Genomic DNA, 230,686 nt, shown 5'->3' with positions numbered 1-230,686 from the left:
CCGGAGTTCCAGAAGAACCCCGAACCTGCCCGTAGGGGATCACCCCGAGCCGCGAGAACCTAGGCCGGAACGATGTTCACCAGCTTCGGCGCCCGCACGATCACCTTCCGGATCCCGGCGCCGTCCAGTGCCGCCACGACCTTCTCGTCGGACAGGGCGACCTTCTCCAGGTCCTCCTCGGAGATGGCCGGCGAGACCTCCAGGCGGGCCTTGACCTTGCCCTTGATCTGCACGACGCAGGTCACGGTCTCGTCCACGACGTAGGCCGGGTCGGCGACCGGGAAGTCCTGGTGCACCACCGAGTCCTCGTGGCCCAGCTTGCGCCACAGCTCCTCGGCGACGTGCGGGGCCAGCGGCGCGACCATCAGCACCAGCGCCTCGGCGACCGACCGCGGCACCGGGCCGCCGGCCTTGGTCAGGTGGTTGTTCAGCTCGGTGACCTTGGCGATGGCGGTGTTGAACCGCATGCCCTCCAGGTCGCCGCGCACCCCGTCGATGGCCTTGTGCAGGGCACGCAGCGTGTCCTCGTCGGGCTCGGCGTCCACCACCGTCACGGCACCGGTCGTCTCGTCGACGACGTTGCGCCACAGCCGCTGCAGCAGCCGGAACTGGCCGACCACCGCGCGTGTGTCCCACGGCCGGGAGACGTCCAGCGGACCCATCGCCATCTCGTACAGCCGCAGCGTGTCGGCACCGTACTCGGCGGCGATCTCGTCCGGAGTGACCGCGTTCTTCAGGGACTTGCCCATCTTGCCCAGCAGCCGGGAGACCTTCTCGCCCTGGTAGTAGTACGCGCCGTCGCGCTCCTCCACCTCGGCGGCCGGCACCGCGATGCCACGGCTGTCACGGTAGACGTAGGCCTGGATCATGCCCTGGTTGAACAACTTGTGGAACGGCTCGGCGGAGGAGACGTGCCCCAGGTCGAACAGGACCTTGGACCAGAAGCGCGCGTACAGCAGGTGCAGCACCGCGTGCTCGGCGCCGCCGACGTACAGGTCGACACCGCCGTGCGGCTGGCCCTCGCGCGGGCCCATCCAGTACTGCTCGATCTCGGGGTCGACCAGCTGCTCGCCGTTGTGCGGGTCCAGGTAGCGCAGCTCGTACCAGCAGGAACCGGCCCAGTTGGGCATGGTGTTGGTCTCACGCCGGTAGCGCTTCGGTCCGTCGCCCAGGTCCAGGGTGACGTTGACCCAGTCCTCGTTGCGCGACAGCGGCGTCTCGGGCTCGGTGTCGGCGTCGTTCGGGTCGAAGGTGCGCGGGCTGTAGTCCTCGACCTCGGGCAGCTCCAGCGGCAGCATCGACTCGGGCAGCGCGTGGGCGATGCCGTCCTCGTCGTAGACGATCGGGAAGGGCTCGCCCCAGTAGCGCTGACGGCTGAACAGCCAGTCGCGCAGCCGGAAGTTGACCGTCCCCTCGCCGACGCCGGACCGCTCCAGCCACTCGGTGATGCGCGCCTTGGCCTCGGCGACGCCCAGCCCGTCCAGGGAGATGTCGTCGTTGGCGGAGTTGATGATCTTCGCGTCGTACGACCCGAAGGCGTCCTCCCACGTGGAGGTGTCCGTGCCCCGGCCGTCGGTCGGCTCGACGATGGAGGGGATCGGCAGCTCGAAGGCGCGCGCGAACTCGAAGTCACGCTGGTCACCGCAGGGTACGGCCATGATCGCGCCGGTGCCGTAGCCCATCAGGACGTAGTCGGCGATGAAGACGGGGACCTTCACGCCGTTGACCGGGTTGGTCGCGTACGAGCCGATGAAGACGCCGGTCTTGTCCTTGGCCTCGGCCTGGCGCTCGACGTCGGACTTGGAGGCGGCCTGCGCGCGGTAGGCGGCGACGGCCTCGGCCGGGGTCGCGTGGCCGCCGGTCCACACGTCGTGGGTTCCCTCGGGCCAGGCGTCCGGGGTGAACTTGTCGACCAGCGGGTGCTCGGGCGCCAGCACCATGTAGCTCGCGCCGAACAGGGTGTCGGGGCGGGTGGTGAAGACGGTGATGCGCTCGCCGTCCACGGGGAAGTCGACGCGGGCACCCTCGGAGCGGCCGATCCAGTTGCGCTGCTGCAGCTTGATGGCCTCGGGCCAGTCCAGCTCGGCCAGGTCGTCCAGCAGCCGGTCGGCGTAGGCGGTGATGCGCATGTTCCACTGGCGCAGCTTGGCCTTGAAGACCGGGTAGTTGCCGCGCTCGGAGCGGCCGTCGGCCGTGACCTCCTCGTTGGCCAGGACGGTGCCCAGTCCGGGGCACCAGTTGACCGGGGCGTCCGAGGCGTACGCCAGGCGGTACCCGCCCAGGACGTCGGCGTGCTCGGCGGCGCTCAGCTCGCTCCACGCGCGCGTGCCGCCGTCGGAACCGGGTACGGCGCGCTCACCGGACTCGAACTGGGCGATCAGCTCGGCGATCGGGCGAGCCTTCTTCGCCTCGTCGTCGTACCAGGAGTTGAAGATCTGCAGGAAGATCCACTGGGTCCACTTGTAGTACTCCGGGTCGATCGTGGCGAACGACCGGCGCTTGTCGTGGCCCAGGCCCAGCCGGCGCAGCTGGACCTTCATGTTCTCGATGTTGGCCTCGGTGGAGACACGCGGGTGCGTGCCGGTCTGCACGGCGTACTGCTCGGCGGGCAGGCCGAAGGCGTCGAAGCCCAGGGTGTGCAGGACGTTGTGGCCGGTCATGCGCTGGAAGCGCGCGAAGACGTCGGTGGCGATGTAGCCCAGGGGGTGGCCGACGTGCAGGCCCGCACCGGAGGGGTACGGGAACATGTCCATGATGAACTTCTTGGGCTTGGCGACCAGCGCGGTGTCGCCCGCCAGGTCACCCTTGGGGTTCGGCGCCGCGTAGGTGCCCTCGGCGTCCCAGAAGTCCTGCCAGCGTGCCTCGATGTCGGCCGCCATGGCGGCCGTGTAGCGGTGCGGCGCTGCCGCCTCGGCGGCGGCAGCGGGGTTCGTCTCGCTCATGATCCTCAAAGCTCCATCGATCGTCTCTGCCGGCGGCTGCGGTTCTCCGGAAACGAAAAATCCCCTCGCACAGGAGGGGACGCCGCGCCGATGCCGACCATCCGTTTCACCCGGTGGTCGGGACTGATCAGCGCGGCCCGCTAAGCAGAAGGCGTACGGCACGCATGGGGTCAGGGTACCGCAGCGCCCGAGCGGGTCGCGACGGGCTTCCGGCGGGGGCGCGACGGCCTTCTCAAGGGGGGCGCGCGTGAACATGGGCGCCCCGGGTTCCGTACCTGAGAGTTGTGAAGACCTCGAAAAGTTGAACAACACTCAACTGTTACCTGGCGTAACAGTCGCTAAGGGACAGCACTTGCACCGCACAGCACGTAGATAACAGCGCAATAACTCAAACGCCGTACCCGCCGGTATGGAGCCACTTAGAGTGCGGCAACGGGACCGCCTTCCCGAACCGTTCGGAGTTGCCCCCATGAACCCTCGTCCCCACACCAGCCCGCCCCCCAGGACGGATCTCCCGGCCCGGGGGGCGCCGGTCGCTGACACTCGGTCGCCCATTCCCCTCATCGCGTTCTCGGGAGGCATGCCGTGACGACGGATCCGAACGACAGCGTGATGGACGACGCCTTCTTGGAGTTCCTCAACTTCGGCGCCGGCGTACTGTCCCTCGTCTGCCTCACCTGCTCGGTGATCTGGGGTCTCGTCGCCCAGGACCGCATGATCCTCAACACCCGGCAGCGGCTCATCGCGCAGGCCGTCCACCGGGTGACCGCCGTGGCGTCGATCGCGTTCCTGCTGGTGCACGTCGGTGTCAAGCTGGCGCTGGAGCACGCCAGCCCGATCGCCGCACTGATCCCCTTCGGCCTTCTCTTCGCCGGCGGCAGCGAGATCCCGGGCAGCGCCTTCCTCGTCGGCCTGGGCTCCCTGGCCGCCATGCTCATGATCTTCGTCGGCGTCACCGGCGCGCTGCGCAACCGCTTCGCGTCCCCGGCGCCGGTCGCGGCGCGCTGGCGGGCGATGCACATGCTGGCCTACCCGGCCTGGTGCGCGGCACTGGTCCACGGCCTGTTCGCCGGCCGCCCGGCGAAGACGTTCTTCATGGTGTCCTACGAGCTGTGCGTCGTCGGGGTCGCGGCCGCCCTCGCCCTGCGCGCGGCACCGCGCCCGTTCAAGCGCAAGGTCGCCGACCGGATCGCCCAGCTCATCGGCAACGGCGAGCCCGCGGGCCGCGAGGAACTGGAGGCGAGCAGGGCCCGGTCGTCGGAGTCCGCACTGCCGGGCTCCGAGGGGAGGGGAAGGCGGTCGAGGCGGGCTGATCCGACGACGGGAACCCAGCCCCGGGCGACGCCCTCCCCCGACCCCCTGTACCAGGCTCCCTCAGCAAAGGCGTCCGGCTCCGGCTTCGCGGCCGCCTACCGCGCCGTCTCACCCCGCTCCCGCGGGCAACAGCAGTCCTACGCGGCCGACCAGACCGCCCGTATGGACCTGCCCATGGACATGCAGCCGACCGAGGCGATACCCCGCGTCGACGGTGGCGGCAGCACCTCGGGCAGCTGGCCGATCCCCTCCCCACCGCCCGTGGGCGAGGCGCCCCCGTCGTCCTACGACCCGCTCAACGACACGGGATACAACATCCCTGTCTACGGCAATTCGGGCACCCAGGGCTACAACTCGGGCGCCGCGGGCTACGGCTCGAGTGATGTGTACGACACCGCTGAGACGAACGCCGTCTTCGGTACGTACAACCAGAACGACACGTACAACAACAGCGGTCCCGCCACTGAAACACTGCCCGGTGCGTCCTACGACTTCGACGCACCGGGTTCGGGCGAACCTTGGAACACGCCTTCCGGAGGCTTTAAGTGAACGAGGCCCTGCCCGACGTACCCGAAGTCCGCGTGGTCGGTCTTCCCCAGCTCACGTCGGGCTTCGACCTTGTCGAGAGACTCGATCTGCCCATGCACCTGAAGGTGCACGGGCCGCTCGAACCGATGGGCGGCGAGCAGCTCGCGAAGCTCGCCGAGAACATCAATCTGAAGGGCCGCGGCGGCGCGGGCTTCCCCTTCCACAAGAAGCTGCGCTCGGTCGCGGAGGCCGCGATCAAGCGCGGCGTACGGCCGGTCGTGGTCGTCAACGGCAGTGAGGACGAACCGGCCTGCCGCAAGGACACGGTGATGATCAACCGTGCCCCGCACCTCATCCTGGACGGCGCCCTGCTGTGCGCCGAAGCCCTGGGTGCCCGCACGCTCGTGGTGGGGGTCACCCGGGAATCGACCCAGCGCTCCATGGAGGCCGCCCTCGCCGAACGCGGCCTCAGCAACAGCCGGCGCTCCGCGCTACGCGCGTTCGTCCAGCGCAACCCGGTCCGCATGGTCACCGGCGCCGCCGCCTCCCTGATCCGCTCGATCGACGGCGGCCCGGCGATCCCGCCCGGCCGCAAGGTCAGCGCCTCGCAGAACGGCGTCGGCGGCGCCCCGACCCTGCTGTCCAACGCCGAGACCTTCGCCCAGCTCGCGATCGCCGCCCGCATCGGCCCGGAGCGCTACGGCAACACCGGCCTGTACGACGAGCCGGGCACCGTCATGCTCACGGTCTCCGGCGCGGTCGCCCGCCCGATGGTCATCGAGGTCCCCACGGGCGTACCCCTGCGCTACGTCCTGCAGCTCGCCGGCGCCCCGCCCGTCCCGCAGGGCGTGCTGACCGGCGGCTACCACGGCAAGTGGATCGACGCGGCCACGGTCAACGAGGCGATCGTCTCCCGCAATTCCCTGGACGCGGTGGGCGGCGCGCTCGGCGCCGGCGCGATCCTGCCGATCACTCAGGAGACCTGCCCGCTGGGCGAGTCGCTGCGGGTCGCGCAGTGGCTGGCGGAGGAGAGCGCGGGCCAGTGCGGCCCCTGCTACCTCGGTCTGCCGGCCGCCGCGCGCGGCATGGAGGACATCCTCAACGGCGGTGGTCCGGCCGCCCTGGAGGCGCTCAAGCAGGTCGCGAAGAACGTGAAGCGGCGCGGCGCGTGCTCGCACCCGGACGGCTCCGCGATGTTCCTGGAGTCGACCATCAAGGCGTTCACCGACGACCTGGCGGCCCATGTCCTCGGCAACGGCTGCGGACGGCCCGTGGAGGGCGTTCTGCCGCTCTTCGAGGGCGGCAGGGCCCCGTCGGGCATCCCGGGCGGCGCCGAGTCGGAGGAGAACGGCCCCAGTCGGCAGAAGATCTACGTCGACTGGACCCTGTGCCGCGGCCACGGCCTGTGCGCGGACATCCTCCCGGAGGTCTTCCAACTGGGCGCTGACGGCTTCCCGACCGTCGCCCAGGCGAAGGTCCCGCGCTACGCCGAGGCCAAGGCCCTGCGCGCGGTACGCCGTTGCCCCGCCCTCGCCCTGCGCATCGAGGAGGACACCCGCGCGGGTGACCCCTCGCGGAACAACCTGCCGGTCCTCTCCCAGGGCCGCGGCAGGCGCGCGCTGGGCCGCTGAAGCCGGGCACGCACGCGTAGAGGGGCCGTCCGATCCGGACGGCCCCTCGTTCGTTCCCCAACCGGCCCTGCGGCCAGGGGTGTTCGGACACGAAAAAGATCCCGCCGGATCGAACTGATCCGGCGGGATCTCACTGTGGAGCTAAGGAGAATTGAACTCCTGACCTCCTGCATGCCATGCAGGCGCTCTACCAACTGAGCTATAGCCCCTTGCGGTGTTCCGCCCGGTTTCCCCGGCGGCGACGCCAACATTACCGGGCGACCCGGTGCAGCACCAAATCGTTTCCACCCGGCGCCGATACGTACACAAATGTCGGATTCCATGCGCCGACCGGAGGCTCAAGCCGTGACAAAGGAATAGAAACGCTTGAGCGTGCAGTGTTCTTCGAGGAGACGGCCGTAGATCGGTTCGCCCTCGAGTTCACGGTAGGTCTCGATCGGGTCGCCTTTTATGATCAGCGCCCGTGCGCATTCCTCGCACCAGTACTGGTAGTCGGGGTTCACCGGTTCCATGTCGCGGACGATCGGCGTTCCGCTGCCGCACCAGTCGCACTTTCGCCTGTGTGCACCCATCGATCAGCTCCAGATGTGGCCGCAGGCCGTGCACACGTAGGAAATTCCGCCGTTGTCGCCAAGAAGCTGGGCGACATGGACGGAGCCGCAGGAAGGGCAGCTGAGGCGAGTGATCGTGTCCCGTGTCAAAGCTGCTTCGAGGAGGCCACCGACCTCCTCGAGGATGCTCGCAGGCATCACCACTCCCTCCCGTCGGGCCGCGCTCCCTTCCGGCCGTTTGATTCTGCCACGGCCGGACCAATACGGTCAGCGACGCCTCAGTACCAGTCCGGACACGGCAGCCTTCGCCGCCGTACGGACCGTGCGGACCCGCACCCCAAAGCGCCTCATGAGAGGTATACGACCGACGGGGCCCGAGTGACTCAAGCCGGATCCGAACAGTTCGGCGAAGGCCGGGGCCGTGCGCGAACCGGCCGCACCGACCCGGCCGTTGATCCGGGCGCCCGCCGTGGATACCAAAGATCCCGCCGATCGAAGCGATCGGCGGGATCTTGTTGTCTCGCTGTGGAGCTAAGGAGAATTGAACTCCTGACCTCCTGCATGCCATGCAGGCGCTCTACCAACTGAGCTATAGCCCCAGGTCCCACGTGGCGGAGCCACATGGTGTTTCGCCCCGCTCGGCGGGGCGAACAAGAAGAACTTTAGCCTGCGACCTGCCAGAAAGTGAAATCCGGGCCGGCGCCAGTCGTCGTCGCGGTCGTCAGTCGTCGTCGCCGAGTACCGGCTCCGGCAGGGTGCCCGCGTTGTGCTCCAGCAGACGCCAGCCGCGGGCGCCCTCGCCGAGCACGGACCAGCAGCAGTTGGAAAGGCCGCCGAGGCTCTCCCAGGACCGGGGTTCCAGGCCGATGAGGCGCCCGATGGTCGTACGGATCGTGCCGCCGTGGCTGACCACGACGAGCGTGCCGTTGTCGGGGAGCTTCTCGGCGTGCCGGAGGACCACGGGGGCGGCGCGGTCGGCGACCTCGGTCTCCAGTTCGCCGCCACCGCGGCGCACCGGCTCACCGCGCTTCCACGCCGCGTACTCGTCGCCGTACCGCTCGATGATCTCCTCGTGCGTCAAGCCCTGCCAGGCGCCCGCGTAGGTCTCGCGCAGAGCCTCGTCGTGGGTCACCTCCAGCGCGGTGAGCGCGGCCAGCTCCGCGGCCGTGCGGGCGGCGCGCTGGAGGTCGGAGGCGATGATCGCGTCCGGCTGGAGGCCGGCGAGGAGTCGGGCGGCGCGGCGGGCCTGGGCGAGGCCGGCCTCGGTGAGTGCGACGTCCGTGGTGCCCTGGAAGCGGCGCTCCACGTTCCACGAGGTCTGGCCGTGCCGCCACAGGATGACGCGGCGGGGCCTGCCCGTGGGCACCTCGTCGGTGGTGCTCATCGCCACTCACCGCCCAGCTCGGCCGCCTCCTCGGCTGCCTGGAGCTTGGCGTGCTCCGCGGCCTTGCCGCGGGTGGCTTTGGCGTCCTCGGGCAGGTCGAGCTCGGGGCAGTCCTTCCACAGCCGCTCCAGGGCGTAGAAGACGCGCTCCTCGCTGTGCTGGACGTGGACGACGATGTCGACGTAGTCGAGCAGGACCCAGCGGGCCTCGCGGTCGCCCTCGCGGCGCACCGGCTTGGCGCCGAGCTCCTTCTGGAGCCGCTCCTCGATCTCGTCGACGATCGACTTGACCTGGCGGTCGTTGGGCGCGGAGGCCAGCAGGAAGGCGTCCGTGATCGACAGGACGTCGCTGACGTCGTAGGCGATGATGTCGTGCGCGAGCTTGTCGGCGGCTGCCTGGGCGGCGGTGTTGACGAGCTCGAGGGAACGGTCGGTAGCGGTCACTACAAGGCTTTCGGTCGGTGGACACTTGGCTTCACTCGACCTCAAGGGTCTCACGGACCGGTGACAACACCCCACGTGATTACCGGCTCACGTGGGGTGGCCTGCGGTTCTGTGCGGGCTGCGGTCACGACGACGGCTTGTAGTCCTGGCCGAGCACCACCGAGACATCCGCGTTCCCGGACACGTCCCCCTTCGTGACCGCGTCGGCGGACAGTCCGAGGGTCTTGGCGACCTCGGTGGCGTCGGCCTTGTCGGCGGCGTCGGCGTAGACGACCTCGGACGTGGCCTCGGCGGTGGCGGTACCGCCCTCCAGGAAGGTGAAGCCGCCGTTCAGCAGCACCACGCGGGCCTTCTCGGTGTTGTCCTTGACGCCGCTGGCGTTGCGGATGGACACGCGGACCGCGGCGTCCTTGTCGGGGCTCTTGGCGGTGCCGCCGAGGACGTTCTTGACGACACTGGCGCTCGCCTGGGCGCTGAGCGTTCCGTCGGTCTGGACGGGCAGCATGGCCGTCTTGTAGTCGCCGCCCTTGGCGAGCTCGGCGAGCTTGGCGAGGAAGGCGCCGAGGTCCTTGTCGGTCAGGGGCGGCTCGATGATCATGCCCAGCGTCTGCACGGTGACCGTCGCGCCCTGGGCGTCCGAGGTCAGCTTGCGCAGGGTGGCCTGCATGACCTGCCCGAACCGCTCCAGCTGCGCGTTCTGCGCCTCGCCCGAGCCCTGGTAGGTGGCGTAGGCGACGGCCATCTTGCCGCTGAGGGTCTGGGCGTTGCCCTTGCGGACGAGGGGCGCGCCGCCCTTGGCCTTGGCGTCCGGGTCGGGCACGTCGGCGTTGGTGTCGACCTCGATGTTGCCGACCAGGTCGACGAGGTTCTGCAGATACGGGGTGTCCAGCCGCCAGGTGCCCTGGATCTGGGTGCCGAGGACCGTGTCGATCGCGTCGCGGGTGCCGGAGGAGCCGTCGTCGTCGACCGACTTGGCCAGGGTCGTCGTGCCGTCGTCGCCGGTCAGGGCGAGGGAGTTCGGCAGCAGGACGGTGGTGCCCTGGTTGGTGGTGGTGTTGTCGACGAGCAGCGCCGTGGAGGTGCCGCCCTTCTTGGTGTTGTGCAGGTGGACGACGATCACGTCACGCTTCTGGGCGCCCACGGCCGTCGCCGTGCCCTCCTTGCTGTCGCTCGACGACAGACCGGGCAGCTTCCCGGCGTACCAGAGGTAGCCGACGCCGCCGGCCGCGGCGACCGCCAGGACGACCACGAGGGCGATCACGCGCGCGCGTGCCCGTCGCCGGGCCTCCTCGCGGCGCTCGGTGCGGTTCTCGGTGAACTTCAGCCAGTCGATGACGTCCTCGGAGGCCCCGTCGGGCTCCTCGACGAACGCGAACTGCTCGGTGTGGTACTCCCGGTCGCCCCGTTCCTGCTGGGGCTGCGGCTGCGGCTGCGGTTCCTCGACCGGTCCGGCCTGGTGCGGGATGTAGGCGGTCTGCTCGGCGACCCGGTGCTGCTGTCCGCTGGTGGCCGTTCGGCCATACGGGTCGTACGGCGGCGAGTGCGCGCCGGCCTGCTGGGGGTGCGTGCCGGTGCCGTACGGGTCGTAGGTCGGCACCGGCGGCTGCTGGCCGGTGTCGCCGGTCCCGTAGGGGTCGTACGGCGGGACCGGCTGCTGCCGGCCGGTCGCGTACGGGTCGTAGCCGTAGCCCTGCTGTGCGTACGGGTCGTACTGGTGCTGGTGTGGCTGTTGCTGGGCCGGGATCTGCCGGTAGACCGGCTGCCCGTACTCGTCGTAGCCGACGAGTTCGTACTGGTCGGCCTCGTATCCCGCGGCCCCCGCGTCGTATCGGTCGTTCACCGGTCGCCCCTCTCGGCTCACTCGCCTCACTCGCCGCGGTACAGCTCGCGCTTGTCGATGTAGCGCACGACTCCGTCCGGCACCAGATACCAGATGGGGTCGCCCTTTGCGACTCTCGCGCGGCAATCGGTGGACGAGATGGCCAGAGCGGGAACCTCGACCAGCGACACGCCGCCCTCCGGGAGCCCGGCGTCGGTGAGGTCGTGGCCTGGCCGGGTGACCCCGACGAAGTGCGCGAGGGAGAACAGCTCCTCCGAGTCCCGCCAGGTCAGGATCTGCCCCAGGGCGTCGGCGCCGGTGATGAAGAAGAGGTCCGTGTCGGGGTTGAGCGCGCGTAGATCACGCAGGGTGTCGACGGTGTACGTCGGGCCCCCGCGGTCGATGTCGATGCGGCTGACGGAGAACTGCGGGTTCTCGGCCGTGGCGATGACCGTCATCAGATAGCGGTCCTCGGCCGGGGAGACGTGCCGGTGGCTCTTCTGCCACGGCTGGCCGGTGGGCACGAACACGACCTCGTCGAGGTGGAACTGCGCGGCGACCTCGCTGGCCGCGACGAGGTGGCCGTGGTGGATCGGGTCAAACGTTCCGCCCATGACGCCCAGGCGGCGTTTGCCGGGGTTCGACGGGCCGTTTCCGGGGCCGGTAGGCATGTCCTGCTCTCCCATGCGTGCAGACCCTACCGGCCCCGCCTGAGGGCCCAGGCCTGTCCGTGACTCAGCGGTCGCGGTTGAAGCGGGTGGTGATCCACAGCAGGAGCAGCAGGATGACGAAGGCGCCACCCCCGGTGAGCCACGGGCTGATGCTTTGGTGGTTGCCGCCGTGCTCCTCGCCCTCGGCGGCGAGGGTGACCAACTGGGCAGCGGCGCTGTGGAAGCTCATCTTCGGCGTGACCTATCGGGTGTGGGCGGGATAAAGATGTCGGCCCATCGTAAGCGGGCGCCATGACGGGGATCACGCCGACTCCACCGTTGGGGCGCCTGGGCGGCCGGAGGGGAACCTTCCCGGGGGCTCAGTCGTCCTTCCGCCTGTAGCCCCGCAACAGGAACCACGCGGTCAGCACACAGCCCACGACCATCACGATCAGCACCACCCGGAGCAGATTCCCCGCCCCCTGCTGCTCGGCCGCGCTCGCGGCCTCGGTGAGCCAGGCGGCCGGGGGGTTGTGCTCCATGACGCGGAACTCCTTCGCTGTAGTGCCCGTCCACGGTAACTCCGCCTAGGCTGGGCTCTGCTTCGGGGGCGCAAAGGGCGGAACAAGGCTCTGCAAAGGGCCGCACAGAGCCATCCAGACGCACATGGGGGAAGACATGTCCGAAGGCCACGAGCACGACGGTCACGAGAACGTGCCGAGCAGGCAGCGCAGGCGTTTCCCGGGGATCTCCTCGCGTGCGTACGAACACCCGGCGGACCGCTCGGCCCTGGTGGCCCTGCGCAAGCTCAGCGGCTTCGACACCGTCTTCAAGGCCTTGAGCGGCCTGCTGCCCGAGCGCAGTCTGCGGCTGCTGTTCCTGTCCGACTCGGTCCGGGTCTCGGACCAGCAGTTCGCGCACCTCAACGACATGCTGCGGGACGCCTGTTACATCCTGGACCTGGAGAAGGTCCCGCCGATGTACGTCAACCAGGACCCGGTGCCGAACGCGATGTGCATCGGCCTGGACGAGCCGATCATCGTGGTCACGACGGGGCTGCTGGAGCTGCTCGACGAGGAGGAGATGCGGGCGGTGGTGGGCCACGAGGTGGGCCACGCCCTCTCCGGCCACTCGGTCTACCGCACGATCCTGCTCTTCCTCACCAGCCTCGCCGTCCGGGTCGCCTGGATCCCGCTGGGCAACATAGCGATCATGGCGATCGTGACGGCGCTGCGGGAGTGGTTCCGCAAGTCGGAGCTGTCCGCCGACCGGGCGGGGCTGCTCGTCGGGCAGGACCTCACGGCCTCGATGCGCGGCCTGATGAAGCTCGCGGGCGGCCACCATCTGCATGAGATGAACGTGGACGCGTTCCTGAAGCAGGCCGAGGAGTACGAGGCGGGCGGCGATCTGCGCGACTCCGTGCTGAAGATCCTGAACGTGCTGCCTCGCTCCCACCCCTTCACCACGGTCCGTGCGGCCGAGCTGAAGAAGTGGGCCGAGTCCCGTGACCACCAGCGGATCATGGACGGCCACTATCCGCGCCGCTCGGAGGACAAGGACACCTCGGTCACCGACTCCTTCCGCGAGTCGGCCTCCCACTACGCCACGCACGTGAAGTCCTCCAAGGACCCCCTCATGAAGCTGGTCACGGACATCGCCGACGGCGCGGGGGACCTCGGCGGCCGCGTTCGCCGAGGCTTCGGCGGCTTCACGGGTACGCCGCCCAAGGAGCAGCCACGCCGGGAGGAGGAGGGGGACAACACCTGACGGCCGCCCCCGGCTCCCGCAGCAGTTTCTCGCCCCCGCCGCCCCTACGCGTCCCATCCTTCTGGGGCTCCACCCCAGACCCCGCTCCTCGAACGCCGGAGGGGCTGAGCACGCGGCTCAGACCTTCGGCTGTGACCCCACCGCCAACGACCCGCACAGCGCCGTAGCCCCACCCGTGGCGTACGGGTCGGTCCCCGCTGGTCCGCCCTCCTTGGCCGTCTGCCCCGCCAGAAGCGGGTGCAGCCGGTTCGTCGAGTCCTCGGCACAGGACAGCGGCCCCGCCTGGACGTAGGAGACGACCAGCTGGGCCTGGCGCAGCCGCAGGTCCTCGCGGTCGAAGCGGAAGTGCAGCTCCCGCCGCACGGTGAAGAGCGAGGCCTCGCCTGCCTTCTCCCCCGCTTCCGCGGCCCGCAACGCGTACACGAACGTGTGATCGGCCGTGACCTCCAGCGTCGCGGAGTCGGTCTCCGCCGCCTGGAGCGTGCCCTGCACCCGGACCTTGCGATCGGCCAGCTCGGCCTGGGAGGCGTCGAAGCGAACCAGCCACCCGGTCGGCGCATGCCGCCCGTCCGCGGCCGGATGCCCGAAGCTCTGATCGAACTGGTCCAGTTGGTCGGGATCCAGCAGCACCCGCACCGGACGGATCTGTTCGCCGGTCAGCACCTCCGGATACAGCGCGGACCGCACGATGTAGTCCTTCGCGATGCTCAGCGCGTTCGTCACCTGACTGTCCGAGAAGTGCGCGGTGCGCCGCGCGGGCGGCAGCGGGATGCCCTCGGCGCCGATGCGGAACTGGGCGGCGGGACTGTGCGCGTACAGGTACTCCGGATCGGTCGCCCCGGGCACCTCGCCCTGCGGGGCGAGCGGGATGACGGTCATGCGCAGCGGCTCGGCGGGCGGCCCGGAGTTCGCGGGGGTCTGGTAGGGGTGCCGTACACCCATGTAGATCGCCGTACCGAAGGCCACGGCGATCAGCAGGACCAGGACCAGCGCCTGCCGGGACAGCCCCCGACGCATCGGCGCGCGGCGGCGTACGGCGGGCGCGTGGTCGGCCATGCGCTCCTGCGCGGAGAACTCCTGGAGGCGGGCAGCACGGACGAACGACTCGTCGAAGACGACGGATCGGTACTCGTCCTCGCCACCTCCGGGGCTGCCCTCGGGTGTCCCCTCAGGTGGGTCTCCTGGCCCTCCCATATCTTCAGGGTAGGTCGCCGGGAGGTCAGGTAAACGCCCTGGTACACGACAAGTTCTGACAGGTTCTCACCAGGACGGGAAGGCTGCCCTGGGTAGTGCTCAGGCCCTGGGTCGGGTTCCGGTCAGGGCCTGCGCGGTGTCGCCGAGACGGCCGGCTGGGAGTAGTCGGCGGATGCCGAGGGCGACGCCTCCCTGCCCTGTTCGAGGCCCGTGGACGCCGGCGGCGGAACCTGGTCCCTGCTGTTCGAGGAGGCGCCCCGGTAGACCGCCGTGAAGGCCAGCGCGACCATGCCGATGCCCATGACGAGGGCGAGCATCCAGGCGACGGGACGGTGCCAGCGGACCTGTTTGCCGTACGTCCCGGGAGCACCGTAACGATCTTCGAGGATGTCCGGGTCGTCCAGATCGTCCAGCTCGGGATCATGGCCGAAAGCGGTGCGGCCGTCGCGACCGTACCCCTCGTCGTATCGCTCGCCCCGGCCGTGTGCCCGGCGGGCCTCGGCCTCGGAGGCCTCCGCTCTGGCCTGGGCGGCGGCAAGGAGGCGCTCCACGGCGGTCGGCTCGTGCACCACGGCCGCCCGCACGAAGGCCTCGTCGAAGACCACGGAGGCGAACTCTTCGTCCGACACCCCGCGGTCGTGGTCGTCGTCGGGCTCCCAGCCGTCAGGGAACGGCGTGCCCCCCACGTCCTCCGGCACGGATCCAGAGTAGTCGTGGGGGGTCAATTTGGGCAGACGGTATGGAAATTCATCCAGCTGGCGAGACACCTCGGGTGCACCCCGCGCCGAACGGCGCTCCGACGCGCCCCCTGTCAGCGGGGCGCGCCCCCGGCGCGGGGGATTGCTCAGCGCCGTACGTGCCCGTCCCCGGTGACGATGTACTTGGTGCTGGTCAGCTCGGGCAGCCCCATCGGCCCTCGGGCGTGCAGCTTCTGGGTGGAGATGCCGATCTCCGCGCCGAAGCCGAACTGGCCGCCGTCGGTGAAGCGGGTGGAGGCGTTCACGGCGACCGTCGTGGAGTCGACCAGCTGGGTGAACCGGCGGGCGGCCTGCTGCGAGGTGGTGACGATGGCCTCGGTGTGGCCGGAGGTCCACAGCCGGATGTGCTCGACAGCCTTGTCGAGGGAGTCGACCACCGCGGCGGCGATGTCGTACGACAGGTACTCCGTCTCCCAGTCCTCGGTCGTGGCCTCGACGACCGTCGCCTTGGAGTCCTTGGCGTAGGCCATCACCCGCTCGTCGGCGTGCACCGTGACGCCGGCCTCCGCGAGGGCGTCCAGGGCGCGCGGCAGGAACTCGGGGGCGATGTCCTGGTGGACCAGGAGCGTCTCGGCGGCGTTGCAGACACTGACGCGCTGGGCCTTGGAGTTGATCAGGATCTCGATCGCCATGTCGAGGTCGGCGTGGGCGTCGACGTAGACGTGGCAGTTGCCGGTGCCGGTCTCGATCACCGGGACGATGGACTCGGTGACGACGGTCTGGATCAGCGAGGCTCCGCCGCGCGGGATCAGCACGTCGACCAGGCCGCGGGCCCGCATCAGCTCGCGCACGCTCTCGCGGCTCTCCCCCGGTACCAGCTGCACGGCGTCGGCGGGCAGCCCGGCCCCGCCGACGGCGTCGCGGATCACCCGGACGAGTGCCGAGTTCGACTCGTACGCCGAGGCCGAGCCGCGCAGCAGGACGGCGTTGCCGGACTTCAGACAGAGGGCGGCGGCGTCCACGGTGACGTTCGGGCGGGCCTCGTAGATGATCCCGACGACGCCCAGCGGGACGCGGACCTGGCGCAGGTCGATGCCGTTGGGGAGGGTGGAACCGCGGACGACCTCGCCGACCGGGTCGGGCAGCGCGACGACGTCCCGCACGTCGGAGGCGATGGCCCGCACGCGCTCCGGGGTCAGCGTCAGCCGGTCGATGATCGCCTCGCTGGTGCCGGCCTCCCGGGCCTTGGCGATGTCCTTGGCGTTGGCCTCGACGATTTCGCTCGTACGGACCTCCAGCGCGTCCGCGATGGCGAGCAGCGCGTCGTCCTTCTCGGCCCGCGGCAGCGGGGCGAGGTCGGCGGCGGCGGACTTGGCGCGGTAGGCGGCCCGGTTGACCGGGGACATGGAGTCGAACGGCGAGAGCGTGGTCATGAAAGAAGGGTAGTGCGACTGCGAGGCCGGTTCAGCGCTCGTTCCAAACCCCGAGACGAGCACCGCAGGTCACAAGGCCGGTCGATCAGGTCGCACGAGGCCGGTCAGTAGGGATGCACTCCCACCGGGCTCGCCGGGGGCAGCCCGTACCCCTCCGCGATCCGCTGGTGGTAGGTCTCGCGGTCGATGACCTCCAGGCCGACGATCTCCCAGGGCGGCAGCCCCGCGCTCTGCCGGTGCTCGCCCCACAGGCGCAGGGCGACGGCGGCCGCGTCGTGCAGGTCGCGGGCCTCCTCCCAGTAGCGGATCTCGGCGTGGTCGCCCGCGTACCGGCTGGTCAGCAGAAAGGGGTGGTCGTGGGCGAGCTGTTCGAGGGCGCGCCGCACCTCCTGCAGCGGGGCCTCCTGACCGGAGACGCTGAGGGTGACGTGCCACAGACGGGGCAGGTCCTTGGGCTCCTCGTACCGGCCCCCGGCTGCCACGCTCGTCAAGGCGCGCTCCTCACCGGCCGCGCGGGACGAGGCCCCACCGGCACTGCGGGACGCCGTCCCAGGGCGCACTCGTCTCACGACGGCCTCCTTTACGCAGTGACCGACTCAGTGGTCGTACGGAATGTCCCTGAGACAAAGTTGAGCAGGCCGCAAGTGCTCGCGGGGCGGTTTTGCGGAACGTCCACCTCAGGGCGACGTTTGAAGCGGGGCGTTCCCCCCGTTTTCGGCCGGGGGTCCGGGGGTTGACCCCCGGGCAATGCAGCGCGGAACGTCCACCTCAGGGCGACGTTTGAAGCGGGGCGTTCCCCCCGTTTTCGGCTGGAGGACGCCGGGCCGGCGTCGGCTCACCGAGGTGGCTACGGCTCCAGGATCACCAGGTCGTCCCGGTGCACGACCTCGCGCTCGTACTCCGCGCCCAGCTCCCGCGCCAGCTCCCGTGTCGAACGGCCGAGCAGTTGCGGAATCTCCTTGGCGTCGAAGTTGACGAGCCCGCGTGCGACGGCGCGCCCGGCGGTGTCCCGCAGTTCGACGGGGTCGCCCGCGCTGAAGTCGCCCTCGACGGCGGCGATGCCGGCCGGCAGCAGCGACTTGCGGCGTTCGACGACCGCCCGGACCGCGCCGTCGTCCAGCGTCAGCGAGCCCTGTGGGGTCGACGCGTGCTGGAGCCAGAGCAGACGGTCGGCGGAGCGCTTGCCGGTGGCGTGGAAGTAGGTACCGGTGTCGCCGCCGTGCAGTGCCTCGGCCGCGTGGATCGCGCTGGTCAGGACCACGGGGATACCGGCGGCGGCCGCGATCCGGGCCGCCTCGACCTTGGTGACCATGCCGCCGGTGCCGACGCCGGCCTTGCCCGTGCTGCCGATCTCGACGTGCGCCAGATCCTCCGGCCCGCGCACCTCGGCTATCCGCGAGGTACCCGGCTTGCTGGGGTCGCCGTCGTACACGCCGTCCACGTCGGACAGCAGGACCAGCAGGTCGGCGCGGACGAGGTGCGCGACGAGGGCGGCGAGGCGGTCGTTGTCGCCGAAGCGGATCTCGTCGGTGGCGACGGTGTCGTTCTCGTTGACGATCGGGAAGGCGCCCATCGCGAGGAGCTTGTCGAGGGTGCGCGAGGCATTGCGGTGGTGGGCGCGGCGGCTCATGTCGTCGCTGGTCAGCAGCACCTGGCCGACACGGACGCCGTGCCGGGCGAAGGACGCGGTGTAGCGGGCGACGAGCAGGCCCTGACCGACGCTGGCGGCGGCCTGCTGGCGGGCCAGGTCCTTGGGGCGGCGGCGCAGGCCCAGCGGGGCGAGTCCGGCGGCGATGGCGCCGGAGGAGACGAGGACGACCTCCTTCTCCCCGCCGCTGCGGCTCTTGGCGAGGACGTCGACGAGCGCGTCCACCCGGTCGGCGTCCAGGCCGCCGGACGCGGTGGTCAGCGACGAGGAGCCCACCTTGACGACGATCCTGCGGGCCTCGCGCACACCCTGCCTTGCCCCTGCCACCTGTGCTCTTTCCCCTCGCGTCCATCGGGTTGCCTGCTCGGCAATCTACGCGAAGTGGATCGTTCGGCGCGCGGGGATTCCAGCCCCCGGACAGGCGGGCGGAGACCGTCCGCGCCCGCTCCGGGACCCCCGGGACACATGCGTGTCGTCTGCAGGCCGCCGCGCGTTAACCCGGGCGCACGACGTCCGCGCCGACCTTGGAGTGACCGCGTTGCCCGTACCCCTGCCCCGCATCCCGGCCAGAGCACTCGTCACGGCTCTGCTGGCCGCGTCCTTCTGCGCCCAGGCCGTGGCGGCGCTGCGCCCGCACGTCCCGCTGCTGCTCGCCGCGACGGTCGTGTCCCTGGCCGTCGAGGGCGTGCTGTACCGCTGGCACCGCGGTGTGCTGTCGGTGTTCGCCAAGTCGCACGCGGACATCACCGTGCGGCATGTGCTGCGGGACCTGCTGCTGGTCGTGGCGCTGCTGCGGCTCGGCGAGCAGCACCGGGAGACGCTGTACACGCCGCTCGTCGCCGGGCTGCTCGCCTTCTACGCCCTGCACTGCGCGATCCAGGCGGTCTCGGTGCTGGTCCGCCGCACCCGCACGCTGCCGGTGGTCACCCGTAACATCGACGCCTCCGCTCTGCGTCTGTCCGCCGCCCCGTCGGTCCTGCTGCGCCGCCCCGCCCACCGGCTGCTGGTCTTCGGCCTCCCGGCCACCGCGGGCCTGCTCGCCACGGCGGCCACCGACGACCCGCGCTGCGGTGCCCTCGGTGTCGCGCTCTCCCTGGGGCTCGCCCTCCTCGGCCTGTACGACCTCGTCGTACGGCTGCTGCCGAGCCGTCGCCCGGCGAGCGAGCGGGAGGCCCTGGAGTGGCTGGACGCCTGGCTGGCGGAGTACCGGCCGACGGTCGGGCTCTACTTCTCCGGCGGCGCGTCCTCGGCGTACCAGGCGAACATGTGGCTGGAGCCGCTGGCGAAGCTGGAGGGCCGGCCGCTGATCGTGCTGCGGGAGCGGTTCATGGTGCAGAAGATCGCGCCGACCGACGTCCCGATCCTGTGTCTGCCGAAGGTCTCCACGCTGATGCGGCTGGAGGAGTCCTCGCTGCAGGTCCTCATCCACCCCTCGAACTCCGGCAAGACCTCCCAGGTCCTGCGCATCCCCACGCTCAAGCACACCTTCGTCAACCACGGGGAGAGCGACAAGCTGTCGTCCTGCAACCCGTACGCGAAGGCCTACGACGAGGTGTGGGTGGCCGGTCCGGCGGCGCGCGAGCGGTACGCGTACGCCGAGGTCGGGGTCGAGGACAAGGACGTGGTGGAGATCGGCCGCCCGCAGCTGGACGGCGTACGGCCGTACGAGGGCGCGCCGACCGGGGCGTGCACGACCGTCCTGTACGCGCCGACCTGGGAGGGCTGGGACGGCAATCCCGGCAACACCTCGGTGATCGAGGCCGGTGAGAACCTCGTGCGCGCGCTGCTCGCGGACCCGGGCGTACGGCTGCTGTACAAGCCGCACCCGCTGACGGGGTCCGTGGATCCGCGGGCCGGGGCGGCCGATCTGCGGATCCGTGAGCTGATCAGGGCGGCGAACCGGGAGCGGACCGGGGAGCGGCCGGGCGGAGGCGAGGAACTCGCCCGGCTGACCGCCGAGTTGGACCGGCTGACCGCGATCGCCGGGCGGGCGAGTGCCGACCAGGTGGAGCGGATGCTGCTCCAGTCGGCGCCGGAGCCGGGGCGGGCGGAGGCGGTGGCGCGGGCCACGGCAGCCTGGGAGGAGGCGTACTGGGCGTCGCTGCCCGAGTGGGAGCACCAGATCGTCACCGACGTCCGGCCCACGCTGTACGCCTGCTACAACCAGGCGGACCTGCTGGTCAGCGATGTGTCGAGCGTGATCAGCGACTTCCTGGCGAGCGGGAAGCCCTATGCCGTGGCGAACACCAGCGGCCTCGCGGAGGACGTGTTCCGCAAGGCCTTCCCGACCGTGCGCGCGGCGACCGTGCTGACGCCGGACGCCGCCGGGGTGCCGGAGCTGCTGGACGCGGTGCGGCACCCGGAGAAGGACGAACTGGTCGAGGCGCGGGAGGAGTTGAAGCGTCACCTGCTGGGGCCGGACGAGCCGACGTCGCAGGTGCGCTTCAACGAGGCCGTGCAGTCGCTGTGTTCGGCGGCGCTGGAGCACCGGGCCCGGATGGCCGAGCGGCTGGCGGCGGAGACCCCGGAGATCCCCGATCAGCGGCGGTCCGTCACGCCGCGGCGGCCCGCCCACCCGGCGTAGCCCCACCCGGCGTAGCCCCACCCGAGGCCCTCAGCACCCGGCGCGCCTTGCCCGCCGCACGCCGCAGGAACGAGTCCGCGCCGCCCTCGCGGTACCCGTGGAAGGCACGGGCCTCGCGGGGTTCGGCGAGGTACACGGAGTCGGGTATCCCCGCCGCCCGGTCCCGGAAGTGCGGGTAGACGAGGTAGACCCGGCGGCCCTTCTTCTCCAGGAGGGCCGCCGCCTGCTTCTTGGCCTTGACGAACTCCACGACGGGCAGCAGGAGGTCGGCGCGCTGGGCGGCGACCAGGTGCAGCCGAAGCCGTTCCCCGACCTTGAGGCGGCGGGCGATGTCCGGCGTCCAGTAGGCGTCCATGAGGGGCCCCGCCAGTTCCAGCTTGTGCTGCCTGACCTTCTCGCTGTCCCTGGCGTACACGGGCCCGAACTGCGGGAGCAGGGTGATGAGGAACGGGCGGACCATGAGCAGGTCGCGGCGGTCGCCGGCGGGTACGAGCTCGGCTATCAGGCTCATCAGGGCGCGCGCGGAGTCGAAGCGCAGGGTGTAGCCGCCGCTCTTCGTCACGTGCTTGCCGTCGTCGCGGCCGACCAGGTAGTAGCAGGTGTAGTCGGCGATGACGGAGACGCCGTCGGCCCGCAGATAGGCCTCCATCGTGAACAGCGCGTCCTCGCCGGTGAACAGGGACTCGTCGAAGCGCATGTTGTGCCGGGTCAGCAGCTCGCGGCGGAACAGCTTCTGCGCGCTCAGCGTGAACTTGATGTTGGAGGAGTAGACGTCGGTGCGGTCCAGCGTCTTGCCCCACATCGACTTGGGCGCGGTGCGGTTGACGCCCTCGACCTTGCCGAGCACGACATCCGTGCCGTTCTTGTCCGCCATCGCGACCATGCGCTGCAGGGCCTCGGGGCCCAGCCGGTCGTCGGCGTCCAGGAAGAAGACGTACCGCCCGGACGCCTTGCCCAGGCCGACGTTGCGCGGGCCGCTGGGCCCGCCGGAGTTCTCCTGGCGGATCACGGTCACGGGCATCGCCACCCGGGCCGCGAACTCCTCCAGGCACTCACCCGTCCCGTCCGTCGAACCGTCGTCGACGGCGATGACCTCGATGCGCTCCGGGTCGATGGTCTGTGCCTCGACGGATGCCAGGCACTCGACCAGATACGGCATCGCTTCGTACGCCCCGATGATCACGCTCACATCAGGCTGCGCAGCGGTCACGTTTCCCCCTTGTTAACGGGATATCTCCCCCGTATCGCCTCTTGGCTACCTGATAGACGGCCGAGGGGTGCAACCGGTTGCCTAGAACCTGTGTTTTCGTGACCCACATCACAAAGATCAACTGACATGGGATTACGTCAATCGGGCAAGGTAAGAGGCCCGTCAGAAACGGCGCGGCCCCCGAGGACTGGTTCCTCGGGGGCCGCGCCGTCGGTCGTTCCGCGGGGTCAGGCGGTCACGTCGTCCTCCGCCGTCACGACCCGCTGGGCGGGCACGCCCCCCGGCAGGGCCTCGGCGGCTCCGGCCGCCGCCCGTGACTCCTGGCCGACGTTGCGCGCCTCCGCCTTGATCGCGAGGTTCGCCACGGCGGTGTTGAACTGGTCGATGGACGTCGGCTCGTCCGGGCCGAGCAGATACCGCTTGAGTTCGCCCCGGTCCTCGGCCAGCGGGTCGGCCGCCGGGTCCCGTACGGCGTCCAGCAGCTCGCCCAGCTCGGCCGCGCTGTTGGACAGGATCGTCGCCGCGCGCACCGCGGTGTTCTGCCGCTTGAACTCCTCCACGCCCACCTCGGCGGAGTCCGTCACGGCGTACGGCTTGCCGCTGGCGATGAAGTCGGAGACCACGCTGGAGATGTCGGAGACCATCGCGTCGGAGACGTTGAAGCAGTCGTACAGACGCGGCTCGGCACCCGTGATGACGCGGTGCTCATGGCCGCCGAAGGAACGCCAGTACGCGGCGTTCCACTCGGCGCGCAGCCGGGCGACCTCCTCGTGCCGGGCCACGTCGACCAGCCCGTCGCGGGTGGCCTCGGCCTCGTCGCCGCCCTTGCCGTTGCCGCCGGCCTTGCCGGCCAGCTCGGCGAGGCGGGCCTCGATGCGGGCCAGCTCTGCCTTGGCGGCGGTCTGCGCGGCGGTGTCGGCGGTGAAGCGCGGGTCGGCGGCGCGCTCGGCGGCGGCCTTCTCGACCAGGGCGGTGATCCGGCGGTGCGCGGCGCCGGCCGCCTTGCTGACGGTGCCGGTGAAGGGGTGCGGCTTGTACAGGACGCGGACCGGCGGGTCGGCCTTGACCAGCTTCTTCACGATGTTCTCACCGGCGAGCACGATAGAGGTGTTGCCGGGGTTGCCGTCCCAGCCCTCCCAGGTCGGCGCGTACAGGACGGTCGGGACACGGCCGTCCGGCACCCCGCTCCAGCCCTGGATCGGCGCCAGCTGCGGGCGGCCGACCTCGACGATGTCGTCGTCGCGGACGCCGACGTCGGCTATGGCGTAGCGGTCGCGGCCCGCGCGGCCGGCGGTCCACACCTCGTCGTAGACCTTGCTGTACGGGTTGACGCTGGCCAGCTTGTCGCTGTCGCCGTGGCCGATGAAGACGTGCTTCATGGTGGGGACGCGCAGCAGGTGGATGTTCTTGCCGACGTTGGCCGCGTACAGCGCGACGCGCACGTTGGACAGGTCCAGGTTCATCAGGTGCACACCGCCGGGCACGCAGATGACGGGGACCGTGGTGGGGGCCAGGTTGTTCAGGATGGCCCGCTCACGCAGGATGATCAGCGGCCTGGAGTCCAGCTGCTCCATGGTCTCCAGCCACATGTTGACCTGGTAGGCGGAGTCCTTGGAGCCGGAGAAGTACAGCACCGTCTCGGGCCGGTACTCGGCCAGCCAGGCGTCGACGGCGGCCAGGACCTTGTCCGCGTTCGGCGGGATCTTCGCGCCGCGGACGTAGGGGACGAGCGCCAGCACGTACAGGCAGCCCACGCCGACCGTGATGCCGATGCCGGCGAAGCCGGCCACGGCCGACTCCAGGGTCGCCGAGACGAGGATGCCGGCGACGGCGGCGAGGTCGAGGTGCAGCATCTTCTCGGCGGAGCGGTGCAGCAGGGCGCGCGGCGGGGCGTCCGGGATGCGGATGCGCGAGGCGAGGTCGATGTTGCGGGTGGCGACCGGCATACGGCGGCGGTTGCGGATCAGGGTGACCAGCGCGCCGTGCGGGGCCTGGAGGCCGTAGAAGGCGATGAAGCAGGCGATGGCGCCGTAGTAGATCAGGTCGTCCGCGAGGCCGAGCCGGGCCAGCAACAGGATCAGCAGGAGCTGTCTGATCAGGAACCGGATCGACAGACCTGCCCGCACCTTGCTGAGGCGGTTGACCAGATAGCTGCTCTTGCGGTGCAGATAGTGGTCCGCCAGGTACGTCACGGCGGCCGCGGCCGCGAAGGCGGGGACGCTCGGGACGAGCGCGGCCAGCATGAGTGCCGGGAAGCCCAGCATCATGAAGGCCGCCGCGGCCAGCTCGGCCGCGCTGCCCACCCGGGCGACGCGAATAGCGGTGGATATCACGGAGAACCTGCTCAGGGAGAGGGGCCGGTCTGAAGGGGGAAGGACTCAGGCCCCTGTGAATTCTTCGTGAACGAAGAATCGCAGAGGCCTGAATTCCATAAGGCTATTAACTGATGATTATGCCATGCCGTCCTGGCGGTCCAGAACACTGGCCAGCGCCTGCTCGAAGCCGGACGCCTTTCCGGCGGGGGCCGTCGGGTCCTGCTGGCGGACGTCGATCACATGGCCGGTCAGCTCGGAGAGCAGCACGTCGAGGGAGGTCCGGGCGACGGCCTCGGAGGAGAGCAGGCTGCCCGCGGGCTCCTGGCCGAAGGCCTTGGTGCGCATGGGGGTGGCGGTGCGCTCCGGGTTGATGCAGTTGACGCGGATGCCGTCACCGGCCCACTCGTCGGACAGGGCCTGGGTGAGGTTCACCATGGCCGCCTTGGTGGAGGAGTACAGGCTGTACTCGGCGCGACCGCGGGTGTAGCTGCTGGAGGTGTACAGCAGCAACTGGCCCTTGGTCTCGGACAGGTACTTGTACGAGGAGCGCGCGATCTGCACCGGGGCCAGGTAGTTGACCTTCAGCGCCTCCTCGATGGTGGCGTTGTCGGTCTCGGCGAGCTTGCCTATGCGCAGCACGCCGGCGGTGTTGACGACGTAGTCGATGCGGCCGGTCTCGGCGTACGCCTTGGACAGCGCGTCGTCGACCTCCTCCGGGTTCTCCACGTGGGTGCCGGTGGTGGAGCGGCCCAGCGCGTACACCTTGGCGCCGTAGGACTCGGCGAGTTCGGCGATGTCCTTGCCGATGCCGTAGCTGCCGCCGAAGACGACGACGGTCTTGCCGGTGAGCAGCTCGCGGTAGGTCTCCTCGCTGACCTGCTCGGGAGTGGCGGTGGAGGCCAGCTGGAACAGCTTGTCGGCGATGAAGACGTCGACGGGCTGGGTGACCTTCATGTTGTACTCGTCACCCGCGACGACGTGGATCGGCACGTCCGGCAGGTACTTGAGCACGACGGAACAGTCGTCCGTGGCCTGGAAGTTGGGGTCGCCGGCGGCCACCTCGTAGGCCCGCTTGATCGTGGACAGCTTGAACGCCTGCGGCGTCTGGCCGCGGCGCAGCCGGGAGCGGTCCGGGATCTCGGTGATGAACTCGCCGTCCTCGCCGTGCGTGCGCGTGACGATGATGGTGTCCGCGGACGGGATGGCGACGTCGACGGCCTGGAACCGCTCCAGCGCCACGACACAGTCGTCGATCACGCGCTGTGACAGCAGGGGGCGTACGGCGTCGTGGAAGAGGACGTTGAGGTCCTCGCCCTCGGCCAGTCCCTCGCCGAGGGCGTCGATGGCGCGCTCGGTGGTCTCGTTCCGGGTCGAGCCGCCCTCGATGATCTTCTTGACCTTCGTGAATCCGGCCTTTGCGACGATCTTCTCGATGTCCGGTACATAACCGGGCGCCATCAGCACGATGACGTCGTCGATCGAGTCCGCCTTCTCGAAGGTGGTCAGCGTGTGCTCGATGACTGCCTTGCCGGCGATCTTCAGCAGCTGCTTGGGGATCGACAGACCCACGCGCTGACCGGTACCACCGGCCAGGATCACTGCGGTGGTACGGGGCTTGGCTATGTGCTGGGACACAGGTGACCTACCTTGTGGCGACTGGGAACTTGGAAATGGTCCCACTTGGGGTTACCGCAGTGCAAGGTGAGCGTCCCCGGCCGCATATGTGCGCGCAACCTGTCATTCACCTTGTACGCATGGTCATTGCAGAGAGGCCCTCCGGCGGTTCACGTTAATTGCTGTGAGTAACGGCACAGGCTCAGCGAAGCCGTAGCCGCTTGAGGCAACGATGGCCGAGTACCCGCACGAGTTCCTTCGACGACGTCCGGTGAACGGTGCGCGACCCGGCGGCCCCGGTGTGCCGTGCGGGTGCGGCGGCCACTGCCGCGAGAGCCCCGTAGAGCGCCTGCGCCGCAGCCTCCGGGGCGATGCGCGGCTCCTGGTCGGACCGGGGCGCGCAGCCCTGCGCGGCGGCCAACTGCACTGCGGACAAAAGGCGCATGTCGCCGATGACCCGTACGCCCGTCCCGTCAATACGCTCCGCGATCTCCGCACCGATCTCGGCGGCGGCCTCGACGGCCCACTGCGGGGTCCGGATCTTCACGTCTTTGGGACCGGGGGTGCACGTGTTCTTCATATGCATCACAGCGCCGTTCCGGACGAGCCGTGAATAGAGCTCCGCGGGCAGTTCATTGGCGCGGAATTCCTTATTAAGATTCCGCAGCATTTCGGTCTCGGCGCGGGTGAGCGAGCGATTCGCCGTGTCCGGAACGGGGTTCAGCAGCCGCGCGGGCAGTCCCAGCAGTGCCTCGAAGACACGCATCAGGCCCTCCCGGTCGCGGTCGTCGACCACGACGACGGTGACCCGCTCCGGGCCGACCACCCGGACCCATCGCTCGACGAGCCGGTCGTGCCGGTGCCGGTGCCAGAAGCTGGGGTTGGGCTTCTCGTACGGCGGCTTCCTGAGCATGTGCTCCAGCCAGTCCCCGTAGCCCATGCGCAGACCGTTCTGCACGTACTGCTGCCACTGCGAGGGCATGATCCGCGCCAGCGGGCGCAGCGTGACCAGGACGTGCACGCGGTCGCCGCCGAGCCGCTCGACGATCCGCCCGATCGTGTCGCCTTCGGGGGCGTCGGCGAAGAACTCACTGCTGATCACGGAGGTGCTCCGGCCGGTGGCGCGCACCTGCTCGAGGAACCGCTCCCAGTGCCGCTCGGTCGGCGCGGTGTCGCCCATCATCCCGGGGCGGGCGCAGGCGGCCAGGACCGCCTCCATGGGGTGCCGGGTGGTGGCAGGCCACGCGACACCGTGCCGGGCCATCTCGTCCCTCGCCGCGAACAGGGCACCCTGGATCGAGGTGGTGCCCGTCTTGTGCGGGCCGATGTGCAGCAGCCGGGTCCCGGTGGGCAGCGGGGTGATCACGCCGCCGTGGGCCGGGGACTCATCTCTCGTACAGTCCGTCTCCATGGTCAGAGGACGGTAAGAGGGCTTCCTGAGACTGTGCTGAGAGTGACCTGGGACACGGATGAGTCCCAGGTCCCCCACCAGCCGTCACGGGACTTGTGGAGCGTCCGAGCGCTACGGGGTCACACGACCTCGACGCCCGGCCGCCCCGCCTCGACCCGTAGCCTCGCCAGCGTGCTCGGCGTGGCCGCCTGCTGGCGCACCGTGTCCACGATCCGCACCTGCGCGTCGATGCCGTCGCGGCGGATGTCGAAGAGGTGGTAGCCGCGGTGGGCGTCGAGCAGCTTCCAGTGCGGGTTGTCCGGCACGCGCGGGTCCCACTCCTTGTGGAACGCGGCCTGGTCCTGGTCGCCGTTGCTGGAGACGGACGTACCGACGAACTCGGCGCCCACGACGGCCGAGCCCGGGTCGGCGTAGTCCTCCTTGAGGTCGCTGATCATCGTCAGATGGCGGTCGCCGGTGAACACGACCGGGTTGCGGACGTTCTTCAACTCCTGCATCAGGGCGTTGCGTTCGGCCTGGTAGCCGTCCCAGGCGTCGTAGTACCAGAGCTTGCCCTCGCCGACCTTGAGGTCGGTCTCGGCCATCATGATCTGCGAGCCGATCATGTTCCAGCGGGCCGGCGAGTGCCGCAGTCCGTCGAGCAGCCACTGCTTCTGCCCGGCGCCGAGCATGGTGAGCGAGGGGTCCTGGGCGCCTTCCTGGCTGGTGGCCTGGTCGCTGCGGTACTGGCGGGTGTCCAGCACGCTGAGCCGGGCGAGGCGGCCGAACTCCAGGCGGCGGTACATCTGGATGTGCGGTCCGTTCGGGACGGCGCTCGCCCTGACCGGCATGTGCTCGTAGTACGCCTGGTAGGCCGCGGTGAGGCGGGCCACGAACGCGTCGTGCGGCTGCTTGTCCGGGTCCTGTGGGATGTCGCCGGCGAAGTCGTTGTCGACCTCGTGGTCGTCGAAGGTGACCACCCAGGGCGCGTTCGCGTGCATCGCGGCGAGGTCCGGGTCGGTGCGGTACTGGGCGTACCGGTTGCGGTACTGGACCAGGCTGTACGGCTCCCCCGTGCCCTCGTGCCGGCGCACACCCGTCGCCGACGGCGTCGACTCGTAGATGTAGTCGCCGACGAACAGCACGAAGTCGGGGTCCTGGTCCAGCATGTCGGCGTACGGCGTGAAGTAGCCGTGCTGCCAGTTCTGGCAGGAGGCCAGCGCCATGCGCAGCCGGCCACCGGAGCTCGCCGGGTGGGGTGCGGTGCGGGTGCGGCCGACAGGCGAGATCTGTCCGCTCACGCGGAAGCGGTACCAGTACGTCCGGCCCGGGCGCAGCCGTCGTACGTCGACGTGGACGCTGTGCCCCAGCTCGGGCCGGGCCTGGGCGACCCCGCGGCGCACGGGCTTTCTGAACCGCTCGTCCTCGGCGACCTCCCACTCCACGGACACGACGCGGTCGGGCATGCCGCCGCCGTTCAGCGGGTTCGGGGCGAGGCGGGTCCACAGCACGACGCCGTCGGGCAGCGGGTCACCGGAGGCGACGCCCAGGCTGAACACGCCGTCGGGCAGCGGGGTTTCCGCGGCCCGCGCGGCGGTCGGCAGCCACAGCTGGGCGGACGCCGCCGCGCCCAGCACCGCCGCTCCGGCGGTCAGAAAGCGGCGTCGGTCGGGCGATACGGATCCGGAAACACCGGTCATCAACGAACTCCCCTGCCTCGCTGGCCTCTTGGACACTTCGGATGCTCACGCCCGTGGGCGGTCCGGCTGCTGAACTGCGAACTTCGCGTGCATGACAACTAGGGAGACAACAGAAGACCCGTCGCGGCACGGGAACGTGCCCTTGCCACAACGGGTCTGGCGGTCGATCAGTAGGTGAACCCGGAGCCGAGCTTCGCGTTCGCCGCGACCGTGCCGAGGGTCCCGGCTCCGAAGGCGAAGCAGCCGCTCGCGGTGGTCCCGGCCGACGTCGACCGCACCCACACCGACCCGGCGTTCGCGTCCTCCCCCGGTGCGGCGACGACGAGTTCCGCGCGGCCGTCGCCGTCGACCAGGTGGGTGGTGCGGCGACCGAAGGCGTCGCCGGCCGTCGGAGCGCTCGGCGGAGCCAGGAAACGGGGATCGGAATCGTCGTGGACGATCCGCTCGCCGGCGCCCGTGGAACCGTCCCGTCCGAAGAGGCCCTTGACGACCCGCGGGTTGGCGAGCCCCTCGATGACGACCAGGTCCCCGGCCCCGTCGCCGTCGACGTCCCCGACGGCGAGCTGCGCCCGGGCGCTGAGCCGGTCGTAGGTGTCGTGTCCGTACGCCAGTGCCGCCCCGCCGGAGAGCCCGTCCGCCCCGCCCCGGACGACCTGCACGAGCCCGGTCCCGGCACCGCCCTCGACGGAGTCCTCGCCGGTGACGCCGACGGTCAGGTCCGCGTATCCGTCCTGGTCGAGGTCGGCGCTGCCGACCGCGCCGCCGAACCCGTCGTCGGTCTCGGCGGAGTCGGGGACGCCGGGGGCGTTCTGCCTGACCACCTGGTGGGAGCCGGTGTCCTGCCCGCTCGCCGCCCCGTACACCACGGCGACGTACCCGGCCCGCACCTTGCCGTCGACGGTCGCCTCGGGTGCCGCGACCGCGAGGTCGGCGTAGCCGTCACCGTGGAAGTCGTCGTGCGCGGGCCTGCCGCTCGGCGCGGCGGCGCGGGCGTTCGCGGGGGTGGCGTTGACGGCGGGGTGCCGTGAGCGCGCCGAGGGCGATACCGGTGGCGAGGGCGAGCTTTCTGGGACCACGTCGACTCCGGGAATCCGAAGGGCAGTTGGTGTGCGCGGCGAGGTGGTTCAAGATCCTCGTCCGCGCCGCCCAGTACGACTCACCGGGGAGCGAGGGGGTTGCCCTGGGATTCGCCGGGGATCTTCCCGACGTTGACCAAACCGGCCACCGGGGGCGGCGGCCTGAGGGCGACGGCCCCCAGGCGAGGGCACCGGCAACGTCCGGCGCCCCCTCAGTCACGGCTGTCTCAGAACGGCTCGAAGTCGTCGAACTCCTGCGTCGCCTCGTCCCGCTCGGCCTGCTTGTCCCGTCGCCGCTGCGCGGCGGGCCGCGGCGCCTCGAAGCGATGGTCCTCGCCACGGCGTCCGAGCATCTCGGCGCCGGCCATCACGGTCGGCTCCCAGTCGAAGACGACGGCGTTCTCCTCGGGGCCGATGGCGACACCGTCACCGGAGCGGGCCCCCGCCTTCATCAACTCCTCTTCGACACCGAGCCGGTTGAGCCGGTCGGCGAGATACCCGACCGCCTCGTCGTTGTTGAAGTCGGTCTGCCGCACCCAGCGCTCGGGCTTCTCGCCGCGCACCCGGAACAGCGGCTCGCCGCCGCTCTCCTCGCGGGTCACGGTGAACCCGGCGTCGTCGACGGCCTTCGGCCGGATCACGATCCGCGTCGCCTCTTCCTTCGGCTTCGCGGCACGTGCCTGGCCGACCAGCTCGGCCAGCGCGAACGACAGCTCCTTCAGCCCGGTGTGCGCGACGGCGGACACCTCGAAGACCCGGTAGCCACGGGCCTGAAGGTCCGGCCGCACCATCTCGGCGAGGTCCTTGCCGTCCGGTACGTCGATCTTGTTCAGGACGACGATCCGCGGCCGGTTGTCGAGCCCGCCGTACTCCCGCAGCTCCGCCTCGATGATGTCCAGGTCGGAGACGGGGTCGCGGTCGGACTCCAGCGTCGCGGTGTCCAGGACGTGCACCAGCACGCTGCACCGCTCGACGTGCCGCAGGAACTCCAGGCCCAGGCCCTTGCCCTGGCTGGCACCCGGGATGAGTCCGGGGACGTCGGCGATGGTGTAGACGGTCGAACCGGCGGTCACCACGCCGAGGTTCGGCACGAGCGTCGTGAAGGGGTAGTCCGCGATCTTCGGCTTGGCGGCGCTCAGCACGGAGATCAGCGAGGACTTGCCGGCGCTCGGATACCCGACGAGCGCCACGTCGGCGACCGTCTTCAGCTCCAGCACGATGTCCTGGAGGTCCCCCGGCACACCGAGCAGCGCGAAGCCGGGCGCCTTGCGCCGGGCCGACGCCAGCGCGGCGTTCCCGAGCCCGCCCCGGCCGCCCTGCGCGGCGACGTACGAGGTGCCCTGGCCGACGAGGTCGGCGAGGACGTTGCCGGCCTTGTCGAGGACGACGGTGCCGTCCGGCACGGGAAGGACCAGGTCCTGCCCGTCCTTCCCCGACCGGTTGCCGCCCTCGCCGGGCTTGCCGTTGGTGGCCTTGCGGTGCGGGGAGTGGTGGTAGTCGAGCAGCGTGGTGATCGACTGGTCCACGGTGAGGATCACGTCCCCGCCGCGCCCGCCGTTGCCGCCGTCGGGCCCGCCGAGCGGCTTGAACTTCTCACGGTGGACGGAGGCACAGCCGTGGCCTCCGTTACCCGCGGCGACATGCAGCTCGACGCGGTCCACGAAGGTGGTCATGGGATGTGCCTCCAGTTACGTACGGGGTGTTCTCTGAGAACTAACACGCGAAAGGCGGACCCGCTTCCCGTGAGGGAAGTGAGGTCCGCCTCGCGAAAGCTTCCGATCAGGCGACCGGAACGATGTTCACGACCTTGCGGCCACGGTGGGTGCCGAACTGCACCGAACCGGCCTGCAGGGCGAACAGCGTGTCGTCGCCGCCACGGCCGACGCCCGCACCGGGGTGGAAGTGGGTGCCGCGCTGACGGACCAGGATCTCGCCCGCGTTGACGACCTGACCACCGAAGCGCTTCACGCCGAGGCGCTGAGCGTTGGAGTCACGACCGTTACGGGTGGACGATGCGCCCTTCTTGTGTGCCATCTCTCCTCAGTCCCTTACTTCGCAGCCGCGGGGATCTCAGTGACCTTGATCGCCGTGTACTGCTGGCGGTGGCCCTGACGACGGCGGTAGCCGGTCTTGTTCTTGTAGCGCAGAATGTCGATCTTCTGGCCCTTGTGGTGGTCCACGACCTCGGCCTGGACCTTGATGCCGGCCAGCACCCACGGGTCACTGGTCACAGCGTCGCCGTCGACAACGAGCAGGGTCGAGAGCTCGACCGTGTCGCCAACCTTGGCAGTGGAAATCTTGTCAACCTCAACGATGTCGCCGACAGCAACCTTGTGCTGGCGACCACCGCTGCGCACGATGGCGTACACGCGGATCTCACTCTCTCGCTCGGGAACGGCACCCCCGCAGTCCAGCCGCCCGGCACGCGGACAGCCTCTCCAGGACACCCAGTGCTCCGGAGGAAGAGGTTTACGGGGATGTGGCGCGCCTATATCTACGGACACGCCGACGGTCAAGGTTACGGGGCCCGGCTTGAGGGGTCAAACCGGGCCCCGCGCGACAGCGAACCGGGGTCAGCCGGTCCCGCCCCGCGGCTCCAGCGCGTGCGGGGCGAACGACGCGACGTCGTCCAGGGCGTCCTCCGCCCGGCCGCCCAGGCCAGAGTCCTGTAGCAGGCCCCGGACGCGGGCGACCAGGCCGGGACCGAGCTCGCCGTGGGTCCTCGCCACGTGGCCCACGCAGGTCACGGCGAGCGCGCGGACCTGCGGGTCGACGGCGGGGCCGGCGGGGTCGAGGCACGCCGACAGCAGCGCCTCGATCACCTCACGGTCCGGCTCTTCGTAGGTGAAGGCGAGCAGGGCGCTGGTGGCCCGGCCGGCGTCGGTTCCCCGGATGTCGGCCGTCAGGGCGTCGCGACACCCTGGAGACCTTGGAGACCCTGGTGACCCGGCAGGGCCGCCGGGTGGGGTGCCGAGCTCACTAGCCACTTTCGCCCTCTCCGTTCTCGAGCGCTCGGCGCCGTGCGCTCTTGGCCTTGGCCATGCCGGGCTCCGAATCGAGGTGGTCCGCACATGGCCGTGGAAGACCTCGTTGGTGCCGCCCTTCACGGTGCACCTCCGGCAGCATCCGAGCGTTCACCGCCGCGCAGGGCGAACCGATCGACCCGACCAACCTCAGCCGCGCCTTCGCCGCGCCTCCGCAAGGCAAGGTCGGCCTCCGCCGCATCCGCTTCCACTACTTCCGGCACTCGACCCTTCCAGGTGTGGCCCTACACAAACCCAAAGAACCAAACAGACCCTGCCAGATCACATCCGGCAGGGCCTATCTGTGACGAGTTACGCACCGAAGAGCCGAGCGGGCTAATCGCTACAACCTGCCCCTTCGAGTCCATCCTGCGGGCGCGGCCAGCATTCACCCGAATCGAGCCGTTCCTCGCGGGAAACCGTGGGCGAAATCGCCGCCGTAAACATCTCTTTCCAGATGACCCACCCTGCACATATGGATGCCAGCGTTACGGATGGAAACCCGTGAGGACGCCCCACCGATTGCTCGGAGGGGCATTCTCACGGGTTCTGCACTTAGTCTGACGGAATCGTGGCGACCGTCACCTGTCCATCCATCAGGCATTCGATGAGCACCGAACCGCCAAGCGGGTGGATCCAGAAGTGCGGCCCGGCGTCCAGGATGTCCCGCGCGTGACGTACTGCGACGTCCGCAGGCATGGTCACGGCCGGCATCAGATAGTTGCCCCAGATGACGGCGATCCGCTCACCGCGCTGTACGTATGAGGAGAGCAGCTCTGCCGCCACCCTCGTCCAGTGCTCCTCATCGTCCCACCAGAGGCGGTCTTCGAACGGAACGGACTCGAAGTCGATCACATCGCCGGTGGCAGCCGGAAATCTACTCAGCGTCGCTGCCGCCAGTGCACGGTTCTCGGCAAGATCCAGCTTCACCACCTGCCGGCCGTCATCGTCAAGCGGGTCGTTCATGAAGTCCGGAAGGTATTCCGGGCGACTCCCATAAGAACTACCGTCGGTCATACGTTCCGCCTCAACCACGTCGAAATGCCCCCGCCAGGGAACCTTATCGCCCATTTCCGAACCGACGCACCCTTGCCCGTCATCACATTGATGTGCGGGCCGATTCTGCCATCGGTATCCAGACGGAATGACCTGTACTCTCCACCACTGGTCGCGGTGAACCCGGTATCCCTGCCGAAGGTGTCGACCGCGGACTCCATCGTCCCCTGCCGACGCTGCCACGAACCGGCGTCGATGGGCCCCACGATGTCCAGGGCCTGGTTTCTGGCTGTTCGAACGAGTCCGTGTCCAGGACAACCTCGCTGCGGGGCTTCTCTGGGTCACACCTGCAAAGATCGGAGTGCCCGGGCTGTCCAATGGGGACGGAACCGTCTACCGGCGCAAGGATGGCCGCTGGGAAGCCGCCGGATACGTCCTCGCCCCCGGCAACACCCGAAAGCGCGTGCGTGTCTACGGCAACACCCGCAAGGCAGCGCTGACCAAGCTGACCGAGAAGATCGCCGCCAGCAACCTTGGCCTGCCCGTGGCGGCGGCCGACAGCACCGTCAGTGCGTACCTGACGTACTGGCTGAACGGTGTCGCCGTCCACCAGGTACGGGAGAACACCCACACCCGCTACGCCGCCTGCGTCCGCCTCCATCTCACCCCCGGGCTCGGGGCAAAGAAGCTTGCCCGGCTCACCGCCCGCGACGTCCGCACCTTCCTCGACCGCCTCCGCGTCGCCTGCCAGTGCTGCACCCAGGGGCGGGACACCGACCGGCGCTCCTGCTGCGCCATCGGCCAGTGCTGCAACAAGCGGCTCTCCCCGCTGACCGTGACCTACGTCCACTCGGTCCTCAAGTCCGCCCTGGAACACGCCGTCCGCGAAGACGATCTTCCTCGTAACGTCGCCCGAAATGTCAAGATCCCGGCACCCCGCCCCCGGCGCTTCAAGCCGTTCACCGCGAGCGAGGCCCGGCAGTTCCTCCACGCAGCCAGCAGCGACCGGCTCCACGCCCTGTACGAACTCGCCCTGCGCACCGGGCTCCGCAAGGGCGAACTTCTCGGGCTGCACTGGGACGACCTCGACCTCAACACGGGAACCGCCGCCATCCACCGTTCCCTCCAGCGCACCCGCACCGGCGGACTGACCGTCTTGCAAACCAAGACCCGCGCATCCGAACGTCGCATCGTCCTCCCCACCGAATGCATCGACTCGCTGAAGATTCACCGGGAACAACAGGAGGAAGCACGCCGGGCCGCGGGAATGGACTGGTCGGACAACGGCCTCGTGTTCACCACCCCCGCCGGCAGCCCTCTCGAACCCGCCAACCTCACCCGCAGCTTCAGCAGACTCCTCAACCGGGCCGGGCTCCGCCGCATCCGGTTCCACGACCTACGGCACTCGACCGCCACCCTGCTTCTGGAACAGGGCGTCGACCTCGTCGTGATCAAGGAGTTGTTGGGTCACGCCCACATCGGCGTCACCGCCGGCGTCTACGCTCACGTCCGACTCCGCCTCCAGCGCCAGGCCATCGACACCCTCGGCAACGCCCTCAGGTCGACCGATGGCGACCACGACGACTCACCCGCCGCAGCCGTCGTCCGCTGACGTTGCCGTCAGCGTTGCCGTCAAACAACTCGGGGCCCTGCTGGAAGTCAGCAGGGCCCCGAGCTTCTTTCACCGCCAGAATGGAAGCGCTTCTTACGCTCTGGCGCGCCACAAGACGAATTCAGCGGCGCGTCAGAAGTCCGTGTGCGCCTCGTTCCATGCACGCTCGAACTCTTCCGGAGTAATCACTTGGGCAGTGAACTCCGGTTGACTGGAAATTTCCTCCAGTGGCGGGAAAGGGATTTCCGAGAGGCCGACAGTTGCAGTTTCGAAACTCTCGTCCGCCCACTCGGATCGACCGTCCCGATAGAACTGCACCTTCCGAGTCTCATATCCATCGTCGCCGAGTTCGCTGAGATAGAGCACAGGATCATCAGCGAAGTCGTGAACCCATGCAACCTTGACGTACCTCACCTCTAGTTCCTTCCAGAGCTGAGGATGCGGCCGGTTAGATCGAGTGGCCCGCTGTTTGGGATCACGAACACTCCTGGCCTCCCTTCCACTACGTCTAGCCCTCTGACGTCGATTTCGATGTAGTGAGTGAACTTACGTCCAGCCCATGGGACCCGCAAGAAAGCTGCTGAGAGCTGTCCGAGCGTCTTCGTCCCGGGCTGGATGTCCGTCAGGTACTGGCCATCTCCATAGCGAGCATCCTTCGGGTTGTTCGCCTTCAGGGAAGGTCTCATCTCGCCACTCGAAATGATTCCGTCGTGCCCCGCTTCATTCGTGTAGTGGTAGAGACTTTGCGGCCCCTCAGAGGCAGCCTCCGCGGCCTCACCACAGTTATGCACGAGTACCGGCGTGGCCCCCGCCAGCACATAGTACGTGTGTACGTCGCTGACGGTGAGGTCGTAGGTGCGCTGACGCTGCTCGTAGGCCCGGCTTGCGGTGAGCTCGACGCTGGTTCCGTCCGCGGCGTGCAGGCGCATGCCCGGCTTGAGGTAGCCGGCCTCGATCCACGCCTTCTCGGAGTCACCCCAGAACGGGTGGGTCGTGGTGGAGACCAGAGTCTCGGTCTTGCCCGAGTTGCCCTTGACCGTCAGGTCGACGAAGTGCTTGTCGTCCTCGGTGACGATCGTGCCGACGACCTCACGGACCTTTGTCTTCCTCGTCTTCGGGTCGGTCACCACGACCTTGTCGCCGAGTTTGATCTGCTCGATCTTCTTGGTTTTGCCGCTTGCGAGCAGAACCTTGGTACCAGGCAGGAAGCTGTGTTTGCCTTCGATCGGGCAGGAGCCGCCGTCCTCGTTTTTCTTTCGTTTCTTGAGGGCCTCCGCCGCCTTCTTCCTGGCGTCCGCCAGCTTGTCCGCGGCCTTGGAGAGCCCGGCGCTCGCGTTGGCGACCGCCTTGCTGGCCTTCCACAGGTCCTTGGCCCCGCCGATCAGGTCCCCGACCAGGCCGGTCACCCGCTTGGCGAGCCTGTAGCCCTTGGCCCAGTTCCACGGCGCCCCGTACTTGGCGAGGATCTTGCCCGCCAGGCCGCCCGCGAAGCTGCCGGCGATGTTGAGCAGGGTCTCGCCGCAGGCACCGACGTCACCGCTGGAGATGCAGTCCAGGGCCGCATCCACGCCCAGGATGTCCCGGGCGATCTTGACCAGGGCCTTGCCCGCGGACTTGATCCGCTGCTTGGCGGAAGCCTGCTGCTGCTGCGCACCGGACAGATTCGCGGCCGCCGCGTTGTGCTCGGACTGCGCCTGGACGACCGCCGGGTCGGAGGGGGTGCTGCTGACAGGCTGGCCTCCGCGACACTCGATCCGCGGATCCTCGCACGCCGCGTTCTTCAGGCCGCTGGGATCGGCGTTCGTGACCGGTGAGTTGGTCGCGTACGCGTAACCGTTGATCTGCTGTGGCTGCGTGTAGTCGATGATCGGGTCGACCGAGATGAACTTGCCGATCACCGCGTCATACTCACGCGCCCCTAGGTGGGTCAGGCCGGTCGAGGCATCGATGGTGCCGCCGACGTAGCCCTTCTCCCCGGGCCAGGTTCCGGTCTTCTCGCCGCGCTCGACGCCGTAAGGGTCGAACCGGCGCTGGCTGATCGCGCCTGTCGTGGCATCGATCGCCACCTCGCCCGTGCCGTGGTGATCTGAGGCGACATAGGACAGCTTGGCCGCGGTGCGGACCGCGACGGTCTGGCCGGCGAAGTCGTAGTAGCGGGTCGCCTCCTTCTTGGTGCCGTCGGCCGACAGCTTCAGCTCGGTGCCGGGCAGGTAGACGGTCGTACCGGAGGGGTCCTTGCGGACCAGTCGGTTGCCGGAGCCGTCGTAGAGGTAGCTGGTCTTTGAGCCGTTCGCCTCGGTGACCTCGTTGACCTTGCCGGTGTCGGTCCAGGTCAGCGACTGGGCGTTGCCGCCGATGGTGCGCTTGGTGGTGTTGCCCGAGTCGTCGTACTCGTACGTCGACTGCCGGTCACCGGTCGGCGTCTTCTCGGTGATCTTGGTGACCTGGTGCGGGCCGTCGCCCAGGGCACCCGTCGTGCCGTACTCGTAGCTGCGGGTGATGTTCTTCGTGGCGTCCAGGCCGATGTCGTGGACGGTGTCCGAGACGCGGTTGCCGATGGCGTCGGTCTCGTACGACTTCCAGTACGGGGCCGGGCCGCCGAGGGCGCTCGATCCCGCCGTCGCGTCACACGCGGTCGGTCCGGTGCCGTCCACCGGGGTGGTGGAGCCACGGGTGCCCATGCCGCCCGCGGTCGCCGCCGTGGCCGCCGGGGTCCAGGCGTCCTTCAGACGCTGTCGGCCGTCGTAGGCGAAGCACTGCACGTCCGGCGAGGCAGAGTTTGCGGTGTCCGCGATGGACAGGACGTTGCCCGCCTGGTCGTAGGAGTACTTGGAGTCCTTCGCCGGTGCGGTGGCGCCGTAGACGTCGGCGACTGAGCGGGTCAGTCGGTCGGTGCCCGTCTCATAGCTGAAGGTCTGCCAGACCTTCTTTCCGTTGCCCGAATACAGTTCCAGCTGCTGGAGTTGGCTGGTGCGCGAGTAGACGGTGTTCGTGACGTACGACGTGGAGCCTGTCATCGTCTTCGGACGCTGGAGAGCGTCGTACGTGTAGGTCAACGCCTCCGCCGGCAGGTCGCCGATGGCGGGCAGACCGGCGCTCTGGACGGTGCCGTCCCTGTTGTACGTGGTGCTGAAGACGTAGGTGCCGGCGAGGGAGCCCTGCGAGGCCGGAACCTGGTAGGCCGTCTTGAGCGGACGGTAGAACTCGTCCATCGACTGGACGGCGGTGGCGAAGTACTCCGTCGGGGAGACGTAGTTGAGGAAACCGTAGGCCTGGCCGAGCCAGCCCGCCTTGTCGTACCTCGTCTCCGAGAGCTTCGTACCGGTGGTGGGATCGCCCGTCCAGGTCGTCGCCACGCGGCCGAGGCTGTCGTAGACCGTGGAGACCTTCTTGTTCCGGCCGTCCCACGCGGCGACCGGCCGGTCCAGCTCGTCGTACTCCGTGCGGGACGTGCCCGCGTCGGGGTCGACGGACTTCGTCTTGCGGCCCAGCTGGTCGTACTCGTACCGCCACACGTTGGCCTTGGCGTCGGTGACCGTCTCCAGCAGACCGCGCGTGTTGTACGTGTACTTCGTCGAGTCGTACGGCACACCCGCACCTGGCGCGGAGCCCTGGTAGTGGCGGATCTCCGAGACGTTGCCCCGGACGTCGGTGACCGTTGTCGTGGGCACGCCGCCGACAGGGGGGTCGATGTGGGTCAGCTCGCCGTCGTACGTGGTCGTCGTGCGCCACTGCTCGGCGCCGCTGACCGCGAAGATCTGGGCTGTGGTGCGGCCCAGGCCGTCGTACTCCAGCAGGCTCTGCGCGCCGACCTGGCTGTTGCTGACGAGCAGCAGCTCGTCGGAGGGGGCGCTGGCCGCGTTGTACGTCGAGTTGGTCTTTCTGAGGTTCCCGGTGCCGTCGTAGAACGTGTCGGCGACCATGCGGGTGCCGTCCGGGCCCTCGGTCTGGATCTGCCGGGGGCGCAACAGGCTGTCGTAGAGCTGGTACTCGGCGCCATAGGTACCGTCGTTCTCGATCTTCTCGGTCTTGATCGAGGTGACCTTGTCCTTGCGGACGTTGTACGAGTACTTGATGCTCGGTGTCTGGGTCTTCGCCCGGTCCGCGAGCCACACCGAGGTCAGACGGCCGAGGGCGTCGTAGGCGAGGTCCGTCCGCTTGCCGTTCGGGTCCGTCTGGCCCGTCGACATGCCCCACGCCGGGACGTAGTCGGTGGTGGTGGCGTGGTTGAGGGCGTTGTAGACGACCGTCTTCGTGAGGAGGCCGTTGGCCTCGGTGTAGACCGTTCTCGTCTCGTTCTGCTTGGGGTCCTTCTGGGACAGCGGACGGCCATAGGTGTCATAGGTCGTCGTGCCCGTGACCTGGTACGTCCCCGTCGTGCCGTCGTGGGACGTCAGACGCTCGGTCCTGGTCGCGTCACCCTTGGTCGGCGCCGCGGCGTACGCGCCGCCGTCGTAGGACGTGCGCTCGTCCGCCAGGACCTGGGTCTTGTAGTCCGCGCTGACGGAGCACTTCACCGCGACGGACTCGCTGCGGCGGGGCAGGGAGAGGATGTTCTCCGTCGCGTTGTCCGCGTACCAGGTACGGGTGCAGGAGTCGTCCTTGGCGGTGGAGACGTCGCCGAGGTCATCGACCTGGGTGACTCGGCCGCCCTTGGCGGTGTCGTATGTCGTGGTGGACTTCGTCTCGCGCCAGGTCCCGGCGGACTCCAGCTGGAAGCCTCGGCCGGTCTGCGTGCGCACGATCGCCGCGCGGGTTGTGCCCCAGCTGCGGGTCTGGGTGGCGGTGTAGTGCCTGAACGGCGTGGCGATGGTCTTGGAGACCAGCTTCGCGCCGTCGTAGGTCGCCGCCTCCAGCTGGTGACCGGTGAACTCCTCGTCGTCCGTGTACGTGGCGCCCGTGGAGTCCTTGACCGTCACCGAGCGGGTGCCGCCTGCCGGGTCGGCGTCGCCGTTCATGCCCTGCATGAACGTGTAGTCGATGCGGGTCTTCTGCTTGTCGGCGGTGCCGCTGGTGACGGTGACCTTGCCGTAGCCCTGCCAGCCGCCCCAGGTGAGGTACTTGGCGTCGGTGATGCCGTCCGGCTTCGCCTTACGCCAGGCCGCGTCGCCCTGGTAGTCGTAGCGGGTGACCATGCCGTCGCTGCCGCCGGTGCGGTCGGTCTCGATGACCGCCGCGACGACGTACTTGTGGAACCAGTCCGTGATCGGGTCGACGGAGCCCGGCGGGGCCCACTTCACCGGGTAGCAACGCTTGGTCGACTCGCCCGGCTGAGGCAGCGTCGCCTTGGTGCAGTCGGTGGGGGCGTAGTTGACGTCGAGCTGGGCGCCCGTCTCGCTGAGGACCATCGACAGGCGGAATCGGTGGAACGGCGCGATGTTGTCGCCGACCGCGTCGACGCGGTTGGCAAACTGCTCACCGAAGAGGTCGACAGAGGGGAGCTTGACGGCAGTGCCGGCGCGGCCCTCGTGCTCGATCTTCGAGAGCCACAACGTCTTGGAGTCGTCGCCGTTGTCGGTGAACAGGTGCGTGAACAGCCAGGCGTCCACGTCCTGGTAGGTCGTGGCGTCCTTACGCATCTGCGTGACGATCGACGTCAGCCGCTTGGTGGTCCAGAATGTCTGGACCGGCGAGGTGCACTTTGTGCCCGACTTGCACTCCTGGTCGACCGGAACGTCCGGCCAATGGGCAGCGTTCGCCTTGGTCCGCTTGCTCTCCGAGCAGTCGAAGTCGGCGGTAGGCAGGCAGCGCTCGGCCGTGTTGAAGACAATGCGCGCCGGGGCCTTGGCCGCATAGACCTTGCCGTCCTGCTGGCCGTAGTCGATGCGCTTCAGCCAGCCGCCGCGGTGGTACGCGGTGCCGTTGACGTCCGTCTTCCCGTTCAGCGCGTAGTAGTTGCTCTCACGCTCGTAGAAGTAGGACATCACGTTGCCATGGGTGTCCTTGACGTAGTCCAGGCTCCAGCGCCACGCCTGCTGACAGTGGGCGCTAGCGAAGGTGGCGTTGTAGCAGGGCTCGCCGGAGTCGTCACCGAAGACCGGGGCGGCCCAGACGGAGTTGGTCTCCTCATTGCCCGTGGCCCAGCCCGGCAGGCGGTTCAGGCCGAAGTAGTACTCGGTGCCGTCGGACGTGGTGATCTTCCAGTGCTCGCCCTTGTCGTTGGCGCTGCCGTCGTCGCCGTTGGCGGCGCCGGTCAGTCGCTCAACCTTGGAGCCGTCGTCGGACGACAAGTGCCACTTGCCGGAGTCGTCGTCCTTGACCAGCTCGCCAGCCGAGCCGTTGAGCATGACGGTGGCGTTCTCGAACGCCCAGCACTGCTCACCGGAGCTGCTGTGGCCGTCGTCGGAGCAGGGCTTGTAGCGGCGCTCGATGTAGCCGGGGTCGTACGAGAAGCCCTCACCGATCCAGGAGCCCTGGTTGTTGGTGGCCGAGGTGCGGCCGTCCGCGGACTGGGAGGAGTAGCCGAGGCCCACGGTGGGGACCTGGCCGCCCGGGGTCGGGACGGAGCGTAGCGGGTAGTTCCAGTTGAAGGCGCCGGAGGACGTGGACACGCTCCAGCTGGCCGACGGGGACAGGGCGGTGGCCTTGTACGTGCCCTGGGCGCTGGACGGGCCCGCCGCCACCGCCAGCAGGGATGTCGACTCGCCGGCCATGGTGGAGACGCCGTCGGCCGACGCGGGGGCGGCCGTCACGTCGGCGGAGACCGTGCCGGTGCGCACGTCGTTCACGGTGGGCAGCACCTTGGGCTGCTCCGGGCACTCCTTGCTGCCGGGGGTCGCGTACGCGGCACACGCGGGCAGCTGCACCATGCGCAGCCGGGAGGCGTACGAGCCGCCGTAGCCCTCGGCGAATTCGGAGTAGTCGACGCTCAGGCGGACCTTGCCGGCCTTGTCGCCGCCGTCGGCCCGCTCGACGCCGAGGAGGACGCCGGCACCGAGCTTCGCGGCGCGGGCCGGGTCGAGGACGTCGACCTGCACCTCGGACGGCGCCGCCTTGGCCGCCTTGACGGACTTGGGCTTGAGCACCTTCACCGGCAGGCCGCCCGCTTCCGCGGTGGCTCCCAGTTTCACCTCGGTGCCGCCCTGCTTGGGCCACACCGCCTTGTCGAGGCCCTGGACCGCGGCCTTGCGGGCCGGGTCGGAGGGGCGGGACTTGGACTTGGCGTCCCGTCCCTTGACGGCATCGCCGTCGTCCTGGACGCCGGGGCGGCTGGTGCGGCCCCTGGCGCCGTCGTCGAGCACCACAGCCTCGACGGTCGACGCGGACAGCGCGAGGGAGAGTCCCATCACTGTCGCGACGACCGCCTGTCTCGGCATGCGGCGGCTCAGTGAGCGGCCACGAAACATGTGGTCGGTTCCCTTTCGGAGAAGTGGGAGGAGAACGTCATGGATTGGGGGGAGACGGAAGGCGGCGTGGGGCGTGTGCCGGGCCCCACAGGACCCGGCACACCTCAGAAGTGGCGAACCGTCACATGTCCGGCACTGCCGTCAGCGCGACCATCTGCTGCACCGCGATCCGGTCGGCGGCCCCGCTGTAGACGCGGACCTCGTCGAGCGCGCCGGCGAAGAACTCGCTCGCCCCGCGCATTGAACGGCCCACCTGCAGACCGCCGCTGGCGGACCACAGGGTGTCGTCCTCGCCGTAGGCACCGGCCACTAGCTGGCCCCCGACGTACAGCCGGATCGAGTTGGCGAAGGCGTCGTAGACGACCGCCAGGTGCTGACCGGAGCCGCCGGTGTCCGGCAGTTCCTGGTCGTCGGTGAAGGTGACGATCTCCGCGGTCGCCGAGTCGGTCTTCGCCACGGCCAGTTCCCACTGCTGGGTGGCCGCCTGGTAACGGACCTGGAGGCGATTGGCGTTGGCGCCCGGCAACGACAGCACTGTCTGCGACTTCTCCGGGTCCAGCGAGGTGAGCTGGGCGCGAGCGGAGATGGTGAAGCTGGAGTTGCCGGTGACCGGGGCGGTCGCGGTGGACGCATAGTCCCCGTCTCCGTCCAGCACCAGGTGACCGTCACCCACCAAGGCGGCGGTGCCGAACGCGTCGTCCGGGTCCGGGCGGTAGACGGAGGCGTTGCCCGCGAGGGTCAGCGCCTGTCCTCCACCGGTCTCGGCGGAGGCCCCGCTGGGCGCGTCGTCGAGCTGCCAGTACCCCTTGCGGGCCGGCTTGATCGTCATCAGCTCGGCAACCTGGGCCGTCGGCAGGACGCGGTTGAAGACCCGGACCTCGGCCATGTCACCCGTGAAGTGGTCGCGGTAGCCGCTCTTGGCGGTCGCGCGGCCGATCTGCAGCGGGCCGTACGACTTCCAGGTGGAGCGGCGTCCGGCGGAGCCCTTGAGGTCCTTGTTGACGTACAGCTGGAGCTGCGGGCCGCCGCTCCTTTCGGCGTCGTACACGCCAGTCAGCAGCACCCACTGGTCCTTGACGACGGACACGCCGGTGGAGACGGCCTTCCACTCGCCGAGCGAGTCGACGTCGTTGACCGGGACGGCGAACTTCCAGGTCTGCGCGGACGCGTCGTAGCCCAGGGTGAAGCCCGGCTCGCCGGTGCCGTCCTGGCTGATGACGGTCATGCTGCGGTCCAGTGCCGTGGGCCGCACCCAGGCGCTGACGCTGAAGCTCCTGGACGTGTCGAGCACCGTCTCGCTGGTGTCCAGGAAGGCGTCGGCGCTGCCGTCGAAGCGGGCCGCCTTGTCGACCTTGCCGCCGGGACCGTCCACCTCGAAGGTGACGGCGGGGCCGGCCGTGGCCGAGAAATCGCCGCTCTCGTCGTGTGCCTCGGAGGCACCAGCCCGGTCAGCGAGGTTCCACTGGGCGCGGACCGGTCTCCCCTCGCTGACCAGGAAGTCGTAGAGGGTGCTGCTGGCATGGTTCGCCTTGTCGACGGCGACCACCTCGAGCACCTTGCGTCCGGGGGTGGCCGGCATCCACTGCGTGGAGACCGAGCCGCCGGGCGTGCCGGGGGTGAGGTCCTTCAGCGCGGCGCCGTCGAAGGAGTACCGGTACTTGACGACGTCGGTGTCCGGGATGGAGTCGTTCGGGTTGGGCGAGAAAGTGAAGGTGCCGTAGGTGCCCACGCCGTCGTGGTAGACGGTGTCCGACGGGTACTGAATGGAATTGACGAGCGGCTTGCCCGGCCACGTCTTGTCGTAGGTGAACTCGCAGCGCTGGGCGGTGTCGCCCTCCCAGCTCCACGGGCCGTAGCCGTCACCGTCGTAGGCGCGGGCGCTCCAGTGGATGGTGGTGTTCTGCGGGATCGTCGACTTGACGGTGTGCGTGAACTTGGTGCTGGTCGTCGGGGACAGCCAGTCCGGGGTCAGATAGGTGTAGGACTTGGCGGTGTTCGTGCTGGGGTCGGTCCACTCCACCTTGAACTCGACCTTCACCTTGTCGGTCTGACCGTTGCCGTGGTCCGGGTCGCTGGCGATGGCCTGGAGCTTCGGCGGGACGTCGGTGTAGGAGCGGCCGGAGCCCCACTTGCACAGGCCACCGGGGTCGGTGGACATGTCCGACGTCTTGATCTGCCGCGGCAGGTTGTTGTACTTGATCGACAGGTACGCGTTGCCGCAGATCCGCTTCCACTCGGCGAACCGGGACTCGTCCGCCGCGCGCAGACCCAGCGTCATCGCGTTCCAGCCGCCCGCGGCAGCCGTCTTGATCTCGCTGGTCAGCTCGCCGGTCGCCCCGCTCTCGAAGTGCAGGTTGGCCTGGCTGGAGCAGGAGGTCGGAGAGATCGCCTTGTCGACGGTCGCGATGTGGTCGACCCAGTCGTCCGAGGTGTTGGACCAGTTGCTGGACGAGGTGAGCGAGTAGTTCTGGCCGCCGATCCGGTAGAGGCGGATGGGCTCCGCGGTCGGGGAGGCGCTGTAGATGTGCTCGACGCGGGCGGAGAAGGTGGCGCCCAGGATCTGCTTCCCCTTGTAGAAGGAGAGCGGCATCGTGAACATCACGCGGCGCGTGCCGACGCCGTTGCAGGAGACCGGGTTGTAGTCGGTGGGGCACTTGCCGACGCCCGCGCTGCCCGAGTACTTCCAGTCCTGCTCACTGGGCATCCCGGACATGACGCCGGTCCAGGAGGTGCGCGAGGTGGTGCGCTGGATCGGGTCGATGACGACCGGGAAAACGGTGTCCTCGCCCTTGAGCAGCTTCTGGTCGGGGATCAGGCTCAGCCTGTCTTTGGCCACCTCGACGCCGAGCGGGGCGACACGTCCGCCGCCACCGGGGCCTTCGAGTGCGGGCTCGGGGGCCGTGTCGGCCTGCGGGGTGGGCGTGGAGTCGGCGTCCACGCCCGCCGCTGCGGAGGTCAGTGCCCTGGCCACGGCCTTGGGGCCCTGCTTGCGGGCGGCCTCCTCGGCCACGGCGGCCGAGTCCCACATCGTCGGCTTGCCCGCCTGGAAGACGGTGCCGCCGACGGCCGCGTCCTCGGCGACGATCGCCCCGGCGGCGTCCTCGGCGACCTTCAGACCGTCGGTGGTCATGCCCAGGTCGAGCCGGGCGAGGCGCTGGTCCGCCGCCGCTTCCGGTGTCTTGACGACCAGCAGGTGTCCGAAGCCGTCGGCTTCGGCGCGCACGGTGAGGTCAACGCCGGGCAGGGCGTCGACGTAGGTGGCGGTGTCACCCTCGACGTGGGGCCCGGGCAGCTTGCCGTACGGCCAGGTCAGGGCGAACTCGCGGCCGGCGCGCTGCATGGTCACGAACGGCTTGCCCGCCTGCCCGGCGGACAGGCTCAGGTCGACCGTGGCGGCCTTGGGCCCCCAGGTGCCGTCGGATCGCTTGACGAGCGTCTCGTCGATGTCGACCCACGTGCCGCCGCGGACCGTGCGGACCGGCTCGGTGTACTCGCGGGCGGTGAAGGTGCCGTCGGGTTCCGCGAAGATCTCCCGGCGCTCGGTGCGCATGCCGACGACCTCGGTCTCCTTGCCGCTCTTCTTCGCGAGGGCGAGGGCCTGCTGCTCGGTCTGAGCGGGGCGGTCGGCGGCGACGGGGGCCGTCGGGTCGGGGGACGGGTTGGGGGTGGGGAGGGCGGCCAGGGTGCCGGTGAGTACGGCACCTGCGACGACGGCCGCGAGTGCGGCGCGGCGCAGCACTCCGGTGCCCTGCGGTCGGCCGGGTCTGTGCGCGGGCAGGCGCCCGCTGTGTATCAGTGTCATGGTTCCTGTCCCGTCAGATCAGCGGACCGTCGCGCCGAACGCGACGCCGCCGGCCGGAATGCCGCCCTCACCGGGCTTGAAGTTCTGCGTCGGCGCACCGCCGGAGGGCACGTTCCACGGGAAGCCGTAGACGGCCCGCCCGTCGGCCGGGCCGTAGGGCACACCGACGTACAGCAGCGAGGGGGTTGCGCCCAGGGCGAGGCCGGTGAGCATGCGCGGTGCGGCGGCGGACGGAATGCCGTAGCCGGGGTCGATCCAGTTGTCGGAGGCGCCGGGCGCGCCGACCAGCGGGACGATCTGCACGCCGCCCTTGTCGGGGTTCTCCTCGGCCCACTCCTCGCCTGGCACGCCGATCGCGACCCGGGTGGTGTTGCCGGTGGAGGTGACGTTCGGGGAGATGTTGACGGCGGCGAGCCGCTTGCCGAAGAGATCACCCGCATCCGACTCCTCGTCGACGTCCAGGGTGTTCTGGTCGATCCAGGCAGTCTGCGAGAACGAGCCGCTCGCCGTGATGCGGAAGACCTGGACTGCGCCTGCGTCGACGGTGGTCAACAGGTCCTCGCCCGGAACGCCGACCACGAGCAGCGACTCGGTGGTGGAGGTGGCGCCCGCGGGCCGATACGGCACCATGGCGATCGCGTCGCCAAACTGGTCGCCGACCTCCTCGGCGTCACTGATCGTGTCCTGGTCCTGGCCGAGTCCGCCGAGCGGCTTGGGGGAGCCGGACGTGAGCGTGTGGTTGAAGTAGCCCACGCCGCCCGCGAAGGTGACGGAGCCGAGCGCCTCGCCGGGCGAGCCGACCGCGAAGTGGGTCGGGGTCGCGGCCAGGGAGGAGCCGAAGCGGTCGTCCTGCTCGGCCGTGCCGGAGACGGCGCCGGCGACGTCGGTGTCCTGATGGACCATCACGACGTTCTGCGCGGTGCCGCTGACGTAGTAGAAGGCACCGGCGTCCTCGATGGTGCCGATCGACTCGCCGGGGGAGCCGATCAGCAGGAACGGCGAACCCGAGGAGGTCTTGCCGGCCGCAACCGTGTAACCGACCCAGTCGTCGGCCTCCGCCCCGCCCCCGAGCGGCTTGTCGGTGCCCTGGAGGAACTCCTTGACCGGCTTGCTCCCGGCGTTCAGCCCACTGGTGGAGCCGTAGATGACATGCACGAAACCGGAGTCGGCCGCGGCGCCGATGTCCTCGTAGGGCGCGCCGACCACCAGGTCGCTGCAACCGTCGAGGTCGGCGTCGTAGACGGCCATCGAATAGCCGTACTGGTCCCCCGCCTCGACCGCACCCGGTATGGCGTCGAGCGCCTGCGTCAGCGTCGTGGTCCCCTTGCCGCCGCCGTAGACGACGTGCACGGCACCGGCCTTCGCCACGCCGTCGACGGTCGCCTCGGGATCGGCGACGGCGGTGTCCCTGGTCCCGTCGCCGTTGAAGTCGGATTCGACGCCCGACGGGCAGGCGACGGCGGCCGCAGCAGGCGTGCCGCCGGTCCCCACCCCCCAGGCCAGGAACGCCCCTGCGATAACAGCGGCCGCACTACGCCGCCATGTTTTCCCCACCCTTGGCACAGACACCTCAAGATAAAGAGCGATTAAAGGCCAGAGGATCATTCCTTTACTTGATATGCACACGCAATACACGTATGTGATCAATGAGGGTGACGTGCATCACTTGACCCTCACAAGTGGCGCAACCGCCCCGCCCTTGGGACAGGACTCCGCCTGCGGTGCGGCTGATGCCGGAGGCGTCCAGGCGGTCTGCGGTCAACGCTTCCGACGAGATCGCGGAAGTCGATGCGGCCCTGTTCGGCACCGTCAGGGCCGGAACTTCGCAGCACTGCCACGACACCGCGTGGGAGACGCTGTCGGCGAACGGCGTGGCTGCCCGTTCGTACGACACGGAGCACACCTTCTCAAGCCGATGCTGAGCCTGGTGCGTTGAGGTCCAGCAGCCCCCATCTCGGTCGGGTGGGGGCTGCGTGCAACCTGCACAGCGCTGCCGGACGAGGTCGCCGAGGGGGCGCGTCGACGGCGCCGTGGGTCACTCGGCCGGCAGTTCCACCAGCACGGTCGTGCCATCGGCGTCCTCGACCGGCCGTTCCGCGTAGCGGGCGCCGGTCTGCGGGCACTCCCACGTGCCCGGCTCGCCCTCACGTTCGACGAGGCGCACCCCGGCCCTGCCGACCCAGCCGATGCGGCGGGCGGGGACGCCTGCCACCAGCGCGAAGTCCGGAACGTCCTTGGTGACGACAGCGCCGGCCGCCACCAGCGCCCAGCGGCCGATGTGGACCGGGGCGACACAGACCGAACGGGCACCGAGGGAGGCCCCTTCGGCCACCTTGACGCCGACGGCCTCCCAGTCACCGCCCCGCTTCTGCTTGCCCTCGGGGTCCACAGAGCGCGGGTAGTGGTCGTTGGTGAGGACGACGGCGGGGCCGACGAAGACGCCGTCGCCGAGCTCGGCCGGCTCGTACACCAAGGCGTAGTTCTGCAGCTTGACGTTGTCGCCGATCCGCACGCCCGTGCCGACATAGGCGCCGCGGCCGATGACGCAGCCCGCACCGAGGCGGGCCTTCTCGCGGATCTGCGCGAGTTCCCACACGGTGGTCCCGTCGCCCAGTTCGGCGCTGTCGTCGACCTGAGCGGTGGGCTTGATGGTGTAGCTCACTGTTGAACCTTCCTGTGGCCGCCGATCAGCAGCCGGTCGAAATCGTCGCGTACGACGGTCCAGTCCCAGGCGGAGAGCGCGTGTTCGGCGGCCGCCTGGCCCGCCTTCAGCCAGGTCTCCTCGGTGGCGGTGGTGGCGAGGATCCTCCGCGCCGCCTCCTCGGGCGTACCGGCCACCCGCTCCGGTGGGAAGAGCGTGCGGGCGCCCTGCGGGCCTGCCGGCACCCCCGCCCGGGCCAGGGCGGAGCTCACCGAGGCGGTGAGGCTGATCAGCCTCTCAGCGACTGTCCGAGGCACCGGCACGGAGTTTCTCCAGCTCCCGCACAGGACGTATGGCCCAGTGGCGTTCGACGATCAGGGGCAGGCCCAGGACGACGGGCATCCACATCAGGACTCCGAGCCGGTCGGCTTCTTGGACGAGAGGGTGTGCGGTGACCAGGCAGACACCCGTGAGCGCGGTCGCGAGCGCGAGCCAGCCGAGCCCGTCACCGTATGTGGCCAGGGCCCATGCCGCAAGGGCTGTGAGCAGCAGGAAGTACGGCAGGGCGGCCTGCTCGGCGAACCAGTGCCGCCAGAATCCGGCGGCCAGGCCGAACAGCGCTCCCCACGGATCGGAGACCTCGGGAGCGGTGAAGTGCCGGGTGAAGGTGTCCTGCAGGGTGATCTGCGAGGACGGCAGGCCGAGAACACGCATCGCCACGGCGACGGAGCCGGCGGCAGCCGTGGACACCCCCGCGAACACGACCGTGCCCCGGTGCCGCAGCCGTCGCGAGGCACAGAGGGCGCCGACCGTGGCGGCGGTCAGGAGCGCCGCGAGCACCAGAACCGACGAGTAGCGGGTGATCACCGCCGTCGCGTACGACACCACCGTGATCGCCAAGGCTGTCGGCAGCCGGCGGTTGCGGATCAGCAGCAGACCGCCCCACAGCACACCGAGCGTGCAGAGCGTGACGAGCCCCTCCCCCAGCGCCTGGGCGCTCCACCAGCCGAGCGGAGTGGCCAGGAAAGCCACCTGACCCGCGACGGCGGCCCTCCTGCCCAGTCCCGCGCCGCGCAGCAGCCCGAACACCATGAGCGAGCCCGCCGCGGCCGTGACCAGCCCCAGCAGCCGCATGCCGGTCAGCACCCCGAAGGCGCCCACGAAGGGCGCCGCGAGCAGGGGATAGCCGGGCCGGGTGGAAAAGATGGCCTGGTAGCGGGCGTCACCCGTGGTGATGTCGGGGGCGTCGGCCCACCGGTCGAGGCACTCGCGCTCCTCGCCCGCCTCGATCGCACGCTCGCTCTGCCGGGTCAACGGCTGCAGCTCCTCCTCGTGCGCCGTGCGCGCGGCGCGACTCGCGCAGTAAGCGGCGAGCGCGGTGCCGTGCGCGTCCTCGCGCGAGGCGCCGAGGTACTGCTCGGCGGCCCGGGCGTAGCGGTAGGAGTCGGGGAAGAGCGTCCACTGCGGGCCCGCCGCGAGCTGGAGCAGGGCGTACAGGACGCAGACCAGCAGGGGAAGGGCAGCCCGGTGGCGCAGCACGCGGGCGGGGGTCTGTGGCTCGGCCGGTGCCGTGGGGGCGGTGGGGGCGACGGACACGTACGGGGTTTCCTGGGCAGTGGGGGTGGCCCCGGCCTGCTGGCCGGGGCCGGATCCTGTGACGACCGCTGTCTCAGCCGCCGATGACGACGCGTCGGACGCCCTTCCAGGCCTCCGGGTCGGTAGTACGGCGCCCGTCCACCAGCACCGTGACATCCGGCAGATCGGCCGGCGTCAGGTCCCGGTACTCGGCGTGGTCGGCCTGGAGGACGGCCGCGGTGACCTTCTCGCCGGCGTGCGGGGTGAGGCCGAGCGCGGCCAGTTCCTCCGCCGTGTACATCGGGTCGGAGACGTACGGCACGGCGCCACGTGCCTTGAGGGCCTCGACCGTCGGGAAGACGCCGGAGAAGGCGGTCTCCTTGACGCCGCCGCGGTAGGCCGCGCCCAGGACGAGGACGCCCGCCCCGGTCAGGTCGCCGTACGCGGCCGCGAGCAGGTCGACGGCGTACTCCGGCATCGCGGCGTTGGCCTCACGGGCGGAGCGCACGACGGTCGCCGCCGGGTCGTTCCACAGGTACATCCGCGGGTAGATCGGGATGCAGTGGCCGCCGACGGCGATGCCGGGCTGGTGGATGTGGCTGTACGGCTGGGAGTTGCAGGCTTCGATGACCTTCTTGACGTCGATGCCGTTGGCGTCGGCGAAGCGCGCGAACTGGTTCGCCAGGCCGATGTTGACGTCGCGGTACGTGGTCTCGGCGAGCTTGGCGAGCTCCGAGGCCTCGGCGGTGCCCAGGTCCCAGACACCGTTGGACTGCGGCAGGTCGGTGCGCTCGTCGAAGTCGAGGACCTGCTCGTAGAAGTCCACCCCTCGGGCCGTCGACGCCTCGTCGATGCCGCCGACCAGCTTCGGGTAGCGGCGCAGGTCGGCGAAGACACGGCCGGTCAGGACGCGTTCGGGTGAGAAGACCAGGTGGAAGTCCTCGCCGGCGGTGAGGCCGGAGCCCTCGGCGAGCATCGGCGCCCACCGGGTGCGGGTGGTGCCGACCGGGAGCGTCGTCTCGTACGACACCAGCGTGCCGGGCCTGAGGCCCTGCGCGATCGCCTTGGTCGCCGCGTCCATCCAGCCGAAGTCGGGCACGCCGTCGGCGTCGACGAACAGCGGGACGACCACCACGACGGCCTCGGACTCGGCGACCGCGGCCGCGGTGTCCGTGGTCGCGGTCAGCAGCCCGGCGTCGACGGCCTGCTTGAGCTTGACGTCCAGGTCGTGTTCACCGGGGAACGGCTCGGTGCCGGCGTTGACCAGCTCCACGACCTTCTCGTTGACGTCCGCGCCGATGACCCGGTGGCCCTTGGAGGCGAACTGCACGGCCAGCGGGAGACCGATCTTGCCGAGCGCTACTACACAGATGTTCATGGACGGTCGCTACTACTTCCTCTTGGCACCGCTCGGCTTCGCGGCGGCGGATCGTCGGGGCCGTGCGCCGCGGGCGAGGCGCGCCTTCACCCGCTCGGCCAGTGACGGCTTCGGCGGGAACATCCGGGCGGTGTCGATCACCACGCGTCCCTTGGGGTTGACCAGGGCCGACGCCCGGTACGGGTCCTCGTAGGCGCCCCAGCGGCGCGCCAACGGCATCGGCTTGCCCTTGCCGCGCACCGGGATCTCGTACGTCGCACCCGCGACGTCCACGTAGAGGCGGACGCCCAGCTTGGCCGTCCGGCGCTCGAGCGGGACGCGGGCGTGCAGCACCGTGCCGGCGCCGTCCTCGGCGAGTTCCGTGCTGAACTCGCCGACCGGCGCGGCGAGGCTGTGCCCGGCCGGCAGCTTCCTGGCGCCGGGCTTGTCGGCCGACTTGGGCATGGCGCCCTGCGCGAACCGCAGGACGGCACTGTCGACGTCACCGAGGACGCCGACCTTGACCGAGGCCGTGTAGGTGATGCCTTCGCCCTCCTGCTCCCAGGCGGAGGTGAGCAGTTCGGTGCCCTTGGCGAGCCGGCCGGGGACCGCCTCGCCGACGAGTTCGAAGCAGCGGTCGGACAGGGCGATACGGGGGTCGCGGAAGCCGGGGTAGCGGGCGTAGGCGCGCTCGCCCTCGACGACGAACGGCGGCGCCCCGTGCTGCTTCTCCGAGGTGATCGCCTCGCACAGTTCGTCGACCGCGCCGGCCTGCGCCAGGCAGATCCGCACCCGGCGCTTGACGTCCATGGCGTCCCGGATGCCGTCGGTGAAGTAGGTGTCGGCGAGCCGCGCGATGCCCGCGCAGATCTCCCGCCTCAGTTCGCGGTCCAGGGCCGGGAAGTCGTCCTGGACGAGCTTCGCCAGCTCCCAGGTGAAGTGCCGGCGCAGCACGGCGTCGCGCTGCGGGCCCTCCTCGACGATCCCCGCGGTGAAGTCCATGATCTCCGCGGTGCACCGCAGCCGGGCCAGATGGTCGGCCCGGTAGGTGATGTTGCTGGCGTCGCCCCGCTTGACCGCGTAGTAGCAGGTGTAGTCGGCCACCACCGAGATCTTCTTCGCGCGCACGCACGCCTCGATGGTGAACGGCTGGTCGCTGCCCACGGGCAGGTGCTCGGGGAAACGCAGCTTGTGCTGCTCGACCAGCTCACGCCGGAACAGCTTGGTGTTGGCGAGGGTCCACGGCAGCGCGGAGTCGTACAGGCTGACGTCCGCCGCGTTCTCCTTGTACAGCGCCTGGTGCACGTACCGCCCGTTGGTGCCGACCATCTTGCCGACGACGACGTCCGAGCCGTGCTCATCGGCGGCCGCCACCATGCGCTCCAGCGCTTCCTCGCCGAGGTAGTCGTCGGAGCCGATGAAGTAGACGTACCGGCCCCTGGCGATGTCGAGGGCCCGGTTGCTGGGGGCGGCAGGCCCGCCGGAGTTGGCCTGGTGGATCACCTTGACGGTGTCCGGGTGCAGAGCGGCGAAGCGGTCCAGCTCCGCGCCGCTGTCGTCGGTGGAGCCGTCGTCGACCGCGACGATCTCCAGCCGCTCCCGGCCGATGCTCTGCCCGACCAGGGAGTTCAGGCACTCCGTCAGGTAGGGCATGGTGTTGTAGACAGCGACGATCACGCTGACGTCGGGGGTGGTCATGCCCGCGCCTCCGCCGCTCTCGGGACGGACGTCTGCCGGGCCCCGCTGCCGGGCAGTTGCCCGGTGTAGACGGAGTCCAGTACCTCGGCCTGTGCCTCCCACGTCCACTGGTCGAGGAGCCCGGGCGTGTCGTACACGCCCCGGTACCGCTCGGCGTCACCGAGCACCGACTTCACCGCACGCACGTAGTCCTCCAAGTCCTCCGCCCGGAACACCTCGCCCTGGCCGGTCTTCTCGACCATGGCGCCCATCGTCTTCACGTCGCTGACCACCAGGGGCAGCCGCGCGTGGGAGTACTCGAAGAACTTGGTGATGAGCGCGATCTCGTGGTTCGGCCAGTGGTGGATCGGGATGACCCCGAGGTCCGCGGCCGACAGGAACCGCACCACCTGGTAGTGCGGCACATACGGCAGGATGTGCAGCCGGTCGCCGGCCCCCAGTTCCTCCGCCCGCGCCCGCAGGGTCCGCATGTACTCGGACTCGGTGTTGAGGACCACGAACGCGGTGTGCACCTCGGGCAGCAGCGGCAGGGACTCGACCATGATGTCGAGGCCGCGCTGCGGAGCGGCCGCTCCGCTGTAGACGGTGAGCGGCACGTCGTGCCCGATGCTGCACAGCTCCCGCAGGTCCGGGACGGGCTCGGCGGCCTGCTCGGGCGAGACCTCCGCGTCCGGGGCGTTCAGGACGACGGTGGGCTTCGCCTTCAGTCCGTGCCGTTCCTGGAGCATTCCGGCGAGGGTGTCCGACACCGTCGTCACGGCGTCGGCGTGCCGGGCGTACTCGCGCTCGTGCGCGCACTGGGCGACATGCCAGCGCGGATGCGGGTTCCACGGCTTGATGCCGGGCAGGAACTCGTGGGCGTCCCAGACCAGTTTGACGTTCCTGCCCCGGGCGCGGGCGCGCAGCGTGGCGCGGGCGCCGACGCCGAGCATGCGGAAGTCGTTGGCGTGGATCAGGTCCGGCTCGAGTTCGTCGATGACCTTGCCGTAGGCCAGCTCGTAGTCCCAAAGGTGCGGGTCGAGCCGGCGCCAGCTGCGGTCGCCCATGGTCTTCTGCCAGAAGGCCGTGGTGAAGCGGTCCAGGGCCGAGTCCATGGCCTTGCGGCGCTTCTCCAGCGCCAGGGTCCTTCGGTGCCGCAGCTTCACCCAGGAGTACATCAGCCGAGCGGTCAGACGCGGCACCAGCAGCCGCAGCCGGGCGACGGCCGAACCCTCCCGCTGGGCGAGGATCAGCCGGATGTTGAGATCGGCACGCCAGGCCTTGATCCGCTGCCGCCGGTACGCGGCCAGGGGGCCTGGCTTGTAGGCCAGCGGGGAGCGCAGCACGGCGCGCCGGTACTCGTGTCGCCGCCGCGCCATCGGTCCGGGCACCCGGATCAGGCGGACCTCGGCATCACCGATCTGCCAGGTCTCGTCCCTCTTGCCCCTGGCCTTGCCCAGCAGGACGACGTCCCAGCCGGCCTCGGCGGCCGAGCGGGCCTCCTTCTGCACGCGCGAGTCTCCGTTGACGCCGTTGTCGACGAGCATCACGATCCGCCCGCGCGTGGCCCGCCGCGCCGCCGCGTGGTTCTCAGCTGCCATGGGTTGCCAATTCCTCCGACCGAAGATCAACACTGCGTCCCGACACCGCCGACTCCAGCACCGCGGCGGCCACTTCGACCGTCCGCATGCCCTGACGCAGCGTGCAGATGTCCGCCGGCTTGCCGAGGACCGCGTCCCGGAACAGTTCGTGCTCGACGAGCAGCGGTTCCCTCTTCTGGATGGCGTAGCGGATCATGTCGCCCTCGGCGACGCCGCGGAAGGCCTGCAGTGCCTCCCACTCGGTGGCGACGGCCGCGTTGGAGTGGAAGGTGAGGTCCGCGGTGAGGGTGTCCGCGATGAAGCAGCCACGCTCGCCGGTGACCGAGGTGAAACGTTCCTTGAGAGGGCTGAGCCAGTTCACGAGGTGGTTGACCATCGTGCCGTCGTCCAGGCGGCCGACCGCGGAGACCATGTCCTCGTGCGGGCGACCGCTCTTGGAGACGACGTGCGCGGCGATGGACACATACTCGCGCCCCGTCACCCAGCCGGTGAGGTCGATGTCGTGCGTGGCCAGGTCCTTGACCACACCGACGTCGGCTATTCGGTGCGGGAACGGGCCCTGACGACGGGTGACGACCTGGTAGACGTCGCCCAGTTCACCGGCCTCCAGGCGGGCGCGCAGCGAACGCAGCGCAGGGTTGCAGCGCTCGATGTGGCCGACGCCTGCCACCAGGCCGCGCGACTCGAACGCCTCGACCATGCGGCGGGCGCCCTCGACGGTGTCGGCGACCGGCTTCTCGACCAGCGCGCACACCCCGGCCTCGGCGAGCTGCAGGCCGACTTCCTCGTGCAGGGCCGTGGGGCAGGCGACGACGGTGTAGTCGACGCCGAGCGCGAGCAGCTGCTCCACGGTGTCGAGAACCGGCGCACCGTGCGCGGCGCCGTACGTGTCGCCCATCGGGTCGACGACGCCGACGAAGTCGACGCCGTCCAGACCGGCCAGGACACGGGCGTGGTGACGCCCCATCGAACCGAGGCCGACCAGTCCGGCCCGCAAGGGTCTCCCGGTGCTCACAGCTTCTCCCCCAGGGTGTTCACAGCGGTCACGATGCGGTCCAGGTCCTGCTGGGCCAGAGCGGGGTGGACGGGGAGCGAGACGACCTCGGCGGCCGCGCGCTCGGTCTCGGGCAGGTCCCAGGTGCGGCCCGCCTTCTGGTCCGGCTCCCAGTACGGCTTCAGCCGGTGGATCGGGGTCGGGTAGTAGACGGCATTGCCGATCCCGGCCTCGGTCAGACGGGCCATGGCGGCGTCGCGGTCGCCCCGGACGCGCACCGTGTACTGGTGGTAGACGTGCCGAGCACCCTCGGCGGCCTTCGGCGTGACCACGTTCGGCGCGGTGATGTGCTCGGTGAGGTAGGCGGCGTTGGCGATCCGGCGCTCGGTCCAGCCAGGCAGCCTGGTCAGCTGTACCCGGCCGATCGCGGCGGAGACGTCGGTCATCCGGACGTTGGCGCCGACGATCTCGTTGGCGTAGCGCTGCTCCATGCCCTGGTTGCGCAGCAGCCGAAGGGTGCGGGCGACCTCGGCGTCGGCGGTGGAGACCATGCCGCCCTCGAGGCTGTGCATGTTCTTGGTCGGGTAGAAGCTGAACGTTCCGCCGCTGCCGAACGCGCCGACCGGCGTGCCGTTCAGCGCGGCCGCGTGCGCCTGGCAGGCGTCCTCGACGACGGCCAGTGAGTGCTTTTCGGCGATCACCATGATCTTGTCCATGGCGGCGGGGTGGCCGTACAGGTGCACCGGCATGATCGCGGCGGTGCGCGGGGTGATCGCGGCCTCGACGGCGGCCGGGTCGAGACAGAAGGTGTCGGGTTCGATGTCGGCGAAGACCACGTCCGCACCGACGAGGCGTACGGCGTTGGCGGAGGCCGCGAACGAGAACGACGGGACGATCACCTCGTCCCCCGGGCCGAGGCCCAGCGCCATCAGCGTCAGATGCAGCGCGGAGGTGCCGGAGTTGACCGCGACGCAGTACCGCCCGTCCACCAGCTCCGAGAACTCCTCCTCGAAGGCCGCCACCTCGGGGCCCTGGACGACCCTGCCGCTGCGCAGCACGCGTACCGCGGCCTCGATCTCCTGCTCGTCGATGACGGGCTTGGCAGCCGGTATCAACTCCTGGGCGTCACTCATCGACTCCCCCTCCTCTTCGGCGACCTCAAGGGGCGCACCACGTCGTGCCGGGTCGGGAGGGACGCTTGTCGAGCGCAGCACGTCCGCATCCCTGGACGTTCGCCGACTCTGTCGCGGCGGCGAACGGCTTTCGCGCAGCACTCCACCCCCCAGTGGGGTGCCTTGCGGGAAGTCAGCCGTGGTCCGCGTCGGACGACCGGGCGTGCTCGGCTGGGTCTACGGCGGCGGGCGTCTCAGCTGCCGGGACCGTGGTCACGTTACCAGCACAAAGACAACACATTGCCTCTGAGTTATCACAGCGAAATCTTGACTTGACGTGCAGTCCCTCACAAGGGAAACAGAGAGTGACGAAACGGTGCAGGCATGGTGACCATACGGAGATCCGTCATACGGGAGGGCGCCATGAACGCCGAAGCGCGGGGCACCGGTTGGTTCCGGTGCCCCGCGCTCGCGCTGGGCCAGGTGATCCCGGGGTCTGGGTGACCCCGAGGCCGTGGGTCGTCCCGGTCAGTCCTCCGTCGAGGCCGAGACGGTCGACGCCTTCTGCTCCGCCGCAGCGGTCTTCTTCGCCGCCGGCTTCTTGGCCGCCTTCTTGGCCGTCGCCTTCTTCGCGACCGTCTTCTTGGCCGCGGTCTTCTTGGTGGCGGCCTTCTTCGCCGTCGCCTTCTTGGCCGTCTTGCGGGCCGCCTTCTTGGCGGGAGCCGTCTCCTCGACGCCCTCCTGCGCGGCCGGGGCCTCAGCGGTGGCCTCGGCCTCCGCGGCCGGGACGACCACGACGGCCGTGTCCTCGGAGGCGGTCGGCGCGGTGGCCTTGCGCACGGCACGGCGCCGCGGGCGGGCCGGGGCGCTCTCGGCGACCGCTTCGGCGGCGGGCGCCTCGGCCTGCTCCGCCGGAGCCTCGGCCGGGGCCTGCGCCACCTGCTCGGGCGCCGCGGACGCGGTCTCGGCGACGGTCACCACGGTGGCCTCGGCCCCTGCGGGCGACCCGGCGGGCGCGGACACCTTGCGGGTGGCGCGACGCCGCGTACGCCCCTTGGGCGCGGCCTCCTCGACGGCCGGGGCCTCGGTGGCCGCGGTCTCGACGACCGCGTCCTCCACGGCCACCGGCTCGGCCTTCGCCTCGGCGGCCGACTCCGGCTGCACGGGACGCTCGACCTCTTCGGCGACGGTCACGTCCTGGGCCGTGGGAACGGCCTCGGACTTCCTGGGCGCACCCGCCGGGGCCGACGCCCGCCGACCGCCGCGACGGCGCGAACGGCCACCACGGCCGGCCGCGGCCTCCGCCTCGGCGACGCTGCTGTACAGCTCCTCGTCCGGTGCGAAGGCGGGCTCCGGGAGCGCGGCGGGCTCGGCTGCCTCGGCGGCGACCTCGGCCTCCGTCTCCGCCTCCTCCTCGGCCGTCTCGACCGGCTCGACGGCGACGGCGGCCTCGTGGACGTGCTCGGGACCGGCGCCGGCCCGCGCGCGCTTCTTGCGCTTGCCGCCGCCTCCGACGGAGGTCGGCTGCTCCATGTGCACGATGACACCGCGGCCGTTGCAGTGGACGCAGGTCTCGGAGAAGGACTCCAGCAGGCCCTGGCCGACCCGCTTGCGGGTCATCTGGACCAGGCCCAGCGAGGTCACCTCGGCGACCTGGTGCTTGGTCCGGTCCCGGCCCAGGCACTCCAGCAGACGCCGAAGCACCAGGTCCCGGTTGGACTCCAGCACCATGTCGATGAAGTCGATGACGATGATGCCGCCGAGGTCGCGCAGCCGCAGCTGGCGGACGATCTCCTCGGCCGCCTCCAGGTTGTTCCTGGTGACGGTCTCCTCGAGGTTGCCGCCCTGACCGGTGAACTTGCCGGTGTTGACGTCGACGACGACCATCGCCTCGGTCCGGTCGATCACCAGCGAACCGCCGCTGGGCAGCCAGACCTTGCGGTCCAGCGCCTTGGCGAGCTGCTCGTCGATCCGGTACGTGGCGAAGACGTCGACCTCGGAGGTCCACTTCTGCAGCCGGTCGGCCAGGTCGGGCGCGACGTGCGAGACGTATCCGTGGATGGTCTCCCATCCTTCGTCACCACTGACGACGACCTTGGAGAAGTCCTCGTTGAAGATGTCCCGGACGACCCGGACGGTCATGTCCGGCTCGCCGTACAGCAGCGTCGGGGCGTTGCCGTTCTTGGCCTTCTTCTGGATCTCTTCCCACTGCGCCTGGAGGCGCTCGACGTCGCGGCGCAGCTCGTCCTCGCTCGCGCCCTCGGCGGCGGTGCGCACGATGACGCCCGCGTCCTCGGGGACGATCTTCTTGAGGATGGTCTTCAGCCGGGCCCGCTCGGTGTCGGGCAGCTTGCGGCTGATGCCGGTCATCGAGCCCTCGGGGACGTACACGAGGTAGCGGCCCGGGAGGGAGACCTGGCTGGTCAGACGGGCGCCCTTGTGGCCGATCGGGTCCTTCGTCACCTGGACGAGCACGGACTGGCCGGACTTGAGGGCGGACTCGATGCGACGCGGCCCGTTGGCCATGCCCAGCGCCTCGAAGTTGACCTCACCGGCGTAGAGCACGGCGTTGCGGCCCTTGCCGATGTCGATGAACGCGGCCTCCATCGACGGCAGCACGTTCTGGACCTTGCCCAGGTAGACGTTGCCGACGTACGAGGTGGCCTGCTCCTTGTTGACGTAGTGCTCGACGAGCACGTTGTCCTCGAGGACGCCGATCTGCGTGCGCTCACCGCTCTGCCGGACGACCATCACGCGCTCGACGGCCTCACGGCGGGCCAGGAACTCGGCCTCGGTGATGATCGGGACGCGGCGGCGGCCCTGCTCACGGCCCTCGCGGCGGCGCTGCTTCTTGGCCTCCAGACGCGTGGAGCCCTTGATGGACTGCACCTCGTCGGACGGCTCGGCCTTCGGGCGGGGCTCGCGGACCTTGACGACGGTGCGCTCGGGGTCGCCCTCGCCGGGCTCGGTGTCGGTACCGGAGTCACCGGCGCGACGCCGACGGCGACGGCGGCGACGGCTGCTGGAGCTGGAACCACCGTCCTCGCGGGCGTCCTCGGCGTCCTCTTCCTCCTGCTCGGCGGTGTCCTCGGCGTCCTGCGCGGCCTGTTCGGCTGCGGCCTCGTCGCCCTCGGTGTCACCGCCCTCGGACTCGGCGTCGGAGGCCTCACCGCGACGACGGCGACGGCCACCGCGACGACGGCGACGACGCGACCCGGTCTCCTCGGTCTCGTCGGAGTCCTCGCCCTCGACGACGTCCTCGGGGGCCTCGTCGGCTTCCTCGGTCTCGTCCTCGACGGCGGTCTCGACGGCCTGCGTCTCGGTCTCCTCGGCTGCGCCGCGGCGCCGACGACGCCGCCGCGCGGCCGCGGGCTGTTCCTCCGCCGGGGCCTCCGCCACGTCCTCGGTCTCCGCCTCGGCGGCCGCCTCGGCTGCCGCCCGCTGGGGCGTCTGGAACTGCGGCTCGGTGAACACCGGTGCCTGGAACACGGCCACGGCGGGGCGCGCCGGGCGCGGAGCCTCGGGGGCCTCGGAGGCGGGGGTCTGGGCGGGCGCGGCGAATCCGGCGGCGGCACGTCGGACGACCCGACGGCGACGGCGGGGACCGGCCTCCTCCTCGGCCTCGGGCGCGGGCTCCTCGGCGGGCGCGGAGACACCGGCGACGGTGGCGGCCTCGGTCTCGATGCCGGGGGTCACGGGCGTCTCCGCCGTCACCGGGGTCTCGGCCGGAGCCTCGTCGGCAGCGGCCTCGGCGGGCGCGGCCACCCGGCGGGTGGCGCGGCGACGCGTACGACGCGGGGCGGCCTCCTCGGCAGCCTCGACGGTCTCGGCGGGCTCCTCCGGCTCGGCGGGGGCTTCGGCGCTCACGGGCGCCTCGGCGCTCTCGGCGGCCGGAGCGCTCTCGGGTGCGGACACCCGGCGCGTGGCCCGGCGACGGGTACGACGCGGGGCGGCCTCCTCGGCAGCCTCTACGGTCTCCTGCGCCTCGGCGGGGGCGGCGGCCTCAGCGGCAGCCGGTACCTCGGCGGGGACCGTGCTCTCGGCGGCCTCGGCGGGGGCGCCGACCGGGGCGGACGCGCGGCGCACCGCACGACGACGCGTACGAGGCGGCGCGGCCTCCTCGGTCACCTCGGTGCTCTCGGCCGCGGCCGGGGATTCCTCGGCGACCGGCGCGGCGGCGGCCACGGGGACCACGGTCTCGGCGGCCTCGGCGGCGGCCGGGGCCCCGGCGGGCGCGGACGCGCGGCGCACCGCACGGCGACGCGTACGGCCGGCGGGTGCGGCCTCCGCGACCTCTTCCGCCGTCTCTTCGGCCGTTTCGGTCTCCGCGCCCTCGTCGGCGCCGACGGCCTCGACGCTCTCGTCCGGCTTCTCAGCCGTCTCGTCCTCGTCGCTCAGCGCCGCCACATCGGCGGCCTCGGCGACCGGTATGGCCGGCTCGACCAGCTCTGCGGGCTGGGTCTCGGCGGCAGCCGACGGAGGGCCCGCCGGTCGGGACGCGGCACGGCGCCGACGACGCGGCGGCAGGGTGTCGCTGGGAGTGTTCAGTTCGGAACCCTCGTTGGGTTCGGTCGGTTCGAGCATGCGGGCGTTTCTCCCGTCAGGCTCCCGGGCGCCGCGCCTGGTCCGGCGGTGTGCCGGTGACGTCCGCGGCTCGCGCGATGCGCGACTGCCGCCGTCCGGGGCGCGGGCGCCGCACGGGAGCTCTCTGTGTCCTGTCTCGCCGGTTCCGTACGCCGAATGCGTACGGCCTGGCGAAAGTCTTCTGGTCGGTGCGCTGCCCGACCCAGGTGGCTCCCGAGTACGAGGGCGGCGCTTCGACGTCCGTCCCTACGCGGAACCTTCCTTACGCCGGCGCCGTCGCGGCGGCAGCGTTCTCGGCCTCGGTTGGGGCCGTCGCTGCCTCGCGGTCGGGCGCGAGCGGGTCGGTCACCGTGCCGGTCTCTTCATCGAACAGCCCCTGCGCCAGCCTGGTCACCGCTGCGGGGACCGGCGGCGCCAGGTCGGCCACGGCGCGGAGACCGGACAGGACGTCGTCGGGTCGTACGGCAGGCGTCACGTGCCGAACAACCAGCCGCAGTATCGCACAGGGCTGGTCGGTCGGCCTATCAGCCGTTTCACTCTGTGTTTCAAGTTGTGCGACCGCGGGGCGGGCGTCGAAGGTACGGACGCCGTTCTTGGTCATCCGCTGGACCTCCACCGCCTCGGCGGTGTTGAAGGCCGCCACGGCCCGCTCGGCCTCGGCCGGCTCCACACCGGCCAGCCGCAGCTCCCACACGGAAGCCGTGAGCCGGTCGGCGAGCCCCGAGGTCCGGGCCTCGACCGCGTCGACGATGTCGAGGCCGGTGGGCAGCGACTCGTCGAGGAGGATCCGCAGCTGCTCCGGATCCCGCGCGGTGGTGAGCGCGATCTCCAGATACTCCGCCTCACTGCCCGTGCCGGTGGGTGCGGCATTGGCGTACGACACCTTCGGATGCGGCGTGAACCCCGCCGAGTACGCCATGGGTACCTCGGCACGGCGCAGCGCACGCTCGAAGGCGCGCTGGAAGTCACGGTGGCTGGTGAACCGGAGGCGGCCGCGCTTGGTGTAGCGCAGTCGGATGCGCTGCACCGCGGGTGCGGGCGGCGGGCCTACGGGCTGTCGCTTGCCCAGTGTCGTTCAGTCCTTCGTGAGAGCGGTCGTACTACTACCAAGAGTACGTGTCTCGCGGCCCCGAGGTTCCCGTGCGGCCACCGCTTCCGGTTTCTCCGGCTCCCCGAACAACATCCGCCGGAAGTCGGCCCGCGCCTGCCGTACGGACTCGCGGGCGGCGGTGAGGGCCTGCCGGGTGGCCCGTCCCACGCTGCGCGCGGCCTCGGCGACGGGCCGCAGCACCGCGTCCCGGACGACGTGCCCGACCGGTGTGAGCACCGTCCGGTACACCCAGCGCACCGGCTCCACGAAGGTCCACCGGAAGAGGGCGGCGAGGAACCGTCCGACGGCGAGCGAGATCCGTCCGGCGACCCGCCAGGCGTGCCCGAGCGCGTCCCGGAGCTCCTTGCCGACGACGGCGAGCACGCGGCCGACGGGGGCGAGGACCCAGCGGTACAGGGCCAGCGCGGGCAGGACGAACAGCACGCGGGCGGTCCAGTACAGGGCGATCCCGATGCCGGTGACGATCGCGCTCAGGAGCCACACCAGGCCTCTCGCGCACCAGGCGACGGCGTGCCCGACCGGCGTGAGGATCCACTCGTACACCCACCGGGCGGGGATGACGAGGAGGTACCGCGCCAGCCAGGCCACCGCGGCGAAGACGCCGAGCCCGGTCGCGGCGAGTACGGGGCCGAGGCCGCGCAGGACCCACGTCACCGCGTGCCCGATCGGCGTGAGCACGCGCGCGTAGAGCCATCCCAGGCCCGCCCCGATTCCCCGCGCCAGCCACGCGCACGCGTGCCCGACGGGAGTCAGGACGTACCGGTACAGCCACACGAGCGGCACGACGAGGAGGACGTTGCCCAGCCAGGCGAGCCCCCGCGCGACGGGAACCACGACGTACCGCCACAGCGCCACGAACGGCCACACGAACAGCGCCCGGCCGAGCCACAGCAGTGCCCGCCCCACCGGCCGCAGGACGGTGTCGTTCAGGAGGCGTCCGGCGACGACGAGCGCGTCCCACGCCATCCGTACCGGCACGACCAGTACGAGGACGACGATCCGCACCGGGACGCGGATCGCGACCACCAGGCACCCCTGGGGTTCCTGGGGAGCCTGGCGCTGCGGCTGGGGTGGCTTTTCGAGATCCATACCGTCGTAGACGCACGGAACCGGCCGGTCGGATGCGGGCCAGGGACACGATCCGGCAACTACCGCACAGGCTCCTGAGCAGCTGCTCCGTGCTACTGCGCGTACGCCGTGAGCAGCCCCGCCAGCAGTGCCGTCCGGGCGGGGACGTGGTCCAGCAGGACGTGTTCGTGGCGGGCGTGGGCGCCGCCGCCGACCGCGCCGAGCCCGTCCAGGACGGGCCGGCCGAGGGCAGCGACGAAGTTGCCGTCGCTGGCGCCGCCGACGGAGGTCTCCGCGAGCCGCCACCCCAGCTCGCCGGCGATGGACTGGGCCTGCTTGAGCAGGAGTTGGGAGCCGGGGTCGGGCACCATGGGCGGGCGGTTCCAGCCGCCGGTGACGGTGACCCTGACGCGCGGGTCGGCGGGGCGCAGCTCGGTCAGCGCGGCGTCGACACGCGCCGCCTCGGCGGGCAGGGCGATGCGTACGTCGATGGCGCAGTGGGCGTGCCCGGCGACGATGTTGGTGCCCGTGCCCCCGCTGATCACGCCGACGTTGACCGTCGTGCCGCGCTCCCGGGAGCCCAGGGCGGCGATCCGGGTGACCAGTTCAGCGAGGGCGTGCACGGCGCTCGCGCCCGCGTAGGGGTCGAGACCGGCGTGCGCCTCGACGCCGGCCGCCGTCACCTCGAACAGGCCGACGCCCTTGCGGGACGTCTTCAGCGCCCCCTCCGGCCCGGCCGCCGCCTCGCACACCAGCGTGGCCGCCGCGTCCTCGCTGAGCCGCTCGATGTGCGGGCGCGAGGCGGGGCTGCCGATCTCCTCGTCGCCGTTGAGGAAGAGCCGAACCGAGGGGCGCGGCAGTTCCAGTTCGCGCAGCAGCCGCAGCGCCCACACGGCCTGCACCAGGCCGAGCTTCATGTCGAACGCGCCGGGTCCGCTCGCCGAGCCGTCCTCGGTCACCCGGAACGGCCAGTCGGCGAGGGTGCCGGCCGGCCAGACGGTGTCGTAGTGGCACAGCACCAGGACGGTCGCGGGGGCTGTTCCTTCGTACAGCAGTTCCAGCATGTCGCCGTGCGGGCCGCCGTCATGGCGTCGTACGCGGTCGGGCGGGCCGAGCCTTCGGCGGGTCCACCGCTCCACGGCCGCCAGGCCCTGGTCCAGCAGGACCTTGTCGTGGCTGGGGGTCTCCAGTTCGACGAGGGTGCGCAGGTCGTCGGTGATGTCGGGCAGGGCGGTGCGGGCCAGGGACTCGATGCGGCGCGGCGACACGGGCGGTTCTCCTCAGGGCAGGCGTGGCGGCTGGGGCGGTCAGCGGACGGGGACTCCCGGGCCCAGCGGTATGCCGAGTGCCCACCAGGCGTAGAACAGCAGCGTCCAGGCCGCGAGCATGGTCAGGCACAGGGGCAGGGTCAGGGAGAGGAGCGTGCCGATGCCGGCCGAGCGGCGGTAGCGCTGGACGACGCCGAGGGTCATGACGAAGTAGGCGCTCATCGGGGTGGCCGCGTTGGTGCAGGAGTCGGCGATGCGGTAGACCGCCTGGGTCACCTCGGGCGGGATGTCGAGGAGCATGAACATCGGCACGAACACCGGGCCGACCAGGGCCCACTGGGCGGAGCCGCTGGTGACCAGCAGGTTGATCACCGTGCAGACGAGCAGGATGCCGAGGAACGCCCATCCGCCGGTGATGCCCGCCGACTTGAGCAGGTCGGCGCCGCGGATCGCCATGACCTCGCCGACGCCGGTCCACTTGAAGTAGGCCAGGAACTGGGAGATCGCGAAGAACAGCACCAGGATCGGCGCCATCTCGCGCAGTCCCTTCGCCATCTGGTCGGGGATGTCCCGGCCGGTGCGCACGGTGCCGACGGCCCGGCCGTACACGGCGCCCGCGATGAGGAAGGCCACGGCGAGCACGACCGCGATCCCGGTCAGCACCGGTGACTGCACGATGCTGCCGCCCTCGCCCCGCAGCGGCGAGGAGCCCGGGATCATCGCCGCGACGACGACCGCGACGTACGCCAGCAGCGCCCATCCGGCGTTGCGCAGCCCGCGCCGCTCGTCGGCGCCGAGGGTCAGGGGCGCGGGCGCGTGCTCGCCGCCGTCGGTGTCCTGGTCCACCGGCTCGGGCTCGTCCGGCATGGCCGCCACGCGGCGGGCGATGACCTTCTCGGTGACGAGGGTGATGACGGCGGCGAGCACCACCGAGGAGCCGATGGAGAAGAAGTAGTTGGACAGCGGGTTGACGACGTAGGACGGGTCGACGGTCTGCGCGGCGGCGGTGGTGAGCCCGGCGAGCACGGCGTCGGTCGGGGTGACCAGCGGGCTCGCGTCGTACCCGGCGGACACCGACACGAAGGCCACGACCGCGCCGAGCATCGGGCTGCGGCCCACGGCCTTGAACGCGAGCGCGCCGAGCGGCACCAGCACGACGTAGGCCGCGTCCGAAGCGGCGTGCGCGACCATCGCGGTGAACGCCAGCGTGAACGTCAGCCAGCGGGCGGGGACCCGGGCGACGGCGCCCCGCAGCATCGCCGGGAGCATGCCCGAACGGTCGGCGACGGCCACGCCGAGCATGACGACCAGGATCGTGCCGAGCGGCGGGAAGGTGGCGTAGTTCGTCACCGCGTCGTCGATCATCATCCGCAGCCCGTCGCCGGAGACGAGGCTGCGGACGGTGACGGTCCTGCCGCTGGCGGGGTTCGGCGCGGAGGCTCCGGCGGCGGACAACGCCCAGCTGACGAGGGCCAGTACGACGCTGAGGACGCCGAACAGCCAGAAGGGGTGGGGGAGTTTGTTGCCCAGTCGCTCGATGCGGACCAGCAGGGCCATCAGCCCGGTGAGCGGGGCCTGTTCGGTGGTCTGGTTGGAAGCCACCCTTCCATTGACTCCCCACCGGAAGGATTCATGCAAGAACGGCGTCAGTTTCGAGCGTATCGTTCATAGAAAAAACGACCCCTGACCGATTCGGTACCGCCCCGGAGGTACGGATGTACGACCATGTACGGCATGTCACTCCTGGACGATGACGACCTCGACCTCGTCGCCGCACTCCAGCACGCCCCGCGTGCCCCGCTGAGTCTGCTCGCGGAGGCCCTGGGGGTGTCGGCGAGCACCGTGGGGCGCCGGCTGGCCCGGCTGGAGTCGGACCGTCTGCTGCGGGTGATCGGGCAGCTCGACTGGTCGGTGTCCGGCGAAGGCCACCCCTGGCACGTCTGGGTGACGGCGGAACCAGGCGCCGCTCCCGAAGTCGCCCGCCGTCTCGCCGAGTTGCCCGGCACGACCCTGGTCGCCGTCACCGCCGGCACGACGGACGTCTACTGCTCGGTCCTGCCCGAGCGCCGGGCCGACGTACGGGACCTGCTGACCCGGGGCATCCCGGCCACCCCCGGCGTCCGCTCGGCCCGCTCCGAACTGGTCCTCTCCGCGACCGCCAAGTCCGACGCCTGGCGCCTCCCCCGCCTCACCGAGGACCAGATCCACCGCCTCACCGCCCACGCGGCACCGGACACTCCCACGCCCACCCCCACCGGCCCCCCGCCCGGCCCGGCCCCGCTCACCGGCGACGAACTGCGCACCTTGCACCTGCTCGCCGCGGACGGCCGTACCACGGCCGCCCAGGTCTCCCGCCGACTGGACCTCGGCCAGTCCACGGCCTACCGGCTCACCCAGTCCCTGCTCCAACGCGGCCTGGTCCGCCCCCGGGTGGAGATCGAACCGTCCCTGCTCGGCTACGCCTTGGAGGCCGTCGTGGCCCTCACGGTCTCCCCCGGCGCGATCACGGACGTGGCCACGTCCCTGTCAACCCACCCCTCGGCACGCTACGTCTCCACCACCGCGGGCCACTCCTGCGTGGTCCACCAGGGCGTCTTCCGTGACGAACGCGGCCTCGCCGACTTCCTCACCCACGACCTCGCCCGGCTGCCCGGCGTGACCTCCTTCGACGTCTCGATCGTCCTGGAGGCCCTGCGCCGCCACTGGCTGGACCGCGAGAACGGCCGCCTGGCGGGCGCCACGCACGACGGAGGGCGCTGAACGTCCGGCGCGTGCGCTCTCGCGTCGCGGGAGCCGTCAGACGTCGTCCGGTGGGGCCGCCGGCTCGTGCAGCAGGTCCTCCCGGCGCTGGAGGCCGTCCTCGTACGGGGAGGGCGGCTGTGGCCCGTCCGAGCCGGCCGGGTACTCCTCCAGCGGGACGAGGTCCTTCTCCCAGGCGTCCAGTACGGGTTCGAGGACCCGCCATGCCTCCTGGGCCTCGTCGCCGCGGATGGACAGGGCGGGGTCTCCGTGGAGTACGTCGAGGAGGAGCCGGCCGTAGGCGGGCAGGTCCGGGGGTTCCATCCCCGCGGTCAGCGAGAGCGGGGTGAGCTCGTGGGCCTGGGAGCCGATGCCGGTCAGGTCGAGGATCAGTCCTTCCGGTTCGAGCTGGAAGCGCAGCACATTGGGCAGGGCCTCGCCGCCGTGGCCGAACGGCAGATGGGGCACGGCACGGAAACGCACCGCCACCTCCTTGCGGTCCTCCTTGAGGGCCTTGCCGCTGCGGAGCCGGAAGGTGGTGCCGGCCCAGCGCCAGCTGTCCAGTTCCAGCTCCACCTCGGCGAAGGTCTCGGTACGGCGCTCGCCGCGCACGCCCTCCTCGTCGACGTACGCCGGAATGTCGTGGCCGCCGATCCTGCCGGCGAGATAGCGGGCGCGGCGCGTGCGGTGCACGACGTCGTACTCGGTCAGCGGCCGTACCGACCGCAGTACGTCGACCTTCCGGTCGCGCAGGTCGCGTTCGCCGAGGGTGATCGGCGGTTCCATGGCGACCAGGCAGAGCAGTTGGAGGAGGTGGTTCTGGATCATGTCCTTGAGCGCGCCGACGTGGTCGTAGTAGCCGGCCCTGCCTTCCAGCGCGAGCGTCTCGTCCCAGGTGATCTCCACCTCGGCGATGTGCGTGCTGTTCCAGATGGGCTCCAGGACGCGGTTGGCCAGGCGGCTGCCGAGCACGTTCTGGACGGTCGTCATGGCCAGGAAGTGGTCGACGCGGAACACCGCCTGTTCCGGGACCAGGTCTTCGAGCAGCTCGTTCAACTCCCGCGCGCTCGCCAGGTCCTCGCCGAACGGCTTCTCCAGCACGACCCGGCTGCCCATCGGCAGGCCCGCCTCGTGCAGCGCGGTGACCACACGGGGGAAGAGGGCCGGCGGGAGGGCGAGATAGACGGCGACCGGTCCGTCCCCGGCGACGGCGGCGGTGAGGTCGGCGGCGTTGGTGACGTCGGCTTGCACGTACCGGCCCCCGTCCACGAGCGCCTGCCGCGCCCCGGCCGGATACGTCCCGCCGTGCCGGTCCAGCTGGGCGGCCATCCACTCCCGGAACTGTTCGCTGCTCCAGTCCTCCCTGCTCACGCCCGTCAGCTGGAACCCGCCGCCGAGGTGTCCCGCCTCCTGGAGAGCGGCCAGTGCCGGCAGCAGGTAGCGGGCCGTGAGGTCCCCTGTCGCGCCGAATACGGCGAGTCGGTCGATCATGCCGACGCCCCCGCCCGGGCCCCCGCGAGGTTCACGCCGCCGACGATGATCCCGAGGTGGCTGCACGTCTGGGGGAAGTTGCCCATGAACCCTCCTCTGGGCGGGTTGACCTGCTCCGACAGCAGCCCCAGGGGAGCAGCGTGCCGGGACGCGGACCGGACTCACCGCCCACCGGAAGGGTCACCGCCATCGTCACCCTCCCCGCCGGATCCGAAGGGGCCGGGCCTTGTCCCATCGTCGGGGCCGGACACACCGCTCGCGACCGGGACAGGCACCGATACCGGGCCCGGGACCGGCCTCGGGTAACAACGTGGTGAACCTCTGGCCAACGCCGTACGCTCCCTTTGATCCAACAAGGACTCCATGGGGGGACGTTCATGCGCGCGACCATGCGCCTGGCCCTGCTCGGCACCGGCATCGTGCTGGTCACCACCGCCACCGGCGCCACCGCCGCCCAGGCGACGGACGGCGGCTCGGGCAACATCACGATCGACAGGGTCGTCGTCAACGGCGGCAAGCCAGTCGTGGTCGGCACCACCAACGTGGTGTCCGCCAAGGTCTCCGTGACCGCCTCGGACGACTCGGGCATCGTCGAGACCACGTACATCAGCGCCTTCGGCCCCAAGCCGAACTACGCGCAGATCTGGTACGACGACGGCGACATCACCTGCGTCAAGGCGAGCGCCACCACCTCGACCTGTACCGGCACGCTGACCTTCGACCCGCAGGCCTCGACCGGCTTCGTCAACAACGCGGCGGCGGCCACCTGGAACCTCGCCACCCTGGTCTCCGCCCACGACTACGACTACATCCACCGCGACGCCGCCACCACGTTCAAGGTGCAGCGCTACTCGAAGCTGACGGTCAACGCCTCGCCCGAGCCGGTGAAGAAGGGCCGAACCATCACCGTCACCGGCAAGCTCTCCCGGGCCAACTGGGAGGACAACCAGTACCACGGCTACACCAACCAGCCGGTGAAGCTTCAGTTCCGCAAAAAGGGCAGCACCACCTACACCACGGTCAAGACGATCAAGTCCAACTCCACGGGCAACCTCAAGACCACCGTCACCGCCTCCACCGACGGCTACTTCCGCTACAGCTTCGCGGGCACCGCGACGACTCCGGCGGCCAACGCGACGGGCGACTTCGTGGACGTCCAGTAGGACCCGGAGACCAGTTGCACCCGGAGCCGTACGACGGCCCCTGACCAGGACATTCGGTCAGGGGCCGGCGTACGGGTGAGGCTGGTCGGCGCGTCGTTCAGTGCGAGTGCCCGCTGGGCGCCGACGCGGCGTTCTTCACCGTCAGCGGCAGCAGCTTCTTGCCCGTCGGGCCGATCTGGATGTGGGTGTCCATCTGCGGGCAGACACCGCAGTCGAAGCAAGGCGTCCACCGGCAGTCCTCGACCTCGGTCTCGTCGAGGGCGTCCTGCCAGTCCTCCCAGAGCCAGTCCTTGTCGAGGCCGGAGTCCAGGTGGTCCCAGGGGAGGACCTCCTCGTAGGTCCGCTCACGGGTGGTGTACCAGTCGACGTCGACGCCGAAGGGGGCCAGCGCCTTGTCGGCGCAGCTCATCCAGCGGTCGTAGGAGAAGTGCTCGCGCCAGCCGTCGAAGCGGCCGCCGTCCTCGTAGACCGCGCGGATGACGGCGCCGATGCGGCGGTCGCCGCGGGAGAGGAGGCCCTCGACGATGCCGGGCTTGCCGTCGTGGTAGCGGAAGCCGATCGAGCGGCCGTACTTCTTGTCGCCGCGGATCTTGTCGCGGAGCTTCTCCAGGCGGGCGTCCGTCTCCTCGGCGGAGAGCTGCGGGGCCCACTGGAACGGGGTGTGGGGCTTGGGGACGAAGCCACCGATCGAGACGGTGCAGCGGATGTCGTTGGACCTCGACACCTCGCGGCCCTTCGCGATCACGTTCATCGCCATGTCGGCGATCTGCAGGACGTCGTCGTCGGTCTCCGTCGGCAGGCCGCACATGAAGTACAGCTTCACCTGCCGCCAGCCGTTGCCGTAGGCGGTGGCGACGGTCCTGATCAGGTCCTCTTCGCTCACCATCTTGTTGATGACCTTGCGCATGCGCTCGCTGCCGCCCTCGGGGGCGAAGGTCAGTCCGGAGCGGCGGCCGTTGCGGGTCAGCTCGTTGGCCAGGTCGACGTTGAAGGCGTCCACGCGGGTCGACGGGAGGGACAGACCGATCTTGTCCTCCTCGTAGCGGTCCGCCAGGCCCTTCGCGATGTCGCCGATCTCGCTGTGGTCGGCGCTCGACAGCGACAGCAGGCCGACCTCCTCGAACCCGGTCGCCTTCAGGCCCTTCTCGACCATCTCGCCGATGCCGGTGATCGAGCGCTCGCGCACCGGGCGGGTGATCATGCCGGCCTGGCAGAAACGGCAGCCGCGGGTGCAGCCGCGGAAGATCTCCACCGACATCCGCTCGTGGACCGTCTCGGCGAGCGGGACCAGCGGCTGCTTGGGGTACGGCCACTCGTCCAGGTCCATGACGGTGTGCTTGGACACACGCCACGGGACACCGCTCTTGTTCGGTACGACACGGGCGATACGGCCGTCCGCGAGGTACTCGACGTCGTAGAACGCCGGGATGTACACCGAGCCCGTCTTCGCGAGGCGGAAGAGGACCTCCTCGCGGCCGCCCGGGCGGCCTTCCGCCTTCCAGTCGCGGATGATCTTCGTCATGTCCAGCACGGCCTGCTCGCCGTCGCCGATGATCGCCGCGTCGATGAAGTCGGCGATCGGCTCGGGGTTGAAGGCCGCGTGGCCGCCGGCCAGGACGATCGGGTCGTCGACGGTGCGGTCCTTGGACTCCAGCGGGATCCCGGCCAGGTCCAGGGCGGTGAGCATGTTGGTGTAGCCGAGCTCGGTGGAGAAGGACAGGCCGAACACGTCGAACGCCTTGACCGGCCGGTGGCTGTCCACCGTGAACTGCGGGACCCGGTGCTCCCGCATCAGGGCCTCCAGGTCCGGCCACACGCTGTACGTGCGCTCGGCGAGGACGCCCTCCTGTTCGTTCAGGACCTCGTAGAGGATCATGACGCCCTGGTTGGGCAGCCCGACCTCGTACGCGTCGGGATACATGAGCGCCCAGCGGACGTCACAGGACTCCCACGGCTTGACCGTGGAGTTGAGCTCTCCGCCGACGTACTGGATCGGCTTCTGCACATGCGGGAGCAGAGCTTCGAGCTGCGGGAACACAGACTCGGCGGCCGCAGCGACTTCGGCAGACATGTCGCGAACCTTCGTGAGCTGGGACTGAACTGACAGGGGTGACCATCTAGCCTAACGCGACCGCGACGGCCCCCCGCACGCTCAGATGCTCGTACCGCCCTTGATCTCCTTCCACAGCCCGGGCAGCTCGGCCTCGTCCTCGGCCGCCCGGCGCTCCTCACGCCCGTACAGCAGCCCGTACGTGAACGACGGCTCCCCCGCCCCGTGCGCCTGCCGGGCCAGCTCCCGCAGCGCCTCCCGGGTCATCACGCTGTCCTGGTGGTCGCCGAGCAGGTTCTGCAGGCTCTTCATCGACTTCACCAGGGCGGTGGCCGGGTCGCCCAGCGCCGGGACCGCCGACTCCGCCGCGTACCGCGTCCGCTTGGCCTTCTTCCGCGCCTCGTGCAGCGCGAGATCCCGCTCCTGCCCGGGCTCCAGCTCGAACGCCCGCTCGACCAGCCGGGACACCTTCGCCAGGTCCTTCCGTACGGCCTTCCCGATCACCTTCTCCGGCTTCCTGCCGGCCGCCTTCAGCAGCGGCGGATCGGCCACCAGGGCGTCGAGGGACTCCAGCAGCCGCAGATACCGCGCGCCGTCGAGCACGTTGGTCAGACGCCGCCGCGATCCGCCGCCGCGGGCACGCGACCAGGTACGCAGCCGGGTCCGGACGGGCCCGACCAGCAGCGCGCGCGGCAGCTCGTCGACGGCCGCGGTCAGCCGCTCGGTCAGCACCTCCTGGTCCCGGTCGACGCCCAGCTCCCCGGCCAGCCACTTCAGCTCCGCGCCGACCGGGTCGGTCACCTCGCGGTCGAGGACCTTGCCGTACGACTTGAGGGCGCTGCGCATCCGCCGGGTGGCGACCCGCATCTTGTGCACGGAGTCGTACACGTCCCGCCGCACGGCCGGATCGAGCTCGACGATCGCGTCCAGCTGCGCGCGGAGGTAGGCGAGGGCGTGATCCCCGGCGGTGACCGGCTCCGCCTGTGCCCCGGCCTCCCCCGCCTTCCTGCCCCGCTTCTTCTTCGGCGCCGTCTCCGTCAGGGCCCGCTTCAGCTTCGAGGCCGAGGCGGAGGGCCGTACGCCCGCCTTCTTCAGCTTCTTCTCGACCTTGTCGAGGAACGCCGGGTCGGTGCCGTCGGCCAGCTCCACCTCGATCTCGGTCCACTGAGCGGTACGGCCGCCTCCGGTGAGCCGCTCGGCCTGTACGGCGTCCACGCTGACCTCGGCGAGCAGCCGCCCCTCGGCGTCCACGAGGTCGCGCACGTCCCGGTCGGAGCGCAGCCGGACCACGGGCACCAGCTCGGCGTCCCTGACCCGGGAGCGGACGAGCCCGGCGAGGGTGCGGGGCAGCGTGTCCGACAAGGGGGCCTGAATCTCATCCCGCACACCCGGCGCCACCGGGAACTTCAGATGCCAGCCTGCGTCCGAGCCACCCGTTCTGCGGCGCAACGTGATCGACGACGCGTCGAGCCGCTCGTCCGCGGTGTCGTAGTAGGTGGCGTCGAGATGCGCGACCCCCTTGTCGATCACGGCCGCGACCCCCGCCACGCCGGTCAGGTCGGGCAGGCCACTCTCGTCGGATTCATACTTCCGCTCGATTTCGCGCTTCGTGTCCGCCATGACCCGAATCTAGTGGCAGCCACGACCGGACGACAGTGCTCACCGGCCATGAACCCCAGGCGGACAGGGGGCTGATGGCGAGAAAACCGGCCGAAGAGCCCTCGCCGACCGAGGCGCCGGCACGGGTTCGACGGGGGGCTCGCGGAGCTACTTCGGCGGCAGGCCAACGGAGCCAGTTCGGCGGGGGCTCACGAAGCCAGTTCGGCGGACCGCCCGGCACTGGTTGGGCGGAACGCCCGGCACCGATTCGGCGGGGCACCCTGCATACGGTTGGCGAAGCGCACGCGCACCGCTTCGGCGGGGCACCCTGGACCGCCTGGGCGGAACGCTCGGCACAGTCAGCGGCAGCCACCGCAGCCTCCGCCCAGCGCACCGGCACCGGCACCGGCACCGGCACATCAGACCGGCACTCCAACCAGCCCCACGCCGACATCCATCCCCGGCCAGCACTCCAGCCCCGCCCCGCCCCCGCCGCCCCGGCTCAACCCAGCGGAGCGATCACGCCGACATCGGCCGCTGCACCCGAATCGACTGCAGCAACCCCACCGCCACCCAGACCGCGAACATCGACGACCCTCCGTACGACACGAAGGGCAGCGGCAGACCGGTCACCGGCATGATGCCCAGGGTCATCCCGATGTTCTCGAAGGCCTGGAAGGCGAACCACGCCACGATGCCGGCCGCGACGATCGTCCCGTACAGCTCGGTCGTCTCGCGGGCGATGCGGCAGGCACGCCAGAGGATCACGCCGAGGAGCAGGATGATCAGCCCGCCGCCGACGAAGCCCAGCTCCTCCCCCGCGACGGTGAAGACGAAGTCGGTCTGCTGTTCCGGCACGAACTGGCCGGTCGTCTGCGAGCCGTGGAACAGCCCCGAGCCGGTGAGCCCGCCCGAGCCGATCGCGATCCGCGCCTGGTTGGTGTTGTAGCCGACGCCCGCCGGGTCGAGCTCGGGGTTGGCGAAGGCCGCGAAACGGGCGATCTGGTAGTCGTCCAGGACGCCCAGCTGCCAGACCGCGACCGCCCCCATGGTGCCCGCGCCGATCAGCCCGAAGACCCAGCGGTTGGAGGAACCGGACGCGAGCAGCACGCCCAGCACGATCACCACCATCACCATGACCGAGCCGAGGTCGGGCATGAGCAGCACGATCAGCATCGGAACGGCGGCCAGGCCCAGGGCCTGCACCACCGTGCGGTGGTCCGGGTACTGCTTGTCGCCCGCGTCCACTCTCGTCGCCAGCAGCATCGCCATGCCCAGGATGATCGTGACCTTCACGAACTCCGAGGGCTGGAGCGAGAAGCCGCCGGGGAGCTTGATCCAGGAGTGGGCGCCGTTGATGGTGGAGCCGAGCGGGGTGAGCACCAGCAGGATCAGGAAGACCGAGACGCCGTACAGGATCGGCACCGCCGTGCGCAGGGTGCGGTGCCCCAGCCACACGGTCCCGATCATCAGCGCGATCCCGATACCGGTGTTCAGGATGTGCCGGATCAGGAAGTAGTACTGGTCGCCCTGGTTGAGCTCGGTCCGGTTGCGGGTCGCCGAGAAGACGAGGATCGAGCCGATCAGCGACAGCGCGATCGCCGACAGCAGTATCGGCCAGTCCAGCCGGCGGGCGAGCGAGTCACGGGCGAACAGGCGGGTCCAGCCCGCCCGTTCCGGCCCGTACCCGGAGACCTGGAAGCTGTTGGCGCCGGTCATGTGAGCATCCTCCGGCTTCCCCGCCGACGGCTCCTGCGCCGCCTGCGCCGGGTGTCCCGGTTCTCGTTCGTCGGCGGCGCCACGGTCCCGGCGAGTTGCTGCTCGTCCGGCCCGGCCTCGCCCTTCTGGCTGACCCGCTGGTCCTTCGCCGGGTCCTTGGCGATCTTGGGCGAGGTGATGGTGCCGTCCGTGCGGACCTTCGGCAGGCTCTTCGCGGGCGTGGGCAGCAGCGCGTTCTTCTTGTTGATCGCGCCGTCGTCGGAGACGCCGTACAGCGCGTCGTAGATGTTGCGCACGGCCGGACCCGAGGCACCGGAACCCGTACCACCCTGGGAGATCGTCATGACGATCGAGTAGTCCTTGGTGTACGTCGCGAACCACGAGGTCGTCTGCTTGCCGTAGACCTCGGCGGTACCGGTCTTGGCGTGCATCGGGATCTTGTCCTGCGGCCAGCCGACCTGCGCGAACCGCCAGGCGGCGGTACCGCGGGTGGCGACGCCGGCGAGGGCGTCGTCCATCGCGGCCAGTGTCTGCCTGCTTATCGGCAGCTTGCCGTGCGACTTGGGCTTGATCTCCTCGACGGTCTTGCCGTCGGCGCTGACGACGGCCTTGCCGACCGTCGGGTCGTAGAGGGTCCCGCCGTTGGAGATGGCCGCGTAGATGGTGGCCATCTGGATGGGGGTGACGAGGGTGTCACCCTGTCCGATGGAGTAGTTGACGGAGTCACCCGCGCGCAGCCGGTTGCCTTCGAGGCAGTTCTCGTAGGCGATCTTCTCCGCGTAGCTGCCGTCCTTCTTGCCGTACTTGCACCAGGCGTCCTTGTTGGCCTTCCAGTAGTCCAGCTTCCACTGGCGGTCCGGGACGCGGCCGGTGACCTCGTTGGGCAGGTCGATGCCGGTCTCCGCGCCGAGGCCGAACTGGTGGGCCGTCTTGTAGAACCAGTCGTTGGCGTTCTTCTTCGGCTTGGTGCCGCCGTCCCGCTTCCACTCCTCGTGGGAGAGCCGGTAGAAGACGGTGTCGCAGGACACCTCCAGGGCGCGGCCGAGGCTGATCGGGCCGTACCCCTTGGACTCGAAGTTCTTGAAGACCTGGCCGCCGATGGAGTACGAGCTGGAGCACTGGTAGGGGCCGTCGAAGGAGTAGCCCGCGTTCACCGCGGCGGCGGTCGGGATGACCTTGAAGATGGAGCCCGGGGCCGACTGGCCCTGGATCGCCCGGTTGAGCAGCGGGTAGTTGGAGGACTTGCCGGTCAGCGTCTTGTAGTCCTTGGCGGAGATGCCGCCGACCCACGCGTTCGGGTCGTACGTCGGGTTGGACGCCATGGCGACGATGCGGCCGGTCTTGGCCTCCATCACGACGACGGCGCCCGAGTCGGCCTTGTACGGCTCGTTGGTGTTGCGGTCCCACTCCTTGCGGGCCTGCTTCATCGCGTCGTTCAGCTCGTACTCGGCGACCCGCTGTACCCGGGCGTCGATGCTGGTGACGAGGTTGGAGCCGGGCTGGGCGGCGTCGGCCTTGGCCTGGCCGATGACCCGGCCGAGGTTGTCGACCTCGTAGCGGGTGACGCCTGCCTTGCCGCGCAGCTCCTTGTCGTACTGCCGCTCCAGGCCGGAGCGGCCGACCTGGTCGGAGCGCAGGTACGGGGAGTCGGTGTCCTGCGCCTGCTGGAGTTCCTGGTCGGTGACCGGGGAGAGATAGCCGAGGACCTGGGCGGTGTTGGACTTGCCGGGGCTCGGGTAGCGGCGCAGGGCCTGCGGCTCGGCGGTGATGCCGGGGAAGTCCTCGGCGCGCTCACGGATCTGCAGGGCCTGCTTGGGGGTGGCCTCGTCGGTGATGGGGATCGGCTGGTACGGCGAGCCGTTCCAGCAGGGCTGCGGGGTCTTGGCGTCGCAGAGCCGGACCTTCTCCTCGACCTCCTTGGGCGTCATGCCCAGGACACCGGCCAGCTTGGTGAGGACGGCTTCACCGTCGTCCTTCATCTTCAGCAGGTCGGTGCGGGAGGCGGAGACCACCAGCCGTGTCTCGTTGTCGGCGAGCGGCACGCCGCGCGCGTCCAGGATCGAGCCGCGCACGGCGGGCTGGACGACCTGCTGCACGTGGTTGCCGGAGGCTTCCTTGGCGTAGGCGTCGCCCTCGCGGATCTGGAGGTACCACAGGCGTCCGCCGAGGGTGCCGAGGAGAGAGAGGACGAGGACTTGGATGACGATGAGCCGGATCTGGACGCGTGGCGTCCGGCCGGTCTCGGGGATGTTGGTCACTGTGGCTGCCTCCCCCTCTCAGTGCGCGTACCGATGGGTGCACCGGTGCGACCAGTGCGGATACGACTGTGTGTGTACGAGTGATGAACGGCCGGCCCGTGCGGTCCGGTTCCTCCTGGACTCACCCTCCCGGGTGAACTCCGCTGCTCTCACAGCCGCTTGACCCCCTTGATGCGCCCGGCCCGGGCCGTTCGTGCCCGCGCCGCCTTCACCTTCAGTCCGCCCTTCAGCCCTCCGCGCTGGCCACCGATGCGCAGCCCGGTCCCGCCGGAGAGCCAGCCGGTGGAGATGTCGGCTTTCTTCGTCTGCGAGTTGCTGTCGGCGAGCGGGTCGTTCTCCGCGCGCCGGGCCAGCGCCATGATCCCCGGGACCACGAACGGGGCGAGCAGCAGATCGTACAGCGCGGCGGTGAACAGCAGGCTGCCGAGGCCGACATGGCGGGCGGCGGTGTCCCCGACGAGGGCGCCGACCCCGGCGTACAGCAGGGTCGTGCCGATCGCGGCGACGACCACGACCACCATCGGCCCCGTCGCCGACTTGAGCCGGCCGTTGTCGGGCTTGATGAGCCCGACGAGGTAGCCGATGACGCACAGCACCAGCGCGTAGCGGCCGGCGGCGTGGTCGGCGGGCGGGGCCAGGTCGGCGAGCAGACCGGCGCCGAAGCCGACGAGGGCGCCGCCGACATGGCCGTAGACCATGGCGAGGCCCAGGACGGTGAGGAGCAGCAGGTCGGGGACGGCGCCCGGAAGGTGAAGGCGGGCCAGGACGCTCACCTGGATCACCAGGGCGACGACGATCAGTGCGGAGGAGAGCAGGATTCGGTTGACGCGCATGGGGCTTCAGCTCCTACTGCTCTTGCTCGTACTGGTTCTGACCGTCGCCTGGCGGCTGATACCGGCCGTCGGTCTGCGGCTCGTACTGGCCGTCCGCCTGAGGCTGGTTCTGATCGTCCGTCCGGGGCTGGTCCTGGCCGTCGACCGTGCCGTCGGCGCCCGGCGTGACGGTGACCGTGACGGTCGGCGTGGGGGTCGGCTTCGGCTTGTCGGGGAGGACCGTGTCGCGCGGGTCCTTGGTGGGGGCCTGGACGACGACGCCGACGATGTCGAGCTTGGAGAACGCGGCGTACGGCGTGACGTACAGGGTGCGGGTCAGGCCGCCGCCAGAGGGGTCGACGCGGGAGACGACGCCGACGGGGACGCCGGGCACGAAGGGCTTGTCGGCCTGGGAGCCGAAGGTGACGAGCCGGTCGCCCTTCTTCACCTCGGCCTTGCCGTTGAGGAGTTCGACGCGCAGCGGGCGGTCGCCCTGGCCGGAAGCGAAGCCGAGCTCGTCGCTGGCCTCCATGCGGGTGCCGACGGTGAAGTCGGGGTCGTTGGCGAGGAGCACCGTCGCGGTGTTCGGGCCGACCGTGGTGACCCGCCCGACCAGGCCGTCGCCGTTCAGGACGGTCATGTCGCGCCGGATGCCGTCGTTCTCGCCGACGTCGATGGTGATCGTCCAGGAGAAGCCCTGGGCCGCTCCTATGGCGATGACCTCGGCGCCCTTGATGCCGTACTGGCCCGCGCCCGCGACCTTCAGCATCTTGTCGAGCTGCTTGAGCCGGCTGCGGTTGCGGTCGTCGCTGCCGAGCTTCGCCTTGAGAGCGGCGTTCTCCTGCTCCAGCGCGGCGAGCCGGTCGTGGCGCTCTCCGGAGTCACGGATCGCGGCGACCGCGTTGCCGACCGGGTCGACCGCCGCCGACACACCGTTCTCGATCGGGCCGAAGACCGTGGCCGCGGCGGACCGGGCGCCGTCGACCGGGGAATCCTCTCCGCCGCGGATGTCCACCGTGATCAGCGCGAACGCGACGGCGATCAGCAGCACCAGGAGCAGCCGGCTCTCTCGTGTGTCCCTCACGTGCGGCGGCCGTGCCCTTCCTCATAGGAGTTCGGGAAACCCCGGGGAAACCCGTGGGGTTCATATACGGAATTTGTGTGCGGAGCTTGTATGCGAGCTTGAATGACGCGCTTGGCGGCTCTTGGAAGCTTATGCCTCTATATCAACGATCCGCCGTACGAGAGGAGATCATCCCGTACGGCGGAATCGAAGAGTTACGTCATCTGCGCGGCTGGGCGTCCAGCACCTGCTGCAACGCCTCGAACTCCTCGACGCACTTGCCGGAGCCGAGCGCCACGCTGTCCAGCGGGTCCTCGGCGATGTGGATCGGCATGCCGGTCTCGCGACGCAGCCGCTCGTCGAGGCCGCGCAGCAGGGCGCCGCCGCCGGTCAGAACGATTCCTCGGTCCATGATGTCGCCGGACAGCTCCGGCGGGCACTTGTCGAGGGTCGTCTTCACCGCGTCCACGATCGCGTTGACCGGCTCCTCGATGGCCTTGCGCACTTCGGCCGCGGAGATGACGACGGTCTTCGGCAGACCGGAGACGAGGTCCCGGCCGCGGATTTCGGTGTGTTCGTCAGCGTCGAGGTCGTACGCGGAACCGATCGTGATCTTGATCTGCTCGGCCGTCCGCTCACCCAGCAGAAGGGAGTACTCCTTCTTGATGTGCTGGATGATCGCGTTGTCCAGTTCGTCGCCCGCGACACGGATGGACTGGGCGGTGACGATGCCGCCGAGGGAGATGACCGCGACCTCCGTGGTGCCGCCGCCGATGTCGACCACCATGTTGCCCGTGGCCTCGTGGACCGGCAGGCCGGAGCCGATGGCCGCGGCCATGGGCTCCTCGATGATGTGCACCTGGCGGGCGCCGGCCTGGGACGACGCCTCGATGACGGCGCGGCGCTCGACGCCGGTGATGCCCGAGGGCACACAGACGACGACCCGCGGACGAGCCAGATACCGCCGCTTGTGGATCTTCAGGATGAAGTAGCGGAGCATCCGCTCGGTGATCTCGAAGTCGGCGATGACGCCGTCCTTCAGCGGACGTACGGCAACGATGTTGCCGGGCGTGCGCCCGATCATCTTCTTCGCTTCGGCGCCGACCGCGAGGATGCCACCGGTGTTGGTGTTGATCGCGACGACGGACGGCTCATTGAGTACGATCCCGCGACCCCTGACGTACACCAGCGTGTTGGCGGTCCCGAGGTCGACAGCCATGTCACGGCCGATGAACGACATTGAGTTCCCCATCAGGATTCGTCTGGCCTTCCCTGGGAGCTTTTGATGGCTTTTCAGGTCGGCGAAGTGGGTGCTGTGACGTGAAGGCTTCTATCGTAGACGCGCTTTCGCGAACACTGCGGGAGGGTCTTCGCCATTGTCAGCAGATGGCGAGCCGCCCCGCTTGTGGAGACGGGCCATCGGGGGCACTCGTTCCCTCGATCGCCGCGCATATGCCGCCGGGCGGCCGGGTTTCTTCGGCCGCCCCAGGTCGGACCGGTTGAGAGGGGTCAGGCGCGGCCCGGGAAGAAGATCTTCACCTCGCGCTCGGCGGACTCCTCGGAGTCGGAGGCGTGGATGAGGTTCTCCCGGACGATCACACCGAAGTCACCGCGGATGGAGCCCGGCGCGGCGGCGATCGGGTCCGTCGGACCGGCCAGCGCGCGCAGTCCCTCGATGACCCGCTCGCCCTCGACGATCAGGGCGACGACCGGCCCGGAGGCCATGAACTCCACCAGCGGCTCGTAGAAGGGCTTGCCCTTGTGCTCGCCGTAGTGCTGCTCCAGCGTGTCCTGGTCCAGCGTGCGCAGCTCCAGCGCGGTGATCTGCCAGCCGGCCTTGCGCTCGATACGGCTGATGATCTCGCCGGTCAGGCCGCGACGGACGGCGTCGGGCTTGAGCAGGACGAGGGTGCGCTGGGTCACGGGAGGGCTCCTTCTTGCTTACTGCCGGTGGTGCGGTGGGATGAGGTTACAGGGCGTGTCCAGGCCCTTGTTACGCAGCGTCAGGTGTGGAGGAGTCGCTCTGCGCGGCGAATCTCGCCTTCGCCTCGTCGACCTTCCTCCCGTAGTGCACCGAGGCCCACCACAGCGCCGCGAAGATCACGCCCAGGATGAACATCGTCGACACGATGAAGCCGGAGGCGATGAGGGCGATCTGCAGCGCCCAGCCGAGGGCGACCCCACCGGGCCGGGTCACCAGACCGCACAGCAGCACGCACAGGAACATCGCGATGCCGCTGACCGTCCACACCGTCGACATGGACAGGTCGGGGTCCTTCATGGCGACCAGACCGGCGAAGCCGATAACGAAGAACTCGCCGATCAGGGTCGAGGAACAGAGCGTACGCATCTTCGGACTCAGCCCTTCCCCAGCAGCAGCCGGGCCTCGCCGACCGTGATGACGGACCCGGTGACGAGCACACCGCCGCCGGCGAACTCGCCCTCCTCCTCGGCCAGCGTGATCGCGGCCTCCAGGGCGTCCGGCAGCCGCGGCTCGACCTGCACCCGCTCGTCACCGAACACCTCGACGGCGATGGCGGCCAGTTCGTCGGCGTCCATGGCGCGGTGCGAGGAGTTCTGCGTGACGACGACCTCCGCGAAGATCGGCTCGAAGGCCTCCAGCAGCCCCCGCACGTTCTTGTCGCCGCTCGCGCCGACGACCCCGATGAGCCGGCTGAAGTCGAAGGCCTCCCCGATCGCGTCGGCGGTGACCCGCGCGCCGGCCGGGTTGTGGGCGGCGTCCAGCACGACGGTCGGCGACCGCCGTACGACCTCCATCCGCCCCGGCGAGGCGACCGCGGCGAACGCCTTGCGGATGGTGTCGATGTCCAGCGCCTCGGCCCGCGCGGCGCCCACGCCGAAGAACGCCTCCACGGCGGCGAGGGCCACGGCGGCGTTGTGCGCCTGGTGCGCACCGTGCAGCGGCAGGTACACCTCGGGGTACTCACCCCCCAGTCCGCGCAGCGTCACCAGCTGTCCGCCGACGGCGACCTGACGCGCCACGACCCCGAACTCCAGGCCCTCACGGGCCACGGTCGCGTCGACCTCCACGGCCTTCTTCAGCAGCACCTGCGCGGCGTCCACCGGCTGCTGGGCCATGATCACGGTGGCGTCCTGCTTGATGATCCCGGCCTTCTCGGAGGCGATCTCGCCGGGTGTGCCGCCGAGCCGGTCGGTGTGGTCGAGGTCTATGGGCGTCACGACGGCGACGTCACCGTCGATGACGTTGGTGGCGTCCCAGGAGCCGCCCATCCCCACTTCCACGACGGCCACGTCGACGGGCGCGTCGGCGAAGGCGGCGTACGCCATGCCCGTGAGCACCTCGAAGAAGGACAGCCGGTACTCCTGCTGTCCGTCGACCATCTCGATGTACGGCTTGATGTCCTGGTACGTCTCGATGAAGCGCTCGGCGGAGATCGCGGCGCCGTCGAGACTGATCCGCTCGGTGATCGACTGGACGTGCGGTGAGGTGTAGCGACCGGTGCGGAGCTCGAAGGCGCCGAGGAGGGCCTCGATCATGCGGGCGGTCGACGTCTTGCCGTTGGTGCCCGTGATGTGGATCGAGGGGTACGAGCGCTGCGGTTCGCCCAGGACGTCCATGAGCGCGGCGATACGGCTGACGGAAGGCTCCAGCTTGGTCTCGCCCCAGCGCGTCGCGAGCTCCGCCTCGACCTCGCGCAGGGCCTTGTCGACCTCGGGGTCCTCGGGGCGGGCGGGCACGTCGGCCTGGGGCTTGCCGCCCTGGGTGCGCAGGGTTCGGCTGCCGGCCTCGATGACCGCCAGATCGGGGTCGCGGTCGGTCTCTTCCGCGATGATCTCGTCGAAGGGGTCGAGGGGGTCAGGCTCGTTCTGGTCGCTCACGGGGCCAGTCTACGGAGGGCGACTGACAGTGCGCCCAGGGAGTGGGGTGGTGGGGGTTGTCGGGCGGGTGACAGGTCGGTGGGGCTGGTCGCGCCCACGCGGCGGTAGCCGCAAATTCAACACAGCCCCGCGCCCCCGAGAAGGTCGGCGAAGGCCCCCGGAACCAAGAAGCTCCGGGGGCCTTCATCGACGTACGCGCACCTACGCCGGCGGCAGGCGGTCCAGCTGGGCGGCGATGCGGGCGATGTCCTCGTCCGCCTTCGCCAGGCGGCCGCGGATCTTCTCCACGACGTTGTCCGGGGCCTTCGCGAGGAACGCCTCGTTGCCGAGCTTGGCCGTGGCCTGGGCCTTTTCCTTCTCCGCCGCGGCCAGGTCCTTCGCGAGGCGCTTGCGCTCGGCCGCGACGTCGATCACGCCGGAGAGGTCCAGCGCGACCTCCGCGCCTGCCACCGGCAGCGTCGCCGTGGCCGCGAAGTTCTCGCCCTCCGGCTGCAGGCGCAGCAGCTGGCGGATGGCCGGCTCGTGCGGGGCGAGGGCCGTGCCGTCCAGGGTGAGGCGGGCCGGGACCCGCTGGCCCGGCTGCAGGCCCTGGTCGGCGCGGAAGCGGCGGACCTCGGTGATGACCGACTGGAGCGACTCGATCTCCTGCTCGGCGCCCCGGTCACGGAAGCCGCTGTCGGCCGGCCACTCGGCGATCACGATCGACTCGCCGCCGGTCAGCGTGGTCCACAGGGTCTCCGTGACGAACGGGACCACCGGGTGCAGCAGCCTCAGCGTGACGTCGAGGACCTCGCCGAGGACGCGCTTGGAGACCTCGGCCGCCTCGCCGCCCGCCTGGAACGTCGTCTTGGACAGCTCGACGTACCAGTCGAAGACCTCGTCCCACGCGAAGTGGAAGAGGGCGTCGGACAGCTTGGCGAACTGGTAGTCCTCGTAGAACGCGTCGACTTCCGCGACGACGGAGTTCAGGCGGGAGAGGATCCAGCGGTCGGTCGAGGACATCGCCGACGGCTCCGGGAGCGGGCCGTCGACCGTCGCGCCGTTCATCAGCGCGAAGCGCGTCGCGTTCCAGATCTTGTTGGCGAAGTTGCGGGAGCCCTGGACCCAGTCCTCGCCGATCGGGACGTCGACGCCCGGGTTGGCGCCACGCGCGAGGGTGAAGCGGAGGGCGTCGGAGCCGTACTTGTCCATCCAGTCCAGCGGGTTGACCGCGTTGCCGAAGGACTTCGACATCTTCTTGCCGAACTGGTCACGGACCATGCCGTGCAGGGCGATGGTGTGGAACGGCGGGGTGCCGTCCATCGCGTACAGGCCGAACATCATCATCCGGGCGACCCAGAAGAAGAGGATGTCGTAGCCGGTGACCAGGACGGAGTTCGGGTAGAACTTCGCGAGCGACTCGGTCTGTTCGGGCCAGCCGAGGGTCGAGAAGGGCCACAGGCCGGAGGAGAACCAGGTGTCGAGGACGTCGGTGTCCTGACGCCAGCCCTCACCGCTCGGCGGCTCCTCGTCCGGACCGACGCAGACGACTTCGCCGTTCGGGCCGTACCAGACCGGAATGCGGTGACCCCACCACAACTGCCGCGAGATGCACCAGTCGTGGAGGTTGTCGACCCAGTCGAAGTACCGCTTCTCCATCTCCTGCGGGTGGATCTTGACCCGGCCGTCGCGGACCGCGTCACCGGCGGCCTTGGCGAGCGGGCCGACCTTGACCCACCACTGCATGGACAGGCGCGGCTCGATGGTGGTCTTGCAGCGCGAGCAGTGGCCGACCGAGTGGACGTACGGCCGCTTCTCCGCGACGATCCGGCCCTCGGCGCGCAGCGCGGCGACGATGGCCGAGCGGGCCTCGAGGCGGTCCAGGCCCTGGAAGGGGCCGTGGGCGGTGATGACCGCGTGCTCGTCCATCACGGCGAGGGACGGCAGGCTGTGCCGCTGGCCGATCTCGAAGTCGTTCGGGTCGTGGGCCGGGGTGACCTTGACGGCGCCCGTGCCGAACTCGGGGTCGACGTGCTCGTCGGCGACGACGGGGATACGGCGGCCGGTGAGCGGCAGCTCGATCTCACGCCCGACGAGATGGCGGTAGCGCTCGTCCTCGGGGTGGACGGCGACCGCGGTGTCGCCGAGCATCGTCTCGGCACGGGTCGTCGCCACGACGATGGAGTCGTCGCCCTCGCCGTACCGGATGGAGACGAGCTCGCCGTCGTCGTCCTGGTACTCGACCTCGATGTCCGAGATGGCCGTCAGACAGCGCGGGCACCAGTTGATGATGCGCTCGGCGCGATAGATCAGCTCGTCGTCGTAGAGCCGCTTGAAGATGGTCTGGACGGCCTGGGACAGGCCCTCGTCCATGGTGAAGCGCTCACGGGACCAGGCGACGCCGTCACCGAGGCGCCGCATCTGACCGCTGATCTGCCCGCCGGACTCGCCCTTCCACTGCCAGACGCGCTCGACGAACGCCTCGCGGCCGAGGTCGTGCCGGGACTTGCCCTCCTTGCCGAGCTCGCGCTCGACGACGTTCTGCGTGGCGATACCGGCGTGGTCCATGCCGGGCTGCCACAGCGTCTCGAACCCCTGCATGCGCTTACGACGCGTCAGGGCGTCGATGAGCGTGTGCTCGAAGGCATGCCCGAGGTGCAGGCTGCCCGTGACGTTCGGCGGCGGGATCACGATCGTGTACGGCGGCTTGTCGCTCTTCTCGTCCGCCTCGAAGTAACCGCGCTCTACCCAGCGCTCGTACAGCGGCCCCTCTACATCGGCCGGCGCGTACTGGGTCGGCAGTTCGGTGTCGGGCGCTGGTGGCTGCTGCTGAGCGTTCTCGGTCACCCGCTCAGTTTAGGGGGTCGAGGCGGCTGCCACTTGACCGTGCACGAGAGGGCATTTACGGGCATGGGTGAGCGTCGGCGCCGACGGCCGAGCGTGCGGATGGCCGTCCGGTCGATGGGAACGGTGGTTTGCCTGTCGAATGCGTGACCTTTGTGGATGGGATTCGTTGGGGGGGTGACGAGATCTTCGATGCTGGGTGTGGACGGAGTTGGGTCGGTTGCGGGAGGTGGCGGCGCCGTTCGTGGTGCCCGGCCCGTCCGGCGTCGCGATCCGGGACCGACTCAAGGGCCTCACGCCCAGGGACGAGGAAATCCTGCGTGCGGTTGGCGGCCATCTCGGGTCGCTCGCGTCCCGTGACCTCAAGACCCGCTGCCGTGACGGGCTGGAGCACGACAGCGACCGGTGGGCGGCGCGCAAGCAGGCGCTGACCTGCCAGTCCTCCTCCCGCTGGGCCGGGAGCATCACGAAGACCACGCACGACCAGTGGGCGCTCGCCCGCCGGAGCCAGCTCGCCCACATCCAGTCCCTCCAAGCCGGAGTGGACACGATCACCCGCCGACTGTCCCTGCCGGTAGGGGAGAAGGGAACGAAGCAGGCACCGGGCGGATACCGCAGTGAGCGTGAGCGGTTCCACAAGACGCGGCGCCTGCACGTGCTGGAGGACCGGCTGGAGCGTGTACGGGCCGACCGGCAGGCGGGCCGGGTACATGTCGTGTGGGGCGGGAAACGCCTGCTGGGCACCCGGCACCACCTTGAGGAGGCACAGCTCACCGAAACCCAGTGGCGGCAACGGTGGGAAGCGTCGCGCCGGTTCCTGGCCGCCGACGACGAGTCCGGGAAGCGGTACGGCAACGAGACGATCCGCGTCGCCCCCGGCGGCGAAGTGTCCCTCAAGCTCCCCGCCCCCCTCGCGCATCTGGCCAACGCGAAGCACGGCCGGTACATCCTGGCCGCGAAGGTCTCCTTCCCACACCGGGGCGATACCTGGCGCGACCGCATCGCCGCGAACCGGGCGGTGGCCTACCGCATCCACGAAGACGTGACACGCGGGCGCTGGTACCTCACCGCGTCCTGGACCATCCCCCCGGTCCAGACCGTGCCCCTGGAGACGGCCCGCGCCGGTGGCATGATCGGCGTGGACACCAACGCCGACCACCTGGCCGCCTGGCGCCTCGACGAGCACGGCAACCCGGCCGGTCAGCCGCGCCGCTTCGACTACGACCTCACCGGCACCGCCGACCACCGCGACGCGCAGGTGCGCCACGCCCTCATCCGCCTCCTGCACTGGGCCAGGCGGCACAACCTCGCGATCGCGATGGAGAACCTGGACTTCACTGGGGAGAGCACCCGCGAGAAACACGGATGCCGCAAGAAGTTCCGGCAGCTCATCTCCGGCATGCCCACCGGCAGACTCCGGGCCCGACTCGTGTCGATGGCCGCCGAACTGGGCCTGCAGATCGTCGCCGTGGATCCTGCCTACACCTCCAAGTGGGGCGCCCAGCACTGGCAGAAGCCCCTCACCAGCAAAACCAGGAAGACCACTCGCCACGACGCTGCCGCCGTGGCGATCGGAAGGCGCGCCCTGGGGCACCCGATCCGGCGACGGACGACACCGCCCCCGCACGACCAGAGCGATCGTGCGGGGCATCGGACCGTCCAGGCCTGGCCGGGCACCCCGGGACGCGAGGGAAACCGCCCCCGCATCCCCGGACCACGCACCAGATGCGTGCCGCCCGGACGCGGAGCGAACGCGGGGACCCAGGACGCCCAACACCGTTCGGGGCGTCCGGCTGAGCACCAGTCCTGGCAACAGGACTCACTCCCGCTCAGTTTGTAGGAACGGTGTCCCGGGCGTGTCCCGAAACGCGATTCTTCTGTAACGGTGGGCACCCCGATGCCGTGCGTTGTCTGTGTCTGCGCCAGGATGTCAGGAACACATAAGCATCTGGAGGGGAACCCAGAAATGAGCTACAACCAGCCGGGCCCGTACGGCGGGCAGCCCCAGCAGCCCGGTCCGTACGGCCAGCCGGGTCCGTACGGCCAGCCGCCGCAGGCGCCCCAGCCCGGCTACGGCTACCCCCAGCAGGCTCCCCCGCCCCAGCCCGGCTACGGCTACCCGCAGCAGGCCCCGGGCGTCCCGCCCCAGCAGCCGGGCCCGTACGGCCAGCAGCAGCCCCCGTACGGCCAGGCCCCTTACGGCATGCCGCAGCCGCCGGCCCCGGGTGGCGGCGGCAAGAAGACCGGCCTGATCATCGGCGCAGTGGCGGTCGTGGCGGCGATCGGCGTCGGGGCGTACTTCGTGATCGGCGGCGGTGGGGGTGCGGGCGGCAGCCTCGAGGACGACGGCGCGCACAAGCTGGCGACTCCGCAGAAGCTGCTGAGCGAGTACACCCGCATGGGAGACGGCGGCGACTCGTCCACCGGCAGCAGCGACTCGGCGTCGGAGCTGGAGAAGAGCGGCGTCAAGAACGCCACCGACGTGACCGCTGTCTACTCGACCGCGGACCTCTCGGGTTACGACCCCGAGGACCCGAACAGCTCCATGCCCGATCTGGGCGCGTTGGCGAAGGCCAAGAACATCTCGTACGTGGGCGCCTACGGCAAGATCTCCGACCCGGAGAAGGCTCTGGACGCGTTCTTCGCCTCGTTCAAGAAGGCCGCCGAGGAGGACTCCGGCAGCAGCAGCGGCCCGAAGACCGAACTGGTCGGCGAGCCCGAGTCCGCCGACCTGGACGGCGCGGTCATGAAGTGCCAGTCGGCCAAGGGCCAGAACGTCATCACCAAGCAGGAGACGAACAACTGGTTCTGCGTCTGGGCCGACTACAGCACCATCGCCCTGGTGTCGCCGACCGACGCCACGACGAGCGTCTCCAAGGACGTGGCGATCGACATCACCACGAAGGTGCGCGCGGAGATCCGCGTCAAGGCCTGACGCCCCTGGCCCTCACGCGGAAGGGGCCCCGGTCGGTCGACCGGGGCCCCTTCTGTACGTCTGTGCTGTGGCTACGCCGTCTTCTGCTCCCCCGACCCGCGCCCCCGCGCGTCCCGCGGGATCAGCGTCGGGTTCACGTTCGAGTGGACGACGTCCGCCGTGATGACGACGCGGGCCACGTCCTTGCGGGACGGGATCTCGTACATCACGCCCTGGAGGACTTCCTCCATGATGGCGCGCAGGCCGCGGGCGCCGGTCTGGCGGAGGATGGCCTGGTCGGCGATGGCTTCGAGGGCCTCGCGCTCGAAGTCCAGCTCCACGCCGTCGAGTTCGAAGAGGCGCTGGTACTGCTTCACCAGGGCGTTCCGGGGCTCGACGAGGATCTGCAGGAGGGCCTCGCGGTCGAGGTTGTGGACCGAGGTGATGACGGGGAGGCGGCCGATGAACTCGGGGATCATGCCGAACTTGACCAGGTCCTCGGGCATGACGTCCTCGAACTGGTCCTTGGCCTCCAGCTCGCGCTTGGAGCGGATCGTCGCGCCGAAGCCGATGCCCTTGGCGCCGGCCCGGGACTCGATGATCTTCTCAAGACCGGCGAACGCGCCGCCCACGATGAACAGGACGTTCGTCGTGTCGATCTGGATGAACTCCTGGTGGGGGTGCTTACGGCCGCCCTGCGGGGGCACTGAGGCCGTCGTGCCCTCGAGGATCTTCAGCAGGGCCTGCTGTACGCCCTCGCCACTGACATCCCGGGTGATCGACGGATTTTCACTCTTCCGCGCGACCTTGTCGATCTCATCGATGTAGATGATGCCCGTTTCGGCTTTCTTGACGTCGTAGTCCGCCGCCTGGATCAGCTTCAGCAGGATGTTCTCGACATCCTCGCCGACATACCCGGCCTCCGTCAGCGCCGTCGCGTCGGCGATGGCGAACGGGACGTTCAGCATGCGGGCCAGGGTCTGCGCGAGGAGCGTCTTGCCGGAGCCCGTGGGGCCCAGCAGCAGGATGTTGGACTTCGCCAACTCGATGGCGTCGTCGCGGCCTTGGGCGCCGCCGTTCTCGCCGGCCTGCACGCGCTTGTAGTGGTTGTAGACGGCGACGGAGAGCGCCTTCTTGGCCGCTTCCTGGCCGACCACGTACCCCTCGAGGAACTCGTAGATCTCGCGCGGCTTGGGGAGTTCCTCCCAGCGGACCTCACTGGTCTCCGCGAGCTCTTCCTCGATGATCTCGTTGCAGAGATCGATGCACTCGTCGCAGATGTACACACCAGGGCCTGCGATGAGCTTCTTGACCTGCTTCTGGCTCTTGCCGCAGAACGAGCACTTGAGCAGATCGCCGCCGTCACCGATGCGTGCCACGGTGTGCTTCCCCTTCGCCTGGGAGACGCCTGGACGATTTCGAATCCAGCGGCTCCTGGTGCTGCCTTATGTCGACGGTACCTTGCCTGGCCCCCCGTTCGGGCCCCCCTTGGCGCGGTTCACTTTGACGTGCACCGTCCCAAACCGTGCCAAGGGGCAGCAGACACTACCGGGTCCGCGTCAGCGAACGTCGGCGTTGTTCATCTTCCGCGTGGAGATGATCTGGTCGATCAGCCCGTACGACAGCGCGTCCTCGGCCGTGAGGATCTTGTCGCGCTCGATGTCCTCGCGGATCTTCTCGATCGGCGTGGTGGAGTGCTTGGCCAGCATCTCCTCCAGCTGCGAGCGCATCCGGAGGATCTCGTTGGCGGCGATCTCCAGGTCGGAGACCTGACCGCGGCCGGTCTCACTGTACGGCTGGTGGATCAGCACACGCGCGTTCGGCAGCGCCATGCGCTTGCCGGGCGTACCGGCGGCCAGCAGGACGGCGGCGGCGGAGGCCGCCTGGCCCATGCAGACCGTCTGGATGTCCGGCTTCACGAACTGCATCGTGTCGTAGATGGCCGTGAGCGCGGTGAAGGAGCCGCCCGGGCTGTTGATGTAGACCGAGATGTCCCGGTCGGGGTCCATCGACTCCAGGCACAGCAGCTGCGCCATGACGTCGTTCGCGGAGGCGTCGTCGATCTGCACGCCGAGGAAGATCACGCGCTCCTCGAAGAGCTTCGCGTACGGGTCGTACTCGCGGATGCCCTGCGAGGTGCGCTCGACGAAGCGCGGGATCACGTACCGGGACTCGGCGCGCGGGCCGGTGTACTCGGCCTCGGTGCGGGCGTACAGGCCGCTGCCGGGGAAGTCGTTCACTGTCTGTCTCCTAGGGGCTGAGGCGGTCGGCTGGGGGCTGTGCAGGGGGCCGTCAGGCCGCCCCGGTGCCGCCGCCGCCCGGCATCCCGGCGGCCGTCGGGATGACGTCGTCGATGAGGCCGTACTCCTTGGCCTCGAAGGCGTCGAACCAGCGGTCACGGTCCGAGTCACGGGTGATCTGCTCGATCGTCTGACCGGTGTGCTGCGAGGTGAGCTCGGCCATGCGCTTCTTGGTGTGCAGCAGCCGCTCGGCGTGGATCTTGATGTCGGAGGCCGAGCCGGCCAGGCCGGCGGAGGGCTGGTGGATCAGGATCTCGGCGTTCGGCAGCGCGAAGCGCTTGCCGGGGGTGCCCGCGCTGAGCAGGAACTGGCCCATGGAGGCCGCGAGGCCCATGGCGATCGTCACCACGTCGTTCTTGATGTACTGCATGGTGTCGTAGATCGCCATGCCGGCCGTGATCGAACCGCCCGGGCTGTTGATGTACATGTAGATGTCCTTGTCCGGATCGGCGGCAAGGAGCAGCAACTGCGCGGTGATCTTGTTGGCGATGTCGTCGTCGACCGGCTGGCCGAGGAAGATGATCCGCTCGCCGAGCAGCCGGTTGTAGACATGGTCGCCGAGGCCACCGCCGATGGAGGGCTCGCCGGCGGCGGAGGGCATCAGATTCGTCACGTATCCACCTGCTCGTCTTACGACGGCGCCGGGCCGTCTTACGTCTTCTGCGGGCAACGGGGGCTCCCCTGCCCTCATACTCATGGACCCTAACGCGGTGGCCCTGTGCTGCAATCCCGGTTCAGCGGGTGTTCGCCGGGGGCGTAGCGCCCCGGGGCCTGTGAGTACGGGCGTATGAAAGAAGGGCCCCGGGGATTTCACCTCCCCAGGGCCCTTCCTACGAGCTACGCGGCGCCGTGGGCTCAGCCCTCGGACTTCTCCTCGTCGGAGGCGTCCGCGGTGCCCTCGGCGGCCTCGACCGTCTCGGTGGCCTGCTCGACCTCGTCCTCGTCGTCGAGGTCGATGACCTCGCCGTTGGTGTCCTTGACGACGGCCTTCTCGACCACGACGGCCAGGGCCTTGCCGCGGGCGACCTCGCCGACCAGGAGCGGAACCTGGCCGCCCTCGACGACGGCCTGGGCGAACTGGTCGGGGGACATGCCGGAGGAGGCGGCGCGGCGCATGAGGTGCTCGGTGAGCTCCTCCTGGTTGACGTTCAGCTTCTCCTGCTTGACGAGCTCGTCGAGGACGAACTGCGTCTTGATGCCCTTGACCGCGGCTTCCTTGGTCTCGGCGTCGAACTCCTCGACCGTCTTGCCCTGGATCTCGAGGTACTTCTCGAGGTCGAGGCCCATCTGGCCGAGCTGGTGGTGCTCCAGGTTGTGCTTGCGGGTGTTGATCTCGTCCTCGAGGAGCTTCTCGGGGACGGGCACCTCGACGAGCTCCAGCAGCTTCTCCAGGACGCGCTCCTGGGCCTGCGTGGCCTGGTCGTACTGCTTCATGTTCTCGAGGCGCTTGCGGCTGTCGGCCTTGAGCTCGTCGAGGGTGTCGAACTCGGAGGCGAGCTGCGCGAAGTCGTCGTCCAGCTCGGGCAGTTCGCGCGCGGCGACCTGGGTGACCTTGACGGTGACCTCGGCCGCCTTGCCGGCCGCCGAGCCGCCCTTGAGCTCGGAGGTGAAGGTGGCCTCGCCACCGGCCTGAAGGCCCTTCACGGCGTCGTCGATGCCGTCCAGCAGCTCGCCGGAGCCGATGGTGTAGGAGACGCCCTCGGCGACGCCGTCCTCCAGGACCTCGCCGTCGACCTTGGCCTGCAGGTCGATCGTGACGACGTCGCCGTCCTCGGCGGCCCGCTCGACCGGGGAGGTGGAGGCGAAGCGCTCGCGCAGCTGCTCGACCGACTTCTCGATGTCCTCGTCGGTCACCTCGACGGCGTCGACCTCGACCTCGATGCCGGAGTAGTCCGGGATCTCGATGGTCGGGCGGACGTCGACCTCGGCGGTGAAGTTCAGCGTCTCGCCGTCCTTCAGCTCGGTGATGTCGACCTCGGGCTGGCCCAGGACGTCGATCTCCGCCTCGTTGACCGCCTCGGTGTAGAACTTCGGCAGCGCGTCGTTGACGGCCTCCTCCAGCACGGCGCCACGGCCGAACCGCTGGTCGATGACGCGGGCCGGGATCTTGCCCTTGCGGAAGCCCTTCACCGTGACCTGCTGGTTGATCTTCTTGTACGCCGCGTCGAGGCTGTCCTTGAGCTCCTCGAAGGGCACCTCGATGCTGAGCCGAACCCGAGTCGGGTTCAGGGTCTCCACGGCGCTCTTCACGGTTCGGTCTCCTTGGGGGCTGACTTCTTGGTTTCTGCCGGGGCCAGACTGGTCCGGCGGATTTCGTCGCCCGGAGGACTTCCAGAGGTTCCTGTGGATGAGACACACGGGCGCGCAGCTTGCATAGTAACCGCAGCGGCTCAACGCCCCAAAGGGGATCAAGCGAGGTGACCGCGCGGATGACCGGTGCGGACCGGTCGGTGGTCGGGGTGGCGGGATTTGAACCCACGGCCTTCCGCTCCCAAAGCGGACGCGCTACCAAGCTGCGCCACACCCCGTGCTGGTGCGACACGTAGGGTACATGCCCGCGGACAGTGCGGCCGCCGCATTTACGGGGTGTGCGGTGAGGGGTGCCGACCCGCTACGATGCCTTCTGTGCCGCGGTCACCTGACCTGCGGCGCGTCCTGTGCGGGCGTAGCTCAATGGTAGAGCCCTAGTCTTCCAAACTAGCTACGCGGGTTCGATTCCCGTCGCCCGCTCCATACGGCTCAGGGCCAGGTCAGAGGGTTCGTCCCCCGACCTGGCCCTGATCGTTTCCGGGGCCGGTTCAGTCGGCGCGCAGGGTGCGGACGTCGACCGTGTAGACGGAGCGGATGCCGTACGGGACGTAGAGGGCGTCGCCGACGAGGGTCGGGGGAGCTCCCACGCTGGTGAAGTCGGGGGTGCCGCCGTCGTCGCGTCCCTGGAGGGTGGCCTCCACGGCGCCGGTGCGCACGTTCAGGGCCGCCAGGCGGCCGCTCGGGGACGCCAGGTAGAGGTGGGACGCGGTGGCGAGGGGCACGCCCGGTGACTCCACGGTGGAGTTGCTCTCCCAGAGCTGGCGTCCGCTGTCGGGGGCGAGGGCGCGGACGCTGCCGCTGGGCGAGGTGACGTAGAGCCGGTCGCCCAGGAGGGTGGGGGTGGTGCCCTCGGGCTGGGGCTGTGACAGCCGTACGGTCGTCATGACGTGCGAGGTGGCGTGGATCAGGGTGAGGGTGCGGCGCACGCCGGTCGTGTCGAGCACCACCAGGCGGCCGTCGGCCTGTCCGACGACGTCCTTCTCTCCCTTGACGCGCACGGTCCAGCGGGGCCGGCCGGTGGCCGGGTCCAGCTGCGCGACGCTCGTGCTGGAGGCGCTGTCCTCCTCGCCCCACGTCTGGCACACCAGGTACGCGTTCCGGGCGGCGGCGCGCAGCAGGCACGTCTGGGTGGCGGGGCTGGGCATCGGACGCTTCCAGCGGACCTTGCCGTCGGTGGCGTCGAGCAGGGCGTAGTACTGGCCCTTCGAGCCGTAGGCGGTGATGACGCCCTCGGGTACGGCGGTGGAGAAGCCCTGCTCGGCGTTGGGTTCCGTGGCCTCGTCGCCGTCGCCCGTGGCCGTCTTCCAGATCACCTCGCCGGTCTCGGCGTCGAGCGCCTGGACGGTGTAGTGGTTGGTGGTGAACGCGTCTCCGGAGACTGGCCGGTCGTCGGCGCCGTAGACGTACACGCGGCCGCCGCGCGCGGCGATGATCGTGCCCAGGTTGCTGCTGCCGTTGTCGTCGGCGGTCTCGTCGATCGGCCGGGCCCAGGTGTTGCGGCCGTCGGCGAGGGCGAAGCGGGTCGCCATGACGTCGTCGCCGGCGCAGACGAGGGAGCGGCCGGTGGCGGCGCAGCGGGTGAACGGGGCGTCGGCGCCGACCGAGTCCTTGTCGACGCTCGGGTCCTTCGACTTGTTGTGCCAGGCCTGCCAGCCGAGGGGCAGATCGCCCGGGTCGCCGTCGTCGCCGGTGAGGGCGACCGTCGTGGTGGCGAGGGCCGCGAGGACCACGGCTCCGGCCGCGGCGGCCGGCCAGAGGCGTCCGCGGCGGCGGGGGCGCGGACGAGCGAGGCCCACCGCGGTCGTGGGCTCGTCCGCGGGGCTCGGGTCGGGGAGGGCGCCGTCGCGCAGCAGGGTCAGCAGGGCGTCCGGAGTGGCGCGGGACTTGGGGTGCTTTTCCAGGCATAGGCGGATGAAAGGGAGCAACTCGGACGGAGTGCCGTCGAGTTCGGGGGCGCCCTCGACGACCCGGATGGCCGTTTCGTACGGGCTCGGGCTGTCGAACGGGCCGCGTCCGGTGGCGGCGTACGCGAGGACCGAGCCGAGGGAGAAGACGTCGGCGGCCGGGCCCACGTCCTGCGGGGAGGAGAACTGCTCCGGGGACATGTAGGGCGGGGTGCCCATGACGCGGCCGGTCTGGGTGAGGACGTCGGAGGGCCCGAACTCGGCAGCGCGGGAGATGCCGAAGTCGATGACGCGGGGGCCGTCCTCGGCGAGCATCACATTGGCCGGTTTCAGATCGCGGTGGACCATGCCGGCGCGGTGGATGTCCCGCAGGGCCTCGGCCAGGCCGGCGGCGAGCTCGCGCAACTGCGGCAGGGGCAGGGGGCCGTGGCGGCGGACGTGGATGCCGAGGTCCTCGCCGGGGATGTAGAGCGTGGCCATCCAGGGGCGCGGCGCGTCGGCGTCCGCGTCCACGACGGGGGCGGTGAAGGCGCCGCTGACCTGGCGGGCGGCTGCCACCTCGCGGCGGAACCGGGTGCGGAACTCGTCGTCGTCGGCGTACTGCGCGTGCACGACCTTGACGGCCAGGCGGCGGCCGGAGGCCGAGCGGGCGAGGTAGACCACACCCATGCCACCGGAGCCGAGGCGGTCCTCGATCCGGTAGCCCCCCACCTCCGCCGGGTCCGCCTCGCGCAGCGCCATCCGTACGTTCCCCCCGTTCCGGACCGTTCGACGATCTCGAACGAGGGTATCCGTACCGTTCCGGGTCGCCCCACGGACCCGGAACGGTACCTAGAACTGGATGGAGTTGATGGTCTCGGCTATCGAGTTGAGGAATCTCTGGATGTCGTCGGCCATGCCCGTCGAGGCGAGGAAGAAGCCGAACAGCACGGCGACGACGGCGGGACCGGCCTTCAGTGATCCGCCACGGATCAACACCACCAAGATGATCGCCAACAGCAGCACCACTGACAGCGAAATGGCCACAACAGATCACACCCTCGGTCGGTCCGCTCTCCCGGCCCGGGGACGCGACCCCGCGCACCCCCGCCAGAACCATCGTGCCACCAACCGGGCCCCGCTATGCGGCACGTGACGTTTCGTTCGCCACAGCTGTGCCGGATCTGTGCGGGCCCGGCGGGCGCGACCACCTCTCCCGTCACGCCCGTACAGGATTTCGGACGGACACCCGCGAAGGGAATTCGGCGGGTTCGTTTCCATCGACACACAACATGTTCGCGGGTATTTCGAATTACGGGTGAGTTGATCATTCCATCGGGGTTAGCTCCTGGCCATATGCACCCCTTAGTCCGGATGAATCCGGACAAGACGGGTGTCCAACAGGTGTCCTCCTGGTGCATGTTCGCTGTACACGCGAGGTCGCGCGCAATAACCGGGAATGACCTCGCGGGTTTTACGAAATCCCACAGGCAACGCTAGGGTGCCTCAGATGTTCCATGCTGCCTCGTCCCCCGCATGCGCAGCGAGGGCCTCGATCGACTCCCCCGGCTTCCGGCGGGAGGGTCTGTGAACAACTCGCTGCGACCGCACGGCCACAACAGAGCGCCACTCCCCCCGGCAGAGTCGTCGGCGGACGGAGTGCCCAGTCCACGCTCGCCGCAGAACCAGCACACCCAGCAGGCTCAGGCGGAGAAGAAATCCGCGTCCGGCGGTGCCAAGCAGCGCGACGCGTTCTTCGACAACGCCAAGTACCTGGCGATCGTGCTCGTCGCCATAGGACACAGCTGGGAGCCCATCAAGGGTGACAGCCGGATCCTGGAGGCCGTGTACACCGTCGTGTACACCTTCCACATGCCGGCGTTCATCATCATCTCCGGCTTCTTCTCGCGCAGTTTCGACGCGACCCCCAGTCGGCTGAAGCGCCTGATCACCGGCGTCGCGGTGCCGTACATCGTCTTCGAGACGGCCTACCCGCTCTTCAAGCGCTGGATCGCCGAGGACCCGAGCCAGGAGATCAGCCTCCTGGACCCGTGGTACCTGACCTGGTTCCTGTGCGCGCTGTTCATCTGGCGGATGACCACCCCCATCTGGAAGATGGTGCGCTGGCCGCTGCCGCTCGCGCTCGGTGTCGCCATGGCGGCGACCGTCACCCCGGAGATCGGTGACGACCTCGATCTCCAGCGGGTGCTGCAGTTCCTGCCGTACTTCGTGCTGGGTCTGGTCATGAAGCCCGAGCACTTCCACATGGTGCGTACGCGTACGGTGCGGATCCTGTCCGTGCCCGTGTTCGCGGTGGCGCTGGGCTTCGGCTGGTGGGCCGTGCCGCGGATGAACACCGCGTGGTTCTACCACCGTGACGCCGCGCAGGAGCTCGGTGCGCCGTGGTGGGCCGGGCCCGTCATGGTGCTGGCGATGTTCGGCTGCTCGCTGCTGCTGACTGCCTGCTTCTTCGCGTGGGTGCCGCGGCGGCACATGTGGTTCACGGCGCTGGGTGCGGGGACGCTGTACGGCTATCTGCTGCACGGGTTCTTCGTGAAGGCCGGCGACTACCAGGGGTGGTTCGAGCACGCCTGGCTGCACCGGCCGCTGGGCGAGATCTTCGTCTCCGTCGTCGCGGCCGTCGGTGTGACGCTGCTGTGCACTTCCCCGGTGCAGCGGGTGTTCCGGTTCGCCATGGAGCCCAAGATGGAGTGGGCGTTCAAGCGGGACGCGGCGGAACTGGCTCGGGAGCGTGAGAAGCGGGAAGGTGCGGGCGCTCGGGAGAAGGTCAGCGCCTGATCCCTGCGCCGTTCCCGCACATCTGAAGATCTTGGATCGCGGAGAGTCAGTCTCCGGTCAGGCCGAGAAGTGCGCGCATCCGTGCGTACTTCTCGGTCAGTCGTTTTCGGGTGGGTTCGTCGAGGGCGGCGAGGCGGGACGGGTCGGTGTTGTGGGCCAGGTCCGCCTCCTTCACGAGGAGGGCGCCCGGGGTGGTGAGGATGCGGGTGGCGTAGGCCTCGAGGGGTTCGCCCGGGTGCTTGGTGACGGCGCGGACGATCGCCTTCGTGCGGGGGCTGAGGGGGGCCTCTTCCAGCCACTGGTCGGTGAGGGCGTCGTCTTCTATCGCGTCGTGGAGCCAGGCTGCGGCGATCTGGGCGGGGTCGCCTCCGCGGGTGCGTACGCCTTCCGCTACGGCGCGGAGGTGCTCGGTGTACGGGTGGCCGGCCTTGTCGGTCTGGTGGGCGTGGGCGGTGCGGGCGATGGTTTCTACGGCGGTCAGGGGCAGTGGGGCTGGGGGCTCGGTGTCGGTCACCGGTCCAGTGTGCCCTCGCCCCCGCCGCCCCTACCCGTCCCATCCCCAGGGGCTCCGCCCCTTCGACCCCACTGGGGCTGCCGCCCCAGACCCCGCCATCGGCCCTCCGGGCCTCGTCCTCAAACGCCGGACGGGCTGGGGTGCCTGGGCCTGCGTAGCCCCCGCGGGTGGGTGGGGGATCGGGACGGCAAAGACTCGTCCTCCAACGCCGGACAGGCTGAACGGGCCTGGGGCAGTGTGCCCCTACGGGTGGGTCTGGGATCGGGACGGCTGTTCCTCGTCCTCGAACGCGGGACGGGCTGGGGTGCCTGGGCCTGCGTAGCCCCCGCGGGTGGGTGGGGGTTCGGGACGGCAAAGACTCGTCCTCTAACGCCGGACAGGCTGAACGGGCCTGGGGCAGTGTGCCCCTGCGGGTGGGTGGGGATCGGGACGGCTGTTCCTCGTCCTCAACGCCGGACGGGCTGAAGATGCCTGGGGCGGTGCGTGCCCGCGGGTGAGTGAGGGTTCAGGACGGCTGCGCCTCGTGCTCGAACGCCGGACGGGCTGAAAGGCCTGGGGCGGCGTGCCCCCGCGCATGGGTGGGGGATCGGGACGGCTGTGCCTCGTCCTCGAACGCCGATGGACTGGAAGTGGAGGTCAGTTTGGGGGTGTTTGGGATGTGGGGCCCTCTCGGCAGATGAGTAGGAGGGCTCTGTCGTCGTTGACGTCCTTGGCGACTGCTTCGATGAGGTGCCAGGCGGCGCCGTGGAAGCCGCCGGCCACGTAGCGGTCGGCTTCGCCGGTGAGGCGGTCTATGCCCTCGACGATGTCGCGGTCGGAGGTCTCGACGAGGCCGTCGGTGAAGAGCATCAGGACGTCTCCGGGGCGCAGTGAGCCCTTGACGGGGTCGAACTGGGCGCCGTCGTAGACACCGAGCAGGGGGCCCTCGGCGGCCTTTTCCTCCCAGCGGCCGCTGCCCGCGCTGAGCTGCAGGCCCGGCGGGTGGCCCGCGGAGTAGAGCTCGTAGTCGCCCGAGTCCAGGTCAAGGACCAGGTGGATCGAGGTGGCGAAGCCCTCGTCCCAGTCCTGGCGGAGGAGGTAGCCGTTGGCCGCGGGGAGGAAGGCGTGCGGGGGCAGGCTGCCGAGGAGGCCGCCGAAGGCTCCGGAGAGGAGCAGGGCGCGCGAGCCCGCGTCCATGCCCTTGCCCGACACGTCCGTGAGGACGACCTCCAGCGTGCGGCCGCCGTTCGTGCGGGCCGCGACCACGAAGTCGCCCGAGAAGGACTGGCCGCCCGCCGGGCGCAGCGCCATCTCGCGGTGCCAGCCGTGCGGCAGGCCGGGCAGCTTGCTCTGGACGCGGATGCGTTCGCGCAGGTCGAAGAGCATCGTGCCGCCGCGCCGCCAGGGCACGCCCACGCGGCTGCGGAACTGCGCGATCAGCAGGCCGAAGAAGCCGCAGGCCGCCACGACGAGGACCACGCCCGGGGTTACCCGGGAGGGGCCCTCCGTGTACGGGCCCAACTGCACCGACTCCACGATCAGTGCCGTCGCCGCCGCCGCGTACAGGCCCAGCAGGCTCGCCGGGCGCAGCAGCAGGCCGCCCGCGACGATGGGGAGGACCAGTGCGGCCGGGGAGAACCAGACCGGGTTGGCCATCGTCACGGCGCAGATCAGGGGGACGGTCAGCAGCAGGCCGGCCAGGGCGATCCAGTCGGAGCCGTCGCCGCGGAAGTAGTCCACCGCGCTTCTGCGCACGCCGACGCGGGCCCGGTGCCACTGCATCTTCAACCGGGCCGTGAACGTCTCGGCCGCCGTGCGCCGCTCTCGTCCTGCTGCCATTAGTTCGGGACCCTATCCATCGGACCAGCTGCTTGGCACGGGAGGTCCCACTTGTCCCCCGTCCGAGGTTCAACTTCACAGTGAACTTCACGGAAAGCCACCTCGTAGTCGCCAACGAGAAATTCCCTCGCTCGTCCCGCAATGCCCTGGTAGGCATGGTTCATGGCGAATGACAGTGCGAGCCACCCCGAGCTGCGCGTGCTGCGGCGGGACGAGTGGGACAACTGGTACGACACGCTGATCCGCGGCTTCGGCGGGGTCCCGGAGGCGGCCGAGGAGCGGGAGTTGTGGAGCTCCCTCACCGAACTCGACCGTTCCCTCGGCGCCTGGGACGGGGACGCCTGTGTGGGCACGGCCGGTGCCTTCAGCTTCCGGCTGACCGTGCCCGGCGGGGCCGCCGTGCCCGCCGCCGGGGTCACCATGGTCAGCGTCGCCGCGACGCACCGCCGGCGCGGCGTCCTGACGTCGATGATGCGCCGCCAGCTCGACGACGTACACGCGTGGGGCTGGCCGCTGGCCGTGCTCACCGCCTCCGAGCCGGAGATCTACGGCCGGTTCGGGTACGGCGTCGGCACCTTCCATGTGAACTCCGAGATCGACACGACCCGCGTCCGGCTGTCCGTGCCGCCCGGCACCGATGACGTACGTCTGCGCTACGCCGTCGCGGCCGACGTCCTCGACGTCTGCGAGGCCGTGTACGCGCGCAAGGTCCCCGGACGGCCGGGGATGCTCGTACGCACGCCCGGCTGGGAGCGGCTCAGGCTGCTCGACCCGGAGAGCGACCGGGAGGGCGCGTCGCCGTTGCAGTGCGTGCTGGCGGAGCGGGACGGCGAGGTCGTGGGGTACGCGCGCTTCCGGGTCAAGCCGGACTGGGACCCCGCCGGGCCGAAGGGCGTCGTCCAGCTGCGGGACACCGAGGCCCTGGACCCGGCGGCGCAGGCCGCGCTGTGGCGGTTCCTGTTCGACATCGACCTCACGTCCACGCTGCAGATGTACGGGCGTCCGGTGGACGAGGCCTGGCAGTACCAGGTGTCCGACATCCGGCGGTGTGCGCTGCGGTTGCGGGACTCCCTGCACGTACGGCTGGTGGACCTCGGGGCCGCGCTGGAGGCGCGGACCTATCAGGCGCCGGTCGATGTGGTGCTGGAGGTCGAGGACGCCTTCTGCCCCTGGAACTCCGGGCGTTGGCGGCTGTCCGGGGATCCCAAGGGCGCGTCCTGCGAGCGTACGACCGACGCGGCCGATCTCTCCCTGTCCGTACGGGAGTTGGGGGCGGCGTATCTCGGCGGCGTGGGCCTGGAGGCGCTGGGGGCGGCCGGGCGGGTGCGGGAGTTGCGGCAGGGGGCGCTGGCGGAGGCCTCGGTGGGATTCGGCTCGGCCGTGGCGCCGTGGCTGCCGCACGGGTTCTGAGGCCGGACCCGGGGCGGCTTCGGCAACGTCCCTACGGGGTCTGGCAGTTCGGGCACCAGAAGAGGTTGCGGGCGGCGAGGTCGGCGGTGCGGATCTCGCCGCCGCAGATATGGCAGGGCAGGGTGGCCCTTCGGTAGACGTAGACCTCGCCGCCGTGGTCGTCGACGCGCGGTGGGCGGCCCATCGCCTCCGGGGTGTGCTCCGGGCGGACGGTGTCGATGCGGTTGTTGCGGACGCCCTCACGCATCAGCGCCACCAGGTCCGACCAGATCGCGTCCCACTGGGCGGGGGTGATGTCCTTGCCCGCGCGGTAGGGGTCGATGCGGTGACGGAAGAGGACCTCGGCGCGGTAGACGTTGCCGACGCCCGCGATGACCTTCTGGTCCATGAGCAGGGCGGCGATCGTCGTGCGGCTGCGGGAGACGCGGCGGTAGGCCTGGTGGGGGTCGGCGTCGGCGCGGAGGGGGTCGGGGCCGAGGCGGTCGTGTATCGCCTGCTTCTCGGGGGTGGTGATGAGGGTGCAGGTGGTGGGGCCGCGGAGGTCCACGTATGCGGTGCTGTTCGTGAGGCGGAGGCGGACGGTGTCCGTGGGTGGGGGTGCGGGGGTGGAGCCGAAGGTGACCTTGCCGAAGAGGCCGAGGTGGATGTGGATCCAGTCGGTGCCTCGGAAGCCTAGGAAGAGGTGTTTGCCGTGGGCTTCGGTGTGGGTGAGTTCGGCGTGGTCGAGTAGGGCGGTGGCGTCGGAGAACTTGCCCTGGGGGCTGGTGACGTGGGGTTTCGTGCCGCGGAACGCTGTGGCGTAGTCGAGGGCCAGGCGGTGGATGGTGTGGCCCTCGGGCACGGTGGCTCCTTGGTCGTGTGGGGGTGGGGGCGCCAGGGTTTTTCGCCCCCGCCGCCCCTACCCGTCCCATCCCTTGAAGGGGCTGCGCCCCTTCGACCCCGCTGTCGGCCCTTCGGGCCTCGTCCTCAAACGCCGGACGGGCTGAACATGCCCCTCCGGGCGGGCGGGGGCTAGGGACAGCGGTAGCTCGCCCCTCAAACGCCGGACGGGCTGAAAATGCCCCTCCGGGCGGGTGAGGGCTCGGGACGACGGTGGCTCGTCCTCGAACGCCGGACAGGCTGAACATGCGCCTGCGGGCGGGTGGGGCTGGGGACGGTGGTGGCTCGTCCTCGAACGCCGGACCAGGTGGGGGCGCCTGGGACAGAGTCCCCGTGGTGCTTGCTACTGCTGGGGGTGGTGCGGGGGGATCGGGGGGAGGTCGCCGGTGGTTTCGTATGTGGCCAGCATGGTGATGCGGCGGGTGTGACGCTCGTCACCGGAGTACGGGGTGTTGAGGAACGTCTCGACGAACTTGGTGGCCTCGTCCTGCGTGTGCATGCGGGCACCGACCGCTACGACGTTGGCGTTGTTGTGCTGGCGACCGAGGGACGCCGTCTCCTCGCTCCAGGCGAGGGCCGCGCGGACGCCCTTCACCTTGTTGGCGGCGATCTGCTCGCCGTTGCCCGAGCCGCCGATGACGATGCCGAGGGCGTCGGGGTCCGCGGCCGTCTTCTCCGCCGCGCGGAGGCAGAAGGGCGGGTAGTCGTCCTGGGCGTCGTAGATGTGGGGACCGCAGTCGACCGGGTCGTGACCCGCCGCCTTCAGCCAGTCGACGAGGTGGTTCTTGAGTTCGAAGCCCGCATGGTCGGAGCCGAGATACACGCGCATGGAACGAGTGTGACACGGCTGTTTCGGGGCAGCAGCGCCGGGTGTCGATCGCGTTTACTGTGACGCATTCCATGGAAGCTCAAGAAAACCTCAAGTAACAATCCCGAATCAAAGGTTCCCGAATCCGTTCTCCTCCGATTCACTGGTCCGACTCGTACGCCGCTCCTCTACGACGCGTACGAGAACCGCTCCCCACGGCTCAAAGGAAATCCGCTCCATGACTTCGCAGCCGAGTAAGAAGACGGCCGAGCCGGCCGTCGGCGGCCATGGCCTCCAGGCCGGACTCAAGAACCGTCATCTCTCCATGATCGCCATCGGTGGCGTCATCGGTGCCGGACTCTTCGTCGGGTCCAGTTCCGGTATCGCCACCGCCGGACCCGGCATCCTCCTGTCGTACGCCCTCGTCGGCACGCTCGTGGTGCTGGTGATGCGGATGCTCGGCGAGATGTCCGCGGCCAACCCGACGTCCGGATCGTTCTCCGCCCACGCCGACCGGGCGCTGGGGCCCTGGGCCGGCTTCTCCATCGGCTGGCTGTACTGGTTCTTCTGGGTGGTCGTGCTGGCGGTCGAGGCGACCGCCGGTGCGGAGATCCTCGAGGGGTGGATACCGGCCGTTCCGCAGTGGGGCTGGGCGCTGATCGTGATGGTGGTGCTCACCGCCACCAACCTGGTCTCCGTCGGCTCCTACGGTGAGTTCGAGTTCTGGTTCGCCGGGATCAAGGTCGTGGCGATCGCCGCGTTCATCGTCATCGGCGGGCTCGCCGTCTTCGGGCTGCTGCCGGGCGTCGACAGCTCGCAGGCCGGACTGAGCAACCTCACCGACCACGGCGGCTTCCTGCCCAACGGTGCCGGCGCGATCCTCACCGGTGTGCTGCTCGTCGTCTTCTCCTTCATGGGCAGCGAGATCGCGACGCTGGCCGCCGGTGAGTCCGAGAACCCGCAGCGGGCGGTCACCAAGGCCACCAACAGCATCATCTGGCGTGTCGCCGTCTTCTACCTCGGTTCGATCCTCGTCGTGGTGGCCCTGCTGCCCTGGGACAGCAAGTCGATCGCCGACGACGGCTCGTACGTCGCCGCTCTCGACTCCCTCGGTATCCCGCACGCCGGTCAGATCATGAACTTCATCGTGCTGACCTCGGTGCTGTCCTGTCTCAACTCCGGTCTCTACACCGCCTCCCGTATGGCCTTCTCGCTCGGCCAGCGCGGGGACGCGCCGAAGTCGTTCGCGCGGACGACCGGCCGGGGTGTGCCGCGTACGGCGATCCTCGTGTCCGTGGTGTTCGGCTTCGTCGCCGTCTTCTTCAACTACAAGTTCCCGGACTCCGTCTTCCTCTTCCTCGTCAACTCCTCCGGTGCGGTCGCGCTGTTCGTGTGGCTGGTGATCTGCTTCTCGCAGCTGCGCATGCGGAAGATCATCCAGGCCGAGGCGCCGGAGAAGCTGGTCGTGCGGATGTGGCTGTACCCGTATCTGACCTGGGCCACGGCCGCGCTGATCGTGTTCGTGCTGGGCTACATGCTGACCGACACCGAGCATGACGGCCGGAAGACCGTGCTGCTGTCGCTGCTGGTGGCGGCGGCGGTGCTGATCGTGGCCTTCGTGAAGGAGAAGGTCGGCCGGGGGCGTGCGGTGGCGGACGGGGCTGCGGCTGCCGTTTCGGATGCGCCGCGGGATGAGGTCAAGACCGGCTGAGGTTGCTGACCTCGGCCACTGACTCCGGGTGAGCCTGGCTGAGCACGGCCAAGCACGGCTTGGAGTTCGAGGGGCCTTCGGTGACGCTTGCGCGTTCCGGAGGCCCCTTGGCTTTGTCTCGGCTTGTCCCGGCTGGCTTTGCCTACAGGACCGTGAAGGTGTCTCTCACCTTCTCGTAGGTCTTCAGCGCCTCCGTCTCCCTCTCCGGCCGGTACCACGTGTTGATCTGGTACGACCTGCCTTCCACCGTGAAGCCCAGGAGCCGGGCGTGCCAGGGGTCGCCCTGGAGCGTGAAGGTGTACTCCCAGACGACCGCCGGGTGCCCGCGGAACGTCGTCCGTTCCAGGCGGATCTTGCGGTACTGCTGTCCTTGCTGGGCGTTCTCCTCCGACTTCTGCCAGGAGTCCATCAGGTCGTCGCGGGCCAGGGAGGACTTGGCGGCGAGTTCCTGTTGGGCGTCCGGGGAGGTGTAGTGCACCTCCGACCCGGTCTGGACGTCCCTCCGCCAGTCCTCGGGCGGCACCCATGCGAAGCCGCCCGCCTCCCTGCGGGATCCCGGCGGGAGGCTTTGCGGCCTCGCCGTGCCTTCGACCGTGGGGGAGGCGGACGAGGGCGCGGAGGAGGACGACGGTGACGGTGCCGGCGCGGAGCCGGCGTGATCGTCCTCGGGCGCGCCCGGGTTGATCGCCAGGACGACCGCCACGGCGGCGCCCGCGGCGACGATTCCGGCTGCGGCGACTTTCCCTGTACGGCGGCGGCCTCGCCGGGGTTGCCCCACCGGGACCGCGGGGCCGGGGAGCTCGCCGGGTGGCATGACGCCCTGCGGGTGGGCGCCTGTGGGCAGGGGGCGCTGCTCGGTCACCGCTTCGGAGCGGACCAGGGAGACGCCGGGGCGGTGGGGGGCGGATGCTCCGGAGTTGCCGGGCGGTGTGGGTGTACGGGCCTCCGGGCGGGCCTCCGACGTGGCTTGGGAGACGGGAGTTGGCGTGGGGTGTGGGCGGGGGGCGTTTTCGGTTCGTGCGTTTTCGGTTCGTGCGTTTTCGGTTCGTGCGTTTTCGGTTCGTGCGTTTTCGGTTCGTATGCCTTTGGTCGGTGGTGAGGCTTGTGGCGGTATGGCGTCGTGAACGTCGTCCGGTTGACGGGGGTCGGGTGGCGTGGGGACTTGGGGGGTCTCCAGGTAGAGGGGGGTGGGGGATTCCGTTGGGGGCTCGGACTTGGGGTGGGGCTCGGGTGTGAGTGCGGGGGTGGCGCCGGGCTCGCGCCCATGCGGTGGCTGAGGTTCGGGAACCTGGCCGTGGGGTGGGTGGAGCGCGTGTACTGAGGTGTGTGTCCGCTCTGGCGTCGGCGTCGGCGTCTGCGTCTGGTCGGGCGCGTGGAGTGCCGTCGTTGTCTGGTCAGGCGTGACTGACGGGCCGGGGTGGGGACTGGACTCAGGGTGGCGTACGGGGTCTGGGCCGGTGCCGCGAACCGAGTCTGGGCCGGTGCCGCGAACCGAGTCTGGGCCGGTGCCGCGAACCGAGTCTGGGCCGGTGCCGCCTACGGGTTCCGGTCCACGCGGACGCCCGGGATCCGGCGTTGGTCCGTCCTGCGGCGTGCCCTCGTGGAGTACCCCGTCCGCAGCACCGCCCCGACGCTCGGCCCCGGAGGGAGCCCCGTGTCCGGGCCCTTGCTCTGGCGCCCCCGCCGCTCCAGGAACCCACGCCTTCCCGGGGCCTGGCTCCAACTGCTGGCCCCAGCTCGGCTCCTGGTGCCCGGCAGTACGCCCTGCCCACCCGGCCTCGGGCTCACGCGCCCCGGAGCCGGCGTCCTGTCCTGACGCTTCCACCTCATCCCGGGTGTCCCGGTGCTGGGAACTTACGGCCGCTCCCGTCCCGTCGCCCTCTGGTGCGGCCTCGACGTCCCTTCCCGGGAGCCAAGGGCTGGGCACGGCCTCGCCTTCCCGGCCCACGCGGCCGGCGTCAGCCTCAGCGCCTCCGCGCCCGACACCGACCTCAGCCTCACGGTCCCCAGGACCGACGTCGCCCCTGGCGTCTCCACGCCTGACGCCAGCCGCGAACTCCTCCGCCTGTCCCCCGGGGCCGGCCTCAGCCAGGGCTCCCCCGATCCCCGGGCCGGCCTCGATTTCCGGCTCGTCTCCTCCAGAACCAGCTCCAACCTCCACTCCCCCACGCCCAGGACCAGGGAGAGGGCCAGGACCAGCCTCGAGCTCCTCCTCCCGTCCCCCAGGGCCAGCCTCAACCTGCTCTCCCCAAGTCCCCGGGCCGGCCTCGACTTCCGGTCCCCTCCCCCTAGAACCAGCTCCAGCCTCCACTCCCCCAGGACCAGGACCAGCCTCGAACTTCTCTCCCCGTCCCCCAGCACCAGCCTCAGCCTGCTCTCCCCAAATCCGCGAGCCAGCCTCTACATCCGCTCCCCAACCCCCAGGACCCGCTCCAACCTCCACTCCCCCACGCCCAAGACCAGCGTCGACGTCCGTCTTCCGCCCTCCAGGACCGACTCCGGCCGCCGCTCCCCCACTCGCGACGCCAGCCCCAGCCTCCTGACCTCCGCGGCCGGCCTCGCCTCCCGGCCCTCCACCCCCGGGGCCAACCTCAACCCCCGCTCCCCCACCGCCGACACCAGCCGCGGCTTCCGCTCGCCCACCTCCAGAGACAGGCTCAGCTTCCGCTGCCCGACCCCGACGACCAGCCTCGTCAACCGCTCCCCGACCCCCAGAGCCAACCTCGCCTCCCCCTCCCCGACCTCCAGAGCCGAACTCGGCCCCCGCTCCCCGCCCCCGACGACCAGCCTCGTCTGCCCCTCCCCGACCCCCAGAGCCGAACTCGGCTCCCGCTCCCCGACCCCCAGAGCCAACCTCGACCCCCGCCACCCCAAGCCCAGAGCCGAACTCACCCCCCGTTCCCCCAAACCCAGAACCACCCTCACCCTCAATCTCCTGGCGGCCATCCCCACCCCCAACCTCGTCTCCTTCATGCCCAGGCCTCCCCGCCCCCTCCCAAAGCCCCCCTTCCCCCACCACCTTCACCGTCGGCGTAGGCGCCGGGAAGGCCACCGGGTGCAGGGCGGTCTCCAGGGCGTCCAGGCCGGGGCGGTGGGTGGGGTCCTTCTGTAGGAGGGCGGTGAGTATGGCTCGCAAGGGGCCCGCGGTGGGTGGGAGTTCGGGTTCCTCGTAGAGGACCGCGTGCAGGGTTGCCAGGGTGGTGTCGCGGGAGAAGGGGGAGTGGCCGGCGAGGGCCGCGCTCAGGGTGGCGCCTAGGGACCAGATGTCGGACGGTGGGCCCTGGGGGCGGCCGGAGATGCGCTCGGGGGCCATGTAGTCGGGGGAGCCGACCAGCATGCCGACCATGGTCAGGGCCTTGGCGTCCTGGATCGCCGCGATGCCGAAGTCCGTCAGGACGACCCGGCCGCGCCCGCGCGTCCGGGTCACCTCGGTCTCGACGAGGACGTTGCCCGGCTTGATGTCCCGGTGGAGGACGCCCCGGGCGTGTACCTGGCGCAGTGCCGCGACCAGGCCGATGCCGATCCGGGCCGTCTCGCACGGGCCCAGCGGGCCCTCCTCCGCCATGATGCGTTCCAGGGAGCGGCCGGCCACCAACTCCATGACGATCCACAGGCGTTCGCCCTCGTCGACGACGTCGTAGACCCGGACGACGTTGGGGTGGTCGATCCGTGCCGTCGCCCGCGCCTCGCGCAGGGTGCGTTCACGGCGGGTGCGTGTGTCCTCGGGGTCGAGGCCGTCGATGCGCATTTCCTTGACGGCGACCAATCGGTCGAGAATTTCGTCGACCGCTCGCCACACGCGCCCCATTCCCCCCTGGCCGATGCTTTCGACCAGTCGGTATCGGCCCGTCACCAGTGAACCCGGAACCCCGCCGTTCCCTGGGATTCCCATGTTTCCCACGTTTCCCGGCAATCCGCTGCACCCCCCACTACGCCGCATCGGACATCCGCCATTGAAACACAATGGTCACACTTCCAGCCGTATCAGCATAGTGCGGAGAAATCTTGTGGTAGCTCTTCAAGTACTGCGAATTCAGGCGCAGGCAAGGGGGACGAACATGAGTTCTCGTCGCACGACGACCATCGCGGGATCGCTGGTCGCGACATCTTTCTCGGCAGTGCTGATCCTTTCCACCACTGCCGGCGCGGACGACCAGGGACCTGGCAGCAGCAAGGGGGGAAAGGTCATCGACGAGGCGCCGGCAGGGGTGGAACTGACGACTCTGCTGCCCGAAAAAATCTCGGTGGACAACAGTTCGCGGGAGACCGACATCACCGCGACGGTGAAGAACGAAGGGACCAAGGACAGCGGAAAGATCCAGCTTTTGGTCGTCGGTTTCGACGGCCTCACGGTCAAGAATGTGGAGGGCTGTTCAGCTATCGCCGCGGGAAGTCTCCCGGAAGGCTCGAACAGCGGTTTCGCCTGTGCCGTCGACAATCTCCCGGCCGGTGAGTCGAAGTCGTACGCCGTCGAGGCCACGTACGACCTGGGCAAGACCGGAAAGATATGCCTCCCCGTCCAGAGCGGGGACGGCAAGAAGACGTACTGGCAGCAGGGCCCGGTGCCGTTCGGTACGACGAATCCGTCGCCCGACGCCCCGGCCACCCCGCTGCTCCTCGGCACCGACAACAAGCCGGTCGCGCCGGGCGCCGACGAACTACCAAAGACCGGCCTCGGCCGTGACGTCCTGCCGCTGGGCGCGGCCGGCGGCACGCTGATCGCGGTCGGGGCGGCCGGGCTGTGGTGGTCGCAGTTGCGGCGGCCCAGGAGGCACGCCGCCGACTGAGGCGGGGCCCGACGAGAACAGATCGGCCGGATAACCTGACGCAGTTGTCAGGTTATCCGGCCAGTCTTTGTGCCATGACCTTCCCGCGACACCTCACCGACCTGCCCCTTCTCCGCCCCGGCGGCCCCGGCCACGACGACGAACTCGCCGGGTTCCAGACCGGCTTCGCGCAGCGGCCGGACCTCGTCGTCCCCTCCTGCGGGACCGCCGACGTGACGGCCGCGGTACGTACGCGGCCGAGCGGCGACTGACCGTCGGCGTGAAAGCCACGGGCCTTGGGGTTCCCGGGCCGGTCGACGGTGGGGTCGTCGTCTCGACCCGCGTCGGGCTGTACGACGCCGGGACGCGGAAGAGGCTCGCCGGGATCAAGTCGCGGTACGACCCGGCGAACCTCTTGGGCGAAAGCTACGGCGTCAGCGGTTGAGCAACTTCCAGGTGGTGGGCAGGGCGCCCATCGCCAGGGCCGCCTTCAGGGCGTCGCCGATGAGGAACGGGGTGAGGCCGGCCGCGATGGCCGCGGTCGCGGACATGCCGGTGGCGAGGGCCAGGTAGGGGACGCCGACGGCGTAGATGATCGCCTCACCCAGCAGCATGGCGCCCGCGGTGCGCAGCGCGGTGCGGTCGGCGCCGCGGCGGGCCAGGGCGCCGACGACCGTGGAGGCGAGGATCATGCCGAGGATGTAGCCGAAGGACGGGGCGGCGGCGCCGGAGGTACCGTCCGCGAACCACGGCACGCCCGCGATGCCCGCGAGGGCGTACAGGGCGAGGGAGAGGAAGCCGCGGCCGGCGCCGAGGGCCGTGCCGACCAGCAGGACCGCGAGGGTCTGGCCGGTCACCGGCACCGGGGAGCCCGGCACGGGCACCGAGATCTGGGCCGCGAGGCCGGTGAGCGCGGCGCCGCCGACGACGAGCGCGATGTCACGGAGTCGGGAGGCCGGGATCAGGTCGGCGAGGACCTGCCCGGGGCGGGCGGGGGCGGCAGCGGCGGTGCTCATGGGGACTCCGCGAGGGTGAGGGCGGTACGGGACCTTGTGACGCTATCCCAGAGGGTTTCGGTCCCTCACCGTCAGTGGTCGACAAAGGGCGGTTCGTGGGATTGGTGGGCTCCGGACAAAGGGTGGGGGTTACACCGGGTGCGGGGTGATGCCGGTCACTGAGGCAGGGACGTTCACCTCACATGACCGGGGCGGGGGCCGACTGTAGGGATTCACCAATCGGTTGGGGCGGGGACGGAGGGGCTGTCTCGCCCGTCGGTCGCCGTCTGGGCAGCGGGTGGCCTGTTTGCTAGCTTCGAGCGCATGGTCGCCCAGTCCCGGAACTTCTCGTCGCGTCGCCACGTCGACCTGCGACGCGTGGGCGCGGCCGCCTGTCGCCGTCCGGGGTGAGTCGGTCTCCGGTGTTCCGGTCCCGGCTCGCCCGTCCCAGACGGCGCAGTGTCGGACCGGCTCCCGAGGAAGTTCCCCATGCCCCGTACCGCGGCACCCACCTTTTCTTCTCCTTCTCCTTCTCCTTCATCCCCTTCGTCTCCGATTCCCCGTGTCGCCGACCGTGACCGGCGCCGGACCAGTGCTAGCGTCGTCCTGCGATCCGTCCTGGAGCACGGGCCGGTCGCGCGCAGCACCATCGCCCGGCTGACCGGGCTGTCTCCGGCCTCGGTGACCGACTACTGTGCCCGCTTCACCGCCCGCGGTCTCATCCGCGAGGCCGCCGCGCCCCGGCAGTCGGGCGGTGTGGGACGGCCCCATGTGCCCGTCGACCTGGACGACTCACGGTTCGTCGTGGGCGGCGTACATGTGGCGGTCCCCCACACCACGGTGGCGCTGCTCGATCTGCGCGGACGGGTCGTCGCCGAGCGGGAGTTGAAGCACTCGGGGGCCACGGATCCGTACGGTCCGTACGGCGTCCTCGCCCGCGCCGCCGACGGGCTCGCCGCGCTGCTGGACGAGGCGCCGGGCAGCCGGCCGCTCGGCGTCGGGTTCGCCGCGGGCGGCTGGGTGGACCGGGACTCCGGGACCGTCGTCGAACACCCGCTGCTGGGCTGGCGCGAGGTGCCGGTGCGCGAGGTGCTCGGCGCGCACACCGGGCTGCGGGTCCATGTGGACGGGCACGCGCGGGCGTTGGTGAACGCGGAGCGGCTGTTCGGGCGGGCGCGGGGCAGCGGGAGCGTGCTGCATCTGTTCGTCGGCAACGTGGTGGACGCGGCGTTCGCCACGCACGACGAGGTGCATCACGGGCCGCGCTCGCAGGCCGGCGCGATCGCCCATCTGCCGGTGCCGGGCGGCACCGAGACCTGCGACTGCGGGCGGGTCGGCTGCCTCCAAGTGGAGCTGAGCGAACGGACGTTGTGCCGGCGGGCGCGGGAGGCCGGGGTCGTCGACGGGACGAACCCGACGCATGTCGTGCGCGCCGCGGCGGGCGGCAACCCGGTTGCGGCCCGGCTCCTGAGGGAGCGGGCGCGGATGACCGGGCGGGCGGTCGGGCTGCTGCTCGACGTGCTCAACCCGGAGACCGTCGTCGTCACCGAGATCGGCGTGCTGAGCCGCGAGGACTGCCTCGGCGCGCTGCGGAAGGCCGTCGGGACACGGCGGGCGGCAGCGGTGGTGCCGACGAGTTTCGCGGATTCCGTCCTTGCCGTGGCGGGCGGATCGGTGGCGTTGGACGTGCTCTACCGGGATCCGCTGGGCGCGTCACCTGAGGCTATTTAATTCAGAAACTCGGAATATTGACAGGGACTGCCGATGACCAGGAACATCCTGCTCATGAGCCCTTTCGTGAGCTGTCGCACCCACTGTTGCTGACACGTTTCCGCGTGTGAAGCGCTCATTTCCTGCTGCCTGAATTCCCCTTCTCCGGCTTCGCCTGCCCGGAATTCCGCATGCCTTCTTTCCTTCCGAACTCGGAGTACTCCCATGCCCACGTCTCCTGTGCCCGGTGTCGACCGACGGCTCTTCCTCACCTCCCTGGTCGGCGTCACCGCCGCCGGACTCACCGGCCTCACCGGTTGCGCCGACACCAGCGCGGCCGCCGGCGGCGAGGGCGCCTCGACCGCCCCGCTCGCCACCAAGGTCCCCGCCGGGACCAGCCTGAAGATCGCCTCGTACCAGAACGCACAGCAACTCCAGATCAGACTCGCCAGGTTGGGTGATCCGCCCTTCAAGGTGGGCAATTGGCTGAACATCGGTGCCGGACCCGATGTCATCAACGCCTTCCGGGCCGAGTCCCTGGACGTCGCCAACAACGCCGGGATCCCGCCGATCCAGGCGTACTACCAGGGCTTCGACGCGAAGATCGTGGCGATCAACATCACCCGCAGGCCCAACTACCTCTTCGCCACCAAGCCGGGCAGCGACATCCGGTCGGTCGGGGACTTCAAGGGCAGGCGGCTCGCGTTCTCGCAGGGCCAGGCGCAGGGCGTGGTGCTGCTGCGGGCGCTGAAGAAGGCCGGGCTGAAGTACGACGAGGTGGAGCTGGTCCCGCTGACCAGCAACCAGTTCCTCACCGCCCTGCAGTCCGGCCAGGTCGACATCGCCCCGCTCGGCAACAGCCAGGCGCCCGCCTATCTCAAGCAGTACGAGGGCAAGGGAGCCCGGGTCATCACCACCGACGTGGTCGACCTGCTCAACCTGCTGTGGGCGCCGGTGTCGGTGCTGAACGACTCCGCGAAGGCCGCCGCCATCGCCGCGTACATCCCGTTCTGGGCCAGGAGCCAGGTGTGGACGTACGAGCACCCGGACGTCTGGAACCGGGAGTTCTACGTCAAGACGCAGAACCTGACCCTCACCCAGGCCGAGGCCATCACCGAGCTCGCCAACAAGCCGCTGTTCCCGCCGAGCTGGGACGAGGCCATCCAGTGGGAGCAGGAGACCGCCGATCTGCTCGCCGAGGGCGGGTTCGTGAAGAAGTTCGACGTCGGTGAGCTCTTCGACCACCGCTTCGAGGGCATCGCCGCGAAGTCCGTACCCGCGGAATACCGGAGGTGACGGCCATGACCACCACGACCGTGACGACCGCACCGCCCCTCGCGGAGCCGGATCCGGACCATCGCGTCCGCCGGCGCCGCTCGCTCTCCCCCGGCAAGCGGGTCCCGGCCGCCCGGCTCGTCGGTCCCGCGCTCCTCGTCGTGCTGTGGGCCGTGGCGTCGGCCGCCGGGGCGCTGGATCCCGGCGCGATCCCCGCGCCGTGGACGGTGGTGGAGTCCGGCGTCCACCTGTGGACCGACGGGACGCTGCCCGACGACATCCTGACCTCGCTGCAGCGCGCCGGCACCGGGTTCGTCCTGGGGCTCGCCGCCGGGATCGCGCTCGCGCTGGCGTCCGGGCTCACCCGGACCGGGGAGGCGCTGATCGACGGGACGGTGAACCTCAACCGGGCGATCCCGACCCTCGGTCTGATCCCGCTGTTCATCCTGTGGCTGGGCATCGGCGAGACCTTCAAGATCGCGATCATCGCCATCGTCGTCTACATCCCGATCTACCTCAACACCCACGCCGCGCTGTCCGGCATCGACAGCCGTTTCGTCGAACTCGCCGAGGTGCAGGGGCTGAACCGGCTCCAGTTCATCCGGCAGATCGTCATCCCCGGGGCGCTGCCCGGCTTCTTCGTCGGGCTGCGGCTCGGGGTGACCGGCTCCTGGCTGGGCCTGGTGGTGCTGGAGCAGATCAACGCCACCAGCGGGCTCGGCTACATGATGTTCCAGGCGCAGAACTACGGCCAGACGGATGTCATCCTCGTCGGCCTCGTCGTCTACGGCATCTTCGGCCTGATCTCCGACAGCACGGTCCGCATCATCGAACGGAGGGTGCTGTCGTGGCGCCGCACACTGAGCAGCTGACCCGTCCTGCCGTCCGGCTGCGGGGGCTGACCCGCTCCTTCGACGGCCGGACGGTCCTCGACGGCATCGACCTCGACCTGCCGGCCGGGCAGTTCACCGCCCTGCTCGGGCACAGCGGGTCCGGCAAGAGCACGCTGCTGCGGGCCGTCGCGGGGCTCGACCACCGGGTGACCGGCAGCGGGCGGCTCAGCGCGCCGGAACGGGTGTCCGTGGTGTTCCAGGACTCGCGACTGCTGCCCTGGCGGCGGGTTCTGGACAACGTCCTCCTCGGGCTGGACGGCAAGGACGCGGAACGCAAGGGGCGTGAGGCGCTCGAAGAGGTCGGGCTGAAGGGCCGTGAGCGTGCCTGGCCGAGCGAGCTGTCCGGGGGTGAGGCGCAGCGTGCCGCCCTTGCCCGCTCGCTGGTTCGGGAGCCCGAGCTCCTGCTGGCCGACGAGCCGTTCGGGGCGTTGGACGCGTTGACCCGGATCAGGATGCACAACCTGCTGCGGGAGCTGTGGGAGCGGCATCGGCCGTCGGTGCTGCTGGTTACGCATGACGTGGACGAGGCCATCGTGCTGGCGGACCGGGTGCTGGTGCTGGAGCGGGGGCGGATCGGGGTCGATCTGACCATCGATCGCGATGCGGGTGCGCGCGGCGAGTACCGGTCGCGGCTGCTTGCGGCGCTGGGGGTGACCGAGGACGTGAGGTGAGCGTCGGTTGCCGTGGGCTCAAGCGGGTTTTCGCCCCCGCCGCCCCTACCCGTCCCATCCCTTCAAGGGGCTCCGCCCCTTCCACCCCGCCAGGGGGCTCCGCCCCCTGGACCCCCATCGGCCCCTTGGGCCTCGTCCTCAAACGCCGGACGGGCTGAAAACACAGCCCCTTCGGCCCCCGTCCTCAAACGCCGGACAGGCTGACGACACAGCAGCGAAGGACTCCCATGCCCCGCCAACTCCACCTCAACGCCTTCCTCATGAACACCGGCCACCACGAGGCCTCATGGCGGCTCCCCGAGAGCGACCCGTACGCGCATGTGTCGCTGGAGCACTACGTCAATCTGGCCCGCGTCGCCGAGCGCGGTGCCTTCGACTCCCTCTTCCTCGCCGACGGCCCGCAGCTGTGGAGCAACCTCGCGCAGCGCCCCGCCGGTGCTCTGGAGCCGCTCACGCTGCTCACCGCGCTGGCCACCGCCACCGAGCACATCGGGCTGATCGCGACCGCGTCCACCTCCTACAACTCGCCCTACAACCTGGCCCGGAAGTTCGCCTCGCTGGACATCATCAGCGGCGGCCGGGCGGGCTGGAACATCGTCACCACCGCCGGTGCCGAGGCCGCCCGGAACTTCGGTCTGGACGCCGAGCCGGCGCACGCCGAGCGGTACGCCCGGGCCGCCGAGTTCCTGGACGTCGCCCTGAAGCTCTGGGACAGCTGGGAGGACGACGCGATCGTCGGCGACAAGGCGGCCGGCGTGTGGGGCGACGACGCCAAGATCCATCCGCCCCGGCACCAGGGGACGTACTTCAGCGTCGACGGCGCCCTCAACGTCCCGCGCACACCGCAGGGCTACCCGCTGCTCGTGCAGGCCGGGTCGAGCGAGGACGGCAAGGCGTTCGCCGCCCGGTACGCGGAGGCGGTGTTCACCGCGCAGCAGACGATCGAGGACGCGCGGGCCTTCTACGCCGACCTCAAGGGCCGTACGGTCGCGGCCGGCCGCGACCCCGAGCACATCAAGGTGCTGCCCGGCATCGTCCCGGTGATCGGCTCGACGGAGGCCGAGGCGCGGGCGCTGGAGCAGACCCTGGAGGACCACATCGTGTACACGCACGGCGTGGACCGGCTGGAGAGACTTCTGCAACTCCCCTCCGGGGCCCTGGAGTTGGATGCCCAGCTCCCGGTCGACCTGCCGCCCGAGGACGCCATCGAGGGCGCCAAGAGCCGCTACACGCTCGTGGTGGAGCTGGCCCGGCGCGAGCGGCTCACCGTGCGGCAGCTGATCGGGCGGCTCGGCGGCGGGCGCGGTCATCTCACCTTCGCCGGTACGCCCGAGCAGGTCGCCGACGCCATCGAGACCTGGTTCATCCAGGGCGCCGCCGACGGCTTCAACATCATGCCGCCGGTCCTGCCCTCCGGCCTCGACGCCTTCGTCGACCACGTCGTCCCGATCCTGCGCGCCCGCGGGCTGCTCCGCACCGAGTACGGCCCACGCACGACCCTGCGCGAGCGCTACGGCCTTCCGCGCCCCGCCAACCAGCACACCAGCCCCGACCTCGCCACCGTCTGACCCCGAGCTCGCGCCATCTGACCCCGAACTCGCACCACCCGATCCGACCTCGCGACCGTCGACCCGAACCCACCACCGCCCGATCCGACCTCGCCACCGCCCGCCCCGGACCCACGACCGTCGAGCCGAACTCACCACCGTCGCCCCGAACCCACCACCCCCCGACCCGACCTCGCCACCGCCCAACCCGAACCCACGACCGTCGCCCCGAACCCACCACCGTCGCCCCGAACCCACCACCCCCCGACCCGACCTCGCCACCGCCCAACCCGAACCCACGACCGTCGCCCCGAACTCGCCACCGCCCGACCCGAACTCGCACCCGTCGAGCTGAACTCGCCGCCGTCGATGCGAACTCGCCACCGCCCGACCCGAACCCACCACCATCTGACCCGAACTCGCCGCCATCGATCCGAACCATCACCACCGGAAAGGCCTCACCCATGTCCATCGAGATCAGCAAGATCACCGCGAGCATCGGCGCCCGCGTCTCCGGCGTCGACATCTCCCAGCCGCTCGACGAGGAGACCTACGGCGCCCTGCGCGAGGCCCTCAACACGCACAAGGCCCTCGTCTTCGACGACGTGAACCTCGACGACGAGACGCAGCAGGCCTTCGTCCGGCACTTCGGCGACGTCACCGCCGCTCATCCGACGGTCTCCTCCGTCGCCGGCGTCCCGAACGTCCTGCCCGTCGACAGCGAGCGCGGTCGCGCCGCCAACCACTGGCACACCGACGTCACGTTCGTCCTCAACCCCCCGCAGGCCACCAGCCTGCGCAGCATCACGATCCCGCCGTACGGCGGCGAGACCCTGATCGCCAGCTCGGCGGCCGCCTACCGCGGTCTGCCCGAGACGCTGCGGCAGTTCGCGGACACGCTGTGGGCGGAGCACACCAACGACTACGACTACGCCGTGCCGGACGAGGAGATCGACGAGGAACAGGCCGCCCAACGCGCCCAGTTCACCTCCATCAAGTACCGCACGGTCCACCCGGTGGTCCGCGTCCACCCGCTGACCGGTGAGCGTGGGCTGTTCATCGGCGGTTTCGCGCAGCGGATCGTGGGCCTCTCCCCGGGCGAGTCCCGCAAGATCCTCGACCTCCTCCAGGCGTACGTCACCCGGCCGGAGAACGTGCTGCGGCACCGCTGGTCGGAGAACCAGCTGGTCGTCTTCGACAACCGCATCACCCAGCACTACGCCATCGACAACTACGACGGCCTGCCGCGCCGCCTGCACCGGGTGACCGTCGCGGGCGACGTGCCGGTCGGCGTCGAGGGCAAGGAGAGCTACTCGATCGAGGGCGACGCCTCGCACTACACGTCGGTCGCCGCGCCGGCCGTCACTCCGGCCGCCGCGTAGTCGCCGCGTCACCTACAGTGCGGCGAGTGTCCGCATAGTGGGCAGTCTCTCCTTCTGGGCGGAGAGGCTGCCCAGACTGTGGGCGTTTTTTGCCCTCTCACGCATTGGACGAGCCGCGCCCATGCCCCACTCCACCGCTCAGGCGCCCCCGCAGGCGGACGACGTCTCCCTGTCCCACGGCCTCAAGCAGCGTCACCTGTCGATGATCGCCCTCGGCGGCGTCATCGGCGCGGGTCTCTTCGTCGGCTCCGGCGCCGGTATCGCCGCCGCCGGTCCCTCGATCGTCGTCGCCTATGTGATCTCCGGCCTCCTCGTGATGCTGGTGATGCGGATGCTCGGCGAGATGTCGGCCGCGTACCCCTCCTCCGGCTCCTTCTCCGCGCACGCCGAGCGGGCGATCGGACCGTGGGCGGGCTTCACCGCCGGCTGGTCGTTCTGGGTGCTGCTCTGCACGGCCGTCGGCCTGGAGGGCATCGGCGCCGCGAAGATCGTCACGACCTGGCTGCCGCACACGCCCGAGTGGGCGTGGGTGGCGCTGTTCATGGTCGTCTTCTGCGGCGCGAACCTGGCGGCCGTGAAGAACTTCGGCGAGTTCGAGTTCTGGTTCGCGGCGCTGAAGGTCGGCGCGATCGGACTGTTCCTGGTGCTGGGCGGGCTGGCCATCGCGGGCGTCCTGCCGGGCACGGACGCCCCGGGCACCGCGAACCTCACGGGCGCGGGCGGCTTCCTGCCGCACGGCACCGAGGGCCTGATCATCGGCCTGCTGGCCTCCGTCTTCGCCTACGGCGGCATGGAGACGGTCACCATCGCGGCCGCCGAGTCGGAGAACCCGGTCAGCGGCGTGGCGAGCGCGGTGCGCACGGCCATGTGGCGAATCGCCCTCTTCTACATCGGCTCGATGGCGGTCGTCGTCACCCTCGTCCCGTGGGACTCCAAGGAGGTCGTCGAGAAGGGCCCGTACGTCGCCACCCTCGACCACCTCGGCATCCCCGGCGCCGGCCAGCTGATGAACGTGGTGGTCCTGGTCGCCCTGCTGAGCGCCATGAACGCCAACATCTACGGCTCCTCGCGCATCGCCTACTCCCTCGTCCAGCGCGGCCAGGGCCCGAAGACGCTGGGCCGGGTGTCGGGCGGCGTCCCGCGGATCGCGGTGCTCGCCTCCTCGGTCTTCGGCTTCGGGTGCGTCGTGCTGTCCTACTGGCGGCCGGACGACGTCTTCCCCTGGCTGCTGAACATGATCGGCGCGGTCATCCTCGTCGTCTGGATCTTCATCGCCGTCTCCCAGCTGCGGCTGCGCAGCCGCCTGGAGCGCGAGGCACCGGAGAAGCTGGTCGTGCGGATGTGGGCGTTCCCCGTACTGACCTGGGTGGCGCTGGCCGGCATGGCGGCGATCTTCGTCCTCATGGCGCGGGAACCCGACACGCGGGTGCAGCTGTACTCGACGGGCGGGATGACGCTGTTCCTGGCGGTCGCCGGTTACGCGTGGCAGCGGGCGCGCGCCCGGAGCTGACACCGCTCTCACGGCGAAAGGGCCCCCATGTGATCCACATGGGGGCCTTTTGCTGTTAGCTTGTTGTTGCAAGCTACTTGCAATAAAAGCTTCTGAGGGGACCCTACATGCCCGTCTACACACTCCCGGAACTGCCGTACGACTACTCCGCGCTGGCGCCGGTGATCAGCCCCGAGATCATCGAACTGCACCACGACAAGCACCACGCGGCCTACGTCAAGGGCGCCAACGACACGCTGGAGCAGCTGGCGGAGGCCCGGGACAAGGAGCAGTGGGGGTCGATCAACGGCCTGGAGAAGAACCTGGCCTTCCACCTCTCCGGGCACATCCTGCACAGCATCTACTGGCAGAACATGACCGGTGACGGCGGCGGCGAGCCGCTCGCGGCCGACGGCGTGGGCGACCTGGCGGACGCGATCACCGAGTCGTTCGGGTCGTTCGCCGGCTTCAAGGCACAGCTCACCAAGGCCGCGGCCACCACCCAGGGCTCCGGCTGGGGCGTCCTCGCCTACGAGCCGCTCAGCGGGCGCCTGATCGTCGAGCAGGTCTACGACCACCAGGGCAACGTCGGCCAGGGCGCCACGCCGATCCTGGTCTTCGACGCCTGGGAGCACGCCTTCTACCTGCAGTACAAGAACCAGAAGGTCGACTTCATCGACGCCATGTGGGCCGTCGTCAACTGGCAGGACGTGGCCCGGCGTTACGAGGCCGCCAAGTCCCGTGCGGACGTCCTCCTGCTCGCGCCGTAACGGCGCACCCCGCGTCCTGCCTCGTGATCGTCTTCTCACCCTTCACGAACGGCAGGCGGAATGAAGGAAGCCCCCGCGAGGACGTGACTCGCGGGGGCTTCTGCGTACCGGGACGGCGGGCGGATGTCAGGGCTTGCGGCCCAGCGCGCCGTGCTGGCCGATCGGCCGGGGCTCCTCGTCGCCCGGCTCGGGGTGCCACAGCGGGACGGAGACGAGGCCCGGTTCCACCAGGTCCAGGCCGTCGAAGTAGGCGGCGATCTGGTCGACGGGCCGCAGGAAGTACGGGACCGCGCCGGTCTCGTTGTAGGAGTCCTGGGCCTGCTCGTAGGCCGGGTCGGTGCCCCGGGAACCCTCGTTGAGGGAGAGGTAGCTGCCGGAGGGCAGGCCGGCCAGCAGACGGCGGACGATGTCGCGGGCCAGGTCGTAGTCGGCGATGTGGCCGAGGATGCCGCTGAGGATCAGGGCCGTGGGCCGGGACAGGTCGAGCGTCCGGGACGCCGCCGAGAGGATCTTCTCCGGCTCGTAGACGCTCAGGTCCTCGTACGCCGTCACGCCCTCGGGCGTCGAGGTGAGCAGGGCGCGGGCGTGTGCCAGCACCAGCGGGTCGTTGTCGACGTAGACGATCTTCGACTCGGGGGCGAGGCGCTGGGCGACCTCGTGGGTGTTGTCGACGGTGGGCAGGCCCGTGCCGACGTCGAGGAACTGCCGTACGCCCGCCTCCGTCACCAGGTACCGGATGCTGCGGCCGAGGAAGGCGCGGCTGCTGCGGGCGATGGTGACGATGCCGGGGAAGACGGCGGTGTAGGCGTCGCCGGCCGCCTCGTCCACGGGGTAGTTGTCCTTGCCGCCCAGCCAGTAGTTCCAGATGCGGGCCGAGTGCGGTACCGAGGTGTCGATCTCCGTCATGTGCCCATGGTGCTACGCCGGGTCGGGCTCGCAGGGCACATTGAGGGAGAGAAGTGCGGCGGATCCGTCGGATTTCACGAGGAGTTCGCTGATCGCGGCGTTGCGCAACCGAGGGAACACTCTGCGGTACTCCCCCGGCGGGATCGACAGCAGCGTGCACAGCACCAGGCGGAGGAGAGTGTTGTGGGCGACGACGAGGACGCGCTCGCCGGGGTGGGCGACGGCGATGCGGCGCAGCGCGGCCGCGCCTCGGCCGGCGGCGGCCGAGGGGGCCTCCGCGCCCGGGAACGGGTGGGCCACCGGGTCGGCCCGGAACGCCTCCGCGGCCCCGGGGTTCTCGGCCTCGAACTCCGCGAGCGTACGGCCCTCCAGCACGCCGAAGTCGCATTCGCGCAGGTCGGGTTCGCGGTGCGGGGTGATGCCGAGGGCTCTGCAGGCGGGCTCCGCGGTGATCACGGCCCGGGAGAGCGTGGACGTCCAGACGGCGTCCACCGGATGCGCGCCGACCCACCGGCCGAGCGCCTCGGCCTGGGCGCGGCCGGTGTCGGTGAGGGGCACGTCGCTGATACCGGCGTAGCGGTTCTCGGCGTGCCAGACGGTCTGGCCGTGGCGGGCGAGGAGGAGGGTCGTGGCTGTGGTCATGGGCGGTCCAATGGTGCTCGGAGGGCGGGGGTGAGGGCTGGGGACGGGGCGTCGCGCAACCCGGCGCTGGCGGGGTGCCGCCTGCGCCCACCCGTGCCGACCCAGCGGCACGACTGCCCGCAGGCTGGGTGGGCCGGACGGCCGCGCGGGCTGAACGGCCGACGGTGCTGCGACGCCCCAGGGGCGCGAGGCTGCATCGATGTGCGGCTCCGCCGCGTGGGCGCGACCAGCCACAAGGCACCCGCAGCCGCCACCGGGCCCGAGGTCCCGAGCCCGTGGGCCGGGGGACCGCGGCGGACGTGTGTTCATGAGGCCGAAGTATCCATGTCGAGGCGGGCGCGCGCGTGCGCCGCCACCGGCGGGGGGAGCCAGCCCCGGGTGGTCAGTTCGTCGAGCAGGCGGGCGTAGGGCTCGGCAAAGCGGGCGGTGTGGTGAGGGCGGGGTTCGACGGTCGCGTCGACGCGGACCATGGATTCCGCGGCGTCCGGCAGACCGGCCGCCGCACCCGTGCCGTACGCCGCCAATGCCGCCATACCCAGCGCCGGTTCCGTCTGCTGCGGAACCCGGGCCGGGCGGCCCAGAATGTCGGCGCGCAGCTGGTTCCAGTACGGGCTGCGGGCGGCGCCGCCGGTGAAGGTGAGAGGGCCGTCGAGGGGGGCGCCGAGGTGGTGCAGGTAGTCGAGGCAGAGGCGTTCGGTGAAGGCCACGCCTTGGAGCAGGGCCGCCCACAGGTCGGCGTCCGACTCCGGTTCGCCCAGGACGAGCGCGAACGCCTCGGGGGCCAGGAAGGGGAAGCGTTCCCCGGGTGACACCAAGGGGTACGTGATCGCGCCCGCCGGCTCGTACGCCGCCGCCAGCTCGTCCATCGTCGCCGGGTCGGCCCCCGCGAACGCCGCCGTGAGCACCCCCGCGCCCACACTGGAGGCACCACCGGGCAGCCAACTCCCGTCCGGGGACCGATGGTTGTAGACCACGCCGGTCGGGTCCCGGACCGGCGTGAGGGACGCGCCCTTGAGGACCAGCGTGGTGCCGAGCACCGAGTTCCAGGAGCCGGGGCGCAGCGCGGCGGAGGCGATCTGGGCCGCGCAGCCGTCGGTCATCCCGGCGACGACGGGGGTGCCGGCGGGGATGCCGGTGGCGTCGGCGGCGGTCACGGAGACCTCGCCGAGGCGGGTGCCGGGGCGTACGACGTCGGGAACCATGGCCTCGGGCAGGCCCAGCCGGGGCAGCATGGCCGGCCAGGCGTCGCGCTCCAGGTCGTAGCCGGTCTTCAGGGCGTGACTGGAGTCGGCCGGGGGCAGCTCTCCGGTGAGGAGGGAGACGACCAGGTCCGGCTGGTGGGTGATCCGTCCCGGCCCGTACTCCTCGGTCAGCCACAGCGCCTTGGGCAGCGCCCAGCTGTCCTGCACCACGAGCCCCGCCATCCTCGCCCGCGCGGCGTGGGCCGTCGCCCGCCCGTCGTCGTACATCAGCGCGGGGCTCGTCGGCCGCCCCGCCCCGTCCGTCAGCAGCACGGTCCCGGACGTCCCGCACACCGCGAGCCCGCCGACCCGTGCCTTCGGCCGCCCCCGCAGCGCGGCACGCGACGCCGTGCACAGCGCGTCCCACCACTCGGCCGGATCCTGTTCGTGCCGCACCCCGTCCCGCCGCCCGCCAAGGGGCGCCGAGCCGCTGCCGAGGACGGTGCCGTCCCCGGTGACCAGCAGGACCCGGACACTCTGGGTGCCCAGGTCGATCCCGAGCCAGGCGTCGCCGTCGACGTGCTCGTGCACCATCCGGACCTCCCTGTTCTGGGGGCGTTCATCGCGATCCGAGCCGTTAACTTCTCACTCTGCACCGAGATTTTCCCGTGCGCGAGGGATTGACGCCCAACTTCCGCCGTTCCACCCTCTGTTAACGAGTCGACTCGCCGTGTTAACCAGCACCCCCGGATGGCCGAACCCCACGTGGAGGTCACGGATGGACACGCATGTGCACGACCGCCGCCGCTTCCTGGCCCTGACCGCCGCGGCCGCCGCGACCCCGCTGCTCGCGGCCTGCGGTGCCGGGTTCGGCGGCGACGACGGCAAGAGCGACGGCTCGGCGGCGGACGACGTCACCGGCTCCTTCGACTGGAAGCGGGAGAAGGGCACGACCGTCAAGGCGCTGCTCAACAAGCACCCGTACACGGACGCCCTGATCGCCGACCTGAAGGCGTTCACCGAGAAGACCGGCATCAAGGTCGAGTACGACGTCTTCCCCGAGGACAACTACTTCGACAAGCTCACCGTCGACCTGTCCAGCGGCCGCGCCTCCTACGACGTCTTCATGCTGGGCGCCTACATGGTCTGGCAGTACGGCCCGCCCGGCTGGCTGGAGGACCTCGGCCCCTGGATGCGCAACGCCTCCGCCACCGGCACCGAATGGGACCAGGGCGACTTCTTCCCCAACCTCCTCCAGGCCGACCAGTGGTCCCTGAAGGCGGGCGCACCGCTCGGCCAGGGCGGCCAGTACGCGCTGCCGTGGGGGTGGGAGACCAACGTCGTCGCCTACAACACGGACGTCTTCAAGAAGCTCGGCCTCAAACCCGCCGAGACCTTCGACGAGCTGCGCGAGATCGCCGGCGCCATCAAGGAGAAGGCGCCGGGCGCCGGTTTCGACGGCATGTACGGGATCGCCGTACGGGGATCGAGGAGCTGGGCGACCATCCACCCCGGGTTCATGACCATGTACGCCCGCAACGGGCTGAAGGACTTCACAGTCTCCGGTGGGAAGCTCACACCCGCCATGAACACCCCGGAGGCCGTCGCCTTCACCGAGGACTGGGCGGGCATGGTCAAGCAGGGCGGGCCGCCGTCCTGGACGTCGTACACCTGGTACCAGTGCTCCAGCGACCTCGGTGCGAGGAAGGCCGGGATGCTGTTCGACGCGGACACGGCGGCCTACTTCCAGGCGGTGGAGGGCGCGAGCCCCGCCTCCGGGAAGATCGCCTTCCATCCCGGCCCGAAGGGACCGGACGGCTCCCTCGCCACCAACATGTGGATCTGGTCGCTCGGCATGAACGCCAAGAGCAAGAAGAAGAGCGCCAGTTGGCTGTTCCTGCAGTGGGCGACCGGCAAGGAGCACCTGCTCAGGAGCGCGATCACGCACAACCACATCGACCCGGTGCGCAAGTCGATCGCCGACGACTCCGCCTACAAGGACAAGATGAGGCATCTGCCCGGCTTCATCGAGACCTTCGAGACGGTCGTCGACCAGACGAAGATCCAGTTCACCCCGCAGGCCCAGTTCTTCGACGCGACCACCAGCTGGGCCTCCGCCCTCCAGGAGATCTACGGCGGCAGCGGCGCCAAGTCGGTCCTCGACGACCTGGCGGGCGACCTCGCCGACAAGGTGGGCTAGCCCCATGGGATGGCGGCTCACTGCATTTTTTGGTTCGCCTCCGGGGCGCTCCAGCCGGTGTCGAGAGCCCGACCGTGCTCAGCCCTCCGGGCCTCCGCGCGCTCGGTCTCTCGACACCGGCGCGCCCCTGCGGCTCACTCTGCGCCCGTACGTCCTGATCGTCCCCGCACTGCTGCTGACCTGCGGAATCCTGTACCCCTTCGGGCTGGGCCTCTACTACACCCTCTTCGACTTCTCGGCGAGCAAGCCGCAGCCGGACATGGTGCGGTTCGAGAACTACCAGACGGTCTTCACCCAGGAGGCGTTCTGGAACTCGGCATGGGTGACGGTGCTGTACGCGGTCGGGGCGGCCGCCGTCGAGACGGTCCTCGGGGTCACCGTCGCCCTGCTGCTGCACCGCTCGACGGTCGTCGGACGGATCCTGGAGAAGATCCTCATCCTGCCGCTGATGATCGCGCCGGTGATCGCGGCGATCATCTGGAAGCTGATGCTCCAGCCGTCCGTGGGGGTCGTGAACCACCTGCTCAGGCCCTTCGGACTGGGCGGGGTCCAGTGGACGGACACCCCGACCGGTGCCCTGCTGTCGTCGATCGCCGTGGACGTGTGGGTCTACACGCCGTTCGTGGCGATCCTCGCCCTCGCCGGACTGCGGTCGCTGCCCACCTCCCCCTTCGAGGCGGCGGCCGTGGACGGCGCGGGCTGGTGGTACACCTTCCGCCGTCTCACGCTGCCGATGCTGTGGCCGTACGTCCTCGTCGCGGTGATCTTCCGCTTCATGGACTCGCTGAAGGTGTTCGACATCATCTACGCCCTGACGGAGGGCGGCCCTGGCGACTCGACCGTCGTCCTGCAGATCCGGGCCTACCTGGAGGCGATCCGCTTCCAGCGGTACTCGTTCGGCATCAGCTACACGATCGTCCTGTGGGCCGTCGTGTATCTCGCCGCGATGGTGCTGGTCAAGCACCTGGGGAAGATCCAGCGGAAGGCGGCCGAGGCGAAATGACCGTGCGGAAACGCCTGTTGGGCTGGCTGGCGGACGCCGCCCTCATCCTCTACTTCCTCTTCGCGCTCTTCCCGATCGCCTGGATGGTGATCCTCTCCCTGAAGCCGACGAACGAGCTCTTCTCCACCTACTTCTCCTTCTCCCCCACCCTCGACGGCTACCGCACGGTCCTCGGCGACAGCGAGGGCATCCCGTTCGTGCGGTTCTTCGTCAACAGCCTCGTGGTGTCGGTGGGCGCGGTCGTCCTGTCGCTGCTCGTGGGACTCCCGGCGGCGTACGCCTCGGCGCGCTGGCGGTTCAAGGGCTCGGAGAACCTGATGTTCACGCTGCTGTCGTTCCGGTTCGCACCCGAACTCACCGTGATCATCCCGCTGTTCGTGCTCTACCAGAAGCTCGGCCTGTTCGACACGTACGTCGGCATGGTCTGGGTGCTCCAGCTCGTCACGCTCCCCCTGATCGTGTGGATCATGCGCTCGTACTTCGCCGACCTCACCCCCGAACTGGAGCAGGCGGCCCTGCTGGACGGCTACACGCGCAAGCAGGCGTTCGTGAAGGTGGCCCTCCCCCTGGTGAAGCCCGGGGTGGCGGCCGTGTCGCTCCTCGCGTTCATCTTCGCCTGGAACAACTTCGTCTTCCCCCTCATCCTGACCTCCAACGAGGCCCAGACCGTGACCGTCGGCGCCCTGTCCTTCCTCGGCGGCGACCGCCCCAAGTACAACCTCACGGCCGCCGCCGCGCTCATCTCCGTCGTACCGCCGCTGCTGCTGGCCCTGACCATCCAGCGGTACCTGGTGCGGGGCCTGTCGTTCGGGGCGGTGAAGTCATGATCCGGCTGTCCGGCATCCGCAAGACCTACGGCAGGGTCACCGCGCTCGACGACCTGGAACTGGACGTCCGGGAGGGCGAGTTCTTCTGCCTCCTCGGCCCGTCGGGCGCCGGCAAGACGACGACGTTGAAGACCGTCGCCGGCCTCGAGCACCCCGACGCCGGCACCGTCACGCTCGACGGCCGGGACATGCGGGGCGTCGAACCGTACGACCGGGGCGTCGCGATGTGCTTCGAGAGCTACGCCCTCTACCCGCACAAGTCGGCCTACGACAACCTCGCCTCCCCGCTCCGCTCCCCCCGCCACCGCCTCCCCGCCGACCGGGCCCGGCAGCGGATCGGTGAGATCGCCGAACTCCTCGGCATATCGGCCCTGTTGGACCGTCCGGTCGGCCAGCTCTCCAACGGCCAACGCCAGCGCGTCGCCCTCGGCCGGGTCCTGGTCCGCCCGGCCCGCGCCTTCCTCCTGGACGAGCCCCTCTCCCACCTGGACGCCAAGCTGCGCCAGCAGATGCGGGCGGAACTGAAGGCGATCGGGGCCGTACAGCGCACCACGACCCTCTACGTCACCCATGACTCCGTCGAGGCTCTCGCGCTGGGCGACCGGATCGGGGTCATCCGGGACGGGAGGATCGTGCAGACGGGGACGCGGGAGGAGATCTGGTACCGCCCCCACGACACGGAGGTCGCGCGCGCCTTCGGCCGCCCCCGGATCAACCTGCTGCCGGGGACCGTGGCTCCGGACGGCGGCTTCCGCACCGCGGACGGCGAGGTCGAGCTGCCGGTCCGCGGCGCCGCCGCCCCCGGCACCGACGTACTGATCGGCGTCCGCCCCCGCGACCTCACCCTCGGCGAGGGCCCCGGACACCGGCTCACCGGCACGGTCTACGTCACCGAGGTGCTCGGCCGCTCGGTGGAGGTCACCGTCCGTCTCGGCGAGCAGCACGTGTCGTTGGTCGCCCCGCGCGGCGAGGTGAGCGCCCTGCGTCCCGACGATCCGGTACGTCTGTCGGTCCGGCCTGAGAACCTGCTCCTGTTCGAGGCCGACCGGCCGGAGCGCCCAGGACGAAGGATCGACCATGAATAACGCGCAGGGCCCCGCCGCCCGCCAGGCCGCCATGGCCGAGCGGGTCCTCGCCGACGGCACGGCGACGGCCGCCGAGCTCGCCGAACGCTTCGGCGTGAGCCTGATGACCATCCACCGCGACCTCGACGAGCTCGAACGCCAGGGCATCGTCCGCAAGTTCAGAGGCGGGGTGACAGCCCAGCCCTCAGGCGTCTTCGAGTCGAACGTGCAGTACCGCCTGAAGACCATGCGCGCGGAGAAGGCCGCCGTGGCCGACCGCGCCCTGAAACTGATCGAGCCCGGCATGGCGATCATGCTGGACGACTCCACCTCCACTCTGGAGATAGCCCGCAGGCTGCGCCTGGGCGAGATGACGCCGCTCACGGTCGTCACCAACTTCCTGGAGGCGATCAACCTCCTCTCCGACCAGCGCGGCATCCACCTGATGGCCCTCGGCGGCGACTACGACCCACTGCACTCGTCCTTCCTCGGCGTGTCCTGCGTCGAGGCGATCGAGCAGCTGCGCGTGGACGTCTGCTTCACCTCCACGTCGGCCGTGCGCGGGGGCTACGCCTACCACCAGGAACAGCACATCGTGTCGGTGAAGCGGGCCATGCTCGACGCGGCCGCCCGCAACATCCTCCTGATCGACCACACCAAGCTCGCCAGGGTCGCCCTGCACCGGGTGGCCCCCCTCTCCCGCTTCGACCTGCTCCTCGTGGACGACGGGGCGTCGGCCGAGGCGCTGCGGGACCTGGACGAGCACAAGGTCCGCTACGAGGTCTGTGTGACGAGGGGCGACGATGACCGAGCTGGAGCTACGTGATCTGCGCAAGACCTACCGTGCCCGGGGCCGCCCGGCGGTGGACGCCGTACGCGGCATCGACCTGACCCTCCATTCCGGCGAGCTGCTCGGCCTGCTCGGCCCGTCGGGCTGCGGCAAGTCGACGACCCTGCGCATGATCGCCGGGCTGGAGACGGTGACCGGCGGCGACATCCTGGTCGGTGGCACCTCGGTCATCTCCCGCCCCGCCCAGCAGCGCAACATCGGGGTGGCCTTCGAGAACTACGCCCTCTACCCACCCCTCACGATCGCCGAGAACCTGGCCTTCGGCCTGAAGGCCCGCAAACGAGCCGACCGGGGCGACGTCGCCCGCAAGGTCAAGGACATCGCCGCCCGCGTGGACCTGACCCCCCTTCTCGACGCCCACCCCGCCGGCCTCTCCAGCGGCCAGAAGCAACGCGTCTCCCTCGCCCGCGCCCTGATCCGCGAACCGGACGTCCTCCTCCTCGACGAGCCCCTCTCCCACCTGGACGCGGCCCAACGCGACACCACCCGCCGCGAACTCAAGCGCATTCAACGCGACCTCGGCCACACCACCATCCTGGTCACCCACGACCAGGAGGAGGCCCTCTCCCTCGCCGACCGCATCGCCGTGATGAAGGACGGCGTCATCCAACAACTGGGCACCCCGTACGAGATCTACGACAGCCCCGCCAACACCTTCGTCGCGGACTTCGTGGGCGAACCCGCGATCAACCTCCTCCCGGCCGTCGCCACACCCGACGGCCACGCCCTCCTCTCCCCCACGGCCCGCATCGCCCTCCCGACACCGGTGCCACCCGGCCGCGAACTGACGGTCGGCATCCGCCCCGAGGACCTCTCCCTCACCACCGAGGACACCGGCCTCCCCGCCCGCGTGGTCGCCCACGAACCCCTCCTGGAGTCCGGCATCGCCACCCTCACCCTCGACGGCGTCGACACCCCCCTCGTCGTCCTCACCGCCCCCGAGGTCCGCCTCGCCCACGACGACCTCGTCCACATCACCGCCGACCCCCACCTCACCCATGTCTTCGACGCCGAGACAGGAGACTCCCTGCGATGACCAACGGGACCAGCGTGCGCGTGGTGGCCGCGGGCGACCACTTCATCCTGCCGTCGCTGATCAGGGAGGCACTGGACCACGAACTCCCCTGCACAACACGCGAGTTGAAGCTCTCCTGGCCCCTGACCCCCTTCGGCCCGGTGGCCGAGGTGACGGAGGCGAGCGACGCCGAGGACGAACTGATCGAGGCACTCACCGGCGCCCAGGTCCTGGTCACCCAGATGGGCCCGGTCACCGATCGCGTCCTCGAAGCCTGCCCGGACCTCAAACTGGTCGTCGTCTGCCGCGGCGGCCCCGTGAACGTCAACCTGGACGCGGCCAAACGACACGACGTCCGGGTCTGCTACGCCCCCGGCCGCAACGCCGCCGCCACCGCCGAGTTCACGATCGGCCTGATGCTGGCGGCCCTGCGCCGCATCCCCCAGGCCCACGACCTCCTCGCCCGCCGGTCCAGTTGGGAGGGGGCGACCTACTACACCTACGAGCACAGCGGCCTGGAACTGGAGGACCTGCCGGTCGGCCTGATCGGCTACGGCGCCGTAGGCAGCAGGGTCGCCCGCGTCCTCTGCGCCTTCGGAGCACGGGTGATGGTCTTCGACCCCTACGTACAAGGCGAGATCCACGGCCTACGTGTGCCCTCCCTCGACGAACTCCTTGAGAGGTCCCACGTCATCACCCTGCACGCCCGCCTCACGCCGGAGACCCACGGCCTGATCGGCGCCCGCGAACTGGCCCTGCTGCCGAAGGGCTCGGTGGTGGTGAACGCGGCACGCGGCCCCCTCCTCGACGAGCAGGCCCTCTGCGAGTCCCTGGAGACCGGCCACCTCTCGGCAGCCGCCCTGGACACCTACGTGCAGGAACCCCTCCCCCCGACCTCCCCCCTCCACGCCCTGGCCGACCGAGTGGTCCTCACCCCCCACCTGGGCGGAGCATCCCGCGCCGTCGCGGAGAAGGCGGCCCGCATCGCCGCCGCCGAGGTGTCCCGCTGGGCCCGCGGAGAGCCCCTGGCCCACTGCCTGACCTGACCGCAGCGCCCACCGAGGCACCGGGCAAGTGCCCACCAACCGCGCTGTCTGCCGGACACCGGCCGCGAAGAGAGCCGTAGGGGCGCGTCGGTGTCGAGAGACCGAACGCGCGGAGGCCCGAAGGGTCGAGCACGATCGGTCTCTCGACACCGACATGTGGCGCCCCGGAGGCGAACGAAGCAAGAAATTCAGCACCCCGGCCCTGAAAGCACCGCACAGCCGACCGAGCCAAAGAGGTGGGTGGGAATGTACGTAGGTATCGATGTAGGCACGTCCACGGTAAAAGCGGCGGCGTTCGACGCAGAGGGCCGCGAACTGGCCGTAGCCGCCCGCCCCGTGACTCTCGCGCTGCAGGGCGGGACAGTCGAGCAGGACATGGACGAGGTGTACGGCGCAGTAGTGGCCGTACTGACCGAACTGACCGAACACACCCCCACCCCCGTCACCCTGGCCGGCCTGACCGGCCAAGGCGACGGAGTATGGCTGGTAGACCCAACCGGCCGCCCCGTCCGCCCCGCCGCCTCCTGGATGGACGGCCGCGCCCACGAGCTGGTCGACCGCTGGCTGGCGGACGGCACGTTCGAGACGGTGTTCCGGCGCACCGGCGGCGCGATGTTCCCGGGTTGTCCGGGGCCGTTGCTGGCGTGGCTGGAGAGCCATGAGCCGAAGGCGCTGGATGCGGCGGCGGCCGCCCTGTACTGCAAGGACATGGTGTTCCACCGGCTGACGGGAGCCGGGCCGACCACCGACGTCTCGGACGCCTCGATGCCCTTCCTGGACCCGCGGACACGCCGTTACGACAACCGGGTCGTGGAGTTGCTCGGGCTGACCCACCGGCGCGGTCTGCTCCCGCCGGTCAGCGATCCGGTCGCGACGGCGCCGGCGCGCGGCGAGGGCCTCCCGCCCGGGACCCGCATCGCGAACGGCCCGTACGACCTCCCGGCCTGCGCACTCGGCGCGGGCGTGACGTCACCCGGCGACGGGCTCCTCATCGTCGGCACCTGCCTGGCCAGCCTCGTCGCGACCACCGACCTCGATCTGACCGGTGAACCGGCCGGCCTGTACATCAACACGGACCGCCCCGGGCACTGGCTGCGCGCGATGCCCGCGATGGTCGGTACGGCGGCGCTGGACTGGGTGCTGTCGACGACGGGCGTCCGGCACGATCAGGTGGACGAGCTGCTGGCGGAGACCCCGCCGGGGGCGAACGGCGTCGGCGTGCTCCCGTACTTCGCGCCGTCGGGTGAGCGCGCCCCCTTCGTCGAGCCCCGCCTGCGCGCCGAACTCACCGGTGTCTCCCTGGAGTCCACGAAGGCCGATCTGATCCGTGCCACCTGCGAGGGCATCGGTTTCGCGGCCCGGCACTGTCTTGAGGCGGCCGGGCTGACCGGGACGCTCGCCGTCTGCGGCGGTGGCACGCGCAGTCCCGCCTGGATGCGGCTGCTGGCGGACGTGCTGGGCCGTCCGCTGAGGGTCGTGGAGGGCGAAGTGGGCGCGCGGGGCGCGGTGTTGGCGGCTGCGGAGCGCTTCGGGGTGGACCTGGACGTGGCGGCCTGGACGGAGCCGACGGCGGTCGTGGAGCCGGACGCGGCCCGGGCGGCGTACTACGCGGACGCCTACGACGACCATCTGGCCCGGCTGGCCCAGGCGCGCCACCGGGCCCGCTCGTGAACGACCGGACGACACAAGGGAGTCACATGAGACGCCGTTCCCTCCTCCTGGCGGCCGCGGGCACCGCGGCCACCGCGGCCACGGCGGCCACGGCCGACCCTGCACATGCGGCCGAGCAAGCGACCCCGCACACCCGCCCGCCACTGGTCATCGGCCATCGCGGCGCAGCCGGCTGGCGCCCCGAACACACGGCGGCCTCCTACACGTACGCCGTGCAGACCGGAGCGGACTGGATCGAACCGGACCTCGTCCCGACGAAGGACCATGTCCTGGTCGTCCGGCACGAGAACGAGATCTCGCAGACCACCGATGTGTCGCAGCACCCGGAGTTCGCGGGCCGCCGTACGACGAAGACGGTGGACGGACGGCCGGTGACCGGCTGGTTCACCGAGGATTTCACGCTGGCGGAGCTGAAGACGTTGCGGGCGGTGGAGCGGCTGCCGCTGGTCCGCAACCGCAACACCGTGTTCGACGGCCGTGCGGAGGTGCTGACCTTCCAGGAGGTGGTCGACCTGGCGCGCGGGCTCTCCAGGACGCACGGCCGGACCATCGCCGTCTTCCCGGAGACCAAGCACCCGACGTACTTCCGCTCGATCGGCCTGCCGCTGGAGCCGAAGCTGGCGCACGCGATCCGCCGCAATCGCCTGGGCCGGCGTGAGTGTGTCGTGCAGTCCTTCGAGCCGACGAGCCTGCGGCGGGTCGCGGCGGAGCGGCTGGGGGTGCCGTTGTGGCAGGCGTTGGGGACCACGGGTGGGCCGTACGACCTGGTCTCGGCCGGTGATCCGACGACGTACCGGGACATGATGACCCCGGCGGGGCTGGCGCGGATCGCCGCGTACGCGGACTGGATCGGGCCGGACAAGTCGTCGCTGGTCGGCACGTCGGTCCTGGCGGACGCGCATGCGGCGGGGCTGCGGGTGGGGCCGTACACCTTCCGGGCGGAGAACCAGTTTCTGGCGGCGCAGTTCCGGCGCGGGAGCGGAGTGAACGATTTCGGGGACGCGTTCGCGGAGTACGCGCTGTACTACGGGATGGGGGTCGACGCGGTGGTGACCGACTTCCCGGATCTGGCGGTGATGGCGAGAAAGCGCTGACCCGTAGGAGGGCGTCCATGGTGACCAAGCACTGCAAGAACTGCGGAGGCACGCTTCAGGAGTTCCGCGAGCTCTCCGAGGACGAGCAGGCGTACGTGGAAGCGAACAAGCCCAGGCACACCCGCCTGGGCTCGTACTACCGCTGCGCCCGCGAGGGCTGCCGGCGCTACCAGCGGCTGGGGAATCACAACGACGGCGCGTCGTTCCCCGAACCGGAGGAGTGACCCCTACAGGTTGCTGAAGTCCGGCCCCTTCGTCCGCGTCCGCTTGATCTCGTAGAAGCCCGGCACGGAGGCCACGGCGAGGGTGCCGTCCCAGAGCTTCGCGGCGTCCTCGCCGAGGGGGGTCGGGGTGACGACCGGCCCGAAGAAGGCGAGCTGCTCGCCGTCGTCACCGGGGACGGCGATGACCGGGGTGCCGACCTCCTGGCCGACCTTGTCGATGCCCTCCTTGTGGGAGGCGCGCAGCTCGGCGTCGAACTCGAAGTCCTTCTGGTCGAAGTAGTCGATCAGGTCGGCGGGCAGGCCTATGTCCGCCAGGGCGCCTTCGACGGCCTCGCGGGTGGGGCCCTGGCCCTCGTTGTGGATGCGGGTGCCGAGTGCGGTGTACAGCGGGCCGAGGATGTCGGAGCCGTGCTTCTGCCAGGCCGCGGTGACCACCCGGATCGGCTGCCAGGCCTTGGTCTCCAGCAGCTCGCGGTACTCCGCGGGAAGCTCGTCGATCTTCGGCTCGTTCAGCACGGCCAGGCTCATGATGTGCCAGCGCACCTCGATGTCCCGGACCTTCTCCACCTCCAGGACCCATCGAGAGGTCATCCAGGCCCAGGGGCAGAGCGGGTCGAACCAGAAGTCGACGGGCGTCTTGGCAGAGCTGGTCTCGGACATGGCTCTCCTCATGAAAGTGGTTGATTCCTCAAGACAACGTCGTCCCCCGCCCCGCCCATTCCCTACTGCCGCCCGTCAGGGGCTCATGGGAGGATCAGTGCTGTCCACATACCGAACACCTCCGAGGGAGTGCCGTCCGTGCCCGGTGAGAATCTGTCCCGCGACGAGGCCCGGGAGCGGGCCGCCCTGCTGTCCGTCGACGGGTACGACGTGTCCCTCGACGTGCGTTCCGCCCTCGGTGACGGACCCTCGCGGGAGGGGGAGCCGCGCACCTTCCGCTCGGTCACCACGATCCGCTTCCGCTGTGCCGAGCCCGGCGCCACGAGCTTCGCGGATCTGATCGCGCCGAGTGTGACGGCCGTCTCTCTCAACGGCCGGGACCTGGACCCGAGCGAGGTCTTCGACGGTTCGCGGATCGTCCTGGAGGACCTGGCCGCCGACAACGAGCTCGTCGTGGACGCCCAGTGCGCCTACTCGCGCACCGGGGAGGGCCTGCACCGCTTCGTCGACCCGGAGGACGGCGAGGTGTACCTGTACACGCAGTACGAGCCGGCCGACTCCCGCCGGGTCTTCGCGAACTTCGAGCAGCCGGACCTCAAGGCGCCGTTCCGTTTCGAGGTGCGGGCGCCGCGGGAATGGACGGTGTGGAGCAACGGGGCGGGTCAACTCGCCGACGGGGTGTGGCGGTTCGCGGAGACGAAGCCGATCTCGACGTACATCACCTGTGTCGTGGCGGGCCCGTACCACTACGTCACGGACTCCTACTCGCGTACGTTCGCGGACGGCACGACGCTGGAGATCCCGCTCGGCGCGATGTGCCGCAAGGGTCTCGCGCCGTACTTCGACGCCGACGACGTCTTCCTGGTGACGAAGCAGGGCCTGGACTTCTTCCACGACCACTTCGACTACCCGTACCCCTTCGGGAAGTACGACCAGGCGTTCGTGCCGGAGTACAACCTCGGCGCGATGGAGAACCCGGGGATGGTGACCTTCCGGGAGGAGTTCATCTTCCGCGGGAAGGTGACGCGGGCGTCGTACGAGGGCCGGGCGAACGTCGTCCTGCACGAGATGGCGCACATGTGGTTCGGCGACCTGGTCACCATGGTGTGGTGGGACGACCTGTGGCTGAAGGAGTCCTTCGCGGACTTCATGGGCACTTTCGCGAACGTCGGCGCGACCCGCTTCAAGGACGCCTGGATCACCTTCGCCAACCGGCGCAAGGCGTGGGCGTACCGCGCCGACCAGCTGCCCTCCACGCACCCGATCACCGCCGACATCCGTGACCTGCAGGACGCGAAGCTCAACTTCGACGGCATCACCTACGCCAAGGGCGCCTCGGTGCTGAAGCAGCTGGTGGCGTACGTCGGCCAGGACGCGTTCCTGGAGGGTGCGCGGCGCTACTTCAAGCGGCACGCGTACGGCAACACGCGCCTCGGCGATCTGCTGTCGGTGCTGGAGGAGACCAGTGGCCGGGACATGGGCGCGTGGTCGCGGTCCTGGCTGCAGACGGCGGGTGTGAACTCGCTGACCCCGCAGGTGCTGCTGGACGCCGAGGGCCGGATCGACGAGCTGGCGGTGGTGCAGGAGGCCGCCGAGTCGCACCCGGAGTTGCGGCCGCACCGGGTCGCGGTGGGTCTGTACCGCAGGACGCAGGCCGGCGCACTGGAGCGGTTCGCGCAGGCCGAGGTGGACGTCGAGGGTCCGCGGACGGTCGTGGCGGAGCTGGCGGGGGCGCAGGCGCCGGAGCTGGTGCTGGTGAACGACGACGACCTGACGTACTGCAAGACCCGTTTCGACGAGACGTCGCTGGCGACGCTGCGTGCCGCCCTCGGCGACATGACCGATCCGCTGGCCCGGGCGCTGTGCTGGTCGGCGCTGTGGAACATGACGCGGGACGCGCTGCTGCCGGCGCGGGACTTCGTGGAGCTGGTGCTGCGGTTCGCGGGGCGCGAGTCCGACATCGGTGTGCTGCAGATGCTGCACGCGTGGGCGGACTCGTCGCTGGTGCACTACGCGGCGCCGGCGTGGCGGCCGACCGGTGAGCGGCTGGTGGCCGAGGGCGCGCTGCGGGAGCTGCGGGCGGCCGAGGCGGGCAGCGAGCAGCAGCTGGCGTGGGCGCGGTTCTTCGCGTCGGTGGCGTCGGGGTCGGAGGACCTGGGGCTGCTGCGGGGGCTGCTGGAGGGCACGGAGAAGATCGAGGGTCTTGACGTCGACCAGGAGCTGCGCTGGACGTTCCTGGAGCCGCTGGCCGCGCACGGGGTCGCGGACGAGTCGGTGCTGGCGGCCGAACTGGCCCGGGACGACACGGCGTCCGGCAAGCGCCACCAGGTGCGCTGTCTGGCCGCCCGTCCCGCGGAGGCGGTGAAGGCGCAGGCGTGGGCTCAGGTCGTGGAGTCGGACGCGCTGTCCAACGCGCTGGTGGAGGCGACCATCTCCGGCTTCACCCAGGCGTCGCAGCGGGAGCTGCTCGCGCCGTACGCCGAGAAGTACTTCGCGGTGATCGAGCGGGTGTGGTCCGAGCGGTCGATCCAGATCGGCATGGACGTGGTCCGGGGTCTGTTCCCGGGGCTCCAGCAGTCGCAGGCCACGCTGGACGCGACGGACGCCTGGCTCGCGGCCCACGAGGACGCGGCGCCGGCGCTGCGGCGGCTGGTGCTGGAGGCGCGGGACGATCTGGCGCGGGGGCTGCGGGGGCAGGAGTGTGACGCGTCGGCCGCGTCAACCGCATAAGACCTTTGGCCAACGATCACGGCCCTCCGTGACCGTTACGGAATTCAGGCAATAGCAGCCGTAACCCCTGGTCCAACCCGAACGGACCAGGGGTTTTCCGTGCCTACTCGGCATCCGAACATCCGTCCTTTAGTGCTAGGTTGTCCGTATTTGTCGACGGGCGTGTAACAGCGGTTAAAGGGCCGACAGGACGCGGGAACCTCCGGGTCATGAACCACAACACCCCGCTCCCCCCGGCCACCCCCCGCCCGCTGCGCCACCTCTCCGAGGTGCACCGCCGTGTCATGACGGCCGCGCGGCTGAAGTCGCACGGCGTGGCGACCGCCGAGATGAACGAGCAGTGCCGCCCCGGCGGCCCCTGGCAGCAGATCCTCCCCGGCGTCCTGCTGCTCCACCCCGGCCCGCCGACCAGCGAGGAGCGCCTGCACGCGGTGCTGATGTACGCGGCGCGGGAACGGTCGCCCGGGGTGCCGTCCCAGCCGAACCCCGGCGAGGACCACGCCGCCCCTGCCTACCCCGACGCGGTGATCACGGGCCTCGCGGCGCTGACCCTGCACGGCTTCTCGGCCACGCCGCCGCTGACCGCCCTGGACACGATCGACGTCCTCGTCCCCCGGATGCGACGCCTGCGCTCCACCGGCTGCGCCCGTGTCCTGCGCACCGCCGCACTCCCCACCCCCCAGCAGGTCACGGGCCTCCCCGTCGCCCCGGTCCCCCGCGCCCTCGCCGACGCGGTCGCCGAACTGACGGACGCGGGCGCCGTACGCCGCCTGCTGACCGAGGCCGTACGCGCCGGCCACTGCGAACCGGCCGCGGTGGTACGGGAGTTGAACCAGGCCAAGCTGCTGTCCCGCCCGCACGTGGTGGACGCGGTGGACTCCCTGCTCGCCGAGGGCCGCGCCATCGCGGAGGACCGCCTGTACGAGATGGTCCACGTCCACGGCCTGCCCGACCCCGTCTGGAACGTCGACCTGCGCCTGCCCGGCGGACCCCACCTCGGCGGCCTGGACGCCTACTGGCCGGAGCAGGCGGTGGCCGTGGAGCTGGACACCCGGGCCCCGCGTCAGGACGAGGACGCCCTCTGGTCCGAGTACGCCCGCAAGCGCGAGCACTTGGAGCGCCTCGGCATCACGGTCGTGTACATCACCCCGAAGAAGCTCCGGGACGCGATGGAGCAGCAGGCGGCGGTGGTCCGTACGGCGCTGATGGCCGCGGCGGACCGTGATCCGGCCGCGTATGTCGTGGTGCTGCCGCGGTAGTGACGGACCGCGCAGGCAGCATCAGGAGGGGAGAGGAGGGGCCGCCGAAGGTCATCGGCGGCCCCTCCTCACGCGACCGGCCAGTCGCTCTTCATGCGGCCGGCCAGTCGATGGCGACGGCCCTGCGGGTCGGCGAGGTCCGGGCGAACTGGGTCCGCAGCCGGCGCCACACAGCCCGCCCCTGCCGGGGCTCGTCGGGTACGACCGGTGCGTCCGGCAGCGCCGACGTGACTCCGGCCCTGGTCTGCCAGTCGTCGAACACGCCGCGGAACATCTGATGCTGGTCCTGGAGCGGCACCGTGCGCCTCACTGTGGCCACGACGGCCTCCTTCGTCTCCACGCATTCGTCGTTGATGATCCGAAGGTAGCCCGCAATGGCTCGCTGCTACCGTCCAATGTCATGCGGGAATCACAGACCAATCCGGTGGGCGATCTGCTGCTGCACCTGGACCGGGCCGGCGACGAGCCGCTGCACGAGCGGGTTAAGCGGGCGCTGCGCGCGGCGATCAGGGACGGCCGGATCGAGGTCGGCACCACCCTGCCGCCCAGCCGTCAGCTCGCCTCCGACCTGGGCGTTTCACGCTGGGCGGTGACGGAGGCGTACAGCCAGCTCACCGCCGAGGGGTATCTGGAGGCGCGCACCGGCTCCGGCACCCGGGTGCGCTGGGCGGACGCCCCGGACGACGGGGCCGGGCGCCGCGCACCGCGCCGGACGCCGGAGGCCCGCTTCGACCTGGGGCCGGGTCTGCCGGACCTGCGGGCGTTTCCGCGCCGCCGGTGGGCCGAGGCGGTACGGGCGCAGGTGAGCACGACGTCGTACACGGAGTTCGGCTACCCCCCGGCCGGCGGTCACCCCCGACTGCGGCGGCTGCTGGTCGAGTACCTGGGCCGTTCCCGCGGCGTCTCCGCCAACCCGGACGACGTCACGGTCTGCACCAGCGTCACCGACGGGGTGCGGCGCGTCTGCCACGGGCTGCGCGCCGAGGGGATCACCGAGGTCGGCTGCGAGGAGCCGGGCTGGACGCGGCTGCGGGACGTGATCCGGGCGGCGGGTGTAGAACCGGTGCCGGTGCGCACGGACGGCGGGGGCCTGCGCGTGGAGGACCTCGCCGGGCTCCCCGACCTGCGGGCCGTACTGACCTCTCCGGCGCACCAGTTCCCGCTGGGCTGTGTCCTCGCCCCCGAGCGGCGGGCCGCGCTGCTGCGGTGGGCGCGGCGGGTGGACGGGGTCGTCCTGGAGGACGACTACGACGCCGAGTTCCGCTACGACCGTCGCCCCGTCGCCGCGCTCCAGGGCATGGACCCGTCCCGTGTCGTCCTCTTCAAGTCGCTCAGCAAAATTCTGTCCCCGGCGCTCGGCATCGGCTGGATCGTGGCCCCGCCCCGCTGGACACGGCACCTGCATCTCGCGGACCAGACGGCGACACAGCCACCCACCCTCGACCAGTTGGCCTTCGCGACGATGCTGGAGTCGGGGGCGTACGACCGTTATCTCCGGGCCGGCCGGAAGCGGTACCGGGATCGGCGGGACGCACTGGTACGGGCCCTCGCGGAGGAGTTGCCGGGGGCGCCGGTGCTGGGCGTTGCGGCCGGGCTGCATCTCATCTTGCGGTTGCCGGATGGTGTGGACACGGGGGCGGTGGTGAGGGCGGCGAGTGTTCGGTCGCTGCGGATTGCCGATCTCGCCGCCTATCACGCGACCGAGGACCATGCCGATCACGGGCTTGTCCTCGGGTACGGGAATCTTGCGGATGGGGCGGTGGGGGAAGCGGTTCGGCTTCTTCGGGATGCGATCGACGCTTGTAGGTAGATCGTCATCTGCGGCGCCGTGGGGGCTGGTCGCGCCCACGCGGCGGAGCCACATCGATACAGCCCCGCACCCCTAAGTGGGTCAGATCACCCCCAATAGATCGTCAATCTCCCTCATCTGAGCCTCACTCAACGGCCCCTTCTCCATGGCCCCCGCGTTCTCCCTCACCTGCGCCACCGTCTGCGCACCCGGGATCGGGATCAGCGAAGGCGAGCGTGCCCACAGCCACGCCAGCGCCCCCTGGGCCACCGTGCGGCCCTCCGACGTCAGGATGTGGCGGACGGACTCCAGGGCTCGGGCCAGTTCCGGGACCGGGTAACCGTCCTGGAAGTAGTTGAGCCAGTCCGGAGAGCGGCGGCGGAAGTCCTGTTCGTCAGTGATGCGGGAGCCCTCCGGATGGGCGCCGGTCAGGAGGCCGGTGCCCAGGGGGCCCCGCGCCAGACCGGGGACGTCGTTGCGCTCGCAGATGTCCACGATCGCCGGCGAGTCGTGGACGACGTTGATCTCGAACTCCAGCCCGCCAAAGCCCTGTTGGCCCACCCAGGCGGCGGCGAGTTCGGGTTCGTCGGTGGACCAGCCGTAGGCGCGGATCCTGCCCTCCCGTCGAGTTTCATCGGAGTCGTGCGGCCTTTCGCCATTCGGAGTGTCTGATTCCGAATGTACGGGTTCAGCCCACCAAACGGGCACGAACCGTCTTGCCGACTTCAGCACGGAGGAACCAGTCGAGTTCGGCGGCAAGTTGAGAGACGACCAGGAGTCCGCGGCCGCACTCCAACTCACCGGCACGGACCTCGGGGAACCCCCGCACCGGGTCGGACACCTCGACGGACAGCTCTCCGTCCTCCAACACGGCCAGCCGAAGCCAGAGTTCATGTCCGGGGGCTCTACCGTGCACAACCGCGTTTGCGACATCGGTCAGGGCCAGGGTGCGGAGTAGCTATCGGAGACCCGGGCCCGGCGACAGCCTCGCAACCTGCCCCTGTACGCCCTTCCCGCAGAACTCCGCCTCGATCACGGCACCCGCGTCCCCCGACCAGTCCCCGTTGAAGTTGAAGGCCAGCGACTTGTGGCCGTCCTTGGTCGTGATCGCCTCGGACGTGGAGCCGTGGATGCCGCCGCCGTGGCCCCAGACGGTGACACCGCAGGTCAGATCGGACTTCATCAGACCGAGGCCGTAGCTGTTGACCTCGTCGATGGGGACCGTGGTGGTCATCTCGGCCAGTTGCTCACGCGGGAGGAGCTTGCCGCGCAGAAGGGCCGTGTAGAAGCGGTTGAGGTCGGTGGAGTTGGAGATCATCTCACCGGCCGCGTAGGCGATGGACGGGTTGAGCTTCGTGACGTCGTAGGTCGGTCCGGCCGCCGTCTCGGCCAGCTTGGAGTAGGCGCGGCTGCTCGGCCCCGGGACCGTCACGCGGGTGCCCGGGACGGAGGTGGCGGTCAGGTGCAGGGGCTCGATGACGCGGCGGCGGACCTCCGTCCCGTACGGGCGGCCCGTGGCCTTCTCGATCACCATGCCGGCCAGCACGAAGTTGGTGTTGGAGTAGTTCCAGGACGTGCCGGGCTCGAAGTCCGGCTTGTGGGTCATGGCGAGCGCGACGAGTTCCTCGGGCTTCTTGGTGTCGTAGCGGTGCTTGAAGAAGCCGTCCTTGAGGAAGTACGTGCGGCCGAAGTCCTGGTCGGCCGTGTAGTTGAAGATGCCGCTGGTGTGGTTGAGGAGCTGGCGGAGGGTGATCCGGCCGCCGTCGTGGCCGTTGCCCCGGACCAGGCCCGGCAGCCACTTCTCCACCGAGTCGTCCAGCGACAGCCGGCCCTCCGCCTCCAGCTGCAGCAGCACCGTGGCGACGAACGTCTTGGTGATGCTGCCGACCCGGTAGCGGTCGTCCGCCGAACGCGGCTTCCCGGTCTTGAGGTCGCCGACGCCCGCCGTCGCCGACCATGTGCCGTGCCCGTCCCTGCCCGTCGCGGTCACGCCGGGCACCCCGGCGTCGACGGCGGCCTCCATGGCCTTGCGGGTCGCGTCGTGGCCGCCCGCTCCGGCGGGCGTCGCCGCCAGCGCGGGAGCGGCGAGGGCCACCGACAGCCCCGCCGCCGTCGCCGCCACCACGGCCGTGCGTGTCGTCCGTACGGTCATGTCCTGTTCCCCCTTGTTCCCGCTCACGCCCCCGTTGAGCGTGGTCGCGGAGGGAGACCCGGGGATGCGGGACAAGGTTGAGGAGGGGCGCGCCGGTTGAGCGGGATCAAGACAACCCGTGCGGGAGAGGCACCCCGCGGGGTAGCGGCCTGAGTGGCCGTCAGCCCTTCTTCAACACCAGCTCCGTGTTGCGGTCCTTGCGGTCCCCGGCCAGCTTCGTGCTGGCGCCGGGCGCGTTCAGGGCCAGCTCGCGGTAGAGGGCGGCCAGGCCCGTCTGGGAGTGGTCGGTGAACCTGGTGCGGTGCGGGGCCGAGGACTCGATCAGGGTGGTGAACAGGGAGAGCGTGCCGTCCTTGTTGTCCACCACCTCGATGATCCGGGCGAGCTGGGGGAAGTCCACGTGGGAGGCGGTGGAGATCTCCCAGAAGGAGCGGCCGCCGGAGCCGGCGTGCGGGGTGATGACGTTCTTGTGGATGTGGCCGTTCACCCAGGCCAGGACGTTGCGGTGGCTCCCGAGCAGTTCGAGCACCTCGGCGCCGCCCACGCGCCGCTCGCCCGGGCGGGCCGGGTCGCGGCGCAGGTTGTCCATCGTCTCGCTGGTGTGATGGCTGAAGATGATCGCGTACGAGTCCTTGTTCTCGCGCAGTGTCCGGTCCAGCCACGTGAACTGCGCCGCCCCGAGGGACCCTTCGTAGTGGCCGCCCGGGTCGGTGGTGTCGAGGCTGATGCCGATGACGTCGTCGGCGATGCGGAAGCTGTAGTACTGGGTGCCCGCGTCCAGGTTGGCCGTCGAGTAGCCGTGGCCGACCGGGCCGTGGCCGCGGTGGGCCGGGTTCAGATGCGCCTGGAGGTACTCCCTCGGTGTGAACGGGGCGCGGCTCTCGTCCGGCGTGACCGAGCGCATCGAGCGGGCGTGGGCCTTGAGGAAGTCCTTGAAGACGGTGCCCCTCGGGTCCTTGTCCTGCTTGAGGGAGTCCTGGAGCTTCTTGGCGTCCGCCGCCGACACGTTCATCAGCTTCTTGCCGCCGACCGCGAGGTCGGTGAGGTAGGAGTCGGCGTGCGAGGCGTAGGTGCCGAGCGGCATCGCGTCGTGGTTGCCGACCGTCGAGTACCAGGGGATGTTCAGTCCGGGGCTGCGCAGCTCGCGGATCGCGGCGGCGAGGTAGCCCGCGATGTGCGGGAAGCCGAGCTGCTTGTCGGCGTCGCGGACACTGTCGTCGGCCTGCCAGTACAGCTTGAGTCCGCTGTTCTGGACGCCCTCGTAGTGCCGCGGGTCGCCCGTGTTCGGGGTGACGCGGCCGCCGCTCATCACCGTCAGGAACCACTCCAGCTCGGACTTGCAGTTGTTGTCCGTGTTGTCGCCGGTGGTCATGGCGAAGTGGAGCGGGGCGCCGGTGACGGGGGCGCCCCGCAGCGCGTTGACGCGCTCCACCAGCGCCACCGCGCCGGGCACGGTCAGCGCCTCGTGCGGCCGCCAGGCGTGCACGTCCGTCGAGCGCAGGTATTCGAGGCGGAGCGGGTGCTGGGCGTCGATCAGGTGCAGGTCGGTGAGCTGAACGAAGGCGGCGAGCGCCGTACGCCGCTGCTCGCGCCCCGACTTGGCCGCCGCCAGGTTCTCGCGGACGACCCGCTTCCAGCCGGGACCGTCGCCGAGCCGGCGGTAGCCGGAGTCGCCGGTCGGGGTGGCGACCGAGGCGACGGTGGTGCCGCGGGTGTAGGGCGCGAGGGCGACCGGCACCTTGCGGGAGGCACCGACGGGGGCCTCGGCGGCGGCGTCGCCCGGTGCGCTCGCGGTGCTCGTGGTGGTGGCGGCCTCACTCTCGGTGGGCCGCAGGGCGTAGCCGACGCCCGCGGAGAGGGTCACCGCTCCGGTGGCGGCGAGCAGGGTACGGCGGTGGACCCCCAGCGCGGAGCTGGCGACAGAGCGTATGCGCGACATGGCGCGATCTCCCCGAGTGCGAACGCGTCGGCAGTGGTCGCGGGCGGTCACCGAAGCGAACCTCCCGCTCACTGTGGATCGTTGGCAGCGGGGATGACCTGTGCATGAACGCGACCGCAACGGGCAGCGCCGATCACCGTACGTGGATCTTGGACTACCTTCCGCGTCCACGGCCGCTCCTCGAACGGCCGGGACGCGGTCACTCCCTGTTCATCTTTCGGGGTAGCGAAGCTACTTCCCGGGCCCGACCCCCTAAAGCGTGTGCACAACGGCGATCACGACGGGATCCGGCCACTCGAGGCAAGGTCAATTGCCCAGTTGTGGGTTGATTTCCACCGTCCTGACAGCGTCTTCGAAGACTCCTTTGGAAGATCGTTTCGCGTTGCGCAACAGCCTTTAGGCCCTGTCGGCCCCGATCCGCCCCGCCGCCGGCCGCTCCCGCCACAGCGACAGCCCCTTGTCGACCATGGACACGCGGGTCAGGGCCGTCACCTCGTCCAGGGGGTGCCAGGCGGCCATGTCGGTCGAGCCGTTGGCCTCGTAGCGCAGGTCGCCACCCGTGATCCGGGCCTCGTAGACGAGCCGTACGCCGTGGTGGTCGACGGGGCGGCCGAAGCGGCCACTCGGGAAGGTGCGGTGGGAGGAGTCGACGCCGAGGAGACCGGTCGGTTCGACGAGGTAGCCGGTCTCCTCCTCCACCTCCCGCACGACCGTGTCGTAGGGATCCTCGCCGTGCTCCATGCCGCCGCCCGGCAGCACCCACTCGAAGCCGCCGCCGGGCGCCGGGGAGCGCGCGAGGAGGAGTTGTCCGTCACGTAGGCAAATGGCGTAGGCCGCCACCCTCAACTTCTTCCGCACGTAGGGACGTTAGACGGCCGGGCCGGACCGGCGCAGGTGATTTTTCGCCTCGCGGGGGACTTGCACCTTTCGCCCCTCGCGCCCCAATTGCATAGGGGGTTTCCCCCATCCCTCCATTTCGATTCGGTCAACTCTTCCCAAACATCCTTCCCTTGCGTAAGGCTGTGCGGTCGTCCGGGATCACATACCGGACGGCCCATGCTCCTTTACCAACAAGGGATGCCGATGACCCTCAACCCCCAGCGCGAACCGAAGCCGGGTCCGAGACGCGCGGCCCGCACAGCCGTGGCCGTCGGGCTCGTCGCGGCGCTCTCCGCGGCCGGGCCGATACCCATGGCCATAGCCGCGGACCCCGCCCCCGCGGCGACGGACCCGAGCGTCAAGTCCGCGCACGACAAGCTCGGTTCGGACGACGCCGACCTGCTCGCCGAGGCGAAGGCCGACGGCGACAAGAACGTCACGATGATGATCGCGACCGCGCCCGGCCAGACCGAGAAGGTCGCCGAGCAGCTGGACGCGGTCGGCTCTGTGGGCCGCTCCTACGACAAGCTCGGCTACGTCCGGGCCACCGTCCCCACCGGCAAGGCCGACGCGGCCATCGCCGCCGCCACGAAGCTCTCCTCGGTGCACGGCATCGACCTGCGCGAGGAGATACCCCTGGACGACCCGGTCGTCGACGGCAAGGGCTCGAAGAGCGCGGCGAAGGCCACGGGCACCGCGAGCGCGTACCCGGCCCCCGGCAGGAAGACCCCGGCCGAGAACCCGTACAACCCGTCCTTCGAGACGGGCGCCGTCGACTTCGTCGAGGAGCACCCGAAGGCGGACGGCCGCGGCATCACCATCGGCATCCTCGACTCCGGCATCGACCTCGCGCACCCGGCGCTCCAGAAGACCACCACCGGTGAGCGCAAGATCGTCGACTGGGTCACCGCGACCGACCCGATAGTGGACAACGACCGCACCTGGCGCCCGATGGTGACCTCGGTCTCCGGGCCCACCTTCACCTACGGCGGCAAGACCTGGACCGCGCCCGCCGGTTCCTACCAGGTGAGCACGTTCCTGGAGTCGTACACCACGGGGGGCGACGCGGCCGGCGACGCCAACCGCGACGGCGACAAGACCGACTCCTGGGGCGTCCTGTACGACGCCGCCAACGGCACCGTCCGGGTCGACCTGAACAACAACTTCGACTTCGGTGACGACACCCCGATGAAGCCGTACAAGGACGGCTACCAGATCGGGTACTTCGGCACCGACAACCCGGCCACCGACGTCGCCGAGCGCCAGCCGTTCGTCGTGCAGATCCGCAAGGACGTGCCGATGGACCCGCTGGGCGGGGACTGGGTCGGCCAGAAGCGCGACTTCGTCAACATCGGCGTCATCGAGTCCGAGCACGGCACCCACGTCGCCGGCATCACCGCCGCGAACGGCCTGTTCGGCGGCAGGATGAACGGCGCGGCGCCCGGTGCCAAGCTCGTCGCCTCGCGCGCCTGCACCTGGACCGGCGGCTGCACCAACGTCGCGCTCACCGAGGGCATGATCGACCTCGTCGTCAACCGCGGCGTCGACATCGTCAACATGTCCATCGGCGGTCTCCCGGCGCTGAACGACGGCAACAACGCGCGCGCCGAGCTGTACACGCGCCTCATCGACACCTACGGCGTGCAGCTGGTGATCTCGGCCGGCAACTCCGGCCCCGGCGCCAACACCATCGGCGACCCGGGCCTGGCGAGCAAGGTCATCTCGGTCGGCGCGACCGTCTCCAAGGAGACCTGGGCCGCCAACTACGGCTCGGAGGTCTCCAAGCGGTACGCGATGATGCCGTTCTCCTCCCGCGGTCCGCGTGAGGACGGCGGCTTCACCCCGACGCTGTCCGCGCCGGGCGCCGCGATCAACACCATCCAGACCTGGCTGCCGGGCGCCCCGGTGGCCGAGGCGGGCTACTCGCTGCCGGCCGGCTACGGCATGCTCCAGGGCACCTCGATGGCGTCCCCGCAGGCCGCGGGCGCCTCGGCGCTGCTGCTGAGCGCCGCCAAGCAGAAGGGCATCGACCTCACCCCGGCGAAGCTGCGCACCGCGCTGACCTCGACCGCCGACCACATCAAGGGTGTGCAGGCGTACGAGGAGGGTGCCGGCCTCATCAACATCCCGGACGCCTGGGAGTCGATCCGTGACGGCGCCACCGCCCACGAGTACACGGTCAAGGCGCCGGTCGACACCGCGATCGACCAGTTCCTGAAGACCCCGGGCTCCGGCACGGGCATCTACGACCGTGAGGGCGGCCTGAAGGCCGGGCAGAAGAAGACGTACGACGTCACGATCACCCGTACGTCCGGCGCGGACAAGGCGATCCGGCACGAGCTGCACCTGGAGAACAACGCCGGGGACACCTTCCGCATCGTCGGCTCCGACGAGATCCGTCTCGGCCTGAACAAGCCGGTCACCGTCAAGGTCGCCGCCAAGCCGTCCTCGGCCGGCATCAAGAGCGCGATCCTGGAGGTCGACGACCCGCGCACCGAGGGCATCGACCAGCAGGTCCTCAACACGGTCGTGGTCTCGGCGCCGCTGAAGTACACCTACTCGGCGTCCGGTTCGGTGCAGCGCAACAGCACCAAGTCGTACTTCGTGACCGTCCCCGAGGGCGCGAAGTCGCTGGAGGTCGCGATCGGCGGGCTGAAGGACAAGAGCCAGACCCGGTTCATCGCCATCCACCCGTACGGCACGCCGTCGGACAACACCGGCACCCCGTACTGCTACAACAACTACCTCGCCGGCAACGGCTGCAAGCCGGACGTGCGTTCCTACGCCGACCCGCAGCCCGGCGTGTGGGAGATCGAGGTCGAGTCGCGCCGTACGTCGCCGCTGCTCGACAACCCGTTCAAGCTGGACGTCGCCGTCCTGGGCGCGGCCTTCGACCCGGAGACCGTGACCCTGCCCGAGGCCAAGGTCGGCACCCCGACCGCCGTCTCCTGGAAGGTGACCAACGGCTACGCCGCCCTCGACGGCAAGCTGGCCGGCGGCCCGCTCGGCTCGTCGAAGACGGCGCGTCCGACCATCGCCGAGGGCGACACGCAGACCACCACGGTCGACGTCCCCGCGGGCGCCACGTCCCTCGACGTCAGCATCGGCAACGTCTCCGACGCGGCCGCCGACCTCGACCTGGTCGTCTACGACGCGGCCGGCACCGAGGTCGGCAGCTCCGCCGACGGCGACTCGGAGGAGTCGGTCTCGGTCGCGAACCCGGCGGCCGGGAAGTACAGCGTCGAGGTCGTCGGCTACTCGGTGCCGGCCGGCTCGACGGCGTACGACTACCTGGACGTGTTCTACTCCGCCACGCTCGGCAGCGTCACCGTCGACGAGTCGGCGCCGGTGAAGCTGGGCACGGGTGACTCGGCCACGGTCGCGGGCAGCGTCACCGCCGCGGCGGCCGCGCCGGAGGGCCGTGAGTTCTTCGGCCAGGTCCGGCTGCTGAACGCGCGCGGCACGGCCGCGGGCCTCGGCAACGTGAAGATCGAGAAGGTCACGCCGTAGCTCGTCGAGTACGGCAGTGGGGGGCGGGCGTCCGTGCGGGCGCCCGCCCCTCAGCCGTCCACCGCGCCCCCGGCCCCGGTCAGCAGGTGAGCTTGCCCGCCTGGGCCAGCGAGGCGGTGATCCAGGCCCGCTCGGGGGCGATGTTCTGCTCGCCGACCGCCCAGAAGTCGGGCTGGCGCGTGCCCTGGCGGATGCCGATGAGGACCGGGTCGCCCACGCGCAGGCCCGGGACGAGGCTCTCGTCGACCACGTAGGTCAGCTCCTGCTCCCCCTTGTCCGGCTTGTAGTAGCGGCTCATCCGCAGGGTGACCCGCAGGGACGTCGTGCCGGGCAGCCGCTCCACCGAGGTGGCCTCGCCCTCGGCGACCAGGCGGGAGCAGGCGAGGTAACGCGGGCTGCCGAAGGCGTTGCCGCCCCCGGCCTCGGAGGCCTGCTTGTCGGCGGCGGCACCCGCTCCCGCGTCGGAGGCGTCACCTCCCGCCTGGGTCAGCAGCCAGCCCATGCCCACCAGCACGGACGCGGCGGCGGCCACCGCGAGCCCGCCGTAGGCCACGGTGAACATACGGCGCCGGGCGCGGGAGGGCCAGCGTACGCGAACAGGAGCGGGGACCGCGGCGGGGGCGGGCTGCGGCTCGGGCTCCGGTGGTGCCGTCGGCTCGGCGAGCGCGTGCCCGATGAGCCCCAGCTGCTCCCGCAGCAGCGCCACGTCGGCGACGGCCGAGCGGTGCTCCGCCATGAAGGCGGCGTCCGCGCGTGCCTCGTCGGTGAGCGGTTCGTCGGTGATCGCGGCCATCAGCGCGTCGGCGCGGGTACGGCCGCCTTCGTTCTCGGCGGTCATGTCACACCACCTCGTCCTCGTGCAGGCGGGCGCGCAGGGCCCGTACCGCCGTGTGCAGCCTGCTCTTGACCGTGCCCTCCGGAATGCCCAGCTCCTCGGCGATGCCGCGGACCGGCAGGTCGGCGAAGAACCGCAGGACGAGGACCTGACGCTGGGCGTCGGGCAGTCCGTCCAGGCCCTGGGCGACGGCGAGGGAGAGCAGGCTGCTGTCCTCGCCGGAGGGGTGGACCGGCTCGTGCAGGGAGGCGAGGCGCTCCCCGAGCCGCTCCTGGCGTTTCTTGGCCCGGTGCCAGTCCATGGCGAGGTTGGAGGCGACGACCGCCGCCCACGCCGACACGTCCCGCGGCGCCTCACGGCCGCTCGCGGCCCGCTCCAGCAGCCGCAGGCGGACCTGCTGTACCCCGTCCAGCAGGTCCGCCTGCGGCACCCCGCCGAGCGCGAGCACCGCCCGCACCCGACGCTCCTGGGCCGCGTCCAGCGGATCGTCCAGTACGTCCTGGACGGCGCCGCCCCCCTGGTCGCGGCGGGCCTTTCTGCGCAGCACAGCCACCCCTCCCCTCGCCGTGTGGTGACTGTGACGCCGGGAGGCCCCGAAACGTTCGGCGTCGGCCGGCGGAATTTCCGGGGAGCCCCCGCCGCTGCACCGGGGCAGACACGCGGACTGGCACAGAGGCGTACGTCACACCGCCGCGTAGCCCGGTCGCGGGCGGGCAGGCGAGCTTGCGGTGCGGGGCCGCCGCAGGGCGAATATCTCCAGCTCAGCCCGGGTGTGAGCCGCAGAACCACGGCTCGGACCGGGGTGGGTCGCGTTCCACCGTTCGGTCATCCCGGTCAAAGAATTGGACAGGCGGACCAAGGCTGACCGCATGATGGAAACGCCTCGGCCATGCAGCAGACACAGACAAGCCACGCAGATCACGTAGAAGGAGTCGCCGTGAGGGTCGGAATCGTCGGAGCCACCGGTCAGGTCGGCACGGTCATGCGCAGGATCCTCAAGGAGCGGGACTTCCCCGTCACCGAGCTGCGTCTGTTCGCCTCGGCCCGCTCGGCGGGGACGGTCCTGGACGGCGTGACGGTGGAGGACGCGGCCACGGCCGACTACTCCGGTCTGGACATCGTGCTGTTCTCGGCGGGCGGCGCGACCTCGAAGGCGCTGGCCCCGAAGGTCGCCGCGCAGGGTCCCGTGGTGATCGACAACTCCTCGGCGTGGCGCAGGGACCCGGAGGTACCCCTGGTGGTCTCCGAGGTCAACCCGCACGCCATCGCCGACCGCCCCAAGGGCATCATCGCCAACCCGAACTGCACGACGATGGCCGCGATGCCGGTGCTGCGTCCGCTGCACGCCGAGGCGGGCCTCGAGGCCCTGGTCGTCGCCACCTACCAGGCCGTCTCCGGCTCCGGTCTGGCCGGCGTGGACGAGCTGTTCGAGCAGGTCAAGAAGGTCGGCGACGACGCGCCCAAGCTGACCCACGACGGCTCGGCGGCGGAGTTCCCCGCCCCGAACAAGTACGTCGCGCCGATCGCGTACAACGTCCTGCCGATGGCCGGCTCCATCGTGGACGACGGCCTGAACGAGACCGACGAGGAGCAGAAGCTCCGCCACGAGTCCCGCAAGATCCTGGAGATCCCCGAGCTGAAGGTCTCCGGCACCTGCGTCCGCGTCCCGGTCTTCTCCGGCCACTCCCTCCAGGTCAACGCCCGCTTCGCCCGCCCGATCAGCGTGGAGCGCGCCAAGGAGGTCCTCGCCGGCGCCCCCGGCGTCGCCCTCACCGACGTCCCGACCCCGCTCCAGGCGGCCGGCCAGGACCCGTCCTACGTCGGCCGCATCCGCCAGGACGAGACCGTCGAGCACGGCCTCGCCCTGTTCCTCTCCAACGACAACCTCCGCAAGGGCGCGGCGCTGAACGCCGTGCAGATCGCGGAGCTGGTGGCGGCGGAGCTGAAGGGCTGACGCCCGTATCCCACGCCGAAGGGGCGCCCACCGATGACGGTGGGCGCCCCTTGGCGTCGTACGGCCGGCGCTGCCGGTCGCCCGCCGTCGGCTACGGCTGCTCGGCCTCCGCGTCCGCGGCCTGCGCCTTCAGTGCCCGTTCCACGCCCGCCCGGGATTCCGAGATCAGGCGTCGCAGGGCCGCGTTCGGCTCCGCGGAGGACAGCCAGGTGTCCGTCTTGTGCAGGGTGTCGTCGGAGACCTGGATCGTCGGGTACAGGCCGACGGCGATCTGCTGGGCGATCTCGTGGGAGCGTGCGTCCCAGATGTCCTTGACCACCTCGAAGAACCTGTCCGCGTACGGGGCGAGGAGTTCGCGCTGGTCGGTCTGGACGAAGCCGACGATGACCGCTTCCTGGAGGGCGTTGGGGAGCTTGTCGGACTCGATGACCGACGACCAGGCCTCGGCCTTGGCCTCGGGGGTCGGGCGGGCGGCGCGGGCGGTGGCGGCGTGGCGCTCGCCGGCGGCGGTCCTGTCCCGCTCGTACTCGGCCGCGATCTCCGTCTCGTCGTAGCGGCCCACGGCCGCCAGGCGCTCCACGAACGCCCAGCGCAGCTCCGTGTCGACGGCCAGCCCCTCGACCGACTGGGAGCCGTCCAGCAGGGCCTCCAGCAGGTCCAGCTGCTCCGGCGTACGGGCCGTCGCCGCGAAGGCCCGCGCCCACGCCAGCTGGTGGTCGCTGCCCGCCTCGGCGGACCGCAGATGGGCCAGCGTGGCGTCCGTCCAGCGGGTCAGCAGGGCCTCGCGGGCCGCGGGGGCGGCGTACAGCTCGATCGCCAGCTTCACCTGGCGCTGGAGCGACTGCACGACACCGATGTCGGACTCCTTGCCGATGCCCGACAGGACCAGCGAGAGGTAGTCGCGGGTGGCGAGCTCCGCGTCGCGCGTCATGTCCCAGGACGAGGCCCAGCACAGGGCGCGGGGCAGGGACGCCTCGAAGTCGCCGAGGTGCTCGGTGACGAACGCCAGGGACGCCTCGTCGAGGCGGACCTTGGCGTACGACAGGTCGTCGTCGTTGAGGAGGACGACGTCCGGGCGGCGGGTGCCCGACAGCTGCGGTACGGCGGTCAGTTCGCCGTCCACGTCCAGCTCGACGCGCTCGACGCGCACCAACTTGCCGGTGTCGCCGTCGAGGTCGTACAGGCCGACCGCGATGCGGTGCGGGCGCAGGGTCGGCTCGCCCTTCGCGCCGGCCGGCAGCGCGGGGGCCTCCTGGCGGATCGCGAAGGACGTGATGACGCCCTCGGCGTCCGTCTCGATCTCGGGCCGCAGGACGTTGATGCCGGCCGTCTCCAGCCACTGCTTCGACCAGGTCTTCAGGTCGCGCCCGGAGGTCTCCTCCAGGGCGCCCAGCAGGTCGGACAGGCGCGTGTTGCCGAACGCGTGGCGCTTGAAGTACGCCTGCACGCCCCGGAAGAACTCGTCCTCGCCGACGTAGGCGACGAGCTGCTTGAGGACGGAGGCGCCCTTGGCGTACGTGATGCCGTCGAAGTTGACGAGGACGTCGTCCAGGTCGCGGATCTCGGCCATGATCGGGTGGGTCGACGGCAGCTGGTCCTGGCGGTACGCCCACGTCTTCATCTGGTTGGCGAAGGTGGTCCACGAGTGCGGCCAGCGCGACTGGGGGGCGTACGCCTGGCAGGCGGCCTCCGCGTAGGTGGCGAACGACTCGTTCAGCCACAGGTCGTTCCACCACTCCATGGTGACCAGGTCGCCGAACCACATGTGGGCCAGCTCGTGCAGGATCGTGGCGGCGCGCTGCTCGTACGCGGCGTCGGTGACCTTCGACCGGAAGACGTACTGGTCCCGGATGGTGACCGCGCCGGCGTTCTCCATCGCGCCGGCGTTGAACTCCGGCACGAACAGCTGGTCGTACTTCTTGAACGGGTACGCGTAGTCGAACTTCTCCTGGAACCAGTCGAAGCCCTGCCGGGTCACCTCGAAGATGGCGTCCGAGTCGAGGTACTCGGCGAGCGACGGCCGGCAGTAGATGCCGAGCGGCACGCTCTGCCCGTCCTTCTCGTAGACGCTGTGCACGGAGTGGTACGGGCCGACGATCAGCGCCGTGATGTACGACGAGATACGCGGCGTCGGCTCGAAGGACCAGACGTTGTCCTTCGGCTCCGGGGTGGGCGAGTTGGAGATCACCGTCCAGCCCTCGGGGGCCTTCACGGTGAACTGGAACGTGGCCTTCAGGTCGGGCTGCTCGAAGGACGCGAAGACGCGACGCGCGTCCGGGACCTCGAACTGGGTGTACAGGTACGCCTGCTGGTCGACCGGGTCGACGAAGCGGTGCAGGCCCTCGCCCGTGTTGGTGTACGCGCAGTCGGCGACGACCCGCAGGACGTTGCGGCCCTCCAGCAGACCCGGCAGGGCGATCCTGGAGTCCTTGAAGACCTCGTCCGCGTCGAGCGCGTCGCCGTTGAGGGTCACCTCGTGGACGGTCGGCGCCACGAGGTCGATGAAGGAGTCGGCGCCGTTCTGCGCCACGTCGAAGCGCACCGTGGTCACGGACCTGTAGGTACCGCCCTCCTGCGCGCCGGAGAGGTCGAGATCGATCTCGTACGAGTCAACGGTGAGCAGCTGTGCCCGCTGCTGCGCCTCTTCGCGAGTCAGGTTTGTGCCAGGCACGCGGTCATCTCCTCGATATGTGTAGGTTCGGCGGTTCGGTCATCCTTCCACGGGACCTGCACGGAGCGCGATGTCCGTTCACCGCCGGTGGGCGGGGCGTACGCGCGTGAGGCTGGGGTCATGACGACCTACCACGTATGTCCTGTCGAACCGACGACCCTGAAGGGGCTGCGCTCTGCTGACGACGCGGGACGCCGGATGGTTCCCGTGACCGACGACGAGGGCGGCGCACCCCTGCGCTGCTGCCTGCGCCGCAGCGCCCCCGGCGAGCGGATCGCCCTGGTCTCGTACGCGCCCCTGCGCCGCTGGGCGGCCGGGAACGGGGCCGATCCTGGTGCCTACGACGAGCAGGGTCCGGTCTTCATCCACGCCGAGGAGTGCGCGGGGCCGGACGGCGACGGGGTCCCGTTCACCAACGCGCACCGGGTTGTCCGGCGGTACTCGGCGGAGGGGCATATTCTGGGCGGCCGGCTGGTCGAGGGCGCGAGCGCGTTCACCGCGGCGTTCCGGGAGGCGTTCGAGGATCCGTCCGTGGCACTCGTCCATGTCCGGACCGTCGAGTACGGGTGCTTCCTCTACGAGGTCCGCAGGGCCTGAGTGCCGGCGTACGCCACCTTGCCCGACTGACCGCCGGCGGCACCCCGCAGCGCCCCCAACACCCTCCCCACCGCCGGGGAATCCTCCCCACCCCTACGCACAGCCGCCATCACATGCCGAACCGGCCGCTCCTCCCCCAGTTCCCGCATCACGACCCCGCCCCGCGGCACGGCGGCCATCCGGGGGACCAGTGCCACTCCCATGCCGGCCTCCACCATGGCGAGGATGGCCGTCCATCCGGCCGCCGAGTGACCCTGCCGGGGGCTGAAGCCGGCCGTCTCGCAGGCGCCGCGGGTGATGTCGGACCAGGGGCCGCTTCCGCCGAAGATCCAGTCCTCGGCGGCGAGGTCGGCCAGCCGCAGGGGGGTGGTGGTCGCCAGGTCGTGGCCCTTGGGGAGGGCGATGTCCAGCGGATCGGTCAGCAGGGGTACGCGGGTGAAACGGGGGTCGCCCTCGGCCGGTGCCTGTGCGGCGAGGGAGAGCGCGAGGTCGACCTCTCCGGCGGCCAGGAGTTCGTACGCCTCGGCGGCCTCGGCCTCCCGTACGCGTACGACCACGCCGGGATGCGCGGCCCGCAGCGCCCGTACGGCCGGGACGACCAGCGCCGGGACGGCCGTGGAGAAGGCGCCCACGCGCACCTCCCCGACCTCGCCGCGCGTGTACGCCGCCAACTCGGCGTCCGCCCGCTCCAGTTGCTCGAACACGGCCTCGGCGTGCCGCAGCACCAGCCGGGCCGCGTCCGTCAGCCGCACCCGCCGCCCCCGCGCCTCCAGCAGCGGCACCCCGACCTGCTTGGCGAGGTTCGTCAGCTGCTGCGACACCGCCGACGGTGTCATCCGCAGCGCCTCGGCCGTCGCCGTCACGGTTCCCCGTTCCCGCAGCGTCCGCAGGATCTGAAGCTTGCGGATGTCCCACTCGACCATGGCGGCAACCTACGTCATCGCCGCGCCGTCGCACCGAGGACGACCCCGCCGAGGATCAGCGCCATGCACAGCGACTGGGTCCAGCCGGTCGTCTCCCCCAGCACCGCCCAGGACAGCAGCGACACGCACACCGGCTGGAGGTAGTACACGACCCCGGCGCGGCTCGGACCGACCAGCGCGATCGCCCGGTTCCAGGCGAAGAAGGCGACGGCGGAGGAGGCGAGCCCGACGTAGAGGATCGGCAGGACCGTCCGGGGCGTCGGCTCGAAGCCACCCTGCACCGCCACGCTCACTCCCTGCGCGGGCAGCAGCAGGACCGTACCCACCAGGAACGTGGTGAACAGGAAGGCCGTACCGCCCAGTTCGGCCGGCCTGCGCCGCAGCAGCCCGCTGTACGAACCGAAGCAGCAGGCCGCCGCCACCATCCACAGGTCACCGGCCGTGAAGCCGGCCCCGCCCGCGCCGCTCCCGATCAGCAGCACGACGCCCGCGCAGGCCACCAGCAGTCCCACGACCCGACGCCCGCCCAGCCGTACCCCCGAAGCCCGCTCGAACACGGCCATCAGCACCGGCGAAGCGGCCATGATCATGCCCATGTTGGCGGCCGGTGTGGTCAACCCCGCCTGGTTGACGAGGGTGTTGTAGGCGGTGACGCCGAGGAGCGAGGCGAGGAGTACGAAGCCGAGGTGGTCGCGGATCGCCTCGCGCTGCCGCCAGGCCTGCCGGACCCCGAAGGGCGCCACCGCGACCAGCGCCACCAGCCATCTCCAGAACGCCTGCTGCACCGGCGGCACGCTGTCGTGCAGCGCCCGGGAGGTCACGAAGCTGCCGGACCAGACGACGGTGGCGAGGGCGGCCAGCGCGATGCCGAGAACGGCCGTTCCGGGGAGGAGGGCCGGGCTTGCTGCCCGGCGGGTGGTGCTTGCTGTCCGGCGGGTGGTGCTTGCTGTCCGGCGGGTGGTGCTTGCTGTCCTGGGGAGGACGACGGTCACGGAGATCCTTTCGCTGACGGCCGGTGAGCGGACTCCCGCTACCGTCGCAGCGCCGAACCTGTCACGTCCATCGAATCTTTTCGACTCGTCATTTCAGAGGAACTGAACGGTTTTACAGCGGTCACCCGCCGGGCCGCACCGCGTCCGGCCCCGATCTGCCCCACCACCGTCGCCCCGAACGCGAGCACCATCCCCGCCATCTGAACCGGCGTCAGCGCCTGCCCGAGCGCCGCCCAGCCGACGACGGCGGCGGTCAGCGGGGACAGCGGCCCGAGGAACGTGACCTGCGTGGCGGTGAGGCGACCGATGCCGCGGAACCAGAGCCAGTACGCGAGGGCCGTGTTCGCCAGCGCCAGGTAGAGGTAGCCGCCGACCGCCGGGGCGTCGAGCGCGGGCGGCGCGCCCTCGACCAGCACGGCGAGCGGCGCGATGAGCAGGCCGCCGGCCGTGAGCTGCCACCCGGTGAGGGCGAGGGGGCCGACGCCGTCCGGGCGCCCCCAGCGCTTGGTCAGGACCGTGCCCGTGGACATCGAGGCGGTGGAGGCGAGGGCCGCGAGGACGCCCAGCGCGTCCAGGGCGCCGACCGCCTCCAACACGACCAGACTGACGCCGAACGCGCCCACGACCGCGGTGAGCAGCGTCCGTACGGTCGGCCGCTCCCCCAGCAGCAGCGCCGCCAGCCCCGCCACGAACAGCGGCCCGACCGAGCCCACGACCGCCGCCATACCGCCGGGCAGCCGGTACGCGGCCAGGAACAGCAGCGGGAAGAACGCTCCGATGTTCAGCGCGCCGAGCACCGCCGACTTCCACCACCAGGCGCCGCGCGGGCGGACCCGGGCGAGGGCGAGCAGCAGCAGGCCCGCGGGGAGGGCGCGCACCAGGGCGGTGAACAGGGGGCGGTCGGGCGGCAGGAACTCGGTGGTGACCGCGTAGGTCGTGCCCCAGGAGACGGGGGCGAGCGCGGTGAGGAGTATCAGTGCACCCATGGCTCGGCACACACCCTTCAAGTAGGTCGGCAGAAAGTAGCTTATCCGTAAGCTACTTTCCGTCAAGCTACTTTCTTGCGGCCGAGCGTCCGACGACCGATACTCGGCACCATGAGCGAACGCCCGCACCCCAGCGACCCCGTCGACGCGATCATCGACCAGTGGGCGGCCGTGCGGCCCGACCTCGACACCAAGGCGATGGAGGTCTTCGGGCGGATCTTCCGCCTCTCGCGCACGATGGGCGACCGCATGGAGAAGGCCTACGCGCCCTACGGCATCTCGCGCGGCGAGTTCGACGTGCTGGCGACCCTGCGCCGCTCCGGCGAGCCGCACACGCTCTCGCCCCGCCAGCTGTCGGCGACGCTGATGCTCACCACCGGGGGCATGACCGGCCGCCTCGACAAGCTGGAACGGGCCGGGCTGCTGCGCCGTTCCCCCGACCCGCACGACCGCCGCGGACTGCAGGTCACCCTCACCGAGAAGGGATTGCGGCTCATCGACGAGGCGGTCGGCGCCGGGCTCGCCACCCAGACCGAGGCCCTGTCCACCCTCGACGCCGAACAGGCCGACCGACTGGCCGACCTGTTGCGGGAGTTGCTCGCGGGGACGCCCGAAGCCCGGTAGTCGCAGACCTGGTTCACCGGCGGTGCGCGGAGGCTTCCGTTCACCCCACGTGCGCGGCGAGCGCCGCCTCGACCGCCCGCGGGTCCGCCTCCTCCGCCGCCCACGCCACGTATCCGTCGGGCCGCACCAGCACGGTCGTACGGCGCTCGCTCGCCCAGCGTTCCACGGCCGGCCGGTCCTCGCGGGATCCCTGGTCCGCGGACACGTCCGAGGTCTTCGGGGTGATCAGCACGAACCGCCCGCCGCGCAGAGCCTCGTAGAGCCGACCACTCTCCAGCGCGACGTCCGGAACACGGGTGCCGACCAGGCGGTGGGAGCCGCGCGGGGCGGCGTACCGGTAGCCGAGGCCCGAGATCTGGGCCAGGGCCTTCGCCTGGGCGGGCCGGGCCGCGTTGACGAAGGCGGACACGAGGGCGCGTACGGCGCGCAGGGCCGGGTTCCGCGCCCTCGCCAGCCGCACCAGTCCGCCACTGCTGCGCAGCACCGCTCTGCCGACGGGGTGACGCTCGGCCTGATAAGTCTCCAGGAGGCTCTCGGGCGACCGGCCCCTGACGACGGCGGCGAGCTTCCAGCCGAGGTTGGCCGCGTCCTGGAGTCCGGTGTTCATGCCCTGCCCGCCGGCCGGTGAGTGGACGTGCGCGGCGTCGCCGGCGAGGAAGACCCGTCCGACCCGGTACTCGGGCGCCTGGCGCTCGTCGCTGTGGAAGCGGGAGAGCCAGCGGGCGTCGTGCATGCCGTAGTCGGTGCCCAGGGCGCGCCGGGTTACCTCCTTGATCTCGTCGAGGTCGAGCGGGGCGTCGTCGGGGACCTCGTGGCGACGGTTCCAGCCCATGACGCGGTACCAGCCGTCGCCGAAGGACGCGATCATCGCGAAGGCGTCGCCCGCGCCGTTGACGGTGAGCACACCGTCCGGCCGCTCGGCGAGCCGTACGTCCGCCAGGAACAGGGACCTGATGACGGAGACGCCGGGGAAAGGCAGGCCGACGGCACGGCGTACGGCGCTGCGGTGGCCGTCCGCGCCGACGACGTAGGCGGCGCGGTGCGTGACGACCGTCCCGTCCGGGCCGCGCACGTCGAGGTCGACCCCGCTGTCGTCCTGCCGCAGCCCGACGACCTCGCTCTCGAAGCGGAACTCGACGCCGAGCTCCCGCGCCCGCCGCTCCAGCAGCCGCTCCACCTCGTACTGCGGGGTGATGAGCAGGAACGGGAAACGGGACGGCAGCGTGCCCAGGTCGAGGGAGAGCCGGCGGAAGAGGCGCAGTTCGGTGATGGCGGTGCCGGTGGCGAGCAGTTCGTCGGCGAGGCCGCGGGCGTCGAGCTGCTCCAGGGTGCGGGCGTGCACGCCGAATGCGCGGGAGAGGTTGCTGATCTCGTGGGGGCGCTTCTCGACGACGGTGACGGGGACTCCGGCGGCGGCGAGGTCACCGGCCAGGAGGAGACCGGTGGGTCCGGAGCCGACGACCAGGACGGGGGCGGAGTTGGGGTTGGGGGCGGGGTGCTTGGTGCCGGTGCTTGTGCCTGTGGCCGTGCCTGTGCCCGTGCCCGTGCCCGTGCCGTTCATGGTGGCCTCCTGGGTGCCAACGCATGTTTGCCAACGAACGTATGCCAACGATTGTTGGTCAACGCTTGTTGGCCAACGTAGGACCGCTCCGCAGCCCTGTCAACACTTGTTGGCCCACAGATGTTGGCCTACGGTTGTTGGCATGACCCAGAGCACCCCCCGCCGTTCCGAGGCCACCCGCACGGCGATCCTGGACGCGGCCCGCGAGCGCTTCGCGGCCGACGGCTACGAGCGCGCCACCATCCGCGCCATCGCCAAGCACGCGAACATCGACCCGTCGATGGTGATGCGCTACTACGGCAACAAGGAGGGCCTGTTCGCGGCGGCCGTCTCGATCGACCTGAAGCTGCCGGACCCGGCGTCGCTGTCCCGGGACGACGCCGGACGGACGCTGGTGACCCACTTCGTGGACATGTGGGAGCGGAACGAGGTGCTCACGGCCCTGCTCAGGGTCGGCGCGACCAACCAGGCCGGCGCCGAGCGCATGCAGGGCATCTTCGCGGACCAGTTGCTGCCGGTCGCCCGCCGGGTCTGCCCCGACCCCGAGCAGGCTCCGGCGCGGGCCGCGCTGGTCTCGTCCCAGCTGCTCGGGCTGGCGCTCACCCGCTACGTCCTGCGCTTCCCGCCCGCCGTGGCGCTGGCCCCCGAGGAGATCGTGGCGTGGCTGGCGCCCACGGTGCAGCGGTATCTGACCGCGCCCTACCCGGCGTAAGCCACACCCGACGGAGGCCACACCCGACGGAGGCCACCCCCGGCGGAGGCCACCCCCGGCGGAGGCCACCCCCGGCGGAGAAACGCATCGAGGGCGCCGACCTCGTCGTACGTATGGCGGAGACGCGTACGTACGACAGGGTCGGCGCCCTCGGGGAAAACCGGGGTGCGGCAGAGGTGCAGCCGAGGTGCGGCCAGGTCGGGCGGGAGCCCTGGTCAGGCCTTCGCCTTGGCCTTTGCCTTCGGCTGGCGGTCCGAGGAGCGGTCCAGGACCATCACGAGGCCCGCGATGACCGCGAACAGCACGAGCGGGGCCAAGACGAACTGGCCCAGCGTCTCCATGACGCTCAGGCCCTGGCCGGGGTCGTCGCCGTCGTCACGCGTGAGCGCGAGCGCGGGGGACGACATGAGCAGCATCATCAGCGTCGTACCGGCAGCCAGGGCGCCGGCGCGCAGGGCGTTCTTCTTGTCCACGGGGCCAAAAGTACCGAACCCCACGAGGGGCCGCGCGCCCGGGGTGCCGTATGAGCCGTGGTCCGCGCGGCCCGCCCGTCGAGCCCCCGTCAGCCGGGCCCGGCGCGCCCGGCCCGCAGCACCTCCACCAGCGCCCGCACCCGCGCCGACCCGGCCAGCTCCTCCAGCGTCACCGGCTTGCCCTGCGCGTCCGCGACGGGCAGCCGCCAGTTCGGGTACTGGTCCCAGGTCCCCGGCAGGTTCTGCGGGCGGCGGTCACCCACTCCGTCCGGGAGCCAGACGCCGACCATGCGGGCCGGGGTGCTCAGCAGGAAGCGGTGGACGGCCTGGATCTCGGCCTCCTCCTCCGAGACGCAGTGTCCGCCGTGGGTGCCGCGCAGCAGGTCGAGCCGGGACAGCAGCTCCAGCCACTCGCCGGTGTCCGCCGCCGCTTCGGCGCGCTCCTGCTCCAGGGGGCGGGTCAACAGGCCGAGGCCGTGGCGGAGTTCGACGTGGTCGCCGGTGAGGCGGGCGGCGGTGGACGGCAGGTCGTGGGTGGTGGCGGTGGCGAGGCAGTCGGAGCGCCAGGCGTCCGGTGGCAGGGGGCGGCCGTCGCCGTCCCAGTCCCGTTCGAACCAGAGCACCGAGGTGCCGAGCACGCCCCGCGAGCGCAGCGTCTCCCGTACGCCCGGCTCCACCGTGCCGAGGTCCTCCCCGATCACCACCGCGCCGGCCCGGGAGGCCTCCAGCACCAGGATGGCGAGCATGGCCTCGGCGTCGTAGCGGACGTACGTCCCCTCCGTGGGCGGATGCCCCTGCGGCACCCACCACAGCCGGAACAGTCCCATCACATGGTCGATGCGCAGGGCGCCCGCGTACCGGAAGAGCGCCCTGAGCAGGCGGCGATACGGCTCGTAGCCCGACTCGGCGAGCCGGTCCGGGCGCCAGGGCGGCAGGCCCCAGTCCTGGCCGCGCGCGTTGAAGGCGTCCGGCGGTGCCCCGACCGACATCCCGGCCGCGAAGTACTCCTGCTGCGCCCAGGCGTCGGCGCCGCCGGGGTGCACGCCGACCGCCAGGTCGTGGATGATCCCGACCTCCATCCCCGCCTCCTTCGCGGCCCGCTGGGCGGCGGTCAGCTGGGTGTCGGTGAGCCAGGCGAGCCGGCAGTGGAAGTCGACGCGGTCCATCAACTCGCCCCGCGCGCGGGCGGTTTCCGGCGACCGGGGATCCCGTAGTCCCGCGGGCCACCGCTGCCAGTCCGAGCCGTGCACCTCGGCCAGCGCGCACCAGGTGGCGTGGTCCTCCAGCGCCCGGCCCTCCCGCGCGAGGAAGTCGACGTACGCGGCTTGCCGCCCCGGCCCGAGCGGCACCTCGCGCACCAGTTCCAGCGCTTCTCGCTTGGCCGCCCAGACGGCGTCCCGGTCGATCAACTCCCCCTTCTCCAGCACCGCTTCGCGCAGCCGCCCGGCCCGCTCCAGCAGGGCGCGCACGCGCTCGCGGTCCTCGACGTACGCGAACTCGGGGACGTCCTCGACCCGCAGATGCACCGGGTCGGGGAAGCGGCGGGAGGAGGGTCGGTAGGGGGACGGGTCGGTGGGCGCTCCGGGTACGGCCGCGTGCAGGGGGTTGACCTGCACGAATCCGGCGCCGAGGGCGCGGCCGGCCCAGGCGGCCAGTTCGGTGAGGTCGCCGAGGTCGCCCATGCCCCAGGAGCGGCGGGACAGCAGGGAGTAGAGCTGCACGAGCAGGCCGTAGGAGCGTCCGGTGGGGGTGGGCAGGCGGGGCGGGGCGACGACCAGGTGGCTGGTCGCCGTGCGGCCGTCGGGGGTGCTGGCGGTCAGGCGGTGGACACCGGGCGGGAGTTGGGCGATGTCGTCGCGGGTCTCGCCCTGTTCGGTCTCGATGCGCAGTCGGGTGCCGGCGGGCAGTGCGGCCGGCGCCTCGGGGTCGGCGCCGCTCCAGCACACCAGCGTCGGCGGCAACAGCCGTTCGCCCAGCTCGCGCTCACGGGCGGCGAGCGCGGCGCCGACGGCATCGGGGGTGCTGGTGTCGATGCCGAGGGCGGTCAGGGCGAGGGTGAGCGCGGCGGCGGAGGCCGTGACCGTGCGGTCGGCGGACGGCTGGTAGGAGGTGGCGACGCCGTGCAGCTCGGCGAGGAGCGACAGGGCGTCGGAGGGGGGACCTTCGGGACCCGGGGGATCCTCGGCAGGGGCTTCGGCCGACCGCTTTCCTGTCATCTACGGCCTCGTGGAGTACATGTCCAAGTCCATACCGGTGTCCATACCCAGGTCCGTGCCCATGTCCCAGCTCGCGGTCTCGCTCGTCAGCGGCGCGGCGTCGGAGAGCGGCGGCTCGCTGGTGAGGGGCTCGGCGTCGGGGAGGGGAGGTTCGCTGGTGAGGGGGGTCTCGAAGCAGGCGCCCTCGGCGCTGAAGACGCAGGCGTGCATCTCGGGCTCGATGGGCGCCTCAGGTTTGGACAGGGCCGATGCTGTGGCCACGGTGGGCCTCCTTGTCGAGTACGACGTGGGGTTACCGCCAGCCCTACCCAGTGGACGCGACGGCAGACGTACAGAGACGAACAACGTGCCTCTCCTCACATTCTGTTCCGCACATCCTGTTGCCCGGGCCGCTTCCGCCGGATCATTTTCCTGATCACTATTCACTCAGTACATGTACTCGGTTAATAATGATCGGCATGAGCACCCGCCACATCCTGTTGGGGCTGCTCGCCACGGGGCCGAGCCATGGCTATGACCTCAAGCGACGGCACGACGAACGCTTCCCTCAGGCCCGTCCGCTGGCCTACGGGCAGGTCTACACGACCTTGCAGCGCCTGGTCCGCGACGGACTCGCCGAGGTCGACGGCACCGACTCGGACGGCGGTCCGGAGCGGACCATGTACCGCTCGACCGAGCAGGGAGGGCGCGAACTGGCCGAGTGGGCCGGGCAGATCGCGCCGCCCGCGCCGTTCGTGACGAACGAGATCTTCGCCAAGGTCGTCGTGTCGATCCTGTCCGGCGGCGACCCCGAGGCCTATCTGCGCGCCCAGCGCGCCGCCCACATGACGCGGATGCGGGAGCTCACGGCGGTCAAGACCGCGCAGGGCACCGATCTCGCGACCGTGCTCTCGGCGGACTACGCCCTCAACCACCTCGACGCCGACCTCCGTTGGATGACGACCACGGCGGCCCGGCTCACCACCCTGACCGCGGAGGTCGACGCAGGATGAGCAATACAGGGGGAGGTACGGTGCCGCTGCTGGCGGCCCGTGACCTCGTCAAGGCGCACGGCAGGACCGAGGCCCTGCGCGGCGTCTCCGTCGAGCTGCGGGCGGGCGAGATCCTCGCGGTCACCGGCGCCAGCGGCAGCGGGAAGTCCACGCTGCTGCACTGCCTGGCCGGCATCGTCCGCCCGGACACCGGCTCGGTGACGTACGCCGGGGACCGGCTGGACCGACTGCCGGAGAAGCGGCTGAGCGAGCTGCGGCGTACGGAGTTCGGCGTGGTCTTCCAGTTCGGGCAGCTGATCCCCGAGCTGACGGCCCTGGACAACGTCGCCCTGCCGCTGCTGCTCGCCGGAGTCCGCCGGCCGGAGGCGCGGGAGCGGGCCGGCGAGTGGCTGGAGCGGTTCGGGGTGCGCGGGCAGGGGGAGCTGCGGCCCGGCGAGCTGAGCGGCGGCCAGGCACAGCGGGCGGCTCTGGCCCGGGCGCTGGTCACCGGCCCGAAGGTGGTCTTCGCCGACGAGCCGACCGGGGCGCTGGACTCGCTGGCGAGCGAGCAGGTGATGACGGCCCTGACGCACACGGCCCGCGAGTCGGGCACGGCGGTCCTGCTGATCACGCATGACGCCCAGGTGGCGGCGTACGCGGACCGCGAGGTGCGGCTGGCCGACGGGACCGTGGCGCCGCTGGAGGTGGCCGCGTGAGGGCCGATCTGCGGCTGGCATGGCAGCTGACGCGGGGGTCGGACCGGCGCGAGTGGTGGCGGGTCGGGCTCACCGCGGTCGGGGCGGCGCTCGCGACCGGGTTCGCGTTGGCGGGTGTCGCGCTGGCCTCGCTCGACGGCTATGCGCCCATGCCGTTCGCGGACGGCTTGCTGAACGACCCCCGCCAGCGCGCCGGGGTGGTTTTCAGCCTGGTGCTTCTGCTCATTCCGGTGCTCGGGTTCCTCGGCCAGACCGCGCGTATCGGCGCGGTCCACCGCGACCGGCGGCTCGCGGCGCTGCGACTGGCGGGGGCCACTCCCTGGCAGGTGCGCCGGATCGCGGGGCTGGAGGTGGGGATCGCCTGTCTGCTGGGCTCGGCGCTGGCCACCGCGGTCGCGGTGCCGGTACTGCTGTCCGTGTGGGCCGGTCCGACCGCGCTCGCCTGGGCGGGGATGACCCTGGTCGCGTCGGCGGTTCCGGTGCTGGGCGCGGCGACGGCCGCGCTGGCGCTGCGCCGGGTGGTGGCCTCACCGCTCGGCTGGGTGCGCCGGGTGCGGGCCGCCCGGCGTCCGGGGTGGGCGTTCCTGACGGCGGCCCTGCTGCTCGCCGCGTCGGCGGGGCTGGGCCTGCTGACCCCGCTGTTCGACAGGCCCCACGTCTTCTCCCCCGTCCCGCTGGTCGTCCTGGCCCTGACCCTGGTGGTCGGCACCGCGGCGGTGCTGCTGACGGGCTGGTCCTCGGGCCTGCTGGGCCGCGTCCTCGCCGCCCGGGCCCAGCGCCCGGCCCTGCTGATCGCGGCGGAACGGCTGCGCGACGACCCGTGGGCGGCGGCCCGCACGCACGGGGCCGTCCTGCTGGTGACGGTCCTCGGCACCGGTTTCGTGGGCGTACGGCAGGTGCTGCTCGCCGAACTGCACGCCATGAGCCGCGTGGGCCGCCTCGGCATGGACATGGAGTTCTATACGACGGGCCTCGACCTGACGGCGGCCGCGATCCTCGTCGCCCTCGGGCTCGTCCTGTCGGCTCTGGCTGTGGGCACCGCCGAGTCCCTGGCCGCCCGGCGCCGCGGTCTGGCGGCGCAGCACGCGGCCGGGGTGCCGCGCGGGGTGCTGGCCCGGTCGGTGTTCCTGGAGACCGCGGTCCCGCTGGCCCCGGCGGTCGCGGTGGCGGGCGCCGGCGGCATGGCGATCGGCGCCTGGTACGCGGCGCTCACCACGGAGTACGTGGTGCACGCCGTGCCGTACGTCTCTTTGCTGGTGCCGCTCGCGGTGTACGCCTGCTGCCTGCTGGCGGCGGCCACCTCGCTGCCGCTGCTGCACCGCTCGGTCCGGCCGGGGGAACTGCGGTACGCGTGAGAGCCGTGCCGCGGCTCATGTGAGAACGGCCGTGCGGGCACGCGACCGTCCGGCCCCGGGGGCACGGGGGACCCTCGGGGCCGGATGCCGCGGCCCCGCACGGTGCGCCGAACGGCGCCCTCGGGCCCGGAAGAGCGACGGTCCGGGCGGCGACTTCAGGCCCGGAAGAGCGGCGGGTCCGGGCGGGGACATCGGCCCATGGAACCCCGTGGGGACGCGTGCCGGCGCAGCTTCCCGACTGCGCCGGCATGTGTGCCGTCCGCCGCGCATCACCCCGTGCTCCCCGACCCTCCGGACGATCACGGCCCCGAGGAACCCACAGGCAACCCCCGCTCGACCGCCGGAGGCAGGACGCGGGTATGCGAAAGCCCGGACGTCAGGCGGAAATGCCGTCGATCCGGGCCATGGCGTCCTCCGCGCCGTAGGGCACCAAGTACGGCAACCAGCGCGGGTCCCTGTGCCCGGTCCCGATGATGCGCCAGGCGAGACCGGTGGGCGGAGCGGGTTTGTGGCGCAGCCGCCAGCCGATCTCGAAGAGATGTCGGTCGGCCTTCACGTGGTTGCAGCGGCGGCACGAGGCCACCACGTTGTCCCAGACGTGCTTGCCCCCGCGGCTGCGCGGAATGACATGGTCGACGCTGGTTGCGACGCCACCGCAGTACATGCACCGGCCCCCGTCGCGGGCGAAGAGCGCCCTACGAGTAAGAGGAACGGGCCCCCGATAGGGAACCCGGACGAATCGCTTGAGCCGGACCACGCTGGGTGCGGGGACTGTGACGGTTGCGCTGTGCATGAAGGCGCCGGACTCCTCGAGGCATACGGCCTTGTTCTCGAGGACGAGGACGAGCGCGCGGCGGAGCGGTACGACGCCGAGTGGCTCGTACGACGCGTTGAGGACCAGGACATGCGGCACGGATGCCTCCTTGGGCGTCGGCGGCGCGTGGCTCGCGCCGGGACGATCTGTAGTCAGTCTCCCCTCTTGCCTGGTGAAAGCGCCACCATGTCCCGGTAACGGGCTGGGAGTGTTTTCGACCACATCTGATTCATCCCCAGGACGACGAACTGTTCATCCCACCAGTTCATCCCCAGGTGGGCACCATTCCTCCCTCGAACTTGGCGCCGATCCACACACGATGCCCCGATAGTGTGGTGAGCCTGCCCTGCCGGTGACCTTTTCGTGACCTTGACCGCCTTCCGGTGGGGCGGACCGCTGCACCTGGAGGTACCTGCCGTGTCCTTGTCCGACGCCCTACTGGCCGCCGGTTCGACCCCGTCACCGACCCCGTCGGAGACGACGACCCCGGCGGTGCCCTCGCTCCAGGACGCCCACGAGAGCGCGACCCAGGCCGCGAGCTGGGTCGAGCAGAACTGGTCGACCTGGCTCGCGATCGGACTCAAGGTCCTGCTGATCCTGGTGATCGCGGCGGTGCTGAGAGTGGCGATCCGACGGGCGATCACCAAGCTCATAGACCGGATGAACCGCACCGCGCAGGCGGTGGACGGCACGGCGATCGGCGGCCTCCTGGTCAACGTCGAGCGCCGACGTCAGCGCTCCCAGGCGATCGGTTCGGTCCTGCGCTCGGTGGCCAGCTTCCTGATCATGGGCACGGCCGCCCTGATGGTCCTGTCAGCCTTCGACATCAACCTGGCCCCGCTGCTCGCCTCCGCCGGTGTCGCGGGCGTGGCCATCGGTTTCGGCGCCCGCAACCTGGTCACCGACTTCCTCTCCGGCGTCTTCATGATCCTGGAGGACCAGTACGGCGTCGGCGACTCGATCGACGCGGGCGTCGCCTCCGGCGAGGTCATCGAGGTCGGCCTGCGCGTGACGAAGCTGCGCGGCGACAACGGCGAGATCTGGTACGTCCGCAACGGTGAGGTCAAGCGCATCGGCAACCTCTCCCAGGGCTGGTCCACGGCCGGCGTCGACGTCACCGTCCGCTCCTCCGAGGACCTGGACAAGGTCAGGGCCACCATCGACGAGGTCGCCGAGAAGATGAGCAAGGAGGAGCCCTGGAACGAGCTCCTCTGGGGCCCGATCGAGGTCCTCGGCCTGGACAGCGTGCTGCTGGACTCCATGGTCGTACGGGTCTCGGCGAAGACGATGCCCGGCAAGTCCCTGACCGTGGAACGCGAGCTGCGCTGGCGCGTCAAGCGTGCCTTCGACGCCGCCGACATCCAGATCGTGGGCCGCGCTCCCCTCACGGTGGACGGCGAGCCCGTCGCGGACCCGACGGCGACCATCGCGGCCCCCTCGGCCTACGCCAACGCCTCCTCGCCCCAGGCCCAGGCGGCGACGCCGCTCACGCCGCCCAGCGTGACGAAGTAGGGGGAGCAGGGGCGAGCGGCGGGCACCGGTCCGCCGACGGCGGGCAGTCCGCTGGCCGGCTCGCTGTCGCCGGTGGAGACCCCCGGGAGAAGGCGACCACGCACTCGCCGTGCGGTACGGGCCGTGTCGCCCAGAAGACGGAGGACACGGCCGCGGCGATCACGGCGAGCGAGGCGAGGGCGAGCAGTGCTCGGCGACGGTCGCGTGTCATCCGCGCAGCCCAGCCAGGGGGCGCGGGTACGACCCTCTCACACCATCAGCACAACCAACAGTTGTGTAGCTCTGCCTCTCGGTTGTTTGATCAGGGCTTATCCCGCTGGATTGGATGACCTGGATCAACGGTCGGTTGTGCGGAGCCAGGGCGGGGCGGTGGGCGGGTGGCGGGCGATGGGCGGTCGTTGGGGCGGCGGTTCGGGTGGCTGTGGGCGGCGTACGCGATCAGTACGTTCGGGACGCGGCTGGCGTTCGACGCGTTCCCGCTGATCGCGGTTCTCGTGCTGCACGCCGGGGCGACCGAGGTGGCGCTGCTGGCGGCCTCGGGGCTCGCGGTGGGGGCGGCGATGGCGGTGCCGCTCGGGGCGTGGGTGGAGTTCCGCCGGAAGCGGCCGGTGATGGTCGGGGCGGATCTGATCCGGTGCGCGGCGCTGCTGAGCATCCCGGTCTCGTTCGCCCTGGGCGGGCTCGGACTCGGTCAGCTGCTGGTGGTGTCGGTGGTGGTGGCCGCCGCGGACATCACGTTCGGCGCGGCGAGCGGGGCGTATCTGAAGTCCCTCGTGCCGCCGGAGGACCTGCTCGTGGCCAACGGCCGTTTCGAGGCGACGACATGGACGGCCACCGCGCTCGGCCCACCGCTCGGCGGAGTGGCGGTCGGCGTGTTCGGCCCGATGGCGACGGTGCTGGCGGACGCGGTCAGCTATCTGCTGTCGGCGCTGGGGATCCGCGCGATCGATGGTAAGGAAGGGCAACAGACCGCGCAGCTCTCACCGGCCGCCGTCCGCCCAGGTCCGCGGATGAGCGACCTCCCGGCGGGCTGGCGGCACATCCTCACCCACCCCACCCTGCGCCCGTTGTTCCTCAACACCCTCGCCGTCAACGCCCTGATCATGGCGCCGGCCCCTCTGCTCTCCGTCCTCATGCTCGGCCAACTCGGCTTCACCCCCTGGCAGTACGGTCTCGCCTTCGCCGTGCCATGCCTGGGCGGCCTGCTGGGCTCACGTCTGTCCCGGCCCCTGGTCGCCCGCTACGGCAGGCGCCGCGTCCTGCTCACCACGGGCACCCTGCGCGCCTGCTGGCCGGTCGGTCTGGCCTTCGTCGGCCCGGGCACGTCGGGCCTGCTCCTGGTCATGGCCGTCGAGTTCGGCCTGATCACCTGCATGGGCGTCTTCACCCCGGTCCTGGCCACCACCCGCCTGGAGCGGACCCCGCCGGACCGGACCACGCGCACCCTGTCGGCCTGGTCGATCACGAGCAGGACGGCGACCGCGGCCGTGACGGCGCTGTGGGGTCTGCTGGCGGCACTGACCGGTCCGCGCACCGCCATCGCCCTGGCCGGCGTCCTGTTGCTGGCGACGCCGCTGCTGCTCCCCCGCGACGAGAGGGTGCCCCGGCACAGCGCCGGCGAGTAACGACTGGATTGCTGGTGTAGACCACTCTTGACGCCGCCTTCCGTTCGGGTCTACGTTCCTCGGCATCGAGATAGGAAAGTTTCCTAACAGTGATCCTGGATGGACTTCCGTCGTAGATCGCTGAGAAGCTGGTCAGCCGAGAGGCAGGTGTCGATCCCATGGCAGGAACCGCCGGTACGCCGGGCACCCCGCGCGTCCTGCGCGCCATGAACGACCGTGCCGCCCTGGACCTCCTCCTGGAGCACGGGCAGCTGTCCCGCACGCGGATCGGCAAGCTCACCGGCCTGTCCAAGCCGACCGCCTCCCAGCTGCTGGCCCGCCTGGAGGCCGCCGGCCTCGCCCTGGCGACCGGCACCACGGAGGGCCGCCCCGGACCCGGCGCCCAGTTGTACGAGGTCAATCCGACCGCCGCGTACGCCGCCGGGCTCGACGTGACGCCGGAACGCATCCTCGCCGCCGTGGCCGACATCACCGGCCGCACGGTCGGGTCGTACGAACTGCCCACCCCCGGCAGGCGCCCCGCCCAGCCCGTGGTCCGGCAGGTCACCGACGCCCTCGACGGCGCGGTGAAGGCGGCGGGCCTCGCCCGCGACGACGTCCACCGGCTCGTCATCGGCACCCCCGGCGCCTTCGACCCCAACACGGGCCGGCTGCGCTACGCCTCCCACCTCCCCGGCTGGCACATCTCCGCGCTCCTCGACGAACTCGCCGCGGCCCTGCCGATGCCGGTCGAGTACGAGAACGACGTCAACCTCGTGGCGGTGGCCGAGCAGCGGCTCGGTGCGGCCCGCGGTCACGAGGACTTCGTGCTGCTGTGGAACGAGGGCGGCCTCGGCGCCGCCCTGGTCCTCGGCGGTCGGCTGCACCGCGGCTGGACCGGCGGCGCGGGCGAGGTAGGTTTCCTGCCGGTTCCCGGCACCCCGCTGGTCCGGCAGGTCACCAAAGCCAACAGTGGCGGCTACCAGGAGCTGGCCGGCTCCCAGGCGATCCCCCGGCTCGCCCGCGAACTCGGCATGTCGAACATCCCGTCGACGCCGTACGCCGAGGCCGCCGCCACCCTCGTCGAACGAGCCGTCGGCGAGGACACCGTCCTGCACCGGCTGCTCCTGCAGACCTACGCGACGCGACTGGCCACCGGTCTCGCCTCCCTGGTCTCCGTCCTCGACCCCGAACTGGTCGTCCTCAGCGGCGCCTCCCTCACCTCCGGCGGCGAGGTACTGCGCGCCCTCGTCCAGGACGAGCTGGAGGAGCTGGCGGCGGCCCGCCCCCGGCTCGTCGTGGGCGACGTCCGTGAACACCCCGTACTGCGGGGCGCGTTGGAGAGCGCGCTCGCGACGACACGCGACGAGGTCTTCGACACCGGCCGCTGACCGGCCGAAGACCTCCCCCCGTCCCCGCCTCAACCCCTCAGCCAACCCCTCACCTCTCCACAGCTCCCTTCCTCACCCACCCCGTCCCGCCCTTGGGAGACCTCGCCATGCCCAAAAAGTCCTGGAACGTCATACCCTCACCGTCCCGCAGGACAGCCGCCGCCTTCGCGGCCTGCGCCTCCCTGGCCCTCCTCGCCACGGCCTGTACCGGCCAGTCCGAGTCCGCCGCCACCGATGACCCCAACGCGAAGACGACGATCACCTTCTGGCACGGCTGGAGCGCGCCCGCCGAGGCGAAGGCGATCCAGGCGAACGTCGACGCGTTCGAGAAGGCCCACCCGAACATCACGGTGAAGGTCGTCGGCAACATCAACGACGACAAGCTCAACCAGGCGCTGCGCGCGGGCGGTTCGAACGGGCCGGACGTGGTGTCGTCGTTCACGACCTCCAACATCGGCAAGTTCTGCTCCTCCGGCGCCTTCCTCGACCTGAAGCCGTTCATCGAGAAGTCCGGGCTGGACCTCGACAAGCTCATCCCGAAGCCGATGCTGGACTACACCCAGTTCGAGGGCACCCGCTGCGCCCTGCCGCTGCTCGGCGACGCCTACGGCCTCTACTACAACAAGGACGCCTTCGAGAAGGCGGGCATCAAGTCCCCGCCGAAGACCTGGTCGGAGTTCGCGAAGGACGCCAAGAAGCTCACCGTCAGCAAGGGTGACGGTTACCAGCAGCTCGGCTTCATGCCGACGTACCACGGCTACGAGACGGTCGTGGACCACTACATGTCCCAGTGGGACCACGCCTACTTCGACCAGGACGGCAAGTCCAACATCGCCAAGGACCCGGCCTTCGCCGAGATGTTCACGTACCAGAAGAAGCTGATCGACGACCTGGGCGGCTTCTCGAAGCTGGAGAAGTACCGCAACACCTTCGGTGACGAGTGGGGCGCCAAGCACCCCTTCCAGACCGGCCAGGTGGCCATGCAGCTCGACGGCGAGTGGCGCCTGGGCATGGCCCGGCAGGCCGGCGTCGACTTCGAGATCGGCACCGCCCCGATGCCCGTCGCCGACGACGAGGTGGACGAGTACGGCAAGGGCTTCCTCTCCGGCACGATCATCGGCATCGCCCCGCAGAGCGAGAAGCAGAACGCCGCATGGGAACTGGTGAAGTACCTGACCACCGACACCGAGGCCGTCGTCTCCTTCGCCAACGCCATCCACAACGTTCCTTCCACCTTCGCGGCGCTGAAGTCGCCGGACCTGAAGGTGGACGAGGGCTTCCAGACGTTCCTCGACATCGCCCGGAACCCGCACTCGAACACGCCGCCGGCCTCCGTCAACGGCTCGACGTACCAGACGACGCTGCAGGACTTCGGCTACCAGTACGAGTCCGGCAAGGTGAAGGACCTGAAGGCGGGCCTGGAGAAGACCGCCGCGCAGATCGACACCGACATCGAGCAGGCGAAGTAGCGCCCGGATGTCCACGCACACTCTCCGCGCGAAGCGCCGCAGGTCGGCGCTTCGAACGGTGGCCTTCCTGTCACCGTGGCTCATCGGTTTCGGCGTCTTCTTCGCCTACCCCCTGGTGTCCACCGTGTACTTCTCCCTGATGAAGTACGACGGCTTCGGCACCCCGGTCTTCCGCGGCCTGGGCAACTGGTCGTACGTCTTCAGCGACTACCCGCTGTTCTGGCCGGCCCTGCGCAACACGCTCTGGCTCGTCCTGGTGATGGTGACCTGCCGGGTCGTCTTCGGCCTCGGCATAGGCCTGCTGATCACCAGGATCAAGACGGGTACGGGTGTCTTCCGCACTCTCTTCTACCTGCCGTACCTGGCCCCGCCGGTGGCCGCCACCCTGGCCTTCGTCTTCCTCCTCAACCCCGGCACCGGCCCGGTCAACTCGGTCCTCGACGCCCTGGGCCTGCCGACGCCCGGCTGGTTCACGGACCCCACCTGGTCCAAGCCGGCCCTCACCGCACTCGCGCTGTGGGGCGTGGGCGACCTCATGGTCATCTTCATGGCCGCGCTGCTCGACGTGCCGAAGGAGCAGTACGAGGCGGCGGAGCTGGACGGCACGACGGCCTGGCAGCGCTTCCGTTACGTCACGCTCCCCAACATCTCACCGATCGTGATGTTCGCGGTCGTCACGGGCGTGATCCAGACGATGCAGTACTACACACAGCCCCTGGTGGCCGGAAAGGTCGCCTCCGGCATCATCGGCGGCTCCGGCCAGCAGTTCGAGCCCGGCTACCCGGACAAGTCGACCCTGACCCTCCCTCAACTCGTGTACAACCTCGGCTTCCAGCGCTTCGACTACGGCTCGGCCTGTGTGGTCGCGCTCGTGCTCTTCGCCCTCGCCATGGCGTTCACCGCGCTGCTGATGCGGCGCCGGGGCGGACTCATCCAGGCAGGTGACTGACCATGACCCAAGTGCTGGACAAACCGGTTCAGTTGGCAAACCCGACAGTCGCCGAACGCACGGCCCGCCGCAGGGCCCTCCTGGAATGGATAGCGATCCACTCCCTCGGCGTCGCGGCCGCGCTCTTCTTCACCCTGCCCTTCGTCTTCGTGGTCCTGACCTCGCTGATGAGCGACCAGCAGGCGCTCACCCGCGACCTGCTCCCGGACACCTGGGAGTGGGGCAACTACACCAAGGTCTTCGACACCCCGGGCTTCCTGACCTGGTGGAAGAACACGCTGATCTACGCGGGCCTGGGCACACTCCTCACCGTGGTGTCCTCCGTCCCCGTGGCCTACGCCCTCGCCAAGTTCCGCTTCCGCGGCCGGAACCTGTCCCTGATGCTGGTCATCTCGATGATGATGCTGCCGCCGCAGGTCGTCATCATCCCGATGTACCTGTTCTGGGCGAAGCAACTGGACCTCTCGGGAACCCTCTGGCCCCTGATCATCCCGATGGCGTTCGGGGACGCGTTCTCGATCTTCCTTCTGCGCCAGTTCCTGACGACGATCCCGAACGAGTACCTGGACGCGGCAAGGGTGGACGGCTGCGGCGAATTCCGCACCCTCGTCCGAGTGGTCCTCCCCATGGCGAAACCGGGCATAGCCGCAGTGGCCCTCTTCCAGTTCTTCTACGCGTGGAACGACTACTTCGGCCCCCAGATCTACGCGTCCGAGAACCCGGGCGCCTGGACGCTGTCCTACGGCCTGGAGTCGTTCAAGGGCGCACACCACACCGACTGGAACCTCACCATGGCCGCCACGGTCCTCGTGATGGCCCCCGTGATCCTCGTGTTCTTCTTCGCCCAGAAGGCGTTCGTAGAGGGCGTCACGCTCACCGGAGTAAAGGGTTGAACCGCATATGAAACTCACCGTGGTCGGCGGAGGCTCGACCTACACCCCCGAACTCATCGACGGCTTCGCCCGCCTGCGCGACACCCTGCCGATAGACGAACTGGTCCTGATGGACCCGGCGACGGACCGTCTCGAACTGATCGGCGCCCTGGCCCGCCGCATCTTCACCCGCCAGGCCCACAACGGCACGATCACCACCACGACAGACCTGGACGCGGCGGTCGAGGGCGCCGACGCGGTTCTCCTCCAACTCCGCGTGGGCGGCCAGGCGGCCCGCGAACAGGACGAGACCTGGCCCCTGGACTGCGGCTGCGTCGGCCAGGAGACCACGGGCGCGGGCGGCCTCGCGAAGGCGCTGCGCACCGTCCCCGTCGTCCTCGGCATCGCGGACCGCGTCCGCCGCGCCAACCCCACCGCCTGGATCATCGACTTCACCAATCCGGTCGGCATCGTGACCCGCGCCCTGCTCCAGGAGGGCCACAGGGCGGTGGGCCTGTGCAACGTGGCGATCGGCTTCCAGCGGAGGTTCGCGACGCTGCTCGACCTGCCGGCCTCCCGGATCCACCTGGACCACGTGGGCCTCAACCATCTCACCTGGGAGACCGGGGTACGTCTGGACGGCCCCGAGGGCGAGAACGTCCTACCGCGGCTCCTGACCGACCACGGCGACAGGATCGCCGCGGACCTGCACCTCCCCGCCACGCTCCTGGACGGCCTCGGGGTGGTCCCGTCGTACTACCTGCGCTACTACTACGCACACGACGAGGTGGTACGGGAACTCCGCACGAAACCCTCCCGGGCGGCGGAAGTGGCCGAAATGGAACGCCAGTTGCTGTCCCTCTACGCCGACCCGGCCCTGGACGAGAAGCCCGCCCTGCTGGCCAAACGAGGCGGCGCCTACTACTCGGAGGCAGCCGTGGACCTGGCGGCGGCCCTGCTGAACGGCGCGGGCAGCCCGTACCAGGTGGTGAACACCCACAACAACGGCACACTCCCCTTCCTCCCCGACGACGCCGTGATCGAAGTACAGGCGGCCGTGGGCGAAAAGGGCCCGAAGCCCCTCCCCGTCGCCCCCGTGGACCCCCTCTACGCGGGCCTCATGGCCCAGGTGACGGCCTACGAGGACCTGGCCCTGCGCGCGGCCCTGCACGGCGGCCGCGACCGGGTCTTCAAGGCCCTCCTCTCCCACCCCCTGATCGGCCAGTACGAGTACGCCGAGACCCTCACCGACCAACTGATCGCACACAACCGGGAGCACCTCGCGTGGGCATGACCGCACGTGTCCTCGCCGTAGACGCGGGCAACAGCAAGACCGACGTGGCGGTGGTGGCGGCCGACGGCACCGTCCTGGCCACGGCCCGCGGCGGCGGGTTCCGGCCACCGACGGTAGGGGTGGAACGGGCGGTCGACAGCCTCGCCGAAACCGTGCGGGAGGCGTACGCCGCAGCGGGCGTGACCTCGGCCGACCACGTGTCCGCCTGCCTGGCCAACGCCGACTTCCCCGTGGAGGAGGAACAGTTGGCGGCGGCGCTGCACGCGCGCGCGTGGGGCACGACCGTCGACGTCCGCAACGACACCTTCGCGATCCTGCGCGCCGGTGTCACCGAACCCCGTGGTGTCGCCGTCGTCTGCGGCGCCGGCATCAACTGCGTCGGCATGCGCCCCGACGGCCGTACGGCCCGCTTCCCCGCGCTGGGCCGCATCTCCGGTGACTGGGGTGGTGGCTGGGGCCTGGCGGAGGAGGCCCTGTGGCACGCGGCCCGCGCGGAGGACGGCCGCGGAGCGCCGACCGCCCTCGCCCAGACCCTCCCTTCGCACTTCGGCCTCCCCACCATGTACGCCCTGATCGAGGCCCTGCACCTCGAACACATCCCACCCACCCGTCGCCACGAGCTGACCCCGGTCCTCTTCACCACGGCGGCCTCCGGCGACGCCGTCGCCCGTGGCCTCGTCGACCGCCTGGCCGACGAAGTGGTCACCATGGCCACGGTCGCCCTGACCCGACTGGACCTCCTCGCGGAGGAGGCACCGGTCCTGCTGGGCGGAAGCGTGCTGGCTGCCCGGCACTCCCGACTGATCGACGGCATCCGCGAACTACTGGCCTCCCGCGCGCCCAAGGCAGTACCGGACGTGGTCACGGCGAGCCCCGTACTCGGGGCGGCCCTCCTGGGCCTGGACGCCGTAGAAGCCCCACCCCGGGCCCACACCCGCCTCCGCCAACACTTCACCCCCTGACCAGCCTTCCTCCGCCCCCGCCGCCCCTACCCGTCCCATCCCCAGGGGCTCCGCCCCTTCCACCCCACCAGGGGGCTCCGCCCCCCTGGCCCCCCATCGGCCCGAAGGGCCTCGTCCTCAAACGCCGGACGGGCTGAAAGATCCGACCACCCACCAGAGGGACCGCGCTACGCGAGCCCCCACCCGACACCAGCGGGCCGCCGCGGGCATCCCACCCCGAACCTGGAACCGAACAGATTCCCCGGGCGTATTCATGGGCAGGGGGCTCCTGCACACCGTGCCGCGGTATCCGGAATTTCGGGATCCGCACTGCGATCCGATCAAGATCCAGCCAAGCCCGGTGCGGATGTCAGTCCCGGCAGCGATACTTGCGGCGACGGATGACCATGGGGGAGGTCAGCAGTGACACAGACGCCGAAGCCCAGCGTACCCACCATGCCATCCGTACCACCTCAGCCCGCACCCACACCCACGCCCCCACCTACGCCCGCACCCACACCCTCGCCCCCCACCAACGCCCGCCCGTCCCCTCCCCCCACACCCCCACGCCGCACCGCCTTCGCCGAGGGCTTCGACCAGCTCCGCGCGGCCGCCACCACCGAACCCGGCCGCCTCCGCATCATCGGCGCCCTCCTCGCCGCCCTGGTCGTCGCGTTCGGCGCCGTAACCGCCTGGCAGATGACCGACAGGTCCTCCGCCGCGAACGACGTCGTCAACCGCAGCCAGCCCCTCAGCTCCGACGCGGCCGACATCTACCGCTCCCTCGCCGACGCCAACACCGCGGCGGCCAGCGGCTACCTGGCCGGCCTCCAGGAGAAGCCCACGATGCGCGAGGGCTACGAGAAGGACATCCGCACCGCCGCCGAGAAGCTCGTCAAGGCCGCCGCCAACTCCGAACCGGGCTCCACCTCGGCGAACACGATCGCCGATCTGAGCAGACTGCTCCCGCAGTACAAGGGCCTGGTCGAGACGGCCAGGGCCAACAACCGCCAGGGCTACCCCGTCGGCGGCGCCTACCTCCGCGCGGCCAACGAGATGATGCAGCAGAACATGCTGCCCAAGGCCGAGAAGCTCTACCAGACAGAAAACCAGCGCCTGCGCGACGACTACGCGGACGCGAAGTCCTTCCCCTGGGCGGCCGCAGGCCTCGGCATCATCGCCCTGGCCGCCCTCGCCTGGGCCCAGCAGCGCAACTACCGGCGCACGAACAGGGTCCTGAACCACGGTCTGGTCACCGCCACGGCGACCTCCGTGGTGATCCTGCTCTGGCTCACCGTCTCCCACACCGTCGCCCGCGCGGGCCTGAACGACTCCTACGACCACGGCGTCCGCTCCATGGACGTACTGCACCAGGCCCGTATCGCCTCCCTCACCGCCCGCAGCGACGAGAACCTGACCCTGGTCCGCCGCGGCGCGGACACCAGGCCGGTCGCCGGCGGCAAGGTCGTGGACGCCTACGAGTGGGGCTACGACCAGCAGATCGACCAGCTGGGCAAGGCCCTGAACCGAGCCGAGGACCTCGCGGACGACGCGGCGGGCAAGAAGCCCGTACAGGACGCGAACAGTTTCATGAAGGTCTGGAAGGACCGCCACGGCATCGCCCGCGACGACAACAACTCCGGCAACTACCAGGCGGCCCGGGACCGAGTGATCGGCGCCGCGAAGGAGCCGACGAGCGTGTGCTTCGACAACGTCGACAAGGCGCTGGCGACCGCGCTGACGCATGAGCGCAACGAGTTCGAGCAGGCGGCGAACGACGGCCGTGGCTCGCTGACCGGCCTCCCGACCGGCGCCGCGGTGCTCGCGGTGCTGGGCGCGGCCGGCGCGGTCCTGGGCATCGGCCGCAGGCTGTCGGAGTACCGGTGAGAGGGGGCGAGACGATGAACGCACGCAATACCACGAACCCACACGGGACGCTCAGCGCAGGCCCGCACCCGGCCCACGGCCTCCCCCACGACCACACCCAACCGCACGCCCGCCCCCACACCACCCCCACCCCGGCCCCGCCCCCCTGGCACCGCCTCCGCACAACCCTCCGCGGCTGGGGCGGAGTCGCCGCGATGGCGACCGTATGCGCCCTGGCGCTCACCGTCGCCCTGCTCCTCCCCCTCACCCAGCCGCCGACCCGCGACACCGACACGGCCACGGCGGGCCAGGGCGTGACCCGGGTGACCCAGGCGAAGGCGGAGGACTGCGAGAACCCCCAGGACCAGAGCCTCTCCCCGTCCGGCGGCAGCGGCGACGGCACCCCGACCGTGGACGCCATCAAGGCCCGCGAGGACCGCCGTCTGATCGTCGGCGTGGACACCAACAGCTACCGCTGGGGCTACCTCGACCCGAACAACCCCTCCGGTGAGCTGGAGGGTTTCGACATCGACCTGGTCCACCGCATCGCCGGGGACATACTCGGCGACCGCGACGCGGTGCAGTTCAAGGCGATCCCGACCAGCCGCCGCGTCGAGGCGATCCAGAAGGGCGAGGTCGACATGGTGGTCCGCACCATGACGATCAACTGCAGCCGTCTCAAGGATGTCGCCTTCTCCGCCCCGTACTTCGTCACCGGCCAGCAGGTCCTGGCGCCCAAGATGTCGGCGATCACCGGCTACGACAAGTCGCTGGCCGGCAAGAAGGTCTGCTCTGCGAAGGGCTCCACGGCGTACGACAACCTGGAAGAGGGCAGGAAGAACGGCGACCTCCCGGACTCCACCGACATCAGGACCACCGTCCCCAACCAGCTCGACTGCCTGGTGAAGTTGCAGCTCGGCGAGGTCGACGCGGTCGTGACGGACGGCGCCCTGGCCGCCAGCCAGGCCGCCCAGGACCCGGCGGTGGAACTGAAGGGCGGTCTGTTCACGGACGAGTACTACGGCGTGGCGATGAAGCGGGGCTCCGACGATCTGGTACGCCAGGTCAACCGGACCCTGGAGAACTACATCGAGGACGGCGGTTGGAAGGCGTCGTACGAGAAGTGGCTGCACCCGACGATGGACCAGGGTGACAAGGAGTCGGCGTCGGCCACCCCTCCGGAGGCCCGCTACAAGTGACCGGCCGTCAACTGGCAGAACACGACTGAGCGAGAGGTGATCGATGGGCGTCACGGACCCCGCCGGGCCGGTGATGGACCGGGACGAGGTGGACCGTGCGCTGGCGCGGCTCGGCCAGGAGCACGAGGCGATCGAGACCTCGCTCCTCGCCCTCCAGGACCACGCGGGCCGCAGACTCCTCGAAGGCGCCGAGCTCACGGGCATCACCAAGGAGCGCTGGACGACCGCGGAGGCGTCGATCACGCTGCTGTGGGCGTACTTCGACGCGTACACGGACGCGTTGCGCTCGGCCCGCGAGATCCGCTCGCGCCGCCGCTGGTCCAGCCGCGACGACCTGGTGGAGCTGACGGAGCTGCTGCGCGGCGAGTCGGTGACCGTCGCCGGCTCCGCGACGGCCACCGCCAACGCCCCGACGCTGCACGGCGGTTCGGGCAAGCTCAGCGAACAGTTCACACTGGTCACGCTGGTGGACCGGATGAACGAGCTGTACGCGACGTCGCTGGACATGGTGGTCGCCGCCGACGCGGTCTGGTCCGCGCTGCCCGCCCGTATCGATTTACTCGCCGCCGAACTCCAGCGCACCCGCCGCCTCGCGCACTCCGTCGGGGTACGCCCCGGGGAGCACCCGGCGGGCGACGACCTGGAGCGCATCACGCGCACGCTGACCAACCTGCGCTCCGAGGTGGTGTCCGACCCGCTCGCGTACTGGGTTCCCACGCAGGGGAGTTCGGCGCCGGGCGGCGGCCGGCCGGACACCACGGTGTACGACCGTGAGGCGCGCGCGCTGGAGGACGTACGCCGTGAGATCGACGCGGTGTTGACGGTCCGTCAGGATGCCGAGCAGCGGCTGGTCAAGCTGCGGGACGTGCTGTCCCGCGCGGACCGTACGCTCGCCGAGGCCCGCACCGCGCGCGGCGAGGTGCTGGCGAAGATCGCCGCCACGGAGGTGCCGGTGGTCAGCGGTCCGCCGACCGTGCTGCAGGAGCAGCTGGCGACTGCCGCCGAGTACCGCAGACACGCCCAGTGGCACCGTCTGTCGCCGCTCCTGGAGTCCCTGGAGCAGAGGGCGGAGGACGAACTGCTGCGCGCCCGTGAGTCGTTGACGGCGGTCACCGCGCCCCTGGCGGTCCGCGCCGAGCTGCGCGGCCGCCTCGACGCGTACAAGGCGAAGGTGGCCCGGCACGGCCTCGCGGAGGACCCGTTCCTCATCGAGCGGTACGACGCGGCCCGGCGCATGCTGTGGAGCGCGCCGTGCGACCTGCGCGTCGCCGAGCAGGCCGTGCTGCGCTACCAGCAGGCGGCCGCCGAACTGCTCGGCGGCCCGCGCGTCCCGGGCCCGCGTGAGCCCGAGGACCGTGGAGGGCGGGGGACATGAGGGTCAGGGGGGAGTCGTCGTCATGAGTCAGGCACAGCAGAGCTGTCAGCGGCCGGAGTGCGGCGGGTCGTACGAGGATGTGGGCGGCGGCGAGCTGTACTGCGACACCTGCGGTCTGGCCCCGGTCGTCTCGGCGACCGGTATGGTCGGCTCGCCGCCCACCGGTATGACCAGCGGTGGCAAGGGCTCCCGCGGCTCGGCGGGCAGCGGCAGCTCCCGCTCGACCAGCCGCGGCAGTTCGCGCACGTCGTCCCAGTCGTCGAAGTCCCGGCGCTCGGTGTCGGGACGGCTCTCGCGCGCGCTGTCGGGCCGTTCCACGGGCCGCTCGGTGTCGGTGCGCAGCTCCGGCTCGACGTCCGGCTCCAGCGGCCGTGGGCGGCTCGGCGTCGGCCTGGTCCAGGTCCCGGACGTGCCACGCCCCGAACCGCGCGGGATGGTGCTGGAGAACCCGGAGGTGCCCGAGCGCAAGCGGTTCTGCTCGCGTTCGGACTGCGGCGCGCCCGTCGGCCGGGCGCGCGGTGAGCGGCCGGGCCGTACCGAGGGTTTCTGCACCAAGTGCGGCCACCCCTATTCGTTCGTTCCGAAGCTGAAGGCCGGCGACATCGTGCACGGCCAGTACGAGGTCGTGGGCTGTCTGGCGCACGGCGGCCTCGGCTGGGTCTATCTCGCCGTGGACCGCGCGGTCTCCGACCGCTGGGTGGTGCTCAAGGGCCTGCTGGACACCGGTGACCAGGACGCGATGGCGGCGGCGATCTCCGAGCGTCGCTTCCTCGCGGAGATCGAGCACGCCAACATCGTGCGGATCTACAACTTCGTCGAGCACCTCGACCAGCGCACGGGCTCGCTCGACGGCTACATCGTCATGGAGTACGTCGGCGGCAAGTCGCTCAAGGAGATCGCCAACGGCCGCCGCACGCCCACCGGGAAGCGCGACCCGCTGCCGGTGGAGCAGGCGTGCGCGTACGGCATCGAGGCGCTGGAGGCCCTCGGCCACCTGCACAGCCGCAACCTGCTGTACTGCGACTTCAAGGTGGACAACGCCATCCAGACCGAGGACCAGCTCAAGTTGATCGACATGGGCGCGGTGCGCAGGATGGACGACGAGGAGTCGGCCATCTACGGCACGGTGGGCTACCAGGCGCCGGAGGTCGCCGATGTCGGCCCGTCGGTGGCGTCCGACCTGTACACGGTCGCCCGCACGCTGGCCGTGCTGACCTTCGACTTCCAGGGCTACACGAACGTCTACGTCGACTCGCTGCCCGACCCGGACAACATCGAGGTCTTCCGGCAGTACGAGTCCTTCTACCGGCTCCTGGTCCGCGCCACCGACCCGGACCCGGCCCGCCGTTTCGCCTCCGCCCAGGAGATGACGGAGCAGCTGACCGGTGTGCTGCGCGAGGTCGTGTCCCTGCAGACGGGGCGCGCGAGGCCGTCGCTGTCGACGTTGTTCGGGCCCGAAGTGCGGGTCACGGACACGGAGTTGTTCCCGAAGCTGGACGGCGAGGTGTCGCGGCTGGGCGCGCGGGTCGTCCGCCCCGGGCGGAAGCCCGTCGCCCTCGCCCCGGCCACCACGCCCGCCATGCCCTCGCCCGCCCCGCCCGCCATCGCCGCCGGCCCTCCTCCCACCGCCGCCCCGGCCACCCCCGGGGGCCTCGTGAAGAGCGCCCACGCCCCCGCCGCGGCGCTCGCCCTACCGGTTCCGCGGGTCGACCCTTCCGACCCCAACGCGGGTTTCCTCGCGGGTCTGATGACCACCGCGCCCGCCGAACTGCTCGGCGCTCTGGCCGCGGCGCCCGCGCCGTCGACGGAGACACGGCTGCGGCAGGTGCGGGCCTGGCTGGAGAACGGCGACACGAGCACCGCGCACGAGGCGCTGCTGAAGCTGGAGGACGAGCGGTCCGACGACTGGCGGGTCGTCTGGTACCGCGGTGTGGCCGCGCTCGTCACCGGCGACCACGAGGGCGCCGCGCTCGCCTTCGACGCGATCTACGACGCCTTCCCGGGCGAGCCCGCCCCCAAGCTGGCCCTCGGCCTGTGCGCTGAGGTGCTGGGCCAGTTGGACAACGCCGCCGAGTACTACCGTCTCGTGTGGTCCACCGACCCCAGCTATGTGAGCACCGCCTTCGGGCTCGCCCGCGTCCAGCTCGCGACCGGCGACCGCGGTGGCGCCGTACGGACCCTGGAGTCCGTACCGGAAAGCTCCATTCACTACACGGCCGCCCGGGTCGCGGCCGTCCGTGCCCGGCTGCGTGGACGCACGGCGGCCGCCGCTGACGTACCGTTCCTGGACGACCTGACCGCCGCCGCGGGTCAGGTCGAGGCGCTGGACGCGTACGGTCTCGACCCGGCGCGCCGGGAGCAGTTGTCGGCGGAAGTCCTCGGTTGCGCGCTGGACTGGATACTCTCCGGTGGCCAGGGTTCCGCCCCTCCCCCAGCCGCCGGAGGACGGACGCTGCTCGGCAGCGGCCTGGACGAGCGGGGACTGCGTTTCGGTCTGGAGCGCTCGTACCGCACGCTGGCCCGGCTCGCTCGGGGCGGCGAGGAAAGGATCGACCTGGTGGAACGTGCCAACCGTTACCGCCCCCGGACGTGGGTGTAGTTGATGTCGCAGATGCCCCAGTTGTCCGCCTGCCCGAGCTGTGAATGGCCGCTCGAGTCGGGTGACCGTTTCTGCGGTGCGTGCGGATACGACCTGTCCGCCGTGCCCGTACGGCCGGACGACAACCCGACCATCGCCATGAACGGCTCGTCGGCGCCCCCCGGCATGCCCGGCATGGGCTGGCCCGCCCCCGCGCCCGACGCCGGCGGCCACGACCTGCCCCCGGGCACCCCGCCGCCCCCGCAGTCACCGCCGCCCGCCGCGCCGGCGCCTCCGGGGGCGGGCGGCCCGGACGGACCGCCCGCACCCCGGACGCCCCTGGACCCGACCGGCTCGCCCGCCTCCCCGGCCTCCGGCGTGCGCTTCGACCGTCCGGCGCAGCCCGACGCGCACGCGCTGCCCGAGGAGTTCACCCTTCAGGCGCCCGACCCGCGCGTGGCCCCCGCCGCCCCACCGACCCCGCCGGAGGGCACCAAGGTGTGCGTGGCGTGCCGTGCGGGCCGGGTCGACCACGACGGGTACTGCGAGAACTGCGGGCACGCCCAGCCGCGCGAGCGCGACCACATGGAGCAGGACGCCGGCCCGGTCGCCGCCGTCAGCGACCGCGGCCTGCGCCACCACCGCAACGAGGACGCGTTCGCCGTCGGCTCCGCCACGCTGCCCGACGGCCGTCCGGCGCTCCTGGCGGTCGTCTGCGACGGCGTGTCCTCGGCGACCCGCCCCGACGACGCCTCGATGGCCGCCTCACGGGCCGCGAGCGAGTCGCTGCTGGCCGCCCTGCCGCGCGGCACGCACCCGCAGCAGGCCATGCACGACGCGATCATCGCCGCCTCGAACGCGGTCAACGCGCTGGCGGCCGAACCGGCCACGGCCCGCGAGCAGGGCCCCCACCAGAACGCGCCCGCCTGCACGTTCGTCGGCTCCGTGGTCACGCCGGAGCTGCTGATCGTCGGCTGGGTCGGCGACAGCCGCGCCTACTGGGTCCCGGTCGACCGCAGCACTCCCCCGGCCCGGCTCACCGAGGACGACTCCTGGGCGGCGCAGATGGTCGCCGCGGGCCTGATGAACGAGGCCGAGGCGTACGCCGACGAGCGCGCCCACGCCATCACGGGCTGGCTCGGCGCCGACGCCTACGAACTGGAGCCGCACACCGCGTCGTTCAAGCCGGACCGCCCGGGTGTGGTCGTGGTGTGCACGGACGGGCTGTGGAACTACGCGGAGGCGGCCGAGGACATGGCCGACGTCGTGCCGCTCGACGCCGCCGTACGCCCCCTGCACAGCGCGCAGGTCCTCGTCGGTCACGCGCTGGACGGCGGGGGCCACGACAACGTAACAGTGGCCGTCCTGCCGTTCCCGGCACCGCCGATGGGGGCAGGATCGGCCTGAGGCCGCATCGCGGGGACGGCCTCAGCGGACCGGAGGGGACCGGTCCGTCGACAGCCATTGCCCCACTACGGGGTGTTTTAGGGGGATTTGAGAACGCATGGCCAATTTCTCGAAACCAAGCGTGCCGCAGTTCTCGGTGGACGTGTACCAGAACGAGTACCTGCCGGAGGGCGGGCGCGAGGTCAACGCGATCGTCACGGTGACCTCGACCGGCGGCGGCACGATCGGTGGGGCGGTCGCCGCACCCCATCTGTACGCGCCGGGCGGCGGCCCGTCCGCGGCCGTTGCGATCATGGTCGACTGCTCGGGCTCGATGGACTACCCGCCGACCAAGATGCGCAACGCCCGCGACGCCACGGCCGCCGCGATCGACACCCTGCGCGACGGCGTGCACTTCGCGGTGGTCGGCGGGACGCATGTGGCCAAGGAGGTCTACCCGGGCGGCGGCCGTCTGGCCGTGGCCGACGCCACCACCCGTGACCAGGCCAAACAGGCGCTGCGCCGGCTCAGCGCGGGCGGCGGTACGGCCATCGGCACCTGGCTGCGGCTCGCCGACCGCCTTCTGTCCTCGGAGGACGTGGCGATCCGGCACGGCATCCTGCTCACCGACGGCCGCAACGAGCACGAGTCGCCGGAGGACCTCAGGGCCGCCCTGGACGCCTGTGCCGGACGGTTCACCTGTGACGCGCGCGGCGTGGGCACCGACTGGGAAGTGAAAGAAGTCACAGCCATCGCCTCCGCCCTGCTCGGCAGCGCCGACATCGTCGCCGATCCGTCCGGTCTCGCCGCCGACTTCACGCAGATGATGGAGACGGCGATGGGCAAGGAGGTCGCGGACGTCGCCCTGCGGGTGTGGACGCCGGTGGGCACCACCATCAGGTTCGTCAAGCAGGTCGCGCCCAGGGTCGAGGAGTTGACCGACCGCCGCACCGAGGCCGGTCCGCGCGCCGGGGACTACCCCACCGGTTCCTGGGGGGACGAGTCCCGTGACTACCACGTCTGCGTCGAGGTCCCGGCCGCGCACCTGGGCCAGGAGATGCTCGCCGCCCGGGTCTCCCTGGTCGTCCCGCAGCCCGACGGCACCGCCCGGAACCTCGGCGCGCAGGGTCTCGTACGGGCCGTGTGGACCGACGACATGGTCGCCTCGACCTCGATCAACCCTCAGGTCGCCCACTACACCGGCCAGGCCGAACTGGCACAAGCCATCCAACAAGGCCTCGATCTTCGCAAGTCCGGCGATATCGATGGAGCAACGGCCAAACTGGGCCGCGCGGTTCAGCTCGCCAGCGCCTCCGGAAACGCGGATACGGCGAAACTCCTTGCGAAGGTGGTGGACGTGGTCGATGCCGCGACGGGTACTGTGCGACTGAAGGCGAAGGTCGCGGAGGCCGACGAGATGACTCTCGAGACACGGTCGACCAAGACTGTTCGTGTAAAGAAGTGACCGAGTGATGCCTTAGCAGTGCCCTAGCAGGACCCTGAAAAGCAGCGAGCCTGACCCCTTGGGGTTGGAGAAATCCGGTCGAAGCGACCGGAAAGGAGAGGGGGAAGCGCCGACATGCCGACCTGCCCGAACGGACACCAGTCGGGTTCCGACGACTGGTGCGAGGTCTGCGGTCACCGCATGGCCGGTGCCGTTCCTCCGCCCCCGCCACCGCCGCCCCCGCCCGGCGGCGGCTACGGCTTCCCGCCGCCCGGCGGCCCCGGTGGCCCCGGCCCGGGTCCCGGCCCCGGTCCGTTCGGCGGCCCGAACGCCGGTCAGCCGGGCGGCCCGCCGCCCACCTCCGCCATGCCCGAGCCGGAGCTCTGCCCGCAGTGCCGTACGCCCCGTGAGGGCGGTGCGCCGTTCTGCGAGGAGTGCCGGTGGAACTTCCTGACCAACACGGCGACGTCGTACACCCCCGCCGCCCCGCGCCAGCCGGCCCCCGGCCCCGGCCCGGGCGGCCCGTTCCAGCAGCCTCCGGGTCCCGGCCCGTCGTACGGCGGCGGTGACTCGTACGACTACCAGGGCTCACGCCCGTCCCAGGTGAACCGCCCGGCCGAGCCGATCCCGCCGTTCGGCGGCGAACCGCAGGGCCCGGGCGGTCCGGGTGGCCGAGGCGGACCCGGTGCTCCTGGCGGCCCCGGCGGCTTCGGTCCCGGCCCGGGTGGCCCCGGTGGCCCGGGCGGACCTGGTGGCTTCGGCCCCGGCCCGGGAGGTCCCGGTGGCCCGGGCGGTCCCGGTGGCCCGGGATCCAACAATCCCTCCGGCCCTCCCAGCCCCCCTGGTTTCGGCGGCGACCCGTCCCGTCCGGCTCCGCCCCCGCCCGGCCCCACTCCCCCCGGGGGCCCCGGTGCCACCGGTGGTCTTCCGCAGGGGTTCATGCAGGGCGCTCCGTCCGGTCCGCCGGCCCCGCCCGCCTTCCCGCAGGAGACGAACCGTCCACAGCAGGGCGGCCCGTCCTTCGGCGGCGGTGACGACGACTGGGTGATCTCCCCGCCGTCGTCCGGTCCCGGCGCCCCGGGCGGTCCGGGAGGCGCACCCGGTGGTCCCGGTGGTCCCGCGCAGGGCGGGTACGGCTACCCGCAGCCCGGCGCCACCCAGGCTCCGCCGCCGCCCGGCCCCGCCTTCCCGCAGCAGCAGCAACAGCCGCTGACCTGGATGGCGACCATCGGGCCCGACCGCGAGTACTTCATGGCGATGATGCAGCGCTCCGGCCCGGAGGCCGCCGGCCTGAACCTGCCCGCGTACTCGCCCGAGCAGCAGCGCACACTCACCGGCAACCAGGTCACCATCGGCCGCCGCCGCCACTCCACCGGCGACACCCCCGACATCGACCTGTCGGTGCCGCCGGAGGACCCGGGCGTCTCGCACCAGCACGCGGTCCTGGTCCAGCAGCCGGACGGCACCTGGGCGGTCGTCGACCAGAACTCGACGAACGGCACCACGGTGAACGGCTCCGAGGACCCGATCCAGCCGTTCGTGCCGGTGCCGCTCCAGGACGGCGACCGGGTGCACGTGGGCGCCTGGACGACGATCACGATCCGACGGGGTTAGATCTCCGGATCTCTCCTGTACCGGGAGGGGGCGGCCATACGGCGGGAAAGTGCCGTACGGCCGCCCCCTCCCGGCGTCTCAGCCGGGCAGCGGCCACGCGTACGGCCCCTCGGGGTCGTCCAGCCAGGCCCACTCGTGCTCGCCGCGCACCGTGATCCCGTAGCGCTCCCGCCGCGGCTGCCCCTCGCGCTCCCACAGCGCGTACGCCTCCTGTGGATCGACGCTGCCGCGGGTCAGGGCCAGCAGGAAGCGGAACAGTTCGTGTTCCCGTGCCCGGCGCGGCAGTCCGCCGAGCTGGACGGCCTCCGGCTCGGACCGGATGCCGCCGCGCAGCGGCACGAAGTAGGCGGGCGTGTGCAGGAAGCGGCCTTCGGCGTGCTCGGCGTCCAGGACGGCGAGGGCGATCAGGCCGGTGGCGAGCGGGGTGAGGATACGGGCGCCGGGGCGGCACTGGGCGAGCCAGGGGCGGGGGATGGACGGGAGGGTGCAGGTGGCGATGACGCGGTCGAAGGGGGCGCGCTCGGGCACACCGCGTGCGCCGTCGCCCGTGACGACGACGGGGTGGTACCCGGCCGCCTCCAGGTGCCGCCGCGCGGACTCGGTGATCTCCGGCTCCAGGTCGACGGTGGTGACGAGGTCGTCGTCGCCGAGCCGGTGCGCGAGCAGGGCGGCGTTGTAGCCGGTGCCGGCGCCGATCTCCAGCACCCGGTCGCCGTCCGCCACCTCCAGCGCGACCAGCATCATCGCCATCAGGGAGGGCTGGCTGCTGGAGGAGAGCAGTTCGCCGTCGCGCAGTCGGGTGGCCAGCGGGGCGTCCGCGTACGCGCCGCGCACCCAGCGCTCCCGCGCGGCCGGGTCGGGGCTCTGGCCCCAGCGCCGCTCGTAGCCGCCGACGACGCCCACGTAGTAGTACGGCACGAACAGATGCCGTGGCACGGCCGCGAAGGCGTCCCGCCACACGGGGTCGTCGGCCCAGGCCCCGCTCAGCTCGATCTCCCGCACCAGCGCGGCCCGCGCCGAGGCGGCGAGGTCCGCCAGGCCGGGGTCGAGAGTGTGCGCGCTCATACGTCCACTGTCCTGCGGCAGCGGGTACGAGGCGAGCGTCACGCCGGACGATCACCTGGCCGGGAAGCGTTGGTCCTAGGCCTGGAGTCCTCGGTCTCCGTGTCTGAGACCATGGACGGGTACGGCAATTCCCGGGGGACAACCCCCGGACCCCCGGCAGAACAGACTCGGGCGGACCGGAACGACACATGCGAGGCAGCTCACAGTGACCGAGATTCGGCGCGGCACGCTTCAGGAGCAGACCTTCTACGAGCAGGTCGGCGGGGAGGAGACCTTCCGCCGCCTCGTCCACCGTTTCTACGAGGGTGTCGCCGAGGACCCGATCCTCAAGCCCATGTACCCGGAGGAGGACCTGGGCCCGGCCGAGGAGCGCCTCACCCTGTTCCTGATCCAGTACTGGGGCGGCCCGACGACGTACAGCGAGAACCGCGGCCACCCCCGGCTGCGGATGCGCCACGCCCCGTTCGCCGTGGACCGCGCGGCCCACGACGCCTGGCTGAAGCACATGCGGGACGCCGTGGACGAGCTCGGCCTCTCCGAGGAGCACGAGCGGACGCTGTGGAACTACCTGACGTACGCGGCGGCGTCGATGGTGAACACGGCGGGCTGACCGCGGCAGGACCGGCTCTCAGCGCACGCTGACGTCGAGCGCGCCGAGCCCCGCACGCCGTACCGCGATCGACCCGTACGGCGTGCGCAGCCGCAGCCACGCGCCGGACGAGAGCAGCACCAACTCCCCGGTGGCGCGCAGGAATCCGAGCGACTGGGCCGCGTGCACGGCCCGCACCGGCAGCTGGGTGTCCCCGACGGTCCGGGACCAGATCTCCCGCCCGATCCGGTCGAGTTCGTTCCGGGTGCGCCGCTCTTCGGGCAACTCCTGTGTGCGGGACCGGAATTCGGCGATCCCCGCCCCGATCATCGCCCGCAGGGCATCGGGCGCGGGCAGCCCCGGCACCGGGTGCCATCCGCCGCGCGGCGGGAGCACCCCGGCCCATGGCGGCCCGGTCACGGCTTCCGGTACCGCGGCGGTGCCGGCCGACTCGTCGACGGACTCCAGGAGTTCACCGGCGGAGACGGTCACGTCGAGCGTGACGTCGAGCCCGTTCTCGTAGGGCTTCGCGAGCCGTACGGCGCGGATCGCCAGAACCTCGAAGGACGGCGGGCGGCCGAAGACGGCGAGCGCGGTGCCGGCCGCCTGGAGGCGTACCGCGGCACCGCGGTCGTAGTGGAGCAGCCGGGAGAGGAAGGCCGCGAGGTCCGCCGCCTCCCCCTCGTCGGCGAGGTGGAGCACCGTCATGCGGCGACGGCCTCCTCCTCGGAGGCTCCGTCGGCCGCGTCGTCCATGTACTCCCGGAGGAACTCCTTCTCCTCCGCGGTGAGCCGGCGCGGCCGTCCCGCCTCGAAGTCGAACGGCACGACCACCGTCGAGGCCCGGACATAGACGAGGTCGTCGTCCTTCACCTCGTAGGTGAGGGTGAAGGACGCGGCCCTTATCTCACTGACCCACAGCTCGATGTCCACCGGGTGGTGCCGGTGGACGAGCTGCCGCTTGTAGTCGATCTCGTGGCGCGCCACCACGGACCCCTGCTTGAAGTTTTTCTCGGGACGGAACAGGAAGTCGATACGGGCTTCCTCCAGGTAGCGGAGGAAGACCACGTTGTTGACGTGGCCGTACGCGTCCATGTCCGCCCAGCGCAGCGGGCAGCGGTAGATGTGCCGCAAGATCGATCAGCCCCGGGTCAGCTTCTTGTAGGTGGCGCGGTGCGGACGGGCGGCGTCCGGACCGAGTCGCTCGATCTTGTTCTTCTCGTACGACTCGAAGTTGCCCTCGAACCAGAACCACTTGGAGTCGCCCTCGTAGGCGAGGATGTGCGTGGCGACCCGGTCGAGGAACCAGCGGTCGTGGGAGACGACCACGGCCGCGCCCGGGAACTCCAGCAGCGCGTTCTCCAGCGAACCGAGGGTCTCGACGTCGAGGTCGTTGGTCGGCTCGTCGAGGAGCAGGAGGTTGCCGCCCTGCTTGAGGGTGAGCGCCAGGTTGAGACGGTTGCGCTCACCACCGGAGAGCACACCGGCCGGCTTCTGCTGGTCGGGGCCCTTGAACCCGAAGGCGGAGACGTAGGCGCGGCTCGGCATCTCGACCTGACCCACGTTGATGTAGTCGAGCTCGTCGGAGACGACGGCCCAGAGGGTCTTCTTCGGGTCGATGTTCGCCCGGCTCTGGTCCACGTACGAGATCTTGACGGTCTCGCCGACCTTGATGTCGCCGGAGTCCGGGGTCTCCAGACCCTGGATCATCTTGAACAGGGTGGTCTTGCCGGCGCCGTTCGGGCCGATGACGCCGACGATGCCGTTGCGGGGCAGCGTGAAGCTCAGATCATCGATCAGAACCTTGTCGCCGAAGCCCTTGGTGAGGTTGGAGACCTCGACGACGATGTTGCCGAGCCGCGGGCCCGGCGGGATCTGGATCTCCTCGAAGTCCAGCTTCCGCATCTTGTCGGCCTCGGCCGCCATCTCCTCGTAGCGGGCGAGACGCGCCTTGGACTTGGCCTGACGCCCCTTGGCGTTGGACCGAACCCACTCAAGCTCTTCCTTGAGCCGCTTGGCGCGCTTGGCGTCCTTCTGGCCCTCGACCTTGAGACGGGTCTGCTTGGTCTCCAGGTACTTGGAGTAGTTGCCCTCGTAGCCGTGGAGGCGGCCGCGGTCGACCTCGCAGATCCAGCCGGCCACGTTGTCGAGGAAGTACCGGTCGTGGGTCACGGCCACGATGGTGCCCTCGTACTTGGCGAGGTGCTGCTCCAGCCAGTTCACCGACTCGGCGTCGAGGTGGTTGGTGGGCTCGTCGAGAAGCAGCAGGTCAGGGGCCTCAAGCAGCAGCTTGCACAGCGCCACACGCCGCTTCTCACCGCCGGAGAGGTTGGTCACGGCCCAGTCGCCGGGCGGGCACCCGAGCGCGTCCATGGCCTGCTCGAGCTGGGCGTCGAGGTCCCAGGCGCCTGCGTGGTCCAGCTCCTCCTGCAGCTTGCCCATCTCGTCGAGCAGCGCGTCGGAGTAGTCGGTCGCCATCAGCTCGGCGATCTCGTTGAACCGGTCGAGCTTGCCCTTGACCTCGGAGACACCCTCCTGGACGTTCTCCAGGACGGTCTTGTCCTCGCTCAGCGGCGGCTCCTGCAGCAGGATGCCGACGGTGTACCCCGGCGACAGGAAGGCGTCGCCGTTCGACGGCTGCTCCAGCCCCGCCATGATCTTCAGAATGGTCGACTTACCGGCACCGTTCGGGCCGACCACACCGATCTTCGCGCCGGGCAGGAAGTTCAGCGAGACGTCGTCAAGGATGACCTTGTCGCCGATTGCCTTGCGCGTCTTGCGCATGGTGTAGATGTACTCAGCCAAGAGAAACCGTCCGGCAGCTTGAAATCAGGCAGTGGGCAGATACACCCCATCTTGCCGGATCGCCACCCCTCGGGGGAAACCAGTATGGGCGAGCGCCCATGACCTGGACATTCACGGACCGCGCCGGGTAGCCGAGGCGTCACTGGTCGTCGCCGCCCCCACCCCTCCCCCGCCAAGGACATACCCCTATCTGGTGCCCGCCAGAACATCTGTCCGGTGAACTGACGCCTCCATCTGGCTCATCCGTTCGAGTCGAGCCCCTCGAACGAGTTATCCGCCGTCAATTCTGCGATGCGTGATCAAGAACCTCAGACGCGTCGCACTGGCGGCCGCGCTCCTCCTCGCGCCCCTCGTGACCCCCACCCCGGCCCATGCCCAGCACCGCCAGGCGGAGACCTACACGCTCCCCATGGCGACCTCGGTCCACCTCCTCCCCCTCGCCGCGGAGGTGAGGGACGGCTATCAGCGCACGAGCTTCAAGCACTGGAACGCCGGCCAGAACCCCGCCGACGGCTGCAACACCCGAGCCGAGGTGCTGCTCGCCGAGGCGGTCGAGCGGCCCCGGGTCCTCCCCGGCTGCAAGCTCTCCGGCGGGCGCTGGTGGTCGTACTACGACGCGCGCTGGCTCACCTCGGCGTCCGCCCTCGACGTCGACCACATGGTGCCGCTCGCGGAGGCCTGGGACTCCGGGGCCTCGCAGTGGACCGCCGAGCGGCGGGAGGCGTACGCCAACGACCTGGCCGTCACCCCCTCCCTCGTCGCCGTCTCCGCCGCCTCGAACCGCAGCAAGGCCGACCAGGACCCGGCCCAGTGGCTGCCGCCGGCCGTCGAGGTCACCTGCCGGTACACCGCGGAGTGGATCGCGACGAAACTGCGGTGGGGCCTGACCGCCGACGCCGCCGAACTCGAAGCCCTCACCCAGCAGGCGGAGGCCTGCCCCGGCACCACCGTCACCTACGAACCCGCCCCGTAGTCCTCGGGCCCCGCCCCTCGCAGCCGGGCGGGGCCGCCAACCGGGTTGTCGAACATGACACGCCGATGATTCCTGGCGCGCCATCAGGACATATAGGAATTTTTCACATTACCCTCTCGTAACTGTACGAAGTCGATCTCTTACGGATCGCACCCACCTCACTCCTTCGGAGATGACATGCACAAGCTTCGCAAGGCTGCCGTCGTGGTCGTGGCCATCGGCACCGCCGGGCTCCTGGGCGCCGGGACGGCCACGGCCGACGGTCACGGTGGCAAGGGCGGGGACAAGGTCAGCGTCCTGCAGAGCTCCAACTGCAAGTCGCACGACCTGAACCTCGACGTCCTCGGCCAGGTCGGCATCCTCAACGGCGCGCTGGGCAGCGCGCTCAACGGCGAGGGTGACCCGGGCGCGCAGGCGACCCACCTCGGCTCGACCATGGGCTGCGACAACAGCGCCTGGTAGGTCGGGCTCGGAGCGCGGCCTCCCGCTGCCTCTCATGCCGTAACACCGGTGGAGTACGGACCGTGACGCACGGTCCAACACCAGGGGCCTGATCCACTTCCGTGGATCAGGCCCCTGGTCCGGCGTCGGCCCGCGCTCAGTCCTGCGTCGGCAGCTGCTTCTTCCGCACGACGACGAGCGCCGCGCCGCCGATCACGACGAAGCCGATGGCGACGCCCGCGATCAGGGGGGTCATGGTGGAGCCGCCGGTCGCGGCGAGGTTGGTGTCGTCGGCCCCGGCACCCACCGTGGCGGGGCTCGGCTCGCTGAGGATCTGGGTGGCGTCGCCCGCCTCGTCGGCCTCACTCACCTGCGTCTTGCAGTCCAGCACGCCGGTGAACCGCTTCTCGAAACCGCCCGGCCCCTCGATGGTGAAGTCGTAGGCCTGGTCCTCCTGCAGAGGGATCGTCACCGTCTGCGACCTGCCCGCCGGGACGCTGTACTCGACCCCGAGCAGCTCGAAGACGAACGGCTCGGTGCCCTCGTTGGCCGCGGTGATGTCGACGCCGCCCTTGGCGCAGTTCTCCGCCGCCGACAGCGCGGGTATCGCACCCGTCCTGGCCCAGGTCGCGGTGGCCGTCGCCGAGACCGTCGACTCGCTGGAGCCCGCCAGGATCTGCGTCTGGCTGCGGCTCTCGGCGGCGAAGGCACGGCCCACGGGCACGGTCGTCGACGCCTGCACGGTCAGCTCCGCCTGGCCGTCCGCGGCCTTCTCGGGCACCTGGAAGAAGACCTGGCTGCCGTTCGCGGCGGACGTGACGGGGACCCCGTCCTTGTCCACGATGCGCACACCGCTGGTGGCGGCGTCCGCGGGCGGCGTCACCGTCGCGCTGCCGGCGTTGGTGTGCACCGTCACCGGTCCCAGCCGCTCGCCGGGGTGGCCGGAGACCGCGGGCGGGTCGAGCGTGAGCGAGGCCTGGGGCTCCGCCACACTGCGCGCGTTCTTCTCCAGATAGTCGGCGAGTTGCTCGGCCTGCGGGTCGACGGCGTCGACGTCCACGCCGTCCGAGTAGCGCCAGATGGCCACCTGGGTGCCGGCCGCCGCGTCCTGCTCGGTGAGGCCGCCCTTGACGCCCGCCTTGCCGGCGAGCGCGGCGAGGTCGTTCACCTGGGGGTAGGAGTTCTGCAGGATCCAGCGGATCCTGCCCGCGTCCTTGTTGGCGCCCAGCGAGGTGCCGCTCCAGGGCGTCTCGTGGTACTTGGCGTCGCGCTGCGTGGGGTTGTGGATGTCGACGCAGTACGTCTGCAGCATGCCGCCGCCGTCGACGGACATCTCGAACAGGCCGGCCGAGATCTCCTGGTCGCCGGTGTCGGCGTGGACGACCGCGGCACCGTAGGTCTTCAGGCCGCCTATGGTGGCCGTCGCCCCGCCCTGACCCCACGCCGCCTCGTCGGCGGCGGCCGGGCCGGCGCCGGTCAGCACCGAGGCTGCGACGAGCCCGGACACCAGGGACGCGGCGGCGACGCGGGCCACCCGTCGTCGCCCGTGGACCGACAGCGCAGAGAACGCAGCAAACACAGAATTCCCCTTCGAGCAGGACCCGTTGACGTGGGGGGAACGGTCCCACCAGCAGAATCAGAAGCCCCGAGAGCTACGTCCGGCATCCTAGGTACGCGGCGCACCACGCTTCCCTGGGATCCCGTCGGAGGGCCGATCCGACTCGGAATCGTTATCGCCAAGATCCCTTACGAGCAGGGCTTATCGACAAATCCACCGGGGTCGTTCGGAACGCACTCGCCGATAAGCCGCAGTTCGGTCAGCCTGTGCGGGTGACTGATGTCACGTCACCGAGACTGTTTCCTGGGCCTGTTGGACGTTGATGCCCGCGTCCGCGTGCCCGTCCGTGTTCGCGTCCGCCTCCGCGGGTGGTGTCTCCCAGTCGGGCTCGGGTTGCGCGGGTGATGCGGTGGCCACTCCGGCCTCGGGCCGGGGGGTGCGGCGGAAGGCCGAAGTGCCGCGCGCCAGGTCGTGGCCGATCGCCGTCGCGTCGATGTCGGCCGAGGTCCAGCTCTGCCCCTCCCGCACGTCCGAGCGCACCTTCAGCCTGCCCTGCACCATGACGGGATCGCCCACGTTCAGCGAGCCGGCGGCGTTCGTCGCGAGCTGCCGGTTGGCCCACACCGTGAAGAAGTTGGTGTGTCCGTCGGTCCACTCGTTCTTCCCGCGATCCAGATAGCGCGAGGTCACCGCCAGCCGGAAGCGTGCCGACGGCCCCGTCGCCAACTCCCGGTACACCGGCTGCGTCGCCACGTTGCCCACCGCGCAGATGATCGTCTCGTTCATCGCGAACCCCTCCCTCACCCGGCCGCTCCCGCCGGGCCGATACGCGTACGGGCCCGTCCCGTACGGCTGCGTCCGACGTGACGGCCGCGCGCGCCCTCGGTACCCGCTGGTACGTCCTTGCACGTTCCAGTACGACGTGGTACGTCCTGGTGCGCCGCCGTCACCGCGATCGACCGCGTCCGTCGCGATCGCCGCGAAGCCAGACTGCCTCCGTCGGGCCGAGCCCGCTGAGCCCTGTGGACCACCGCTCGCCTGTGGACATCTCCGCCACTCGAACGGGTGACCAACACTCCGCCGACCAGGTCAGCTCCCTGATCGCCGGTCACGTCCCCGGGCTCTGTCGACCTCCCTGACGCCGGGTCACCACGCCCGGGTCACCATGCCCGGGTCACCGCGCCCGGGTCACCATGCCCGGGTCACCGCGCCGAGGGCCCCACCCCCATGACGCGCCCGTACTGCTCCCGGACCTCCCGGTACCGCAGCAGCTCAGCCGCCACCGGATCCAGTACCCGGGCTCGCCCGCAGCCGGCCGCCGCCTCGCGCAATCGGCGTTCCGCGTCCAGGCCGTACCGCCTCGCGGGCCCTCGGGCCGCCATCCGGCAGCCCCACTCCACGAGCGGTCCGCCGGCGATGCCGGCCACCATCAGCAGCACCGGCACACCGAGGTTGGGCGCCATGACGCCGACGATCTGCCCCAGCAGCCAGAGTCCGCCGATGACCTGAAGGATCGTCATGGACGCCTGCACCAGGACGGCCGCCGGCCACCAGCCCGGCCGCGGGGGTCGCCCGGGCGGCAGTCCGGCCCGTGCGGCCAGCTCGTCCAGCGCCTCGGGAAGCCCCTGGGCGCCTCGTACTGCCGCCTCGCGCACCGCCTGCGCCCACGGTGTGGGCAGCCCGGCCGACGCCTCGTCGGCGACCGTTCGCACGGCCTGTTCGACGCGCTGGCGCGCGGTGGCCTCCTCGTCCGTCTGGGCCCGCAGGGACAGGCGCCCCGTCGGGGGTTCGCCCCGGTCCTGGTACCAGCGCCACAGCCGTAGCCAGGGTGTTCCGCACGCGCGGTTGGCGTTGCGCAGCCAGGCCCGCTCGGCGGCCTCGCCCGCGGCGGTGGCGCCGATGGCGTCCGCGAGCCGCGCGGAGAACTCGTCCCGCGCCTCCTCGCTGAGCCCGGTGCGCCGTCGTGCCGCGTACACCGGCCGTAGCCGCCACCCGGCCGCGTCCACGTCGGCCGAGATCCGGCGCGCGGCCGCCCCGCGCTCCGCGACGAACTGCCCGAGCGCCTCCCGCAGGTCGCCGACGCCGTCCCCGGTGAGCGCGGACAGCGCGAGCACCACGGCGCCCGGTTCGCCGTGCTCGCCCAGCGCGATGCCGTCCTCGTCGAGGAGCCGCCGCAGGTCGTCGAGGACCTGGTCGGTGGCCTCGCCGGGCAGCCGGTCGATCTGGTTGAGGACGACGAACATGATCTCGGCGTGTCCCGCCATGGGCCGCAAGTAGCGCTCGTGCAGCACGGCGTCGGCGTACTTCTCGGGGTCGACGACCCAGATGACCGCGTCGACGAGCGCCAGGACGCGGTCCACCTGCTCGCGGTGCTGCACGGCCGCCGAGTCGTGGTCGGGCAGGTCGACCAGGACGAGTCCGCGCAGCTGCCCGTCAGCGGCCGCGTTCTGCGCGGGCCGCCGGCGCAGCCTCGGCGGGATGCCGAGCCGGTCGATGAGGCCGACCGCGCCGTCGCTCCAGCTGCACGCGAGGGGTGAGGCGGTCGTCGGCCGTCGTACGCCCGTCTCCGAGATCGTCACTCCGGCGAGCGCGTTGAACAGCTGCGACTTGCCGCTGCCCGTGGCGCCCGCGATGGCGACGACGGTGTGCTGCCCGGACAGCCTGCGCCGCGCCGCCGCCTCGTCGAGGACCCGGCCCGCCTCGGAGAGCGTCCTGTTGTCGAGCCTGGTGCGTGAGAGCCCGACCAGTTCGCGCAGCGCGTCGAGCCGGGACCGCAGCGCGCCGTCGTACGCGAGCGGCGTCACGACCTGCGCCCCGGAAGCGCGCGGTTCCACGATGGCGGGTTGCTCCGGAGCAGCGGTTTCATTCACCCTCCGTGCGATCAGTCCGTCGTCCCAGGGGGAGGCGGATTCGGTACCGGTGGGGGCATCCGCACCGGTCGACGACTCGGCGGCGGAGGAGTCTGTACGGGCAGGGGGTTCTGCACGGGCGGGGGGCTCCGTACGGGCGGGGTGTTCGCTACGCACGGGGCGTTCGGTACGGGCAGGGGCCGGGGGTTCCTTATGCCGGGGGGTGTCGGTGCCCATACGGCCCCCCGAGCCGCGGTCGCCCTCACGCGCGGGCGCGTCCACGCCCGTACGGCCGCCGTTGGAGTCAGGGGCGCCCTTACGACCCGCGGGCTCAGGCACAGCGACACGCACCTGTGCGTCGCCGCCGCCCTCACGGCCGCCGGCGTCGGAGACGTCCACGCGCGCGGGCGGCTCGTCGGGCCTACCGTCCTCCACGCGCGCGTGGTCGTCGCCGACGCGGCACTCCTGCTTCGCCAGCTTCCTCCAGAGCTTGCGCATCTCCGGCTCCTCGGCACCTGCGGAATCCTCGCCCTTGTCGGGCTCTCCCTCCGCGCGGTCACCCGCCACGGGGAAGCCGTTCTCACGAGCGCCGTCCGCAGGGGGTGCGCTCACCGGGACGTGGTGCTCGCGCTCGTCGCCCTTGGCGGCGCCGTCCTCCTGCTGATCGGCGTGTTCGGTGTGGTCCTGGTCAGTGACGGCAGTCACCGGTCACCTCTCCTTCTGCAGTACGGACAGCGCGGCGATGAGTTCGGCCTGGGGTTCGGGGTGGACCTCCAGGGCGTCGAGCGGGGCGAGCCGTCGCTCGCGTTCGTTGTGCATGACCCGGTCCAGGTGCTCGTTGAGCAGCCGCCCGGCCCGGTCGCGCAGTCGCAGCGCCCCGTGCGCCCCGATCCGCTCGGCGAGCCCCTCCCCCGCCGACCGTGCCCGGCGTCCGCCCAGCAGGGCGGTGGCGACGAGTGCGGTGACGACCTCGGAGTCCGGGGCGACGCTGCGGTCGAGGACGCTCACCTCGTCCTCGGCGTACTCCTCGAGTTCCCTGCGCCAGCGCCGTACGGCCACGCCGATGCGGTGCTCGACGCTCGCGGGGCGCGGGTCACGGCCCGTCAGCTCGGGAGCGGCGGCGGCCGGTTCGCGTCGCCAGGCGTCGTCGACGCGCTCGTCGGCGGCGGTGACGGCACACAGCAGGAGGGTGCTGAGACTCTCCACCAGCGAGTCGAGAAGCTCACCGGGGGTGCTGTCGAGCGGGAAGGCGCGCCAGCGTTTCAGCGCGTCCCCGGCGAGCACGGCACCGGCTTGCAGCCGGCTGCGCACGCGCGCGTACTCACTGTCGTAGGCGCTGTCCACGGCGTTGGTGAGCCGTAGTGCCGCCGCGTACTGGGCGGCGGCGGCGTTGGCCAGCTCCGGCATGCGGACCTTGAGGGAGTCGAGGAGGCCGTGGGCCGTACGGGCGACGGCGTGCTCCCGCGCACCCGGGTCCTGGGCCTGCTGGCTGAGCCAGGTGCGCAGCGGTGCCACCGCCGTGGCCGGCAACAGCCCGCCGCCCCAGGCCGACTCGGGCAGTTCGGGCACGGTGAAGCGCGGTACGTCGCCGAGGCCGGCCTTGGTGAGGAGTGCCCCGTACTGCCGGGACACCTCGGACACGACCTGGTGGGGCACCCGGTCCAGCACGGTCACCAGGGTGGCGTCGTACTCCTTGGCGGTGCGCAGCAGATGCCAGGGGACGGCGTCGGCGTAGCGCGCGGCCGTGGTCACCATCACCCAGATGTCGGCCGCGCAGATCAGTTGCGCGGCGAGGACGCGGTTGTCGGCGATCAGGGAGTCGATGTCGGGGGCGTCGAGGAGGGCGAGGCCGCACGGCAGCGTGTCGGCGGTCTCGACCCGCAGCACGCGTGCGGAGTCCTCGGCGGACAGCATCAGCTCGTCCGCCGGATCGTGTTCGGTCACCCACACGCGTGTGAGGTCGGGCAGGACGCGCATCCCGCTGAACCAATGATGGTCCTCGGGATGGCAGACCAGCACCGGGTTTCGCGTCGTCGGCCGCAGCACGCCTGCCTCGGTCACGCGCCGGCCCACGAGGGAGTTGACGAGCGTCGACTTGCCGGCGCCGGTGGATCCTCCCACCACGGCCAGCAAGGGCGCTTCGGGCTCCTTCAAGCGGGGCACCAAATAGTCGTCGAGCTGCGCGAGCAGTTCGTCGCGGTTGGCACGCGCGCGTGGCGCCCCCGCCAGGGGTAGCGGGAAGCGTGCGGCGGCGACACGGTCGCGCAGGGCGGAAAGTGCGTCGAGCAGCTGAGGCCGTACGTCCAAGGTCACCACATGCGAAGAATGCCCAATTTTAGGGGATTTCTGAAGCATATGAGCATGTCTGCGCGCCGACGGGACACAAGGGATGGAAGGGACGACTGGGACACAGGCACAGTCCAGGCATAACGAGTGCACAACACCCGGGGCGCGAGAGCCCAAAAGCGGTGCGCGATTCGCACCTGCCTGCGATTATCAGGACCGCTTCACCGAACCTCCACATCGAGCCACGGAGGCGAAGCAGCAGGGACACGGATGCGGGAGCCCTATCCTTGTCTCCGGCATCGTCACGGGTCAGCCCCACCAGGGCACCACGACCGAGGCCACCACACCCGGCCCCCGTAGCTCAGTGGATAGAGCAGGCGCCTTCTAAGCGCTTGGCCGCAGGTTCGAGTCCTGCCGGGGGCGCCCTCTTTCCGCCCTCCTTCGGGAGGGCGTTTTTGCTGTTCAGGGCCTATACCAGTGGATACGGCGAAGCCCCGGACGCCCTCTCGATGATCAAGGGCGGACTCCGGGGCTGTCCGGCTGTTACCGGGTTTTTGCGGGTGGCCGTGTCGAATACGTGTCGAAGTTCTGGGGCGCCTGGTCAGCCGGCGGACGGCGACTCGGGGAGATCTCCGGCAGCTTCGAGCCTCCTCTTCAAGTCGGGTAGCTGGCCGTCAATGCATCGGGCGTAGGTCGCCAGGAGCACGGCAACGCTGTTTCCTGCCCACTCGGCTACCTGGGCGGGTGGGATCCCGTCGTTCAGCCACTTCGTCAGGCGCGTGTTCCTGTTGTCGTAGACGCGCCGTCCGGTGGGTGACTCGAAGACGTGCGAGGGCAGTACGGCCTTACGCGCACTGCGCCACGCCCGTCGGATGACGGATCCAGCGAGGATGCCGCCTGACTCGCCTTGGAACAGCAGGTCACCCGGCTTGAGCCGTTCATCCTCGATGTGCTGCCGCAGGATGCGTGTGAGGGCGGGACGCCCTGGGACAGTGCGTGTCTCGCCCTCTGCGCGGCCTTTCAGGTCGCGTTGTTCGTGGATCTCCCCCGTGTCGGTCCACTGCTTTCCGACCTCAGGGGTCGCCGTGTGGATCAGCAGCTCGCGCCACTGGTCGTCGGCGTCAGGCTCGGGCAGGGTCACGTCCTCCACCCGCATGGCCACGGCTTCCTCGGGCCGAGGGCCGCAGGGTCCTGGGCATTCACCGAACGCGCCCGCGCCTCCGGCCTGCTGCCCTCCATGGGCTCCATCGGGGACTGCGTGGACAAGGCGATGATGGAGTCCTTCTGGGCCCGGGTCCAGGTCGAATTACTCAACCGCCGGCGGTGGCGGACACGGATGGAGCTGTCCACCGCCCTCTTCGAATACCTCGAGATCTTCCACAACCGGCAGCGCAGGCACTCCGCGCCCAAGTGACTCGGCTCCACCCAACTCGGGGCACTCCGGAGCCTCCACCGATCCCGGAGCGGTTCACCCTGAGGGACAACACGACAGCTCCATGCCCCCGTTGGCCGATCTCTATAGAGCTACGGATCAGAAGGATGTGGGAGCGGAGCCATTCGGCGTCCCGGGACCCTGCAGGTCCGGAGATGTCTATCCGCCCCCCTTGGCCGCCGAGTTCCTCAGTGAAGACGTCGGACCGGCCCATCTGTGCCCGGGAGGGCAACACCCGTCGCAGACAATGACCTTGTGGCCGCAGTTGGCACCGACGCCGGACGTGCCAGATCCGTGCCAGGTCGTGCGGGGAGTAGCGGGGAATACCGGAGACTGAGACAGCGGCCAGTCGTACGCTGTCACGGCTCTGCCGCAGGTCAGCCCGTCAATCACCCCTAGAGAACCCAAGCTTCCCAAGCTGATGGCTTCGCGCCGGCCTTGACCCGATCGCTCGGTGCTGATCGAGTCACCCCATGGCTACGGACCCCAGCGAGTACGACAAGGCAATGCCGATCGTGGCCGCCCATCTCGCCAAGATCGAACGAGCGGTTGACCGGACCCGTGCCTCATATGCGGGGCAGCCGTTCGCGGCGGTCCATCAGGCACTCGCCGAAGCGCTGCAAGACGAGGGCGCTCAACGAGTCGTGCCCCAGGTCGTCGAGGAGTTGGCGCGCCAGATCTCGGATGCAGCGACCGAGCCAAGGGGGGCGGCGGGGTGAGTGTGTAACTGCGTGACAACGCCGACGAACAACGGCTGACGCCCGCGGACGTCAGCGGACCGTCAGCGCAGGTGAGAGGAGCACCAGCCCAAGGCAGCGCCCCTACCCAAGTTGCTTCGGAACGAAGCGGTCGCTCCGTTAGGGTGCCCCGCATGACCGACAAGGCCCCGACCTGTCCTGAGTGCAGCCAGCCCATGAAGTCCGGCGGCCTTGTCCTCGTCAAACGGGAGGCCGATGGCCGCCGGACCTGCCGGTCGCTGTGGCGGTGTGCCGATCGGCACATCTGGTGGAGCTGGGCAGACCGGCCGGACGAACCATTGGAGGTCTGCCCGGTCCCGCAACTGTTCCGCTGACATCCAACGTTGACATCAACGAGCACGGACGGCGGCAACAACGGGCGGCCACGTACGGCGCCAGTGCGCGAGCCGAGGCCCCACCACGCCGGGCCCGGATCGAACTCCTAATGCGGTGGTCACACGGCAGTACGCGGCTGCGGAGGGCCCCGATCTGCCGGCCGCGCCGAGGGCCGCCATGCGGGGCTGTGCGAGCCGCCGCACGTCGGTCGAGCGTTCTGAAGGTGCCTCTCTCGGCGTAACCACAGGGAAACGGGGAGAGGAGCCCCGGTGCGAAACCGGGTTCCTCTCCCCGCTGGCAAGGAATGGAAGGTCGTTGCCGGCCACTAGACGCGGCCGTCTCCTTTCAGGGGCAATGGGGATCGCTCACCGCTAGGAGGTCACCGCGGCTGGTTGCAACGCGGAGCACCTCGCGCAAAGCCCCGGTCAGGTCCTTGGCCAGCCGTCGCATGTCCTCCGAGCTCGTGCCCTGGTCGTCGAGCTTGTTCGACGCTCGCTCCAGGAGTTCGGCGGCCGTTCCCAACTGCATGGCCTCGATGTTGTCCGCCAGGCGGGACATGTAACCCTCCCCGTCGTCGGTGCTCAAATAGCAGGGCTTGCCCTCCGGCCCCGACCATGGGAGGAGTCGCAGTGTGTTCGGTGCTGTCATCTTTGCGTCTGCCTCTCATCGGTCATGTGGTGGGTAGTGAAGACCGCGTCGACGCGATCCCCGGGGAACACCAGAAGCGCGGCCTCGACGACTCGCCCGATGGCGTCGGTCGCGACGCGCGTGACTGCAAGTACCGCCACGGCGGAGCGGAGCCGGAGGGCCGATGCTTCGTCCGGTGTCGGTGGGCGGGCACTTACCGTCTCCCGGACAGTTGGCGGCGGCGAGCTCAGGACGGCAAATCGCGCAGCTGTCTCCCGCCACGAGGACTCGTCGTCCAACACTCCGGCCGGTGCCAGGTCGCGTGGGATGTAGATGCGGGCCAGCCCATGCGGTGACTCTCCCTCGTGGCTGATGCAGAAGAACTCAGCGAGAGAGCTGCCTGTCGGCACCTTCAGCAAGGCCGTCAGATGCCCCTCGGCCGGAACCGTGTTGGTGCGGACCGTGACACGCAAGGCCGTTTCAGCGGCGGTCCACGGGTCCAGCGTTCCCCATCCACCGACGTACACGATCTTCCGCGGTGGGCAGCGGACGAAGTTGCCCTTGCCGTGGATCTTCTCGACGAGGCCTTCGCCCTGGAGGACAGCGAGGGCACTCCGCAGTGTCACCGTGCTGACCTTGTATCGGTCGGCGAGGCCGGCCTCGGACGCCAGGCGTTCGCCGGGCTTGATGCGACCGGTCGTGATCTGGTGCCGCAGATCGTCGGCGATCTCGTGATGGCGTGAAGGCACGGGCCGGATCACCGCCTTCTCTGCATGCGAACGGTAGCGAGCCGGGTTCGCGCGTGCATGGTCAGCAGCTCGCCCGACTCGAAGAGGAGTTGCTTGGCTCCTTGAGGGAGCTGGAAGAGGTCGCTCACCCGGCATGCCTTGCCACCGAGTTGGATGATGTCGCCGCGCTGCACGGTGGCCGCCGTGACCTCGACGTTGGATGCCAGCGTGCCGCCAGGTGCCCAGCCGCTCACCGCTCCGCCTCCGCAGGCATGGAGTGGTGGGACGTCGAGTGACACGGGCAGGCGCATGTCTCGTAGACAATCGGCAGGTCGACCGGTGCGGGGACCGGGGAGGTCTCCGCGCAAGCAGGGTGTGTGCCGATACGGCAGGCGGTCGACCGATAGGGAACGGCCGAGACCTCGACGGTGTGGGGCTGTTGGCGAGCAGGCATCAGCGCACCCCCGCGAGCGACGACCAGGCCTCAACGGGCAGGTGAGGAGCGACTACCACCGCGAGCGGCCGTACTCGACGCTCCCAAGCCAGCAGGTACGGGCGGACGAGCGCGTTTTCCTCCCCCGCGAGCGGGTCACGGTGGTGCGCGGTATCGGGAACCCCGCCCAGGACCACCATCGACGCGTCAGCGGACGCAGGGACAACGAGGGCGGCTGTCGGTCGAAAGAGCCGTAAGGGACGGCGGTGCCTGCCCTTGAGGAAGCACCGCGCTCTGGCAAGCGAGGCGGCACGGCGGATACGGTTGAGCACGCTGCTCAGCTCCTATCGCTGATGGCTCGGTTCCCCGACATCGCCCGTCGTGGGGACCGCTTTGTGTACGACCGCCCAGAGGGTGCGGTCGTTCAGGCTGGTGGCGAGGAGCCCGAATCGGTCGGCCTCCGCCACCACTTCCAGGACCTCCCGCCATAAGTCGGCGGAGAGCGACTCCGGCACCTCCGCTTCGACCGACGTGTACCGGCCGTGCTCCTCCACCCGCGCCGGAAGCCCGACGCCGGACAGCCGGGCAGCGATGGCCGCCGCGCTAACTCCCGAAGCGGGCACAGGGCAGCCTCCGTTAACCAGCGATCACTTTGAGTGAAGCTAGTTAACTAGATTAGAGCTAGTGGACTAGATTTTCCATATGCCTGAGCAGCCGCCTTATCTCCGCATCGCTGACGAACTCCGGCGGCGGATCGCGGAGCACGTGTGGGAACCCGGGGACCGCCTGCCTTCCCGCGCCCAGATCGGCCAGGAGTGCGGGGTAGGCGAGAACGTGGTCCGTCGGGCACAGGAGCTGCTGATCTCCCAGGGCGTGCTGGAGGGCCGCGCCGGATCAGGCACTTACGTCGCCGAGCCCCGGCAACGGGTCCGGGTCGTCCGGTCCTCGGCACGAGAGCGGCCCGACGCGTCACCGTTCCGGGCGGACATGAAGGCCCTGGGCAGGCAAGGGGATTGGGAGAGCCGGACCGAAGCCAAGGTGCCGGCTCCGGCGGACATCGCGGCGCGGCTCGGCATCGTCGAGGGCGACCTGTGCGTCCGTACGGCGTACGAGTTTCTGGCCGACGGCAGGCCGGTGCAGCTGTCGACGAGTTGGGAGCCGTACGACCTCACCGTCGGCACGCTCGTCGTCCTCCCCGAGGGAGGGCCGCATGCCGGGGCGGGCGTCGTGAATCGGATGGCCGCGATCGGTGTCACCGTCAGCCACGCCGTGGAGCAGCCGGAGCCGAGGCAGGCGACCGCCGAGGAGGCGTCACTTCTGGGCATCCACAAGGCTGCACTCGTGACGCACATCCGGCGGACGTACTACAGCGACCAGGGGCGGCCCGTGGAGACGGCGGACATCGTGGTGCCCGCCGCTCACTGCGAGATCGTCTACGAGATCCCCATCAGTCGCTAGCAGGACGGCCCCGCGTCAGGTCGTAGCTCCTCCGCTCGTATTGTGACCGCATACGCAACGAGAGGCACGACGAGCGGCTTTCAGATGCGGAGTTGGAGCTGTTCCTCCAGTACCTCCACAGATTCGCGAACCATGACCTTGATCTCTACGCCCTCATACAGGTTGGAGACCCAGCGCACCCCGACTACGTGTCCTTCAGCAGGACGCCGGAAGCGGGTGTCGACCCATCGGCTTACCGGTGGCCTTGAACCGGCTCCGGGCCGTGTCGAATGTGTGTCGACGGCAGCGGCTCTGAAACCACGTTCCGAAAAGAAGCCCTGCCAGACGCTAGTTCTGATAGTCGCTCATACAGACGCGACTGCCGATTGCGGCAGGTCTGTGACGGTCAGGCAGGAGTGTCGAGTCAGCCGAAGTCGTTCGTGCCGGGAGTGGGGCGAGTACTGATGGTCTCGTCGTACGTCGGCATAGTGGTGCCGTACGAGGTGCGCGGGTCCAGTGGTCCGGCGCCGGACCCCCGGCCCACTGGTTGGACGCCCGGGGCGCTGCCGGGATGCCCGAGGGCATGGCGCTCGCCCGTACCCGGGCGCAGAACCGCGGGCATTTCACCGGAGGTGGCCTGTGTCGCGGTGCCGGTCTTCTCGAAGTCCTGGGACGTCCGCTGGTCGTTCCATTCGTGGCCGTCCGCCGACGACCTGAGGTTGTCCCTGCCAGCCTGGAGGCGGGAGTGCAGACCGTCGAGGGCCGGCTTCCAGCTGGTGGCGATCTCTGTCAAAGCGGCGCCGATCGACCAGCCAGTGAGCGAGTTGCCCGCGGACCTCGATTCCCTGATGGCCTTGTCGGCCGGTCCCTTCATGGTTTGGGATACACCGTCGCAGGCGCCGGCGGACGCGCGCAGTTCGGCCGGGTCGACGTTGGTGCTCTGAGACACGTCCAGTTCCTCTCAATCGGTCAGAACTGCTGCTGCTTCGCACCGGGCGGGAGCATGCAGGGGGTGCGTACGGAGAAAGAGAGCGCTTGGGGCTTTGTCTTGCCGGAGCCGACGGTCTCGGCCGTCACGCGATAGGAGTTCTCCTTGTTGTCAGCCCTGAACACGGCCGACTCGTAGGCATCCTTGAACTCCCGGTATCCCGTGACCTCGTACCCCTGCTTGGAGAGCTCCTGACGGAGCGTCTTCACGACGCGCGTGTGCTCCGTGACGGGCGCCGGGGAGTTGACGTAGTAGAAGAGGCTGTACCGGCCGTCCTCGGCCACCTCGTCGTTCGCCCCGATACATGCCTCGAAGTGCACCTTGGCCGTCGAAGGGGTGAGCTCGACATCGGCGATCCTGGCCATGTACGCGGTGTAGTCCTTGGCCCACTTCAGCGCGGCGTCCTTTTCCATCCGCGGCAGCGGGGTGTTCGCGTCGTCACTCTGGGACACACAACCTCCAGTTGAAAGGAGAACTGCGGAGACAGCCAGCATCGTCCGGAAGAAGGGCCTAGAGACCAGGGACGATATAGGCGTCCGGCGGCATCTCGGAGCCCTCCTTCGGAACCTCTGTGGGCTGCCTGCCTGCAATGATCGCTCCCTGGTTGTCGAGGGACTCGCTGGGTCCGTACGGCCCGCTGTCCCAATAGCCGCTGTGGCCATGGGTGTCGACCTCGAAGTTGTTGCCACCGAAGCCTCCAAGCGTCGGGTCGCGGCCGAGGGTGTAGCCGGAGGTGTTGTTGGCGACACCGTCGTCCTCCGCGGTGCCGACCCATACGTGCTCGGGATCCATCTGCAGATCCTTGGCCTCGTCCACTGTCATCCCAGGGCTACCGACTGCAACCACGTCGTCCGCGCCCAGGCCGGAGCCCCCAGCTGCGGCCGCACCCACGACTGTGGAGCCGTAGCTGTGTCCGATAACTGTGGTGTGACTCGGCGACCCGTCATGCGCGGCATGCGAGCCCGCCACGAACTGCCGCAGGTCAGGAGCGGCGTCCTCGGCTCGCCCGGTTCCGCCGACGCTGTTGAAGTCGGTCGCGGACGCCTCGGGGGCGTCGTAGCCGAGCCAGGTGATCATCGCCACGCTCTCGCCGTTGGACCGGCTCTCCGCTGCCGACTGCAGCCTGTCGATGCGCTCGAGCTGACCGGGTACGGCGTCCATGTTCGTGTTGGTGCCTGGCACCAGGATGCCGGTGTGCGCGGCCGTGTCGGGGTTGCCCATGGCGATGATGGCCCGTCCGTCGTCCTTGGAGTCGTAGCCGAGGAGGTACAGCTCCTTGCCCCTTGGCGCGGCATCCGCGGCTTCGAGCCGGTCGTTCAGCACCTGGAGATTGCTCAGGCGCCTGTTGACGGTTTCATCGGTGTCCCCCGGGAACCCTTCGTCCCAGTTGCCCTCCTGGATCAGATTCATTTCCTGGGCGAGGGCCGTGCGATTGGCGTCGTCGCGCACGTCCGACGGCAGACCGTCGGTCGCTCCGATCTGCCTCGGGTAGAGCGTGGTGTAGGTCTGACGCTCCTCGGGGCTGAGGGCCTTCCACCAGTCGGCGGCAGCCTTCGGGTCGTCCGAAGGGATCTGCGGGGCCTGGACACCCACAGCTTCCATCGCGTTCTTGGCGTCCTGGGCGGATTCCGCCGCCGCGTCGTGGCTGAGCGGATCGGTGAGAATGTCGCCGTTCAGCTCAGCGAGGGCCCTCGCGCCGTCGTTACTGGCCTTGTGCGCAGCGGCCAGGGCCTCGTCGATGGCGGCGCGGTGCTCCCCGAGCAGCGCGCCGCGGTCCGCGATGATCTGCTGCGCGTCGGGGTCCTGGCGTGGAAGGCCCGAGGTCGTCGGATCGCTGACCCAGCCGTCGCCGTCGACGTCGAAGCCGTCCTGCTCCGCACGCCGCACCGCGCTACGAAGGTCGGTCTGGGACTGCTCCATCCAGAACCTTGTGGTGTTGAGGACCTCGGCGATGGCCATGGCCTCGGTCTCGACCACACCGATGCGCGACTCGACGTCCTCCAGGTAGAAGAGGGCCGCGTCGGCGTCATCGCCCTTCCAGGACTGGTGCAGCGGCCCGGTCACCTGTCGGCGGTGGCGGTCGGTGAGTGAGTCCATGGTCGTCGACAGCCCGCGCCAGGACTTGACCGCGGCTTCCAAGTCGGAGAAGTCCTGCTTCATCAGCCGGGAGAAGTCAGAAGCCACGTCGGCTCCCGCTCGGCCGGCCCGAGAGTCCCGCAGAGCATGGCAAGCCAACCCAAGTAGGCATATGGCAACCCCCGTTGCTACTCATTCATGAGTTCGAGGCGCTCAGCCTAGCCGACGTCTTCTCGCCCTAGGCCGCTGCTTCTGGATCACCTCGTATCGAGTGGCAAGGCCCTGCACTGCCATGAAAGCCATAGGCAGGCAAGGGGGTTGGGAGGGCCGGGCCGAAGCCAAGGTGCCGGATCCGGCAGACATCACAGCGCGGCTCGGCGTCGCCGCCGGACCGGCATCGCTTCTGGGTATCCAGGAAGCCGCACTTCCCATCAACCGCTAGCAGGAAAGCCCCGCGTCAGGTCGTAGCTCCTCCGCTCGTATCGTGACGCATGCGCAACGAGAGGCACGACGAGCGGCTGTCGGACGAGGAGTTGGAGCTGTTCCTCCAGTAGCTCCACAGATTCGCGAACCTCTCATACAGATTGGAGACCCCGAGCACCCCGCCTACGTCTCCTTCAGCAGGACGCCGGAAGCGGGTGTCGACCCATCGGCCTACCGGCGGCCGTGAACCGGCTCCGAGCCGTGTCGAATGTGTGTCGACGGCAGGTGACGAGCTGCTGGCGGAAGGGGTAGCTGCCCAGGTCAGTGACCGACCTTCAACGAACACGCCGAGCGCCCTCTAAGCGCTTGGCCGCAGGTTCGAGTCCTGCCGGGGGCGCCCAGTCTCCGCCCTCCTTCGGGAGGGCGTTTTTGCTGGTCAGGGCGCATGTCGACTGACGTGACGAAGCCCCGGACGCCCGGAACTGCGCCGCTTCCTGGCTGACACCTGGGCCTAGCGGCGGCAACCGGGAGTGGCACGCCAGCAGCGGCCTCTACCACGGCGAGGCGAACGCCGCCTGACCACAGGCCCGTTCACTCCCGGCCGCTATCCCATCCACACGAGTAAGGACCTGCACGACTCATGTCCTGCATCTCGACGCGGATGGAGGACATCGCCATGGGTGACATCCTGCGCACCGACTACCAGAAGGCCGTCGCCGCCTCCTGGAACGCCGAGAAGGACCCGGTCGACATCGCAAGCTCGGTGAGGTCGATGGCCTCTACCACCACCACTACGGCCTCGGCGAGTACGACCCCTCCGTCCTGGCAGGCCCGGCCGACACCCGCGAGCAGCGCATCATCGAGGGGATGCACCGCCTGGAAACAGCCCAGGCGGAGGTACTCCCCGACCACCTCGGCGACATCAAGCCCGGCGACCGCCTCCTGGACGCCGGCTCCGGCCGCGGCGGCACCAGCATGATGGCCAACGCCCGCTTCGGTTGCCATGGCTTTCACGGAATCGTGCCGGCGGACAGGGCTCGCAGTCCGGTGGGGCATCCTGTGCCGACGTCCTGACGAGTGAACGTGCGCGTGTCCTGACGGGCTCAGGACGGTCGTGCCGCACAACGTGGGTGGACAGCCCTGAATCGGCGTGAGGACGCGACGAGATGACGACCGTAGTGGTGACCGGCGCGACCGGGAACGTCGGGCGACACGTTGTGAGTGAGCTGCGGCGGCGCGGCGTCCCTCACCGCGCGCTCACCCGCAACCCGGAGCGAGCCACTGCCGTACTCGGCCCCGGCACCGACCTCGCGCCAGGGGACTTCACCGAGCCCAAATCGCTTCGAGCCGCCTTCGCGGGCGCCGAGCAGGCATTCCTCAGCTGCGCCAACGACCCGCGGCAGGTCGAGAACGCGGCAAACGCGATCGAGGCCGCAGCCACGGCCGGTGTCCGGCAGATCGTCCTGCTGTCCACGGTCGGCGCCGAGGTCGGCGCCGCCAAGACGTTCGCCGATCAGCACGGCCGCATCGAGCACCGCCTGGGCTCGGCGGGGATCCCGTTCGTGATTCTCCGGTCCAGCTTCCTGATGTCGAACCTCCTCGGTTCACTGCCGACGATCGGGCAGGCCGGACGGATCCTCCTGCCCGCCGCCGACGCCCGGGTCGCCATGATCGACCCACGTGACGTGGCCGCCTGCGCTGCCGCGGTGCTCTCCGGGCAGAGCGGGGAGGGAGAGACCCATCTGATCACCGGCCCCGAGGCCATCACCTTCACCGAGGTCGCTCTCCGGCTCTCCACCGCCCTCGGACGGACGGTGGAGTACGTCGCTGTACCCGACGAGGCAGCCCTGGCCGGCATGCTCGAGGCGGGCCTGCCGTCCTGGCTCGCCGAGGGGGTGGTGGGCATCTTCCAGCTGCTCCGCGAAGGCATCAATGCCGACACCACCGACTCGGTGCGCCGGTTGACCGGGCACGACCCACGACCCGTCGCCGACTTCGCCCACGACCTCATGGCACCGCTGCTGACCCGCTGATCCCGCAATAGGTGGCGGACGGCGCGGCAGAGCGGATCCCGACACCGGGCCTCGCGGACTGCGGACCTCCCCGAGGGCGGGCCGCGCGCCGGGCGGGAGTCGTCAACCGCATGGCCGCAATCGGCGTCTCCGTCAGCCATGCCGTGGAGCAGCCGGAGCCGAGGCACGCGACCGCCGAGGAAGCGTCACTCCTGGGCATCCAGAAGACGACCCTCGTCACGCACAACCGGCGGACGTGCTACTGCGACGAAGGGCGGCCCGTGGAGACGGCGGACATCGTGGTGCCCGCCGCGCACTGCGAGATCGTCTACGAGATCCCGATCAATCGCTAGCCGAATCGAGAAGCCCGGACACATGTGAATGCCTTGGTGGGGCCCAGGGCGCGCCAAGCGCCCCGCGAACCAGGTCACCCGGCGAGGGGCGCATGCTCCGCCCCACCTCAGCGTCCCGGAAGAAACACGGTGAGCCGCCCCCAAGCCGCCCCCGTAAGCACCACGCACGGCACGAGCCACCACAGTCGCAGCCATCGGCGTGCCACCGCCAGGGCCGTGATCGGTGCGGTGAGGAGGGCGCAGGTGAGGGCGATGGTTGCGAAGAGGTGGATGTGGTCGTAGGCCTGGTGGTCCCAGGGGCCGAGGGGGTGGGAGAGGTAGGCGATGGTGCTGGCGGCGCCCGACAACAGGAAGCCCATGAGCAGCAGGGCCGCGCAGGCTGCGCCTTTGAGGCGCGAGGACCGTGACGGCGGCCGCTTCGACGCCTTCGACGTCCTCGGCTCCTGCGCCCCCTGCGACGGCTGCGACGGCTGCGACGCCCGTGGCTCAGAAGGCACCGTCACGACTCCAGTGCCCGCTTCGCGTCCTCGACGCTGCCGGCGAATCCGCGGCCGTAGCGCTGGGCGTCGTCGCTGCGGTAGTAGGGGCCGCCGTTGTAGCGCGCGGCGAGTTCCTGCATCTGTTCTCTCGTCATCTGCTCGGGCGGAACGTCGGCGAACTCGCTCTCGGCCTTGAGCTGGGCGAGGTACTCGGAGGCGATGTAGATGTTCTGGCCCGGGTCCTTGGAGGCGTTGACCACCTCTTCGCGTTGGGCGTCGGTGAGGTTCTGCGGGTCGTAGCCGAGGACTTCGGCGGAGCGGCGTACCTGGATGGCGATGGGGCCCATGGAGGTCTGGTCGGCCTCCCCGGTGCCGGGCAGGTGACGACGTACGCCGTAGGCGGCCTCGTCGATCCAGGAGGGGTCGCCCTCGACCTCCATCCAGGCGATGCCCGCGACCATCTCGGGCGGCAGCCCGGAGCTCTGCGCGGCGTCGTTGATCAGCGCCCTGTTGCCCGAGATGTACTGGCGGCGGCCGGCGTCGTCGTCGGACGGCAGATACAGGTAGTGGTCCTGTGCGTCCGGCAGACGCGCGAGCCGGTCCCGGATGCGCTGCAGCGTCGGCGAGACCGACGTGTCGCCCGACACCCCGGGGATCGCGTCGACCTTCGTGCCGGTGCCGGGGAGCTGGGTGTTCGGGTCGCGGCCCGCCTCGCCCACCTCGCGGCGCAGCGCGTCCACGGCGCCTACCAGCAGCGCGGGGTAGCCGCTGTCCCCACCGCGGAAGTCCGGCAGGGACCGCAGGGCCGCGCGTATCTCGTGCACGCAGTCCTCCCGGGCGGCGGACTCCACGCGCTGGGCGTCGCCGTAGTGGTCCCTGGTGGCGTTGTAGTACTGCTCGGCCTCCTCGCGGATCGCGTCCACGTCGACGGTGAGTTCGGCGGCCCAGTCGAGGAAACCGGTCGTGGCGCGCAGGTCCTCCCACTGGCGCAGCGGCTCGGCGGCGCGGACCGTGGGAGTGATCGCCTGTGCTTCCCGGGACATCACCTCGACCAGCCGGTCCTCGGTGGTGCGCCCGCTCTCGAAGTGCCCCCTGGCCCGCTCGACGGCCGTGGCGTAGTCGTCCAGCGCCTTGCGTACGCGTCTGAAGGCGGCCGCGAGGTGCTCCGCCAGGTCGAGCGCCTCCTTCAGCCGCCTGGTGTACCGCTCCCGGTGTTCGCTCTCCCACTCGACTTTCCCGGCCTTGCGGAAGTCGTCGTCGCAGGAGGCCAGGAGGGTGTGCAGGCGGCCGTACTCGGCCGCCGTCCGTTCGATGAGCTGTGGGTTCGACGCGTCGAGGAACTCGACGTCCGCACGGTAGGCCACGGCGCTCACCGGTCCTCGGGCGCGACGTAACGGCCCTTGTCGAGCAGGTCGTCCATCGCGCGCTGCGCGGTCGCGTCCGCCTGAACGTACGCGTTTCCCGTCGACCGCAACCTGGTCGACAGCGCCGACAGCAACGTCACCAGGTCGCCGTACTGGTCCTGCGCGTAGCGGGCGAAGTCCTCGACGGCTTCGGCCACTTCGGGGTGTGAGCGCGGCACGCGGCACTGCGTGGCGTTCTCCCCGTCCATGCGCCCGGCGTACAGCAGTCCGGCCAGTTCGTTCAGCAGATGCGAACTGCCGTCGATGGACTCGGCCCGCGCCGAGAACCCTCCAGGCCCCGTACTCATCGTTCCCCCGATGTCGACAATGATCGCGACCGTGAGCATGCCAGTTGCGGATGCAATCTGTCACGCCGTCGACCTGTCAGGCCGTCGGCCTGGCACGCCGTCACACCGTCACGCCGTCACAGGTCGGTGCCGCCGCTGACGTCCAGATACTGGCCGGTGATCCAACGGGAGTCGTCGGAGGCGAGGAACGCCACCACGTCCGCCACGTCGGAGGGCCTGCCGATCCGACCGAAGACCGACCGTGCGGCCAGGGTGGCCCGCGCCTCGGGGGTCGTCCGGCGCCGGGCGTTCATGTCCGTCTCGATGAAGCCCGGCCCGACCGTGTTCACGGTGATGCCGCGAGGGCCCAGTTCCTTCGCCAGAGCGAGGGTCATCGTGTCCAGCGCGCCCTTGGACATGGCGTACGCGAGCGACTCGGGGAAGGCGCGCCGCGAGGCGAGGGAGGAGACGTTGACGATACGGCCGCCGTCCCGCATCCGCGGCAGCGCGTTCTGCACGAGGAAGAACGGCGCCTTGGCGTTGACGGCGATCATGCGGTCGAAGACCTCGGGCACCGCCTGCCCTACCGGTCCAGAGCCACTCGCTCCCGCGTTGTTCACCAGGATGTCCAACGAGCCCTTGGCACCGGAGGCCCCAACTGCCGTTGCCTCAAGGCCCGTTGCGCCGGCATCGGCTGTCCCAGCACCCGCTGCCTCGCCACCCGCTGTCCTCGCACTCTCTGTCCCAGCACCCGCTGCCCTGCCACCGGCTGCCCCGGCATCCACCCCCTCCCCACCCAGCTCCTCCCGCACCCCGGCGTCGAAGGCCTCGAAGACCGCGGCGGCGTCACCCGGCACCCCGAGTTCGGCCCCGAGCGCGAAGGCCCGTCCGCCGTTTCGCCGTATCTCCTCCACCACTTCCAGAGCGGGAGCCTCACTGCGCCCGTAGTGGACGCCGACCAGCGCCCCGTCGCGGGCGAGCCGGGTGGCGATGGCTCGGCCTATACCCCGGCCGGCCCCGGTGACCAGTGCGGTCTTGCCCGTCAGTGCGCGTTCGATGTTCACGAAGACCCTGTGTCCGTAGAGGGAAGATGAGGTTGAGAGGGAGTGCCGAGGAACTTCCGGTACCAGTCCGCCTGTTCGGCCAGCCCCCGCGCGAACCCCGGTCCGGGATCCACCCCCACCCCGGCCCAGAACCCGTCGTCCGCGAACCACTGGTCCACGGCGAGCATGTCGAGGTGGTGCAGTGCGCGCGGCTGCCCGGCGAGACGTGTCCGGGCTCCGTCGACGTCCAGCGCAGCGCCCGGCAGGCGTAGGTCGAACAGGTCGGCCACCCTGTCGAGCAGTTCCGAAGTGCCCACCGGATCCGGGTGGTTGACGTGGTGGACGCCCGACAGTTCCCGCTCCGACAGCCCGGCGGCGAGTACCGCGCGCCCCAACGCCCGTACGTCGACGACGGACTGCCGGGCGGCGCATCCCTCGATGCGCGCCGACAGCGGTCCCAGCACGGTGACCAGGCCGGGGACCACCCATCGGTCGCCGGCCCCGAACACGAGGTGGGGGCGCAGTACGACCCCGCCCGCGTCCAGCACATGCCGCTCGGCGGCGGCACGGGCACGGCTGGTCGGTGAGGCCGGTGCGAGGGGTGGCCCGTCCGGGAGCGCCGCGGTGAAGGGGCCTCGTCCGTACACGGCGGCCGTACTCACGTAGACGACGCGGGCCACTCCTGCGCGTGTCGCCTCCTCGACGAGGGCGCGGGTGCCGTGGTCGTTGACGGCGGCGGTGAGCCGTTCGTCGGAGCCGACGTGGGAGGCGCAGTGCAGGACGACGTCGATGCCGTCGCAGAGGCCGCGCAGGGACGTCGGGTCGGTCAGGTCGCCGTGTACGACGTCCGTCGCCTCGGCCTCGGCGTCAGAGTCAGAGTCCGGCAGGCTCCCCGGGTCGCGTAACAGGAGCCGGACCCGGGGCGGGGTGTCGCCGCGCCGCGCCTCCCGTTCCGGCTCCCGAATCGGGTCTTGTATCGGCTCCTTTGCCGACTCCACCACCGACTCCCGTACGGCCGCCACGACATGGCCCCCGATGAAGCCGCTGCCTCCGGTGACGAGGATGCGTGGTGACAAGGTGGGGTCCTCCCTCTGGCCGGCCGGTCCGCGCGCCGTGATCAACAGTCGGGGACGGACCCGCCGCGGGTCAATCGCGCCCGGGCTCGCCGCATCCACCACCCCGACTGTCGGACCCGTTCCGTAAAGTCGGTCCAGTCGGTGCCCCGGCCATGGAAAGGAACCCCCGTGCGGCTGCGCTGTGCTGTGCTCGACGACTTCCAGAACGTGGCGACGGAGGTCGCCGACTGGTCGCCGCTCGCGGACGACGTGGAGGTCGTCGCGTTCACGACCCACTTCCCCGACGAGGACGCCTTGGCCGAGGCCCTCGCCGACTTCGACATCGTGGTCACCCTGCGCGAGCGCGTCCCCTTCCCCGCCTCCCTGATCGCCCGGCTCCCCCGGCTGAAGCTGCTCATCGCCTCCGGCATGCGCAACTCGGTCATCGACTACGCCGCCGCCGAGGCGCACGGCGTCACCGTCTGCGGCACGGCCAGCACCTCGACCCCGCCGGTCGAACTCACCTGGGCGCTGCTGCTGGGCCTGGCCCGTGGTCTCGTCGAGGAGAGCAACGCGCTGCGCTCCGGCGGCCCCTGGCAGCAGACGGTCGGCGCCGACCTGCACGGGCGCCGGCTCGGACTGCTCGGCCTGGGCAAGATCGGCAGCCGTGTGGCCCGGGTCGGTCTCGCCTTCGGCATGCGTGTCACCGCCTGGAGTCAGAACCTGACGAAGGAGTACGCCGACGAGGTGGGGGTCCATCTGGCCGCCTCCAAGGAGGATCTGCTCGCCGACAGCGACTTCGTCTCGATCCATCTCGCCCTCAGCGACCGCACCCGTGGCCTGCTCGGGTCCGCCGAGATCGCGCTGCTCAAGCCGACGGCGTATCTGATCAACACCTCGCGCGCGGCGATCGTCGACCAGGGGGCCCTGCTCGCCGCTCTGCACGAGGGTCGTATCGCCGGCGCCGGTGTGGACGTCTTCGACGTCGAGCCCCTTCCCGGCGACCATCCGATGCGTACGGCTCCCCGGCTGCTCGCCACGCCCCACCTGGGCTATGTCTCGCAGGCCAACTACGCGACGTACTACGGTCAGGCGGTCGAGGGCATCCAGGCGTACCTGGCGGGTTCACCGGTACGACGGTTGCCCTGACCTGACTGCCGGAATTCGCCCCCGCCGCCCCTACCCGTCCCATCCCTGGGGCTGCGCCCCCAGACCCCCGCTGTCGGCCCTCCGGGCCTCGTCCTCAAACGCCGGACGGGCTGGAAAACCAGCCCCCTGCGGGTGGGCGGGCGTCAGGCGATGTCGGCGGTCCCGGCGCCCTCGGCCGGCGTGCTCTCGGTGGGCCTTCGGTAGATGCCGTCGCTCCGGCGCAGATGGTGCAGGTCCACCAGATAGCGGCGGAGGGTCACATGGTCGATGTCGTCGCTGTCCTCGCACCAGGCGCGCAGCTTGTCGTTGACGGTGCGCTCCGGGTACTCGACGCCCGGCTCGAAGGTCTGCTCGGCGATGTGCCGCAGCACGAGCTTCTTACGGGTCCACCGCGCGGGCAGCCGGACCAGTCGGCCGTCGCGGACGAAGGTCCGCAGGACCAGGTAGGCGGCGCGCTGTTCGTCGGACGCCGGGCTTTCGGCGGCCTCGGAGGCGCGCGCACGCCGGTCAGCGGTGCGGGCGTACTCCTTGAACAGGGCGTACGCCACACCCAGTTGCCCGTCGTCCCCGGCCGTCACCACGCCCTGCTCGCGCAGCCGCAGCAGTGCCACGGCCGTCTCCCTCGCGGGCAGCCCCGCCGCCCGGGCGACCTGCTCGGTGCTGCCCGCGCCCAGCGCCACGGCGGCGAAGGCGCGTACCCGGGTCTCCTCGGCGAACAGTCGGACCAGTTGTTCCGTGGGATCGGTTGCCATGCCCGGGAGGCTAGTGGACCCGGGCCGCGGGGCTGAGCGATTTTTCGGCGGGGCCTGGTCTCACCCGTACCGGTAGATCCCGGACATGTCCTCCAGCTCGTCCGGAGTGACGTCCCACGGGGGCAGGTTCTCGTTGCGGGCGACGATCCGGCCGTACTGGGTGCTGCCCCGGCCCGGCGGCTTGGCTGGGGCGTAGCGGTGTTTGCGGTGGCGTCGCTGCCAGCGCTGCCACTGCATGTCGACGAAGGCGTGGACCAGCCAGAACACCGGGTCGTTGACGGACGCGCCGCCGAGCATGACGCCACCGACCCAGCGATGGACCCGGTTGTGGTTGCGCCAGGGGTTGTCGCTGCTGCCCCAGCCCTCCATCTTGTTGCGGAAGCCCTTGGACACGGTGGAGTCCCACGGGGAGACGTCGTAGACGGGGTCCTTCAGCGCCCAGTTCAGATCGGCCCGGGTGGGCAGGTCGATCGGCCGGCGCGAGCGGCCCAGGTCCCGGGTGAGGAACTCGACGTTGGTGATCCTCGCCCTGAGGGTCCAGTTGCCCGTCGCGTAGGCGAACGGCCCGGTCATCACCTGCCGGTCCACGGGCCGTCCGTTGCCGCCGAGCAGATCGTCGGTCCACGGCACCGAGGTGGTCGAACGGTCCCGGGTCCAGTCCCAGTACGGCACCGTCACCGAGTCGTCGACGCGGCGCAGGGCGTTCTCCAGGTCCAGCACGAACCGGCGGTGCCAGGGCAGGAAGGAGGGCGCCATATGGGCGGCGCGCAGGCCCCGGTCGCCGTCCCCGCGGAAGTGCTCGATGTGCAGCCGTACGAACTCGTCGTACTCGCCGGTCCGTTTGACCTCGAGCAGGGCCTCGACGAACCGCCGCCGCTCGGTGCGTGTCAGCTTGCTGACGTTCTTACGCACGTACACCATGCTGTGCCTCCCCGTGCGGGTGCCCGCCGCCGAACGGCCCGGGGGCCAGGTCACGCAGCCGCCGCAGGGGCCCGAGCTCGTCGACGGCGGCGCGGGTCGCCTCCAGCGGCGTCCGGTACCAGCTGTAGTGGTCGACCATGCTCAGCCAGCTGCCGTCGGCACGGCGCATCAGATGCAGCGGCCGGCCGTCCACGGTGACCTGCCACTCGGCTCCGAGGGCGGAGAGGCCCTGGAGGGGAAGGGGGGCGCCCTGGATGCGGCGGCCGCGGTAGGTCTCGTCGAAGGGGGTGCCGGTGTCCGGCTGCACGTCCGCGGGTCGCGCGGGCCGGGAGGCGGTGACGACCGGGGCGAGCGCGACGGCGGCGGAGGCGAGCAGCACCCGCGCCACCTCCCGCCGTGTCCGCCTCTCCGGCTCGTTCCGCACCGGGGTGCCCTCCCCCTGCACCGCACCCACCGACACTCCGTCTGCGCTGACGGCCATCGCTCACTCCTCGTACGGTTCGGCTGTTCGTACGAGTAACCGTGCGGGGCGCTCCACGGTCACCGCCGAGGCGCCCATACGGTGCAATGGTCAGCTGGTCCAGAAGTCCCACCAGCGGGTCAGGATCAGCATGCCGACGATCCCGATGTGCAGTACGGGGAGCACCCAGGTGAACTCCGAGAAGAAGGTCTTCACGGGGTTCGGCGCGGGCAGGAAGTCGTGGCGTACGACGAAGGACGTCACGTACCAGAAGAGCGGGATGGTCCCGAGCCAGGCCAGGCAGCACCACAGGCACAGGGCGTCGATCCGGTACAGGGACTCGAACTGGAGCCAGGAGACGAACCCGACGCCGAAGAGGCATCCGGCGGCGAAGGTCAGCCAGTACCAGCGCGGAAACGCGGCCCCGGCCAGCAGGCTGACGCCGACGCAGATCACGATGCCGTAGGCCACCAGACCCAGCATCGGGTTGGGGAACCCGAAGGCCTCGGCCTGGTCGCTCTCCATGACGCTGCCGCAGGACACCACGGGGTTGAGGCTGCAGCCCGGGGTGAAGTCCGGGTCCTCGAGCAGCTTGAACTTGTCGAGGGTGATGACCCAGGAGGCCAGCAGTCCGGCCGCCCCGCAGACCACCAGCAGCAGGGCGAACGCGCGGCTGCCACCGGCGGTCGGGCGGATCGGCCGTGCGGAGTCGCTCGAGTCAGGGGCCATCGCGCGACCTTATCGACGGCCCGCGCCACTTCTCGGGGACCGCTCCCCCGTCCGGCCGACATCTCGACGGCCATCCGCCCGATCGGGGGACCGGGACGGGGATCGGGAGTGATGAACGGATCGGTGGATGGAGCGGTGAATGGAGGGGTGTGGTGCGGTGACTGGAGCGGTGTGGTGTGGTGCGGTGCGGTGCGTCAGCGGTAGACGCGGAGGAAGTCGACGTCGAAGGTGATGGGCGCCGGGCCGCAGGGGGCCGGGTGGTACGCGCCCGCGCTCAGCGACAGGTTGAGGATCAGATACGCCGACCAGCCGGGGCCCACGCCGGTGCCGTCGGAGAAGACGTGCTCGCCGTTGACGTACCACTCGACGCAGTGTTCGCCGAAGCTGGTGCCGATGCCGACCCAGCGGTCCGGGCCGATCGCGGCGGCGTCGGTGTGGTAGGTCGCGCCGTGCCGGACGTGGTTGGACAGCTCCAGAAGATGCGGGTTGTCCGGGTGGTACTCGAAGGAGTCGACCTCGTTCCCGCCGTCCTTCCAGGTCCACAGCGCCGGCCAGGCTCCGGTCCCGCAGGGCAGTCGGACGCCGGTCTCGACGTGGTCCCCGGTCCGCACCTGGAAGCCCTCGGCGGAGTACTCGGTGGTGAGCAGGCCGGTGTGCCAGGCCGGTCGGCCGTTCTCGAGGGTGCGGTGGGCCGGTACGGCGGTGAAGGTGGCCACCCCGTCGGAGACGGTGACACAGCGGGGGTCGAGCCAGTCCAGCTTGTTGTCGTCCGGGTTGTGGTCGCCGTAGCGGTAGGCGCTCGATCTGTCACCGACCCATCGCGTGCCCCAGGCGATCGGGGCGTCGAACTCCTCCGCCCAGACGAGCGACCTGCCGGGGGGTGCGCTCGGCGTGGAGGTGTCGCTGTAGGTGGTCATGGCGGCGAGGGTAGGCCCTGGGACGGCTCCGGACGGACCGACTCGGCGGAGGCGCGGGCAGACAATTCCGAAATTCATCTTTCCGACCAGATGTCAATCCCTGGGAATCTCTCTGCGCATTACATTCTTCACTCCACCGACTTTCATGCGTATGGCGTAACGCGTCGCTTTTGCAGGGCCGTTGGACTGCTATGTTCTCCAACCGTCGGATCAGAGGTACTTTCAAGCGAGGTGAATCATGAAGAAGGCAGTTTTCACCACTGCGGCGTTGGCCATCGGTGCGGGTCTTGTGGGTGGCTCCGCCGCCGCGGCGGTCGCCGCCGGAGGTTCGGGTGTCTCCACCAGTCCGATCGGCGGGCTCATGTCCCCGACCAAGGTGACGCCGGCGGTCGTGCCCGCGGCCGACGTCGTGACGCGGCTGGCCCGTGACGGCGGTGTCGCCAAGGGCAGCGCGTTCGACAAGCGCAAGTCGGGAGGCATGTCCGGTGTCTACCTGGACGGCATGGACCCGAACGCCGCGAAGCGGCCCACCATTCCGGTGAAGAACCCGGCCGGAAGCGGCGAGGTCCAGATCCACCCGCTGCACGCGCCGACGGCCACTGGCCTCGGCACCCTGCTTCCCAACAAGTGACGACCCGGCAACCCTTTGAGTCGGCCGTACCGGCGTATGCCGGCCCCGGAATTCTGAGACTCTGATCCGGTTCTCGACAGCCGGAGACCACGGACAGGCCCGGATGCCGAATCCGGACCCGCGACCCGGTCTCCATATACGGCGGCCGCACCCACTGCCCCCGTGCATCATCCGTCCGGCCCACCGGCCCTCACCCGCCGGTGGGCCGGATGCATGTCGGCGGCGTTCCGGCCGCTCTATTCGGCCCGTCGCACCGCGGATTTCGCGCGTTGCGCCATCCGAAGGAATCTGGCCGCGTTTGATTGTTCCCGCCGTGACTTATGCATGCATATACGGGTTTCCTTTTCGTAAGCGTGCGCAACCGTGAATTCAGGAAGGAACCGAGTTGAGCAAGAAGTTCGCGGTCATCACGGCCCTCGCCCTCAGCACCGTCGTCGGCACCGCCGGCCTTGCCTCCGCCGGCGAGTACGACGGCAACGGCAAGACCACCACCGTCAAGGGCGGCAGCGGCTTCTCGTCGGCCCCCGTCGTCGTGAACGCCCCCCAGCAGGGCGTTCTCGTCGTCAACGGCACCCTCGTCGACGGTCGCTGCCTCGCCCCGTGGTCCAACGGAGCCGTTCTCGCCGGCACCGTGGCACCGAACTCGCGGTACGCCTCCTGCAACACCGCCAAGATCGACCAGGCGCAGAACGCCGTGTCGGCGAGTGGCCTGCTGATGTGACCTCCGCTGCGAACTGTTCCCAGCGGTACGTGAATTACCCCAACGCAGCCCCGAAAGGCGCAACTCATGCGTAAGAAGGTTACGGCCATCTCCGCGCTCGCGGCAGGCATCGCCCTCGCGACCGGTGGTACCGCGGCCGCCGACTCCGACACCACCACGGTCAAGGGCGGCAGCGACTTCTCGTCGTCCCCGGTCGTCGTCAACGAACCCCAGCAGGGCATCGCCATCGTGAACGGCACGGTCGTCGACCTCCGCTGTGCCGCGCCGTGGTCCAACGGAGCCGTTCTCGCCGGCACCGTCGCGCCGCACTCGCGCTACGCCGCCTGCAACACGGCCAAGATCGACCAGGCGCAGAACGCCGCGTCGGCGGCTGGCCTGCTGATGTGACTCCTGCTCCGAGGAAATCGGAGCAGGTAAACCCCGAACGCAGTCCGGAAAGGCTCAACTCATGCGTAAGAAGGTTACGGCCATCTCCGCCATCGCCGCGGGCATCGTCATCGCGACCGGTGGCACCGCCACGGCCGACGGTGACACCACCACGGTCAAGGGCGGTAGCGGCTTCTCGACGTCCCCGGTCGTCGTCAACGAACCCCAGCAGGGCATCGCCGTGGTCAACGGCGCCCTCATCGACGCCCGTTGCCTCGCCCCGTGGTCCAACGGTGCCGTCCTCGGCGGCGTCGCCGCGCCGCGCTCGCGCTACGCCTCCTGCAACACCGCCAAGATCGACCAGGCGCAGAACGCCCCGTCGGCGGCTGGCCTGCTGATGTGACCAGTGCTTCACCCGATGGCGGTCCGCCGGATTTCCGGCGGACCGCCATCGGTGTTCGGGGGCCTTTCGGTCTTCGGGGGCCTTTCGGCGAGAGCTCCTGCGCACACAAAGACCGTGGGCCCTGTCTGCGTCAGCGTCAGACAGGGCCCACGGTCAAGGAGCGCCGGCAAGGAGGAAAGAGCGCCCATTCACTGGGTTCAACGGCGCCTATCGCTCCGTGGTCACCCCGAGTCCTCCATTCGGCCCAAATTGAATACCAGAGGGCAATCCCACTCCCCCGTACATGCCGAAGGGCCGGCTCCGATTGATTCGGAGCCGGCCCTGGTCATCGAGCCGAAGGCCAACGGCGCGGCAGAAAGGAACGAGGGGTCCGCCGGAGGCGGCTACTTGATCGGGAGTCCGCCGAGCAGACGGCCGTCGACGGGGTTGGGCAGGGCGCCGCCGAGGACGGGGGTCTTCACCATGCCCTGCGACTGCACGCCCTTCTTCACCTTGTCCGCGGTGCGCTTCACGTTGTTCCCCACGTAGCCCGTCGGCACCTTGGCGGCCGAGGGGAGGCTGCGGGCGACCGTCTTGCCGTTGTCGACGAGGCCCGACGACGGCATGTCCACCGCGGCGGCGCCGGGCACGGTGGCACCGGCGATGGCGAGGGACCCGACGACGACGGCAGCAGCCTTGAGGTTCTTCATCATGTTCCTTTCCAGGAATTACACGGTCTCGGTTCTCCTGGGCTAACGAGGAGGGAACCCCCGGGAAACCCCCGTGGCGCCAAATGGGTGGTCCCGTGAATGAAACAACTCCGAAAACACCACCGTTCCGCCACACTTGACCGCTTCTCAGATAAGTATGGATAAGTGTCTTTATTCGAAAGGGCGGCCTCGGTCATGCGCATTGCGCCGCACATCCTGCATGTCGCCCAGCCCGTCGAGGGCGGTGTCGCGCGGGTCGTGACGGACCTGGTGGCGGCCCAACTCGCCGCGGGACTGCGGGTGTCCGTGGCCTGTCCGCGGGGCGGCACGCTGGGGGACGACCTCAGGGGCCTGGACTGCACGGTGGTCCGCTGGGACGCGACCCGCGCGCCGGGGCGCCGACTCCCGGGCGAGGTACGGCAGTTGTCGCGCGTGCTGCGCTCGGTGCGGCCGGACCTGGTGCACGCGCACAGCGCCAAGGCCGGGCTCGCGGCCCGGCTGGCGGTGCGCGGTGCTCTGCCGACCGTGTTCCAGCCGCACGCCTGGTCGTTCGAGGCCACGGACGGGGTCGTCGCGCGACTGGCGTTGAACTGGGAGCGGTTCGGGGCCCGGTGGGCGACGCGGGTGCTGTGTGTGAGCGAGGCCGAGCGGCGCACCGGGGTGCGGTCCGGCATCGACGCCCGGTGGCGGGTGGTCCCCAACGGGGTCGACACCTGCCGGTTCCGGCCGGACGGAGACCGCGCGCGCCGCGGGGCGGGACCGCTCGTGGTGTGCGTGGGCCGGCTGTGCCGTCAGAAGGGGCAGGACGTGCTGCTGACGGCCTGGCCCGAGGTGGTGCGGCGGGTGCCGGGCGCGCGGCTGGTGCTGGTCGGTGACGGTCCGGACGCGGACGAACTGCGCTCGGGTGCGCCCGAGTCGGTGGAGTTCGCCGGGGCGACGGCCGACACCGGGCGCTGGTACCGGGCCGCGGACGTCGTGGTGCTGCCGTCCCGCTGGGAGGGCATGGCACTCGCCCCGCTGGAGGCCATGGCGTGCGGCCGGCCGGTCGTCGTCACGGACGTGGACGGGGCGGGCGAGAGCCTTCCGCCCGGCCGTCCGCCGTCCTGTCCGGTGCCGCCGGAGGACCCCGGCGCGCTGGCCCGGGCGCTGACGGCGCTGCTGCTCGACGAGCCGCTGCGCGCGGAGCTCGGCGCCCAGGCCCGGGCGCATGTGCTGGCCCGCCACGATCTGCGGCGCGCCACGGACGCGGTGACCGACGTCTACCGCGAGTTGCTCGGCCTCGCCACCACGCGGGTCGTCGAATCGAACGGGGGCAGGGAGTGCGTCACCACATGACCGCGGAGAGCACCGTCGCCTCGCCCGGGCAGCAGCGGACGGCGCAGGACACCGTCACCGTTGTCGACGCGCGCGGCCGGGCCGCCGGGCGCCGGGCCGCCGGGCGCTGGTCGCGTCTTCCCCGGCCGGGCTCCCGGGCGCCCCTGTGGCTGGTCGACGGCGGGGCCGCGCTGTCGGCCGCGGTGCTGGTCCTGCCCGCGCCGCACCGGTTCTCGCCGGTCGTCGTGGTGCTCGTCCTCGGTGTGATCGGGTTGAACCGCCGGGCGGCGCTGTACGACACCTTCGTCGTCCCCGGCGTACTCGACGAACTTCCCGCTGTCTGCGGCCGGATCGCCGTCGGCTGGGCGGCGGTCGTGGCGGTCTCGCCGTTGTGTTCGCTCCCGCTGGCCGTGCTGGTCGCCGTGGTCACCGTGCACTGTCTCGCGGCCTGTGCGGGCCGTGAGGCGGTGCACGGGCAGCGGCGCCGGGCGCTGCGGCGGCACCCCTGTCCGGCGCTGGTGGTCGGCCCGGTCGCGGTGGCCCGGCTGGTCTCGGCCGCGCTGCTGCGCCAACCGGGCTGCGGGGTACGGCCGGTGGGACTGCTCGCCGACGATCCGGACGTCCTCGGCGACGCCGACGACGAGGCCGGGCTGCCGGTGCTCACCACGGCGCAGGACGCGCGGCGGGCGGTGATCCAGAACGGGGTGGAGACGGTGCTCGTCGTGGGGGCCGCCACCCGGACGGAGAAGGCCGCCGTGCTGCGGGGGCTGGCCGCGTACGGCTGTGTGCTGTGGGAGCTGGACGCGGATCCGCCGCCGTACGGCCTCGGCGGGTGCCGTCAGGGGGCCGGGCAGCTGGCCGGGTTCTCCCGCAGGTTGCTGGGGTCGGAGGGCGGACGGCGGCGCGGGAGCGTGGGCAAGCGGGTGCTGGACGTGGTGCTCTCGGGTCTGCTGCTGGTGCTGGCCGGGCCGGTGCTGCTGGTGTGCGCGGCCGTGCTGCGGGTCATGGACGGGCCGGGTGTGGTGTTCCGGCAGGAGCGGATCGGCAAGGACGGGCGGCCGTTCACGATGCTGAAGCTGCGCACCCACCGGCCGGCCAGCGCGCACGAGGCGGCGACCCGCTGGAGCGTGGCGAACGACCAGGACATGAGCCCGTTCTGCCATTTCCTGCGGCGCACCTCGCTGGACGAGCTGCTCCAGCTGTGGAACGTCTTCCGCGGCGACATGAGCCTGGTCGGGCCGCGGCCCGAACGGCCGTACTTCGTCGCGAAGTTCAGCCAGGCCCATCCGGGCTATCCGGCCCGCCACCGGATGCGGACCGGGATCACCGGGCTCGCGCAGATCAACGGGCTGCGCGGTGACACCTCGATCGAGGACCGCTGCCGTTACGACAACGCCTACATCGACAACTGGTCGCTGTGGCAGGACGTCTGCATCCTGCTGCGCACGGTGGCCCAGTTCGTCCGGCCGACAGGGAGCTGAGCACCGGTGAGTACGTCCCCCACGGCCGCTGCCCCGCTCGCGCCGCCCCGGCCGAAGCCGCGGTCCCCGCTGGCCCGGCCAGGCCTGCGTCTGTCCGCGCTCCCCGTCCGCTCCGCCCTGTCCGCCCCGTCGCTGCTGTCCGTGCTGCCCGTCCTCGCGGTCGTCGTCCTGCTGGGGCTGCCGGTCACGCCGGGCGGCTCGGCCACGCCCGCCGACGCCGCCTCGGGACTGGTCGTGCTGTGCGCGCTCGTCCGGGCCGTGCGAGGGGCGCGGCGTCCGCTGACCCGGACGGCGGCGGTCCTGTTCGGGCTGCCCGTGGTGGGCGTCGCGGTCGCCGCGACGGGGGCGCTGACCACCAGTGACGCGCTCGCCGGACTGGCCCGCTACCTCCAGGTGTTCGTGCTCGTCCCGGTCGCGGTGCTGCTGCTGGTGCGCGACCGGCGGGGCGCGCGGCTGGTGCTGTGGTCCCTGGTCGGCCTCGCGCTGTGGCAGGGGGCCATCGGGGTGCACCAGAACCTCACCGAGACCGGGGCCCTGTACCAGGGGGCCGACATCCGGGCGGTGGGCACGTTCGGGCCGTCCGACGTGATGGGGATGGCGACCGTCGTGGCGTTCGGCGTGGTGGCCGCGACCGGACTCGCGCTCGGTACGCGGGCGCGGCGAGAGCGGCTCGTGGCGGCCGGGTGCGCGCTGGCTCTGCTCGTGCCGCTCGCGCTGTCGTTCAGCCGGGGCGCCTGGATCGCCACGGCGTTCGCCTGCGGGGCGCAGCTGCTGCTGGTCGGGGTGCGACGGGCGGCGACGGTGTTCGCGGCGGCGGCCGCGGCCGCGGTGGTGCTGGTGGGCGGGCTCGGCCTGGGCGCGGCGACCCTGCAGGAGCGGTTGACCAGCGTCACCCACGTCACCGACGCGCCGGACCAGTCGGTCGTCGACCGGTACACGATGTGGGCCGCGGCGGGCGAGATGTGGCGCGGGCATCCGCTGACGGGCGTCGGGCTGAAGGCCTTCCCCGCGCACCGGGACGGCCATGCCTCGCTCGCGCTGTCGTCGGGCAGCGACACCGCCGGGGCCGGCCAGGCCTTCCGTCGCCAGCCGCTGCTCTCCCCGCACAACATGTACCTGCTGCT

General features: G+C 70.5%; 189 protein-coding genes, 6 tRNA genes and 2 pseudogenes (1 of these 197 running past the window's edge). 78 read left to right on the top strand and 119 right to left on the bottom strand.

Annotation, left to right across the window (positions count from 1 at the left end):
• Positions 1-59 precede the first annotated feature (59 nt).
• On the bottom strand, positions 60-2,942 hold the full coding sequence (gene leuS / locus ACFZBP_RS16955) for a leucine--tRNA ligase (protein WP_391413808.1): 2,883 nt from the start codon (positions 2,940-2,942) through the stop codon (positions 60-62).
• A gap of 612 nt (positions 2,943-3,554) precedes the next feature.
• Between leuS and ACFZBP_RS16950 the strand changes: the two genes are divergently transcribed.
• Positions 3,555-4,805 (top strand): cytochrome b/b6 domain-containing protein, encoded by a 1,251-nt coding sequence (locus ACFZBP_RS16950; RefSeq protein ID WP_391414125.1) that lies wholly within the window; start codon positions 3,555-3,557, stop codon positions 4,803-4,805.
• Positions 4,802-6,415 (top strand): NADH-ubiquinone oxidoreductase-F iron-sulfur binding region domain-containing protein, encoded by a 1,614-nt coding sequence (locus tag ACFZBP_RS16945; RefSeq protein ID WP_383451093.1) that lies wholly within the window; start codon positions 4,802-4,804, stop codon positions 6,413-6,415. The genes ACFZBP_RS16950 and ACFZBP_RS16945 overlap by 4 nt, the downstream gene beginning before the upstream one ends.
• A 136-nt stretch (positions 6,416-6,551) precedes the next feature.
• On the opposite strand, the gene ACFZBP_RS16940 is transcribed toward ACFZBP_RS16945, so the two are convergent.
• The 9 genes from ACFZBP_RS16940 to ACFZBP_RS16900 form a co-directional block, all read right to left on the bottom strand.
• Positions 6,552-6,624: transfer RNA gene (locus ACFZBP_RS16940), tRNA-Ala, on the bottom strand.
• A gap of 129 nt (positions 6,625-6,753) precedes the next feature.
• Positions 6,754-6,987, bottom strand: a complete 234-nt coding sequence (locus ACFZBP_RS16935) for a hypothetical protein (protein ID WP_003976229.1) — start codon at positions 6,985-6,987, stop codon at positions 6,754-6,756.
• A gap of 505 nt (positions 6,988-7,492) precedes the next feature.
• A tRNA-Ala gene (locus ACFZBP_RS16930) sits at positions 7,493-7,565 on the bottom strand.
• Positions 7,566-7,687: 122 nt separating this feature from the next.
• Positions 7,688-8,350, bottom strand: a complete 663-nt coding sequence (locus ACFZBP_RS16925; protein ID WP_383451096.1) for a histidine phosphatase family protein — start codon at positions 8,348-8,350, stop codon at positions 7,688-7,690.
• A complete protein-coding gene (gene rsfS / locus ACFZBP_RS16920; RefSeq protein ID WP_062724617.1) occupies positions 8,347-8,793 on the bottom strand; it encodes a ribosome silencing factor in 447 nt (148 codons plus the stop codon). The genes ACFZBP_RS16925 and rsfS overlap by 4 nt, the downstream gene beginning before the upstream one ends.
• 124 nt (positions 8,794-8,917) lie before the next feature.
• A complete protein-coding gene (locus ACFZBP_RS16915; protein WP_391413804.1) occupies positions 8,918-10,633 on the bottom strand; it encodes a LytR C-terminal domain-containing protein in 1,716 nt (571 codons plus the stop codon).
• Positions 10,634-10,659: 26 nt separating this feature from the next.
• The gene (gene nadD / locus ACFZBP_RS16910) at positions 10,660-11,298 is read right to left on the bottom strand and encodes a nicotinate-nucleotide adenylyltransferase (protein ID WP_383451102.1); all 639 of its coding nucleotides are present in this window, start codon (positions 11,296-11,298) and stop codon (positions 10,660-10,662) included.
• Positions 11,299-11,347: 49 nt separating this feature from the next.
• On the bottom strand, positions 11,348-11,512 hold the full coding sequence (locus ACFZBP_RS16905) for a hypothetical protein (RefSeq protein ID WP_383451105.1): 165 nt from the start codon (positions 11,510-11,512) through the stop codon (positions 11,348-11,350).
• 130 nt (positions 11,513-11,642) lie between these two features.
• On the bottom strand, positions 11,643-11,804 hold the full coding sequence (locus tag ACFZBP_RS16900) for a hypothetical protein (protein WP_217206364.1): 162 nt from the start codon (positions 11,802-11,804) through the stop codon (positions 11,643-11,645).
• A 124-nt stretch (positions 11,805-11,928) separates the two neighbouring features.
• Here ACFZBP_RS16900 and ACFZBP_RS16895 point away from each other — a divergent pair, with 124 nt between their 5' ends.
• On the top strand, positions 11,929-13,029 hold the full coding sequence (locus tag ACFZBP_RS16895) for a M48 family metalloprotease (protein WP_391413800.1): 1,101 nt from the start codon (positions 11,929-11,931) through the stop codon (positions 13,027-13,029).
• A gap of 117 nt (positions 13,030-13,146) precedes the next feature.
• Here ACFZBP_RS16895 and ACFZBP_RS16890 read toward each other — a convergent pair whose 3' ends face one another.
• From ACFZBP_RS16890 to proB, 5 genes are all read right to left on the bottom strand, one after another.
• Positions 13,147-14,223 (bottom strand): hypothetical protein, encoded by a 1,077-nt coding sequence (locus ACFZBP_RS16890; RefSeq protein WP_391413798.1) that lies wholly within the window; start codon positions 14,221-14,223, stop codon positions 13,147-13,149.
• Between the two features lie 122 nt (positions 14,224-14,345).
• Positions 14,346-14,948, bottom strand: coding sequence for a hypothetical protein (locus ACFZBP_RS16885; RefSeq protein WP_391413795.1), 603 nt, complete (start codon positions 14,946-14,948; stop codon positions 14,346-14,348).
• Between the two features lie 119 nt (positions 14,949-15,067).
• Positions 15,068-16,354 (bottom strand): glutamate-5-semialdehyde dehydrogenase, encoded by a 1,287-nt coding sequence (locus ACFZBP_RS16880; RefSeq protein WP_391413793.1) that lies wholly within the window; start codon positions 16,352-16,354, stop codon positions 15,068-15,070.
• A gap of 104 nt (positions 16,355-16,458) precedes the next feature.
• Positions 16,459-16,914: a hypothetical protein gene (locus tag ACFZBP_RS16875; RefSeq protein WP_383451566.1), complete on the bottom strand. Its 456-nt coding sequence runs from the start codon at positions 16,912-16,914 to the stop codon at positions 16,459-16,461.
• Between the two features lie 287 nt (positions 16,915-17,201).
• Complete coding sequence (gene proB / locus ACFZBP_RS16870) at positions 17,202-18,329, bottom strand: glutamate 5-kinase (protein ID WP_391413790.1); 1,128 nt, start codon at positions 18,327-18,329, stop codon at positions 17,202-17,204.
• A gap of 211 nt (positions 18,330-18,540) precedes the next feature.
• On the opposite strand from proB, the gene ACFZBP_RS16865 reads away from it, so the two are divergent.
• A complete protein-coding gene (locus ACFZBP_RS16865) occupies positions 18,541-20,586 on the top strand; it encodes a hypothetical protein (RefSeq protein ID WP_391413788.1) in 2,046 nt (681 codons plus the stop codon).
• Here ACFZBP_RS16865 and ACFZBP_RS16860 read toward each other — a convergent pair.
• The 11 genes from ACFZBP_RS16860 to ACFZBP_RS16810 all read right to left on the bottom strand — a co-directional run bounded on the left by ACFZBP_RS16860 (position 20,555) and on the right by ACFZBP_RS16810 (position 33,949).
• Positions 20,555-21,796: a glycosyltransferase gene (locus tag ACFZBP_RS16860; protein ID WP_391413786.1), complete on the bottom strand. Its 1,242-nt coding sequence runs from the start codon at positions 21,794-21,796 to the stop codon at positions 20,555-20,557. The genes ACFZBP_RS16865 and ACFZBP_RS16860 overlap by 32 nt on opposite strands.
• A gap of 227 nt (positions 21,797-22,023) precedes the next feature.
• A complete protein-coding gene (locus ACFZBP_RS16855; RefSeq protein ID WP_383451127.1) occupies positions 22,024-24,129 on the bottom strand; it encodes a hypothetical protein in 2,106 nt (701 codons plus the stop codon).
• Between the two features lie 117 nt (positions 24,130-24,246).
• Positions 24,247-25,746, bottom strand: coding sequence for an SDR family NAD(P)-dependent oxidoreductase (locus ACFZBP_RS16850; protein WP_383451129.1), 1,500 nt, complete (start codon positions 25,744-25,746; stop codon positions 24,247-24,249).
• A gap of 181 nt (positions 25,747-25,927) precedes the next feature.
• Positions 25,928-27,136, bottom strand: a complete 1,209-nt coding sequence (locus ACFZBP_RS16845; RefSeq protein ID WP_391413783.1) for a hypothetical protein — start codon at positions 27,134-27,136, stop codon at positions 25,928-25,930.
• A gap of 119 nt (positions 27,137-27,255) precedes the next feature.
• Positions 27,256-28,815 (bottom strand): alkaline phosphatase D family protein, encoded by a 1,560-nt coding sequence (locus tag ACFZBP_RS16840; RefSeq protein ID WP_383451135.1) that lies wholly within the window; start codon positions 28,813-28,815, stop codon positions 27,256-27,258.
• Positions 28,816-28,982: 167 nt separating this feature from the next.
• Positions 28,983-29,891, bottom strand: coding sequence for an FG-GAP repeat protein (locus ACFZBP_RS16835; RefSeq protein ID WP_391413781.1), 909 nt, complete (start codon positions 29,889-29,891; stop codon positions 28,983-28,985).
• Positions 29,892-30,118: 227 nt separating this feature from the next.
• Positions 30,119-31,564, bottom strand: coding sequence for a GTPase ObgE (obgE, locus tag ACFZBP_RS16830; protein ID WP_383451140.1), 1,446 nt, complete (start codon positions 31,562-31,564; stop codon positions 30,119-30,121).
• Positions 31,565-31,670: 106 nt separating this feature from the next.
• Positions 31,671-31,925, bottom strand: a complete 255-nt coding sequence (gene rpmA, locus ACFZBP_RS16825) for a 50S ribosomal protein L27 (protein ID WP_010041940.1) — start codon at positions 31,923-31,925, stop codon at positions 31,671-31,673.
• A 14-nt stretch (positions 31,926-31,939) separates the two neighbouring features.
• Entirely contained in the window at positions 31,940-32,260 is a 321-nt protein-coding gene (gene rplU, locus ACFZBP_RS16820) for a 50S ribosomal protein L21 (protein WP_004931419.1), read from the bottom strand.
• 204 nt (positions 32,261-32,464) lie between these two features.
• Complete coding sequence (locus tag ACFZBP_RS16815) at positions 32,465-32,878, bottom strand: hypothetical protein (RefSeq protein ID WP_391413777.1); 414 nt, start codon at positions 32,876-32,878, stop codon at positions 32,465-32,467.
• A 591-nt stretch (positions 32,879-33,469) separates the two neighbouring features.
• The gene (locus ACFZBP_RS16810) at positions 33,470-33,949 is read right to left on the bottom strand and encodes a hypothetical protein (RefSeq protein ID WP_391414123.1); all 480 of its coding nucleotides are present in this window, start codon (positions 33,947-33,949) and stop codon (positions 33,470-33,472) included.
• A 322-nt stretch (positions 33,950-34,271) separates the two neighbouring features.
• Between ACFZBP_RS16810 and ACFZBP_RS16805 the strand changes: the two genes are divergently transcribed.
• Positions 34,272-35,522: a tyrosine-type recombinase/integrase gene (locus tag ACFZBP_RS16805; protein ID WP_391413775.1), complete on the top strand. Its 1,251-nt coding sequence runs from the start codon at positions 34,272-34,274 to the stop codon at positions 35,520-35,522.
• A gap of 132 nt (positions 35,523-35,654) precedes the next feature.
• Here the strand turns inward: ACFZBP_RS16805 and ACFZBP_RS16800 are convergent, their stop codons facing one another.
• From ACFZBP_RS16800 to ACFZBP_RS16720, 17 genes are all read right to left on the bottom strand, one after another.
• Complete coding sequence (locus tag ACFZBP_RS16800; RefSeq protein ID WP_391413773.1) at positions 35,655-35,936, bottom strand: DUF6881 domain-containing protein; 282 nt, start codon at positions 35,934-35,936, stop codon at positions 35,655-35,657.
• Between the two features lie 2 nt (positions 35,937-35,938).
• Positions 35,939-42,838, bottom strand: coding sequence for an HYD1 signature containing ADP-ribosyltransferase family protein (locus ACFZBP_RS16795; protein ID WP_391413771.1), 6,900 nt, complete (start codon positions 42,836-42,838; stop codon positions 35,939-35,941).
• 151 nt (positions 42,839-42,989) lie between these two features.
• Positions 42,990-46,670 (bottom strand): LamG-like jellyroll fold domain-containing protein, encoded by a 3,681-nt coding sequence (locus tag ACFZBP_RS16790; protein ID WP_391413769.1) that lies wholly within the window; start codon positions 46,668-46,670, stop codon positions 42,990-42,992.
• Between the two features lie 18 nt (positions 46,671-46,688).
• Positions 46,689-48,224, bottom strand: a complete 1,536-nt coding sequence (locus ACFZBP_RS16785; protein ID WP_391413767.1) for a VCBS repeat-containing protein — start codon at positions 48,222-48,224, stop codon at positions 46,689-46,691.
• Between the two features lie 481 nt (positions 48,225-48,705).
• Entirely contained in the window at positions 48,706-49,332 is a 627-nt protein-coding gene (locus ACFZBP_RS16780; protein ID WP_391413765.1) for a DapH/DapD/GlmU-related protein, read from the bottom strand.
• Positions 49,329-49,583 (bottom strand): hypothetical protein, encoded by a 255-nt coding sequence (locus tag ACFZBP_RS16775; protein ID WP_391413763.1) that lies wholly within the window; start codon positions 49,581-49,583, stop codon positions 49,329-49,331. The genes ACFZBP_RS16780 and ACFZBP_RS16775 overlap by 4 nt, the downstream gene beginning before the upstream one ends.
• 25 nt (positions 49,584-49,608) lie before the next feature.
• The gene (locus ACFZBP_RS16770) at positions 49,609-50,907 is read right to left on the bottom strand and encodes a hypothetical protein (RefSeq protein ID WP_391413761.1); all 1,299 of its coding nucleotides are present in this window, start codon (positions 50,905-50,907) and stop codon (positions 49,609-49,611) included.
• Between the two features lie 73 nt (positions 50,908-50,980).
• Positions 50,981-52,264 carry a nucleotide sugar dehydrogenase gene (locus tag ACFZBP_RS16765; protein WP_391413759.1) on the bottom strand — a complete coding sequence of 428 codons (1,284 nt, stop codon included), beginning with the start codon at positions 52,262-52,264 and terminating at the stop codon, positions 50,981-50,983.
• Between the two features lie 12 nt (positions 52,265-52,276).
• On the bottom strand, positions 52,277-53,941 hold the full coding sequence (locus ACFZBP_RS16760) for a glycosyltransferase (RefSeq protein ID WP_391413757.1): 1,665 nt from the start codon (positions 53,939-53,941) through the stop codon (positions 52,277-52,279).
• Positions 53,938-55,521 (bottom strand): glycosyltransferase, encoded by a 1,584-nt coding sequence (locus ACFZBP_RS16755; RefSeq protein WP_391413755.1) that lies wholly within the window; start codon positions 55,519-55,521, stop codon positions 53,938-53,940. The genes ACFZBP_RS16760 and ACFZBP_RS16755 overlap by 4 nt, the downstream gene beginning before the upstream one ends.
• Positions 55,511-56,488, bottom strand: a complete 978-nt coding sequence (locus ACFZBP_RS16750) for a Gfo/Idh/MocA family oxidoreductase (protein WP_391414121.1) — start codon at positions 56,486-56,488, stop codon at positions 55,511-55,513. Before ACFZBP_RS16750 ends, ACFZBP_RS16755 begins: the two co-directional genes overlap by 11 nt.
• Before the next feature lie 44 nt (positions 56,489-56,532).
• A complete protein-coding gene (locus ACFZBP_RS16745) occupies positions 56,533-57,648 on the bottom strand; it encodes an aminotransferase class I/II-fold pyridoxal phosphate-dependent enzyme (RefSeq protein WP_391413753.1) in 1,116 nt (371 codons plus the stop codon).
• Positions 57,649-58,155: 507 nt separating this feature from the next.
• Positions 58,156-62,211: an Rne/Rng family ribonuclease gene (locus ACFZBP_RS16740; protein WP_391413750.1), complete on the bottom strand. Its 4,056-nt coding sequence runs from the start codon at positions 62,209-62,211 to the stop codon at positions 58,156-58,158.
• A gap of 262 nt (positions 62,212-62,473) precedes the next feature.
• Positions 62,474-63,238, bottom strand: a complete 765-nt coding sequence (locus ACFZBP_RS16735) for a TIGR03936 family radical SAM-associated protein (protein WP_383451150.1) — start codon at positions 63,236-63,238, stop codon at positions 62,474-62,476.
• 48 nt (positions 63,239-63,286) lie between these two features.
• On the bottom strand, positions 63,287-64,411 hold the full coding sequence (locus ACFZBP_RS16730; protein WP_391413747.1) for a hypothetical protein: 1,125 nt from the start codon (positions 64,409-64,411) through the stop codon (positions 63,287-63,289).
• Positions 64,412-64,503: 92 nt separating this feature from the next.
• Positions 64,504-65,658 carry a M20/M25/M40 family metallo-hydrolase gene (locus ACFZBP_RS16725; RefSeq protein ID WP_391413745.1) on the bottom strand — a complete coding sequence of 385 codons (1,155 nt, stop codon included), beginning with the start codon at positions 65,656-65,658 and terminating at the stop codon, positions 64,504-64,506.
• Between the two features lie 39 nt (positions 65,659-65,697).
• Positions 65,698-67,260 carry an AbgT family transporter gene (locus ACFZBP_RS16720; protein WP_383451158.1) on the bottom strand — a complete coding sequence of 521 codons (1,563 nt, stop codon included), beginning with the start codon at positions 67,258-67,260 and terminating at the stop codon, positions 65,698-65,700.
• 132 nt (positions 67,261-67,392) lie between these two features.
• On the opposite strand from ACFZBP_RS16720, the gene ACFZBP_RS16715 reads away from it, so the two are divergent.
• On the top strand, positions 67,393-68,418 hold the full coding sequence (locus ACFZBP_RS16715) for an Lrp/AsnC ligand binding domain-containing protein (RefSeq protein WP_391413742.1): 1,026 nt from the start codon (positions 67,393-67,395) through the stop codon (positions 68,416-68,418).
• Positions 68,419-68,454: 36 nt separating this feature from the next.
• On the opposite strand, the gene ACFZBP_RS16710 is transcribed toward ACFZBP_RS16715, so the two are convergent.
• A complete protein-coding gene (locus tag ACFZBP_RS16710) occupies positions 68,455-69,888 on the bottom strand; it encodes a glucose-6-phosphate dehydrogenase (protein WP_391413740.1) in 1,434 nt (477 codons plus the stop codon).
• A gap of 377 nt (positions 69,889-70,265) precedes the next feature.
• Between ACFZBP_RS16710 and ACFZBP_RS16705 the strand changes: the two genes are divergently transcribed.
• The gene (locus tag ACFZBP_RS16705; protein WP_391413738.1) at positions 70,266-71,051 is read left to right on the top strand and encodes a single-stranded DNA-binding protein; all 786 of its coding nucleotides are present in this window, start codon (positions 70,266-70,268) and stop codon (positions 71,049-71,051) included.
• A 97-nt stretch (positions 71,052-71,148) separates the two neighbouring features.
• Here ACFZBP_RS16705 and ACFZBP_RS16700 read toward each other — a convergent pair whose 3' ends face one another.
• From ACFZBP_RS16700 to ACFZBP_RS16650, 11 genes are all read right to left on the bottom strand, one after another.
• Entirely contained in the window at positions 71,149-73,122 is a 1,974-nt protein-coding gene (locus tag ACFZBP_RS16700; RefSeq protein WP_391413736.1) for a TIGR03960 family B12-binding radical SAM protein, read from the bottom strand.
• Positions 73,123-73,203: 81 nt separating this feature from the next.
• Complete coding sequence (locus tag ACFZBP_RS16695; protein ID WP_391413734.1) at positions 73,204-74,721, bottom strand: CHAD domain-containing protein; 1,518 nt, start codon at positions 74,719-74,721, stop codon at positions 73,204-73,206.
• A 498-nt stretch (positions 74,722-75,219) separates the two neighbouring features.
• A complete protein-coding gene (gene rodA / locus ACFZBP_RS16690; RefSeq protein WP_383451173.1) occupies positions 75,220-76,419 on the bottom strand; it encodes a rod shape-determining protein RodA in 1,200 nt (399 codons plus the stop codon).
• Entirely contained in the window at positions 76,416-78,677 is a 2,262-nt protein-coding gene (gene mrdA / locus ACFZBP_RS16685) for a penicillin-binding protein 2 (RefSeq protein WP_383451175.1), read from the bottom strand. The genes rodA and mrdA overlap by 4 nt, the downstream gene beginning before the upstream one ends.
• Positions 78,678-78,826: 149 nt before the next feature.
• Complete coding sequence (gene mreD / locus ACFZBP_RS16680; protein ID WP_383451178.1) at positions 78,827-79,510, bottom strand: rod shape-determining protein MreD; 684 nt, start codon at positions 79,508-79,510, stop codon at positions 78,827-78,829.
• A 13-nt stretch (positions 79,511-79,523) separates the two neighbouring features.
• Positions 79,524-80,573: a rod shape-determining protein MreC gene (gene mreC / locus ACFZBP_RS16675; RefSeq protein ID WP_383451180.1), complete on the bottom strand. Its 1,050-nt coding sequence runs from the start codon at positions 80,571-80,573 to the stop codon at positions 79,524-79,526.
• A 199-nt stretch (positions 80,574-80,772) separates the two neighbouring features.
• Positions 80,773-81,792, bottom strand: coding sequence for a rod shape-determining protein (locus ACFZBP_RS16670; RefSeq protein WP_004931372.1), 1,020 nt, complete (start codon positions 81,790-81,792; stop codon positions 80,773-80,775).
• A gap of 269 nt (positions 81,793-82,061) precedes the next feature.
• A complete protein-coding gene (ndk, locus tag ACFZBP_RS16665; protein ID WP_062720617.1) occupies positions 82,062-82,475 on the bottom strand; it encodes a nucleoside-diphosphate kinase in 414 nt (137 codons plus the stop codon).
• 70 nt (positions 82,476-82,545) lie between these two features.
• Entirely contained in the window at positions 82,546-82,902 is a 357-nt protein-coding gene (locus ACFZBP_RS16660) for a DUF4233 domain-containing protein (protein ID WP_234762593.1), read from the bottom strand.
• Positions 82,903-82,910: 8 nt separating this feature from the next.
• A complete protein-coding gene (locus ACFZBP_RS16655; RefSeq protein ID WP_383451185.1) occupies positions 82,911-84,413 on the bottom strand; it encodes a bifunctional folylpolyglutamate synthase/dihydrofolate synthase in 1,503 nt (500 codons plus the stop codon).
• 201 nt (positions 84,414-84,614) lie between these two features.
• Positions 84,615-87,239: a valine--tRNA ligase gene (locus ACFZBP_RS16650; protein WP_391413727.1), complete on the bottom strand. Its 2,625-nt coding sequence runs from the start codon at positions 87,237-87,239 to the stop codon at positions 84,615-84,617.
• Positions 87,240-87,447: 208 nt separating this feature from the next.
• Here ACFZBP_RS16650 and ACFZBP_RS16645 point away from each other — a divergent pair, with 208 nt between their 5' ends.
• The gene (locus ACFZBP_RS16645) at positions 87,448-89,076 is read left to right on the top strand and encodes an IS200/IS605 family accessory protein TnpB-related protein (protein ID WP_391413725.1); all 1,629 of its coding nucleotides are present in this window, start codon (positions 87,448-87,450) and stop codon (positions 89,074-89,076) included.
• 126 nt (positions 89,077-89,202) lie between these two features.
• On the top strand, positions 89,203-90,171 hold the full coding sequence (locus ACFZBP_RS16640) for a hypothetical protein (protein ID WP_391413723.1): 969 nt from the start codon (positions 89,203-89,205) through the stop codon (positions 90,169-90,171).
• A gap of 71 nt (positions 90,172-90,242) precedes the next feature.
• Here the strand turns inward: ACFZBP_RS16640 and clpX are convergent, their stop codons facing one another.
• The 5 genes from clpX to ACFZBP_RS16615 all read right to left on the bottom strand — a co-directional run bounded on the left by clpX (position 90,243) and on the right by ACFZBP_RS16615 (position 94,978).
• Positions 90,243-91,529, bottom strand: a complete 1,287-nt coding sequence (clpX, locus tag ACFZBP_RS16635; protein WP_062720622.1) for an ATP-dependent Clp protease ATP-binding subunit ClpX — start codon at positions 91,527-91,529, stop codon at positions 90,243-90,245.
• A gap of 180 nt (positions 91,530-91,709) precedes the next feature.
• On the bottom strand, positions 91,710-92,390 hold the full coding sequence (locus ACFZBP_RS16630; protein ID WP_308402482.1) for an ATP-dependent Clp protease proteolytic subunit: 681 nt from the start codon (positions 92,388-92,390) through the stop codon (positions 91,710-91,712).
• A gap of 52 nt (positions 92,391-92,442) precedes the next feature.
• Positions 92,443-93,051 carry an ATP-dependent Clp protease proteolytic subunit gene (locus tag ACFZBP_RS16625; RefSeq protein ID WP_217206386.1) on the bottom strand — a complete coding sequence of 203 codons (609 nt, stop codon included), beginning with the start codon at positions 93,049-93,051 and terminating at the stop codon, positions 92,443-92,445.
• 254 nt (positions 93,052-93,305) lie between these two features.
• A complete protein-coding gene (tig, locus tag ACFZBP_RS16620) occupies positions 93,306-94,700 on the bottom strand; it encodes a trigger factor (protein ID WP_383451199.1) in 1,395 nt (464 codons plus the stop codon).
• Between the two features lie 201 nt (positions 94,701-94,901).
• A tRNA-Pro gene (locus tag ACFZBP_RS16615) sits at positions 94,902-94,978 on the bottom strand.
• A gap of 131 nt (positions 94,979-95,109) precedes the next feature.
• Between ACFZBP_RS16615 and ACFZBP_RS16610 the strand changes: the two genes are divergently transcribed.
• A tRNA-Gly gene (locus ACFZBP_RS16610) sits at positions 95,110-95,183 on the top strand.
• A 65-nt stretch (positions 95,184-95,248) separates the two neighbouring features.
• On the opposite strand, the gene ACFZBP_RS16605 is transcribed toward ACFZBP_RS16610, so the two are convergent.
• Both ACFZBP_RS16605 and ACFZBP_RS16600 read right to left on the bottom strand, forming a co-directional pair.
• Positions 95,249-97,405: a PQQ-binding-like beta-propeller repeat protein gene (locus ACFZBP_RS16605; protein ID WP_391413718.1), complete on the bottom strand. Its 2,157-nt coding sequence runs from the start codon at positions 97,403-97,405 to the stop codon at positions 95,249-95,251.
• Between the two features lie 90 nt (positions 97,406-97,495).
• A complete protein-coding gene (locus tag ACFZBP_RS16600) occupies positions 97,496-97,690 on the bottom strand; it encodes a hypothetical protein (RefSeq protein WP_030044846.1) in 195 nt (64 codons plus the stop codon).
• Between the two features lie 540 nt (positions 97,691-98,230).
• Here ACFZBP_RS16600 and ACFZBP_RS16595 point away from each other — a divergent pair.
• Complete coding sequence (locus tag ACFZBP_RS16595) at positions 98,231-99,442, top strand: acyltransferase family protein (protein WP_383451206.1); 1,212 nt, start codon at positions 98,231-98,233, stop codon at positions 99,440-99,442.
• Between the two features lie 46 nt (positions 99,443-99,488).
• On the opposite strand, the gene ACFZBP_RS16590 is transcribed toward ACFZBP_RS16595, so the two are convergent.
• Both ACFZBP_RS16590 and ACFZBP_RS16585 read right to left on the bottom strand, forming a co-directional pair.
• On the bottom strand, positions 99,489-99,956 hold the full coding sequence (locus ACFZBP_RS16590) for an HD domain-containing protein (protein WP_391413716.1): 468 nt from the start codon (positions 99,954-99,956) through the stop codon (positions 99,489-99,491).
• A gap of 636 nt (positions 99,957-100,592) precedes the next feature.
• The gene (locus ACFZBP_RS16585) at positions 100,593-101,774 is read right to left on the bottom strand and encodes a PP2C family protein-serine/threonine phosphatase (RefSeq protein ID WP_383451211.1); all 1,182 of its coding nucleotides are present in this window, start codon (positions 101,772-101,774) and stop codon (positions 100,593-100,595) included.
• 162 nt (positions 101,775-101,936) lie between these two features.
• Here ACFZBP_RS16585 and ACFZBP_RS16580 point away from each other — a divergent pair, with 162 nt between their 5' ends.
• Positions 101,937-103,184: a GNAT family N-acetyltransferase gene (locus tag ACFZBP_RS16580; protein ID WP_391413713.1), complete on the top strand. Its 1,248-nt coding sequence runs from the start codon at positions 101,937-101,939 to the stop codon at positions 103,182-103,184.
• Positions 103,185-103,215: 31 nt separating this feature from the next.
• Here ACFZBP_RS16580 and ACFZBP_RS16575 read toward each other — a convergent pair whose 3' ends face one another.
• Together ACFZBP_RS16575 and ACFZBP_RS16570 are read right to left on the bottom strand one after the other, a co-directional pair.
• Positions 103,216-104,025, bottom strand: a complete 810-nt coding sequence (locus ACFZBP_RS16575; RefSeq protein WP_391413711.1) for a DNA-formamidopyrimidine glycosylase family protein — start codon at positions 104,023-104,025, stop codon at positions 103,216-103,218.
• Between the two features lie 381 nt (positions 104,026-104,406).
• A complete protein-coding gene (locus ACFZBP_RS16570) occupies positions 104,407-104,892 on the bottom strand; it encodes a ribose-5-phosphate isomerase (protein WP_383451220.1) in 486 nt (161 codons plus the stop codon).
• A 217-nt stretch (positions 104,893-105,109) separates the two neighbouring features.
• On the opposite strand from ACFZBP_RS16570, the gene ACFZBP_RS16565 reads away from it, so the two are divergent.
• Positions 105,110-106,582, top strand: a complete 1,473-nt coding sequence (locus tag ACFZBP_RS16565) for an amino acid permease (protein WP_391413709.1) — start codon at positions 105,110-105,112, stop codon at positions 106,580-106,582.
• 142 nt (positions 106,583-106,724) lie between these two features.
• Here ACFZBP_RS16565 and ACFZBP_RS16560 read toward each other — a convergent pair whose 3' ends face one another.
• From ACFZBP_RS16560 to ACFZBP_RS16550, 3 genes and pseudogenes are all read right to left on the bottom strand, one after another.
• Entirely contained in the window at positions 106,725-107,444 is a 720-nt protein-coding gene (locus ACFZBP_RS16560; RefSeq protein WP_391414140.1) for a hypothetical protein, read from the bottom strand.
• 1,538 nt (positions 107,445-108,982) lie between these two features.
• Positions 108,983-109,555 carry a hypothetical protein gene (locus ACFZBP_RS16555; RefSeq protein WP_391414138.1) on the bottom strand — a complete coding sequence of 191 codons (573 nt, stop codon included), beginning with the start codon at positions 109,553-109,555 and terminating at the stop codon, positions 108,983-108,985.
• Positions 109,556-109,616: 61 nt separating this feature from the next.
• Positions 109,617-110,390: pseudogene (locus ACFZBP_RS16550) on the bottom strand (serine/threonine-protein kinase); the annotation flags it as partial.
• Positions 110,391-110,640: 250 nt separating this feature from the next.
• Between ACFZBP_RS16550 and ACFZBP_RS16545 the strand changes: the two are divergent.
• A complete protein-coding gene (locus ACFZBP_RS16545) occupies positions 110,641-111,369 on the top strand; it encodes a hypothetical protein (RefSeq protein ID WP_391413707.1) in 729 nt (242 codons plus the stop codon).
• A gap of 74 nt (positions 111,370-111,443) precedes the next feature.
• A complete protein-coding gene (locus tag ACFZBP_RS16540; protein ID WP_391413705.1) occupies positions 111,444-111,620 on the top strand; it encodes a hypothetical protein in 177 nt (58 codons plus the stop codon).
• Between the two features lie 162 nt (positions 111,621-111,782).
• Here the strand turns inward: ACFZBP_RS16540 and ACFZBP_RS16535 are convergent, their stop codons facing one another.
• A complete protein-coding gene (locus ACFZBP_RS16535) occupies positions 111,783-112,364 on the bottom strand; it encodes a biotin transporter BioY (protein ID WP_383451230.1) in 582 nt (193 codons plus the stop codon).
• Positions 112,365-112,832: 468 nt separating this feature from the next.
• Between ACFZBP_RS16535 and ACFZBP_RS16530 the strand changes: the two genes are divergently transcribed.
• From ACFZBP_RS16530 to ACFZBP_RS16495, 8 genes are all read left to right on the top strand, one after another.
• Complete coding sequence (locus ACFZBP_RS16530) at positions 112,833-114,074, top strand: ROK family protein (RefSeq protein ID WP_391413703.1); 1,242 nt, start codon at positions 112,833-112,835, stop codon at positions 114,072-114,074.
• A gap of 204 nt (positions 114,075-114,278) precedes the next feature.
• On the top strand, positions 114,279-115,349 hold the full coding sequence (locus ACFZBP_RS16525) for an ABC transporter substrate-binding protein (RefSeq protein ID WP_383451234.1): 1,071 nt from the start codon (positions 114,279-114,281) through the stop codon (positions 115,347-115,349).
• Between the two features lie 5 nt (positions 115,350-115,354).
• On the top strand, positions 115,355-116,200 hold the full coding sequence (locus ACFZBP_RS16520; RefSeq protein WP_383451237.1) for an ABC transporter permease: 846 nt from the start codon (positions 115,355-115,357) through the stop codon (positions 116,198-116,200).
• The gene (locus tag ACFZBP_RS16515) at positions 116,176-116,892 is read left to right on the top strand and encodes an ABC transporter ATP-binding protein (RefSeq protein WP_383451240.1); all 717 of its coding nucleotides are present in this window, start codon (positions 116,176-116,178) and stop codon (positions 116,890-116,892) included. The genes ACFZBP_RS16520 and ACFZBP_RS16515 overlap by 25 nt, the downstream gene beginning before the upstream one ends.
• A 227-nt stretch (positions 116,893-117,119) precedes the next feature.
• Positions 117,120-118,460 (top strand): NtaA/DmoA family FMN-dependent monooxygenase, encoded by a 1,341-nt coding sequence (locus ACFZBP_RS16510; RefSeq protein ID WP_391413699.1) that lies wholly within the window; start codon positions 117,120-117,122, stop codon positions 118,458-118,460.
• A gap of 443 nt (positions 118,461-118,903) precedes the next feature.
• Positions 118,904-119,821 carry a TauD/TfdA family dioxygenase gene (locus ACFZBP_RS16505; protein WP_391413697.1) on the top strand — a complete coding sequence of 306 codons (918 nt, stop codon included), beginning with the start codon at positions 118,904-118,906 and terminating at the stop codon, positions 119,819-119,821.
• A gap of 121 nt (positions 119,822-119,942) precedes the next feature.
• Positions 119,943-121,331: an amino acid permease gene (locus ACFZBP_RS16500; RefSeq protein WP_391413695.1), complete on the top strand. Its 1,389-nt coding sequence runs from the start codon at positions 119,943-119,945 to the stop codon at positions 121,329-121,331.
• Positions 121,332-121,438: 107 nt separating this feature from the next.
• Positions 121,439-122,080 carry a superoxide dismutase gene (locus ACFZBP_RS16495; RefSeq protein ID WP_383451250.1) on the top strand — a complete coding sequence of 214 codons (642 nt, stop codon included), beginning with the start codon at positions 121,439-121,441 and terminating at the stop codon, positions 122,078-122,080.
• A 126-nt stretch (positions 122,081-122,206) separates the two neighbouring features.
• Here ACFZBP_RS16495 and ACFZBP_RS16490 read toward each other — a convergent pair whose 3' ends face one another.
• The 3 genes from ACFZBP_RS16490 to ACFZBP_RS16480 form a co-directional block, all read right to left on the bottom strand.
• Positions 122,207-122,986: an SAM-dependent methyltransferase gene (locus tag ACFZBP_RS16490; RefSeq protein WP_383451254.1), complete on the bottom strand. Its 780-nt coding sequence runs from the start codon at positions 122,984-122,986 to the stop codon at positions 122,207-122,209.
• A 12-nt stretch (positions 122,987-122,998) separates the two neighbouring features.
• A complete protein-coding gene (locus ACFZBP_RS16485; RefSeq protein WP_383451257.1) occupies positions 122,999-123,628 on the bottom strand; it encodes a histidine phosphatase family protein in 630 nt (209 codons plus the stop codon).
• A gap of 305 nt (positions 123,629-123,933) precedes the next feature.
• Positions 123,934-125,403, bottom strand: coding sequence for an FGGY-family carbohydrate kinase (locus ACFZBP_RS16480; RefSeq protein ID WP_391413691.1), 1,470 nt, complete (start codon positions 125,401-125,403; stop codon positions 123,934-123,936).
• Between the two features lie 184 nt (positions 125,404-125,587).
• On the opposite strand from ACFZBP_RS16480, the gene ACFZBP_RS16475 reads away from it, so the two are divergent.
• The 10 genes from ACFZBP_RS16475 (at position 125,588) to ACFZBP_RS16430 (ending at position 135,803) form a co-directional block, all read left to right on the top strand.
• Complete coding sequence (locus ACFZBP_RS16475; RefSeq protein WP_383451262.1) at positions 125,588-127,009, top strand: ABC transporter substrate-binding protein; 1,422 nt, start codon at positions 125,588-125,590, stop codon at positions 127,007-127,009.
• Positions 127,010-127,013: 4 nt separating this feature from the next.
• Positions 127,014-128,012 (top strand): ABC transporter permease subunit, encoded by a 999-nt coding sequence (locus ACFZBP_RS16470; protein ID WP_391413689.1) that lies wholly within the window; start codon positions 127,014-127,016, stop codon positions 128,010-128,012.
• Positions 128,009-128,839 (top strand): carbohydrate ABC transporter permease, encoded by an 831-nt coding sequence (locus ACFZBP_RS16465; RefSeq protein WP_383451268.1) that lies wholly within the window; start codon positions 128,009-128,011, stop codon positions 128,837-128,839. The genes ACFZBP_RS16470 and ACFZBP_RS16465 overlap by 4 nt, the downstream gene beginning before the upstream one ends.
• Positions 128,836-129,924 (top strand): ABC transporter ATP-binding protein, encoded by a 1,089-nt coding sequence (locus tag ACFZBP_RS16460; RefSeq protein ID WP_383451271.1) that lies wholly within the window; start codon positions 128,836-128,838, stop codon positions 129,922-129,924. Before ACFZBP_RS16465 ends, ACFZBP_RS16460 begins: the two co-directional genes overlap by 4 nt.
• Positions 129,917-130,729: a DeoR family transcriptional regulator gene (locus ACFZBP_RS16455; protein ID WP_391413686.1), complete on the top strand. Its 813-nt coding sequence runs from the start codon at positions 129,917-129,919 to the stop codon at positions 130,727-130,729. The genes ACFZBP_RS16460 and ACFZBP_RS16455 overlap by 8 nt, the downstream gene beginning before the upstream one ends.
• Positions 130,707-131,789, top strand: a complete 1,083-nt coding sequence (locus ACFZBP_RS16450) for an ATP-binding cassette domain-containing protein (RefSeq protein WP_391413683.1) — start codon at positions 130,707-130,709, stop codon at positions 131,787-131,789. The genes ACFZBP_RS16455 and ACFZBP_RS16450 overlap by 23 nt, the downstream gene beginning before the upstream one ends.
• The gene (locus ACFZBP_RS16445; RefSeq protein ID WP_391413681.1) at positions 131,786-132,814 is read left to right on the top strand and encodes an NAD(P)-dependent oxidoreductase; all 1,029 of its coding nucleotides are present in this window, start codon (positions 131,786-131,788) and stop codon (positions 132,812-132,814) included. The genes ACFZBP_RS16450 and ACFZBP_RS16445 overlap by 4 nt, the downstream gene beginning before the upstream one ends.
• A gap of 246 nt (positions 132,815-133,060) precedes the next feature.
• Entirely contained in the window at positions 133,061-134,485 is a 1,425-nt protein-coding gene (locus ACFZBP_RS16440) for an FGGY family carbohydrate kinase (protein WP_391413679.1), read from the top strand.
• 26 nt (positions 134,486-134,511) lie between these two features.
• Entirely contained in the window at positions 134,512-135,579 is a 1,068-nt protein-coding gene (locus ACFZBP_RS16435) for a glycerophosphodiester phosphodiesterase family protein (protein WP_391413677.1), read from the top strand.
• A 17-nt stretch (positions 135,580-135,596) separates the two neighbouring features.
• Positions 135,597-135,803 carry a hypothetical protein gene (locus tag ACFZBP_RS16430; protein ID WP_391413675.1) on the top strand — a complete coding sequence of 69 codons (207 nt, stop codon included), beginning with the start codon at positions 135,597-135,599 and terminating at the stop codon, positions 135,801-135,803.
• A gap of 3 nt (positions 135,804-135,806) precedes the next feature.
• On the opposite strand, the gene ACFZBP_RS16425 is transcribed toward ACFZBP_RS16430, so the two are convergent.
• Positions 135,807-136,463 (bottom strand): DsbA family protein, encoded by a 657-nt coding sequence (locus ACFZBP_RS16425; protein ID WP_391413673.1) that lies wholly within the window; start codon positions 136,461-136,463, stop codon positions 135,807-135,809.
• Positions 136,464-136,601: 138 nt separating this feature from the next.
• On the opposite strand from ACFZBP_RS16425, the gene pepN (ACFZBP_RS16420) reads away from it, so the two are divergent.
• Positions 136,602-139,193 (top strand): aminopeptidase N, encoded by a 2,592-nt coding sequence (gene pepN, locus ACFZBP_RS16420; RefSeq protein ID WP_391413671.1) that lies wholly within the window; start codon positions 136,602-136,604, stop codon positions 139,191-139,193.
• Between the two features lie 209 nt (positions 139,194-139,402).
• Entirely contained in the window at positions 139,403-140,452 is a 1,050-nt protein-coding gene (locus ACFZBP_RS16415; RefSeq protein ID WP_383451300.1) for a hypothetical protein, read from the top strand.
• 91 nt (positions 140,453-140,543) lie between these two features.
• Here the strand turns inward: ACFZBP_RS16415 and ACFZBP_RS16410 are convergent, their stop codons facing one another.
• Entirely contained in the window at positions 140,544-140,771 is a 228-nt protein-coding gene (locus tag ACFZBP_RS16410) for a hypothetical protein (protein WP_391413669.1), read from the bottom strand.
• Between the two features lie 81 nt (positions 140,772-140,852).
• Between ACFZBP_RS16410 and ACFZBP_RS16405 the strand changes: the two genes are divergently transcribed.
• Positions 140,853-142,262, top strand: coding sequence for an aminotransferase class I/II-fold pyridoxal phosphate-dependent enzyme (locus ACFZBP_RS16405; RefSeq protein ID WP_391413668.1), 1,410 nt, complete (start codon positions 140,853-140,855; stop codon positions 142,260-142,262).
• An 81-nt stretch (positions 142,263-142,343) separates the two neighbouring features.
• On the opposite strand, the gene ACFZBP_RS16400 is transcribed toward ACFZBP_RS16405, so the two are convergent.
• From ACFZBP_RS16400 to ACFZBP_RS16380, 5 genes are all read right to left on the bottom strand, one after another.
• Positions 142,344-142,949 carry an aldo/keto reductase gene (locus ACFZBP_RS16400; RefSeq protein WP_391413666.1) on the bottom strand — a complete coding sequence of 202 codons (606 nt, stop codon included), beginning with the start codon at positions 142,947-142,949 and terminating at the stop codon, positions 142,344-142,346.
• The gene (locus ACFZBP_RS16395; RefSeq protein WP_391414119.1) at positions 142,930-143,181 is read right to left on the bottom strand and encodes an ATP-binding protein; all 252 of its coding nucleotides are present in this window, start codon (positions 143,179-143,181) and stop codon (positions 142,930-142,932) included. The genes ACFZBP_RS16400 and ACFZBP_RS16395 overlap by 20 nt, the downstream gene beginning before the upstream one ends.
• Positions 143,182-143,199: 18 nt before the next feature.
• Positions 143,200-144,393 carry a serine hydrolase gene (locus ACFZBP_RS16390; RefSeq protein ID WP_391414117.1) on the bottom strand — a complete coding sequence of 398 codons (1,194 nt, stop codon included), beginning with the start codon at positions 144,391-144,393 and terminating at the stop codon, positions 143,200-143,202.
• A 160-nt stretch (positions 144,394-144,553) separates the two neighbouring features.
• Complete coding sequence (locus ACFZBP_RS16385) at positions 144,554-146,332, bottom strand: TIGR03767 family metallophosphoesterase (protein WP_391413664.1); 1,779 nt, start codon at positions 146,330-146,332, stop codon at positions 144,554-144,556.
• 396 nt (positions 146,333-146,728) lie between these two features.
• Complete coding sequence (locus ACFZBP_RS16380) at positions 146,729-147,190, bottom strand: NUDIX hydrolase (RefSeq protein WP_383451315.1); 462 nt, start codon at positions 147,188-147,190, stop codon at positions 146,729-146,731.
• Between the two features lie 225 nt (positions 147,191-147,415).
• On the opposite strand from ACFZBP_RS16380, the gene ACFZBP_RS16375 reads away from it, so the two are divergent.
• Positions 147,416-150,721 (top strand): S8 family serine peptidase, encoded by a 3,306-nt coding sequence (locus tag ACFZBP_RS16375; protein WP_391413662.1) that lies wholly within the window; start codon positions 147,416-147,418, stop codon positions 150,719-150,721.
• Positions 150,722-150,800: 79 nt separating this feature from the next.
• Here the strand turns inward: ACFZBP_RS16375 and ACFZBP_RS16370 are convergent, their stop codons facing one another.
• Together ACFZBP_RS16370 and ACFZBP_RS16365 are read right to left on the bottom strand one after the other, a co-directional pair.
• Positions 150,801-151,559, bottom strand: coding sequence for a hypothetical protein (locus ACFZBP_RS16370; protein ID WP_391413659.1), 759 nt, complete (start codon positions 151,557-151,559; stop codon positions 150,801-150,803).
• Between the two features lies 1 nt (position 151,560).
• The gene (locus tag ACFZBP_RS16365; protein ID WP_383451320.1) at positions 151,561-152,109 is read right to left on the bottom strand and encodes an RNA polymerase sigma factor; all 549 of its coding nucleotides are present in this window, start codon (positions 152,107-152,109) and stop codon (positions 151,561-151,563) included.
• 384 nt (positions 152,110-152,493) lie between these two features.
• Here ACFZBP_RS16365 and ACFZBP_RS16360 point away from each other — a divergent pair, with 384 nt between their 5' ends.
• Entirely contained in the window at positions 152,494-153,510 is a 1,017-nt protein-coding gene (locus tag ACFZBP_RS16360) for an aspartate-semialdehyde dehydrogenase (protein ID WP_391413655.1), read from the top strand.
• A gap of 91 nt (positions 153,511-153,601) precedes the next feature.
• Here ACFZBP_RS16360 and pepN (ACFZBP_RS16355) read toward each other — a convergent pair whose 3' ends face one another.
• Positions 153,602-156,181 (bottom strand): aminopeptidase N, encoded by a 2,580-nt coding sequence (pepN, locus tag ACFZBP_RS16355; protein WP_383451326.1) that lies wholly within the window; start codon positions 156,179-156,181, stop codon positions 153,602-153,604.
• A gap of 120 nt (positions 156,182-156,301) precedes the next feature.
• On the opposite strand from pepN (ACFZBP_RS16355), the gene ACFZBP_RS16350 reads away from it, so the two are divergent.
• Positions 156,302-156,778, top strand: coding sequence for a DUF1203 domain-containing protein (locus ACFZBP_RS16350; RefSeq protein ID WP_391413653.1), 477 nt, complete (start codon positions 156,302-156,304; stop codon positions 156,776-156,778).
• Here the strand turns inward: ACFZBP_RS16350 and ACFZBP_RS16345 are convergent.
• The 3 genes from ACFZBP_RS16345 to ACFZBP_RS16335 form a co-directional block, all read right to left on the bottom strand.
• Positions 156,757-157,701 (bottom strand): LysR substrate-binding domain-containing protein, encoded by a 945-nt coding sequence (locus ACFZBP_RS16345; RefSeq protein ID WP_391413651.1) that lies wholly within the window; start codon positions 157,699-157,701, stop codon positions 156,757-156,759. The genes ACFZBP_RS16350 and ACFZBP_RS16345 overlap by 22 nt on opposite strands.
• Before the next feature lie 14 nt (positions 157,702-157,715).
• Positions 157,716-158,567 (bottom strand): EamA family transporter, encoded by an 852-nt coding sequence (locus ACFZBP_RS16340; protein WP_391414115.1) that lies wholly within the window; start codon positions 158,565-158,567, stop codon positions 157,716-157,718.
• A gap of 164 nt (positions 158,568-158,731) precedes the next feature.
• Positions 158,732-159,679, bottom strand: a complete 948-nt coding sequence (locus tag ACFZBP_RS16335) for an EamA family transporter (protein ID WP_391413649.1) — start codon at positions 159,677-159,679, stop codon at positions 158,732-158,734.
• A 111-nt stretch (positions 159,680-159,790) separates the two neighbouring features.
• Here ACFZBP_RS16335 and ACFZBP_RS16330 point away from each other — a divergent pair, with 111 nt between their 5' ends.
• Complete coding sequence (locus ACFZBP_RS16330) at positions 159,791-160,303, top strand: MarR family winged helix-turn-helix transcriptional regulator (RefSeq protein WP_383451338.1); 513 nt, start codon at positions 159,791-159,793, stop codon at positions 160,301-160,303.
• A 40-nt stretch (positions 160,304-160,343) separates the two neighbouring features.
• Here the strand turns inward: ACFZBP_RS16330 and ACFZBP_RS16325 are convergent, their stop codons facing one another.
• Entirely contained in the window at positions 160,344-161,864 is a 1,521-nt protein-coding gene (locus ACFZBP_RS16325; RefSeq protein WP_391413647.1) for an FAD-dependent monooxygenase, read from the bottom strand.
• A gap of 142 nt (positions 161,865-162,006) precedes the next feature.
• Here ACFZBP_RS16325 and ACFZBP_RS16320 point away from each other — a divergent pair, with 142 nt between their 5' ends.
• Positions 162,007-162,576, top strand: a complete 570-nt coding sequence (locus tag ACFZBP_RS16320; protein ID WP_391413645.1) for a TetR family transcriptional regulator — start codon at positions 162,007-162,009, stop codon at positions 162,574-162,576.
• A 215-nt stretch (positions 162,577-162,791) separates the two neighbouring features.
• Here ACFZBP_RS16320 and ACFZBP_RS16315 read toward each other — a convergent pair whose 3' ends face one another.
• From ACFZBP_RS16315 to ACFZBP_RS16305, 3 genes are all read right to left on the bottom strand, one after another.
• The gene (locus tag ACFZBP_RS16315; RefSeq protein ID WP_062720692.1) at positions 162,792-163,049 is read right to left on the bottom strand and encodes a hypothetical protein; all 258 of its coding nucleotides are present in this window, start codon (positions 163,047-163,049) and stop codon (positions 162,792-162,794) included.
• 89 nt (positions 163,050-163,138) lie between these two features.
• Entirely contained in the window at positions 163,139-165,265 is a 2,127-nt protein-coding gene (gene malQ, locus ACFZBP_RS16310; protein WP_391413642.1) for a 4-alpha-glucanotransferase, read from the bottom strand.
• Positions 165,266-165,526 carry a hypothetical protein gene (locus ACFZBP_RS16305; RefSeq protein WP_383451346.1) on the bottom strand — a complete coding sequence of 87 codons (261 nt, stop codon included), beginning with the start codon at positions 165,524-165,526 and terminating at the stop codon, positions 165,266-165,268.
• A gap of 197 nt (positions 165,527-165,723) precedes the next feature.
• Between ACFZBP_RS16305 and ACFZBP_RS16300 the strand changes: the two genes are divergently transcribed.
• From ACFZBP_RS16300 to ACFZBP_RS16290, 3 genes are read left to right on the top strand one after another with little or no spacing between them, the layout of a single operon-like run.
• Positions 165,724-166,257, top strand: a complete 534-nt coding sequence (locus ACFZBP_RS16300) for a PadR family transcriptional regulator (RefSeq protein WP_383451348.1) — start codon at positions 165,724-165,726, stop codon at positions 166,255-166,257.
• Complete coding sequence (locus tag ACFZBP_RS16295; RefSeq protein ID WP_383451350.1) at positions 166,254-166,952, top strand: ABC transporter ATP-binding protein; 699 nt, start codon at positions 166,254-166,256, stop codon at positions 166,950-166,952. The genes ACFZBP_RS16300 and ACFZBP_RS16295 overlap by 4 nt, the downstream gene beginning before the upstream one ends.
• On the top strand, positions 166,949-168,307 hold the full coding sequence (locus ACFZBP_RS16290) for an FtsX-like permease family protein (protein ID WP_391413639.1): 1,359 nt from the start codon (positions 166,949-166,951) through the stop codon (positions 168,305-168,307). Before ACFZBP_RS16295 ends, ACFZBP_RS16290 begins: the two co-directional genes overlap by 4 nt.
• Positions 168,308-168,683: 376 nt before the next feature.
• On the opposite strand, the gene ACFZBP_RS16285 is transcribed toward ACFZBP_RS16290, so the two are convergent.
• Complete coding sequence (locus ACFZBP_RS16285) at positions 168,684-169,220, bottom strand: HNH endonuclease (RefSeq protein ID WP_217207240.1); 537 nt, start codon at positions 169,218-169,220, stop codon at positions 168,684-168,686.
• 318 nt (positions 169,221-169,538) lie between these two features.
• Here ACFZBP_RS16285 and ACFZBP_RS16280 point away from each other — a divergent pair, with 318 nt between their 5' ends.
• From ACFZBP_RS16280 to ACFZBP_RS16210, 15 genes are all read left to right on the top strand, one after another.
• A complete protein-coding gene (locus ACFZBP_RS16280; protein WP_383451355.1) occupies positions 169,539-170,633 on the top strand; it encodes a mechanosensitive ion channel family protein in 1,095 nt (364 codons plus the stop codon).
• Positions 170,634-171,010: 377 nt separating this feature from the next.
• Positions 171,011-172,258, top strand: coding sequence for an MFS transporter (locus tag ACFZBP_RS16275; protein ID WP_391413636.1), 1,248 nt, complete (start codon positions 171,011-171,013; stop codon positions 172,256-172,258).
• Between the two features lie 158 nt (positions 172,259-172,416).
• Positions 172,417-173,628 (top strand): ROK family protein, encoded by a 1,212-nt coding sequence (locus ACFZBP_RS16270; protein ID WP_391413634.1) that lies wholly within the window; start codon positions 172,417-172,419, stop codon positions 173,626-173,628.
• Positions 173,629-173,735: 107 nt separating this feature from the next.
• Complete coding sequence (locus ACFZBP_RS16265; RefSeq protein WP_391413632.1) at positions 173,736-175,097, top strand: extracellular solute-binding protein; 1,362 nt, start codon at positions 173,736-173,738, stop codon at positions 175,095-175,097.
• Between the two features lie 7 nt (positions 175,098-175,104).
• Complete coding sequence (locus ACFZBP_RS16260; RefSeq protein WP_383451365.1) at positions 175,105-176,046, top strand: carbohydrate ABC transporter permease; 942 nt, start codon at positions 175,105-175,107, stop codon at positions 176,044-176,046.
• A 2-nt stretch (positions 176,047-176,048) separates the two neighbouring features.
• Positions 176,049-176,939 (top strand): carbohydrate ABC transporter permease, encoded by an 891-nt coding sequence (locus ACFZBP_RS16255; protein WP_383451367.1) that lies wholly within the window; start codon positions 176,049-176,051, stop codon positions 176,937-176,939.
• A gap of 7 nt (positions 176,940-176,946) precedes the next feature.
• Positions 176,947-178,212: a 6-phospho-beta-glucosidase gene (locus ACFZBP_RS16250; protein ID WP_391413628.1), complete on the top strand. Its 1,266-nt coding sequence runs from the start codon at positions 176,947-176,949 to the stop codon at positions 178,210-178,212.
• Positions 178,209-179,174 (top strand): N-acetylglucosamine kinase, encoded by a 966-nt coding sequence (locus ACFZBP_RS16245; protein WP_383451371.1) that lies wholly within the window; start codon positions 178,209-178,211, stop codon positions 179,172-179,174. The genes ACFZBP_RS16250 and ACFZBP_RS16245 overlap by 4 nt, the downstream gene beginning before the upstream one ends.
• A 435-nt stretch (positions 179,175-179,609) precedes the next feature.
• Entirely contained in the window at positions 179,610-181,040 is a 1,431-nt protein-coding gene (locus ACFZBP_RS16240) for a hypothetical protein (protein WP_391413626.1), read from the top strand.
• A gap of 194 nt (positions 181,041-181,234) precedes the next feature.
• Entirely contained in the window at positions 181,235-182,218 is a 984-nt protein-coding gene (locus ACFZBP_RS16235) for a transporter substrate-binding domain-containing protein (RefSeq protein WP_391414113.1), read from the top strand.
• 43 nt (positions 182,219-182,261) lie between these two features.
• On the top strand, positions 182,262-183,593 hold the full coding sequence (locus ACFZBP_RS16230; protein ID WP_391413624.1) for a hypothetical protein: 1,332 nt from the start codon (positions 182,262-182,264) through the stop codon (positions 183,591-183,593).
• 22 nt (positions 183,594-183,615) lie between these two features.
• Positions 183,616-186,192 carry a tetratricopeptide repeat protein gene (locus ACFZBP_RS16225; protein ID WP_383451379.1) on the top strand — a complete coding sequence of 859 codons (2,577 nt, stop codon included), beginning with the start codon at positions 183,616-183,618 and terminating at the stop codon, positions 186,190-186,192.
• Positions 186,193-187,578 carry a protein phosphatase 2C domain-containing protein gene (locus ACFZBP_RS16220; protein ID WP_391413622.1) on the top strand — a complete coding sequence of 462 codons (1,386 nt, stop codon included), beginning with the start codon at positions 186,193-186,195 and terminating at the stop codon, positions 187,576-187,578.
• A gap of 97 nt (positions 187,579-187,675) precedes the next feature.
• Complete coding sequence (locus ACFZBP_RS16215; RefSeq protein WP_391413620.1) at positions 187,676-189,022, top strand: VWA domain-containing protein; 1,347 nt, start codon at positions 187,676-187,678, stop codon at positions 189,020-189,022.
• Positions 189,023-189,136: 114 nt separating this feature from the next.
• Entirely contained in the window at positions 189,137-190,615 is a 1,479-nt protein-coding gene (locus ACFZBP_RS16210; RefSeq protein WP_391413618.1) for an FHA domain-containing protein, read from the top strand.
• A 78-nt stretch (positions 190,616-190,693) separates the two neighbouring features.
• Here ACFZBP_RS16210 and ACFZBP_RS16205 read toward each other — a convergent pair whose 3' ends face one another.
• Complete coding sequence (locus ACFZBP_RS16205) at positions 190,694-191,680, bottom strand: methyltransferase domain-containing protein (protein WP_391413616.1); 987 nt, start codon at positions 191,678-191,680, stop codon at positions 190,694-190,696.
• Between the two features lie 205 nt (positions 191,681-191,885).
• Between ACFZBP_RS16205 and ACFZBP_RS16200 the strand changes: the two genes are divergently transcribed.
• Complete coding sequence (locus ACFZBP_RS16200; protein WP_383451389.1) at positions 191,886-192,290, top strand: globin; 405 nt, start codon at positions 191,886-191,888, stop codon at positions 192,288-192,290.
• 18 nt (positions 192,291-192,308) lie between these two features.
• Here ACFZBP_RS16200 and ACFZBP_RS16195 read toward each other — a convergent pair whose 3' ends face one another.
• From ACFZBP_RS16195 to ettA, 3 genes are read right to left on the bottom strand one after another with little or no spacing between them, the layout of a single operon-like run.
• Positions 192,309-192,977: a hypothetical protein gene (locus ACFZBP_RS16195; RefSeq protein ID WP_391413614.1), complete on the bottom strand. Its 669-nt coding sequence runs from the start codon at positions 192,975-192,977 to the stop codon at positions 192,309-192,311.
• On the bottom strand, positions 192,974-193,402 hold the full coding sequence (locus ACFZBP_RS16190; protein ID WP_391413612.1) for a thioesterase family protein: 429 nt from the start codon (positions 193,400-193,402) through the stop codon (positions 192,974-192,976). The genes ACFZBP_RS16195 and ACFZBP_RS16190 overlap by 4 nt, the downstream gene beginning before the upstream one ends.
• A gap of 6 nt (positions 193,403-193,408) precedes the next feature.
• Positions 193,409-195,073 carry an energy-dependent translational throttle protein EttA gene (ettA, locus tag ACFZBP_RS16185; RefSeq protein WP_383451395.1) on the bottom strand — a complete coding sequence of 555 codons (1,665 nt, stop codon included), beginning with the start codon at positions 195,071-195,073 and terminating at the stop codon, positions 193,409-193,411.
• A gap of 295 nt (positions 195,074-195,368) precedes the next feature.
• Between ettA and ACFZBP_RS16180 the strand changes: the two genes are divergently transcribed.
• Both ACFZBP_RS16180 and ACFZBP_RS16175 read left to right on the top strand, forming a co-directional pair.
• Positions 195,369-196,046 carry a DUF1524 domain-containing protein gene (locus ACFZBP_RS16180; RefSeq protein WP_391413609.1) on the top strand — a complete coding sequence of 226 codons (678 nt, stop codon included), beginning with the start codon at positions 195,369-195,371 and terminating at the stop codon, positions 196,044-196,046.
• A gap of 177 nt (positions 196,047-196,223) precedes the next feature.
• Entirely contained in the window at positions 196,224-196,508 is a 285-nt protein-coding gene (locus ACFZBP_RS16175; protein WP_062720717.1) for a hypothetical protein, read from the top strand.
• A gap of 136 nt (positions 196,509-196,644) precedes the next feature.
• On the opposite strand, the gene ACFZBP_RS16170 is transcribed toward ACFZBP_RS16175, so the two are convergent.
• The 4 genes from ACFZBP_RS16170 to ACFZBP_RS16155 all read right to left on the bottom strand — a co-directional run bounded on the left by ACFZBP_RS16170 (position 196,645) and on the right by ACFZBP_RS16155 (position 203,210).
• Entirely contained in the window at positions 196,645-198,066 is a 1,422-nt protein-coding gene (locus ACFZBP_RS16170) for a Cys-Gln thioester bond-forming surface protein (RefSeq protein WP_391413607.1), read from the bottom strand.
• 261 nt (positions 198,067-198,327) lie between these two features.
• A complete protein-coding gene (locus ACFZBP_RS16165) occupies positions 198,328-198,831 on the bottom strand; it encodes a single-stranded DNA-binding protein (RefSeq protein WP_391413605.1) in 504 nt (167 codons plus the stop codon).
• A 416-nt stretch (positions 198,832-199,247) separates the two neighbouring features.
• Positions 199,248-201,599 (bottom strand): GTPase, encoded by a 2,352-nt coding sequence (locus tag ACFZBP_RS16160; protein WP_391413603.1) that lies wholly within the window; start codon positions 201,597-201,599, stop codon positions 199,248-199,250.
• A gap of 3 nt (positions 201,600-201,602) precedes the next feature.
• Positions 201,603-203,210, bottom strand: a complete 1,608-nt coding sequence (locus ACFZBP_RS16155) for a dynamin family protein (RefSeq protein WP_383451405.1) — start codon at positions 203,208-203,210, stop codon at positions 201,603-201,605.
• 320 nt (positions 203,211-203,530) lie between these two features.
• Here ACFZBP_RS16155 and ACFZBP_RS16150 point away from each other — a divergent pair.
• A tRNA-Arg gene (locus tag ACFZBP_RS16150) sits at positions 203,531-203,603 on the top strand.
• Between the two features lie 178 nt (positions 203,604-203,781).
• On the opposite strand, the gene ACFZBP_RS16145 is transcribed toward ACFZBP_RS16150, so the two are convergent.
• A complete protein-coding gene (locus ACFZBP_RS16145) occupies positions 203,782-204,336 on the bottom strand; it encodes a hypothetical protein (protein ID WP_391413601.1) in 555 nt (184 codons plus the stop codon).
• An 81-nt stretch (positions 204,337-204,417) separates the two neighbouring features.
• Between ACFZBP_RS16145 and ACFZBP_RS16140 the strand changes: the two genes are divergently transcribed.
• The 3 genes from ACFZBP_RS16140 to ACFZBP_RS16130 all read left to right on the top strand — a co-directional run bounded on the left by ACFZBP_RS16140 (position 204,418) and on the right by ACFZBP_RS16130 (position 205,684).
• Entirely contained in the window at positions 204,418-204,594 is a 177-nt protein-coding gene (locus tag ACFZBP_RS16140) for an IS3 family transposase (RefSeq protein ID WP_391413599.1), read from the top strand.
• A 491-nt stretch (positions 204,595-205,085) separates the two neighbouring features.
• Entirely contained in the window at positions 205,086-205,331 is a 246-nt protein-coding gene (locus tag ACFZBP_RS16135) for a hypothetical protein (RefSeq protein ID WP_391413597.1), read from the top strand.
• 152 nt (positions 205,332-205,483) lie between these two features.
• Positions 205,484-205,684, top strand: a complete 201-nt coding sequence (locus ACFZBP_RS16130) for a dehydrogenase (protein WP_391413595.1) — start codon at positions 205,484-205,486, stop codon at positions 205,682-205,684.
• Between the two features lie 346 nt (positions 205,685-206,030).
• Here ACFZBP_RS16130 and ACFZBP_RS16125 read toward each other — a convergent pair whose 3' ends face one another.
• From ACFZBP_RS16125 to ACFZBP_RS16110, 4 genes are all read right to left on the bottom strand, one after another.
• Complete coding sequence (locus ACFZBP_RS16125) at positions 206,031-206,333, bottom strand: hypothetical protein (RefSeq protein ID WP_391413593.1); 303 nt, start codon at positions 206,331-206,333, stop codon at positions 206,031-206,033.
• Positions 206,330-207,061: a GntR family transcriptional regulator gene (locus ACFZBP_RS16120; RefSeq protein WP_391414111.1), complete on the bottom strand. Its 732-nt coding sequence runs from the start codon at positions 207,059-207,061 to the stop codon at positions 206,330-206,332. Before ACFZBP_RS16120 ends, ACFZBP_RS16125 begins: the two co-directional genes overlap by 4 nt.
• An 8-nt stretch (positions 207,062-207,069) precedes the next feature.
• Positions 207,070-207,294 carry a hypothetical protein gene (locus ACFZBP_RS16115; protein ID WP_391413591.1) on the bottom strand — a complete coding sequence of 75 codons (225 nt, stop codon included), beginning with the start codon at positions 207,292-207,294 and terminating at the stop codon, positions 207,070-207,072.
• 523 nt (positions 207,295-207,817) lie between these two features.
• Positions 207,818-208,096 carry a hypothetical protein gene (locus tag ACFZBP_RS16110; protein ID WP_391413589.1) on the bottom strand — a complete coding sequence of 93 codons (279 nt, stop codon included), beginning with the start codon at positions 208,094-208,096 and terminating at the stop codon, positions 207,818-207,820.
• Positions 208,097-208,175: 79 nt separating this feature from the next.
• On the opposite strand from ACFZBP_RS16110, the gene ACFZBP_RS16105 reads away from it, so the two are divergent.
• Positions 208,176-208,931, top strand: coding sequence for a UTRA domain-containing protein (locus ACFZBP_RS16105; protein ID WP_391413587.1), 756 nt, complete (start codon positions 208,176-208,178; stop codon positions 208,929-208,931).
• 403 nt (positions 208,932-209,334) lie between these two features.
• On the opposite strand, the gene ACFZBP_RS16100 is transcribed toward ACFZBP_RS16105, so the two are convergent.
• The 3 genes from ACFZBP_RS16100 to ACFZBP_RS16090 are packed head-to-tail and all read right to left on the bottom strand — an operon-like array spanning position 209,335 to position 212,082.
• Complete coding sequence (locus tag ACFZBP_RS16100; protein WP_391413585.1) at positions 209,335-209,859, bottom strand: WXG100 family type VII secretion target; 525 nt, start codon at positions 209,857-209,859, stop codon at positions 209,335-209,337.
• A gap of 20 nt (positions 209,860-209,879) precedes the next feature.
• Entirely contained in the window at positions 209,880-210,350 is a 471-nt protein-coding gene (locus ACFZBP_RS16095; protein ID WP_328881572.1) for a hypothetical protein, read from the bottom strand.
• A 58-nt stretch (positions 210,351-210,408) separates the two neighbouring features.
• A complete protein-coding gene (locus tag ACFZBP_RS16090; protein WP_391413583.1) occupies positions 210,409-212,082 on the bottom strand; it encodes an alpha/beta hydrolase in 1,674 nt (557 codons plus the stop codon).
• Between the two features lie 629 nt (positions 212,083-212,711).
• On the opposite strand from ACFZBP_RS16090, the gene ACFZBP_RS16085 reads away from it, so the two are divergent.
• Positions 212,712-212,794: transfer RNA gene (locus tag ACFZBP_RS16085), tRNA-Arg, on the top strand.
• Positions 212,795-213,096: 302 nt separating this feature from the next.
• Here the strand turns inward: ACFZBP_RS16085 and ACFZBP_RS16080 are convergent.
• Positions 213,097-213,402 carry a hypothetical protein gene (locus ACFZBP_RS16080; RefSeq protein WP_391413581.1) on the bottom strand — a complete coding sequence of 102 codons (306 nt, stop codon included), beginning with the start codon at positions 213,400-213,402 and terminating at the stop codon, positions 213,097-213,099.
• A gap of 161 nt (positions 213,403-213,563) precedes the next feature.
• On the opposite strand from ACFZBP_RS16080, the gene ACFZBP_RS16075 reads away from it, so the two are divergent.
• Complete coding sequence (locus ACFZBP_RS16075; RefSeq protein ID WP_391413579.1) at positions 213,564-214,430, top strand: NAD(P)H-binding protein; 867 nt, start codon at positions 213,564-213,566, stop codon at positions 214,428-214,430.
• A gap of 66 nt (positions 214,431-214,496) precedes the next feature.
• Positions 214,497-214,762, top strand: a pseudogene (locus ACFZBP_RS16070) (UTRA domain-containing protein); the annotation flags it as partial.
• A 107-nt stretch (positions 214,763-214,869) separates the two neighbouring features.
• On the opposite strand, the gene ACFZBP_RS16065 reads toward ACFZBP_RS16070, so the two are convergent.
• From ACFZBP_RS16065 to ACFZBP_RS16045, 5 genes are all read right to left on the bottom strand, one after another.
• On the bottom strand, positions 214,870-215,259 hold the full coding sequence (locus ACFZBP_RS16065; RefSeq protein ID WP_391413578.1) for a hypothetical protein: 390 nt from the start codon (positions 215,257-215,259) through the stop codon (positions 214,870-214,872).
• 2 nt (positions 215,260-215,261) lie between these two features.
• Positions 215,262-216,605: a hypothetical protein gene (locus ACFZBP_RS16060; protein WP_391413576.1), complete on the bottom strand. Its 1,344-nt coding sequence runs from the start codon at positions 216,603-216,605 to the stop codon at positions 215,262-215,264.
• Positions 216,606-216,610: 5 nt separating this feature from the next.
• Positions 216,611-216,952, bottom strand: a complete 342-nt coding sequence (locus tag ACFZBP_RS16055; protein ID WP_383451419.1) for a hypothetical protein — start codon at positions 216,950-216,952, stop codon at positions 216,611-216,613.
• A gap of 116 nt (positions 216,953-217,068) precedes the next feature.
• Positions 217,069-217,995, bottom strand: a complete 927-nt coding sequence (locus tag ACFZBP_RS16050; RefSeq protein WP_391413573.1) for an SDR family oxidoreductase — start codon at positions 217,993-217,995, stop codon at positions 217,069-217,071.
• Positions 217,992-219,050, bottom strand: a complete 1,059-nt coding sequence (locus ACFZBP_RS16045; protein ID WP_391413571.1) for an NAD-dependent epimerase/dehydratase family protein — start codon at positions 219,048-219,050, stop codon at positions 217,992-217,994. The genes ACFZBP_RS16050 and ACFZBP_RS16045 overlap by 4 nt, the downstream gene beginning before the upstream one ends.
• Positions 219,051-219,218: 168 nt before the next feature.
• Between ACFZBP_RS16045 and ACFZBP_RS16040 the strand changes: the two genes are divergently transcribed.
• Positions 219,219-220,178, top strand: a complete 960-nt coding sequence (locus ACFZBP_RS16040; RefSeq protein WP_383451425.1) for a D-2-hydroxyacid dehydrogenase family protein — start codon at positions 219,219-219,221, stop codon at positions 220,176-220,178.
• A 143-nt stretch (positions 220,179-220,321) separates the two neighbouring features.
• On the opposite strand, the gene ACFZBP_RS16035 is transcribed toward ACFZBP_RS16040, so the two are convergent.
• From ACFZBP_RS16035 to ACFZBP_RS16015, 5 genes are all read right to left on the bottom strand, one after another.
• Positions 220,322-220,930 (bottom strand): DUF2087 domain-containing protein, encoded by a 609-nt coding sequence (locus ACFZBP_RS16035; protein WP_391413569.1) that lies wholly within the window; start codon positions 220,928-220,930, stop codon positions 220,322-220,324.
• A 60-nt stretch (positions 220,931-220,990) separates the two neighbouring features.
• Entirely contained in the window at positions 220,991-221,851 is an 861-nt protein-coding gene (locus ACFZBP_RS16030) for a tyrosinase family protein (protein WP_383451429.1), read from the bottom strand.
• Positions 221,835-222,332: a tyrosinase family oxidase copper chaperone gene (locus ACFZBP_RS16025; RefSeq protein ID WP_383451431.1), complete on the bottom strand. Its 498-nt coding sequence runs from the start codon at positions 222,330-222,332 to the stop codon at positions 221,835-221,837. The genes ACFZBP_RS16030 and ACFZBP_RS16025 overlap by 17 nt, the downstream gene beginning before the upstream one ends.
• A gap of 90 nt (positions 222,333-222,422) precedes the next feature.
• The gene (locus tag ACFZBP_RS16020) at positions 222,423-223,040 is read right to left on the bottom strand and encodes a vitamin K epoxide reductase family protein (RefSeq protein ID WP_383451433.1); all 618 of its coding nucleotides are present in this window, start codon (positions 223,038-223,040) and stop codon (positions 222,423-222,425) included.
• 194 nt (positions 223,041-223,234) lie between these two features.
• On the bottom strand, positions 223,235-223,957 hold the full coding sequence (locus ACFZBP_RS16015; protein ID WP_391413565.1) for a beta-glucanase: 723 nt from the start codon (positions 223,955-223,957) through the stop codon (positions 223,235-223,237).
• Between the two features lie 238 nt (positions 223,958-224,195).
• On the opposite strand from ACFZBP_RS16015, the gene ACFZBP_RS16010 reads away from it, so the two are divergent.
• From ACFZBP_RS16010 to ACFZBP_RS15995, 4 genes are all read left to right on the top strand, one after another.
• Complete coding sequence (locus ACFZBP_RS16010; RefSeq protein WP_383451437.1) at positions 224,196-224,588, top strand: hypothetical protein; 393 nt, start codon at positions 224,196-224,198, stop codon at positions 224,586-224,588.
• A 385-nt stretch (positions 224,589-224,973) separates the two neighbouring features.
• Positions 224,974-225,309: a hypothetical protein gene (locus tag ACFZBP_RS16005; protein WP_383451439.1), complete on the top strand. Its 336-nt coding sequence runs from the start codon at positions 224,974-224,976 to the stop codon at positions 225,307-225,309.
• A 66-nt stretch (positions 225,310-225,375) separates the two neighbouring features.
• A complete protein-coding gene (locus tag ACFZBP_RS16000; protein ID WP_391413562.1) occupies positions 225,376-225,696 on the top strand; it encodes a hypothetical protein in 321 nt (106 codons plus the stop codon).
• 61 nt (positions 225,697-225,757) lie between these two features.
• Positions 225,758-226,078, top strand: a complete 321-nt coding sequence (locus tag ACFZBP_RS15995) for a hypothetical protein (RefSeq protein WP_383451443.1) — start codon at positions 225,758-225,760, stop codon at positions 226,076-226,078.
• A 383-nt stretch (positions 226,079-226,461) separates the two neighbouring features.
• Here the strand turns inward: ACFZBP_RS15995 and ACFZBP_RS15990 are convergent, their stop codons facing one another.
• The gene (locus ACFZBP_RS15990; protein WP_383451445.1) at positions 226,462-226,770 is read right to left on the bottom strand and encodes a hypothetical protein; all 309 of its coding nucleotides are present in this window, start codon (positions 226,768-226,770) and stop codon (positions 226,462-226,464) included.
• Positions 226,771-226,962: 192 nt separating this feature from the next.
• Between ACFZBP_RS15990 and ACFZBP_RS15985 the strand changes: the two genes are divergently transcribed.
• The 3 genes from ACFZBP_RS15985 to ACFZBP_RS15975 all read left to right on the top strand — a co-directional run.
• Positions 226,963-228,102, top strand: a complete 1,140-nt coding sequence (locus ACFZBP_RS15985; RefSeq protein ID WP_391413560.1) for a glycosyltransferase — start codon at positions 226,963-226,965, stop codon at positions 228,100-228,102.
• The gene (locus ACFZBP_RS15980; RefSeq protein ID WP_391413558.1) at positions 228,099-229,562 is read left to right on the top strand and encodes an exopolysaccharide biosynthesis polyprenyl glycosylphosphotransferase; all 1,464 of its coding nucleotides are present in this window, start codon (positions 228,099-228,101) and stop codon (positions 229,560-229,562) included. Before ACFZBP_RS15985 ends, ACFZBP_RS15980 begins: the two co-directional genes overlap by 4 nt.
• Positions 229,563-229,646: 84 nt before the next feature.
• A protein-coding gene (locus ACFZBP_RS15975; protein WP_391414110.1) for an O-antigen ligase family protein crosses the window boundary here: on the top strand, positions 229,647-230,686 show its 5' portion. The gene runs 277 nt beyond the window's last position; the window shows 1,040 of its 1,317 coding nt (coding positions 1-1,040); the start codon lies at positions 229,647-229,649; its stop codon lies off the right edge, out of view.

Source organism: Streptomyces sp. NPDC008086 (assembly GCF_042957325.1).
Taxonomy (GTDB): Bacteria; Actinomycetota; Actinomycetes; order Streptomycetales; family Streptomycetaceae; genus Streptomyces.
Note: the sequence above shows the minus strand (reverse complement) of the source record. Positions and strands in the feature narration are given on the sequence as shown.

Bases quoted from the DNA above. Each gene is read 5' to 3' on its own strand.
- ACFZBP_RS16570 (WP_383451220.1), bottom strand. From the start codon at position 104,892: ATGCGCGTGTATCTCGGCTCCGACCATGCGGGCTTCGAACTCAAGAAC.
- ACFZBP_RS16255 (WP_383451367.1), top strand. From the start codon at position 176,049: ATGACCCAAGTGCTGGACAAACCGGTTCAGTTGGCAAACCCGACAGTC.
- ACFZBP_RS16520 (WP_383451237.1), top strand. From the start codon at position 115,355: ATGACCACCACGACCGTGACGACCGCACCGCCCCTCGCGGAGCCGGAT.
- ACFZBP_RS16055 (WP_383451419.1), bottom strand. From the start codon at position 216,952: ATGAGTACGGGGCCTGGAGGGTTCTCGGCGCGGGCCGAGTCCATCGAC.
- ACFZBP_RS16535 (WP_383451230.1), bottom strand. From the start codon at position 112,364: ATGAGCACCGCCGCTGCCGCCCCCGCCCGCCCCGGGCAGGTCCTCGCC.
- ACFZBP_RS16435 (WP_391413677.1), top strand. From the start codon at position 134,512: ATGAGACGCCGTTCCCTCCTCCTGGCGGCCGCGGGCACCGCGGCCACC.
- ACFZBP_RS16495 (WP_383451250.1), top strand. From the start codon at position 121,439: ATGCCCGTCTACACACTCCCGGAACTGCCGTACGACTACTCCGCGCTG.
- ACFZBP_RS16505 (WP_391413697.1), top strand. From the start codon at position 118,904: ATGTCCATCGAGATCAGCAAGATCACCGCGAGCATCGGCGCCCGCGTC.
- ACFZBP_RS16450 (WP_391413683.1), top strand. From the start codon at position 130,707: ATGACCGAGCTGGAGCTACGTGATCTGCGCAAGACCTACCGTGCCCGG.
- ACFZBP_RS16750 (WP_391414121.1), bottom strand. From the start codon at position 56,488: ATGGGGCGTCACCACGCCCGTGTCCTGGCCGGTCTGGACGGCGTCGAC.
- ACFZBP_RS16080 (WP_391413581.1), bottom strand. From the start codon at position 213,402: ATGGCAACCGAAGCGGGCGTTGGCCATCATGCTGGTGCCGCCGCGGCC.
- ACFZBP_RS16320 (WP_391413645.1), top strand. From the start codon at position 162,007: ATGACCCAGAGCACCCCCCGCCGTTCCGAGGCCACCCGCACGGCGATC.
- ACFZBP_RS16625 (WP_217206386.1), bottom strand. From the start codon at position 93,051: ATGCCCTCCGCCGCCGGCGAGCCCTCCATCGGCGGTGGCCTCGGCGAC.
- ACFZBP_RS16510 (WP_391413699.1), top strand. From the start codon at position 117,120: ATGCCCCGCCAACTCCACCTCAACGCCTTCCTCATGAACACCGGCCAC.
- ACFZBP_RS16000 (WP_391413562.1), top strand. From the start codon at position 225,376: ATGCGTAAGAAGGTTACGGCCATCTCCGCGCTCGCGGCAGGCATCGCC.
- ACFZBP_RS16455 (WP_391413686.1), top strand. From the start codon at position 129,917: ATGAATAACGCGCAGGGCCCCGCCGCCCGCCAGGCCGCCATGGCCGAG.
- ACFZBP_RS15985 (WP_391413560.1), top strand. From the start codon at position 226,963: ATGCGCATTGCGCCGCACATCCTGCATGTCGCCCAGCCCGTCGAGGGC.
- ACFZBP_RS16880 (WP_391413793.1), bottom strand. From the start codon at position 16,354: ATGACCACGCTCTCGCCGTTCGACTCCATGTCCCCGGTCAACCGGGCC.
- obgE (WP_383451140.1), bottom strand. From the start codon at position 31,564: ATGACCACCTTCGTGGACCGCGTCGAGCTGCATGTCGCCGCGGGTAAC.
- ACFZBP_RS16370 (WP_391413659.1), bottom strand. From the start codon at position 151,559: ATGACCGCCGAGAACGAAGGCGGCCGTACCCGCGCCGACGCGCTGATG.
- ACFZBP_RS16175 (WP_062720717.1), top strand. From the start codon at position 196,224: ATGCACAAGCTTCGCAAGGCTGCCGTCGTGGTCGTGGCCATCGGCACC.
- rpmA (WP_010041940.1), bottom strand. From the start codon at position 31,925: ATGGCACACAAGAAGGGCGCATCGTCCACCCGTAACGGTCGTGACTCC.
- nadD (WP_383451102.1), bottom strand. From the start codon at position 11,298: ATGGGAGAGCAGGACATGCCTACCGGCCCCGGAAACGGCCCGTCGAAC.
- ACFZBP_RS16215 (WP_391413620.1), top strand. From the start codon at position 187,676: ATGGCCAATTTCTCGAAACCAAGCGTGCCGCAGTTCTCGGTGGACGTG.
- ACFZBP_RS16330 (WP_383451338.1), top strand. From the start codon at position 159,791: ATGAGCGAACGCCCGCACCCCAGCGACCCCGTCGACGCGATCATCGAC.
- ACFZBP_RS16295 (WP_383451350.1), top strand. From the start codon at position 166,254: ATGAGCAATACAGGGGGAGGTACGGTGCCGCTGCTGGCGGCCCGTGAC.
- ACFZBP_RS16935 (WP_003976229.1), bottom strand. From the start codon at position 6,987: ATGGGTGCACACAGGCGAAAGTGCGACTGGTGCGGCAGCGGAACGCCG.
- ACFZBP_RS16020 (WP_383451433.1), bottom strand. From the start codon at position 223,040: ATGGCCCCTGACTCGAGCGACTCCGCACGGCCGATCCGCCCGACCGCC.
- ACFZBP_RS16525 (WP_383451234.1), top strand. From the start codon at position 114,279: ATGCCCACGTCTCCTGTGCCCGGTGTCGACCGACGGCTCTTCCTCACC.
- ACFZBP_RS16225 (WP_383451379.1), top strand. From the start codon at position 183,616: ATGAGTCAGGCACAGCAGAGCTGTCAGCGGCCGGAGTGCGGCGGGTCG.
- ACFZBP_RS16605 (WP_391413718.1), bottom strand. From the start codon at position 97,405: ATGGCGCTGCGCGAGGCGGACCCGGCGGAGGTGGGGGGCTACCGGATC.
- ACFZBP_RS16840 (WP_383451135.1), bottom strand. From the start codon at position 28,815: ATGACCGGTGTTTCCGGATCCGTATCGCCCGACCGACGCCGCTTTCTG.
- ACFZBP_RS16500 (WP_391413695.1), top strand. From the start codon at position 119,943: ATGCCCCACTCCACCGCTCAGGCGCCCCCGCAGGCGGACGACGTCTCC.
- ACFZBP_RS16905 (WP_383451105.1), bottom strand. From the start codon at position 11,512: ATGAGCTTCCACAGCGCCGCTGCCCAGTTGGTCACCCTCGCCGCCGAG.
- ACFZBP_RS16025 (WP_383451431.1), bottom strand. From the start codon at position 222,332: ATGGCCGTCAGCGCAGACGGAGTGTCGGTGGGTGCGGTGCAGGGGGAG.
- leuS (WP_391413808.1), bottom strand. From the start codon at position 2,942: ATGAGCGAGACGAACCCCGCTGCCGCCGCCGAGGCGGCAGCGCCGCAC.
- ACFZBP_RS16585 (WP_383451211.1), bottom strand. From the start codon at position 101,774: ATGGCAGCAGGACGAGAGCGGCGCACGGCGGCCGAGACGTTCACGGCC.
- ACFZBP_RS16740 (WP_391413750.1), bottom strand. From the start codon at position 62,211: ATGCTCGAACCGACCGAACCCAACGAGGGTTCCGAACTGAACACTCCC.
- ACFZBP_RS16640 (WP_391413723.1), top strand. From the start codon at position 89,203: ATGAGCTACAACCAGCCGGGCCCGTACGGCGGGCAGCCCCAGCAGCCC.
- ACFZBP_RS16250 (WP_391413628.1), top strand. From the start codon at position 176,947: ATGAAACTCACCGTGGTCGGCGGAGGCTCGACCTACACCCCCGAACTC.
- ACFZBP_RS16135 (WP_391413597.1), top strand. From the start codon at position 205,086: ATGGCTACGGACCCCAGCGAGTACGACAAGGCAATGCCGATCGTGGCC.
- ACFZBP_RS16270 (WP_391413634.1), top strand. From the start codon at position 172,417: ATGGCAGGAACCGCCGGTACGCCGGGCACCCCGCGCGTCCTGCGCGCC.
- rodA (WP_383451173.1), bottom strand. From the start codon at position 76,419: ATGACCGGCGCCAACAGCTTCCAGGTCTCCGGGTACGGGCCGGAACGG.
- ACFZBP_RS15980 (WP_391413558.1), top strand. From the start codon at position 228,099: ATGACCGCGGAGAGCACCGTCGCCTCGCCCGGGCAGCAGCGGACGGCG.
- ACFZBP_RS16230 (WP_391413624.1), top strand. From the start codon at position 182,262: ATGGGCGTCACGGACCCCGCCGGGCCGGTGATGGACCGGGACGAGGTG.
- ACFZBP_RS16555 (WP_391414138.1), bottom strand. From the start codon at position 109,555: ATGAAGGAGACGAGGTTGGGGGTGGGGATGGCCGCCAGGAGATTGAGG.
- ACFZBP_RS16730 (WP_391413747.1), bottom strand. From the start codon at position 64,411: ATGGATCTCGAAAAGCCACCCCAGCCGCAGCGCCAGGCTCCCCAGGAA.
- ACFZBP_RS16715 (WP_391413742.1), top strand. From the start codon at position 67,393: ATGTCACTCCTGGACGATGACGACCTCGACCTCGTCGCCGCACTCCAG.
- ACFZBP_RS16335 (WP_391413649.1), bottom strand. From the start codon at position 159,679: ATGGGTGCACTGATACTCCTCACCGCGCTCGCCCCCGTCTCCTGGGGC.
- ACFZBP_RS16530 (WP_391413703.1), top strand. From the start codon at position 112,833: ATGCCCCGTACCGCGGCACCCACCTTTTCTTCTCCTTCTCCTTCTCCT.
- ACFZBP_RS16140 (WP_391413599.1), top strand. From the start codon at position 204,418: ATGGGCTCCATCGGGGACTGCGTGGACAAGGCGATGATGGAGTCCTTC.
- ACFZBP_RS16375 (WP_391413662.1), top strand. From the start codon at position 147,416: ATGACCCTCAACCCCCAGCGCGAACCGAAGCCGGGTCCGAGACGCGCG.
- ACFZBP_RS16925 (WP_383451096.1), bottom strand. From the start codon at position 8,350: ATGAGCACCACCGACGAGGTGCCCACGGGCAGGCCCCGCCGCGTCATC.
- ACFZBP_RS16895 (WP_391413800.1), top strand. From the start codon at position 11,929: ATGGGGGAAGACATGTCCGAAGGCCACGAGCACGACGGTCACGAGAAC.
- ACFZBP_RS16415 (WP_383451300.1), top strand. From the start codon at position 139,403: ATGAACCACAACACCCCGCTCCCCCCGGCCACCCCCCGCCCGCTGCGC.
- mreD (WP_383451178.1), bottom strand. From the start codon at position 79,510: ATGCGCGTCAACCGAATCCTGCTCTCCTCCGCACTGATCGTCGTCGCC.
- ACFZBP_RS16465 (WP_383451268.1), top strand. From the start codon at position 128,009: ATGACCGTGCGGAAACGCCTGTTGGGCTGGCTGGCGGACGCCGCCCTC.
- ACFZBP_RS16795 (WP_391413771.1), bottom strand. From the start codon at position 42,838: ATGCCGAGACAGGCGGTCGTCGCGACAGTGATGGGACTCTCCCTCGCG.
- ACFZBP_RS16660 (WP_234762593.1), bottom strand. From the start codon at position 82,902: ATGCGTACGCTCTGTTCCTCGACCCTGATCGGCGAGTTCTTCGTTATC.
- ACFZBP_RS16075 (WP_391413579.1), top strand. From the start codon at position 213,564: ATGACGACCGTAGTGGTGACCGGCGCGACCGGGAACGTCGGGCGACAC.
- ACFZBP_RS16705 (WP_391413738.1), top strand. From the start codon at position 70,266: ATGCGCGCGACCATGCGCCTGGCCCTGCTCGGCACCGGCATCGTGCTG.
- ACFZBP_RS16710 (WP_391413740.1), bottom strand. From the start codon at position 69,888: ATGATCGACCGACTCGCCGTATTCGGCGCGACAGGGGACCTCACGGCC.
- ACFZBP_RS16445 (WP_391413681.1), top strand. From the start codon at position 131,786: ATGACCAACGGGACCAGCGTGCGCGTGGTGGCCGCGGGCGACCACTTC.
- ACFZBP_RS16745 (WP_391413753.1), bottom strand. From the start codon at position 57,648: ATGAGTGACGCCCAGGAGTTGATACCGGCTGCCAAGCCCGTCATCGAC.
- ACFZBP_RS16260 (WP_383451365.1), top strand. From the start codon at position 175,105: ATGTCCACGCACACTCTCCGCGCGAAGCGCCGCAGGTCGGCGCTTCGA.
- malQ (WP_391413642.1), bottom strand. From the start codon at position 165,265: ATGACAGGAAAGCGGTCGGCCGAAGCCCCTGCCGAGGATCCCCCGGGT.
- ACFZBP_RS16130 (WP_391413595.1), top strand. From the start codon at position 205,484: ATGACCGACAAGGCCCCGACCTGTCCTGAGTGCAGCCAGCCCATGAAG.
- ACFZBP_RS16125 (WP_391413593.1), bottom strand. From the start codon at position 206,333: ATGACAGCACCGAACACACTGCGACTCCTCCCATGGTCGGGGCCGGAG.
- ACFZBP_RS16950 (WP_391414125.1), top strand. From the start codon at position 3,555: ATGGACGACGCCTTCTTGGAGTTCCTCAACTTCGGCGCCGGCGTACTG.
- ACFZBP_RS16890 (WP_391413798.1), bottom strand. From the start codon at position 14,223: ATGGGAGGGCCAGGAGACCCACCTGAGGGGACACCCGAGGGCAGCCCC.
- ACFZBP_RS16700 (WP_391413736.1), bottom strand. From the start codon at position 73,122: ATGTCTGCCGAAGTCGCTGCGGCCGCCGAGTCTGTGTTCCCGCAGCTC.
- ACFZBP_RS16300 (WP_383451348.1), top strand. From the start codon at position 165,724: ATGAGCACCCGCCACATCCTGTTGGGGCTGCTCGCCACGGGGCCGAGC.
- ACFZBP_RS16485 (WP_383451257.1), bottom strand. From the start codon at position 123,628: ATGACCACAGCCACGACCCTCCTCCTCGCCCGCCACGGCCAGACCGTC.
- ACFZBP_RS16165 (WP_391413605.1), bottom strand. From the start codon at position 198,831: ATGAACGAGACGATCATCTGCGCGGTGGGCAACGTGGCGACGCAGCCG.
- ACFZBP_RS16565 (WP_391413709.1), top strand. From the start codon at position 105,110: ATGACTTCGCAGCCGAGTAAGAAGACGGCCGAGCCGGCCGTCGGCGGC.
- ACFZBP_RS16015 (WP_391413565.1), bottom strand. From the start codon at position 223,957: ATGACCACCTACAGCGACACCTCCACGCCGAGCGCACCCCCCGGCAGG.
- ACFZBP_RS16390 (WP_391414117.1), bottom strand. From the start codon at position 144,393: ATGACCGTACGGACGACACGCACGGCCGTGGTGGCGGCGACGGCGGCG.
- ACFZBP_RS16540 (WP_391413705.1), top strand. From the start codon at position 111,444: ATGACCTTCCCGCGACACCTCACCGACCTGCCCCTTCTCCGCCCCGGC.
- ACFZBP_RS15995 (WP_383451443.1), top strand. From the start codon at position 225,758: ATGCGTAAGAAGGTTACGGCCATCTCCGCCATCGCCGCGGGCATCGTC.
- ACFZBP_RS16755 (WP_391413755.1), bottom strand. From the start codon at position 55,521: ATGGCAGCTGAGAACCACGCGGCGGCGCGGCGGGCCACGCGCGGGCGG.
- ACFZBP_RS16240 (WP_391413626.1), top strand. From the start codon at position 179,610: ATGCCATCCGTACCACCTCAGCCCGCACCCACACCCACGCCCCCACCT.
- ACFZBP_RS16265 (WP_391413632.1), top strand. From the start codon at position 173,736: ATGCCCAAAAAGTCCTGGAACGTCATACCCTCACCGTCCCGCAGGACA.
- ACFZBP_RS16035 (WP_391413569.1), bottom strand. From the start codon at position 220,930: ATGGCAACCGATCCCACGGAACAACTGGTCCGACTGTTCGCCGAGGAG.
- ACFZBP_RS16765 (WP_391413759.1), bottom strand. From the start codon at position 52,264: ATGAACATCTGTGTAGTAGCGCTCGGCAAGATCGGTCTCCCGCTGGCC.
- ACFZBP_RS16325 (WP_391413647.1), bottom strand. From the start codon at position 161,864: ATGAACGGCACGGGCACGGGCACGGGCACAGGCACGGCCACAGGCACA.
- ACFZBP_RS16760 (WP_391413757.1), bottom strand. From the start codon at position 53,941: ATGACCACCCCCGACGTCAGCGTGATCGTCGCTGTCTACAACACCATG.
- ACFZBP_RS16235 (WP_391414113.1), top strand. From the start codon at position 181,235: ATGGCGACCGTATGCGCCCTGGCGCTCACCGTCGCCCTGCTCCTCCCC.
- ACFZBP_RS16900 (WP_217206364.1), bottom strand. From the start codon at position 11,804: ATGGAGCACAACCCCCCGGCCGCCTGGCTCACCGAGGCCGCGAGCGCG.
- ACFZBP_RS16030 (WP_383451429.1), bottom strand. From the start codon at position 221,851: ATGGTGTACGTGCGTAAGAACGTCAGCAAGCTGACACGCACCGAGCGG.
- ACFZBP_RS16480 (WP_391413691.1), bottom strand. From the start codon at position 125,403: ATGGTGCACGAGCACGTCGACGGCGACGCCTGGCTCGGGATCGACCTG.
- ACFZBP_RS16010 (WP_383451437.1), top strand. From the start codon at position 224,196: ATGAAGAAGGCAGTTTTCACCACTGCGGCGTTGGCCATCGGTGCGGGT.
- ACFZBP_RS16405 (WP_391413668.1), top strand. From the start codon at position 140,853: ATGCGGGAATCACAGACCAATCCGGTGGGCGATCTGCTGCTGCACCTG.
- ACFZBP_RS16670 (WP_004931372.1), bottom strand. From the start codon at position 81,792: ATGTCGTTCATCGGCCGTGACATGGCTGTCGACCTCGGGACCGCCAAC.
- ACFZBP_RS16490 (WP_383451254.1), bottom strand. From the start codon at position 122,986: ATGACGGAGATCGACACCTCGGTACCGCACTCGGCCCGCATCTGGAAC.
- ACFZBP_RS16385 (WP_391413664.1), bottom strand. From the start codon at position 146,332: ATGTCGCGCATACGCTCTGTCGCCAGCTCCGCGCTGGGGGTCCACCGC.
- ACFZBP_RS16460 (WP_383451271.1), top strand. From the start codon at position 128,836: ATGATCCGGCTGTCCGGCATCCGCAAGACCTACGGCAGGGTCACCGCG.
- ACFZBP_RS16790 (WP_391413769.1), bottom strand. From the start codon at position 46,670: ATGACACTGATACACAGCGGGCGCCTGCCCGCGCACAGACCCGGCCGA.
- ACFZBP_RS16205 (WP_391413616.1), bottom strand. From the start codon at position 191,680: ATGAGCGCGCACACTCTCGACCCCGGCCTGGCGGACCTCGCCGCCTCG.
- ACFZBP_RS16210 (WP_391413618.1), top strand. From the start codon at position 189,137: ATGCCGACCTGCCCGAACGGACACCAGTCGGGTTCCGACGACTGGTGC.
- ACFZBP_RS15990 (WP_383451445.1), bottom strand. From the start codon at position 226,770: ATGATGAAGAACCTCAAGGCTGCTGCCGTCGTCGTCGGGTCCCTCGCC.
- ACFZBP_RS16345 (WP_391413651.1), bottom strand. From the start codon at position 157,701: ATGGTCGAGTGGGACATCCGCAAGCTTCAGATCCTGCGGACGCTGCGG.
- ACFZBP_RS16470 (WP_391413689.1), top strand. From the start codon at position 127,014: ATGGGATGGCGGCTCACTGCATTTTTTGGTTCGCCTCCGGGGCGCTCC.
- ACFZBP_RS16425 (WP_391413673.1), bottom strand. From the start codon at position 136,463: ATGTCCGAGACCAGCTCTGCCAAGACGCCCGTCGACTTCTGGTTCGAC.
- ACFZBP_RS16695 (WP_391413734.1), bottom strand. From the start codon at position 74,721: ATGGCGGACACGAAGCGCGAAATCGAGCGGAAGTATGAATCCGACGAG.
- ACFZBP_RS16545 (WP_391413707.1), top strand. From the start codon at position 110,641: ATGAGTTCTCGTCGCACGACGACCATCGCGGGATCGCTGGTCGCGACA.
- ACFZBP_RS16145 (WP_391413601.1), bottom strand. From the start codon at position 204,336: ATGCGGGTGGAGGACGTGACCCTGCCCGAGCCTGACGCCGACGACCAG.
- ACFZBP_RS16195 (WP_391413614.1), bottom strand. From the start codon at position 192,977: ATGACGGTGCTCCACCTCGCCGACGAGGGGGAGGCGGCGGACCTCGCG.
- ACFZBP_RS16245 (WP_383451371.1), top strand. From the start codon at position 178,209: ATGACCGCACGTGTCCTCGCCGTAGACGCGGGCAACAGCAAGACCGAC.
- ACFZBP_RS16440 (WP_391413679.1), top strand. From the start codon at position 133,061: ATGTACGTAGGTATCGATGTAGGCACGTCCACGGTAAAAGCGGCGGCG.
- ACFZBP_RS16105 (WP_391413587.1), top strand. From the start codon at position 208,176: ATGCCTGAGCAGCCGCCTTATCTCCGCATCGCTGACGAACTCCGGCGG.
- ACFZBP_RS16350 (WP_391413653.1), top strand. From the start codon at position 156,302: ATGACGACCTACCACGTATGTCCTGTCGAACCGACGACCCTGAAGGGG.
- ACFZBP_RS16475 (WP_383451262.1), top strand. From the start codon at position 125,588: ATGGACACGCATGTGCACGACCGCCGCCGCTTCCTGGCCCTGACCGCC.
- ACFZBP_RS16580 (WP_391413713.1), top strand. From the start codon at position 101,937: ATGGCGAATGACAGTGCGAGCCACCCCGAGCTGCGCGTGCTGCGGCGG.
- ACFZBP_RS16430 (WP_391413675.1), top strand. From the start codon at position 135,597: ATGGTGACCAAGCACTGCAAGAACTGCGGAGGCACGCTTCAGGAGTTC.
- ACFZBP_RS16845 (WP_391413783.1), bottom strand. From the start codon at position 27,136: ATGGAGACGGACTGTACGAGAGATGAGTCCCCGGCCCACGGCGGCGTG.